We start from the raw sequence: 226,414 nt of genomic DNA, 5'->3' as shown, positions 1-226,414 counted from the left end.
TACAAGGGCCGGTCGGCGTGCGCCTACTGCGCGCTGTGCGGCAGCTACGGCTGCGAGATGGGCGCCAAGAGCAGCACCCTCGCGAGCCTCATTCCCGCGGCCCTCGCCACCGGCAACGTGGAGGTGCGCGCGGGCAGCATGGCGCGCTCCATCGAGGTGGACCGGAAGGGCCGCGCGAAGAGCGTGGTGTACCTGGACAAGGACGGCGTCGCGCAGGAGCAGCCCGCGAAGGTCATCATCGCCTCCGCCACCGCGGTGGAGAGCGCGCGCCTCCTGCTCAACTCCACCTCCAGCCGCTTCCCCAACGGGCTGGCCAACGGCAGCGGGCTGGTGGGCAAGAACCTGCTCTTCAGCTCCTTTGGCGGCTCGCGCGCCCTCTTCCGCGTGTCGAAGCAGCAGCAGGCGCGGCCGTGGCTCACGGACCCGTCGCCCTTCGTCAACCGCAGCGTCCAGGACTTCTACGTGATGCCGGACGCGCGCCACGGCTTCCGCAAGGGCGGCACGCTGGGCTTCATGTGGGCGCACCCCAACCCCATCTACGCGGCGGTGGGCCTGGCGGGCGCGGGCAAGTCGGGCGTGTTCGGCAAGGAGCTGAAGGACCGGATGCGCGCGTACCGCGACTCGCGCATCCTCGAGTTCGAGGTCTACGCGGAGTTCCTCCCCACGCCCGGCACCTCCGTCACGGTGGAGCCCGGGGTGAAGGACAAGTACGGCATCCCCGTGGCCGCCATCACCTTGGACCGGCACCCGGCGGACTACGCCGCCACGCGCTTCCTCGTCGAGCGCGGCGAGGAGGTGCTGATGCGCCTGGATCCGGACAGCGTGGAGCGCGTGGGCACGCAGGGGGAGACGACCATCCTCCAGCACGGCACCTGCCGCTTCGGCGACGACGCGGCGGCCTCCGTGCTGGACAAGCACTGCCGCGCGCACGAGGTGCCCAACCTCTATGTCGTGGACGGCAGCTTCATGCCCACCGGCGGAAGCGTGCCCTCCACGCTGACCATCGCGGCCAACAGCTTCCGCGTGGCGGACCACCTGGTCCGCACGCTCAAGGGTTGAACGGGGCGCCGCGCGCTACTGGATGCGCAGCGGCGTCACGTCCACCTTCACCACGTAGCGCGCCTGCATGTCGGAGTCGAACTCCACCAAGTGGTCGCCCACGCCGGTGACATCCACCTGCCGGCTGAAGACGCCGAACTTCTCCATCTGGTCCAGCGCCACGCGGCCCGTGGAGGCCTGACGATGACGCGCCCGGCAGCCCTCCTCGTGCACGGTGATGGCCGTCTCCTCACCCGCCGCCGTCACCTCCTCCAGATAGAAGCTCACCTTGATGGTGGACGCCTCCGGCACCCGGACCAGCACCTTGCCGCGGCCGGGGAAGCGGCCTTCCGAATAACTCTCCGGTCCGAGGATGCAGCCGGCGAACTGACTGCATACGGGCCAGGAGGCCTTGCAGACATCCAGCACGCGCGCGCCGATGAAGTCTTCGCGTGAGCCGCCGCAACCCGTCAGCAACAACATCAGCATCGCGCCCGCCAGTCCCCGGGCACTCCGTGTTACAACACCAGACATTCTTCTGAACCTCACCGAGGAGTGGATGTCCATGCGTCTGCGCAACTTCTGGCTGCCTCTCACCATCATCGCCCTGGCGGGCTGCGGCGGGGAGGGCACCGACCTTCCGGAGGCGCCGCAACTGCTCATCGACCGCACCGAGCTCAGTTTCGACACGGAGTTCTCCGCCGGAACCTACGTGGGGACGACGACCTTCAACACACTCTACGTGGAGAACCGCGGTCTCCAGACGCTGGAGCTCACCGACGTCTCCCTCTCCGGCCCCGGTGTCTTCACCCTGAAGAAGCCGGAGAACTGGCCGCAGAGCGGCGCGCTCAAGCTGGAGACCTACCAGCGCACCTATATCGAAGTCGCCTTCAAGCCCAACGAGGCCCGGGAGTTCACCGGCACCCTCACCCTCAAGTCCAACGCCGCCAACGGCGGGACGCGAGAGCTTCCGCTCAAGGGCAAGGGCATCGCCCGGTAGCGGTGGGACAGCGCCGGAAGGCGGCGGAGGCCCGAAGCCCCGCCGCCTGCCCGTGCTGACTATTGGGTGAACTGGCAACCGCCCACCCACGTGCCACCGTCCAGCGCGGGCGCGGGGCACTGGGTGGGGGCGCCCCCATCCGCCGCCGTGTAGCCGCGGGGGTAGTCGCCGTAGCCGGTGCGCAGCGTGTAGCCAACCCGCTCATAGTCCGTGCGCTCGGTGGCGCTCACCGCCACCTTGAGCGTGCCGCCCTTGATGAAGCGCCGCTCCAGACAGGCACACGCATAGGGCGCCACCGTGACGCGCGTGGTGCTGGCTGTCTTCTCCAACTGATACAGCGCCTGGTAGCTGCTCAGGGGCGTGCTCACGCTGGTGTGCCACGCGCGCATCACCGACGGGTTGTAGGCCAGCGTCAGCGCGCCGCCCGTGCTGGTGGTGGACACCGGCGTGCAGGTGCCGGCGCCGCCGTCCGTGCTGTTGCCATCACAGAAGGTCAAATCCAACGCCAGACCATGCGGCGTGCCGCCGTCCGCCAGGTTCTCCACCTCCCACTGCACCAGCCACGCCGCGTCCTCCGGCGCGCTCAGCGCGGGGAGCTGGTACTGGAAGGTGTCCGTGTCGGAGGGCACCGCGTCGTAGTCTTCGGGGCCGCGCACGCCCAGGCCGGTGGCGCGGTCGTTGGTGCGCAGGCGGCCGTGGCCGTAGGACAGCTGGCCCTTCGCCTCGAAGGTGGCGTTGCCCACCGGCAGGTTCCCCGCGCCCACGCCGTTGAGCGTCTTGGCGCGCGCCTGCTCCACGCCTCCGCTGTAGGCGGCGACCTCCTCCGCGTCGTCGTCCTCCCAGGACACCTCCAGCCGGTAGTCGCGGTCGTCCGCCCAGTTGTTGCCGTCGTCCTGCACCACGAAGTGGTACGTCGTGGTCGCGGCGTGCGCCGGCACCGGCAGCGCGCCCTGGAAGTTGCGCAGGCTGGGGAAGCGCGCCGGGTCGCTCTCCTCGCGCAGCGACTGGATGCACAGCACCGCCTCCGGGTTGTTGCAGTAGGCCTGCACCAGCCCCGGCGCGTCGGGGTGTTCGCGCACGTCGCGGGGGCACACCGTCGCGTCGTTGGTGCAGGTGGCGCGCTGCTCGGCGGTGACGGAGGTGCTGACGGTGGTGAACACCAACACCTGCCGGTCCGGCAGCTGGCCCAGCGGCAGGGGCAGCGGGTCGAAGCGGACGGTGGTGGGGACCTCCACCAGCCGGTAGCGCAGCACGCTGGGCTTCGCGTACGCGGGCAGGCGCAGCGCGAACCAGTCGCGGTCGGTCACGTAGCCCAGGCGTCCGGTGAAGGACGTGGACGTGCCCGGGGCCCCCACCAGGTCTCGCGAGAAGGCGCGGGCGTAGCTGTCGTTGTCGCCGGACTGGTCCTGCGGGTCGGCTTCGTCCACGACGCGCACCTCCACCTCGTACGGCTGGCGCAGGTCGCCCGCGGGCACGGGCTCGTTGTTGCCGCGGTAGCCCTTCACCACCAGGACCCACGTCCCCGCCAGCTTCACCTTGCGCGCGGTGGCCAGCACGCCCGGGTGCACCTTGGGCAGCACGTTGCCCTCCGACTCCTTGTCGGTGGTGCCGGGGCGCAGCAGCTCGTAGGAGAGGCGGAAGTTGGGGACGAAGCCCTGGTCCGGCGCGGTGACCCGCACGTAGGCGATCTTCCCCACCGTGAGCGGGAAGCTGAAGCGGTCCACGTCGCCGTCCGTGGCCAGATAGCCCTTGGCCGTGCCCACCTGCACGGCGCCCTGCGCGTTGAGCGCGATGGGCGTGGGCGTGACGTCATTGGGCTCGTTCGTGTCCGGGTTCTCGATGAGCTCCACGGTGAGCCGGTAGGGATTGCGCGCGTCGTAGGCGGGGCGCGTGGGGTTCACCGGCGCGTCGCGCACCACCACGATGAGCTGCGTGTCCGGCGTGCCGTACGGCAGCACGATGTCCACCGGCTTCGGCGCGCCCGAGCCGTGCTGGTCCGACTTCGACACCAGCGCGGTGTTCTTGTCCTTCTCCGTCACGGTGACGGACAGGTTCACCGGCGTGCTGGAGGCCAGGTACGTGGCGGTGATGTGCACCAGCGTGCGCGCGTTGGCGGTGGAGGGGATGCGGATGCTGTACCAGTCCTCGTCACCCGCCTTCACGTCGCCGGTGAGGGCCAGGTAGCGCTCCAGCGCCACGCCGGGCTTCAGCTCGCAGTCCGGGTTCGTCAGGGCCTCGTCGCGGCTGTTGCACAGGTCCTCCACCACGCCCGTGCCGCCATCCGGGTTTTCGTCTCCGCCGGAGGAGCAGGCGGCCAGCAGGAGGAGCGCGAGCGGGAGCAGTCGGGTGCGGAGGCGCATGGGGGACTCGGGAGGCTTCGACGTCATCGGCATCATCAAGGGGGCATCAGGGGACGGGCGCGAGCGTGGGAGCGACGCCGGGGCAGCCGTCCACGAAGTCCTGGGGGTTCACGCGGATGACGCCATCCGGAGGCGACTTGATGCCGCCCACCGGGTAGCGCACGGAGTCCACGCGGAAGGTGCGCACCAGCGTGCGCGCGGTGGGGTCGTCCGCGGGCAGCATCGCCACGGAGAGGTAGATGTCGTTGTAGCCCGCGCCGCGCTGCACGGTGCCGGCGTCCACGCCCCCGTCCACGCCGCCATCCGCGATCATCGCGATGGTGGGCGCGAGCAGCACGTTGTCCACGCGGAAGCGGTAGCACTGGCGGCCGTCCGCATCCACCGGGCCATCCGCCTCCATGCTGTAGCGGTACGCGTCCGAGGCCAGGTTGGCGGTGTCCACCTGGAGGGGCCGCATGTGCATGCGCACCTCGTTGCGGTTGGTCAGCCCGTCGGTGTCCGGATCCTCGTCCAGGTCCTTGCTGGAGCCCTGGGTGCCGCCCCGCCACTCCATGCCATCCGGAATGCCGTCGCCGTCGCTGTCCTGGAGCGTGGCGTTGGTGCCGATGAACTGCTCGTCGCAATCCAGGAGGCCATCGCAGTCCGAGTCCACGCCGCGCAGCGCGGGCGGGCAGCCCTTGTCCAGGCCGCCGCCGTCCGCCAGCGCGACCTGAGTGGGGTTGAAGTCCACGCCGCGGTCGCGGAAGTACACCTCCACGCCGTCGCTGAAGCCGTCGCCGTCCGTGTCGCGCAGGTTGGGGTTGGTGCCCAGCTCCAGCTCGCGCGCGTCGGAGAGGCCGTCGCCGTCGGTGTCCGCCTCACCCAGCGGGCTGCCCGGGGGCGCGGAGAAGTTGGACGCCACGAACTCCTTCACGATGAAGGCGCGGCGCACCTGCCCGAACTGGAAGTTGAGGAAGTTGATGGGCTCGTTGTTGCGGAAGTCGCGGAAGTTGCCGCCGCCCAGCGTGGCCATCTTCTCCAGGCGATCCGCGTTCTGGTTGATGATGAGCAGCGGGCAGCCGCCGTCGCCGAAGCCGCCGTCCTCGGACACCAGGTCGCACACGGACGGGACGGGCTGCGTGGGGTTGAAAACGTGCACGGTGTTGAAGCGCACGTCCTCCACCAGGTCGCGCAGCTGCCGGATGCGCACCACCGCGTCGCCGCGGATGAGCTCGTCGTCCTGGTTGTTGGTGGGCTTGCCGTCCGACAGGAAGATGACGGAGTAGCGCGCCTGCGCCAGCGCCTCGTTCCCGTTCGGCTGCAGCCGCGCCCGCGCGATGTCCGTGTTGATGAGCGAGTAGATGTCCGACAGCGGCTTGACGAAGTCGGTGGAGTCCCGGTTCGGCGACGTGTCCGTGTTGCGGAACGTGAGCAGCTGTTCGGTGAGCTTGGCCTTCGCGGTGGCGTCCAGCAGCGACAGCTGCACGAAGCCATCCTCCGCCGGAGGCCCCGGGTCCTGGGTGAGGAACGCCGTGGTGCTGCCCGCGAAGAGCATCACCGCGATGGAGACCTCGTCGTCCTGCGGGAGGTTCTCGATGAGGTCCACCAGCGCCGTGGCGCGGGTGCCGTCCGGGTCGCTCACGCGCATGGACTGACTGGCGTCCATGGCGACGATGATCTTGATGGGCCGGCGCACCTCGTTCGCGCCCAGCGTGCAGAAGCGGCCCTCCAGCGCCACCGCCCGGTCCGCGGGCACCTCCGTGTCCCGGCGAGGGTCATAGAGGTACGTATCGGTACAGGCGACCACCACCGCGAGCCCCACCAGGGCGAGGGCCCACCAACGTCCCGCGCGGCTCAAGGCGACGCGCCTCCCTGCGACGGCGACACGCCGACGCAACTGCCCTGGGTAGCCCAGGGGTCCACGAGATCTCGCGGCTGCACGAAGTTGCGGTCCTCCAGCGCCAGGTCCGGACCCAGCGGCACGCGCACGCTGGGCGGCGCGTACTGCGCCCAGGCACACGCGGTGCGCCAGACGCCGTAGTCGGTGGCGACGCCGCTCTCCGGCGCCTCCGCGAACCACACCTTGAACAGGTTGTAGCCCTGCTTCACGCCCGCGCGATCCGGCGGCGTCACCATCTGGAGGTTGGACACGGTGAAGTCGTAGCAGACGCCGTTCGTGTCGACGCCGCCCGGAACCTTCTTCACCTCGTACTGGATGCCGTACTTGTCGTGGAAGAGCCGGTCGCGCCGGGTGGGGTCGCTGCCAGCCTTCAACTCCTCGTCGTCCGGGATGCCGTCGCCGTCGGTGTCCAGGCCGGCCACGCTCGACTGGAGCGGGTTGAGGCCGTACTTCACCTCCAGCCCGTCCGGCATGCCGTCGCCGTCGCTGTCCACGATGCCCTGGCGCGTCTTGAGGTAGTCCTCCGCGAACTGCGACAGCCCGTCGCCATCCGTGTCGCGGCACACGCAGTTGAGCGTCAGCGGAGACTTGGGGTCGCAGCCGCGCGCATCCAGGTCGTTGCCCGGCTTGAAGCCCTGGTCCTGGCGGCGGTACTCGAAGCCGTCGCTCAGGCAGTCCCCGTCGCTGTCCACGATGAAGGGGCTCGTCTTCAGCGTGAAGGCGTTGTCCAGCGAGTCCGGAACGCCGTCGCCGTCGCTGTCCAGCACGCGGCCGTTGTCCCCTGGCGCGGAGCTCAGCGGCTCCACCAGCAGCGTCTTCATCACGTTGGGCGAAGCGAAGGACGAGTAGTCCAGCGCGCCCAGGCCCAGCTCTGAGATTTCAGCCGTGTCGCTGAACTCCTGGTAGACGCCGTTGCCCATCTCCGCGAAGCGCTTGAGCAGGTAGGAGGCGATCTTCTTCGCCGCCTGCGGGTACTGCGCCTCCGGGACGCCCGGGTAGGTGCCGTAGATGTCCTGGCAGATGGGGCCGCAGGCGCGCACGGCCTCTTCGTTGAAGAGCAGCACCGTGTGCATGCGCACGTCGCCCACGTTGTACTGCGTCTTCAGCTCCATCAGCCGGCGCACGTAGCTGAAGAGCTGGTAGTTCTGGTTGCGGTCGGTGCCCACCTCGAAGCCGGTGATGGCGTCGGTGGTGCTGGTGGCGTTGCAGAAGCTGGAGATGGAGTCGCGCCAGGTGAGGTCCGGCGTGTCCGGCCCCGCGTAGACAGACAGGTTGTCATTGGCGGAGCAGCGCGGATACGGCGTGCCGTCCGTGAGGAACACGACGACGTAGCGCGTGCGCGGCAGCAGCTCCGGCGTGGACTGCGACACCGCCGCGATGTCGCTGGCGATGAGGCTGTACGCGTAGCTGAGCGCGCCCTGGTAGTCCGTGCCCTTGCCCAGCTGCGACTGGAGCCCTTCGATGTAGCTGTTGATGTTGCCCGGCGGCGCGAAGCGGTCCCCCGTGGAGGCGGGCGGCCAGGTGTTCTTCACGTTCGTCTCGAACGGGGCGATGGCGATGCTGATGTTGCCCTGGCGCGCGTCGTTGATGCGCTTGAAGCCCGACACCAGGTTCTTCAGGGCCCGCACGCGCGCCGGCTCGGTGACGCCCGGCGGGATGATGGCCTGGACCTCGGCGCGCTCGCAGAAGCCGCTGCCCTCCTGCGAGCCCGGAGGATCCGACACGCACATGCTGCCGGACTCGTCGACGACGAGCACCACCTTCACCGGGAAGCCGGTGGGGTTGGCCGGGCGTGTACACACCCGGCCGGTGAGCGTCAGCCGGTCATCCAGCTGGGACTGCTCCTGGGCACGCGGCTCCAGGAGCGTGTCTGAACAGGACAGCACACCCATGGCCAGGAGGCCGGTCGCAAGAAACGAAACAACAAGCAGACGGCGCATGCGATGCGGACCTCCGGGCATGGGGGACACCCTGTTACGCCTTCCGACGGCGACGCAGCAGCAGGCCGAGCACGCCAGCGCCCAGGGCCGCGGCGCTACCACCCGCGGGCAGGGATGTGCAGCCGCCGCCCGTATCTTCCTTGCCCACCTTCAGGAACAGGCTGGAGATGGAGGCGCGCTGGTCGGGGAACACGCGGTCGGCGAAGGCCAGACGCGTGGACACCTGCAGCTCGTACTCGCCTTCCTTGTCCGGCTTGAAGTTGGGCACGCTGCCGTCCACGTACTGGTACTCCCAGTGGCGGCTGTAGGTGACGGCGCCCTTGGGGTTCTCCACCACCGCGGTGGAGCCGGAGGGACGCTTCACCACCGTCCAGGTGTACTCGATGGCCGCGCCGTTGCGGTTGGCGAACAGCGGCGGGCGCACGGACAGGCCCGTCTTCTCCACGCTCAGCACGCCGCCGGTGCCCACGCTGAAGGGCGCCTTCGGGTCGAGGCAGTCGTTGGGCCGGTCCTTGTTGAGCACCACGCAGTAGCGCGTGTCGCACGCGTCGCCAATGCCGTCGCCGTCGTCATCCGCCTGGTCGCGGTTGGCCACCGCGACGCAGTTGTCCGCGGCGTTGAGGATGGAGTCGTTGTCGATGTCCACGTCGCACGCGTCGCCGATGCCGTCCCCGTCCGTGTCCTTCTGGTCCGGGTTGGCCAGGCCGGGGCAGTTGTCCAGGTTGTCGGAGATGTTGTCGCCGTCCGCGTCCACGCGGCACAGGCTCACGTCCGCCGGCAGCACCTGGTCCGGGTTCGCGATGAGCGGGCAGTTGTCCACGCCGTCCTTGATGCCGTCGTTGTCGTCGTCGTCATCACAGACGTCGCCCATGCCATCCTTGTCGTTGTCCGCCTGGTTGGCGTTGGGGATGGAGGGGCAGTTGTCCGCGGCGTTGGCGATGCCGTCGTTGTCGATGTCCGGGTCGCACGCGTCGCCGATGCCGTCACCGTCGGTGTCCAGCTGCGTGGCGTTGGAGACAGCCGGGCAGTTGTCGCAGGCGTCGCCGGCGCGGTCGCCGTCGCCGTCCGCCTGGTCGCGGTTGGGCGTGAACGGGCAGTTGTCCTTGTCGTCCGCCTTGCCGTCGCCGTCCGCGTCGTCGGTGTACGACAGCGTCTTGCCGTCGTCGGTGTAGGCCACCCAGACGGAGCAACCACAACCACAACCGCAGCCGCCTCCCTCCTCCTTGGGGCGACCGCACTCATCTCCAAGGCACTCCGGATTGTCCGGACCCTGCGTCTGGGCCTGCGCGATGCGGGGACTCAGCACCAGGAATGCTCCGAGCGCCAACATGGGGGCAATGCGACTGATAGTCATGGTGACTCCTTTCACAACCCCTGCCTCTAGCAAGAGGCGATCCTTCGTTTTCAACACTGCCAGGGTCAGGAACTTCAAGGGGTTGCGGGCTCGGGAGGGAGTGCTACAGGATGGGTGTGGGGGGGACACCCCATTGAGACTGTGGGGGACGCCCCCCACGCGAACCGCGGGACTCAGGTGCCCACGATGAAGTCGTCGGAGGTGAGGGAGACGGTGCCCGCGGGGGTCCGGCCCTTGTTCGGGTCGAACTGGATCTCCTGGATGAAGAGCGAACCCACCCCGGCGCCGCGCGGATCATTGTCCCGGCCCACCTGGAGGTAGAGGTAGACCTCGTTGGTGCCCTTGGGGATGACCTCGCCCGGGAAGAACGGGTGGGGCCGCTCCAGGGTGGGGACCAGGGAGACGTTCTCCACGCGGGTGCGGTAGCAGGCGCGGTCGCTGGTGCTCGTCGGGGGCAGCGGGACGATGGAGTAGCCGTAGCCGCGCTCGCGGTGGAAGTCGAGGTCGGCGCTGAGCGGGTCGCCGTGGGCTTCGACCTCCGCGATGTTGCTGATGCCGTCGCGGTCGGTGTCGAGCAGGTCCTCGGGGACCAGCGGGTTGGTCTGGGACAGGGCCTCCACGAGGTCCGGCAGGCCGTCTCCGTCGGTGTCGCCCACGCAGGGGTCGGTGCCGAGCACGCGCTCCTCGCAGTCGTTGAGGCGGTCCCCGTCGGTGTCCATCACCACGCTGCACCCGTTGATGATGTCCACGGCGAGCGGATCCAGGCCCATGCGCAGCTCGATGCCGTCCATCAGGCCGTCCTGGTCCGTGTCCGCGACGGTGGGGTCCAGGCCGAGCGCGATCTCATCCTCATCCGAGACGCCGTCGCCGTCGCTGTCCGCGTACATCTTGCCGTTTCGCACCTGGACGTTGCGGTTGAAGGCGAGGAAGCGCTTGAGCTTGAGCGCGTTGTTGAGCGCGCCATAGTCCAGCCGGGCCATCGCGTTGGGCAGGCCCGCGAAGTCGGTCTCCACCGGCGCGCTGCCGCCCGCGTTGGCGATGGCGGCCACCTGGAGGCGGGTGACAGGGTCCGGGGTGCCGCCGCGCACATAGATGGGCTGCACGCTGACGTCGCCCGCGCCGAACTGCTCCACCAGCCCCTTGAGCTCTCCCACCACGGCGGTCAGCTCGCACTGGCTGCACGCGGCGTTGCACTCGGCCTGCTTCTCCGGGCTGGCGCCGCAGCCGGCGGCCTGGGAAAGGGCGGTGCAGCGGCTGTCGATGCCGATGTTGTACGCCGGGTTGTCACAGCTGACGTCCGCGCTGCGGATGACGGGCGCGACGATGTAGCGCGTGCGCGCGACCTCGCCCCGGCAGGAGGCCTGCATGTCGCCGGACATCAGGCTCTTGGAGAGGCGCAGCGCGGAGCGGATGCTGATGGGACCCTGCTGCTGATAGCTGGCGTAGCGGGGCAGGACGGCCTGGAAGGAGGCCGCGTCCGTGAAGCTGCCTTGCAGGCCGGTGGCCACGGAATGGAAGGCCACCAACCCGAAGCGCATCTGGGGGCCGGTATAGCGAGAGGTGAGCGTGGTGAGGCCGTCCACCGCATAGCCCACCACCTCCGTCTCCACGCCGGTGCCGCCCTGCAGGGCGAAGACGACCTTCACGGGGAACGCGTCGCCGGTGGCCGCGGGGACGCAGAGGTCCCCCTCGAAGCTGACGCGGTCCCGAGAGCCGCCCGCGCGGCCGTCGATGGAATAGAGCCCCGCGTCGGTGCACGACAGCAACAACGTCGGAATCAGGAGCCAGGCGACCCGGGGGGAGGAACGCATTCGTTGGATTGTAGACCTCAGCCACCCCATCCAACGCAAGCGACCCGCGGGGCGGGCCCGCGTGAAGAGGCGCAACCAGGATCAAGATTTCGCCCGGTACGGAAACGTCACGCCTGCACGACAGCCCACTGACCCCTGGGTCCCACGCGGAAGGCCTGCCGGACAGATTCCAGGTCTTGCGGGGTTGGTTGCTAAAGCTCGGATGGGAAAGACATTGCCCATGTTGTCCCAATCCAGAGGAGCGACACATGCAGAGGATGCAACGCAAGACGCGGACCCAGGTGGGCGGCACGGTGGCGCTGATGCTCATGGCGCTCGGAGCGACGGGCGCGGTGGCCCAGGGCTTCGGACCGAGGGCCCACGATCCGCGTGAGGCGGTTCCGTTGGAGGAGGTCGTGCAGGTGTCCAGGGACGCGACGCTGGCGACCGACACCGGCGGCTGCGGCTGCGGCATCCTCGGCAGCCTGCTGGGCGGGCTGCTCGGGACCGTCACCGGCGGCGGCCTCCTGGGCACCATCACCGGCGGCGGCACGCTGGGCACCATCACCGGCGGCGGCATCCTCAGCGCCATCCTTGGCGGCACCAGCGGCACCGGCGGCACTTGCGGCGGCTAGTCCGCGCTCCCGCCTCCGCGACAACGATTTGTCCCGCAGCACGCAGTCCCAAGTCGGCCCGGGACACCGGAGGCCCCCAACCTCCGGTGTCCCATCTTCCTGGAGCCCCCATGCGCCCGCCCCTTCCCTCCCTGACGCGCCGGCACGGAGTCGTCACTGGCGTCGCCCTGCTGCACCTGCTGTGGGTCGCCTGCGGCGCGCTCCAGGTGCCGCTCTTCACGGGCACGGGGCGCCTGGCGTCGTGGGCCCAGGTCTACACACACTGGACGGGGGCGGGCAGCCGCTTCAGCTTCTTCGCGCCGGGGGTGAGTCCGGCGGTGCGCGTGTCCTTCGACGTCGAGCAGTCCTCCGGCGAGCACGTGCGCGACCAGTTCAAGTTCGAGAACAGCGCGGTCAACGTGCGCATCCACTCCATGCTGTTGCGCTTCGGGCTGAAGGAGGGCCGGGACGCGCTGGCCCGCGCGTGGGCCGCGGCGATGTTCGGCCGGCACCCGGACGCGCGCGCCGTCACCGTGCGCGTGGAGGCGCTCCGCCTGCCCACGATGGAAGCCTACCGGGAAGGGGCGCGTCCCGAGTGGTCGGACGCCTACCGGGCCGGGTTCGAGCACCGGGCTCCCACGGCCGCCACGACCGGGGCGGTGACGCCATGAGCGCGCCGGGGATCCTCGCGCGCCCGGCCCACCTGCTGGCCGCGTTCGTGGGAGCGCCGTCCTCCGCGGCGCCGCTGGGGGTGCTCCGCATCGGCGTGGCGATGGTGTTGCTCATCCAGGCCTGGAGCCTGTCGGACAGCCTGCCGGAGCTCTTCGGCGACCGGGGGCTGGTGCCCTGGAGCGTGTCCATGGCGCTGGCCTCGCCCGTGGCGCCCCGCCTGGGGCCGTGGGTCTCCGCGCTGGCGCCGCTGGGCATCTCCGCCGAGGCCGGGGTGCGGGGCGTGGCGCTCGTCTACGCCGTCTCGCTCGTGGGCCTGCTGCTGGGCTACCGCACGCGGCTGTCCGCGCTGGCCGCGTGGGGGCTGCACACGCTGCTGCTCAACAGCGGGACCTTCTTCGCCTACGGCGTGGAGACCTTCGCGCACATCAGCCTGTTCTACTGCGTGGTGATGCCCGTGGGGGCGGCCTACTCGTGGGACGTGCACACCGGCAGGACCTCCGTGGCCCCCTCCGCCGAAGCGACCCTGTCGCTGCGCGTGTTGCAGGTGCACCTGTGCATCATCTACCTGGCCACGGGGCTGGAGAAGCTGCTGGGCCCGGTGTGGCGGGACGGGACGGCGCTCTGGGAGGTGCTGATGCAGCCCCAGTATGGCGCGTTCGACTTCGCGTGGCTCGCGTGGGCGCCGTGGCTGGTGAAGCTGGCGTCCTGGGGAACGCTGGTGGTGGAGGTGGGCTACGTCGCGCTCGTCTGGCCCCAGAGGACGCGGGGCCTCTGGGTGGCGATGACGCTGGGGATGCACCTGGGCATCGGCGTGATGATGGGCCTGTGGCTGTTCAGCGCGATGATGGGGGTGCTGACGTTCGCCGCGTTCGGCTGGAACCTCATCGCCGAGCCGCTGGTCGCGCGGGCCCGGGCGGCGGTGCTGCTGCCCTATCATTCGATGCAGGCGCCCTGAGCGCCCGGCCCCCTCACAGCGTGAGGAGGTAGGCCAGCAGGTCGTCCCGCTCCTCGGGGGTGAGCGCCTGCGCGGCGCCGTGCTGGAGGCCCGGGGTCTCCAGGAGCGTGCGCAGCGGGAAGCGCGAGCCCACCACGAGCCGGTCCTCCCGCACCGCGTAGCCCGCGGTGGCGCTCGTCAAGAGCGGCCACACGTCCCAGGTGCCCACCAGCGAGGGCGGCGCCGCGCCCGGCACCAGGTGCTGCTGCGCCAGCCGCAGGGGCAGCGCGATGGGCGTGCCCACGTCCAGATAGCGCCCTCGCGTCGAGGGGTCCTGGTCCAGGGTGAACAGCGGCGCGGGGTGGCAGGCCGCGCACCCGGCCTGGCCCTCGAACAGCGCCCGCCCCTTCGCCGGATGGCCGGGTCTGCCGTCGGGCAGCGTCACCGTCTCCGGCGGGGCGCCATCCGGGCCCCGGTAGGGGTTGGGCGGCGTGGGCAGCAGCGACGTGTAGAGGGCCAGGGCCTCCACCTCCGAGGGCAGCGGATCCGGGTTGTGGTAGCGGTTGCGCCCGCCCACCGTCTCCGCCGTCTCCGCGAGGCTGCGCGTGCTCGCCGGGGTGAAGTAGGGCGGCGTGTCCCGGCTGCCCAGGGCCGTGGTCGAACGGTAGATGCGCATGGGCCGCGTCTTCTCGAAGAAGACGCCGCCGGTGTGCCCCTCGATGTGGCACGCGTCGCAGCTCATGCCCGTGCGACCCACGTCGGAGAAGTAGAGCACCTGTCCCAGGCGGCGCTGCTCGCGGGGGCGCACGTCCACCACCGGCCACTGCCGCAGCACGCGCGCCTTGCCCGCGCGCGCCTCGCGCACGTCCACCACCGCCACCGTGCCCGTGAAGCGGTTGAGCACGTAGAGCGTGCGGCCGTCCGGGGCCAGGGCCAGCGACCGGGGCCCGGAGTGCAGCTCCACGCCCGCCCTCCCCTTCGTGCCCAGGTCCTCCACCGGGCGGATGAGCGGCGTGCCTTCTGGCGCGAAGAGGGGCAGCGTCTGGAGCAGCGCCGCGCGCGCCGCGGCGTCGTCCTTCACCAGCGCCTTCGCGTCCAGCACCCGCACCTGCCCCAGCGCCACGTCCGCCGCGTAGAGCAGCCCGGCCCGGTCATCCAGCGCCAGTCCCTCCGTCACGCCCGCGCCGAAGCCCCGGTGCCGCACCACCTGCTGCCGGTCCAGGTCCAGCACCGCGACGCCGCTGTTCGCGCTCACCTCCATGCGCTGCGCGTTGGGACCCACGTTCGGCCCCAGGCTCGACATGAAGACGCGCCCCAGCCGCTCGCTGGAGAGCAGCGCGCGTGGCGCCTTGCCCCCCATCACCTGCTCGGAGAAGGCCTCCGTCGCGCCTCCGACGATGGGCACACCCGGCTTCGGCACCACGGGCGTGAGCTCCCGGCCGTCCTCCTGATTGAGCAGCACCACCTGCCCTGTCTGGAGGCTGCCCACCGCGAGCAGCCCCTTCCACCGGGCCAGCGCGCGCGGGTTCGGATCCACCGGCGCGCTCCAGCGCTCGCGGCCGTCCTCCAAGGCGACCGCGCGCACCGTGTCGCGCACGTGCTCGGCCAGGAACGCCACGCCCTTCGCGCCGTCCACCTCCAGGCCCCACACGCCCGGGGGCGCGGGGAGGACGCGGGCCCTGCGCTCGGGCGCGTCCAGCGCGTACAGCCAGAGCCCGGCGTCCGACTGGTGGGCCACGCCCAGCCAGGGATGGCCCCCCGAGTCCTTCCACGTCGCGAGCGCCGCCGGGCCGTCCCCCACCGCCATCGCCTCCACGCTCCCCGAGGCCACGTCGAGCGCGAACACCGTGTCCGTGGGCGGCGACGCGATGAAGAGCGTGCGCCCGTCCGGCGCGAGCGCCATCGCCATCAGGTCCGGGAACGCCGCGTCGTTGACGACGGTGAGCCGCGTGGCGCCCGTGGGCCGGGGACCGGCGCTCGCGGCCAGCGACAGCTGCACGTCCGTCTGGAACACGCCCGGAGGCAGGGAGAGGTCCGCGGGGAGCCTCGCGTAGGCATGGCGCGGGTCCACCACCGTCAACGGCACCTCCCGCGAGAAGGGCGCGCCGAGCACCAGCCGCAGGCCCGGCACCAGCGCCTCCCCATAGAGGGAGAGCGGCTGCGAGGTCTGGTTGCTGGTCAGCTTCGGCCCCACGGCCTGGAGGATGGGACGTGGTTCAGCGGGGGCGGCGGGGGCCTCCGGCGGCGGGGGCGGGGGGACGCCCCGCGGCTTCAGCACGACGGCCAGGAGGCCCAGCAGCACCAACGCCCCGACCCCGGCCGCGATCCATCTCCCCCTGCGAATGACACCCTTCACGTGTGTGCGCGCCTCCAGCCCGCGAGCATCCTCCATCCGCCCACCGTGTCACGATGACTTCTCACCACGACTGCTCGCACGCTCGGGGAGCACCGCGCGGAGGGAACCCCACGCGACGTTTCCAGCGTCCCGGCACGAAGCGGGACGTAGCGTGGAGAGACCGCCCCACGTGAGGTGGACTGCCCCCCACACCTGCTCGCCGCAGGTCAACCGTTGGCGCTGGAGTGTGCGTTGACAGGTCGGGGCTCGCATCGCTTAACCTGTTGATGATGCGACGTTTCCTCTTCTTCTGTGCCGTCGCCAGCGTGCTCGGCTTCGGTCCCCTCTCCATCGCGAACGATGCCTTTGCCCAGGGGCGTGGACGCCCCCCCAGGCCGAAGGCGGTCAAGGCCACCAAGAAGGGCTCGAGCAAGGCCCCGCCGCGCATCGAGACGAGGTCGAACTCGACCGTCACGGATCCGGTGACCGGGGACACCTCCGCGTCGGCGTCGTCCGCGCCGCCGCAGCGTGGCCCGTCGCGCATCGACTTCGACGACCGGCTCATCCAGGGCCAGACGAACAAGTCCGGCGCCGTGTATTTGTATGACCGCAAGGAGCTGAAGACGCGGTCGATGCTTCGCGAGCGCGACAGCTTCCGCTCCGAGACGCTCGCCACCGTCTACGATCAGTAGGGCCGTACCGCCCATCACCCTTCGAAGGGAGCGTCACCGTTGAGCGGCCAGCCCAGCGTCCTGCAAGTCGTCATCCTCCGCGACGGCCTCCTGGTGGGGACGGAGGTCTTCGTCCCTGGCACCTACGCGCTCGGCTCCGATGCGTCGTCGGACCTGCGGCTGGACGATGCCTCCGTGTCGCCGCGCCACGCGCTGCTCTACTTCCAGAACGGTCGCACCGCGATCCAGGACGCGGGCGGTGGCACCAGTGGCGTCTTCGTCAACGGGCACCAGGTCACCGCGTGTGAGATCCGCTCCGTGGACGAGGTGCTGTGCGGTCCTTTCGTCCTGAAGACGCGGATCCTCAACCAGCGGCCCGTGGAGACCAAGCCGCAGCCGCCCCCCGAAGTCGCCGCGCTCTTCGGAGGCGCTGGCGTGCCTCCCGCTGCGCCACATCCCGCGAACGGAGCACCGCCCCACGCGTTCGCGCCCCAGCAGGCCGCGCACCCGCAGCAGGCGGCCCACGCGACACACGTGCAGCACCCTTCCGCGCAGCAGCAGGCCGCGCTCGCTCAGCAACAGGCACAGCAGGCCGCCTACGCGCAGCAGCAGGCCGCGCTCGCTCAGCAGCAGGCACAGCAAGCCGCCTACGCTCAGCAGCAGGCACAGCAGGCCGCCTACGCTCAGCAGCAGGCACAGCAGGCCGCGTACGCTCAGCAGCAGGCGCAGCAAGCCGCCTACGCTCAACAGCAGGCACAGCAGGCCGCACTCGCGCAGCAACAGGCCGCGCAGGCACAGCAGGCCGCGTTCGCGCAGCAGCAGGCACAGCAAGCCGCGCAGGCACAGCAGGCCGCACGTGCGCAGCAGGCCGCTCACGCGCAGCAGCCGGCACACCCGCAGCACGCGGCGCACCCTCAGCACGCCCCCGCGCAGTCAGCGCTCCCCCAGGCCGCGCACGCGCAGCACGCGGCGGCGCACCCGCAGCAGGCGCCTCACGCTCAGCCCGCGTCCGCGAAGCGCGCACCTGCTCCCGCGGTCCCCGCGGGCACCGTTCCCTCCACCCGCCGGCGGCCTCCTTCCGAGGCCATGCCCAGCCTGCTCGTCGCGGACGACCTGCTCGCGGGCGTGGACACCGATGCCGCTCCCGCCGCGGGCCCCCTCGTGCTCGACAAGGCCCCGGCCACGCGCCCCACGCACGCGCCGAAGATCGGCCCGGGCAAGGGCGCCGCGCAGCTCTACCTGGAGCTGTACTGGGGCGCCGTGCGCCGCGACGCGCGCCGCTTCGCGCCGGACGCGAAGAAGCCCGTCAAGGCCGCCCTCGAGGAGCAGGCCCCCATGCCCCTCTGGGGCTTCACCCTCCCCGAGGGTGATGACTTCACGCTCGCCGAATCCGTCAACGGCAACTACCGCCTCTTCGTGCCCCCCGGCACCGACGTGGAGAAGGGCGGCAGCGACGGCCGCTTCGCCCCCGTCACCAGCGCCGCCCTCGAGTCCGACGGCAGCCGCCGCTTCGTCACCCTGCGCGACGGCACCGCGGCCCGCCTCACCCAGGGCAAGATGTCGCTCGTCGCCTACGCGGCGCCCGCCCCCGAGCGCGTCTTCGTCAACCCGCTCAAGGGCCTGCCCTGGCTGACCCTCTTCTTCCTCGCCATCTTCGGCGGCGGCCTGGGCTGGTTCATCGCCACGCGGCCCCAGGGCCCCGCGACCGCGGACTTCACCCAGAAGAACCTGCCGCCCGTCGCGCTGCGCCTCATCGCCCCTGAACCCAAGAAGAAGGAAGAGGCGAAGAAGAAGCTCGAGGCCCTCAAGAAGAAGGAGCCCGTCAAGGAGAAGCCCGTCGTCGCGGAGAAGGCGCCGCCCAAGCCCGTCAAGGAGGTCCAGGTCCCCAAGGCCGTGGCCGCCGCGCCGGAGAGCAAGGCCCTCAAGGCGCTCGCGAAGCTGTCCGCCGCGGGCCCCGCCGCCAACGACCTGCTCGCCGCCGTGGACAAGATGGGCAGCGGTCCGGGCAGCAAGAACGTCAAGCAGACCAACTACAAGCTCTCCGGCCTCATCGGCAAGGCGCCCATCGCCAACGCGGGCCTGGGCACCTTCGGCCTGGGCGGCGGCGGCAAGGGCGGCGGCGCCACGCTGGGCGCGGAGCTCTTGCGCGGCAAGGGCGGCGGCGGCATCGGCGCGCTGGGCGCGGGCGGCGTGGGCAAGGGCGCGGTGGGCGGCACCGTCACGCGCGCCACCGCGCGCAGCATCTCCTCCACCCAGGGCACCGTGGACCGTGAAGCCGTGGCCAAGGTCATCAACAGCCACCTCAACGACGTCCACGCCTGCTACGAGCGCGCGCTGCTCAAGGACCCCGGCCTCGCGGGCAAGGTGGTGCTCGAGTGGGCCATCGGGCTCAACGGCCAAGTCGCTTCCGCCAAGACCAAGTCGTCCACCCTCCGCAACGCCTCCGTCGAGGCGTGCATCCTCAGCAGCCTGAAGGGCTGGCAGTTCCCCGCCCCGAAGGGCGGCCTCGTCATCATCACGTACCCGTTCCTCTTCAACTCGGTCGGCTACTGACGCGGGGGACCCCTCCCCCACCTCCACGCCACCCCGACCTCCGACAGGAAAAAGTCCCCGTGCGATTCCTCCTGCTCTCCCTCTTCTGCCTGGTGCCCGGCCTCGCGCGCGCCCAGGCCGAGGAACTCGAGAACCCCGGCACCGTCTCCGCGGTGCAGGACCGGCTGTACCGCATGCACCACGAGCTGTCGCTCGGCGTGGGCGTGCTGCCCGCGGACGCCTTCTACAAGGGCCTCATCGGCACGGTCGGCTACACGTACCACTTCAGCGACACCTTCGCGTGGCAGGTGGGTCGCGGCACGTACAGCTACAACGTGCAGACCAGCCTGCGCCGCCAGCTGGAGCGCGACTTCGAGGCGTCCCCCACCGCCACCGCATTCGAGGACCAGGTGCAGTGGATGGTGGGCAGCGACCTCGTGTGGAGCCCGCTGTACGGCAAGACGTCCTTCGTCAACTCGAACGTCATCCACTTCGAGGTCTCCCTGCTGGCCGGCGGCACGGTGGTGAAGATCCACCGCAGCGACGGCTTCCGCCCCGCCGTCAACCTGGGCCTCGGCGTGCGCGTGTTCTCCAGCCGCAACGTGTCCTTCCGCCTGGACGTGACGAACAACACCGTCTTCGCGGGCACGTCGCGCATCATCAACGTGCCCACCGTCCAGATTGGAACGGCCTTCAACTTCGGCGCCACCGAATGACGTCCCGCCCACTCATCGCCGCCGCGCTCGCCAGCGCCGCGCTCATCGTGTTCCCAACGGCCGTCCGCGCCGCACCGGACGCGGGCATGCCGCCCATGCCGCCCCCTCCTCCCGCCACCGCCAAGGCCCCCGCCGCGGCCAGCGCCGACGCGGGCACCCCGGGTCCCACGGACGCGGGCACCGTCGCGGGTGCGCCCGCGCCCGCCAAGGCCCCCGTCGCGGCAGCCCCGCCGCCCCCGCCGCAGAAGGTGCCGCCGGAGACCTTCGACAAGGCGCTCCAGGCGTACTTCGACGGCAAGCCGCGCGACGCCGCCGGCCCGCTGTACGCGTGGCTCCAGTCCACGCCGCGCACGGACGACAACTACGCGTGGGGCCAGTACTTCCTCGCGCGCAGCCTCATCGACCTGGGCCTCACCCACGCGGGCGCGACGTACCTGGCGCGCATCGCTCGCGAGCGCACCAACCCCAACGTGCTGCCGCGCGCGCTGGACGCGCTGAAGGGCCTGACGGACCGGCCGCACGACGAGGTGATGATCGACGAGCAGGTCTTCGGCGCGCTCGACCTGGGCTTCCTCCCGGATGAGACGGGGGCCTACGCGCACTACCAGCAGGGCCTGGTGGACCTGCGCGTGGGCAACGAGCGCTGGGCGGGCACGCACTTCTCCAAGCTGCCGGAGACGAGCGCGGAGGCCAGCCGCGCGAAGTTCGCGCTGCTCGTCACCCGGCTCAAGCAGGTGAAGGATCCGCCGGACGAGATGGTGAAGGACTTCCTCACGCTCTCCGACGACGAGAAGCTCACCCGCGAGGCGCGCAACGAGGCGGCGCTCGCGGTGGCCCGCCTGCGCTACGAGAAGAAGGACTTCACGGGCGCGCTGGACGCGTACGGCAAGGTGAAGCTGCCCCAGCTGGACCCGGGCCGCGCCAGCCTCTACCTGGAGGAGGCGTGGACCCGATACAAGCTGGGCGACCTGCGCGCGTCGCTGGGCATCCTCACCACGCTGGACGCGCCGTCGTTCCGCGATGAGTTCATGCCGGACAAGTACCTGCTGCGCGCGCTCATCTTCCGCGACCTGTGCCACTACCTGCCCGCCAAGCGCGCGGCGAAGGAGCTGACGCGGCGGTACGCGGACTCGCTGGAGTCCGTGCGCAACCGCGAGGACCTGAGCCAGGACGCGCGCCTGCGCCGCGCCGCCAACGCGCACGGCGGCACCCAGCGCGCCGCGAAGTTCGTGTCCGTGCTGGACCTGGAGGGCGAGCGCCTGGGCCGCTACGCCGGGAGCTTCGGCGACCGGCTCTTCGGACACCTGACGCGGCTGTATGACCTGTCCCACGCGGAGGCGGTGCGCGTGTACGACGCGCGGCTGCAAGAGGCCGTGCGCCAGGAGGCGGACACGCTGCTGCGCGCCGCCGAGCAGGTGCGCCTGATGGAGTACGAGGTCGGCCTCAAGCTGTACGAGCGCGTGAAGAAGGGCGCGCAGGTGGTGGCGGCGGAGGAAGAGGAGCTGCTGTCGCCCGCCCAGGTCGCCTTCAAGTTCGACAACGAATACTGGAACGACGAGCTCAAGTCCTACCGGGTCCGCATCGAGAGCCGTTGCATCGAGGAAACCCCATGACCGGCCCGTTCTCCGGCCTCATCACCGCCGCGCTGCTCGCGGCCGCGGCCCCTGGCGCCAGCGGCCGCGTGGGCCCCAACCCCAACCCCATCGTGTCCAAGGCGAAGGAGCGCGAGGAGCTCATCGCCAAGCTCAAGCGCGACATCTTCAAGGTGGACCGCGCCATCGGCGAAACGGAGAAGCTCATCTCCAAGAGCCGCAACGCGCCCTACCTGCCGGACCTCCAGTTCCGGCTGGCGGAGCTCTACGTCGAGAAGAGCCGCTACGTGTACTACCTCCAGGCGGAGTCCCGCCCGGAGGGCGCGTCCGGCGCCATCGTCTCCCCGGAGACGCGCCTGATGAAGCAGAAGGCGGTGCAGATGTACTACCGCCTGCTGCGCGAGTACCCGGACTTCAAGGACGGCGACCAGGTGACGTTCTACCTGGCGCACGAGCAGCGCGAGCTGGGCCAGTTCGACGAGATGCTCAAGACGCTGGGGGACCTGACGCGCAAGTTCCCCAACAGCCCGCTGCGGCTGGAAGCCGAGCAGATCCTGGGCGACCACTTCTTCGACAAGGCGGACCTCGTCGAGGCGGAGAAGCACTACCAGGCCATCCTGGAGCTGCCGCCGTCGCCGGTGCACGACCTGGCCCGCTACAAGATGGGCTGGATCCGCGTGAACCAGGCCAAGCACGGGGAGGCCGTCACCTTCTTCGAGGCGGCGGCCGCCAGCGCGCCCCTGCCCGGCGTGGACGTGAAGAAGGCGCTCAACGTGAAGCGCGAGGCGCTGCTGGACCTGGTCTACAGCTACACGGAGGCCAAGCCCGCCAAGGGCGCGCTCAACTACTTCGAGAAGCTCAGCGACAGCCGCGCCACGTACGCGCTCGCGCTGGACAAGCTGGGCAACCGCTACTTCATCAAGCAGCAGTACGAGTGGGCCATCCCCGCGCTGCGCAAGCTGATGCAGGTGCAGCCGGATCCGGAGCTGGACCTGGAGCGCGGCCAGAAGCTGTATGACTCGCTCAAGGCCGCCAAGGGCAAGGTGATGCCGGAGCCGGAGGACATCCGCTTCCTCGTCCGCGCCGCGGTGGAGAGCAAGACGGATCCGGAGCTGGCGGAGACGGAGCGCAAGAAGCAGCTCGCGGAGCTGGAGGAGATGGCGCGCGACCTGTCCACGCAGGTGCACCTGGCGGCGCAGAAGGCGGACTCGCGCGAGCTGTACGTGAAGGCCGCGGACGCCTACCGCGAGTACCTGGGGCTGTTCCGGCCGGAGCAGTACGTGCGGCCCATCATGAAGAACCGCGCGGACGCGCTCTTCGCGGCCAAGGAGTTCCCGGAGGCCGCGCGCCAGTTCGAGGAGCTGGCCCGCTACGAGGACAAGGCCAAGGACCCCAAGGCCGTGGACACGGCGATGTACGGCGCGCTCCTGGCCCACTTCTCCACGCTCAAGCCGGAGGAGGCCCTGAAGCGCAACGCCTTCGAGGTCGCCGACGCGCGGCAGGCGCTGAAGCTGCTGGGCGCGACGTACGTGTCGCGCTACCCGCAGAGCCCGCATGTGCTGGACGTGAAGTTCAACATCGCGCGCGCCTACTACGAGGACGGCGACTACCCGAAGGCGGCGGAGCTGTTCACCGCGTTCGCGCTGGCGCACCCCCAGTACAAGGACGCGCCGGTGGCGGGCAACCTGGCCCTGGACAGCCTCCGGCAGGTGAACGACTTCAAGAAGCTGGATGAGACGGGCCGCAAGTTCCTGGCGTCCGCGCTGCCGTCCGGCTTCCGCGGCGAGGTGCAGAAGATCCTCACGCAGAGCAAGGCGGAGGCGCTGGACGAGCTGGCCCTGCAGAGCGCGCAGGAGACGGGCGACGTCATCGAAGGCCTGATGAAGGTCGCGGACGAGAACAAGAACTCCGACATCGGCGAAAAGGCGCTCTACGGCGCGTTCACCGCCGCGCGCGAGAAGCGCGACCTGCCGCGCGAGCGCGAGCTGGCCACGAAGCTGGTGCAGTCCTACCCGAAGAGCCAGTACGTGTCGGACGTGCTCCTGACGGTGGGCCGGCACGCGGCGGAGGCGGCGGCCTTCAACGAGGCGGCCGGCTGGTTCGAACAGGTGGGCCAGAAGCTGGGCGGCGACCTGGCGGCGGTGGACGGCTGGATGGCCGGCGCGCGGCTGCGGCTGGCGCTGGGTGAGTACAAGGAAGCGTCCCGCAACCTGGAGACGGCGGCGGAGACCGCGGGCGCGCGCAAGGGCGAGGTGCTCGCGCTGCTCGCCGAGACGCGCCTGAAGCAGAAGGACTACGCGCGGGCGAAGACGACCGCGGAGTCCGCGCTGCGGCTGGACAAGAACAACGTGGCGGCCGCCGCGGTGGTCGCGGAGGTGCAGGCGACGACGGCGCCCACCGCCAGCCCGGACGCGCTCATCGCCACCCTCACCACGGCGGTGCAGGGCCCCAACGGCCAGACGGAGGAGGCCGCCAAGGGCCTGTGGTACCTGGGGGAGATCCTCTACCGCGGCTACAAGGACCTGCCCGCCGACAAGGTGGAGGAGAAGGTCGCGGCGCTCCAGGCGATGGAGGGCGTGTACACGCAGGCCGCGTCGCTCGGGTATCCGGAGTGGGCGGTGGCGTCGCTGTGGAAGATCGCGCTCGCGTACGGCCACATCGCGGACGTGGTGGACCAGACGCCGGTGCCCGGCGGGCTGTCCGCCGCGGAGACCAAGCAGTTCCAGGAGGCGGTGAGGCAGCAGGTGGGCCCGCTCAAGGCCCGCTCGGAGGAGGCCTTCAAGGCGTGTCTGTCTCGCGCGGAGTCGCTGGAGGTCTTCAACGAGGCGGTGGTGGGCTGCCGCAACCGCACGGACGTGGCCGCGCTGCCGGTGCCGCAGCCCGCGGCGCCCACGCAGCCCGCGGCGCTGGAGGACCTGCGCAAGAAGGCGGAGAAGGTGCTGAGCGCCGAAGCGCTGGAGGCCCTGGGCATGGGCTACCTGGACGCGCACCAGTACGGCATGGCGCAGCTGACGTTCGGCCGGGTGACGGAGCTGCAGGACACGCGCGCCTCCGCGCACGCGGCGCTCGGCTGGGCCATGCTCAACATGGGTGACGCGATGGGTGCCCGGGCCGCGTACGCCAAGGCGCTGGAAGCGGACCCCACCTACGACAAGGCCCGCCTCAACCTGGCCGCGCTGCGCTGCCGCTTCGGCGACACGGACGGGGCCCGGCGGGAGCTGGCCGTGCTCAAGGACATGGGCACGCTCAATGGCCCGGACGTGGACGCGGGCTGGAAGGCATGCAAGTGAGCGCGTCCTTGCGGCTCATCGCCCCGATGCTGGCCGTGCTCGCCACCGCGTGTGGTGGCGAGGGCGGCCGGCTGGAGGGCAGCGTGACGGAGCTCCTGGACCTGCGCTACCAGCGCACGGAGGCGGGGCTCGCGGAGGGCACGCTGGCGGTGAGCTTCGTCAACACACAGGGCAGCGGGCAGGACGTGGTGTTGAAGGTGAGCGCGCGGGTGGCGGACATGCTGCCGGACGGGGAGTACGCGGGCTCGCTGGACATCGACCTGGCGCAGGCGCTGGCGGACGGCTCGCAGCGGGGCAGCGTGGACCGCAGCGTGCTGGACGAACCGGTGCGCCCCTTCCCGCCGCTCGTGCGGGGAAACCTCTTCGTGAAGTCCCTGCCGAAAACCACCGGGGACCGCGTGTCCGGCGAGTTCAACGTCACCTTCGCCAACGGCACCGACGTCTACTCCGGCCGCACCATCTTCAGCCGTTTCGAGGCAACCGCTCCATGAAGCGCTACCTGCTGCTCACCCTGCCCCTCCTCGCCGGCGCCTGCGGCCCGCGCTACGGCATGCGCGTACCGGATCCGCTGGTGAAGAAGCTGCCGTACGAGACGCGCATCGAGCTCCTGGAGTCGGAGAACGACCTGGCGCTGGCCATCGACCGGGTGGACGAGGCGGACAACGAGGTCAACCGCGCGCGCGACAACATCCGCCGGGCGAAGTCCCGCCAGGAGGCCGCCGAGGCCGAGGAGGACCGCGCCCCGGACGCGTCGTCGCGAGAGGTCGCGCAGCTGGCCATCGCGGAGTCCGAGTCCCGCGTCCAATACCTGCGCGCGCACCAGCGCCTCAACGTGGGCCTGCGCGAGGTGGAGAAGCTGTCCCTGCGCTGCGCCTTCGCCCGCTTCGAGCTGGCGCGGCTGACGGCCGCGCGCAAGGCGAAGGTGCAGGGCAGTGAGCGCCTGGAGCCGAAGGACTTCGAGGAGCAGGTGTCCAGGTGCGAGGCCGCGGTGAAGGAAGAGCGCGCCGGCCTCGCGCAGGACACGAAGGAAGCGCAGACGGCGAAGGAGGCGTGGGAGGTGAAGAAGGCCGCCCTGGCCAAGAAGACCTTCGACGCCCGCGCAAGCCCGTACGTGGAGAACCTGTGATGACCAAAGCCGGCGTCCTCCTCCTCCAGCTGCTCACGGCCCAGGCCCCCGCCCCGGAGGCGTCTCCAGCGGAGAAGCCCGCCGCGGCCCCGCGCGCGGACAAGCTCCCGGACAACCCGGATGCGCTCTACAAGCTGGCCACCGCCTTCCTGTCGCAGAACCAGCCGCGCCGCGCGGTGGCGCCGCTGACGAAGCTGGTGGGCCTGACGCCGGACGGCGTGCCCGCGAAGGTGGCCCTGGCGCGGGCGCTCCGGCTGTCGGGCGACGTGCCCAAGGCGAAAGCGGTGCTGGACGCGGCGCTGGCGGTCTTCCCGGACGAGGCCACGCTGCGCTCGGAGCGCGGCCTGCTGGCGCGCATCCAGGACGACACGGACGAGGCCATCTCGCAGTACTCGGTGGCGACGGAGCTGGCGCCGCAGGACGCGGAGCTGCGCTTCAACCTGGGGGAGGTCCTCCAGCGCGCCAACCGCACGGACGACGCCATCGAGGCCTACCGGGAGGCGCTGAAGCTGGACGGCGGGCTCCAGGTGGCGCGGGTGAACCTGGGCAAGGCGCTGGCGGAGAAGGGGCTCCACGCCGAAGCGAAGGAGACGCTGCGCGAGGCCATCCGCCAGAAGGACGGTGACGCGGAGGCGCACTACAACCTGGGCGTCGTGCTGATGCGGGAGAACGACGTCACGGGCGCCTTCGCGGAGTATCAGGCCGCGATCAAGGCGGACCCGAAGCACGCGCGGGCGCAGAACAACCTGGGCGTGGTGCTGGACGGCCAGGGCAACGCGCGCAAGGCGGCGGAGGCGTTCCAGAAGGCCATCACGTTGGATCCGAAGTACGCGGAGGCGCACTTCAACCTGGGGCTCGCGTGCTTCCAGCTGGGAGAGAACGCCCGGGCGACGAAGGCCTTCGAGAAGGCGCTGCTGCTGGAGCCCCGGCGCGCGAGCGGACCGTACACGCAGCTGGGCCAGCTCTACCTCGCGCAGGGCAAGAAGACGCAGGCGGTGGACGCGTTCCAGAAGGCCATCGAGAAGAGCGCCGACGACGGCAAGAAGACGACGGAGGCGTACCAGGGCCTCGCGCGCGCGTACCTGGCGCTGGGCAAGGTGGATGACGCGGTGGCCACGCTGAAGACGGCGGTGGAGACCTTCCCGGACGAGCCCGGCACGCGCTCGGGCTATGGCGACGCGCTCAAGGCCAAGGGCGACCTGGACGGCGCCATCGCGCAGTACACGGCGTGCGTGAAGCTCCAGCCCACGGTGGAGAACCGGCTGGCGCTGGCGGAGGCGTACGCGAAGAAGCACGTGAGCGCCCAGGCGCGGCCCCTCTACGAGGCCGTCCTCCAGGAGGATCCGAACCACCGCGCGGCGAAGCTGGCGCTCGCGGACCTGCTGCTCGCCATGGGGGACTACACGGCGGCGGAGAAGCTGCTGACGCCCGCGCAAGGCGAAGAGGCGGACACGGGGGCCCTGGCGAGGCTGGGCATCCTGCACTCGCGGCTGGGCCGGCCGGACCTGGCGGTGTCGGAGCTGGAGGCGGTGGTGGCGAAGGACCCCGCGCAGCTGGAGGCCCGCGCGGAGCTGGGCTTCCTGTACCTGCGCGGCGGTGACGAGCCCAAGGCGTTGCAGGTGCTGAGCGACGTGCTGGCGGTGGAGCCGCGCAACTCGCTGGGGCTGCTGTACCTGGGCCACACGCTGTACCGGCAGGGCAAGTTGCCGGAGGCGGAGAAGGCCTTCCGGGGCGCCTCGCAGGTGGACGCGAGCGCGGGAGAGCCCCACTTCGCGCTGGCGCAGCTGCTGGAGGCCACCAACCGCAAGGATGAGGCGAAGAAGGAGTACGCGGCCGCGGTGCAGCTGCAGCCGGACCACGCGGACGCCAAGCAGGCGCTGAAGAAGCTGGCCGCCGACACGCCGTGACGTCCGTCGCGGGGAGCGCTCCTCCCCGCCACAGGGCCGCCGGCTCGAAGTCGATGGCCTACTCGCGGCCACGCAGGAGGTTCTCGGGCAGCCGCGGGCCCGTGGGCGTGGGCCTGGGTGGCTCCGCCCGTGTCCCGCCGAAGGGGTAGCGCGCCTCCGCGTGGACGCCGAACGCGTCGCCTCCGGCGCTCGCCAGGAGCACGAGGTCTTCGTCAGGGCCCGAGTCCGCGGCCAGCCCCAGCGTCCAGGGGACTTCGTGGACGTCCGCGTCCAAGACGATGGGCGACGTGGGGCCTTCCCGGAGCACCGCGCGCGGCGGCACGCGCAGGGAGACCTCCACGGGCGCGGTGAAGCCCGGGCTCCGGTCCAGCCGCGCGACGAGCCGCACGGTGTCCACGCTGGACTCCACCAACCGCCACGACACTCGCAGCGGCGCGGGGATGCGGGCGGTGACGGGAGGCATGGCGGACCGCGCCTGCGCTTCAGGCGTGCCGTCCTCCGTGGCGCGCGCGAGCGCCACCGGCACGGGAGAAGACTCGACGGTGGGGTGATGCGTCTTCACGAGGGCGTGTCTGGCGGACGGGCCCGCGTGCGATGGCGGATCCCAGGTGTCCCTCCGTTGCGGCGGCAGGGCGACCAGCCGGGATGAGGCCAGGAGGGTCTCTCCGACGCGCGCGGGCACCTCTTCCGTCCGGGGTCGCGCTTCGGACGCGCGAGGCAGCTTCTTGCGGCGCGCGCGGTCCACGCTCGTGGCCATGCCCGCCGACACCGCGCCGATGAGGGCCAACACCAGCGCCGCGCCCGCGACCCGTCTTCGCAAGGGAGACCGGAGGAGGTTCGTGGGCACGGCCAGACGGCTTCGCGGCTTCCAACGCGGGAGTCTCATGGGCACAGGGGTTCGTGGCTGGGATATGGGAAGGCAGTGGCGGGTTCGGTGGCCGAGTCCACCAAGGCTTGGGGAAAGCCCTGGCACACCAATGCGTCCAGGAAGTCCGCGAGGAAGGGCGAGGGCCTGCCCGTGTCCACCACGTTCGCGAGCGCGCCCTTCGCATCCCGGGTCCAGGTGTGCCGCGTGTAGCCGCGTGCCCAGGGGGCCCGGTTCATCGCGGGCGCGGAGAGCGCGTCGTACAGCGGTTGGCTCGACGGCGTGCCGGCGGCCGTCCGGTAGAGGATGGCGGCGACCTCGTTCTCATCCACGGACTGGAGCAGCCCGTCCTCCGCGTGGGGCCGCGTCCAGGGACTCACCGACGAGGCGCGCGCGGACAGGTCCACCCAGAACAGCGTCCCGCCCTGCCGGTCGTAGTAGCGCGGGCTGCGCCGTGCGTCGGCGCTGAACCACGTGGCCCAGCCCTCGCTCCACGCCTGCCCCGGGAAGGTGGGCACGCCCACGTAGTGCGGACCGCCCTCCTCCGGGCTGGTGCCCCGGCTGGCCATCACCCAGTGCCCCAGCTCGTGCATCACCATCGCGTCGGACCACCACGCCGCATCCGAGTCCCCGGGCAGCCACAGCTGCGCGCTCCAGCTCCGGCCCACCGCCGTCACGCGCCAAGGCGCGAAGCACGCCCCGCAGGACCACTCCGTCCCGAAGCCCAGCCACGCCACCACGGGCAGTCCGTCCCGCCCGCCGTAGCGCTCGCGCATGCGGCGCCACGCCGTGCCCAGGACGTCGAACACGGCCGCCGCGCCCGAACCCTCGGACTCGCCAACGGTGAAGTCGGGGCCGGTCGACAGCTCGCGCAGCGTGCGCGTCCAGCTCCAGATGCGGGCCGCGTCGCCGGGCACGGCCGTCATCGGCTGCGCGCCCGGCAGTCCGGGGTCCGCCACCGCGTAGGCCACCGCGCCGTCGCGCCCTCGCCCCGCCGCGTACACGACGACGCGGTCGTCCTCCTGGAAGGTGGAGGGCACCTTCAACGTGAAGCGCCCGGCGGCGTCCGTCACCTGTGAGTCCAGCATCTTGCCGCCCTGGAAGGACACGACGAGGAAGCCCCGCGCGGGCACGGGCTCCACGTCCGAGGTCCAGGCGCGAAACGCCACGTCCGGGAAGCGACGGGCGTAGCGCACCGTGCCGCTCAGCGTGGGGCCGGGGGCACCGCAGAACCCCCGGCCCGGCGCGGCTTCACAGGCGACATCACAGGCGCGCGCGGTCCACCGGCCATTCGTGCACACCTGCAGGGCCCGCGAGTCCGTGCACCGCGAGACGCCGTCGACACACGCGGGGCCCGTGACACATGCCACCACCGGGGACTCGACGCAGACGGTGTCCTCCGCGCAGTCCTCCCGGTGCACCGCGCCGCCCTCGCAGCGCTCCAGCACGCGAGGCCCCAGGCACCGCGACGGCGCGGGGAGTTGATTACACGCCAGCGCGGGCCGGAGCGTGTCGTCGGGGAGCGAGGAGACACAGGCCACGCAGGCCGCGCCTTCGCAGTCCACGGCACAGGGCCTCAGCTCTTCGCCCGAGTCGCAGCCCGTGAGCCCCAGCACCATGAAGGCCCAGCACCACGCCCAACCACCGCGTCCCACTGTGAGGAAACCTCGTTCGAACCCGCGCCGCGCGCCGGGACTGGATGCGGTGCGGAGGACAGCACGCACGCGCCTCGGTGTCTGGCGGGGACGGGCGGCCCACGGCCTCCCTGCCCGTCTGCTCATCCAGGAGCGGGCCTTCGTACGGCCCTCGGACGGTCGGAGCGACCGGCACGCAGCGGCACCAGCTATCGCGCGGGAGACTCCGTGCGCTCGAGGAACGCGGCCAGCAACGCCCGCCGCTCAGGCTCCTCCAGCACCCCGTCCAACGCGGGGAACAGGTACGTCTCCTCGCGCAGGGAGTGGTGGTGCTCCAGGTGCTTGAAGGTGCTCTCCATGTCGAACACCCGGAGCACCGCGCGGCGGAAGTCCGGTGCGCTCGCATCCAGCGCGTCCACCGCCTCCTGGCACTTCGCCAGCAGCTCCCGCATGCGCTGGTGTTCTCCGGTGAAGAGCTCCGGCGCGGCCCCTCGAATCCTCCCGGCCCGGGGAAGCTCCGGCAGGAGCAAGGCCTCCTCCGCCTCCAGGTGCCGCGTCAGCTCCTCGCGATAGCGCGCGAGCCGTTCACGGGCGGCGGGCAGGTCCATGCCCATCAGCGCTTCCTGGTGCAGGAGGAACCGCTCCTCCAATTCGCGGTGGAGCGCGCCCAGGCTGACGAAGTCGGTGGGGACGGCCATCCGCGCCCTTCAGTGCACCTTGTCGTCACGCACGTTGGCCTCGCGGGCCATCCGGGGACGCGGCGTCACCATGCGGGCCACGCCGGAGTAGAGCTGATCCTCCGTGTAGACCTTGCGCACGCGGCGGTGCGACGCGCGCGGGTGGTAGGCGGGGCCTGGACGCTCCAGCCATTGCAGCACGCGCACCTCGCCCGAGTGCGCCAGCGCGGCGAGCAGCGCCTCCGGGCACACCTTCAGGTAGCGCCGCACCAACGGCCGCAGCCGGCGCCCGAAGTCCGCGCCCAGCTTCGCGTGACGGCGGCCCGCGTGCAGCGTGCCGTCGAAGCGCAGCGAGATGTGGAAGAGCTCGTGCATCAGCGTCTCCAGCCGCGCCTTCGCGGTGGAGCCCCGGAAGAAGAGGGGCCGGAGGGTGATGCAGTACAGGATGCGGCGGCCCCGGATGCGGACCACCGGCTTGCGCCGCCCCGCCTTGTCGATGCTCTTGCCGCCCTTGAAGCACAGGGGCTTCACCGTGCCGCGCGACGCCCGCCGGGCCTCGCCCGCGACCACCAGGATGCGTCCCACCTTCACGTGGCCGAACTCGGGCATGCGGGCGGAGATGTCCCGGATGAGGGAGCGCAGGGTCCGGTTGAAGTTGGGACGTCGGGGAGCCACGGTTGGTGGACAGTCTAGCGGAAAACCCCTTGGGACCAGCCCCTGCCATCCCCAGAATGTCCTCCGTGAATCGCTCGAACCGCCTCCTGGCCCTGGTATCCGTGCTGTTCACCCTCTCCGGGTGCGCCTCCGCCCCGGTCCGCTCCGCCAGTGGCCCCCCGGCGCTCACGGCCCAGGAGACCGCCGTGGTGTCGCAGGGGATCACCGACGCCACGGTGCGCTACACCGGACAGGTGACGGGGAGCGCCACCGGCGTCCTGGAGCGCGCCGACTACGAGCTCGTCGCCGACGGACAGGTGGTGAAGACGGGCTCCGCGAAGCTGGATGTGCCGTTCGCGCCGGGCACGCCCGCGGACTTCTCCTTCGAGGAGAAGTCCTCCTATGTGAAGGGCCCCGAGGACCTGACCCGCCTGAGCGCCCAGGGCGGCACGGTGCTCATCGCGTTGCGCGGCACGCTGGTGGTGCGCTCCGGCGACCGCGAGGACACCCTGCCCTTCGCCGCCAGCCGCGCCGTGCGAGTGCCCCGCCTGCCGGTGGTCATCGTGGAGAGCCTGGATGGCGCCCGCTACTCCCCGGAGGAGGTGCAGATCAACCTCCGGCTGGGCGTGCGCAACCCGAACCCGTTCCCGCTGCGGCTGGAGTCGCTGACGTATCAGGTCGCCGTCGCGGACCGGCCGCTGGAGGAGGGGACGACCGGGCAGGCGGACACGGTGGATGCCTCCGCCACGGGCGTCTACCCGGTGGAGGTGGCGGTGACGGCGCAGTCGTGGGGCCCGGGCGTCAAGGCGCTCATCTCCAAGGGAGCGCTGCCCTTCAGCGTGAAGGGCGAGGTGAAGGGCCCCATGTTCCAGGTCCCCTACTCCCTCAAGGGTGACGTGAAGCTGAACGTGTCCCGCTAGACTGGGGCGCGCGCGTGCCCATCTATCTGTTGAGTGACGAGGAGCCGGAGCTGTTCCCACCGCCGGGCAAGGCGGACAAGAGCGGTCTGCTCGCGGTGGGCGGAGACCTGCGGCCGGAGCGGCTGGTGGCGGCCTACTCACAAGGCATCTTCCCCTGGTACAGCGAGGGGCAGCCCATCCTGTGGCACTCGCCGGATCCGCGCTTCGTGCTGGAGCCCGCCAAGGTTCACGTGGGGCGTTCGCTGCGCAAGGTGATGAACCGGGGCACGTATACGGTGCGCTACGACACGGCGTTCGCGAAGGTCATCGACGCGTGCTCGCGCGTGCACCGGCCGGGGCAGGACGGGACGTGGATCACGGATGCGATGAAGCAGGCGTACGTCCGGCTGCACGAGCTGGGGCTGGCGCACTCGGTGGAGGCGTGGGACGGAGAGGTGCTGGTGGGCGGGCTGTACGGCGTGTCGCTGGGCGCGGCGTATTTCGGGGAGAGCATGTTCGCGCTGGCGCCGGATGCCTCGAAGGTGGCGTTCGCCACGGCGGTGGAGCGCTTCCGGCAGTGGGGCTTCCAGCTCATCGATTGTCAGGTGGAGACGGAGCACCTGGAGCGCTTCGGCGCGGAGTCCTGGCCGCGCAAGCGCTTCCTGGCGGCGCTCGTCCAGGCGTTGAAGGAGCCCACCCGGCGAGGAGCTTGGACGGAGTAGGCTTCACGGAATGGAAGCGCACCGCACCCGAGGTACTGCCAGAACACCGGCGACGGCACGGTCAGCGTCCCAGCGCTGAAGCTGCTCAAGACGTATCACGGCGGCAACGCGCAGCAGACTCACGCGAGAACGATCCTCACGGGCCCCTGCGCGCTACGCGGGAGTGGGCCACTCTCGGAAGGGCGTCCAACTGCTGCGTGGAAGCCCCTCAATCGAGAGAATACGCGCGCAATGCTCATCGAAGTATCTGAGCATCGCATAGGCATCGAACAAGAAGCGTCCTTGCCTCGCATCCTCCAGCATCACGACCCTCAGAACAAAAAGGTCCTCGGCACGACGTACCAGTTCAACCTCGAAATCAGGTCGAGACATAGCGCCCCCCAGACGAGCAAGCTCATCCGTGGAAATGGCAGCCACCGCGCCATCCGTCTTGACCTCCCATTCCTGAAGCCGTCTCCCATCACCCATTTCCCTCGCCAGGGGAAACTTGACTTTCACAACGTCAGCCGAGGCCTTTGAATAGTCATCAACCATGGCGCCCCTCAGGACTTAAAAACACTCCAACGCACAGAAGCATTCAGGGAAGTGCGCAAGCACCTCACCCAGGCTGAGCGGAGCCAACCCACGCGCCTGCGCCGACCTACCCTCCGAGCCAATCAAGAGTCATGTCTCATCAGCCGCGGATATAACTCGCCACGAGCTGAAACTCGTAGGCGAATGCAACTCGGACGCCCGCATCCTCGAAAACGAAACTCTCATCCACAGCACAGACAGTCGGACTTCTCAAACTCCACAGTGTCGGTGCTCTTATCTCCATGCAGCCCAGAAGCACGAGATACCCTCGTCGACCATCCCTGGCGGACAACTCAACCACGAGCCGATCATGCGTGGGACTGAAGTCCCAAAGGCGTCCGGTGCCGCCCTCGTACTCCGAAAGCCTGTGATTGAACTCTGGAACACTCGCGCCAATCATTCTTTCCTCGCCAGCCAGGAGATGGTCCACCCGTCACGGCATGCCTGGAACGGCTTCCGGCGCGGATCACCCACGCGCCGGGATTCCCATGCGAGCCTTCACACGACGGCTGGGCAGCGGCGCAACGCTTCTTGCCAGAGGCGTTCGAACGCCTCCGCTGACATGGCGTGCTCCGCCTCCAACCCCAACTCCGAAAAGGGCTGATCCGCCAGCCATTCGCGATGTGCGTCGTCGCCCCACCGCCACACTTCGCCATGGACCTCGACCTGACGACTCGGCCACCCGTCGCTGACTTCCAGGTAGGCCATTCCCTCGCCCAGATCGGATTCGGCGGCGTGCTGAAAGTATTGCTTCATCGACGAGCCCCCCTTGAGCGCATGAAGCGAGGCCCGCGACTCCGACGCCTCGATGCTTCCTACTTCTTGCACGGAGACAGCGTGCGCTTCGCGTGGAGCAGATCCTCCTCCGTGGGGCTCGCGTAGCGCACGACCTTGGGCGGGGCCTTGAGCTTCTGGAAGTCGTAGGCGTAGAGCACGCCCATCTCCCGGCTCAGGACGTAGCGCAGGCCGGTGAAGTCCCAGAGCCCTCCGAAGAGCTGCCCTCCCGGCTTCAACGGCTGCAAGGCCGTGCCCTCCGGCGCGCGCGCGAACAGGATCGACACGTCGTCCGTCGCCCAGTTGCACGGGTTGCTGCCATTGCGGTGCAGATAGGACACCGTCAAATCAAACGCGCCCGCGCCCTCCTCTCCCGTCACGCCGAAGTACTCCCACAGCCGCGCGCAGCCCGGCGACGCGCAGTCCTGCGGCGGCAGGTGCTCCGCGTAGTCCGGGGGGATGCCGTCCGTCTCCTTGCCCGTCAGGCTGCGGTTGGGCCGGCGCAACACACAGCCCGTGGGCTCTTCCTTCTGCCTGAGCACGATGGGCGTGCCCGCGAGCCGGCCCGGAGGAAGCACCTCGCACTCCATCGCCAGCTCCGCCATCAAGAACGTCTGCCGGTCCTCGTCCGTGCCCATCCGCGCCGCCCACCACGCGATGGGCGTCCCCTTGCACGCCTTCGACTTCTCCTTGCCGAACACCCAGAGGGTCGCCTTGCTGGTGTCCGGAGCCCCCAGCTTGCGCGCCATGTCCGCCGGCACCGGCTTCACGCCGGAGCGGCTGCGCTCTCCCCCCTTGAAGAACTTGTCCTTCGAGGCCGGGATGATGGCCTGGTGCACCAGCCAGCCCAGCCGGTCGATGCCCACCTGCGCCATGGGCGTCACCGGCAGGAACTCCGGCTTCGCCGGGCAGCCCCGGTCCGGCTCCGGCATGTCCACCACCACCGCCGAGCCGTCGTCCACCTGCGCCCAGGCGGCCCGCGGGCCCACCGTCAGCGCCAACACCAGCGCGAATCCCGCGCGCATCGCTCCGTTCATCATCGTCCGTCGGACCTCCACCCACGGTCATACCGCAAGCAGGCCCCACCGGGCGCGTGGCTTCAGCGCTGCTTCTTCCCCGCGGCCTTCGCCTTGGCCTTCACCGGCGCCACGACGCCCGCGTCCGGGGCGGGCACGTCCGACACCGTCGCGTCGGCCGCGTCCTCCTTCGCGGGGGCCTCCGGGGGCGCCTCCACCTCCGCGCGGTCCTCCAACGGCACGCGCCCCACCCCGCGGTTGAACAGCTCCCACAGCGCCTTGTGGTGCCCGGCCCGGTCCGTCTTCCCCGACAACACCAGCCCCGCGCCGCTGTAGCTCACCGTCAGGCCCGGCGGCATCCCCGCCATGAAGTCCTCCAACTGCGCCTGGAGCTGCGGCACCGCGAACGTCAGATCCAGCTCCCGCGCCAGGAACGCGTGCGTGCGCATGAGGTCCCTCAGCGCCAGCCGACAGGCGTTGTCCTGCACCGTCGCCGTCAGGCTCCGCTCCAGCCCTTCCACGACCTTCAGGTCCGGGCACGCCTTCTTCGCCGCCGCGAGCGGGGCCACGTGCGGTTGCAGCTCGATGGGCCCCACCATCACGCGCCACACGGCGAAGCGCCCCTCCGCGTAGAGGAGCACGTTCGCGACGCCCGGCTTGTGCGGCGTCAGGAGCAGCTCGCCGCTCTGGGCCAGCGCCTCCGCCGTCACCACTGCGGGGTCCTCCGACTCCGCCCAGTCCACCGCGGTGAGCCTCTGGAAGGTCTCCTTGCCGGGCTCCAGCGTCACCGCCTGGTCCACCGGCCAGGCCAGGGCCGCCGCGGGCGCCAGCAGGCCCAGCAGTCCGCCAATGACGTACATCCGACGTCCCCGCATGGTGCCTCCCGTCAGAGTGGTATGCCCCTCTAGCACGGGATAAGAACCACTCCCTATGCCTACCTGGACCCTCTGGGTCGCCTGCCTGGCCCTCTGCTTCATGAGGTCCCTGGTCGCCGCCGCGGAGTCCGCGCTCTATGGGACCTCCGACCTGCGCGCCCAAGAGCTCGCCGAGGAGAGCAAGAGCAGCGCCGCCCGCCGGGTGCTCCGCCACAAGACGGAGCGTGAACCCGCCGCCACCGCCCTGCGCCTGGGCATGGTGCTCTCCGGCTTCCTGGCCGCCGCCATTGGCGCCTTCGTCCCGCCGCGCCTGCTGGACTTCAGCCGCTACGGCGAGGCCGCCTGGGTGCCCATCGCCACCGTGTGCGCGGGCGCCCTCTTCGTCGGAGTGCTCGCCAGCCTGATGGAGGTGACGCTGCGCGGGCTCGCCAACGGCAACCCGGAGCGCTGGGCCCTGCGCCTTGCCTCGCTGGTGTCGTTCCTGGTGGCGGTGCTCTACCCGCCCATGCGCCTGATGCTGGGCCTGCTCAACCTGGGCGCCCGCACCTTCGGCCGCACCCTGCGCTTCGAGCCGCCGCCCCCGCCGCTGGAGGAGCTGGAGAAGCTGCTCGCCGCCCAGGCCGCCCGCAACGAGGTGGACAAGAGCGCCCCGCAGCTCATCCGCTCCATCTTCGAGCTGTCCGACAAGCGCTGCCGCGACGTGATGGTCAACCGCACGGACGTCGTCTCCGTGGACGTCACCACCCCGCCGGACGAGGTGCTGCGCATCCTGGCGGAGGAGAACCACTCACGCATCCCCGTGTACCACGACGACGTGGACCACATCGTGGGCGTGCTGCACGCGCGCGACCTCATCCCGCTGCTCCAGCACCCGGAGCTCATCGTCCTCCAGGACGTCATCCGCCCCGCCCACTTCGTGCCGTGGATGAAGCCCGTGGGCGACCTGCTCCGGGACATGCAGAAGCGGAAGATCCACATGGCCATGGTCGTCGACGAGTACGGCGGCTTCATGGGCGTCGTCACGCTGGAGGACATCCTCCGCGAAATCGTGGGCGACATCGGCGACGAGTTCGAGGTGGAGGAGAAGCTCGTCGAGAAGATGGCCGACGGCAGCTCGCTGGTGGACGCCGCCATGGAGGTGGATCAATTCACCCAGCTCTTCGGCTTCCCCCTGCCCGAGGGCGACTTCGACACGCTGGGCGGCTACCTGTCCTCGCTCGCGGGCCACCTGCCGGACGTGGGCGAGCGCTTCAGCTACAACGGCTGGCAGTTCGTGGTGGCCACCAAGGAAGGGGCCCGCATCGACCGCGTGCGGATGACCCGCCTGAAGAGCACCGCCCCCGGCCTCCCGGACGGACCGGGCCGCGACGGCGTCAACGGGTCGAAGGAGGACGGGCCGTCCTCGCCGCGCCACGACCCGGGCTCCGGCGCGTCCCACGACGCCAAGGGCTGAAGCGGGGCCTTCAGGGCGCCGGGCGGGGTTCGCCGCCCGGCATCCACGCGATGTCCAGCGAGCGCGCATCCCGGAAGGGCGCGCGCCGCTCGGAGCCGCCGAAGCGCAGCACCACGCCCCCCTCCAGCCGCACCGCGTGCGAGCCGGCCTCCAGCCGGCCTCCGCCCCGGGGCACGGCCAGCGGGAAGCGGACCTCCAGGGGCACCGCGCCCCCGCCGTCCAGGGGCACCCCCATCACCTGCTCGCCCGTGGCCACGCGCCGGCCATCCACCCGCAGGTCGAAGTCCACGCGGGTGAGCGAGGCCGCGTCGGAGGACGGGTTCTTCACCTGGAGCTTCAGCGTGAGCGCCCCGGCGCCGTCGCGCGCGAAGGCCACGTCCACCGCCTCCACCCGCACCGCCTCGTCGTAGGCGCGCGGCTGGAAGGGCACCGCGCCCAGACAGCCGGACAGCATGAGCCCGCCGGCCAGCGTCAGCACCGCCCGGCGCGCGTGCATCAGCCGCCCAGCAGAGGCTGGAGTGCCTCCACCGTCAGGGGCCAGCCCGCTCGGCGCGCCAGCACCTCCAGCGCCTTGATGAACTCCGCCGCGGTCTGGAAGCGGCGGGCCCGGTCCGCGAACAGCGCCTTGCGCGCCACCCGCGCCGCGTAGTCCGGCAGGTCTGGCGCCAGCGTGGCGAGCAGCGGCACGCGCGCGTCGCGCACCTGGTGCATCAGCTGCGCTTCGTTCTCCCCGGTGAAGAGGCGGCGGCCGCACCACAGCTCCCAGAGCATCACGCCCACCGCGTACAGGTCCGTCCTCGCGTCCACCGCCTGGCCCAGCACCTGCTCCGGGCTCATGTACGGGAGCGTGCCGCGCAGCGCGCCGGAGTCGCCGCGGATCATCCCCTCCACCTCCGCCACGCCGAAGTCGGTGAGCTTCACGTCGCCCTGGATGCCCAGCAGCACGTTGGCGGGGTTCACGTCGCGGTGGACGATGGTGGCGCCGTTCTCCCCCACCTTGGCGCGGTGGATGTAGTCCAGCGCCTTGAGCACGCACCACGCGATGTAGCAGGCGGACTCCGGCGGCATCGCGGCGCCGGCCTTGATCAGCAGCTCCTGCATGTAGCCCAGCGTCCGGCCACTCACGAGCTCCTGGACCATCAGGTAGTCGGGGCCGGCGCGGAACAGCCGGAACGTCCGCACGATGTGCGCGTTGCGCAGGCGCACCGTCAGCTTCGCCTCATCGACGAAGGCCTTCACATAGGCAGGGTCGTTGCGGAACGACGGGTGCAGCCGTTTGATGACCACTTCCTCGGGCTCGCCCGGGGAGCGCTGCGTCGTTTCACGGGCACGCGCCTGATACACCTCGGCCATGCCACCGACCGCCAGCCGGCCGACCACTTCATAGCCACCCAGGTCCGGAGCTTCCGCCACGGCGGGAAGTTTAACGCGGATCCACTGGGGGCCCCACTATTCAGCCACCAGGGAGGCGAAGAGGGCCTCGTATTTCCGGGCGGACGCGGTCCAGGAGAAGTCCTTCCCCATCCCCCGCCCCCGGAAGTCGCCCAGGCGTGAGGGGTCCGCGTACAGGGAGAGCGCCCTGCGGATGGCGGCCAGGAGCGCCGAGCGGTGGAAGGACTCGAAGAGGATGCCGTTGCCGTCCAGCCCCCCCTCCACCGTGTCCACCAGCCCGCCCGTGGCCCGGACGATGGGCACCGTGCCGTAACGCAGCGAATACATCTGATTCAGGCCGCACGGCTCATAGCGGCTGGGCATGAGGAAGAAGTCAGACCCCGCCTCCACGAGATGTGAAAATTCAGGGTCGAACCCGATATGGACCCCCACCTGCCTCGGGTAACGGGCCTGCAACGCCTTCAGTCCGGCCTCCAGGCCGGGGTCGCCGTTGCCCACCGCCACGAAGCGCAGGTCCGCCTGGAGCGCTGCGGGCAGCGTCTCCAGGAGCAGGTCCACGCCCTTCTGCCACGCCAGCCGGCTGACGATGCCGAACACGGGCGCGTCGCTGTCCGCGGGCAGCCCGAAGCGCTCCAGCAGGGCGCGCTTGCACACGGCCTTCCCCGCCAGGTCGTCCGGGCCGTAGTGCGCCGGCAGGAAGGAGTCCGTCCGGGGGTTCCATTCGTGCGCGTCGATGCCGTTGATGATGCCGGTGAGCGCGTGCGCGCGGCGCCGCAGCAAGCCCTCCAGTCCGTAGCCCTGATCCGCCGTCTGGATCTCCCTCGCGTAGGTGGGCGACACGGTGGTGAGGGCCTCGGAGTAGACGAGCCCCGCCTTGAGGAAGTTGACCTGGTCGTAGAACTCCACGCCCTCCGGCGTGAACAGGTCCCACGGCAGCCCCAGGTCCTCCATGGTCCCCTTGGGGAAGCGCCCCTGGTAGGCCAGGTTGTGGATGGTGAAGACGCACTTCGCGCGTCCCAGGGGCGTGCCCTGGAAGCCCCGGCGCAGCGCCACCGGGACCAGCCCCGTCTGCCAGTCATGCAGGTGGATGATGTCCGGGAAGAAGCGCAGCCGCTGCGCGGCCTGGAGCGCGCCCACGCACAGGTAGGCGAAGCGGCGGGGGTTGTCCGCGAACTCGCCGCCCGCGACGCCATACAGCCCCTTGCGGCCGCCGTAGAAGGCCTCGTTCTCCAGGAAGAGCACCTCCAGCCGCTCGGAGAGGCGCGCGGAGAGGACGGGGCCGCCCGTCTCACCGAAGGGGAAGCGCAGCACCAGGGACTGGCCGGTGGGCTGCAAATGCCCGGTGTTGCGCACGTCCTGGTAGCGGGGCGTGATGATCTTCACGTCGTGCCCCAGGCCGGCGAGCGCCGTGGGCAGGGCCCCGGCCACGTCGCCCAGTCCCCCCGTCTTCGAGAAGGGGGCGACCTCCGAGGCGATGAAGAGGATCTTCATGGGCCCGCCATTGCGTGCGAGTCCCGACAGGGAGTCAACCGCGAACGTGCGCGCCGGGGCGGGGTTTCCTATGTTGCGCCGCGTGAGCATCCCTCCAGACCCCATCCAGCGCTTCGCCGACCTGTTCGCCCAGGCGAAAGCCGCCATCCCCGTGGACCCCAACGCGATGGTCGTGGCGTCGGTGGACGACCAGGGCCGCCCGTCCTCGCGCGTGGTGCTGCTCAAGGACTTCGATGCGCGGGGCTTCGTCTTCTTCACCAACTTCCACAGCCGCAAGGGCCGCCAGCTCCTCGCGCACCCCTACGCGGCGCTGTGCTTCCACTGGCAGCCCCTGGAGCAGCAGGTGCGCATCGAGGGCCGGGTGGAGCGCGTGACGGACGCGGAGGCGGACGCGTACTTCCAGAGCCGGGCGCGCGGCAGCCAGATTGGCGCCTGGGCCAGCCTCCAGAGCGAGGAGCTGCCCACGCGAGAGCTGTTGGAGCAGCGCGTGGCGGAGGTGGAGGCGCGCTTCCAGGGCCAGCCCGTGGAGCGCCCTCCGCACTGGAGCGGCTTCCGCGTCATCCCGGAGCGCATCGAGTTCTGGCACGGCCGCCCCAGCCGGCTGCACGAGCGCAACCTGTATCTGCGCGACGGCGAGGGATGGAAGACACAGCTCTTGTTCCCCTGATCAGCAGGCAGGGGGCCCAGGCCTTTCCACTCCGGGTCGGCACCTCTAGCATGCGCGTCCATGCTGGACATGGACATGGTGGCGCGGCTGGCCGCGTACGCGGCGGGCCTGGAAGGCGAAGGCGCCGAGGACCTGGTGCGTGAAGCGCTGACCCGCACGGAGCGCGACGGCGAGGAGGAGACCGTCGCGTGGCTGGAGCTGTACATCCGGTTCATCGATGAGGACCGGGCGGCGCTCTTCGGCCAGCACATCGACGAGTTGCACGAGGCCCAGCGGCAGGCGGCCATCACCGTGCAGGCCGCCGTGCGCGGCTGGCTCGCCCGCCGGGCCCTGGAGCGCGAGAACGAAGCCGCCACGAAGATTCAAGCGCTCGTGCGCGGTCATCAGGTCCGCAAGGAGCTCCAGGCCCAGAACGAGGCCGCGACGAAGATTCAAGCGCTCGTGCGCGGTCATCAGGTCCGCAAGGAACTCCAGGCCCAGAACGAGGCCGCCACGAAGATTCAAGCGCTCGTACGCGGCCATCAGGTCCGCAAGGAGCTGCAGGCCCAGAACGAGGCCGCCACGAAGATTCAAGCGCTCGTACGCGGTCATCAGGTCCGCAAGGAGCTCCAGGCCCAGAACGAGGCCGCCACGAAGATCCAAGCGCTCGTGCGCGGTCATCAGGTCCGCAAGGAGCTCCAGGCCCAGAACGAGGCCGCCACGAAGATCCAAGCGCTCATCCGCGGCTATCAGGCGCGCACGGAGTATCAGGAGCTGAAGACCGCCGCGGTGCGGCTGCAAGCCCAGTTCCGGATGTGGCAGGCGCGGCGGCAGCTCCAGGAGCTGCGGGAGCAGAAGGACCGGGAGGAGAAGATCATCCTCGTCCAATCCCTGGTGCGGGGGCGGACCGAGCGCAAGAAGTATCAGGCGCTGCTGCAGTTCTACGACGACCAGGAAGACGACTCGCGCCTCGTGAAGGCTCCGGTGCTGCGCATCAACAGCACCGTGACGCTGGAGGGCCACCGCGTGCTCGCCGTCTACGCGGACGTGGTGAAGGACAAGCTCAAGCTGTTCTACGACAACGCCTCCAAGCCGGCGATTCCCCGCAACAAGAACCTGGTGCAGGTGGACACCCACCCCACGCGGGATGGGTGGCTGACCGCCTGGGCGAAGCTCGCGTGGAAGGAGCTCTATGCCTCACAGGACAAGGCCGATAAACCGTTGAAGGTCTCCGGCGAGAGCTTCCCCTGCATCGGCTCCATCAAGATCAACGGCGCGAAGCAGCACTTCGTGGAGGAGAAGGTCTGGGTCAAGGTCGGGCGCACGGACAGGGCCACGCGCTACAACATCCTGGGTGACAACCTCGCCCTGGGGAAGAGCGCGCCCCTGAGGGCCCAGGGCATCCGCAAGGTGCTCTCGGGGGACCTCACCGGCGTGGCGGACATCGAGATCGAAGCGGCGCTGGCCATGCTGGGCGCGGAGACGGCCCGCAATCCCCGCTCCTATGGCGTGGGCCTGATGCTGCTGGACCTGGTGGAGAACGACATCAAGTACGGCAACAACAAGTCCTATACCTGGAGCCTCATCCTGGGCTCCGCGTTCCACATGGGTGAGAACGAAAACCAGTACGAGGAACGCAAGACCGGCTACCAGTGGAACACCGTCGACAACCGGTGGGACGTCGTCGACGGGGACAAGGCGGATCGCTGGAGTCAGTTCGACCGGACGCTGAAGGCCCAGGCGCCCTCCAAGTTCCACAAGTCCCCCGTGAAGGCGCTGTGGGCGGGCAAGTGGCCCATGTCCCCTTCCGCCTCCATGTCCCTGGGCGGCTACGATGTGGACGTCCCCAACGACTCCGACCAGCTCAACGCCGTCCAGTACAAGGAGCTCAAGACGATCCTCAAGTGGTACCGGTTCGTCATGCGCGGCATCGACGTCGAAGCCACCGACGAGCACGAGGCCGAAGCCCAGCTCACCAAGCTGTTCCGGCTGCGGCTGCTGTCCATCCGGATGATGGACAACGGCTACCTGAAGCAGACCTGGGCGTAGCGCCCACGGCCCTTGGGGACGCCGGGGGCGGCGTTCACCGCGAGACACCGCCCCCGTCCGGAGGGGCTACCAGGGCACCTCCGCGCCCTCGTAGTCGAAGAACCGGCCGGAGTGCTCCAGTGAAACAGTGTCGATGACCCGCAGCATCCCGCGCACCGACTCCTCCGCCGGCAGCGGCGCGTCCTGGCCGCCCATGTCCGTCTGCACCCAACCCGGATGCAGCAGCACGCACGCCAGCCCATCCCGGCGCAGGTCGTTGGACATGGAGCGCACGCCCATGTTCAGCGCGGCCTTGGACATCCGGTAGGCATACGCGCCCCCTTCCGTGTTGCTGGAGAGCGACCCCATGCGCGACGTGACATGCGCCACGCGGCGCCCCACTCCGCGGCGGAGCGCGGGCAGGAGCGCGGAGGTGATGCGCAGCGGCCCGAGCGCGTTCACCGCGAACGTGCGCTCCAGGTCCTCGTAGTCCAGCTCGTGCAACCCCACCCACTGGCCCGACACACCCGCGTTGTTGATGAGCACATCCACCGGCTCGCGCGAGACACGTTCCGCGAAGGCCTGGACACTCTCCGCGCGAGTCACATCCAGCGGGTGGATCCGCAGGCGGTTGCCCGCCTCATGCAGCAGCGGCTCCAGGCGGCGCGCCAGCTCCGGGGCGCGAACACCCGCGTCCACCGTTTCTCCCCGCCGCAGCAGCTGCTGCACGAACTCGAAACCGATGCCACGGCTGGCTCCCGTGATGACATAGCGCATGCCTTTATTAACGCGCCGGGTGGCTCTCCTTGGCAAAGCTCCTGCCTTCGCACTAAGGCGCCCAGGGTTGCTCAGCGCACGACAAGCCCCAGGAGAAAAGAACGCCATGACGGTCGCGGTCATTGGGGGTGGGATTACCGGCCTGGTTCTGGCCCACCGATTGCGGGCTCGCGGCACGGATGCCGTGTTGCTGGAGTCGGCTTCGCGCGTGGGCGGAAACGTGCAGAGCCATGCACGCGAGGGCTATCTGCTGGAGTCCGGACCCAACAGCTTCCTGGACCGGGAGCCCGCGATGCGGGAGCTGACGGCCGCGCTGGGCCTGGAAGCGCGGGTCCGCCCGGCGGATCCGGCGGCAAAAAACCGCTATGTCTTCACGCGCGGTGCGTTGCGCGCGGTGCCAGCCTCGCCGCCCGCCTTCCTGAAATCCGACATCCTCCCCCTTGCATCCCGCCTCAGGGTGTTGGGTGAGCTCTTCAGCGGGCGGAATCCCACGGGTTCGGATGAGTCACTGGCCGCGCTGGGTCGGAGGCACCTGGGCCGCGAGGCGACCTCGGTGTTGCTGGACGCGGTGCAGACGGGCACCTACGCGGGCGACCCGGAGCAGCTCAGCGCGGAGGCCACCTTCCCTCAGCTCGTGAAGTTCGAGCGGGAGCACCGCAGCCTCATCCTGGGCGCCATCCGCGCGCAGCGAGCGGCGCGCAAGGCCGCGGCCAGCACCGCGGCGACACCGGCGCTCACGGGGCAGATGCGCACGTTCGACGGCGGCCTGGGCGTGCTGGTGGACGCCCTGGCGAAGTCGCTGGGCGGCGCGGTGCGTACGGACGCGACGGTGGAGGGCCTCACCCGCGAGGCGGAGGGCTGGAAGGTGCGCGTGCGGGAGCGGGGACAGCCGGTGGAGCTGTCCGCGTCCCAGGTGGTGCTGGCGGTGCCGGCGCACGTGGCGGCGGCGCTGCTGCGTCCGTTGGACGCGGAGCTGGCGCGACAGGCGGATGCCATCCCGTACGCGCCCATCGCCGTGGTGCACCTGGGCTTCGCGCCGGGCGCCACGCCGAAGCCGGATGGCTTCGGGTTCCTGGTTCCGGCGGTGGAGCGCAAGGCGGTGCTGGGCACCATCCACGCCTCCACCACGTTCCCCTTCCGCGCGGAGGGCGGCCGGGTGCTGCTCACGTGCCTGATGGGCGGCACGCGCCAGCCAGATGTCGTGGCGCGGGACGAGGACGCGCTGGTGGCGCTGGCGCGCGAGGAGCTGGGGACGATGGCGGGCATCACCGCGACGCCGGAGCTGACGGAGGTGGTGCGCTGGCCGCGCGGGATCCCGCAGTACACGGTGGGCCACCTGGAGCGACTGGCGGCCATGGACGCGCGGCTGGAGCGCTGGCCCGGCCTGCACCTCACCGGCAACGCGTACCGGGGCGTGGGCATCAACGACTGCGTCCGCGAGGCGACGCGCCTGGGAGACACCCTGGGGACGCGGGCGGGGGAAGCGGCCCGAAGCGCTTGAGCGACCGCTCACCCGCGCTCCGCGACGGCTGGGGTCAACCCTCCCTGAAGGGCCCCTGGGTCGCTGCCAGGGTTCGTGACCATGTTCCACGGACACTGGAGAAGCCCCCCATGTTCTCATTGCGCTCGCCGCTCCTGTCCTTGCTCGCCGTCCTCTTCTTCCCCGCGGTCCTCGCCGGGGCGTGGGTCGCGGACCTCGTCCCCGCCCCCGTCCCCGTCCCCCAGCGCTAGCCTTCGGGACGGTGTAGCCTTCCGCTCCCGCATGACGGAGACGTCGGAAGGTTCCATCGTTCGCGCCACGCTGCGCGCGCTGGTCGCGCCGTGGCGGCTGGTCCCCATCGTCCTGGTATCGCTCCCGCTGCTCGCGGCGCAGGTGCGCTGGAGCCTGGATCCCCACGCATTCTGGCTGGGCCTGCTGTTGTGCGTGCTGTGTGTCGCGGTGGCCCCCGTGTCGTACCGGGTGCTGTTCCCGGAGGGGCTGGACCTGAGCCACGGCGGCATCCGGCTGCTGCTCTACGCGGCGGTGGGCAGCGGCGTGGTGCTCTCCGTGGGCTATGCGCTTCCGCGCGTCACCCTGATGCGGCCCACGTTCCTGTCGGAGCCGTACAACCTGGCCATCTGCGGCGGCCTGTTCCTGGTGGCGGGGTGGGGGCTGGGCCGGGACATCGGCTTCGAGGAGACGCTGGCCCACGAGCGCGCCCGCGCCACCCGCTTCGCCTGGGAGGCGGAGCAGGCGCAGCTGCTGGCGCTGCGCAGCCACCTGGATCCGCACTTCCTCTTCAACACGCTCAACGCCATCGCGGAGTGGTGCCGCGAGGACGGCGCCGTCGCCGAGGCGGCCGTGCTGCGGCTGTCCACGATGCTGCGCTCCGTGCTCGCGGGCGTGCGCAGCGTCACCTGGCCGCTGTCGCAGGAGCTGGAGCTGATGCGCACGCTCTTCGACCTGCACCTGCTGCGGGACCCGGACCTGTTCCAGCTGCGCGTGGACGTGGCGGAGGGGCTGGGCGACGTGCCCGTGCCGCCGCTGCTGCTGCTGCCGCTGGCGGAGAACGCGGTGAAGCACGGGCCCGCGGCCGGCCACCGGGGGCCGCTGCGGGTGGAGGTGACGGCGCGCGACGGCGCGGTGGTGGTGTCCATCGACAACCCGGGGGCCTCCAAGGGCCCGCGCGAGGGCAGCGTGGGCGTGCCCACCGTGGAGCGCCGCCTGGCCCTGGCCTACGGGGGCCACGCCCTCTTGTCGCTGGAGAGCGCCGACGGGCGCACCCGTGTCACCGTCACCCTGCCCCGCCAGGGCCCCCAACCCGGAGTCCTCACGTGAGAGAGCCCCTGCGCATCCTCATCGCCGATGACGAGCTGCTGGCCCGCAAGCGCCTGGCCCGCCTGCTGGCCGCGCTGCCGGACGTGAGCATCCACGGCGAGGCGGTGGACGGAGACTCGGTGCTCGCCGCGGTTCGCGAGGGCGGCGTGGACGTGGTGCTCCTGGACATCCACATGCCGGGGCTGAGCGGACTGGACGCGATGGCCCTGCTGCCCGAGGGCGGCCCCCACGTCATCTTCTGCACCGCCCACGCGGAGCACGCGGTGAATGCCTTCGAGCACGGCGCGGTGGACTACGTCCTCAAGCCCGTGGAGGCCGGGCGGCTGCAGAAGGCGCTGGAGCGCGTGCGGGCGCGGATGCCGGCGCGAGCGAAGAACCTCGCCGTCCCGCCGCCCGCGGCGCCAGCGGGGGACAAGCCCGCCTTCGCGCGGCTGCCCATCCCCACGCGCCAGGGGCTGGTGCTGGTGTCGCCGGACGCCATCTCCCATGCGTCGCTGGAGGACGAGCTGGTGACGGTGTTCACCGCGCAGGGTGACTTCCTCACCGACTTCACGCTCAACGAGCTGGCGGACAAGCTGCCCTCGGAGCACTTCCACCGCGTGCACCGGCGGGCGCTGCTCAACCTGTCGCACGTGACGCGGCTGGAGCCGCTGGAGACGGGCGGCTATCTGGCGCGGACGGCGCGCGGGCACTCGGTGGAGGTGAGCCGCCAGTCCGCGCGCGAGCTGCGCCGCATGCTGGGCCTGCGAAAGGGCTCCGAGGAAGAAGGCTGAGCCCGCCGCCGCGCGCGAGCCACCGCCTCACGGGCCCCCGGCGCGGCGCGCGTCCCCGCCGCGCTCAGTTCCAGACGTACAGTTGGTGCACCCGCCCCGCGTCGTCGCCCAGCGTGTCCAGCAGGGACTGCTTGGCGGGACCGGGCAGCTCCGCGCCTCCGCGCGCGCAGCGGGCGGCCTCCTCCCGGGCGAAGACGGACGCCTTGCAGAAGGAGTCCTGCCAGCGCGCCAGCAGCGACTGGAAGAAGGTCTGCTCGTAGCCGCGCAGCTCCGCGTCCAGCCACCCTTCCTTGTCGGGCCGCTCGAAGTGCTGCGGCCGCACGCCTCCCGGCTCGAAGGTGATGTTGTGCTCGTAGCCGGAAGCGGACAGGGCCTTCTCCGCCTTCACCGCCAGCGGCGCGTGCCGGTCCTGGAGGATGCCCTGCGCCACCACCGCGAAGTGGTACTCCACGCCCCGGCGCAGCGCGTGGTAGTCGAACGAGCGCGACACGTCGCGGTACTTCGTCACCTCCACCGTCGTCTTGTACTCCACCGTCTTCGTCTGGCGGACGAGGCGCTTCTTCATCTGGCCCTTGTCCTCGTACGACTCCTCCACCGTGTACGGCACCTCCGCCGTCGCGGTGCGGTCCTCGTGGTCCGTGTACGGCACCCGCTCCGTCCACGGCGCCGTCAGCTCCACCGGCTGGCTGGTCCGCTGCTCGCTCAGGCTCCCCGCGAGGGTGAGCGGCACCTGCCGGGTGGACGCCTCCGAATACCAGGGCGAGGCCTCGAACGCGCCCGACAGCCGCGTCATCAGGTACTGCACGACGTCGTTGCTGATGCCGTCCATGGACGCCTGCCACGCGGGCACGCCCAGCGCCTCCGGGAACATCCGCGCGCGCGGCGCGGGCTGCTGATAGTGCGCGCAGTAGCGCGACACCAGGTCCGTCCAGTGCTCGGCGGCCCCGGAGAGCGTCTGCTTCAGCTTCGCGCACGTCGACTCGCCGCCCTGCTGCACCGCCTCCTCCACGTCGCGGCGGATGGGCGCCATCTCCGGGTGGGCCAGCAGCGCGCGCTTGCGGTCCAGGTGCGCCTCCGCCGTCAGCGCGTGCCCCCGCTGCGCCTGCTCGATGATGAGCTGGCGCAGGTGCCGGTGCGTGCCCGCCATCTCCTCCAGCAGCGAGCTCTCCATGCCGCCGTCCAGCTTGGAGTTCCACTTCACCTTGTAGCCAAGGAACTGCTCCAGGTTCACCTCCGCGTCCTCGTCCCGCCCCTCGACGCGCGCCTGCCGCGCCTGGGTGAGCAGCTGCGACAACCCGCGCCAGCGCAGGTCTTCCAGCGACGCGCGCAGCTCCGGGTTGTTGGGCGACTCCTGCACCAGCTTGACGTAGACCTCCGCGGCCTCGACGAAGCGGCCCTTCTCCGCCAGGTCATTGGCGTGCCCGCGAACGGACGAGCACGCGCTCAGCGCGCTCGCGAGCACCAGCAGCGGCACGAACAGGAACCTCCGGCGCGCGCCGGAGCGGAACGACAGGGACGGGGAGGCAGTCACGGAGACGACACCCTTCAGCGCGAGTCGATTGGCCCGCAGGCTGACGACCCGGATGGCCGCCATATTCACCGCGAGTCCCCCGTCCCGACAAGGGGCCCCCAGGCGCCCCACCGCGCCCGGACCTCAGCGCGGCTCCACGGGCCAGGTGTGCACCGGCAGCCCCTCCTCCGCGTGCTCCAGGTAGCGCTCCAGCATGGCCGCCAGCGCGTCCTGCCGGGGCATGTGGGCCTCCAGCCGCTCCAGCACCGCCCGCTGCCAGCGGGAGCCGGTGCGCTTCAGGGCCACGCGCTGCGCGATGATGTCCAGCATCCCGTCCGCCTCCGCCGCCTCCACCCCGGCCTCCACCAGGCCGCGCCGCGCCACCGGGAGCAGCCGCTTCACCAGGTCCACCGCCGGCACCGGACGGGGGCTGGGCGCGACCTCCGCCGGCCACAGCAGCGTCGCGTCCAGGCCGTGGTGCGCCGCGCGCTTGAAGTTGCGCCGCGCCTGCGAGAAGGGCAGCGCCGGGAGCAGCGCGTCCACCCGCTCCGCGAGCCCCAACGTCAGCCCCAGCAGGAACGCCCCGTTGGCCACCATGTCCACGGGCGTGGGGCCCGACGGCAGCGCGCGCAGCTCGATGCGCACGTGCCCGCCTCCCTGCGGATCATAGACGGCCCGGTTCCACGACCAGACCGTGCCCTGGTGCAGCCGCAGCTCCTCCAGCTTCGGCAGGCCGCCCGCGGCCACCACCTCCAGCGGGGACTCGTGCCCCACCACGGGCAGCAGCGGGGGATAGAGCGCCACGGCCTCGGCGAACAGCTCGTGGAGCCCCTCGCGCACCCAGCCCTGACCGAACGTCACGCGCGGGTGCAGCTGCGCGCCCTCGTCGCTGTCGCTCCGGTCGTCGGTGGCCTGCTGGAAGAGCGCCACGCGCGTCTCCTCCCACAGCCGCCTGCCCAGGAACACCGGTGAGTTCCCGCACGCCGCCAGCACCGGCCCCGTGGCCAGCTGCGCCGCGTTGTACACGCGCGCGAAGTCCTCCGGAGACACGCGCAGGTGGAACTGGAGCGACGTGTTCGCCCCCTCCAGCGTCACGTCCTCCCAGGCGAGGTTGAGCGTGTCGTCGCCCGCGATGGCCACCTGGAAGGGCCCGTCGCGCCGCCCGCGGATGGCCGTGGCCAGCGCCCGGTAGCGCGCCTGCGGCGTGAGCGCGTTCTTGCCCAGGTCCGCCTGCCGCAGCGTGGGCAGGATGCCGACGGCCGCCACTCGCGCGCCCTCGCCGGCCGCCGCGCGCCCCAGCTCCCCCAACACCTCCTCCAGCTGCGCCTGGAGCCCGGTGAACGGCCGCCCCGCCAGCAGCGAGGGCCGCAGGTTCAGCTCCATGTTGAAGCGGTTGAGCTCCAGCGTCAGCCGGTCGTCCTGTGACCTCGCCAGCACCTGCTGATTCACCGGCAGCGGAGAGCCCGCGCCATCCACCAGCGCCACCTCCAGCTCCGCGCCCAGCGTCGTGGGCCCCACGCCGAAGCCGGGGCGCTGGAGCACCTGGCGCAGGGCCTCCAGGCTCTCCTCGAGCCGGTGCACGAACCGCGCGTGCTCCTCCGGCGTGAACTCCTCCTGCTGGATGGCGAGCCCCATAGGCCCTCCACGATTGGCACGACGCGCCGCGCTGGCACGCGAGGTGTCACCCGCTGGACGCCGCAACGGCCCGGAGCCCGGACGCATGGCGGCGCTCGCACTCCCCTGCCCGCCCTCCGAGCCTGCGGGCCCGGGTGCGCGCGGGCCGGGTGTGTTATCTCCGCCCCGTCATGCCGGACGCCCCACTCGACCTCCACGACCTGCCCCGCCCCGCGCTGGACGCGCGGCTCGCCAGCTGGGGCTTCAGCCCCCAGTACCGCGAGCGCGTCTGGACGGGGCTGTACCGCGACGGGGTGACGGCGCTGGGTGACGTGGCGGGCCTGCGCCCGGACCTCCAGGCCGTGCTCCAGGAGCGCGCGCGCCTGGGCACCCTCGCCACGCACCACGAGAGCTTCAGCAGCGACGGGCTCACCCACAAGCTGCTCCTGCGCCTGCACGACGCGCAGACCATCGAGACGGTGCTGATGCGCTTCAAGGGCCGCGCCACCGTGTGCGTGAGCACCCAGGCCGGCTGCGCCATGGGCTGCGTCTTCTGCGCCACCGGCCAGATGGGGCTTTCGCGCCACCTGACGCCGGGAGAGATCGTGGGGCAGGTGCTCCACGTCACGCGCCTGTTGCGCGCGCGAGGGGAGGCGCTTCGCAACATCGTGCTCATGGGCATGGGCGAACCCCTGCACAACTACGAGCACACCATGGCCGCGGTGGACATCCTCGTGGACCCCAAGGGGCTCGCGCTGGCGCCGCGCTTCATCACCCTGTCCACCGTGGGCGTGGTGCCCGGCATCCTGCGGCTCGCGGACGAGGCGCGCCCGGTGCAACTGGCGGTGAGCCTCCATGGCGCCACCGACGCGGAGCGCGCCGCGCTGGTGCCCGCAGGCCGCCGCTGGCCGCTGAACGAGCTGATGGACGCGTGCCGCTATTACGTGGCGAAGCGCAAGCGGCGCATCTTCTTCGAGTGGACGTTGATCGCCGGCCGCAACGACACCGCGGAGCACGCGAACCACCTGGGCCAGCTGCTCCACGGGATGGACGCGCACGTGAACGTCATCCCGCTCAACCCCACCGTGGGCTACGACGGCGGCCCCAGCGTCGCCGACGCGGTGCGTGCCTTCCAGGACGTGCTCACGACGCACGGCGTGCCCAGCACGGTGCGCCAGCGGCGCGGCATCGACATCGACGCGGGCTGCGGCCAGCTCAAGGCCGCCGTGGAGCGCAAGCCCCGCCGCCCCCTCCCCGTCGCCTCCTAGGCAACCTCGGGGGTCGCGCGGCACACCCCGCGCGTCCACCCGACCTGCAGTGTCACACCGCTGCGCTAGCGTGCGCCCCGCTCGCACGTGCGTCATGAAGTGCGAGCAGCGAATGGATTTTCGTGGGCCCTTGCGTGGCATGGGCTCGTGGGCACATTCTTTTGACGACGGCTTCCACGCAACCCCAACGGCTTTCCCGGCGGAGGTGGGCAATGCTTTCCATCCAGGAGCACGGCACGGTGGAAGAGGCGAGCAGCAACCTGCTCGACTTCATCCTGATCCCCGACAACTGGCTCGAGCAGGCGCGGCAGGCCGAGGGCCCCTCCGCGTGGCCGGCGTCGGACACGCAGTACCAGCGGCGCGTGGGCACGCTGCGCATCTGTGCGTCGGTGGACGTGGCGCCGTCATTGGACGTGGTGCTCCACATCGCGTTCCGCGCCCCCGGGCTCACGCCCCTGAAGGCCGCGGACCACCTGGAGAGCTTCCTCAAGCAGCGCCTGCCGCTGACGCCCAACAGCGAGTGGCAGGTGGAGGTGGACGAGCGCCGGTGGATCCACTTCTCGCGCCGCTACGCGGGCGCGCACCTGCTGGCCTGACGCGCCGGGCCCGGCCGCGCGCGGGCACGCTGGCGCCTCAGTGCGGCGACAGCTGGAAGTGCCGCAGCGGCAGGGCCACGTTCTTCACCGGGGACTCGGTGAGGGGCCCGAACTGGAGCTTGCGCACGAAGGGCTCCCGCGACGACTTCAGTGCTTCGTGCACGCTCTCCATCACCAGCGTCTCGCGGAAGCCCGCCAGGGACTGGAGGCGCGCGGTCTGGTTCATGCCGCTGGAGAAGGCGGTGTAGCTGCGGTTGGGCCCGAAGAGGCCGCAGTTGGCGGGGGCCAGGTTCACGCCCACCGCCACGCCCAGGCCCGGCAGCTTCACCCGGCGGCACAAGGCGGCGACCTCCTCCCGCGCGCTCAGCTCCGCGGTGAAGGCCTGGATGTCGCACGCGGCGCGCACGGCGGCCTCCGCGCGGCGCACGCGATCCGTCTGGAAGAAGGGCGGACCGAAGAGGCCGATGACGCAATCCCCCACCATCTTGTCGAACACGCCGCCGTGCGCCCAGATGCAGTCCACGGCGCGCGCGCTCCACTCGTCCACGAACCGGCCGATGCTGCGCGGGCTGTCGAAGCCCTGCTCGCAGATGCGGGTGAAGCCGTTGATGTCCGCGAACAGGATGCCCACCTCCTGCACCTGCGCGCGCAGGTGCCGCGCGTAGTCCGGATCCTCCAGCAGCGCGTCGATGGCGACCGTGGGGAAGAACTGCGACAGGTGGATGCGCTCGCGGTTGTAGTCCAAAAGCCGCTGGCTCAGCGTGGAGGCCAGCACGCGGATGAGGTCCATCGCGTACGCGGAGAAGCCCTCGTTGCTCCAGACGACGATCTTGCCCAGGGGCTCGCTGCGCGCCGCCGCGGAGATGAGCACCGCCTCCGTGGTGCGCCCGTCGAACAGGCGCTTGAGCACGCCCGCGTCCCCGTGCAGGAGCCGCGTGCCGTGCTGGTGCAGCAGCGCCTCCAGCGGGGCCCCCGGCTGCTTACCGCTCTCGTACTCCAGCTGCCCGTGGCGGTACGTGCGGTAGTGCAGGACTTGCGGCTGCACGGCGTCGCGGTACAGCAAGAGGAAGCCCGGCAGCCGCACCCGCTGCGCCAGCGTGCGCACCGCCTGGTCCATGCCCGCCTCGAAGACGGGGTTGGCCAGGTGCTCGTTGCACTGGAGGATGAGCTGGTGCTTCTCCGACGCGGTGTGGACCAGCATCAGCACCGTGTCCAGCTCCTCCGCCACCACGTCCAGCGCGCGCAGGCGCTTCGCGGTGGTCTCCGCGTCGCCGGGCGGCCCCGCGTGGAGCACGCCCAGCGTGCCCACCGGTGAGCCCGCCACGTCCAGCGTCTGCGTGAGCAGCGTGCCCGTGTCCCGCACGCTCACGCCGGGGACGCCCGCCAGCAGCCCGCCGGGGAAGACGCCGCCCCAGTCGCCCTCGCTCCAGGTCTGCTCCACCAGCTCCTCGTCCCGCGTGGTGACGGCGATGGCGCGCGCGCCCAGGTGCTGGAGCAGCACCGGGAAGCAGCGCTGGAAGCACTGGCTGAGGGTCTCGCGCTCCCGGAGGCTCTCTTCCAGGAGGTCGTCCGCGACACGCCCCAATTGACGCAGGAAGCGGTACTCCTCCAAGGACAACTCAGGGGGTGGGGGCTGGAGCGCCAGGGTCATGTCCGCCCCTTGTACCGCCGCGGGGCGAGGCTGTCACAGCACCGGCACGTGCTTCGTCCCCCCCACCACGAGGCCGCCGGCCACCTCGATGAGCCAGTAGCCTTCCTTGCCTGCCTGGGTGGAGGAGCCCGCGCCGAACAGGTGGGGCCGGTCCGCCGTGGCGGGGTGGTGGTAGCGCTGGTGGATGTGGCCGTGGAGCACCGCGAAGCGCGGGCCCGGCAGCAGCTTCAGGAGCGCGTCCGCGTCACGCAGGCCGTGGTGCCAGCCGTCCGCGTGGTCGGCGGGACTCCGGGGCGCGTGGTGCACCACCACCAGGATGGCGCGGCCCTCCAGGCGGGCGTCCTTCACCAGGGCCGCCAGCCCTTCGAGCTGCGCGGGCCCCACGGTGCCGTAGGACAGGCCGGGCGAGGGCAGCGGGCGCGCGGAGCACAGCCCCACCACCGCGGCGCCCTCCCCCACCAGGCGCACGAAGGGGAAGGCGCCCTCGCGGCGGTACTCGGGCAGGTCGCTCTCCAGCAGCCCGCCGAAGTGCTGGGCGAAGCGGTCCGCGCGGGCGGCGCCGGGGGTGAAGACGTCGTGGTTGCCAGGGATGACGGTGCAGCGCGCGGGCGTCTGGGCGAGCGGCCCCAGCGCGGCGCGGGCGGCGCGGAACTCCCCCTCCAGCGCGTACGCGGTGAGGTCTCCGGAGAGGATGAAGTGGTCCACGCCGTGCGTGCCCGCGTCGCGGGCGATGGCGGCGAGCGTGGCCTGCGCGTTCCGGTAGGCCTTCGCCCGGCCCCCCACCGTCAGCTCGACGAGCGCCACCCAGCGGCGCCAGCCCAGCTTGCGCAACGGCAGGGCGAAGTAGTCCTCGGTGATGTGGACGTCGGAGCAGTGCAGGAAGCGCATGGACGGAATCACATCCCAGGGAACGGAAGGAGGCGGCGGGGCATTCTCTCCCAGCGGGCGCGCGGAGGAAGTTATGGTTTCGCCCACGATGCGAGGACGCTTCGCCCCCAGCCCCACCGGACGCATGCACCTGGGCAACGTGCGCAGCGCGCTCCTGGGCTGGCTCCAGGCCCGGGCCGCGGGGGGCGCGTTCCTGCTGCGCATCGAGGACCTGGACCGCGCGCGCTGCAAGCCCCAGTTCCTCCAGGACCTCTACGAGGACCTGCGCTGGCTGGGCCTCACCTGGGATGAGGCGCCGCTCGTGCAGAGCGAGCGCGACGCCGTGTACCGCGAGGCGCAGGACCGGCTCGAGCGCGAAGGCCTCATCTACCCGTGCTTCTGCACGCGCGCGGAGATCGCCCGCGCGGCCAGCGCCCCCCATGGCCTCTCCGACGAAGGGCCCCGCTACCCGGGCACCTGCGCGCACCTCACCGCCGGACAGATTTCCGAGCGCGCCCGCACGCGGGCCCCCGCGTACCGCTTCCGCGCCCGCGCGGGCGAGGTGCGCTTCGTGGACGGGCTGATGGGCCCCCAAGCCCAGGACGTGCAGGCGCTGGTGGGGGACTTCGTGGTGCGCCGCAACGACGGCGTGGCCAGCTACCAGCTGGCGGTGGTGGTGGACGACGCGGACAGCCGCATCACCCATGTGCTGAGAGGGGATGACCTGCTGCCCTCCACGCCCCGGCAGCTCCAGCTCTACGACGCGCTGGGACTGACGGCGCCCGCGTTCCTCCACGTGCCGCTGGTGCTGGGCGAGGACGGCAAGCGGCTGGCGAAGCGCGACGGGGCGTTCGCGCTCGCGGAGCTGCGCGCGCGCGGCCGGCCCCCCGAGCACGTCCTGGGCCTGCTCGCCGCCTGGAGCGGCCTGGGCGACGGCGGCCCGGTGACGCTGCCCGCGCTCGTCGCCCGCTTCCGCGCGGACGTGCTTCCGCGCGCGCCGGTGGTGGCGCGCGAGGGACAGCTCCTCGACGCGCTCGGCCTGCGCTGAGGCACACCCGGCCGCCCGTCCCACCCTCGTGCACGGGGCAGACGTGCGGAACTGGTGAAGGGTCGCGTCGGGTGGTGCACACCTTCATCCCGACACGTACGTCCTCGCCGTGACGGACGCGGCCAGGCGACAGACACACGGGAAGCGAGGGTGGAAATCCAATGGCGACCATCGTGGAAAGCGAACGGGCTGGCATCATCCGAGAGAGAGAACGGGCCGACGTCATCCAGGCCATTCCAGGCAGCGCCTCCAAGCTGAGCTGGGGGGCCATCTTCGGCGGCGCCTTCGTGGCGCTGGGCGTGTGGATCCTCCTCTACACGCTGGGGCTCGCGCTGGGCCTGTCGTCGGTGAACCCCGCCAACGCGGGGAGCGCGAGGTCCGCGGGCACCTTCACCGGCATCTGGAGCGTCATCACGCCGCTCGTCGCGCTGTTCGTGGGCGGCGTGGTGGCCGCGCGCACCGCGGGCATCGTGGACAAGACGGGAGGCGCGCTGCACGGCGCGGTGCTGTGGGGCGTGACGACGCTGCTGGGCACCTTCCTGGTGGGCATGCTGCTGTCGTCGGTGCTGGGCACGGTGTTCAACGTGGGCAAGGCCGCGGTGGGCGCGGGAGGCGCGGCGGCCGTGGGCGCGGTGACGGGGGGCGGCTCCGCGGCGAAGGCGTTCGGACTGGACGCCAACGACGCGCTCGCGCCGGTGAACCAGCGGCTGCGCCAGCAGGGCAAGCCCGCCATCACGGCGAACCAGCTGGAGTCGGCGACGAAGGACATCGTCACCGAGGGCGTGCGCCAGGGCCACGTGGACCGCGAGCTGCTGGTGAGCAACATCGCGCAGAACACCCAGCTGTCGCGCCAGGACGCGGAGGACGTGGCCAACCGCGTGGAGCTGCAGGTGGACCAGGCCAAGGGCAAGGCCAGCCAGATGGGTGAGCAGGTGCAGCAGGGCGCGCTGAAGGTGGCCGGCAGCTCCGGCCGCGTCTTCTGGGGCATCTTCTGGGGGCTGCTGTTGGGGCTCGGAGCGTCGGTGCTCGGCGCCACCCTGGGTGTCAGCCGCAAGCAGCGCATCCGCGCCGAAGGGGCGGTGGTCACGACCCCGACGACGCCCACGACGCCCACGACGCGCCGCGAGGTGTATCCGTAGTCCCGGGCGCTCGGGTGCATCCCCGCTTCACGGTCCCCCGTGAGGCGGGTATGACGCGAGGGCTCCGTCCATGGCGCCCTCGCACCCCACCCTCCCCCGCTGGCTCCTCATCCCAGGCGTGACCCTGGGCCTGTTCCTGCTGTTCGCGCTGGGCGCCGCCTGGGTGACGCGCTTCCTGGACCGCGCGCAGGAGCAGGACGAACCCGCCGAGCCGCCGCGCGCCGCGCCCCCGCGTACGCCCGCGCCACCTCCGGAGTCTCCCCGCGCGGAGACCCACGCCGAACCCCCTCCGCTCCCGACCGCTCCCGTGCGTGAGCCCACGCGCGCGCCGCCACCGCCGCGCGGCGGGCCGGACGCCCCGGATCCGCGCCGCGTGGAGTGGGTGGAGCCCGAGGTGGAGGCCACCTCCGGACGCATCGACGCGGAGGACCTGCGCCTGGCGCTCCAGGCGGTGACTCCGCTCGTGCAGCAATGTTTCCAGGACGCGGCACAACGCAACCGGGGCACACAGGAAGTGAAGCTGCGCTTCACCGTGGAGGGGGAAGGCGCGGACGGGAAGATGAACCGGGGCGAGCTGCTCTCCAGCACCATCCCGGACCCGATGGTGCAGGCCTGCGTGCTGGATTCGCTGCTGGACGCGCGCTTCCCGGCGCCGCATTTGGGTGGGTCCGCGACACTCGTGTACCCGTTCCGCTTCGGCGTGCCGGGGGACGCTGGCCCGTGAGGTCGGGTTGCGCTTAAGGTTCAGCCCCCCCTTTCCCCTCGCGCATGCCCGTCACCGTCGAACAGCTCGCGCCTTCCCACACGGACGCCCTGCGCGCGCTGCTGGCGAAGGATCCGGTCCACAACCTCTACCTGCTGGGGTTGTTGGAGGAGTTCGGCATCGCGGCCCCGGCGCGCGAGGCGGCCTTCTCCTTCCATGGCCGCTTCGACAGCGGCGTGCTCACCGCGGCCGTCTTCGTGGGCGGCGAGGGCGGGCTCGTGGTGCCCAGCGCCAGCGACGCCAGCGCCACCAGCGTCATCGCGGACGCGCTCGCCGCCAGCCTCAAGCTGCGCGCCACCGTGGGGGACAAGTCCTCCGTGGACGCGCTGGTGCGCAGCCTGTGCGAAGGCAAGCCGCGCCTGTCGCGCACCCAGCGGCTGTTCAGCGTCTCCGCGGACGACCTGGGGCCGTTCACCAACCCCACCCTGCGCCTGGCCCGGGACGAGGACGTGCCCCGCCTGCTGCCGCTGGCCCAGGGCTACGTGCGCGAAATCCTGGAGCGGGATCCGCTGGCGGAGGACCCCGCCCACTACGAGGCCCGCCTCCTCCAGCGCGTGCGCCAGCGCCGCACCTACGTGCTGGAAGACGACGGCGCGCTCGTGTTCAAGGTGGACATCGGCTGCCGCTCGCAGTTCGGCGCGGAGCTGGAGGGCATGTACACCCTGGCCTCCCGCCGCCGTCAGGGCCACGCCACGCTGTGCCTGGGACAGATTTCCCGGCACCTGCTGTCGTCGCTGCCTCGGCTCGCCCTGCGCATCGACGAGCGCGACGAGAGCACCGCCCGCATCGCGCGCAAGGTGGGCTACCACGCCGGCCGCACCCAGCGGCTCGTGCTGGTGGAGTAGCCCGCGCACCACCGTGTGGCCCCGGGGACAACACAGGCAACAGGCCGCGTTGCTCCCGGAACAACATGGACTACCTATAATTCACGCAAACAAGTGAATTCACACCATCCCTGACCCGGGGCATGGCGCTTGCTCCTGCGAGCGCGTGGCGCGCGGCATCCGCGAGCCCGGCGGATCCAATCCCCGCCGCATTTCACGGGAGCAGTTCCATGAAGGCTTTCCAGACGTTGGCGAAGGTGTGCGCGTTCGGGGTCGTGGCGTTGAGCGCGGGGAGCGCCGCCGCGTGGCAGTACTACCCTGGCATCGCATTCAAGGCCGCATATGCGTCCGACGCCTCGTGCTTCAACGTCCACAGCTACTCCGCCATCCGCAACGACTGTACGACGACGCGCCTGGCGATCGCCTCCGTGCCGATGTGGACGGTGGGCACGCACCCGACGACGGTGCAGATCTACGGCAACAACAGCTGGTGCGAGACGGAGACCGTGAACGGCGTGGGCAACGCCGGCCAGGTGGGCGCGACGACGTACACGCTGTCCGGCCCCATGGCGTGGCAGACGATCAACACGGGGGACCGCTACGTGTGGGAGGACTACGCCATCGTCTTCCGCTGCGGCCTGCAGTCTGGCGGCATCATCGGTGGCTTCACCATCGACTGAGGCACGCCTCATGACTTCCGCCGGCGGAGGTCGCCGGCGGAGGTGCGGTCCTGATGCGTGGCCGCGCGAAGGCTTCACATTCCTCCCCTTCGCGCGGCCCGTCCCTTCCCACGCAGCGCCCGCAGCCCCGTGAGCGCCCCATGTCCTCCCGGCTCCAGACCGTCCTCGCCGTCGCCAACACGGCCGCCATCGTCGGCGGGCTGTTCGCGCTCGTCAGCCATCAGCGGGCCTCCGACGAGGCCCTGGAGGAGCTGCGGGCCCAGGTGCGCAAGTCCACGGTGGGCAACGACGCGAACCAGGCTGAGCGCCGCGCCGCCGCGGAGGCCGCGATGCGCCTGTGGGCCGCCAACGCCGCGCGCCCGTCCGCCACGGCGGGAGCCCGTCCGCCTCAGGGAGGCGCGCCCCCAACGGCCGAGGCCCCGGCGACGGAAGCCGGGGACGAGGTGCCCCCGCCGCCGCCCCTCCGTCCTCCGCCCCCCTCCTTCGAGCAGTCCCGCACGCGCGTGCTCAGCGCCTTCGCCGAGGAGCCGGTGGACGGCGACTGGAGCGCCCGGGCCGCGAGGACGCTCGACGACGCCTTTCGCGAGCACCTGCCCGCGACCTCGCGCGTGAAGTCGCTGGAGTGCCGCGCCACGCTCTGCCGCGTGGAGCTGGTGCACCGGGCCGCGGCCGACCACGGCGCGTTCTTGATGAGCGGCCTGCGCACGTGGCGCGGCTCCGTCTTCATCGCCCGCGAAGCGCAGGAGGGCGATGACTACGTCGTCACCCTGCTCGCGTCGAAGGAGGGCACGAACCCGCCGCTGTGAAGCGCACCAGGACTCCCGCGAAGCACGGTGCGAGTGCGCCACCGCGGGCGCCGCCCCCTTCGCGCCGAGGCGCGTTGATCGCACGGTGCAGGCCCCCCGCGAGCGCCGCCCCCTTCGCGCGGAGGCGCGTTGACCGCACGGTGCAGGCACCCCGCGGGCGCCGCCCCCTTCGCGCCGAGGCGCGTTGACCGCACGGATGAGGCACGGTGCACAGGCGCCCCCGCGAGCGCTGCCCCACCTCGCGCGGCTGGCACGTCCCGGGAGGAAGCGGGCTCGCCTTGGCCCCTCACGACACCCGCGCACGGCGCCCGGCGGATGCCCTACAGTCCGCCCCCGCATGAGCAGCCGTCCCACGCCCTCCCGCCGTCCCCTCTCCGGAGCGGGCCCCGTCATCCTCCACGCGCCCACCGACCCCGGCTGGCTGCCGCTGGCGCTCGCGAACTTCGACGCGGTGCTGGTGGACCACGCCCACTGCGAGAAGAAGGCCGCCGCCAACGCGCTGTCCATGCTCCAGGCCTACCCGGACCTGCCCGGCCTGCCCGCGCAGATGGCCCGCCTGGCCCGCGAGGAGAGCGCCCACCTGGCGCGCGTGCTGGACCTGATGGCCGCGCGCGGGCTCACGCTCACCAAGGACGCGGGCGACCCGTACGCCCAGGGCCTCCAGAAGCACGTGCGCACCCCCGCCCTGGAGCGGCGCGTGGACCGCCTGCTCGTCGCCGCCATCATCGAAGCGCGCTCCTGCGAGCGGCTGTCCCTGCTGGCGGAGGGGCTCACCGACCCGGGGCTCGCCCGCTTCTACGGAGAGCTGGCCCAGTCCGAGGACGGCCACCAGTCCCTCTTCCACCGCCTCGCGGTCACCGCGTCCAACGGAGACGAGGCGGGCGTGGACGCGCGCCTGCAATACCTGCTGGCGCAGGAGTCCCGGGTGATGGCGGACGTGGGCCTGCGCGCCGCCATCCACTGACGCTCACGCCTTCGGCGAGGCGGACGCGACGGGGCCTCATTCCCATCAAAACAAGACAGCCGTGGTGATGCTGCGAAACGGGACGATGGCGGTGGGCGTGGGGAGCGCGCCCCTCATCCCGGACGGCTTCGACCTGCCCTCCGTGTGTGCCGCACCGCGCCGTTTACTGATGGGCGACCGGGCGCTGATAAGAGGAATTAGGCCAGAGCGGTCGAAAGTCCGGTTGACTGCCGGACGTCAGTTGCTTTTGCGGCCTGGGTCCAGAAGGTTTGGTGTTCCTTCCGCTGGTAGGGTCTTCCCCCCTCGCACGACGCGGAATGCGGGAGACCCGACTCATGAAACGCCCCGAGGAAAGCTCCATGACTTCGACGCAAGCGGCCGCCGCCACCGAGCAGGCGCCCACGAAGAACCCCACGCTGCTGGCATGGGTGGCCAAGATGGCCGCGATGACGCAGCCGGACCGCATCGTCTGGTGCGACGGCTCCGAGGCGGAGAAGCAGCGCCTCACCGAGCAGGCCGTGAAGGACGGCACGCTCATCCCGCTCAACCCGCAGAAGCGCCCCGGCTGCTACCTGCACCGCTCCAACCCCAATGACGTGGCGCGCGTCGAGCACCTCACGTTCATCTGCACGCCGAACAAGACTGACGCGGGCCCCACCAACAACTGGATGGACCCGGAGGCCGCGTACACGAAGCTGGGCCACCTGTTCGAAGGCTGCATGAAGGGCCGCACCATGTACGTGGTGCCCTACGCCATGGGCCCGCTGGGCAGCCCCTTCACGAAGATTGGCGTGGAGCTGACGGACAGCGACTACGTGGTGCTCAACATGCGGATCATGACCCGCATGGGGAAGGCCGCGCTGGACATGCTGGGCGACAGCGACGACTTCAACCGCGGCCTGCACTCCACGGGCGACGTGAACCCGGACCGCCGCTACATCTGCCACTTCCCCCAGGACAACACCATCTGGAGCTTCGGGTCCGGATATGGCGGCAACGTGCTGCTGGGCAAGAAGTGCCTCGCGCTGCGCATCGGCAGCTACCTGGGCCGCGAGGAGGGCTGGCTGGCGGAGCACATGCTCATCCTGGGCGTCACCAGCCCCAAGGGTGAGACGACCTACGTCGCCGCCGCCTTCCCGTCCGCGTGTGGCAAGACGAACTTCGCCATGATGATTCCGCCCAAGGAGTACGCGGGCTGGAAGATCGAAACCGTGGGCGACGACATCGCCTGGATGCGCCCCGGTCCGGATGGCCGCCTGTACGCCATCAACCCGGAGGCCGGCTACTTCGGCGTGGTGCCCGGCACCAACAACAAGACCAACCCCAACGCGATGGAGACCATCTCCCGCGACACGCTCTTCACCAACGTGGCCCTCACGGCCGACGGGGACGTGTGGTGGGAGGGCAAGGACGGCGAGGTCCCCGAGGAGCTCACCGACTGGCAGGGCAAGCCCTGGAAGAAGGGCAGCGCGGAGAAGGCGGCGCACCCGAACAGCCGCTTCACCGCCCCCATGACGAACAACCCGGTGCTGTCGTCCAAGGCGAACGACCCCATGGGCGTTCCCATCAGCGCCCTCATCTTCGGCGGTCGCCGCTCCAACACCGTCCCGCTGGTCATCCAGGCCTTCAACTGGACCCACGGCGTGTTCCTGGGCGCCACCATGGGCAGCGAGACGACGGCGGCGGCCACCGGCAAGGTGGGCGTCGTGCGCCGCGACCCCATGGCCATGCTGCCCTTCTGCGGCTACCACATGGGCGACTACCTCCAGCACTGGCTGGACATGCAGAAGTCCATCCCGCAGCTGCCGAAGATCTTCCAGGTCAACTGGTTCCGCCAGGACAAGAACGGCAAGTTCATCTGGCCGGGCTTCGGGGACAACATGCGCGTCCTGGAGTGGATCGTGAACCGCGTGCACGGCCGCGTCCCCACGCAGGAGACGCTGCTGGGCTGGGTGCCGCGCCAGGACCAGGGCCTCAACCTGAACGGCCTGGACCTGTCCGCGGAGGCCGTCGCGGAGGCCACCTCCATCAAGGAGGACGAGTGGAAGAGCGAGCTCAAGAGCCAGGAGGTCTTCTTCGAGCAGCTGGGGACCAAGGCCCCCGAGGCCCTGATGCTCCAGCGCAAGCTGCTCATCGCGCGCCTGGACGGTTGATCGCCGCCTGACGTCCGGGAAGGCCCTTCCGGGGCTGCTTCCGCCCTCCTTCACCGGGGGGTGGGGGTGGCCCCGGTGCTTTTCGGGGGGTCGCCGCTTCGACGGCCGGAATGTTCGGCGGTAGGCTGTGCGCCCCATGAGACTGGTTTTCGTGTTGTCGCTGGCGCTCGCGCTGGCGCCGGGCTCGGCCCTGGCGCAGCGGGGCGGAGCCAAGGTCAACGTGCCGGCCCTCCTGAAGGAGGGCAAGCGCCTCTATGACGCCGGCAAGTACCGCGAGGCCGCCGAGGCGCTGAAGCAGGCCAACGAGGCGCAGCCGCACCCGCGGCTCGTCTACAACATCGCCGTGGCGCTGGAGTACGCGGGCGAGCCCCGCGAGGCGATGACCTTCTATCGCCAGTACGTCACGTCCTCCAGCGAGGAGACCGACCCCGCCCTGCTGAAGAACAGCAACCGCGCCATCGACCGGCTGCGGGTGCAACTGGACCGCGAGGACCAGGCGCAGGCGGTGGCGGACGCGGACCGCAAGCGGCTGGAGGCGGAGGCGGACACCGCGCGGCAGAAGGCGGACGAGGAGCAGGCGGCGGCCCGCAGGGCGGAGGAGGAGAACCAGCGCCAGCGTCAGGCGGAGCTGGACCGCGCGATGAAGTCCTACCGCCAGCAGCGCATCGCCGCGTTCGCCACGGGCGGCGTGGCGGTGCTGGGCGTGGGCGCGGGCGTGCTGTTCGGCCTGCAGGCGCGCGACCAGCGCGACCAGTTCGACAACGCCACCACGCTCGCGGACAAGCAGCGGCTCTCCGACAGCACGAAGAGCAAGGCGCTGCTCGCGGACATCGGCTTCGGCGTGGGCCTGGCGGGGGCCATCACCGCCATCATCCTGTATCCCAAAGAAGGCCCCCCCGCGCAGGGCGAGGTCCGCGTGACGCTCGCGCCGCGCGGTGCCGGGGTCGGCATGGAGGGTCGTTTCTGATGCGCGCGCTGGGAATGATGACGCTGGGCATGGCGCTGTGGGCCTCCGGGTGCAGCTTCACCACGGCGGGCGGCCTGTCTGAATGCGTGACGAGCGGTGACTGCGGCGCCAACAGCGTCTGCACTTCGGGCTACTGCCTGCCACAGCCCGCGGGGTGCGGCCAGGTGGTGGGCGCCACCTCCTCGGCGAACCCGATTCCGCTGGGCGCGGTGGTGCCGCTCACCAACGCGAGCGGGGCCTCGGAGATCGAACAGCAGCGGCTCAACGCGCTGAAGCTGGCCCTCGACGAGGTGAACGCGCTGGAGGGCGTGGGCGGTCGGCAGTTCGTCCTGTACATCTGCGACACGCAGGCCAACGTGGACAACGCCAAGACGCAGGCGAGCTGGCTGGTGAATGACAAGCAGGTGGTGGCGGTGTTCAGCGCGGGCAGCGCGCAGACCATCGGCATCAGCAGCATCACCATCCCGAAGAACGTGCTCGTGATGAGCCACACGGCCACCAGCGCCGCCTTCACCGCGCTGGATGACAAGAACGGCGGCACGGTGGGGCTCGTGTGGCGCACGACGCCTTCGGACCTGCTCCAGGGCCGCGTCATCGCGGATGTGCTCAGCGGCACCACGGCCATCAACGACCCGGGCAACACGTTCACGTCTCCCGCCAAGGTGGGCGTCGCGTACGTGAACGACACCTACGGCCAGGGCCTGTACTCGGCGCTGCTGGACCGGCTGAAGACGAAGACGCTGACGGGCGCGCAGTACGAGCGCAACAAGGACGTGTCCGGCGCGGTGAGCCGGCTGGTGGAGGCCAAGCCGGACCTCACGGTGCTCGCGGGCTTCACCGAGGACAACGCGCGCCTGTTGCAGGCGGCGTCCGCGGCGGGCGTGTCCGTGGCGAACGGCAACCGGTGGTTCCTCACCGACGCCAGCAAGGACCCCACGCTCCTGACGTCGCTGGGCACGAGCAAGTCGGAGATCGTCGGCGCGTACGGCACGGCGCCCGCGTCCGCCCGGCCGCAGGACTCCGTCTACCAGCTCTTCAACAGCCGCTTCGTCACGGCCTACAAGACGGACCCCGCGCAGTTCTCCTTCACGGCCCACGCCTACGACGCCATGTACCTGGTGACGCTGGGCGCGGCGTACGCGGTGGGCAACGACCTGAAGAACCCGCAGCCCGTCACCGGCACGCGCATCGCGGAGGGCCTCACGAAGGTGACCCCCGCGACGGGGCAGACGGCCACCAGCTACTCGCTGGGCCCGGTGCAGTTCACCAACGCGCGCGACGACCTGCGCGCGGGCAAGACCATCAACGTGAAGGGCGCCAGCGGAGACCTGGACTTCAACAACGAGACGGGTGAGGCGCCCTCTCCGTACGAGCTGTTCAAGGTGGAGAGCAGCGGCTTCAAGACGATCCAGCTCATCACCCCGCCGGCGGACTGAGCACCCGCGCCAGCGGCCCCAGCGCGGCGGTGAAGACCTCGGGCGTCGGCAGCAGCGACAGCACGAGGTACGCACCGCCGCCGAAGTCGTGGAAGTACCCCGGCTGCACGCGCACCCCCTCGTCGAGGAGCCGCAGGCAGGTGGCCTCCTCGCCGGGCACCCGCGGGATGCGCAGCACCGCGCTCCAGCCGCCGTGCGCGGGCACCACGTCCCAGGCCGCGTCCGCCGGGCGCGCCTGGACGAGCCGCTCCCGGTTGCCCTTCACCCGCGCCAGCAGCGCCTCCTGGAAGCGCGGCGCGTGCGCGAGGAGCGCGGGCAGCGCGAGCTGGACGGGCGTGGCCACGGACAGGGCCGCGTCCGCCACGTCCTCCAGCCGGGCCAGGGCCTCGTCGCGCGCGTGCGCGGGGCCGCCCACGTGCAGCCACGCGAGCTTCAGGCCGGGCAGGCCCGCCACCTTGGACAGGCCGGACAGGGCGAAGGTGAGGCAGGGAAGGGCCCGGCCCGCCACGGACGTCACCCGCCCCGCTTCCGTGTCCCAGCCCGCATCACAGAAGACCTCGTCGCAGATGAGCGCCAGACCGTGGCGCGCGCACACGTCCGCGAGCGCGACGAGCTCCCCTTCGTGAAGGAAGTGGCCAGTGGGATTGCCGGGGTTCACCACCAACACCGCGCGCGTGCGGGCGTCGAGGGCCGCCTCCACCTGCTCCACGTCCAGCCCGAAGCCATGCACCGCGGGCAAGCGGTAGGGCCGCGCGTGCACGCCCTCCAGGCGCGCGAGGACGTCCACCAACGGGTAGCCGGGCGCGGGGACCAGGAGGGAGTCTCCCGGGTCGCACAGGAGCTTCAGGAGCCACCCGTAGGCCTCGCTGGTGCTGGCGCCCAGGACCACGTGCGCCGCGTCCACGGGCGAGCCCCGCTGGGACAGGTGGGACGCCACGGCCGCGCGCGCGGACGCCAGGCCGAAGGGCTCTGGCGTGTAGAGGAAGGGCGAGGCCGGGAGGCGGGCCAGGAGGTCCGCGTCGGGCAGGGGCAGCCCCACGCGGGTGGGGTTGGTCTCCGCGAGGTCCAGGACGCTCAGCCCGCGCGCGTGGCGCTCGGCGACGGCCTGGGAGAGCGGATTGGGAGTGCGCGCGAAGGCGGTGCGGAGCGAAAAGCGGCTCACAGCCCCGTCTGCAGCATGGCGCTGGCCACGCGGCGGATGAGCTCGCGGCGCAGCTCCTGCCGGCAGTGGTCGATGGCCTTCTCGTGCGGCTGGGGAAGCTCCGGGTTCCGGGTGCGGATCGCGGTGCGCAGGACCAGCTCGACCTTGGACGGTTCGAGCTGGAACAGCCGAGGACCGTCCTTCTGTAGGAAGTAGGACAGGCCGCGCTGTTCAATGAGCTTCTGGAAGAAGCGCCGGACGTCCGCGAGGAGCGTGATGTCGATGATGTCCGCCATTCGTGCCGGCTTTCTCGCGCGGAACAAACGGGACGTCCATTTCGCGGCCACCACCACGCGAAAACTTGCGCGACCTGTAGCACGCGCCCTCAAGCCGAACGCGGCGGAGGCCGATTTATCGGGCCCGCGCGCGTTCGGGCACCAGCGGCGCCAGCGCGCGCCGGAACGCAAGATGGCGCTTGCGCGCGTCCGCCACGTAGGGCACCGGCCCCAGCACCTCCACCCCGTGGCGGGCCTCCAGGTAGCGCCGGTTGTCCCGCTCCGACAGGTCGCGCCCGGGCACTCCGCGCGACAGCACCACGGCCCGCACGGCCACCCTCCGGGACGCCAGCGCCTCCAGCGACAGCGCGACATGGTTGAGCGTGCCCAGCCCCGCGCGCGCGACCAGCACCACCGGCAGGCGGAACACCTGGATGAGGTCCACCACGTCGCGCTTCGAGTCCACCGGAACGAAGAGCCCCCCTGCCCCCTCCACCACCACCGTCCCGCCCTTCAGCCGCCTCCACGCCTCCAGCGTCACCTGGAAGTCCGGCTCCCGGCCCAGCCGCGAGGCCGCGATGCCCGGCGCCAGCGGCGCGCGGAAGCGGTGCGGGCAGACGGCCTCCACCGGCAGCGTGCTGCCCGCGGCCTCGCGCATCGCCAGCGCGTCCGAGGGCGCCTTCAGCGAAGCACAGCCGCTCTCATAGGGCTTGAAGCCCTGGGGCTGGAGGCCCGCGTCCTTGAGGAGCGACAGGAGCGCGCACGACACCTGCGTCTTGCCCACGCCGGTGTCCGTGCCAGTGACGAAGAAGCGCAAGGCGTCAGGGGCCATGGGAGACTCCCACCCGGCGCAGGGCCTCCAGCGCCAGGTCGATGTGGTCCGTCGTGTGGGCCGCGGAGAGACAGAAGCGCAGCCGGCTGGTGCCTTCCGGCACGGTGGGCGGACGGATGGCCTTCACCAGCAGTCCCGCCTCGCGCAGGCGCTTCGCCGCGTCCAGGGCGCGCGCGGGTTCTCCCAGGATGACCGGGAAGATGGCGCTCCGGGGTTCGGCGGGCAGGCCCAGGGCGCGCAGGCCGTCGGTGAAGCGGTGGATGTGGCCCCACAGCCGCTCGCGCGGAGCGGGGTCGTGCTCCACCAGGTCCACCGCGCACTCGGCGGCGGCGCACAGGGCGGCGGGCAGCGCGGTGGAATAGACGAACGGACGCGCGCGGCTCACCAGCAGGTCCGCCACGGCGCGCGAGGTGGCGACGTACGCCCCCAGGCCGCCCAGCGCCTTGCTCAGCGTGCCCATGCGCAGGTCCACCCGGTCCTCCAGGCCCAGTGCCTCGCACAGCCCCGCGCCGCGGGCGCCCAGGACGCCGGTGGCGTGCGCCTCGTCCACCATCAGCGCGGCGCCGTGGGCCTCGCACGCCTCCACCAGCGCGCGGAGCGGCGCCACGTCCCCGTCCATGGAGAAGACGCTGTCGGTGACCACCAGCTTCCGGCGCGCGGGCGTCTCCTCCAGCGCGCGGCGGAGCGCGGCCACGTCCGCGTGCGGATAGACGGCGACGCGCGCGCGCGACAGCCGGCAGCCGTCCACCAGCGAGGCGTGGTTGAGGGCGTCGGAGAACACCGCGTCGCCGGGGCCCACCAGCGCGGGCAGGATGCCGGTGTTGGCCGCGTAGCCGGAGTTGAAGAGGCGCACGGCCTGCGCGCGCTCGAAGCGGGCGAGCCGCGCCTCCAGCCGTTGGTGCGGCACCATGTCCCCCACCACCAGCCGGCTCGCGCCGGTGCCCACGCCGTAGCGCTCCAGCGCGGACGCGGCGGCGGCGCGCACGGCGGGGGACGCCGCGAGGCCCAGGTAGTCGTTGGAGGAGAAGTTGATGAGCCACCCGTCGCCCAGGCGTACCTGGGCGCCCTGGGGCGAGTCGAGCGGCTCCAGCGCGCGGCGCAGGCCCTTCGCGCTCAGGGCCTCCAGGTCCTCGCGCGCCCAGCCGTCGGCGACGGAAGCGGTGGCGCTCACCGGTCCTGCCGGGGCTCCAGGGGGCGGATGCCCGCCTTCTCCAGGAGCGCCATGTCCTGGGTGTACTCGGGGTTGCCGGTGGTGAGCAGCTTCTCCCCGAAGAAGAGCGAGTTGGCGCCCGCCATCATGCACAGCAGCTGGGCCTCCTCGTTCATCTGCATGCGGCCCGCGGACAGGCGCACCATGGCCTGGGGCATCAGCAGGCGGGCGGTGGCGATGGTGCGCACCATGTCCACCGACTCCACGCGGTGCTGGTCGGCCAGCGGCGTGCCGTCCACGGGGACGAGCGCGTTGATGGGCACCGACTCCGGGTGCACGTCCTGGTTGGCCAGCGTGCGCAGCAGGTTGCAGCGGTCGTCCACGGACTCGCCCATGCCGATGATGCCGCCGCAGCACACGGAGATGCCCGCGCCGCGCACCCGGTCGAGCGTCTTCAGCCGGTCGTCATAGGTGCGGGTGGAGATGATGTCGCCGTAGTGCTCCGGCGACGTGTCCAGGTTGTGGTTGTACGCGGACAGGCCCGCCTCGCGCAGGCGCTTCGCCTGGCTGTCGCTGAGCATGCCCAGCGTGGCGCACGCCTCCATGCCCAGGGCCCGGACGCCGCGCACCATCTCCAGCACGCTGTCGAACTGCGGGCCGTCCTTCACCTCGCGCCACGCCGCGCCCATGCAGAAGCGGGTGGCCCCGGCCTGGCGGGCCTGCGTCGCGGCGGCCAGCACCTCCGGCACCGCCATCAGCTTCTCCGCCTTGACGCCCGTCTTGTAGCGCGCCGCCTGAGGGCAGTACGCACAGTCCTCCGGACAGCCGCCCGTCTTGATGGAGAGCAGCGAGCAGAGCTGCACCTTGTTCTCCACGAACACCCGCCGGTGCACCGTCTGCGCCTGGTGCACCAGGTCCAGGAGCGGCAGCTGGTACAGGGCCTTCACCTCCGCGAGCGTCCAGTCGTGTCGCACCACCACCCCTTCCGGGGCGGGGGCGGCGTGGTGGGCGTGGCCGTGGAAGGACTCGGCGGTGTCGGACATGCGGGCTCCTTGAGAGACGTCAGGAGGCCGACGGTGCGTGGCCCGGAGGCCATTGTCAACGCTCTCGCGACAGGGGGTTGACGAGCCGCCGTCCCGAGCGGGCCCCCCGTGGGGGAGGCCGGTGGGGACGGAAGAAGAGGGACGCCCGTGCGTGACGGACGTCCCTCGCGGTGTCCCCGCCGCGGCGGCTGGGAGATGCCCCGCGTGAACTACACGTGGACGCGGCGTCCGCGGCCGGCGAGCCCCACGAGGAAGAGCACGACCAGCGCGCCCAGGACGGAGAACAGCAGGCCGGTGGGGTGCAGGTCGAAGACGCGCCCGTCGCTGGAGAACAGCGACCCCACGAAGCCGCCCACGAACGAGCCGGCGATGCCCAGCAGCGTGGTGGCGATGAGCCCCATCGACTGGTTGCCCGGCATGATGGCGCGCGCGATGAGCCCCGCGACCAGACCAATCACCAGAAACGCGATAATCCCCATGACACTCTCCCTGTGTGGGGGCTCGCTCCGCGCGACGCCCGTGGAGCAGAACGTGGGATGCCCCACCCTGTGGGGCAACTCGCTACCTGATCCACGACATGACGCCTGCCTGCCCTGCGGCCATGGCGTCCACGCGGGACGGGGAAACGTCAGGGGTCTGGGGTAGACAGCTCAACCCATGGCGAAGGCGAAGACGCACTACACCTGTCAGGCCTGCGGCTACCAGACGGCGAAGTGGCTCGGGAAGTGTCCGGACTGCGGCGCCTGGAGCTCGCTCCTGGAGGAGACCGAAGCGAAGGTGGACGACAAGCGCCCGGCGTGGGGCGCGTCGGGGGGCGCCTCCCGGCCGGTGAAGCTGCAGGACGTGACGGGGGAGACGGAGGTGCGCCGGCGCACGGGCATCGCGGAGTTCGACCGCGTGCTGGGCGGCGGCGTGGTGGGCGGCTCGCTGGTGCTGCTGGGCGGCGACCCGGGCATCGGCAAGTCCACGCTGCTCCTGGCGGCGCTGGACAAGCTGTCGCGGCACGGGCCGGTGCTCTACGTGTCGGGCGAGGAGAGCCTCCGCCAGACGAAGATGCGCGCCGAGCGCCTGCGGGTGGAGAGCGACGCCATCCACCTGTTCGCGGAGACGGACGCGGAGCGGGTGCTCCAGGCGGCGGAGGCGCTGAAGCCCCAGGCGCTGGTGGTGGACTCCATCCAGACGCTGTACCTGCCGGAGCTGGGCAACGCCCCGGGGAGCATCACCCAGGTGCGCGAGGTGGCGGGCCGGCTGATGGCCTTCGCCAAGCGCAGCGGGGTGCCCACGTTCCTGGTGGGGCACGTGACGAAGGAAGGGTCCATCGCGGGTCCCCGGGTGCTGGAGCACATGGTGGACACGGTCCTCTACTTCGAGGGCGAGCGGGGCCACCCGTTCCGCCTGCTGCGCGCGCACAAGAACCGCTTCGGCAGCACCAACGAGATCGGCGTCTTCGAGATGAAGGGCGTGGGGCTGGTGGAGGTGGCGGACCCCTCCGCGCTGTTCCTCTCCGAGCGGCCGCAGGGCAAGTCCGGCAGCGTGGTGACCAGCACGCTCAACGGCACGCGGCCGCTGCTGGTGGAGGTGCAGGCGCTGGTGGCGCCCACGGGCTACGGCACCGCGCGCCGCACGGCGATCGGCGTGGACGGCAACCGCGTGGCGCTGCTGGCCGCGGTGCTGGAGAAGAAGGAGGAGATTCCGCTGGTGGGCTGCGACCTGTTCGTCAACGTGGCGGGCGGCATGCAGTTGAGCGAACCGGCGTGCGACCTGGCGGTGTGCGCGGCGCTGGTGAGCAGCCTCCAGAACCGGCCGCTGGATGCCAAGACGCTGGTGCTGGGGGAGGTGGGGCTCGCGGGCGAGGTGCGCGCGGTGGGCCAGGTGGAGCCCCGGCTCGCGGAGGCCGCGAAGATGGGCTTCCAGCGCGTGGTGCTGCCCGCCGGCAGCGCGCGGCGGCTGGAGTCCTCCAACAAACTCCAGGTGGTGGGCGTGGAGACGCTGGGCGAGGCGCTGGCCGCGATGTTCGACTGACGGCCCGCCTCAGCGCGGGGGCCGAGGCGGGGACAGGCGCGGGGGCTCCGTGAGGGGCGGAAGAGCAGGGAAGACCCCGGGGTCCGCGTGGAGCCGAGCCGGGTCGCGGCGGGAGGCCTCCACCTGGGCCGCGCGCATCCGCACCGCCTGCAGCCACCGTGCATGCCGGGCCTTCAGCCGCAGGTACACCTCCAGCGGCGCGTCCTTCGCGAGGTCCTCCTCGGGCCGCGAGGAGGCCCAGAGCAGCAGCTCGTTCAGGACGGCATGGCCCTCCTGGCGATCCACCTCCATCACGGCGGGCTGCATCAAGGACACCCGCTTCTCGCGGATGAACGCGAGGTAGCGGCCCAGCGCCTCGCGGCCCACGGCGCCGCCAGTCCTGCGGCGCGCGACGGTCGTGTCCTTCGCGAACGCGGGCGCGGAAGCACCGTGGTAGCGCCCGTAGCCGTGCATCCCCACCGGCAGGGCATGGACACCCGGCGTCGCGCAGCCCCCGAGCGTCAGGATGAGCACCAGACCTCCGCTGAATTTCGCGAGCCATCCCTCTGGCATGTCGAGCCCCCCTGAGCAGTCCTTGCTACCAGCCGGGACTGACGTGCCTCGCCAGCCCCTTCCTGACGTCCGAAGCCGCCCGCGCGGACCGCGCCACCGCGGGACGTGAGCCCCCGCGCGAGGCAAGGCGCGCGCCCGGGAACGAGGACTGGCCAGCGCCTGGGGCATGCCGTTTGATGTGGGGGTGCGAGGAGCGCCGCCCGGATGAAGCATCGCCCCCATTCCTCCCGCCTGCGGGACGCGCTGGGCTCGCTGTCGGCGCGGCTGCTGGTGGCGTTCCTCCTGCCCACCCTGCTCTTCCTGGCCCTCGCGGGGGCCTCCGTGTACGCGCTCGCCCGCGCGAGCCTGGAGGACGAGCTGGGGGCCAGCCTGTCCGCGCTGGCCGCCGCCACCGCCAGCCAGGTCAGCGGCGAGCGCATGCTCACCATCGAACCCGGTGACGACGTGTCCGGGACCCGCACCTGGCGCAACCTGGTGCGCCTGCTGGAGGGGGTGCGCTCCGCCAGCGGCGTGCGCCGGGTGTACGCCGTGGACGCGCGGGGCCGCGTGCGCACGGACGTGGGCGGCAACCTGCCCGTGGGCACCGAGGTGCCGGAGCTCGCGCGCGACCGGCTGGAGCTGACGCGCGTCCTCGCGGGCAAGCGCGCCGCCAGCGAGGTCCTGTTCACCGGCTCCGACGGGCTGCTCTACAAGACGGGCTACGCGCCCGTGGTGCAGGACGGACAGGTGGTGGGCGCCATTGGCGTGGAGGGCAGCGCCGCCTTCTTCGGCCCGCTGCGGCGCTTGTGGCGGACCTTCGTCATGGCCAGCGCGGTGGCGCTGCTCGCGCTCGCCGTCATCGCCGTCATCACCGCCCAGGGCCTGGCCCGCCCCCTGCGTCGGCTGATGGACTCCGCGCTGCGCATCGGACGGGGGGACCTGACCACGCCGGTGCCTCCGGAGCCCACGCGAGAGATCGGCGTGCTCGCGCGAGAGCTGGAGGTCATGCGCGGCGCGCTGGAGGGCCGGGACCGGCAGCTCAAGCTCATGCTCGCGGGCGTGGCCCACGAGGTGCGAAACCCGCTGGGCGGCATCGCGCTCTTCTCCGGCCTGCTGCGCGAGGACCTGCGCGCGGGGGCCCACGCGGACGCGAACAGCCACGTGGACCGCATCCAGCGCGAGGTCACCTACCTGCAGCGCATCGTCGAGGACTTCCTCGCCTTCGCCCGCGAACAGCCGCTGGCGCGCGCGCCCATGGAGGCGCCGGACCTCCTCTCCAGCGCGTGCGAGCTGCTCGCCGTGGAGGCCAGCGGCAAGGGCGTGACCCTGGACGTGGACGCCGCGCCCGCGCACCTGGAGGCGGATGGCAGCCTGCTCACCGCCGCGCTCGTGAACCTGGTGAAGAACGCCGTGCAGGCCGCGCCCGCCGGCAGCCGCGTGCGCGTCCGGGGCCAGCTGCGCGACGGCGGCTACGCCATCGACGTCCAGGATGCCGGCCCCGGCGTCCCCGAAGCGGAGCAAGAGCGCATCTTCGAGCCCTTCTTCACCACCCGCGAGCAGGGCACGGGCCTGGGCCTCCCGCTCGCGAGGAAGATCGTCCGCGCTCATGGCGGTGAGCTCGCCCTGCGCTCCACGCCCGGCGACACCGTCTTCACGCTCACGCTGCCCTGTCCCGTTCCCGCGGAGGGTGCGGCTCGGGCGCGCTGACCGGCTCCTCCTCCTGGACCTCGAACTGCATCGCCATCTGCCCCACCTCGCCTGAGACGACCTGCAGCGTCCGCGTCGCCTCCTGCGTGGCGGACAGCCTGCGCAGGGTGCCGTCCATGAGCTGTGACAGGTCCGCGATGGCGGTGGCGATCTGCGCGAAGGCGGCGTTCTGCCGCGTCACCGCGTTGGCGATCCTCCGCGCGGCCGCGGAGCTCTCCTGGGAGCTCTTCGACAGCGCGCGCAGGGAGTCACCGGAGGCGCGCATCTGGTCCAGGCCCGCGGCCACCCGCGCGCCGCCCTGCTCGCTCATGGACGCCGCGTCGCGGATGCCCTGGGCGATGTCCATGAGGATGGTGCGGATGCGCCGCGTGGCCTGGACGGACTGGTCCGACAGCGCGCGCATCTCCCGCGCCACCACCGCGAAGCCCCGGCCCGCCTCGCCCGAGCGCGCCGCCTCGATGGCCGCGTTGACCGCGAGCAGGTGGGTCTGGTCCGCCAGGTCCTTCACCGCCTCCGTGATCTCTCCAATCTGCGCCGTGCGCTCCTCCAGCCGGGACAGCCGCTCCTGGATGCCTGACACCACGCCCTGGATGGCCGCCAGGCCCTCCAGGCTCTGCACCACCGCGGCCTCCCCCTGATTGCCCAGCGTCTCCGCGCGGAGGGCCACGCGGAGCACCTCCTCCGCGGAGTCGGAGGCCACCCCGGCGGCCCGCCGCAGCTCCTCGGACGTCACCCGCGCCTCGTGCAGCGCCGCCGCCTGCCGGCTGAGTCCCTGCTGCTGCTCCTCGTTGGACACCCGGAGGTCCGTGCCCGCCTCGCCCAGCCGCTGGGCGGAGGTCCGGAGCAGCCGCGGGAAGCGCCGCAGCCGGGACAGCACCCCGTTCATCCCCGACGCCAGGTCGCCCATCTCATCCGTGGACACCCAGCGCGGCGAACGGATGCGCCCGGACGCCAGGCCGGAGAGGGCGCCATGCACCGCGCCCGCGCTCACGGCCTGCCGCCGCGCGAGCATCCACGTGGTGAAGGCCGGCAGGATGAACACCAGGGCACACACCCACGGCAGCGCGAAGCCCAGCTCCGCGAACAGCGAACCGCCCACGTCATCCAGCCGGGAGGCGGAGAGCACCGCGCCGTCCGCCAGCAGCACTTCCTTCAGCTGGGCGCGCACCCCCAACAGCTTCACCACCACCACGCACGCGCTCAGCATCAACGTGGCGAAGATGGTGGACAGGAAGGTGAGCGGCAGGAACCACACCTGCCGGGGCCAGAAGAGCCCCGAGCCCGCGGGGGCCACCTCCGGATTCAGGCCCTGCTCCCGCAGCGCCCAGGGCAGCGTCAGGCGCTCCAGGCCCAGGCCGAACGGGAACGCCACCACCACGCCGAAGCAGAAGGCGATGAGCGTGCCCAGCCCCAGCCGGAACCAGTCCTTGCCGAACCACACGCACACCGGGAGGCTGAAGAAGAAGCCCCCGAGCGTCCACGCCGCGGAGGTGGTGAACACCATGGAGCGCCAGGGCAGCTCCAGGATGCGCCGCAGCCGGTCCCCGGGGACATCCTTCTCACGGCGCCGCAGCGCCCAGCCCGCGAGCCAGCGCAGCGTCACGTAGGGGTGGAGCAGCCCGAACACGAGCACGATGAACGGCAGGACGGTGGCGGTGACGCGCACGCCTTCCTGGCTCGACAGCCCCATCGTCATCGCGATGAGGTACGCGCAGAGGATGGAGGGCGGCAGGACCCACCGGAGGAACAGCCACATCCCGCGCCATGCCAGGTCTCGGACGCCTTCGGCTTCATTCATCTGCGCACGCCCCCTCCGGCCCGACGAACGGCGGGCCGGACTTGTCTCGCGACTTCAAGTCATCACCGGCCCGTGGGACTCCCGCCCACGGGCCGGCTCACACCTCGCCGCAGGACGCGAACACGCGCTCCAGCAGCTCCAGCGAGCGCCGGGCCGCGCTGAGCACCAGCGCGGGCTCCCCGGTGTTCTCGTCCACGGTCAGCTTGAGGATCTCCAGCGCCTCGTCGGGATGCGCGTCGTCATACCGGGCATGCGCGCGCAGCCAGCGCAGCGTGTGCGAATCCATGCGCACGCCGTCCCGCGCATACGCGGCGAAGGGCTCCACCACCGCGCGCGTCCAGACCCCCGTCACGCCCTCGATGGCCCAGTTCGCGGCGGCGATGCCCTCCGCCAGGGTGCCGTTCCGGCACGCCTCCAGCAGGTGCCGGTGCAGCGCCTGGACCTCGGGCGTCAGCGGCGCCTGGAAGGCCTTGTCGGCGTCCACGCCCGCCGCCTGCATCCAGTCAATCCACCATTCGGCGTGGCGGGCCTCCACGCTCAGGTTCTGCAACAGCCAGCGGCGGATGCTCGCGTCGCCCGGACGCACGCCGTAGGTCGTCTTCGCCAGCGACAGCCCCATGTACTTGGGGAACCGCTCCACGATGGGGAAGCACCGCACCAGGAAGTGCTGCCAGGCGCGCAGCGGCGGGTGCCGCCCCTCCGCGGTGTCCCGGAACAGCTCCGGCGTGCACGCCGCCTCCCAGGCGGGCCGCAGCGCCTCCAGCATCCGCTCCATCCACGGCGGATGGGGCGTGAGGCGCAGCGGCGCGAGCTGATAGCGCCGGGCTGCGTCCTCCTCTTTCAGGGGAGATGTGGAACCGGTTTGAGAGACGGAGACCTGGGAACCCTCGCCCAAAGACGACACAGCACGCGCTCCTGCTTCCAGGTGGCTGACTGGCCCTCATGGCCGCCCCCCTCCACCCCAAGCATCGTCAAGGTGAACGGGTGTCTGTGTTTCATCCAGGGCTTCCGCGAAAAAACGTGATTCGAAACGGGGATCTGTTCCAAATCCAAAGCGCTCCTGCCCTCCAGAAAGTATCCCCCGGGACAGGTGCGGGCCGCATTGGCCCACCATCCAACGGGAGCGGCTCAGGCCCCCTTCTGGAGGACCCCGCGCGCCTTGAGCAGCATGCGGCGCAGCGGCGCTTCGTCCGCGCGGGCCAGCGCTTCGTCCCAGCCCAGCCACTGGATGCCGAACGACTCCGCGGGGTCATGCGCGAGCGCGTCGGGGTCCTCCGCCACCACGAGGTAGCGCACGTCCAGGTGGTGGTGCTCGGGCTCGTCCTTGCGCGCGGGAATCGTGTGCACGTCCACGTCCAGCGGGCGCGGGGCGGTGGGGTGCGGGTGCACGCGGCAGCCGGTCTCCTCGCGGGCCTCGCGCAGCGCGGTGGCCTCCATGTCGCCGCCGTCGACGCCTTCCGCGTGTCCGCCCGGCTGCAACCAGCGCTTGAGCTTCGCGTGGTGCAGCATCGCCACCCGCTGGCCGGACGCGTCCACCACCACCGCGCTGCCGGTGAAGTGCGCCCCGGGCTGGGCGCGGGAGAAGGGCTCCCCCAGCGACGTGGCGAAGTGGCGCATGCGCGCCAGGTCCTCGCGCTCCTTGTCGTCCTGGGGGACGTGGCGCGCGAGCAGTTCGACGAGGGAAGCAGGAGCATGGGGCATGCGCCTGGATAGCCACCGGCCCGCCCGGGACACCAGCCCTTTCACGGGGCCGGACGTGCGCCCCCGCCGGTCCGGTGTAGGGTGCCGCCCCAGGTGTGCCCTCCTGCCGGAGCGCACCGGCGACGCCCCACCCCCTTCTTTCGAGCAGGCGCATGGCCCGAATCCTCGTCATCGACGACCACGACACCCTCCGCGAGGGCATGACCGTCACCCTCACCCGCTCTGGCCACACGGTGGCCGCGGTGAGGAGCGGGGCGGACGGGCTCGCCGCGTACAAGAAGAGCCCCTTCGACCTGGTCGTCACCGACCTGAAGATGGACGGCATGGACGGCATCGCCGTCACCCGCGCCCTCAAGCAGGCGGACGCGGGCGCGGTGGTGATGGTGGTGACGGCCTTCGGCACCATCGAGACGGCCGTGCAGGCCATGCAGGAAGGCGCGTACGACTTCATCACCAAGCCGTTCCCCCCGGAGGTGCTGCGCGCCAAGGTGGACAAGGGTCTGGAGCTGTCCGCCACGCGCCGCCAGGTGGAGCGCCTCACCGCCCGCACCGACGCGCACGACGCCGACGCCGCCCTCATCCACCGCGACCTCGTGGGCGACAGCGAGCCCATGCAGAAGCTGCTCGCGCAGGTGCGCAAGGTGGCGGCGAGCGACGCCACCGTGCTCGTGCGCGGCGAGAGCGGCACCGGCAAGGAGCTGGTCGCCCGGATGCTCCACCAGCGCTCCCCGCGCAAGGACGGCCCCTTCGTCGTCGTGCACTGCGCGGCCCTGGCGGAGACGCTGCTGGAGAGCGAGCTGTTCGGCCACGAGCGCGGCTCCTTCACCGGCGCCGTGAAGCGCAAGCTGGGCCGCTTCGAGCTGGCCGACGGCGGCACCCTCTTCCTGGATGAGATTGGAGAGATTCCCGCCTCCGTGCAGACGAAGCTCCTGCGCGTGCTCCAGGAGAAGGAGCTGCAGCGCGTGGGCGGCGAGGAGACGCTCAAGGTGGACGTGCGCGTGGTGAGCGCCACCCACCGCGACCTCCAGGCGGAGGTGAAGGCGGGCCGCTTCCGCGAGGACCTGTACTACCGGCTGCACATCGTCCCGCTCACCCTGCCGCCCCTGCGCGAGCGGCCCGAGGACCTGCCCGCGCTCGCGCGCCACTTCGTCGCCAAGCACGCGCCCCGGGTCAACCGGCGCGTCACCGGCATCGACGACGCCACCCTGCACGCGCTCACCCGCCACGCGTGGCCCGGCAACGTGCGCGAGCTGGAGAACGTGATGGAGCAGGCGCTCGTCTTCGCCGAGGGCGAGACGCTCACCCCCGCGGACCTCCCTCCGCACCTGTCCGGCCAGACGCCCCGCATGGACGCGGGGCTGCCGGTGCCCCAGGGGGACCGTCCCCTGCCTGAAATCCTGGAGGACCTGGAGCGCCAGCTCATCGCCCGCGCCTACGAGAAGGCGGGCGGCGTGAAGACGGAGACGGCCCGGCTCCTGGGCATCAAGACCTCCGCGCTGTACTACAAGCTGGAGAAGTACGGCTTCCTGCCCCGGGGGGAGCGCCCCGAGGAGGGCTGAGGGCCCCCTGTCGCCTCGGAAATCCGTCACCCCCGCCCCAGCCCCATGATTTTCCACCGCCTCGCCTGCCTACCCCTTCCCACCCGGCCGCGGCCAGATCCCCGGAACCAGGACGCTTTCCGGCGGGCCCGGGAACAAGGTAGGAGGATGGGGCTGGCATCCGCCTTGCTGACGGTGTTCCTTCGATGATGCTGCGTGCCCTGCCCGTTCTCCTGTGTCTGCTCGTGGGCGCTCCCGCTGGGGCGACGACGGGGCTGGAGCAGGCTCGCGCGAACGCCCAGGCGGCGCGAAGCGAGGTGCGCACCCTGCGCAACCGGCAGCAGGGCCTGCGCGACGAGCTCAACGGGCTGGCCGCGCGCATCGAAGCCCTCAAGGCCCAGCGCCAGGGAAAGCTCACGCCGGGTGGGGAGCTGGAAGGCGCGCTGCGCCGTTCGCAGGAGCTGAGCGGGGAGCTGACCGGGTTGGCGCAGTCGGTGTCCGGCGCGGAGGGCGAGGTGGAGCGCGCGCACCTGGCGCTGCACGGCGCGCTCTCCCAGGAGCTGACGCGGCTGCGCGCGGCCTGGGACGCGACGACGGACCGGGGAGAGCGGGCGCGGCTGCTGGAGCAGATGCGGTCCGTGCGCGGCGAGCGGGAGGCCGTGCGCGCCGCGCTGCCCGCTTCGCAGGTGCCGGCGCTGGAGGGCGCGACCCGCGGGGATGATCCAGAGGACCTGCTCGCGCAGGCGGACGCGCTGCGCGACACGCAGGACAAGGTGCGCCAGCGGCTCCAGGCCTTGAAGGCGCGCATCACGGAGGTGCGCGAGGAGCGCGACCTGGACCGGCGCATGAACGACTTCCTGGGCGAGGAGTCCATGTTCGACGACCAGGACCGGCGCCTGCGCCTGCGCACCACCGGCGACCAGGGCCTCCAGGTGGCGCCCACGCAGCGCAGCGGCGGCACCCGGATGCCGTGGGTCAGCGCGGGCGAAGCGGATTACAACGCGCCGCCCCTGGCGGGCGGCCCCAACAGCGGAGGAGAGACCACCACCGGCGGTGACCCCACCCGGCCGGGCGGCATGGGGACGGCGTCCGTCACCGCCAGCGACCGGCGGCCCCAGGTGGATCCGGTGCGCGCCCAGGCGCTGGCCGCGGGCGGCCCCGAGGACCTCTCCTCCCTGGAGCAGGAGGCCACGCGGCTGGAATCCCTGGCGCGCGAGCTGGATGGCCGCGCGGGGGCGCTGGAGCAGCGGGCCAAGACGCTGACGCACTGACCGGCCGCGCGCGCCCGGGCGCTACAGCAGGCCGCCCTCGACCTCCAGCACCACCGTGGCCTGCAGGCGCACCTCGCGCTCCGGCAGGCGTCCGGTGCCGCGCAGGAGGATGGCCATGGAGGGCGCGGCGACGTAGGGCCTCAGGTCCACGCTCCCGTCCGTCTTCAGCGACAGCGTGGGGTTGGGCGGGCTCAGCTCCAGCGCGGCGATGCCGTCGCGCGCCGCGAAGCGCGACTCGGAGTTGCCCGCGCGGGCCACGGCCTCCAGCGAGTCCAGGAAGTCGAAGCCCTGGTCGTTGGGGCTGAGCACCTTGAGCTTGAGCGAGCGCACCTGCACGCGCGACACCTCGTCCTTGGTGACGTCCCGGTTCTTGAAGTCCTGGTTCTCGTTGAAGTCCAGCGACGAGAAGCTGCTGATGGCGGGAAAGGCGTTGAGGAGCGTGGGCTTGCCGGTGGGGCTCGCGGGCACCGTCACCTCGCCCTGGATCTCCGTGGTGAAGGACGAGGGGGAGCAGGCGACGAGCCCCAGGCCGGCCACCACCGCGAGGAAGGACGCAGAAGACATGGCCGCAATGTACCGGGCGGCCGGGTGCGGCGTCACCGACCGCGGGCGCGTCCCGCTGTCCCCGGGAGGACGGCGGCCGCCCGGGCTTCGCGAGGATGGGGCGTGCCAGCGGGCCGGAGTATGGTGCGCGCGTCTTGGACCGCCGCCTGCCTCCGCTCCTCCTCGCCCTCGCCACCCTGTGGGGCGGAGGTGCGCTCGCGGCCGAGTGGCAGGGCTCGCTCCGGGGCACCGGCCGGTTGCTCGTGGACACCAACGCCCCCCGGGACTTCACCGACGGCGTCACGCCCGCCCCCGGCGCGGACCTGGCGCTGAGCGTGCTGGGCGTGGCGGAGGGCCGGGGCACCGGCGAGCGCGCGCAGGTGGTGGGCCGGTACGAGCTGGGGGGGCGCAAGTACCTGGACTACTCCAACGAGGACACGCTGGTGCAGGCGGGCGCCCTGGAGGGTTCGCTGGCGCTGGGCACCGAGTGGGGGGTGGGCGCGGAGGGCCACGCCAAGGACCGGCGGGGCGGCAGCCGCGCTTATTCGGACCTGGGCACCAGCCTCTTCGCCGAGTACGCCCCGGACGTGCGGCTCGCGCTGCGGGTGCGCGTGGGTGCGCGGCGCTTCGTGTACCGCCCGGACGAGACAGCGGACTTCGGCGGGCCGGAGGTGGGGGTGCTGGGCCGCTACCGGCTGGCGCCGCGCCATGCCTTGAACGTGTTCGGTGAATGGGGTTCGCGCCGCTACAGCCTCCTGGCGCGGCCGTTCCCTGGCGTCAGCCAGTCCCCCGGACGGCGCCAGGACGGCGCGCTGGTGGCGGGCGCGGGCTACACGTACCGGGGGCCGGTGAAGCTGTCGCTCACGTATGCCTTCCAGGAGGTCAGCTCCAACAGCTTCGGTGAAACGGCGCTGCGCCACCGGCTCACCGGCAGCGCCGGCGTGCGGCTGCCGTGGCGGGTGACGCTGCTGGCGCAGGGCACGCTGGGCCTCTCGCGCTACCCGGACGGCATCTTCCTGTCGCCGGAGATCATCCTGGTGGAGGAGGACGAGGGTCAGAACTCGCTGTCCCTGAAGCTGGCGCGGCCCGTCTCCCCCCGGGTGGACCTGGAGCTGTCCTGGGGCATCTGGAGCACGCACCTGCCCCGCAACAACCTGAGCTACACACGCCAGGTGTTCGGCGTGGGCTTCACCTGGCGCGACCAGGACTAGGCATCACGGGAGGCCGGGGGCTGCTGGCTCGGACGCCCGGTCAGTCCAGGTCGGCGATGCGCTCGTCGATCTCCTCCGCCAGGCCGGGGTGCTGCTGGGCGAGCGCGTGGTCCCGGGCGGTGGTGAGCACCTCCTTCGCCTTGTCGGTGCGCCCGGCCCCCACGTAGGCGTCCCCCAGGGAGACGAGGGCGGCGGCGTACTGGGGGTCCAGGCGGACGGCGGTCTCCAGACTCTGGATGGCGCCGTCGTACTCCTTGCGCTCCAGGTGCAGCTTCCCCAGGGAGAACCAGGCCATGGGGGCGTCGGGGAACTGGGCCACCATCTTCTTGAACTGCTCCAGGCGGGCGTCGCTCATGGACGGAACCCCTTAGAGGAGCGCTGGAAGCTTGCCAAGGGTGCGCTAGGGTATCCGCCACATGGCCACGAAGAAGAAGACCCCCGCATCCAAGACGAAGGCGAAGAGCGGCACCCGGGCTCCGGCCCGGAAGAAGACGGCGGCGAAGAAGGCGAAGTCCAGCCTGCGCCCGCCGCCGCGCAAGAAGACCGCCGCCGCGCGCAAGAAGGCCCCGCGCGCCGCGGCCCCGCCCGCGCCGCCCAAGCCCGCGGACAATCCGAAGGCGCGCGCGCTGGCGCGCCGCATTGGCGACCTGCTGTTGGACAAGAAGGCCTCGGACGTCGTCATCCTCGACATGCGCGGGATGACGTCCTACGCGGACTACATCGTCATCGCCTCCGGCGAGAGCGACCGCCAGGTGAGCGCCATGGCGGAGCACGTCCAGGTGCAGCTCAAGCAGGACGCGCCGCCGCTGCGTCCCATCAGCACCGAGGGCCTGGAGACGGGCCAGTGGGTGTTGCTGGATTACGACGACGTCGTGGCCCACCTGTTCAACGGCGAGGTGCGCGCCTTCTACGACCTGGACGGGTTGTGGGCGGACGCGCCCCGGGAGAAGCCGGCCTAGCGGTGAAGGTCCGTCTGCTCTCCATTGGCAAGGACCGGTCCGGGCTGTTCGAGCCCGCCGTGCAGGAGTACGCGCGGCGGCTCGAGCACTACACGCGCTTCGAGCTGGTGGAGTTGACGGAAGCGTCGGGCCGCAAGCTCAAGGCGGGCGACGCGAAGTCCTCGGAGGCCACCGCCATCCTGGGCAAGCGCAAGCCGCAGGACTGGCTGGTGGCGCTGGACGAGCGCGGCACGCTGCTGGACTCGGTGGAGTTCAGCCGCTACGTCGGCAAGGCGCAGACGGGCGCGAAGGACCTGCTCTTCGTCATCGGCGGGGACGAAGGCCTGGACGACTCGGTGCGCGCCGCGGCGCATCAAGTGCTGTCGCTGTCGAAGATGACGCTGCCCCACCGGATGGCGAGGGCGGTGCTCATCGAGCAGATCTACCGCGCGTTCACCCTCCTCAAGGGCGAGCCCTACCACAAGTAGGCAGCCGGGCAGCCCGGCCGGCCGGGACGTCAGGGCGCGAGAAGCGCCCGCGTCCGAGCGGCCACCATGAACACCCCTTCTTCTGAAACCTCCACGGCCGTCGCGCCGGCAGCCACCGTGCGCATCATCGCCTCGCCCCAGTCCTGGGTGGAGGGAGAGGCGGTGCGCCAGCTGGAAGCCGTGGCGCGACTGCCCGGCATGCGGCTGGCGGTGGGGCTGCCGGACCTGCATCCCGGCAAGGGCGCCCCGGTGGGCGCGGCCTTCGAATCCGAGGGCTTCCTCTATCCCTACCTGGTGGGCAGCGACATCGGCTGTGGCATGGGTTTGTGGGACGTGGACCTGCCGGTGCGCAAGGCGAAGGCGGAGCGGTGGGCGGCGAAGCTGGACCTGGAGGGCGCGTGGGGAGGCGACACGGACGCGGTCCTCGCGGAGCATGGCGCGAAGGCCACGGGCTTCGAGGCCGCGCTGGGCACGGTGGGCGGCGGCAACCACTTCGCGGAGGTGCAGCGGGTGGAGACGGTGCACGACACGCGCGTCTTCGAGGCGCTGGGCCTGAGGGAGGAGCGGTTGCTGTTGCTCGTGCACTCGGGTTCGCGCGGGCTGGGGGAGGCCATCCTCCGCACGCACGTGGACCGGCACGCGGCGGGGGGGCTGGGGGCGGAGTCGGACGAGGCCCGCGCGTACCTGGAGCGGCACGACGGCGCGGTGGCCTGGGCCCGGGCGAACCGGGCGCTGGTGGCGCAACGGACGCTGGCGGGAATCGGGGCGACGGGGCGGCGGGTGTTGGATGTGTGCCACAACAGCGTCACCGCGCGGCACGCGAATGGCCGCGTGGGGTGGCTGCACCGCAAGGGCGCGGCGCCGTGGGATGAGGGGCCGGTGGTGATTCCCGGCAGCCGCGGCGCGCTGAGCTATCTGGTGTTGCCGGTGGGCACGGGCGAGCAGAGCGCGCACAGCCTGGCGCACGGCGCGGGCCGCAAGTGGACGCGCACGGCGGCGCGGGAGCGGCTGCGGGAGCGCTTCACCGCGGAGTCCCTGACGCGCACGGCGTTCAAGAGTCACGTGGTCTGCGAGGACCGGGACCTGCTCTTCGAGGAAGCGCCGCCAGCGTACAAGGCCATCGACCGCGTGGTGACGGACCTGGTGGAGGCGGGGCTGGTGCGGGTGGTGGCGACGCTGGCGCCGGTGCTCACGTACAAGACGCGGGGCCGCTCGGCGGACTGAGCGGCACGGGACTCGCACGAGGCGCGAGGCATGCGCTGCCCTTGGGAGTCCCGGTGATGTGGAAGGCCCTGCTGGATGTGCTCTACCCGCCCATGTGTCTGGCCTGCGCGAAGGTGCTGCCGGGCGTGGGCGCGCTGTTCTGCGAGACGTGTGACACGGCGCTGGAGCGGCTACCGCCGGTCTGTTGCCGGACCTGCGCGGAGCCCGGCGTGTTTCCGGGAAACACCTGTCCCCGGTGCCGGACGGTGCCGCCCCCCTTCAGCCGGGCCTGGGCGCCCTTCGCGCACGAGGGCCCGGTGGCGAGGGCCATTCACCGGTTCAAGTACGAGGACCAGCCGGACCTCGCCGCGCCGCTGGGGGCGCTGCTCGCGGACGAGGCACGCCGCTTCCTGAGGACCGCGCCCCGGTGCGTGGTGGCGTTGCCACTGCATGCGCGGCGCTTCCGGGAGCGGCGGTATGACCAGGCATCCCTGCTGGCGGGAGAGGTGGCGAAGGCCAGCGGGTGGGCGGCGCCGGTCGGGTGGCTGGAGCGCACGCGGGAGACGCGAAGGCAGGTGGGGTTGAGCGAAGCGGAGCGCGCGGGCAACGTGGCCGGGGCCTTCGTGGCGGCTCGGGCGGTGAAGGGGCAGGAGGTGTTGCTCCTGGATGATGTGTTCACCACCGGCTCCACCGCGAGGGCCGCCGCCGTCGCGCTGCGGGAAGCGGGGGCCGTGCGGGTGGAGGTGCTGACCCTGGCGAGGGCGTTCACCCTCGCCTGAGCCGCCGGTTCAGCCTCGGGAGTTTCGCAGACGGACGAGCTCGGCCTGTGCCTCCGCGAGCCGTCGCTCCAGCTCCTCGCGGCTTTGCAGCTCCAGCTCGCGGCGCTGCGTCTCCTTCGCGAGCAGCCGCTCCAGCTCTTCACGGCGCCGTGCCTCCTCCTCGGCGCGGCGTTGCAGCTCCACCGTCTGGTCTTCCAGCCGGCTGAGGAGCTCCCTCAACTCCAGCAGCGGCGCGTTCCCTGCCCAGAACCGCAGGTGCTCTCCTTCCACCTGAAGCTCCAGCCCCAGCACTTCCGAGACATACCGGCCGTGATGGGGTTCCATGCGCGTGTAGACACGCGCGTCAGGCGTCGCCAAGCGGTAGCCCTCCAGGGTGAACCGTCCTCCATCGAAGATGAAGTATTCAGGGATGCCCAACCGGGCATACCGGCTCACGTTGAATTCAGCGTCCTTCTTCCGGTCGCCGCCAACGTGCACCTCCATCACCCAGTCGAGTCCGTGGCCTTCGTGACTGACCACCCACTTGTCTCGGGAATGAGACTCCGCGTCCAGGACCACCAACAGGTCCGGCGCGAAGCGCCGCTCCGCCGGGTAATAGACAGGCAACTCCGTGCCCACGTAGACCTTGCGCCCCCGGCGCGTGAAGTACCCCTCGAGGACATCCACCGCGCGCATCTTCGGCTTCGAGTGGCGATCCCCCTCCGGCATCGCCATCTCTTCGTACGTCACTTCCCCCGGCAGCGCTTCCACCACCCGGGCCCGCTCCGCCTGCCCCATCCGTTCCCATTCTTCCTGTGAAGGCGCCCGGGGAAAGGCGTCTCCAACCTTGTCGGTATGACGTCCCATGACCTCAAGCCTGCGTCGGGCAGACATCTGGGTCAATCGCCCCGCGCGGGCTCCGAGCAAGCACCAGGCCAGACAGTTGTCACGCATGGGAGAAGGAGCCGCGCATCCAATGCCAGCTCCCTATGATGCCGCGCGTATGACTTCCGCTCCGACCTCCAGCGCCGAGGATGAGCCGCGCTGTGCCACCCATTCCAGGGCCGCACCGCGAGCATGCTCGCGATGTGGAGCCTTCATGTGCCGGGCCTGCATCGCCCCCGGGAGCAACCCGGGACATTGCCGCACCTGCGGGAACCACTTGCGCGCGGCGGGGCTCGACCCCTCCGACAACCGCAGCAGCATTGGCGAATACCTGGCCCAGTGCAGCTGGCTCACCGCGTTCCTCACGTCGGGAGCGATCTACTTCTGGGGTTTCAAGCAGGGCTCGCTCGTGGGGCTGCTCACCCTGACGAGCGGCTTCCTGCTGGGACTCGGCTGCGGGCTCTTCGCGCTCAGGCGGGAGCGGGACCGGCGTCTTCTCCGGGTCCTCGTGCCCGCCATCATCGGCATCGTGCTCAACGGCCTGCCCTGGCTCGCGACGGTGCTGCTCATCGTCCTGCCGGCGTCCGTCGACCTGATCAAGGACCCCTTACGCTGACTTCGCCGCCTCCAGCGCGCGCGCCTCACCGCGAAGCCTCACGTCCAGCCAGAACGTCCCGCCCGGCACGAGCGACGCCACGAAGGCCACGGCGATCCGCTTCACGCCCCATCGGTACTCGATGGCCGCCATCATCAGCGTGTACAGATACGCCATGAAGAGCAGGCCGTGCGCCATGCCCACCGCGCGCACGCCCTGGGGCATGCCCATGGCGTACTTCAGCGGCATGGCGATGAGCAGCAGGACCAGGAAGGACAGTCCTTCCCAGAAGGCAACGGCGCGGAAACGTCCCAGGGCGGTCTTCAGCATGGGCTCCTCTCTCCTCCGCCACACGCGCAGGGGTCAAGGCACACGGGCCGGACGGGATGCGTCCCTGTCGTCGGCGTGGTGAGCCTGGGTGATACACCTCCCGGATCGTCGGGCTCCCACGTGAAGCGCGCGCCCGTTCCCCTGCCCGCCAGCAGGTCCTTCCTCCAGCGCCCCTGCTTCCGCCGTCGTGCGGCACCCAGGCCGCGGCCCCCCGGCCTCTGCCCTGCGTCCACGCGCGCCCGCCACGATGTCGTGCGCACCACTCCCGGCGCCTTCGTCTCCCTTCCATCCCCGGAGGCTGTTATCCCCTTCGCGTGGACTCCACCCAGACGACCCCCTCCCTCCCCGCGCTCGCGCGCGAGGCCGCCCAGGCACCTGACGCCGCCCGGCGACAGCTTGCGCGTTGCCGCGACACCTTCGCCTACCTGGGTGCTCGCCTGCGCCGCACGCCGCCCCGCTTCGTCGTCACCTGCGCCCGGGGCAGCTCCGACCATGCGGCCGTCTACGGCAAGTACCTCATCGAGACCACGCTCGGCCGCGCCGTCGCCTCCCTGGGCCCCAGCGTCGCGTCCGTCTACAACACCCGCGCCCTGGACCTGCGCGACGCGCTCTTCATCGTCATCTCCCAGTCTGGCCGCAGCCCAGACCTCCTGCGCATGACCGAGGCCGCCCGCTCGGGTGGCGCTGTCGTGCTGGGCTTCATCAACGACGAGGCGTCCCCGCTGGCCGCGCTGTGCGACGTGCTCATCCCGCTGTCCGCCGGCCCCGAGCAAAGCATCGCCGCCACCAAGTCCTATCTGCTCTCCGGCCTGGCCTTCCTCCAGCTCGTCGCCCACTGGTCGGACTCGGCGCAGCTCCATGACGCCGCCCGGCGACTGCCGGACGCACTGGAGGCCGCCGGCAGGCTCGACTGGTGGCCGGCGCTCACGTCGTTGAAGGACGCGACCAGCCTCTATGTCATCGGCCGTGGCAGCGGCCTGGGCGCGGCGCTGGAGATGGCCCTCAAGCTCAAGGAGACGTGCCGCCTGCACGCGGAGGCCTTCAGCACCGCCGAGGTCCTCCACGGTCCGCTCGGGCTGGTGCGCCCGGGGTTCCCCGTGCTCGCGCTGGGGCAGGAGGACAACGCCGCGCAGGGGACCCGCTCCGTCGTGCAGCGCATGGTGGAGCTGGGCGCCGCCGTGCACAGCGCCCTGCCCGTCCCGGGCGCGAACGTCCTGCCCACGCTGCCAGACCTGCCCGCGTCGCTCGCGCCGCTGTGCCAGGTGCAGAGCTTCTACTTCGCGGTGCACCAGCTCGCGACGGCGCGCGGACTGGATCCGGATGTCCCCGCGCACCTGCGCAAGGTCACGGAGACCGTGTGATGCTCCCGTCCTCCAGACTCCAAGACGCGCACGGCTTCAGCGAGGCCCCGCCCCCCGGCGCCCTCGTCCGCGAGGCCGCTGAGACCGCGTGATGCCCATCCTCCAGCCCCCAAGACGCGCACGGCTTCAGCAGGCACCGCGCCTCGACTGCCACGCCTCCCTCGTCCGCAAGGCCACGGAGTCCGCGTAATGCCAACGCTCACCGTCCTCCAAGACACGCACGGCTCCAGCGGGGATCCACGCCGCGAACCCATTGCCTCCCTCGTCCGCAAGGCCACGGAGTCCGCGTAATGCCAACGCTCACCGTCCTCCAGGGTGCGCGCGTCTTCACCGGGGACATGTGCCTCGAAGGGCACGCCGTCGTCATCGAGGGCGACACCGTCCGCGCCATCGTGCCCATGTCCAGCGTTCCAGCGAGCGCCACCGTGCACACGTTGCCCGGGGACACCGTCCTCGCCCCGGGCTTCATCGACGTCCAGGTGAACGGCGCGGGCGGCGTGCTCTTCAACGACACGCCCACCGTGGAGGCCGCGCTCGCCATCGCCTCCGCCATGCGGACGTGCGGCACCACCGCCCTGCTCCCCACCTTCATCACCGACGACCCCTCGCGCATGCGCGAAGCCTGCGAGGCCGCGCTCACCGCCACCGCGCAGTCGGACGGCGGCGTGCTCGGCATCCACCTGGAAGGCCCCTTCATCAGCCGCGAGCGCGCCGGCGTCCACGCGCCCTCCTTCATCCGCGCGCCCGACCCCCGCGACGTCGACTACCTCACCGCCCTGCCCCGCCGCTTCGCCGCGCACGGCGGGCGCGTGCTCATGACGCTCGCCCCCGAATGCGTGGACGACGCCACCCTGCGCCGCCTCGTCACCTCCGGCGTGGTGCTCAGCGCGGGACACACCGCCGCCACCAGCGAGCGCACCACCCAGGCCCTGGCGACAGGCGTGCGCGGCTTCACCCACCTGTTCAACGCCATGCCCCCCGTGCTGAACCGCCAGCCCGGTCCCATCGTCGCCGCGCTCACCCACGACGACGCGTGGTGCGGCGTCATCGCGGACGGCGTGCACGTGCACGCGGACAACCTGCGCCTGCTCCTCAAGGTCAAACCCCCAGGCAAGGTGTTCCTCGTCACGGACGCCATGCCCCCCGTCGGCACGCCCGTCACCTCCTTCACCCTCCAAGGCCGCACCATCCTGCGCCGCCATGGCCGGCTCGAAACGGAGGACGGCACGCTCGCGGGCGCGGACATCGACCTCACGGCCGCCGTGCGCCACTGCGTCCACGCGCTCGGCGTTCCCCTGGAGGAAGCCCTGCGCATGGCCTCGCTCCACCCCGCGGCCTTCCTCGGCGTGCACGGCCACCGGGGCCGCGTGGCCCCAGGCCATCGCGCGGACCTCGTGCTGCTGAAGCCAGACCTTTCCGTCCACACCACCTGGGTCGGCGGACAGGCGCGGACCACCGAATCTCTCACTCGCGATTAACCCGGAAAAATTGGGACGTGACTCCTTCCGCGTGAACCGCAGGCGAGGAGAACACGAATGCGTCGTAGGCAATGGATTGTGGGCCTGGTGGCGTCCGCGCTGACTGTCGCGGGCTGTGGCCAGGAGACCTTCGCGCCCGAAGCCCAGGGCCCGGGCAGTGTGATGAAGGCGCCGCTGGACGCCGCGTGGGCCGTGGGCGTCGCCTACTCGGTGGGCACGCGCGTCACCTACGAAGGCCGCGTCTATCAGTGCCGTCAGGCCCACACGTCCCAGGCGGACTGGACCCCCGTGGCCGTGGCGGCGCTGTGGCTGGACCTGGGCCCCGCCACGGGCGGTGGAGGCGACACCACGGCGCCCGTCGTCACCGCGAGCAGCAGCACGAGCAGCATCACCGCCGCGGGCTCCCTCACCATCTCCGCCAGCGCCACCGACGACGTGGGCGTGACGAAGATTGAAATCCTGGAGAACGGCACCCTCGTCGCCACCGCGTCGTCCTACACGCGCGCCTTCTCGGGCTCCGCGCAGAACGGCACGTACACGTACACCGTGAAGGCGTACGACGCCGCCGGCAACGTGGGCAGCAAGACGCTCACGGTCACCGTGAGCATCCCCGGCACCGGCGACACCACCGCGCCCGTCGTCACCGCCAGCGCCAGCGCGTCGCGCATCACCGCCGCGGGCTCCGTCACCATCTCCGCCAGCGCCACCGACAACGTGGGCGTGACGAAGATTGAAATCCTGGAGAACGGCACCGCGGTCGCCACCGCGTCGTCCTTCACGCGCACGTTCTCCACGTCCGCGCAGAACGGCACGTACACGTACACCGTGAAGGCGTACGACGCCGCCGGCAACGTGGGCACCCAGAGCGTCACCGTCGTGGTGGAGCTGCCCGGCACGCCGCCGCCGGGCGGCAAGCGCATCGTCGGGTACTTCACCGCCTGGGGCATCTACGGCCGCAACTACCAGGTGTCCAACGTCCCCGCGTCGAAGCTCACGCACATCAACTACGCCTTCTCCAACATCTCCGCGGACGGCAAGTGCGTGCTGGGGGACTCGTTCGCGGACATCGACAAGGGCTTCGGCTACCCCGGCGAATGGGACCCGGGCGCGCTGCGCGGCAACTTCCGCGCGTTCAAGGAGCTGAAGAAGACGAACCCCCAGCTCAAGCTGCTCATCTCCATTGGCGGCTGGTCCTGGTCCAAGTACTTCTCCCAGGTGGCCGCCACCGCCGCGTCGCGCACCGCGTTCGTGAAGTCCTGCGTGGACCTGTACGTGAAGGGCCAGTTCCCCGGCGTCACCCCTGCCAACGGCGTGGGCGTGTTCGACGGCATCGACGTGGACTGGGAGTACCCCACCGGCGGTGGCCTGCCGGACAACATCAGCAGCCCCGCGGACAAGGTGAACTACACCCTGCTCATGCAGGAGTTCCGCACCCAGCTGTCCGCCGTCACGTCGCAGACGGGCCAGCCCTACCTGCTCACCATCGCGTCGGGCGCGTCTCCGGACCTGCTCGCCAACAAGCAGGAGACCGTGAAGCTCTCCGGCATCCTCGATTGGATCAACGTGATGTCCTACGACTACCACGGCGCCTTCGAGAGCACGGTCAACTTCCACTCCGCGCTCAACCGCGTGACGGGCGACCCGGGCGCCAACGACGGCTTCTACACCGACGGCTCCATCTCCAAGATGCTCCAGCTGGGCGTGCCCGCGTCCAAGATCGTCCTGGGCGTGCCCTTCTACGGCCGCGGCTGGGGCAACGTGCCCAACGTGAACAACGGCCTGTTCCAGAGCGGCGTCCCCACCAAGGGCACCTGGGATGACGGCCAGTCCGGCCTCACCGGCGTGTTCGACTACAAGGACCTCAAGGCCAACTACGAGCGCGCGGGCTCCGGCTACACGAAGTTCCTCCACCCGGAGAGCAAGCAGGCCTACCTCTACAGCCCGTCCACCAAGGTGTGGGTCGCCTACGACGACCCGGAGAGCGTCGCCGCCAAGTCGGACTACATCCTGGCCAAGGGCCTGGGCGGCGCCATGTTCTGGGAGCTGAGCGGCGATGACGGCGGCCTCGTCAACGCCCTCTACGCCAAGCTCCACTGACGCCTCTCCCCCAGCAACGGGGCCCCACCGGGGCCGGCACGGGCATTCGCGCCCGCGCCGGCCCCGTCCGTTTTCGTGCCGTTGCCTCCACGGGCCCACCCCACCCCACACCGGTCCGGCATAGACTGCGGGTGTCTGGGTTGCCTGCCCGCCGTCCGGGGCCGCATGCAGGGGAAGGCCGTGACGGGTCCGCCTGTTCACTGGCGTCATCGCCCCCTGCCGTCCTGGCGTCGCCGCGTGGCGCCGCTGCCACTTGAGGAGAACGGATGTCGCGTTTCACATCGCTGGCCGCAGTCTTCGTGCTCACCTGCCCCGTGCTGGGGTTCGCGAAGCCGAACGCGGACGACCGGGCCCGCGAGTACGCGGCCGAAGCCGTGAAGGCCTTCAACTCGCCGCGCGGCGGCGCCGCCCTGCTGCGGATGCACGCGCTGGTGGATGACGTGGAGGACCTCACCCCGCTCATCAGCACGTACCAGCAGCTCTCCTCGCGCCGCACGGCGGATGCGAACACGCGCACCACCGCGCAGCTGCTCCTGATGGACGCGGAGCGCGCCCGCGGCCGCATGGTGCGCGCCAACGAGGTCCGCCAGTGGCTGGGCTTCGTCAACGACTACTACGTCGTCGGCGGCTTCGAGAACGAAGGCAAGGCCGGCTGCGACACCGACTTCGGCCCCGAGGCCGCCAACCTGGACCTCACCGCGCGCTACCCCGGCGCCAAGGGCCGCGAGGTCACCTGGCGCAAGCTCTCCGTCACGTCCGCGGACGGCTACGTGGACCTGGCCACCGCCGTGCGCCCCAACAAGGAGGCCGTGGCGTACGCGCTCACCTGGCTGGAGGTCCCGCAGGACACGCGCGTGGCGCTGGGCCTGGGCACCTCCGGCGGCTACCGCCTGTGGGTGAACGGGCAGCTCGCGTCCAAGGAGGACCGCTACAACCTGCCCCGTCCGGACCAGACGCGCGTGTCGGTGAAGCTCAAGAAGGGCCTCAACCGCGTCCTCGTGAAGGTGTGCCAGGAGACCGGCCCGCTGGGCTTCTACCTGCGCTCGGAGTCCGCCTCCGCCCGCGCGTCGCTGCCCGCCAAGGCCCCCGCCCTGGAGCGCATGCCCACGCCCGCGCCGCAGCCCCTGCCCACCCTCACCTCCTCGCTGCGCGCGCTGGTGGAGAAGCACCCGGACGACGCGGCCCTGCGCGGCGACTACGCCCAGGTGCTCGCCTTCTTCCGCGCCTATGACGAGCGCGAGCACACCGCCAGCGCCGAGGCCGCGCTCGCCGCGGAGAGCGCCCCCAACGACGCGCGCCTGCAGCTGCTGGCCGCCAACACGCAGACGGACGACCTCAACGAGCGCCGCCGCTTCCTGGAGGCCTCCGTGAAGGCGGACGGCGCGTACGCCCCGGCGCGGCTGGCGCTGGCGGACCATGAGATGGACCGGGGTCACCCGGAGCGCGTCCAGCCGCTGGTCGCCCCCATCCTGGAGCAGGAGGACGGCCGCAACGTGCCGGGCGCGCGGCTGTTGCTCGCCCGCGCGGCGGAGGCCCTGGGCGAGCGCGCCCGCGCGCACGCGCTGGTGGAGGAGGCCTTCCGCCAGCAGCCGCGCGTGCCCCGCGTGGTGCGGGTGGCCGCGGCGGCGTCCCGTCAGCAGGGCCGCGACCAGGAGGCCATGGACCGCATGCGCGTGGTGCTGGCGCTGCGCTACGACGACACCAACACCCGCCGGCAGCTGGCCGCCATGCTCGCGGACGCGGGCAAGGTGGACGCCGCCGAGCGCGAGTACGCCAAGCTCACCGACCTGAACCCCTTCGACAACGGCTCGCGCGTGCGGCTGGCGGAGCTGAAGGCCGCCAACGGCGCCGCGGAGGAGGCCACCGCCCTCTTCACCGAGGCCAAGGCCCTCTCCCCGGACGAGCCGGAGGTGTACGAGCGCGAGGGCCGCGCGCTGCTCGCCGCCGGACAGCGCGAGCCCGCCCTGGCCGCCTTCGAGCGCTCGCTGGTGCTGCGCCCGCAGAACCCCGGCCTGAAGGAGGCGCTGCGCACGCTCAAGGGTGAGTCGGAGAGCGCCGGCACCCAGTACCTGGTGGACACGAAGCCCCTGTCCAAGGAGGCGGAGGGCTACGTGCACGAGGACGCCGTGTACCTCGTGGACAACACCTACGTGCGCGTGCAGAAGAGCGGCCTGTCCAGCCGCCTCCAGCAGATGGTGGTGCGCGTCCTCAATCAGCGCGGCGTGGACGCGTTCCGCAGCGTCCCCGTCACCTACTCGCCGGACCGGCAGGAGGTGCGGGTGCTGAAGGCCCGCGTGACGAAGCCGGACGGCTCCGTGGTGGACAGCTACGGCGACGCGGACCGCAACATCAACGAGCCGTGGACGGGCATGTACTACGACGCCCGCGCGCGCGTGCTGTCCTTCCCGTCGCTGGCCGCGGGCGACACGCTGGAGCTCACCTACCGCCTGGACGACACCGCGCAGGACAACCTGCTGTCGGACTACTGGGGCGACGTGGAGAGCGTGCAGGGCGTCTACCCGAAGGTGCGCTTCCAGTACGTCGTGGACATGCCCAAGGAGCGGCCGCTGTACTGGAACAAGAGCCGCCTGGCGGGCGTGGAGCAGCAGCAGGAGGCCCCGGAGGCCGGCCGCACCGTGTACCGCTTCGGCGCGAAGCACGTCTCCAAGGTGGTGCCGGAGCCCGGCATGCCGGGCTGGGCGGAGGTCGCCCAGAACCTGCACATCTCCACGTACAAGACGTGGGACCAGGTGGGCCACTACTGGTGGGGCCTCGTGCGCGACCAGCTCCAGCCCAACGCGGAGCTGAAGGCGACGGTGGACCAGGTGCTCACCGGCGTGGACCGCAAGGACCAGCTGGCCGTGGTGCGCGCCATCTACTCCTTCGTCGTCACCAACACCCGCTACGTGGCGCTGGAGTTCGGCATCCACGGCTTCAAGCCGTACCGCGTGGACCGCGTGCTGGCGCGCCGCTTCGGCGACTGCAAGGACAAGGCGAGCCTCATCCACTCCATGCTGAAGGTGGCCGGCGTGGACAGCCGGCTGGTGCTCCTGCGCATGCGCAACCTGGGCGCGCTGGACGCGGAGCCCGCGTCGCTGGCGGCCTTCAACCACGCCATCGCGTACGTGCCCAAGTTCGACATGTACCTGGACGGCACCGCGGAGTTCCACGGCGCCAAGGAGCTGCCGTCCGCGGACCGCGTCGCCAACGTGCTGGTGGTGGACCCCAACGGCACCAGCAACTTCCTCACCACGCCGGAGGCGAAGGCGGAGGACAACGCCACCACGCTGGCCATGGACGTGGCCCTGCGGCCCGACGGCGGCGCGGACGTGAAGGGCCAGAGCAGCGTGTCCGGCCAGTCCGCGCCGGACTACCGCCGCGCCTACCGCCCGGAGTCCACCCGCAAGTCCACCTTCGAGCGCGCGTGGGCGCAGAGCTTCCCCGGCCTCACCGTGCGCGAGGTGAAGCTCAGCGACACCACCCGCCTGGATGACGACGTGACGCTCAGCTTCAACATGGGCATCCCGCGCTACGCGGAGGTGCTCCCCGGCGGCAGCCTGCGCTTCCTGCCCTTCGGCACGGGGCGCACCTATCAGCAGGCGTACGCGTCGCTCGCCGAGCGCCGCTTCGACCTGGTGATGCAGAGCCCGTGGGTGAACACCTTCAAGCTGCGCTACACGCTGCCCGGCGGCTACACCGTGGCGGAGCTGCCCCAGGCGGTGGAGGAGACCACCCAGTTCGGCCGCGTGAAGCTCACCTACCGCGTGGAGAACGGCGCGCTCGTCGCCGACGGCGAGGTGGCCCTGTCCGTCGCCCGCATCAAGGCGGAGGAGTACCCCCAGTTCCGTGAGTTCCTCGGCCGCGTGGACCGCGCCTTCGGCCGCCGCATCCTGCTCCAGGGGCCGGGACAGAAGACGGCTTCGCGGTAATCGCGGACACTCGCGGTGCCTGCTGGGCACTGCTTCGCACGGAGGGCTTGACCCGGACGCGGCCCTCCGTGCTTAAGCATTCGCATGCACCCTGCACGCGCGCTCGTCCTTGGCTGCCTGCTGGTGGCGGGGACCGCCGCCGCCGCTCCCGTCGTCCAGCTCCCCGAAGGGGGACGGGCGGTGGAGGTCATCCCCAAGGGCGTGCTGTGCGGCCCCGTGCGGGGCGGCTGGGTGCTGGGGCCGGAGGGCCGCACGCTCAAGCCGCCCACGCGCGCGGACGACGCCAGCCGCACCCTGGAGCTGAAGGTCGCGGACGACGAGGCCGGGTGCGCCACCGCCACCGAGACCCTCGTGGTGGTGGCCACCGGCCCCTTCCCGCGCATCGACGGCGCCTCCACCACCTTCTTCCCGGATGACGGGCGGCTGGAGCTGAAGGGCACGGGCCTGAAGAACGTGTCCATCGCCTGGTCCGGGGTGCCCCGGGGGCCGGAGCCGCAGCGCGAGCCCATGGACGGCCAGGACATGTGCCTGGAACCCAACAGCCCCACCGAGTGCGCCGTCCCGGTGACGCCGGGCCTGCCCACGGACGCGACGCTGTCGTGGATACCTCCGTTCGGCCGCAGGGGCGCGAACGTGACGACGTACGACGCCAACGGGCGCTTCCTGGACGACGAGGCCTTCCGCCTGCGCCCGGGCCGCACCGTGCTCACCCGGCCCCTCATCCAGTCCTCCGGCGTGGACCTGTCCAAGGGCCCCGGCTACGTGGCGGTGACGCACTCGGAGGCCATCGCCTCCGTGGACTGCGGCAACGCGCGGTGCGAGGTGACGGACGGCGCGGTGTCCATCCGCAACGTGCCGGGGCTCAACCCCACCGTGGCGCTGCGGCTGCGGCTGGTGCCGCGCGTGTTCTTCGCCCGGGGCGACGCGCTGGACACCTCCGTGGCGGAGACGCTGCCCGTGCTCGCCTGCCCGCTCGCGGCGGTGGAGGGCACGGCGCTGCGCGACGCGGAGGACTCCGCGCTGGTGATGCGCCTGGACGCCGCGTGCGCGCACGACCCGCGCGCCCTGCTCTGGACGGTGAACGGCGCGCGCGTGCGCGTGGAGCGCGTGGTGAAGGCCCCGGACGGCACCTACGTGCTGCTGCGCACCAGCGGCACCTCCGAGCAGCAGGTGACCGTCACGGCCATCACGTCGCGCGTGGACGGCACGGTGGTGGCGTCGGAGACGGCGGACACGAAGCCCGTGCCGGACCCGCGCGCGACGCTGGAATTGCCCGGCCACGGCACCATCGACTTCGTGCCCACCAACCGCCCGGCGGAGGTGACGGTGGCCTCCAACGGCGGCCTGGGCCGCTTCGTGCTGCGCCCGCTGGGAGGCGCCTACACGGTGACGACGCGGGAGTCCGTGACCCTCATCCAGGGCGAGGCCACCGCGGGCGGCTTCGTGTCGCTGCGCTTCGCCTACCGGCTGCCCACGCTGCCGGGAGAGCTGGCCACGGCGGACCTCTTCCTCACCAGCGAGCGCGTGCAGCGCGCGGTGCGCGAGGCGAGCGTGCCCACCAACGTGGAGAGCCTGGTGGAGTTCATCTGCGCGAACAAGGACGGCGTGGACGAAACGCTCACGCCCAGCCGCCCGCACCGGGTGGCCTACGCCATGCGCAACACCTGCCGCGTCATCATCCACCGCGAGCGCCTCACGCCGGAGGAGGGCAACCAGGAGATCACCCTGCGCATCGACGTGACGAAGTCCGACGGCACCAACCGCTCGGAGAGCCACGTGGAGCAGCGCCTGTTCCTGCGCCCCAAGGGGGAGATGCGCGTCATCCCCGTGCAGGGCAACCTGGGCCAGTACGACCGCATCCTCGTGCAGGTGGCGCACGTCGCGGACGAGTCCCGCTACGCCCTGTCCACAGTGGACCGCACCGGCCTGCCCTCCGCGCAGTGGACCGCCATCGTGCGCGGCGGCATGTTCCGCCTCTACACCATGGCCACCATCCCCGCGGGCCTCTACCGCGCGACGCAGCCCTCGGGGCAGCTGGCCGTCAACTTCGGCGTGCTGTCGCGCCTGGCGCTGCTCAACAACGAGGGCCAGGAGCGCCTCCTGGGCATCGAGCTGGGCTTGATGGGCATGGGGCTGGTGCCGCAGTCCGGGGACATCCAGTTCCCGCCCACGCTCGCGGCCGTGCTGGGCCTGGGCCTGCGCGTGCCCATCGGTCCGGGCGCGGCGGTAGGCGCGCAGGCGTGGATCGCCCGCGAGTTCCGGGGCGACATCACCCGGCGCACCAACGGCGACCCCACCACCGACGTCGTGGTGCCCTCCAGCAAGTGGTCCTTCATCTTCGGGCCCAGCATCTCCGTGGGCAACGTGGGCTTCAACCTCTGAAGCCCCCTGAGCCCGCGCGCTACTTCCCGAGCAGCCCCTTCAGCATCCGCCGCACCTCCGGGGGCCCGTCCACGCGGTAGGCCGCGCGCGTGTGCTTGTTGCCCGCGTGCACGGTGAGGCCCCCTTGGGGCACCGCCGCGAAGAGGTCCTCGTCGGTGACGTCGTCGCCCACGGCCAGCACGCGCACGTCCGGCGACTCCTGGCGCAGCACCTCCGCCACGACGCGGCCCTTGTTGACGCCCTTGGGCCGCACCTCCACCACGCGGTCCCCGGGCAGGATGTGCATGGGCTCGTGGGCGAACTTCTCGAAGAGCAGCAGGCGCAGCTCGCGCGCCTGGAGCGCGCCGAACTCGGCGTCCACGCGGCGGTAGTGCCACGCGAGCGACGCCGTCTTCTCCTCCACGAACGAGCCGGTGATCCGCGCCGCGAACGTGTCCAGCACGGGCCGCACCTTCGGCTTCCATTCGAAGGACACGCCCGGCAGCGCCTGCCACGGCTGGCCCCGCCGCGTGCGCGACCACAGGCCGTGCTCCGCGTGCAGGCCCAGGGGCAGCTCGCCGAACCACGCCTCCAGCGTCTCGCGCGGGCGGCCGCTCACCAGGTGCACGGACAGGTCCGGCCGGGCGCACAGCTCCTTGAGCAGCGTCATCAGCTCCGCGTCCGGCGAGGCCAGCTCCGGCGTGGGGGCGAAGCCCACGAGCGTGCCGTCGTAGTCCAGGAACAGCACCTTGCGCCCGGGCCCCTTCAGCTTGTCCAGGGCGAGCATGCCGTCGGGCAGCGGCGGCTTCTCCGCCACGGAGGGCAGCCCCTGGAGCCGGTCCAGGAAGGTGCCCACCCACCAGTGCACGTCGCGCGTCTTCACGCCCGTGCGCAGGTGGCGCATGCGCTCCTGGCGCTCCGGCCTGGGCATCTCCAGCGCCTGCTCGATGGCGTCCGCCATGCCCTCGACGTCGTAGGGGTTCACCAGCAGCGCGTCGCGCATCTCCGCCGCCGCGCCCGCGAACTCGCTGAGCACGAGCACGCCGTCCTCGTCCGGGCGGGCCGCGCAGAACTCCTTGGCCACCAGGTTCATGCCGTCGCGCACGGGCGTCACCAGCATCACGTCCGCGCCCCGGTAGAGGCTCACCAGCTGCTTCTCGTTGAGCGACCGGTAGAGGTAGTGCACGGGCGTGCTGTGCACGGTGCCGTAGAGGCCGTTGATGCGGCCCACCAGCTCGTCCACCGTCTCGCGGTACTCGGCGTAGGCCTGCACCTGCGTGCGGCTGGGGACGGCCACCTGGATGAAGCGCAGGCGCCCGCGCAGGGCCGGGGAGCGCTCCAGCACCCGCTGCACCGCGAGCAGGCGCCGGGGGATGCCCTTGGTGTAGTCCAGCCGGTCGATGCCCACGAGCAACCGCTCGTCGTGGGCGCGCTCGTGCAGCACCTTCACCTCGTCCAGCACCGCGGGCTCGCGCGCCAGCGTCTCGAAGGCGGCGGCGTCGATGCCCATGGGGAAGGCGCCCACGCGCACCTCGCGCCCCTGGAAGAGGACGCGGTCGATGTCCGTGTCCAGCCCCAGGTGCCGCAGCAGCGTGCCGGAGAAGTGCCGCACGTAGCTCACCGCGTGGAAGCCGATGAGGTCCGCGCCCAGCAGGCCCTTGAGCAGCTCCCCGCGCCGGGGCAGCGTGCTGAAGATCTCCGACGAGGGGAACGGGATGTGGTGGAAGTAGCCGATGCGCGCGTGGGGCAGGCGCTGGCGCAGCAGCCCGGGCACCAGCATGAGCTGGTAGTCGTGCACCCAGATGGTGTCGCCTGGCTGGTAGTGCTTCGCGGCCAGGTCGGCGAAGCGCTCGTTCGCCTTGCGGTACGCGTCCCAGTCCCGATCCTGCCTGGGGACGCGGTCCAGCATGTAGTGACACAGCGGCCAGAGCACGCGGTTGGAGTAGCCCTCGTAGAAGCGGCTGACCTCGCTGGCGGACAGGTACAGCGGCACGCACCGCAGGTCCGCCAGCTGCTGCTCCACCTGGGCGCGCTGGGGGTCCGTCAGCCGGGAGACATCTCCCGGCCAGCCAATCCACATGCCTCCGGAGCGCTCGTGCGGACGGCTGAGCCCGGTCGCGAGCCCCCCCGCGCTCCGCACCACGGAGACCACATCCTTCTCCGCCTTGACGGTGACGGGAAGACGGTTCGAGACGAGCAGGAGTCGAGCCATAGACCCACTAGCTCTATTCACCTCCGCCGCGGATGGCTACCACTGTGTGTGCCTGGCTGCCGGTTGTCGGACCCTGCGCCGCCCGCGTCCAGCCCAGCCTGTTCAGCAGCGCGGGCTCCCGCCCGGCCTTCCACACGAACGCATCCAGCACGTAGTGCGTGGCCTGCGGAAGCGCCAGCAGCGGCACCACGAGCGCCAGCATGTCGGCCTCCAGGATGGGGCCCATGTCGCCGAACAACGCCGGGCGCTCATGCCACACCAGCGCGTCCCACAGCCCCTCCTCCAGCAGCGCCAGCATCCCGAGGAACAGCAGGAAGCCGGGCAGCCCCGCGCGCAGGAGCACGCCCATCCCGCCGAAGCCGCCCTCCGCGTGGCGCCCGCGCGCGTAGCGGAACAAGAGCGCGAAGTACGGAACGCCGTGCAGCACCACGTTCATCACCGTGAAGGCGAAGTCATCCCGCGCGAGCACGATGCCGCCGAACCACGCCACCCACGTCGCCACCACCAGCAGCACCTTGCCGGCCTGCACGCCGTCGCCGCGCGCGACGCGCAGCCCCTGGTGGGCCGCCCACAGCGCCAGCACCGCCGCGTGCGCGCCCAGCGCCACGGTGCCCGCCCACGCGGGCAGCCCGGCGAGGAAGTCGTTCTCCACGAACCACCAGAAGGCGCGGGGCAGGTGCGCGTGCCACCAGACGACGGGGCCCAGCGTCGCGGCGTAGATGGCCGCCGCGTCCAGGCGCCGCTCGAAGGGGGACGCGCGCGCCTTCCGGTCGTAGAGCGCGACCCAGCCATACTGCTGGCGGATGAAGTGGAACAGCGCCACGTAGGCGAACACGCTCCAGAACGCGCCAGGAGACACCCCGTACGCGAAGACGCCCACCGCGTACGCGGCGAGCGGCGCCCCCACGTAGAGGCCCGGCCGGCGCGACACCTCCTCGCCGTCCAGGTACGTGCGGAACAGCGTGGACCAGACGTGCGCCACGTCCACGCCCACCACGAACAAGAGCCACGCCCACCCGGGCGTGTCCCCCGCCGCCCCCAGCCACGGCGCGGCCAGCACGAACGCGACGGACACGAGCGCGCTGCCGGCGAACACGGAGAGGTCCACGCCAGGGCCGAACAGCCAGGCCTGCGCGGGCGAGAGGAGGCGGGGCATCGAGGCGCGGAGCCTACCAGCCCCCCGCGCCCCACGGTCCCCCTCTCCCACGCCGGGCGGCCCCGCCTAGATTTCACCCCGCATGCCGAACACCGGCACGCCCTGGGGCAGCGTGCCCTCCGTGGGCGCGCCCTCCTTCACCCAGTACTCGATGCCGCCCAGCAGCTCCTTCACGCGGAAGCCGAGCGCCGCGAAGCGCACCGCCGCCTTCGTCGCGCCGTTGCAGCCCGGGCCCCAGCAATACACGACGACCACGTCGTCCTTCGACAGCGCCGCGGTGCTCTCCGCGCTGACCTGCCGCCCGGGGATGTGGAGCGCGCCGGGGATGTGGCGCCGCGCGTAGGCCTCCGCCGAGCGCACGTCCACCACCACGAAGCCCTTGCGCCCCCGCTCCAGGTCCAGGCGCAGGTCGGCGGCGTCCGTCTCCACCGACAGCTTCGCCTGGAAGTGCTCCCGCGCCGCCTCCGGTGTCGCGGCGGGTGTTTCAAGAACAAACGAGAAGTGAGACTCGGACGTGCTCGCGGTGCGCATGGCGAACTCCAGCCCCCCGGGCCTGCGACAGGGGCGGTGAGAGACGCCTTCCTATGCGGCTTTCCACGGGGGTCCGCAACCACCGGGCGCTTTCTGTCTGATCAGAAAATGCGACCCGGACCACCCCCACTGAACAGTCGCCGTGGAATCTTCCTGAGCCAAAGCCATGCGTCAAACAGGACAACCTGGCAAGTGAGACAAAGTTGCAAGGATTTCCGTATTGAGCGTTATCATGGACAACGACACACACGCAGGGCCGACCGTGGAGGATGTCATGTCCGGAATGACGATGATGGATGGCCTGGTTCACACCGCGGACCTCGAGTGGAAGCCGCTCGGTCCTGGGACCTCCTACCGCCTGCTTCGGGTGAGCGCGGAGACGGGCGTGTGGAGCGCCATCCTGAAGATGGAGAAGGGCGCCGTCTTCGCGCCGCACAAGCACCTGGGCCCGGCGGAGATCTACATCCTCTCCGGCTCGACGCAGGACCGCCTGGGCATCACCCGCGCGGGGGACTACGAGTACGAGCCGGTGGGCGCCGAGCACCCCGCCACCACGGCGCTGGAGGAGTCGCTCATCCACTTCACGGCGCACGGCCCCATCGGGTTCCACGACGACAAGGGCCGCATCGTGATGCTGCTGGACTCGGAGTTCTTCCTGAAGGCGCAGCAGCAGGAGCCGGAGTACAGCTTCAAGAAGGCGGCCTGACGCACGCCGTCTCTGTTTCAACCGCCCGGTGTCTGACATTGACCCCGGGCGTCAAGGCGGGTGGCCCGCCGCTCAGGCCGCCTCCAGCAGGCGCAGGAAGGCGCGGGCGGCGTCGGCGTCGCTGATGCGGGCGAGCCCCTCTCCCACTTGAAGCTCCGTGGACACGACGCCGGGCACGCGCGTCTGTCCGAAGCCTCCCGCCACCCAGACGCGGTCCTCGCGCGCGATGCGGTCGCGCTGCCGGTTGTACGTCGCGGGGCTCCCGCGCAGGAACACGTGGAACATGTTCGTCTGCACGGGCTGCGGCAGCACGGTGACGCGGGGGTCCGCCGCCAACAGCTCGGTGATGGCCTTCGCGCGCTTCACGTAGCCGGGGATGGCGGCCAGCGCCGCGTCCAGGCGCATGGCGGCGGAGGCCACCAGGGGGGCCAGGTGGAACAGGTTGCCGCCGTGCCGGTGGCGCCACACGCGCGACTCGCGGATGAAGTCGCGGCTGCCCACCAGCATCGCGCCGCCAATGCCGCCCACCATCTTGTAGAAGGACACGTAGACGGAGTCGAAGCCCTTGCAGATGTCCGCGTAGGAGCGGCCGTAGAAGGGCTGGCTCTCCCAGAGCCGCGCGCCGTCCATGTGCAGCTTCACCTTCTTCTCGCGGCAGGTGCGCTTGAGCTCGTTGAGCTGCTCCCACGTCTGGAGCTGCCCGCCCAGCCAGCGCACCGGCAGCTCCACGCTGACGGTGCCCAGCGCGTCGGGAGCGCGGGCCACGTCCTCCGCCAGCAGCGGGCGCGTCCACGGGCCCAGGTACACCGCGCGCAGCTGGTGCAGCACCGCGTAGCTGTCGTCCTCGTGCAACACGTGGTGCGACGACGGGTGCACGCCCACCGTGCGCACGCCGCTCGCGTCCGCGTAGATGCGCAGCGCGATGAGCTGGGCCATGGTGCCCGTGGGCATGAAGCACGCGTCCTCGAAGCCGAGCAGGTCCGCGACCTTCTTCTCGAACGCCTGAACGAAGTCGCCGTTGCCGTAGCCGTCGCTGACCAGGTGCTGGCGCTGCATCCACTCGCCGACGCGGACGTACTCCGCGCCGTCGTCGGACGTGGAGCTAATGGGCAGTGACGCGATGCAGCCCTGGCGCAGCTGCTCGTACTCCTCCTGCGAGCCCGGCTTGGGCGCCGCCACGCCTCCGTCCGCCGCGGGCACCCCGGCGAGCCCCGGCGACTTGACGGTGCGCAGGGACGGCGTGCCGCCGTCCGGGGCGGCCCCGGCGCGTCCCGGGAACAGGGTGGAGCCCGCGAGCAGGCTGGTGAGCGCGAGGAACTCCGACCGGCTGAAGCGACTGTCCTTCATGTGCCCTGCCCTCCCGGTGTGACGGCTACAGCCAACTGGTGCTCTTGAGTCCCATTCCCGACAGGGCCCGCTCCGCGGCGCGCACCCCGAACCAGTTGGCCTCCTCGAAGAGGGCCATGCCGCCCAGGTCCGTGTGCGCGAAGTGCAGGTGCCGGCCCAGGCTCTCCTGCGCGGCGCGGCGCGCCTCCCCCCAAAGGAAGCCCGGCTGGGGCCGCACCATGGCGTGGCCCCAGCGCTGCACCTCCAGCCGCTGCGCGAGCGCGCCCACCCCGGGGTGCGCCGGCAGGAGGTCCGCCATCACCAGCGCCTCCCAGTCCGCATACGTGGCGGAGAGCGCCTGATTGCGCTCCGCCTTCACATCCCCCCCCGCCATGGGCAGGTACCAGGTGAGCACCGTGGGGCCGCGCGCGTCCTGGCGCAGCGACTGGTGCGTGGCCACCACGTAGCCCAGGCTCCGGCTCTCATAGAAGACGTTGTCCCAGGCCAGCGGGAAGCCCCGCGACACCGGCGGCCCGGACAGTGTGAGGTTCGCCACCACCCACGGGCTGTACGCGAAGGCGTCCATCCACTCCGGACGGGCCTCGCGCCAGGGCGCCACCACGTGCGCGGCGACGAAGCGCGGGCACGCCAGCACCACCTGCCGCGCCTGGAAGGCCCTTGGCGCCCCGGTGCGCGCATCCAGCGCGTGCACCCGGCAGCCGGCCTCCCCGGGCTCCACGGTGTGCACCAGGACCTGGGTCTCCAGCTGGCGCGGCCCCAGCGACGCGGCCAGCTGCTTCACCAGCCGGCCGTTGCCCTCGGGCCAGGACAGGAAGCCGTCGCCGCGCTCCCCCGTGCCGTTCTGCCGGGCGGCGAAGTACCAGATGCCCGCCCAGGCGGAGACGTGCTCCGCGGTGGTGCCGTAGTCGTCGCGGCACGCGTAGTCCACGAACCACTTGAGCCTGGGCGAGCGGAAGCCCTCCGCCTCCAGCCACCGCGCCATGCTCAGCGCGTCCAGCGCGGTCCACTCCGCGTCGTCGCTGGAGAGCGCCACCGGCACGGCGAACGCCTTGCGCCCCTTCGCGTCGCGCGCGGCGGCGAAGGCGTTCATCCGCGCGTCGAAGCGCTCCAGCTCCGCCAGGTCCTCCGCGCTCGCGCCCACGCGCAGGTACAGCCCCTCGTACCAGTGGCCCCGGAAGAAGACGCGCTCGTCGGGCTCCTGGATGAGCAGCTCCTCCGCGAACGACGGGCGGCCCTCCGCGTCCACGCCGGTGACGGCGTCCATCTCCCGCAGCAGGCGCATCACCGGCCCCCGGTCCTCCAGGGGCGAGGGCAGGTAGTGCGCGCCCCACGGGAACGCGGACACGCCGTTGCGGCCGGAGCGCGACGTGCCCCCGGCCTCCGCCTCCAGCTCCACCACGCGCACGTCCCGGACCCCCGCGGCGGACAGGCGCCACGCGGCGGACAGCCCGGCCGCGCCCGCGCCGACAATCAGCACGTCCACCGGCTCCACGGCCTCCGCGCGCGGCAGCGGCCCGCCCCGCAGCTTGTGGCCGGTGTCCACCGCCCGGTCCACGATGGCGCCCGGCACCGGCGCGCGAGGGCCCTGCCGCGCGCAGGCGCTCGCCACGGAGGCGCCCAGGAACGCGGCCACCAGCTCGCGCCGCGTCAGTTCCACCGGCGCCATTCCTCTTCGTAGTAATGCACCAGCACCTGGTTGTTCAGCCGGTTCACCTCCGCCGGCAGGGGTGACATGTCCGGGGAGAAGCGGGTGAGCCCCTCCAGCGTGTCCTCGTCCAGGAACGCCAGCCCCTCCGGCAGCGGGCGGTGGCGGCCGGGCTGCTCCTGCGCCACCAGCACGTAGCCCCACTCCCCGAAGGACGGCACCAGCGCGTGGTACGGCTGCGTCCAGAAGCCCGCGGCCTTGAGCGTGGTCTCCACGCACCAGAACGAGCGCCGCGCGAACAGGGGGCTGGTGCTCTGGATGACCGCCACCCCGCCCGGCGCCAGGCGCTTCTTGAGGATCTTGTAGAAGCCCGTCGTGTACAGCTTCCCCAGCGCGAAGTTGTTGGGGTCCGGGAAGTCCACCACCACCACGTCCCAGGTGTTCGCGCCCTCCGCCAGGAACTGCATCGCGTCCGTGTTGATGACGCGCATCTTGGGGTGCGTCATCGAGTGGTGGTTGAGCGCCGCCAGCTCCTTGTAGCCCGTGGCGAGCCCGGTGATGGCGGGGTCCAGGTCCACCAGCGTGACGCTCTTCACATCCGGATACTTCAGCACCTCGCGCGCCGCGAGCCCGTCCCCGCCGCCCAGGATGAGCACGTGCTCCACCTTCTGGGCGCGCACCATGGCCGGGTGCACCAGGGACTCGTGGTAGCGGTACTCGTCGATGCTGGCGAACTGGAGGTTGCCGTTGAGGAACAGCGAGAAGCCCCGCTTGCCGCGCGTGACGATGATGCGCTGGTAGGGCGAGCTGGTGGCGTGCACCACCTCGTCCGCGTAGAGCTGGTCCTCGTAGAAGGTGGTGAGCCGGTCCCCCAGCGCGAAGCACACGAGCAGCCCCACGCACAGCGCCACGGCCTTGATGCGCAGGCGCACGGGGTTGGCCAGCACGGGGGCCAAGAGCCACGTGCTCCACAGCCCCACGCCCGCGTTGAGCAGGCCGAAGAGCAGCGACGTGCGCACCAGCCCCAGCTTCGGCACCAGCAGGAGCGGGAAGGCCACGCTCGCGGCGAGCGCGCCCAGGTAGTCGAACGTCAGCACCTGGCTGACCAGGTCCTTGAACTTGAGCTGGTCCTGCAGGATGCGCAGCAGGAGGGGAATCTCCAGCCCCACCAGCGTGCCAATGGCCAGCACGCTGCCGTACAGCACGACGGGGAACACGCTGGTGAGCGTGAAGGTGAGGAACAGCATCGGCGCGCACAGGCCGCCGACGAGCGCCACCGCCAGCTCCACCTCCACGAAGCGCTGGGCCACGCCGCGCTCCACGAAGCGCGACAGGTAGCTGCCAATGCCCATGGCGAACAGGTAGCCGCCAATGACGGTGGAGAACTGGGTGATGCTGTCCCCCAGCAGGTAGCTGGCGAGCGTCCCGACGATGAGCTCGTAGATGAGCCCACACGTCGCGATGACGAGGACGGTGAGGAAGAGCAGCGTCTTGTTCAAAGCGTCACGTGTTTCAGCCGCTGATGGCCGCCGCGATGATGATGGCCAGGCCCAGGATGAAGGAGCCGATGACGATGCCCAGCGCGGTGTTCTGGTCGACCTCGATCTCCTTGTGCACGTCGTACGGGAGGATGAGGCGGATGACGTAGAAGCCGGCCACGAACACCACCAGGCCGATGAGCGAATAGATGACGCTCGCGAGCACTCCCTGCAGCGTGACCACCACTCCAAGCAACAGCATCACTTGCCTCCCATGAATCCACCGGTCCACAGCAGCACACCGCCGGGACCGCGCCGCACGTCCCCGGTCACCCGCCCGCGCTCCTCGTCACTGAACGGAGCCCAGCCGGTATAGGTGGCCCACGCGTACGCCAGCAGCACGAGCCCGCCAAGGTACTTCATCGTCCACCTCCCACCGCGCTTCCCACGCGGGCCTCCGCGCTACAGGTTGCTTTCCTTCCAGCGCTCGGTCTCGAAGCTGTTGGCGCCGAGGAACGACAGCACCGGCAGCACCAGCAGCAGCCCCAGCGCGATGATGAACCAGCTCTCGTTGGGCGTGTCGTGCGTGAGCACCACCCGGTAGTCGATGGGCGCCGCCCCGGACGCCGCCTTGAGCCCCAGGCTCGCGTCGAACGACGTGGTGGTGCGCAGCACGTACCGGCCCTGGGGCAGCGACGACAGGAACACGCTGCCCTGCTGGCCGCCCTCGCTCCAGGAGCCGTCGCTGTCGCTCCCGTGGTAGTAGCTGACCTCCTCGTAGAAGCTCACCACGTCCTGGGTGTCCTGGTTGATGAGGTCGCCCTGCACGCCCACCCAGGAGTTGTCGAGCGCATGGCCCATGGTCACCTGGGCCCGCACGTTGCCCTTCCGGGTGAGCTCGAAGGGCTCGCTGAAGTGCATGGCGCTGGGGGTGCCCGACGCCGCGTTCTTGTCCAGCCGCACCGTCAGGTCCAGGACCTGGGCGTTCAGCGCCCGCGCGTGCAGGAACGCCGACAGGGCGAACAGGCCCAAGAGCCACCCCAGCGACCAGAGGATGTTCTGCTTCATCGCCGCGCGGCGCGTGTTGGGCTGGCTGGGCGCGATGCCCCGGGGCGGAGGCAGCGGCGCCTTCAGCCCGAACGCCTCGCGCACCCGCGCTGGCGGCAGGTACTCGCCGTGCGTGTACGTCACCTCGTTGTCGGTGGCGTCCTCGTTCACGGAGTACGGCGGCGCGACGTACTCCGTGGCGCGCGCCTTCTCTCCCTGGAACACCTTCCAGTAGAACTCGCCCACCACCGCGTCGGTGACGGCGGTGACGGACTGGAAGGCCTTGTAGCGGCGGCCCTGGTAGTGCGCGGACACCTGCGGCACGACGTTCGCGTCACCGGCCGCCATGGGCTTCAGGAACACCCAGTGGCCGTTGGACTCCATCAGCCACGTGAAGCCGCGCGCCGGGTGGTAGAGCAGGTACTCCATCCACGGGTAGCGCGTGCCCTCCACCACGCACGAACGCTCCTGGTAGCCGATGCAGATCCACTCCGCCCCATCGAGCGTGCCCTTCTGCCCCAGGCCGATGGCCGCCGGCAGCTCCGGCTTCTGGAGCAGCCGGATGAAGGACAGCTTGCCCTCGGCCACGTTCATCAGCGCGCCGCAGTACGGGCACGCCACGCGCAGCGTCTGGTCCGGCGCGCGCAGCTCCAGCGGGCCGTTGCAGTTCGTGCAGCGCGCCTGCTGCAACTGCGCCTTGCGCACGCGCGGGCGCAGCTCCCCGGGCGGGATGCCCAGCTGCGTCAGCTCCAGCTTCTGCCCCAGGAAGACCTCGGGGTCGCGGTCGCGCGTACCGAAGTCCAGCGTGACGAACAGGCCGCGGGGGCCGGTGGCGTCCACGTAATGGCTGTCCGCCTCTGGATCCACGTCGCTGGGGAGCTGGCCCTCCGCGGCGACGACGCGCCCGTGGCCGCGCTCCTCCACCACCAGCGGGCGGTTGCGCAGGCGCAGGCGCTCGCCGGGGTGCAGGTCCTCCAGCCGGATGCCCTCCTCCACCCCGCCGGTGAAGAGCAGGTGGAAGGCGCCCTCGGACTCGCTGAGCCAGCCGGTGCGGTCGTCGGACAGCTCCACGTACCACTCGTCCCACGGGCCGGCGCCGTGGTCCTTCTGGAGGTGGCCGACGATTTGATACGCCGTGCCGTTGACGCGGCCCTCCAGCCCCAGGCGCAAGGGCGAGTCCGTCTCCACGACGCGGGACACCTTGCCGTGGGCCTCCAGCTCCGCGCCCACGCGCGCCACCATCGTCTGACAGTGGCCGCACACCACGACCTGGGCTGAACCCGCGCTGAACTCCACGCTCGCGCCACACGACGGACACGCCCCCTGCGTCACGCCTCCACCCCTCTCGACAGTTCGCGCACGCGGCAGGACGTGGCGCCCAGGTGCCGGGCCGCCAGCGCGGCGAAGTCCGGGCGCGCGCGGGTGCGGCAGCAATAGACGTTGAGCGCGGCGAAGCCGTGCTCGGGGAAGGTGTGGAGGGTCAGGTGGCTTTCAGCCAGGAGCGCCAGGCCGGTGATGCCGCCGGGCTCCGGGAAGACGTGCCACTGGGGCTGGCCCACGACCTTCAGGTCCATCAGGACGATCAGCTCCTCGAAGAGGGCCGCGAGCACGGCCGCGTCCTTGAGCCGCTCCGGCGCGCAGCCGCTCGCGTCAACCAGCCATTCCTGTCCGGTTGTCACAGGCGAAACCTCCGGGGATGGACGCTCTCTTTAACACGCTGGAGCCCGGTCGAAAGCCGCTAGGATGCGCGCCCCATGCGCACCCGATTCCTGACCGCTGGATTCCTCTGCCTCGCCCTGACCGCGTGCTCCAAGGACAAGGAGCCCGAGGGGGCGAAGTCGCCTTCCCAGAACACGCCCGCGAACACCGCGGCCCCCCGCACGCTGAGCCTCCAGACGGACGCGGCCGCCGCGACGGGCTTCCAGAAGAAGGCGCTGGAGGGCCAGGACCTCTGGGCCACGATGGAGACGAACCAGGGCACCGTCGTGCTCAAGCTCTTCTCCAAGGACGCGCCCAAGACGGTGGCGAACTTCGTGGGGCTCGCGTCCGGCGAGCAGCCGTGGCTCAACCCCCGCACGCGCGCGCGCGAGGAGGGCAAGCCGCTCTACGACGGCGTCATCTTCCACCGCGTCATCCCCGACTTCATGATCCAGGGCGGCGACCCCACGGGCACCGGCCGGGGCGACCCGGGCTACCGCTTCGGGGACGAGTTCCAGAGCAACCGGGACTTCGACAAGAAGGGCCTGCTGGCCATGGCCAACGCGGGCCCGGGCACCAACGGCAGCCAGTTCTTCATCACCACGTCCACCCCGCAGTTCCTCAAGGGCCGGCACACCATCTTCGGTGAGGTGGTGAAGGGCTACGACGTGGTGGAGAAGATCGCCAACACGCCGCGCAACCGCCAGGACAAGCCGGACACGGACATGGTCATCCAGCACATCACCATCAGCGACGCGCAGCCGTGAGCCTCCGTCCGCGCCACGTGCGCACGAAGCTGGGAGAGCTGAACTGCCACGTGGTGGACGCGCTCCCCGAGGGCGCGAAGCCAGCGCTGGCGGTGGTGTTGAGCCACGGCTTCGGCGCACCCGGCTCGGACCTGGTGGCGCTGGCGCCGGAGCTGATGACCGCCGCGCCCCGGCTGGGGGAGGCCGTGCGCTTCGTCTTCCCGGAAGCGCCCCTGACCCTGGAGCACCTGGGCATGGCCGGCGGCCGCGCGTGGTTCGAGATCCCCATGGCCATCCTGATGGGCCAGCAGCGCGACTGGGAGCAGTACTCCCTGGCCGTGCCGCCGGGGATGCCCGCCGCCCGCCGGGCGTTGATGAGCACGGTGGCCGCGCTCCAGCTGCCCTTCCAGCGCATCGTGCTGGGCGGCTTCAGCCAGGGCGCGATGATGTCCACGGACGTGGCGCTGCGGCTGGAGGAGTCCCCCGCGGGGCTGTGCCTGTTGTCGGGGGCGCAGGTCGCCGGCGAGGAGTGGAAGGTGAAGGCCCACGCCCGGCCGTCCCTGCCGGTGTTCCAGGGGCATGGCCGCCAGGACGCCGTGCTCCCGTACGCGGAAGGCGAGCGGCTGCGCGGCCTGCTGACCGGGGCGGGGATGCCGGTGGAGTTCCTACCTTTCGATGGCGGGCACACCATCATCACCGAGGAGCTGGAGCAGCTGGCGGCGTTCCTCGTGAAGCGACTGGACGAGCGCTGACCCGCAGAACGGAGGTCCGCGTGTATCAAGCGAAGGAGCTGACGGTGTCCACGCGGGGCCGGGGGCTCGTGGACATCACCGGCGAGGTGCAGTGGGCGGTGAAGAGCACCGGCATCCACGAGGGCCTGTGCACGCTGTTCCTGCACCACACCAGCGCGTCGCTGATCATCGGTGAGAACGCGGACCCCGTCGTCCAGCGCGACCTGGAGGCGTTCTTCTCCCGGCTGGTGAAGGACGGGGACCCGCTCTTCCAGCACGACGCGGAGGGCCCGGACGACATGCCAGCGCACGTGCGCGCGGTGCTCACGCAGGTGTCCCTCACCGTGCCGGTGAAGGACGGCGAGGCGGACCTGGGCACGTGGCAGGCCGTCTACCTCTGGGAGCACCGCACGTCGCCGCACCGCCGCCGCGTCACCGTGTCCGTGATGGGCGGCTGAAGCGCTACAGGTCGCGGACGGTGGCGACGACGGCCGCGCCGCCGCGGCGCTTCCGGGGCTGCTCCCGGGCCTGTCCCCGGATGCGCACCCAGGTGCCCGGGTCGTCCGGCATCGCGTGGGCCATGGACCAACCGGTGGGCACGTCGGGCGTCGTCCACGCGTAGAGGGTGCGCGCGTCCTTCGGGGCCAGGTTGATGCAGCCGTGGCTCACGGGCTCGCCGAAGCGGTCGTGCCAGTAGGTGGTGTGCAGGGCGAAGTCGCCCTCGAAGAACATCGTCCACGGGACGGTGGCCACGCGGTAGCTGGCGCTGCCCATGCGGCCGGTCATGTCCGCCTCCGCGAACTTCACCCAGACGCGGAACAGGCCCTCGGGGGTGTCGGTGCCGGGTTTGCCGGAGGAGATGAGCGTGGCGTAGACGGGACGGTCGCCCTCGTAGGCGATGAGCACCTGGGCCTCCAGGTCCACGTCCAGCCACCGCGCGCCGGGCTCCACGATGGACGGCGCCGCCAGCGACCACGCGACATGCAGGTCGTCGCGCGCCACCCAGTGGTCCTCCGCGATGCGCACCCACTGGCCATCCGGGGACAGCTCCCGCACGGAGACGACCGTGCGGGGCGGGAGCACCGTCTGCCGCTCACCGCGCGGCTCCGGGGCGCGGCGCACCACCACGTCCGAGCGGGGCGCGGCGCGCGACTGCGCCCACGCGAAGGGCATGGGCAGCGCCGCGAGCGCCTCCGCGTCCAGGCCGCTGAAGTCGGAGGGGCGGTGCTCGCGCAGCACGCGCGCCTCGAAGTACTGGCCCTCCGAGGTGCGCCAGAACGTGCGGCGGCCCACCTTCACCTGCCCCAGGAGCTTCACGGTGACGGAGCCCTTGAGCAGCACGCCCTGCCGCCGCTTCCGGGCGAGCGCGAGGCTGGGGTAGGCGCGCACGCGGCGGCCCACCACGCGCGCGTAGATGCCGGGCGTGAGCGCGCCCTCGTCCACGCGGGGCAGCGTGCGCACGCGGGGCTCGCGGAAGTTCTGCTCCAGGTAGCGCTCGCAGACCCAGCCCCGGGGCTCCAGCTGCACCCAGGTGTCGCAGTCCGGGCCGCGCATCGCGCCCTTCCACCGCACGCGCATGTCCTGGGCCACCGTGCCCAGCGACGGCGAGTCCTGCCGGGGCTCCGAGCGCACCGCGATGGAGCGGCGCACCCGCAGCGACCCCGCGTCCGGTGCGTAGGGGATGGCGTAGGGCTCCAGGCCCGCGTCCGCGACGTCGGACGGTGACTCGGCGACGGCGCCCTCGTCGTCATCGGTCCCCGCGCCAGACATCGGATCCACGGCGGGGGGCGGCCCGTTCACGCCCGAGCCGGGGCGCGGCTCCAGGGTGGGCGGCGCGGAGCCGGTCGTGTCGGCGATGGCCTCCGGTGAAGCGGGCTCCGGAGCGGAGTCCTCCGCGTCGATCACCGGCTCACCATCGGGCCCCAGCTCCAGCACGGGGACCTCGGACTCGGTGATGACCTGCGGCTCCTCTTCGCCCGGCAGCGCTTCGGTGCTCGAGCCGGGAAACGAGGCCCGCGACAACGAAGGCTCCAGCGACAACGCGAGCGCGCTGCCCGCGCCCGCGTCCTCCGACGGATCCACCAGCCCCACCAGCGCCGAAGCCGTGGCGTGCGGCACGCCGCCGTCATCCGACGGCGCGGGGGCGGTGGCCTGCCACGCGGAGCGCAGCGCCTGCGCGGACTCCGTGGGAGGTGGCTCGGCTTCGGGAGCGGAGGCCACGGCTGCCGGCTCCGCCTCGGGCACCGCGCCCCCCGCATCCGCTGCCGCGAGGGGAACGGGAGGCTCCACCGGAGCGCACGCGAAGAACATCAGGGGAAGTCCGAGGAGGAACCAGCGGCGCATACAGGCCGCAACGCTACGGGTCCGCGCTGACATCCTCAACGTCGGCCCAGGTGCGATCTCCTGCGCGGCGGACCGCGTGGGTGGGCAGGGCTTGCGCTCCGAACGGCGATTGCCGCGAGCGGCGGAAAGCGTCGCCCCCCACCGCCGAATCCCGCCGTGCGGCGGTGTCCCAGACGGGGCGGATCAGCTCCGGCCTTCCGCGGGCGGAATGGCTTCGGGCTGCTCGGGGGCTTCCAGCAACTTGTAGAGCGTCTTGCGGTCCACGCCCAGCAGGCGCGCCGCTTCGCTCTTGTTGCCGCCCACATGCTGGAGCACGTGCGCCGCGTACCGCCGCGACAGCTCCGCGAGGCTCGGCAGGTCTCCCGCGAGTCCGGTGAGCCGCTTGGGCGCGTCACCAATGGGCTCCGGGAAGTCCGGCGGGCCCAGCACGCCCGTGACGTTCAGCGCGAGCGCCCGCGCCATCACGTTCTCCAGCTGCCGCACGTTGCCCGGCCAGTCGTACACCGTGAGCCGCGCCATCGCGTCCGCCGTCACCACCGGCCGCACGCCGCCTCGCGCGTGCAGCGCGGCGAAGTGCTCCACCAGCGCCGGGATGTCCTCACGCCGCTCGCGCAGGGGCGGCAGGTGCAGGTGCACCACGTCCAGCCGGTACAGCAGGTCCTCGCGGAACAGCCCTTCCGTCACCCGGGCCTTCAGGTCCTTGTTCGTCGCCGCCAGCACGCGCACGTCGACCTTCACGGGAACGCTCTCGCCCACGCGGCGGATCTCCCCCTCCTGGAGCACGCGCAGCAGCTGCGACTGGACCTTCATCCCCACGTCGCCAATCTCATCCAGGAAGAGCGTGCCGCCGCTGGCCTCCTCGAACAGGCCGCGCCGCGCGCCCGAGGCCCCCGTGAAGCTGCCCTTCGCGTGGCCGAACAGCTCGCTCTCCATCAGCGATTCGGTGATGGCCCCGCAGTCGATGGGGATGAACGGACCGCTCGAGCGCGCCGAGCGCTTGTGCAGCGCCCGCGCCACCATCTCCTTGCCCGTGCCCGTCTCACCGGTGATGAGCACCGGCACGTTGCTGGTGGCCGCGCGCGCCACCTGCTTGTAGACCTCCAGCAGCGCCTGGCTGCGGCCCACGAGCGACGTGCGCTCCACCTGCTTGCGCAGCGTGCGGTTCTCCTCCACCAGCCGCTTCTGCTCCAGCGCCCGCTTCGCCACCCGCATGATGGCGTCCACGTCGAACGGCTTGGACAGGTAGTCGAAGGCGCCCTGCTGGATGCTGTCCAGCGCGCCCTCGATGTTGCCGAACGCCGTGACGACGATGACGGGCGTGTCCGGCAGGTTCGACTTCACCGTCTGGAGCACCTTCAGGCCGTCGCCCGGGTCGGGCATCGCCATGTCCGTGAGCACCAGGTCGAAGGGCTGCTCGCCCATGCGCTCCGCCGCGCCCTTGGGATCCGCCGCCTGCGTCACCGGACCCAGCACGCCCAGCAGGCGTTGAAGCAGGTCCCGCGCATGCGGGTCATCGTCCACGACGAGGATTCGGGATGAGCTCATGAGGCCTTGCGGATGGAGGAGTCGCCGGACTGCGGCCCGGACTCCACCACATGCGGCGCCTGTGCGCGCGCGACACGTGCGAACCGCACGCGGATCCGCGTCCCCTTGCCCTCCTCCGAGTGCACCGTGAGCGTGCCGCCGTGCGCCTCCACCACGCGCCGGGTGGTGGCCAGCCCCAGGCCGTGCCCCGGAATGCCGCGCACCTCCGCGGCCCGGAAGAACGGCTGGAAGAGCGACGCCTGCGTCGCCGCGCTCATGCCCAGGCCGTTGTCCGTCACCTCCACCACCGCGTCCGCCCCTTCCGTCGCCACCCGCACCTTCACGCGGGGATCCGGCCGCCCGGCCGTGTACTTCACCGCGTTGGACAGCAGGTTGCGCGCCACCACCTGGAGCAGCTGCGCGGGGCAGTCCACCCGGACGCCCGGCTCCAGCTCGCGCTCCAGCGCCACGCCCAGCGCCGACGCCGTCTGGCTCACCTCCAACAGCAGCGTGCTCACCGCCGTGTCCAGCTCCCCCTGCGTCCCGTCGCCCCGCGTGCCCGCGCGGCAGAAGCGCAGCAGCGCTTCAATCAGCTCGCCCATGCGCACCGCGCTGGACTCGCACTGGGAGATCATCTCCAGCGCGCCGGGGTCCTTCACCGCGCCCGAGCGGCGGATGAGCGTCAGGTAGCCCTTGAGCGGGGACAGCGGGCCCATCAGGTCGTGCGCCACGCGGCGGGTGAACGCGTCCAGCTCCTGGTTGTGCCGCCCCAGCTCCTCCAGCTGCCCCTGGATGGTGGCGTCCTGGCGCTTGAGCAGGGACATGATGTGCCAGCCCACCAGCATGGACAGCAGGATGGCCAGCAGCGTGGTGGCCGCGCCCAGGGCCGTGTTGCGCACCCGCAGCGTGCCCAGCCGCCCCACCAGCACGCGCGCGTCGGAGGCGTTCTCCGTGGCCAGCTGTCCCGCCAGCTGGTCCACCTCCGCCGCCATCGGACGGATGCTCTCCACCAGGTGGCGCCGGGCGCGCTCCGCGTCGCGCTGCCGTGAGAACACCGCCACCGCGCGCACCTGATCCGCCAGCGCCTGGCACGCGCCGTTGAAGCGCAGCCAGACCTCCTTCTCCCCCGGCGGCAGGTGGCGCATGTACGCCTCGGAGGCCCGGCGGATGCTGCCCAGGATGTCCTCCATCACCGCGTCCGCTTCCTTGCGCTCGGCGTCGCCGCTGGCGCGCACGTGCGCCTCGATGGCGGACTCCAGCGACATCACGTCCACGCGGATGCGGCCAATGAGGCTCGCGCGCTCCAGGGCCTCCAGCACCAGCGCGTCCACCTGACGCCCCGTGCGCACCTCCGTCAGGAGCATGAAGCCGGTGACGCCCGACAAGAGCATCACCACGAAGAAGAAGCCCGTGCGGTAGCCACGGATCTGTCTCCGCGAGTTCGTCGCCACGGGCACACTCCTTTGGAGAATCCGAAGAGGAAGCAGGCGTCCCTCGTGAGGACGCCCGCGAAAGACCTACGGCACCGGCCGGGTGGCCGCCGGAGAGGACTCGCCCGGCAGGGGAGGCTGGGTGCGCCGGCGCGCGCGCTCCAGCGCGGACTCGTACCACACGTCCGACAGCTCCTCGTGCAGCGCCGCCAGCTCACGCTGCCGCGCCAGCAGCTGCGCGTTGTGCTCCTCCAGCGCGTGGCGCTCCGTCTCCAGCCGCGCCAGCTCGTCCGCCGTCGTCGAGCGCGCCTGCTCCGCTTCAGCGCGAGCCTGCTCCGCCTCCGCGCGCTCCTGGGCCAGCTCCTCCAGCGCGGACTCCAGCGCCGCCATCTTCGCCGCCAGCGACTCCGTGCGCTCGCGCTCGGCCTGGTACTCGCGCTGCCACCGCTCCGTCTCCAACACCTGGGCCTGGAGGACTTCGGGCGGAATGGTCGCGGCGCATCCCACTCCCAGCGACGCCATACTCCATGCGACCAGCAGGTGCCGCATACGCCATCTCTCCCGACGCCGGGTCGCGCGACATGCACGACGAGGACGACCGGGCTTCATCCTCCATTCAAGGTCCCGGCGCGTGGCGCTCGGGATGGGAGAACGCGGTGCAGCTTGCAGAAGAGCGTCGTTGCCGTCAAAGCAACGTGCGCCTGCCTGGGGAGCTTGCACCCATCGTTGCAATTACAACTGAGGAGATTCTCCCCAGGGCGAATCCGCTCCCACACCGGGAAACCCTCGAAGTTGCTCAAAACCAGGGCTGGCACGGCGGGTGCTCAAGGGACAGGACAACAACCGATGCAATTCCGCGTCGGCGTGTCGTCCCCGGAGCCAACCATGAAGACCGTCATCGTCGCCGCCCTGTTCGCCGCTTCCGCCGCCTTCGCCAACACCCCGGCCCCGGCCGCCGCCCCCGCCGCGCAGCCCGCTCCCGCCGCCGAGGCGAAGACCGAGGCCGCCGCCCCCGCCCCCGCGGCGCAGGGTGAAGTGAAGGCCGAGACGAAGACCGAGACCAAGGCGGGCAAGAAGGCCGGCAAGAAGGCCGACAAGAAGGCCACCACCCCCGAGACGAAGACCGAGGGCTGATCCCTCTCCACCGGCCGCCCATTTCCAAGGATGGGCAGGACGCGGTGCCCGACAGGGGCTCCCTCTCACGAGGGTGCCCCTGTCGTCGTTTCAACAGTCCGAACCACGCCTCTCTTTGCTTCTCGTGATTTCAGCCAAACCACCATTTGACAGGAACAAAGGAATCCTGCTTAATGTGACTTGCGTGGATGACGGCTCATCCGCGACAGGAAGGGGCGCCCCCCTCCCCCCCTTCAAGCGAGACGGTCATGGTGGAAGCGTTCACGAAGGTGTCCGAAGCGTCGCGGTTGCTGCTGGACAAGGGTCTGTGCCCGGCCACGGGTTCCGAGGCCCTGGGCATGGTGGCCCGCACGCTGAAAGTGGATCGCGCCTGCATCTTCGAGAACCGCACCACGAACCTGGCGGGCCGCTTCCTCACGGACCTGCGCCACGCGTGGGCGGAGCCGGGCGTGGTGTCGCCGCTGGCGCACCCGGTGCTGCGGGCCCTGGCGCTGCGCGACTACGCCATGGCGTGGACGGACATGCTGGAGGCGGGGATGGTGGTGTCCTGCGCCTCCCGTGAAGCGCCGCCGATGATGCGCGAGCTGCTGGAGCGCCAGGGCGTCCAGTCCGTCCTGATGTGCCCCATCGTCCCGGCCAAGCAGTGGTGGGGGTTCGTGGCGTTCGAGGACTGCCGCCAGGCGCGCGTGTGGCGCCCGGAAGAGGTGTCGCTGCTCAAGTCGCTGGCGCGGGCGATTGGCGCGTCGGTGCGGCACGCGAACATGCGCACCTCGCTGTCCCAGGTGCGCACCAACCTCACCAGCGTGCTGCGCCCCGTCGCCGGGGATACCTGAGCCGCACCCCGGGTCATGGCTGCCCGGCCGCCGGGCGGACGGGAGGGGCCCTCCGGGGGCGGTGGGGAGCGGTAACGCGGCGTCCCGTTTCTGCTACCCTCGCCGCCCTGCGCCCCGCCCATGTCCTCGATTGAGCCCACCGCCATCAGCCGTCCCCGGACTCCGGATCTCATCAGCGGCTACCGCCTGGAGAAGCTCGTCGGCGCGGGCGGCATGGGAGAGGTCCACAAGGCCACCCAGCTGTCGCTCGGCCGCACCGTCGCGGTGAAGCTGCTCAACCCGGAGCTGGCCAAGGACCCGTCGTTCATCGCGCGCTTCCAGAAGGAAGCCGCGGCGCTCGCGGCCCTGAGCCACCCCCACGTCGTCGCCATCGTCGACAAGGGGAAGACGGACAGCACCTACTACCTGGTGATGGAGTTCGTGGACGGCCCGTCCCTGCGCGAGCTGATGCGCAGCCCTCAGCTGGACACGCCCCTGCTGCTGCGGCGGATGCTCGAGATCTGCCGCGCCATCGAGTACGCGCACGGCCGGGGCGTCATCCACCGCGACCTGAAGCCGGAGAACATCCTGCTGGATCAGCAGGCCGGCGGCATCGCGAAGGTGTCCGACTTCGGGCTGGCGTCCTTCCTGGACGACGCGACGGTGGCGTCGCGCTACGCGCTCACGTCCACGCACGTGTCCATGGGCACCATCTCGTACATGGCGCCCGAGCAGCGCGTGGACGCGAAGAGCGCGGACGCGCGCGCGGACATCTTCTCCCTGGGCGTCATCCTCTACGAGACCTTCGCGGGCGAGGTGCCCCTGGGCACCTTCGACCCGCCGTCGCGCAAGCGCCCGGGCCTGGACCCGCGCGTGGACGCCATCGTGATGCGGTGCCTCAAGCCGGATCCCGACGACCGCTACCCCTCCGTGAGCGCGCTCATCGCGGACCTGGAGCCGCTGGTCCCCGGCAGCCTCCTGTCCATGCCGCCCCTGCGGATGACGCGCATGCAGCGCGTGAAGCACGCGGTGCGGCGCGCGGCGCGCGTGGTGGCGCAGACGGCCGCGCTGCTGGTGGTGCTGGCCGCCCTGGGCGTGCTGGGCGTGGCGTGGCACCGCAGCGGGCAGGTGCACACGCAGGTGATGCCGGGCGCGGCCATCATGGGGAAGCTGGGCGCGGACGCGCCTCGCAACGGCCCCGGGCGGCTGGAGGACGTCACCCCGGACAAGCGGCGTGTGACCATGGGCGAAGGGCCGGACTCGCCGCAGTTCCTGGTGGCCGGCCGGCGACTCTCCTTCGAGAACAAGGCCCTGGTCTTCCCGCCCCGGGACGACTGGGCCGGGTCCGAGGACGACCGCTCCCAGTCCGAGAACAAGACGAACCTGCGCGTGGGCCGCGCCCGCGTGGACGTGATGGGGCTGGTGGGCGGCGTCGCGCGGCTGAGCGCGCGCGTGCGCGCCGAAGCGCCTCCGCCCACCTGGGTGCGCCGCCTGAAGGAAGTGCTGGAGGGTCCGCCGCCGGATCCGGTGGCCGCCATCCTCCTGACGGGCCGCGAGGGCCGCTTCGTGGCGCTCGTGCACCACGGCGCGGGCGCGCCGCTGGCCCTGGAGTGGGCGCTGGGCGAGCGCCGCGGCACCATGCTGGGCCTCCCGTCCCCAGCGGGGGAGGCGCGGCTGGAGCTGTTCGTCACGGAGGACGGCGTGATGCAGGCCTTCGTGGGGCAGGGCAAGGATCAGCGCCCCATCGCGGAGCCCCTGGACCTGGGCCCGGACTGGCAGGGCCAGTTCGGCGAGCCCCCCGCGCCGGCCGTCGGCTGCATCGAGGGCACCTGCAGCTTCGAGGGGTTCACCTACACGGTGGATCGGCCCGTCCCCGTGGCGGAGGCCCCGTCCACGCCCATGGTGGTGGCCCCGCAGCAGCAGCCCGCGCGCACGGTGGCGTCCAATACGGTCCCGGCGAAGGCGGTGGTCCCCAAGAAGGTGACGCCCCCGCCGCCCCCGCCCAAGCGCCAGCCAGTCAAGGCGGCCCCCGCCAAGTCCACGAAGCGCCGCTAGGGGAACAGCCAGGGCCGTTCCCGGACACGCACCGCAAGGGGAATATGGCCTCTCCGGGGGGATTGCATTATCCCTCGGCTCCCCTATGCGCACCTTTCGTCGCGGCCTGACCGCGCTCGCCCTCGTCGCTGGCCTCACCGGCTGCCCCCGGCCGTCCTCCGTCGTCGCGCCCCACGTGCTCGAATCCGCCGCCGAGCGCGCCGGACGGGGCGACGCGGAGGCGCGCACGCTCGCGTTCGCGGGCTTCCACGCGTACCTCGTCACGGGGGACGCGAAGCTGGCGCAGGAGCGCTTCGACGCCGCCGTGAAGCAGGACCCGGGCGACCCGTACGCCCTGGAGGGGCAGGCGCTGCTCGCGCGGCGCAACGGCCAGTCGGACCGCGCGCTCGCGGCGTCGCTGGAGGTGGTGAAGCGCGCCCCGCGCCACCCGGTGGCCGCCATCGCCGCCCGCTATGTGTTGGACCGGGTGGGCACGTCGCGCGCGGAGGACGACACCATCCTGAAGGGCGTGGACGCGGGGCTCGCCGCCGGCGCCCAGGGAGAGACGGCCTACCTGTTGCGCGCCGCGCGCCTGGCGGTGGCGAGCCTGCGCGCGGACGCGGCCAGCCAGGCCCAGACGCTGAAGGACCTGGGCGGCGCGAGCGAGGCCACGCTGGTGGGCCCCTTCTCTCCCTTCCACGTGCTGTCCATCGACGAGGCGCTCGCGCCGGAGAAGGACGGGGCGTTCACGGGGCCCTTCACCGGGGCGTTCGGCCCGCTCGCGGTGCGCACGCTGCGCGCGCCGGACGGCCGGCTGGACCTGGGCGGCGAGCCCGGCCACGGGGACATGTACGCGCTGGGCATCGACGCGGAGGTGGCGCAGGCCGGCGTGTACGTGCTGCGCACGGTGAGCCAGACGTCGCACCGTGTGATGATGGACGGCGCCCCCGTGCTGGAGCGCCGCGACTGGGCCCGCACCGCGTCCACGGTGAGCGTGCGGGCGCTGGAGCTTCCCGCCGGCAAGCACCGCTTCGTGGTGAAGATGTCCCGGGACAACACCCAGGGCGGCCTCACCTTCGCGCTGCTCAAGGCGGACGGGAGCGCGGCCCAGGTGCGCCTCACCGCCGCCACCGGGCCCGCGCCGCGCTGGAGCGCATCGGCCCCTGGCGAGGCGGAGGCCCCCGCCCTGTACCCGGGCGTGGAGGACCTGGCGCAGGCGCTCCAGGGCGAGGCCGGCGAGACGCTGGCCACGTTCCTCGCGGTGCGCGACGGACTGGCGCGCGACCCGGACGGCGCGAAGCGGCTGATGTCGAAGCTGGAGGCGACGACGCCCGCGCTGCTCACCCTGCGCGCGGAGCAGGCCGCGCAGGACCGCGGCATCCCGTCCAAGGTGGCGCGCGGCCGGGCCACGCGCGACCTGGAGGCGGCGCTGGCGAAGGACCCGGGGAACGTGAGCGCGCTGCTCCTGCGCGCGAACCTCTTCCTGGATGACGGCCAGCCGGCCACCGCGCTGGACACGCTGAAGACGGCGCGCGACGCGGTGAAGCCCGCGGGCTTCCCGGTGCACCTGCTGCTGGCCCGCGCGGCGCTGGCGCTGGACGTGGACGCGCAGGCGGAGGTGGCCCTGGCGTCGGCGCTGGAGGCCCAGCCGGGGCTGTGCGAGGCGCTGGGGCTCCAGTACTCGCTGGCGCGCAGGCGCGACGCGGTGGCGCGCACCGACGACCTGGTGAAGGCCCAGGAGGGCTGCCCCGGCGCGGACGCGCGCAGGGTGGACCACCTGCGCACGCGCGGGGACCTGGAGGGCGCGGCGAAGGGCTACCAGCAGCTGCTGACCCAGGACCCGGACAACCTCACCACCGCCGCGTCGCTGTCCGCCACCTACGTGAGCCTGCGCCGCTACGACGACGCGGCGAACGTGCTCCAGTCGCTCGCCACGGTGTGGCCGCGCAACTCGGAGATCCTCAAGCGGCTGGCGGACGTGCGCGAGTACGCGGGCCAGGGCGCGGAGGCGCTCAAGCTGCGTGAACAGGCGCTCAAGCTGGACGGCAGCGACCTGTCGCTGCGCCGCGCGGTGGAGCGCGCGAAGTCGGGCAGGGAGCTGCTGGCCGCGTACGCCATCGACGGGAAGGAGGCGCTGAAGGCCTACGAGGCGGCGCCCGTCACCGGCGGCAGCTCCGCGGCGTACGTGCTGGACGCGGCGGCGGTGCAGGCGTTCCCGGACGGGTCGCTCGTCAACCGCATCCACACCATCCAGAAGGCGCTGGAGCAGTCGGGCGTGCAGGAGATCGCGGAGGTGAACCTCCCGCGCGGCGCCCAGGTGCTGGCCCTGCGCACGCTCAAGTCCGACGGCCGCGTGCTGGAGCCGGAGAACTTCGAGGGCAAGGACACCGTCAGCCTCCCCGGCGTGCAGGTGGGCGACTCCGTGGAGGTGGAGTACCTGCTGGCGGAGAACGACCGCGGCCCCGCGCAGCCGGGCTTCACCGCGTCCGCCTTCTACTTTCAGATCGCCAACCAGCCGAACGCGTGGAGCACGTACACCGTCGTCGCGCCCAAGGGCAGCGGCATGAAGGTGGACGCGCACGGCATGAAGGCGCCGCCGCCGGAGGTGAAGGGCGACGTGGAGGTGTTCCACTACGACGCGCGCCGCGTGCCGCCGTTCATCCCGGAGCCGGACGCGCCGCCGTCCGGCAATGAGTACCTGCCCTTCGTGATGGTGGGCGCGGGAGAGACGGGCAACGACGGGCTGGCGCGCGTGTACGGCGACGCGTTCCAGGACCGGTGGCTGCTCACCTCGGAGGTGGAGGACTTCGCGCGACAGGCCACGCAGGGCAAGAAGGGCCTGGAGGCGGTGAAGGCGCTGCACGCCGCGGTGATGAAGCGCTTCTCTGGGCGGGACGCGAGCCTGGCGCAGTCCGCCGCCTCCACCGTGGCGCAGGACCGGGGCAGCCGGCTCACCGTGATGAAGGCGGGCCTGGAGTCCCTGGGCATCCCGTCGCGCATCGCCGCGGTGCGCACCTTCAACACCGACCCCGCGACGTACCTCTTCCCCGCGGACGCGCTGCTGCCCTACGCGGCGCTGCGCGTGGAGGTGCCGGGAGAGCAGCCGGTGTGGCTGGACACGTCCGTGCGCTTCGGCCCCTTCGGCGAGCTGCCCGAGGCGGCCATGGGCGAGCGCGAGGCGTACCTGCTGCCGGAGCCCGGCAAGGCGCTGCAGAAGGTGAAGACGCCGCCGCTCAAGCCGCGCGCGGGCAAGGACGTGAAGCTCACCCTGGAGCTCACCGCCGAGGGCAAGCTCAGCGGCCAGGGCGAGGAGACCTACTCCGGCTTCGAGGCCGCGCAGATCGCCGACGCCTTCGAGCAGCTCTCCGCGGAGAGCCGCAACCAGGCGCTCCAGGGCGCGGTGGCGCGCTACTTCGGCGGCGCGGAGCTCAGCTCCGTGAAGCTGGAGCACCTGGAGGAGGTCGGCGCGCCCTTCGTGCTGCGCTACGCGTTCACCGTGCCGCGCTTCGGGCGCGTGGAGGGCGACAGCCGCATGGCGCTGGGCCCCCTCACCTTCCCCGCGCTCCTGGGCCGGCGCTACGTGCAGCTGTCCACCCGCACCACGCCGCTCTACATCGACGACACGGAGTCCACCCGCACGCAGGTCGCCCTCACGCTGCCCCAGGGCTGGAAGCTCAGCGACCCGCAGGCCAGCCTGAAGGTGGACAGCGAGTTCGGCCGCTTCACCCGCGCGGAGAAGCAGGACGGCCGCACGCTCTCCATCGCGGAGTCCATCCTGCTGCCCCGCGCCCGCATCACCCCGGCGGAGTACGAGAAGTTCTCCGGCTTCGCGGGTGACGTGGACCTGCTCCAGGTGCGCGAGCTGTTCCTCGTGAAGCAGTAGCCCCGGCGCGGGCCCTGGCCGGTGCGGTCCCCCCGCGCCGGCCAGGAGCCTGCTCACCCGAGGCGTCCTGGACGGCCGGTGCCCGGGCTCACGGCTGCTGGAAGATGGCGATGCTGGGCGTGCCGTCCTCGCCGATGTAGCCGCGATACATGCCGCTGGAGTTGAAGGGCATGGCCACGTGGCCCTGGCGGTCCATGGCGATGACGCCGCCCTCGCCGCCGGCCTTCACCAGCACGTCGTGGACGACGAAGTTGGCGGCCTCCAGCAGCGGCAGGTCCTGGTACTCGACGCGGGCGCAGATGTCGCGCGCCACCGTGTAGCGGATGAAGAACTCGCCGTGCCCCGTGGCGGACACCGCGCAGCGCTCATCCGCGTAGGTGCCCGCGCCGATGATGGGCGAGTCCCCCACCCGGCCGAAGCGCTTGTTGGTCATGCCACCCGTGGACGTGCCCGCCGCGAGGTTCCCCTCCTGGTCCAGGGCCACCGCGCCCACCGTGCCGAACTTGTGGTCGCCGGTGATGGGGTCCATGCCGGGCGTCAGCGCCGCGCCCGGGCGCGGCTCGGCGGGAGGCACCTGCCCTGGCGCCGCTGGAGGTTGAGCGGGCGTCTCCTGCCGAGGCTCCGACGACGGCGCGGAGGGAGGCGGCTGGGGCGCGGAGGGGCCCTGCTTCGCGCGCTCCTGCTCCAGCGCCCGCTGGAGCCCCTGCCAGCGCTCCTCCGTGTAGAAGTACTTCGCGTCCACCAGCGGCACGCCCTGCGACTGGGCGAACGCCTCCGCGCCGTCGCCCACCATCATCACGTGCGGCGACTTCTCCATCACCAGACGCGCCAGGTCGATGGGGTTCTGGATGTGGTGCACGCCGGCCACCGCGCCCGCCATCCGCGTCTTGCCGTCCATCACCGCGGCGTCCAGTTCGTTGACGCCCTCGTGGTTGAACACCGCGCCCTTGCCCGCGTTGAAGTACGGCGAGTCCTCCAACACGCGGATGGCGGCCGTCACCGCGTCCAGGCTGCGGCCTCCCTTCGCCAGCACGGCGTGGCCCGCCTGGAGCGCCTCCGTGAGCGCCGCGCGCACCGCCGCTTCGCGCTCCGGCGTCAGGTTCTCACGCGAAATCACCCCCGCGCCGCCGTGGATGACCAGCCCCCACTTCGGCTTCACGCGCGGCGGCGCATCCGTGCGCAGGGCCGCCTCGTCGCGCGCGGCGCCCACTTGCGATGACGTGGCACAGCCCAGCGGGGCCAGCAGCAGCGCGGTGCCCGCGAGCAGGCTCCGGTGCAGCCAGGAAGAAAACGAGGGGGACATGCCGTGCGCCTCCAGAAGGGGACCGCGCTCCGGTGGCGACACACCGCCGGAAGGACGGGTGCCTCCGTCGTAGAGCCGTTCACCCGAGCCCGTCCAGGCCTGACTCATGCCGCGTCGCACCAGCCAGGAGCGCTCCATCCCGCCGGCACCCCGAGCCCCTGCTCGCCCGTCTGCCCTCGGCTTCCCCTGCCGGCGGGGCATGGACACCCTGCACGATTGGGTTGTCGGGAACCTACGGACACGGGGAGGGTGAAGTGATGAGGAAGCTGAAGGGGATGCGGGTGGCCGTGCTAGCGGCGGATGGCTTCGAGCAGGTGGAGCTGACGCGGCCGGTGAAGCGCCTGGAGCACGAGGGCGCGCGCGTCACCATCGTCTCCCTCCACAAGGGCCGCATCCGGGGCATGAACCTGCTGGTGCCCGGCCGCAAGGTGCGCGTGGACGCCACGCTGCGTGACGTGAAGGCCGCGGACTTCGACGCGCTGCTGCTGCCCGGCGGCTTCATGAACCCGGACTTCCTCCGGCAGAGCGCCCTGGCGCTGGACTTCGTGAAGGACGCGGACCTGCTGGACATGCCCATCGCGGTCATCTGCCACGGGCCCTGGCTGCTCGCGTCGGCGGGCCTGCTGGAGGGCCGCCACGTGACGTCGTGGCCCGGCATCCGCAACGACATGGAGAACGCGGGCGCGCACTGGACGGACGAGCCCGTGGTGCGCGACGGCAACTGGGTGTCCAGCCGGGGACCGCACGACCTGCTCGCGTTCGAGCACGCGCTGGTGGAGCTGTTCGCCGAGCGCATGTCACCCGCCATCACCCACCGGGAGACGGCGGCGCCAGGCTGGCCCCGATGGGTCGCGGGTGGACTGGCCGCCGCGGCCACGCTGGGGCTGGTGGCGCGGGGCCGCAAGGCCCTGGCCTGAGTCAGGGCACCTGGAGCTCCCGGATGCTGTCATCCGAGCAGCGGTAGCCCACGCGCCCCTGGCAGGCGTCCACGACGATGGGGGTGCAGGCCGTGTCCGCCGCGCGATTGGCACTACAGGCCGAGATGGACGTCCGAAGCCACAACGCCGCCTCCACGTCCCAACGGGCCGTGCCCCGCGCGAGGGACTCCTGGCCCACCTTCGCCATACAGGCCCGATGACGCAGACAGCGGGGGGCATCCGAATAGACGCAGGCGGGCTCCGCATCCATCGCATCCACCGCCACCGCGGGCATGCACCGGCGGATCCGCTCGGCGAGGAGCTTCCCGGCCTCGGTGGCGTACTTCTCGCTGGTGGTGGCCGCGGTGAACAGGACCTCGTCGCGACAGTCGCTCTCCCCCGTGCGCCCCCGCTCGATACACTCGGCGCTGCCCTTGCAGCAGCGCTGGAGGCTCTCACGGGCTGCCGGGTGCCTCCACATGCCCAAGTCCCAACCGCTGCCTGGCGGGCCGTCCAACATGCACGGCAGCGAGCCCCACGAGCCCGACCACCGCGTCACGATGACGGGGCCCGTGACCGAGGGGATGCGCTCGTCACCCAGGTCCTCCAGGAAGCCCTCGGACAGCGCCTGCTCGCTCCGCGCGAACATCACCCCCTGCGCTTGCGTGCCACTGCCGTCGTTGGCCTCGACCTTCGCCAGCTCCTGACGGGCCCAGAGGGGCGTGGGGCACGCGAGGACCCCGGGGCCCTGCAAGGCGAGGGGCCGCGTCGCCGGGTCTGGCGTCTCGACGTTGCTCGACCGGTACAGGTCGAGGTCCGGCAGGGACACGCGCACGCCCAGCTTCCACAGCGAGGCATAGGCCCGCTTGCGCGCCTTCTCATCCCCGACCTTCACGGCCTTCAGCGCCGCATCCACCGCCGCCTGCTGCTTCGGCTCCTCGGGCTTCGCTTCCGGCGCCGCCGCGAGCAGCAGCGCCACTCCCAACGCGATCATCATGGGCGGGACCGTAGAGCACCCGCCCGGCGATTTCACATCCAGCCGAGCTGGAGCCGGGCCACGTCCGACATGCGGCCCTGGTCCCACTGCGGCTCCCAGACGAGCTCCACGTGGGCCTCCTTCACGCCGGGCACCGCGGACACCTTGGAGCGAACGTCCTCCACCAGCACCTGCCCCATGCCGCAGCCGGGCGCCGTGAGCGTCATCTCGATGTCCACGCGCTGCCCGCCTTCTTCCAACGGCGTGGCCTTGCACGTGTACACCAGCCCCAGCTCCACGATGTTCACCGGGATCTCCGGGTCATACACCGTGCGCAGCTGCTCCCAGACCTGCTCCTCGTGGAACTCCCCGAGCGGGGCGTCCGGGGCGGGGGCCTTCGCCTTCGCGGCGTAGTCCTCGCCCAGCACGTCCGCGTTCTTCTCGTCGATGCGGAACAGCTGGCCGTACGGGTCCTGCACCGTGACGTTGCCGCCCAGCGTCTGCACCACCGTCAACTCCGAGCCCGCCGGCAGCAACACCTTGTCCCCGCTGGGGATGAGCATCGCGTCCACGTCGCGCTCGATGACCGTCATCGCGCCTCGCATGTCCCCTCCCCTACTCCGTCGACACCGACGTGGAGCGGCCATCCAGCGCCGCGTGCAGCGTGTGCCACGCCAGGCTCGCGCACTTCACCCGCGCCGGGAATTCGCTCACGCCCGACAGCACGGCGAGCTTGCCCAGCGACTCCGGATCCACCTTGTCCGGCCCCTCCGTCACCAGCGTGTGCACGCGCTCGAAGAGGGCCTCGGCCTCCTCGCGCGTCTTGTCCTTCACGGCCCCCGTCATCAGCGACGCGGACGCCTTGGAGATGGCGCACCCCTGGCCCTGGAAGCCGATGTCGCGGATGACGCCGTCCTCCAGCTTGAGCGTGACGGAGAGCTGGTCGCCGCACAGCGGGTTGTAGCCCTCCGCCGCGCAGGTGGCGCCCTCCACCACCCGGAAATTGCGCGGGCGCTTGGAGTGCTCCAGCACCACCTCCTGGTACAGGTCCTTGAGGTCCGAGCTCACGCGAACACCTCCTTCACCTTGTGCAGGCCCTTCACCAGCGCGTCCACGTCCTCCGGCGTGTTGTACAGCGCCAGCGACGCGCGCGCGGTGGCCGCCACCCCGAAGCGCTGCATCAGCGGCTGGGCGCAGTGGTGCCCGGTGCGGATGCAGATGCCCTCCTGGTCCAGGATGGTGCCCACGTCATGCGGGTGCACGTCCTCCAGGGTGAAGGACAGCACGCCCGTCTTGTGGGGCGCCGTGCCCACCAGCTTCAGGCCCGGCACCGACTCCAGCGCCTGCGTCGCGTAGGCCAGCAGCCACTGGTCGTGCTGGGAGACGGCCTCCATCCCCACGGCCTCCAGGTAGCGGATGGCCGCGGCCAGCCCCACCGCGCCCGCCATGTCCGGCGTGCCCGCCTCGAAGCGGTGCGGCACGCGGTTGTAGACGGTCTTCTCCATCGTCACGGAGAGGATCATGTCCCCGCCGCCCTGGTACGGCGGCAGCGACTCCAGCATGGCCAGCTTCCCGTACAGCACGCCGATGCCCGTGGGCCCGAAGAGCTTGTGTCCGCTGAAGGCGAAGAAGTCACAGTCCAGGTCCTGCACGTCCACCGGGAAGTGCGTCACCGACTGCGCCCCGTCCACCAGCACCGGGATGTTCTTCGCGTGCGCCTTCGCCACCAGCGCATTGATGGGGTTCACGGAGCCCAGCGCGTTGGACACGTGCGTGATGGCCAGCAGGCGCGTGCGCTCGGTGAGCAGCGCATCCACCGCGTCCATCCGCAGCTCGCCGCGCTCGTCCACCGGAATCACGCGCAGCTTCGCGCCCGCCGCGTCGCACACCATCTGCCAGGGCACGATGTTGGAGTGGTGCTCCATCGCGGAGATGAGCACCTCGTCGCCCGGGCCCACGTGCTTGCGGCCGTAGGTGGCGGCCACCAGGTTGATGGCCTCCGTGGTGCCGCGCACGAAGATGACCTCCCGCACGTCCTTCGCGTGGATGAAGCGGCGCACCGTCTCGCGCGCGTCCTCGAAGGCCTGCGTGGCGCGCTCGGAGAGGATGTGCACGCCCCGGTGCACGTTGGCGTTGTCGTGCGTGTAGTAGCGCATCAGCGCGTCCAGCACCGCCTGCGGCTTCTGGCCGGTGGCGGCGCTGTCCAGGTACACCAGCGGCCGTCCCCGCACCTCCTGTCGCAGGAGGGGGAAGTCCGCGCGCACGCGCGCGAGGTCGAATCCAGGGCCGCTCATCCCTTCACCTCCGTCCGGGCCAGGCCCGGCAGCTTCCACGCCAACAGCTCCTCCACCCGCGCGCGCACCGGGCCTTCCGGCACCGCGCGCACCAGCTCGCTCGCGAACGCCTGCGTCAGCATCCGCTCCGCGTCCAAGCGGGAGATGCCGCGCGAGCGCAGATAGAAGAGCGCGGTGTCATCCAGCCGGCCCACCGCCGTGCCGTGGGCGCACTTCACGTCATCCGCGAAGATCTCCAGCTGCGGCCGGGCGTCCACCTGCGCGCCCTCCGACAGGAGGAGGTTGCGGCTGGTCTGGCTCGCGTCCGTCTTCTGCGCGTCCTCGCGCACGCGGATCTTCCCGTGGAAGGTGCCGCGCGCGCGGTCGTCCAGCACGCCCTTGTAGAGCTCCCGGCTGGTGCAGTGGGGCACCGCGTGGTCCAGGTCCGTCCGGTTGTCCAGGTGCTGCGTGCCCCGGCCCACGAACAGGCCGTTGAGCACGCACTCGCCGCCCTCGCCCGCGAACGCCGCGTGCACTTCATTGCGCGCCAGCGCCCCGCCGAACGAGAACGCGTGCGACTGGAAGCGGCTGTCGCGCCCCTGCCGCGAATACAGCCCGCCCAGGTGCACCGCGCTGTCACCCTCCGCCTGGAGCTTGAAGTGGCGCAGGCTGGCGTTGTCGCCCAGCGACACCTCCGTCACCGCGTTGGTGAAGGTCGCGCCCGCGCCCAGGCTGGCGTACGTCTCCACCAGCGTGGCCTCGCTGCCCTCGCCCGCCACCACGACGACGCGGGGGCTGGCCAGCACCGGCCCGTCGCCGCCGCGCGCGAGGAACAGCAGCTGCACCGGGACCTCGGAGAGCGCCCGGGGCGCGAGCGTCAGCAGCGCGCCCTCCTCCAGCAGGGCGGCGTTGAGCGACGTGAAGGCGTGCGCCGCCGCCCGAGCGCGCTGCCCCAGCGTCTCCTCCAGGAGCGCGCCGTCCTCGCGCAGCGCCTGCGACAGCGGCTTGAGCACCACGCCGCGCGGCAGGCCCGCGAGCACCGACAGCGCCGGCACGAAGCGCCCGTCCACGAAGACGAGCCGGGGGCCGGGCAGCGCGAGCCGCGCCACCGCCTGGGCCACGTCGTCGCCCGCGGACACGTCCCGCACGGGCTGGAAGGGATGCGCCGACAGCGTGGAGACGGGCGTGTACTTCCACTCCTCGTCCTTGGAGGTGGGCAGGCCCCGCGCCTGGAACTGGCCCAGGCCCTCCGCGCGCAGCGACCGCAGCCACGCCGGCACCTCGCCGCCCGCCTGGAAGGCCCGCGCCACGTCCACGTAATGGGACAGGCTCACGGCCGCGCCTCCTTCGCCTTGCCGGCCGCGCCGCCCTCCGCGCCAATCCAGCCGTAGCCCTTCTCCTCCAGCTCCAGCGCCAGCTCGCGCCCGCCCGAGCGCACGATGCGGCCCGCCGCCATCACGTGCACGTGGTCCGGCACGATGTAGTCCAACAGCCGCTGGTAGTGCGTGATGACCACCATCGCGCGGTCCTTCGCGCGCAGCGCGTTCACCCCGCCCGCGACGATGCGCAGGGCGTCGATGTCCAGGCCCGAGTCCGTCTCGTCCAGCAGCGCCAGCCGGGGCTGGAGCACCGCCATCTGGAAGATCTCGTTCCGCTTCTTCTCCCCTCCGGAGAAGCCCTCGTTCACCGAGCGGTTCATGAACGCCGCGTCCAGCTCCACGAGCTTCGCCTTCTCCCGGGCGAGCTGGAGGAAGTCCATCGCGTCCAGCTCCTCCTCGCCCTTCGCGCGGCGCTGCGCGTTGAGCGCCGTGCGCAGGAAGTGCAGGTTGCCCACGCCGGGGATCTCCACCGGGTACTGGAACCCCAGGAACACGCCCGCCTTCGCGCGGTCCTCCGGAGGCGTGCCCAACAAGTCGCGGCCGTCGAAGCGCACCGTGCCCTTCGTCACCTCGTACGTCTCGCGCCCCGCGAGCACGCCCGCGAGCGTGCTCTTGCCGGAGCCGTTGGGGCCCATGATGGCGTGCACCTCGCCGGCGCCGACCTCCAGGTTTATGCCCTTGAGGATCTCCTTGCCGCCCACGCGGGCGTGCAGGTCCTGAATGCTGAGCAGCGACATCACCCCACGCTCCCTTCCAGACTCACGCCCAGCAGCTTCTGCGCCTCTACCGCGAACTCCATGGGCAGCTCCTTGAAGACCTGCCGGCAGAAGCCATTCACGATCATCGACACCGCGTCCTCCTGCGAGATGCCGCGCTGCCGGCAGTAGAAGAGCTGGTCCTCGCCAATCTTCGACGTGGAGGCCTCGTGCTCCACCTGCCCGGTCGCGTTCTTCACCTCGATGTACGGCAGCGTGTGGGCGCCGCACTCGTCGCCCAGCAGCAGCGAATCGCATTGCGTGTAGTTGCGTGCGTTCGCCGCGCTCTTGAGCATCTTCACCTGCCCCCGGTACGTGTTCTGCCCGCGGCCGGCGGAGATGCCCTTGGACACGATGGTGGAGCGGGTGTTCTTCCCGATGTGCACCATCTTCGTGCCCGTGTCCGCCTGCTGCCGGTGGTTGGTGAGCGCCACCGAGTAGAACTCGCCCACCGCGTCATCCCCCTTGAGGATGACGCTGGGGTACTTCCAGGTGATGGCGGAGCCCGTCTCCACCTGGGTCCACGAAATCTTGGAGCCCTGGTGCGCGATGCCGCGCTTGGTGACGAAGTTGTAGATGCCGCCCCGGCCCTCCGCGTCGCCCGGGTACCAGTTCTGCACCGTGCTGTACTTGATGGACGCGCCGTCCAGCGCGACCAGCTCCACCACCGCCGCGTGCAGCTGGTTGGTGTCGCGCATGGGCGCGGTGCAGCCCTCCAGGTAGCTCACGGAGGCGCCCTCGTCCGCGATGAGCAGCGTGCGCTCGAACTGGCCCGTGTCCGCCGCGTTGATGCGGAAGTACGTGGACAGCTCCATGGGGCACTTCACGCCCTTGGGCACGTAGCAGAAGGAGCCGTCGCTGAAGACCGCGGAGTTGAGCGCGGCGAAGAAGTTGTCGGAGAAGGGCACCACCGTGCCCAGGTAGCGCTCCACCAGCTCCGGGTGCTCGCGCACCGCTTCGGAGAAGGAGCAGAAGATGACGCCCGCCTTGTAGAGCTTCTCCCGGAACGTGGTGGCCACCGACACGGAGTCGAACACCGCGTCCACCGCCACGTTCTGCAGCCGCTTCTGCTCCTCCAGCGGGATGCCCAGCTTCTCGTAGGTGCGGAGGATCTCCGGATCCACCTCCGACAGGCTGTCCTTCTTCGGCTTCTGCTTCGGCGCCGAGTAGTAGCGGATGGCCTGGTAGTCGATGGGGTGGTACTTCACCGCCTGCCAGGTGGGCTCCTTCAGCGTGAGCCAGTGCCGGTACGCCTTCAGGCGCCACGCCAGCATGAACGCGGGCTCGTTCTTCTTCGCCGACAGGACGCGGATGACGTCCTCGTCCAGGCCGGGCGGCAGCGTGTCCGCCTCCACGTCGGTGACGAAGCCCGCCTGGTAGCCCTTGCGCGCCAGCTCCTGGATGGTTTCGGTGCTGCTCATGAACGGACTCCCGTGACGGAAGGAGGAAGGCCCGCGGACGCCGGCAGGCCCAGGCCCACCAGCCGCTCCGGCATGCGGGGCACCGGCGCGCGCAGGTCCGCGAGCGTCAGCCGCCCCAGCGCTTCCTGGATGGCTTGATTGATGAGGCGCCAGTGGCCGCGCACCTGACAGACGGACTCCAGCTCACAGGGCGCCCCGGGCGACCCCTGGTGCTGGCCGCACTCCGTGAGGGACACCGGCCCCTCCAGCGCCGTCACCAGCTCCGCCAGCGAGATGGCCTCCGCCGGCCGCGCCAGCCCATAGCCGCCGCTGGCCCCGCGGTGCGACACCACCAGCCCCGCCTGCAGCAGGCCCTTCAGGACCTTGCTCGCGGACGGAAGCGAGACACGCGTGCGCGCCGCCAGCTCTCGCGTGGTGCGGGTTTCCCCGTCCGCGCGCGCCAGCTCGGCCATCAGCACGATGCCGTAGTCGGTCATCTTGCTCATCCGGAGCATGAGTGGGGTGACTCCTGTGGCTGTCGGGGGCCCGATGCCCGCGACGGCCTCTTATGTAATGTGGACCACCGCAGTCCACATTCAAATCCGGACCGCTCCCTTGCCCGCCACATCGGGTGTGGGTTCGCCGCACTCCAGGGTCCAAGCTAGGGTGGGGCCGCCGTCTCCCCCTCCGAGGAGTCCCACCGATGCGCCGTCCCCTTCCCCTCCTGCTCACCGCGCTGCTCCTGACGCTGGTGGGCTGTGAGAAGAAGTCCACGTCCGCCCCCGCGTCCCAGGAGGGAAGCGCCACCGCCGCGCCGCCCGCGGGCAGCATCCTCATTGGCGAGGTGGGCAGCCTCACGGGCCCCGAGGCCACCTTCGGCATCTCCGCGCGCAACGGCATCGACCTGGCGCTCCAGGAGGCCAACGCCGAGGGCGGCGTGCGGGGCCAGAAGCTGGTGGTGCGCGTATACGACAGCCAGGGCCGGCCGGAGGAGGGCGCCCAGGCCGCCACGCGGCTCATCGCGCAGGACAAGGTGGTGGCCCTGCTGGGCGAGGCCGCGTCGTCCGTGTCCATGGCGATGGCGGACAAGGCGCAGGCCGCGAAGGTGCCCATGATCACCCCCACCTCCACCAGCCCGGAGGTGACGAAGAAGGGCGACTACATCTTCCGCGTCTGCTTCATCGACCCGTTCCAGGGCCTGGTGATGGCGAAGTTCGCGCGGGAGAACCTGAAGCTCGACAAGGTCGCGGTGCTCACCGACAACAAGAGCGCCTTCTCCGTGGGGCTGGCGGAGGTGTTCAACCAGAAGTTCAAGGAGTTCGGCGGGACCATCGTCACCAACGAGAGCTACTCCAAGGGCGACACCGACTTCCGCGCGCAGCTCACCGCCATCAAGAACACGAAGCCCGAGGCCGTGTTCGTCCCTGGCTACTACACTGACGTGGGCATCATCGCGCGGCAGGCGCGCGAGGTGGGCCTGCGCGTGCCGCTGCTGGGCGGCGACGGGTGGGACTCCGACAAGCTGTACGAGCTGGGCGGCTCCGCGCTGGACGGCAGCTACTTCTCCAACCACTACTCGCCGGACAACCCGGACCCCATCGTCCAGGGCTTCCTCAAGAAGTACAAGGCCGCCTACGGCGCGGTGCCGGACAGCGTGGCGGTGCTGGCGTACGACGCCGCGCGGCTGCTGGTGGACGCGATGAAGCGCGCGCCGGACACCTCCGGGCCGGCCCTGCGTGACGCCATCGCGACCACGAAGGACTTCCCGGGCGTCGCGGGCACCATCAACCTGGACGCCAACCGCGACGCGGTGAAGCAGGCCGTGGTGATGAAGGTGCAGGACGGCAAGGCGGTGTTCGTCACCACCGTGAAGCCGTAGCGCGCCCCTCGGCCCTGCCGCCCGTCCCCGCCGTCAGGGGATGGGCGACTGGATGACGTAGTAGATGGACTGGAAGTAGGTGTTGAGGGCGCGGATCAGCTGGACGAGGAACGGCCAGCTCATCACGGAGAAGCCGAAGAAGGCCGCCGTGATGACGCCGTACTCCGCCATGGCCTGGCCGCGCTGACGCAGCCCCAGCGCCTTGGGCGTCTTCATTCCTCATCCCCGGAAGGAGCTGAATCGTCCTTGGAAGGCTTCTGGCACTCCTTCACGCAGGTGTCCTTGATCTTCGTGAACATCTGCGTGCACTCGGCGACCTTCTTCGAGCGCTCCTTGCAGAGCTTGGTGTTGCGCGCCAGGTCGTCCACGCAGACCTGAGCGCAGCCCTTGGCCCACGCCGAGGGGGCGACGAACAACACCGCGCCCACGGCCAGCCCCCAACCCCATTGCTTCATCATGTCCTCGCGCTCCTTTCGCGCAGTGCTCATGGCAGGGCCTCCGGCCGCTGCATCAGCGACAGGTGGAACTCCACCTCGTCACTGCCCGTCGCCTGCTTCAGGATGACCTGTCCACGCATGCCCGTGTTGTTCACCACGAACTCCCGCTGCTGGAAGCCTGGAGAGCTGCCAGCCTCCGCCGCCCAGCCCTGAAGGCGCAGCGAGGAGCGGTAGTCCTGCTCCGCCTCTTCCACGCTCCGCGCCGCCACCCGGCCCGTCACCATGGTGTTCTGGAGGCCTTCCATGTTCAACGTCAGGGTGGAGACCTGCCGCAGGTTCGGCGGCACCGGGACCCAGTCCGGCACCTCGGCGGCGCGGCGATGGAGCATGTTGCCCACCTGCCCGGAGGAGACGAAGGCCATCGTCTCGCCGCCCTGGTGCAGCGTGGAGACCAGGCGGATCTCCTCCGTGTCCGGCTCCCAGTACCCCACGTAGCCCGAGTTCTCGCTGAAGCGCGTCCCGATGACGGGCAGGCCCTGGTCCAGGATGACCTTGCGGTAGTGCAGGAGGACTTCGTCCGACGAATCCTTCGTGGTGAAGAAGGCGACGGCGATGGGAACGTCCGGCCCCAGGTAGTCCGCCGCCAGCGCCTCGGGGCGCCCCGCGTTCGGGTAGGGCGGGAAGTACGTCAGCGAGCGCGCCAGGATGGCCTCGTCCCGCTTCGAGCGTTGCACGCCCTCCTCCTGCTTCGCCTCCATCATCTCGGCCTGATCCTCCACGCGCTCCAGCTCGGAGTCCGCCTTGTCGCGATAGGTGACGTCCTCCCAGGCCATGCCCAGCAGCACGCCCACCACGGACACCGAGAACAGCAGTGCCCCTGCGCGGAAAGCGGAGTGATGGGCGAGGTCCTTCAGCACTTCTCCGCATCCTTACAGCCCAGGTACCACTCACCGCGCTGGCCGTGCTTGTAGATGCTCTCGCTCTTGTTGGAGTCCCAGTCCTTCCACTCGGTGGTGAAGTAGTTGGCGCCCCGGCCGCCACGGCCTTCCTGCTTGATGCTGATGGAGGGCGTGGGCGTGCGGCCATCGTGGGGCTTGATGGCGAGGTTCGGCGAGAGCGGACTGTCGCCCATCACCAGGGCCAGCGGCGAGAGCAGGTCCTGGGTGATCCTCTGGCTGAAGGTCGCGTAGGCTTCCGCCATGCTCAAGTACTTCACGCTGGTCCTGTAGGCGGAGCTGACACGGTCATGCAGCTCCCCGCTCTTGTCGCCCGGCTCCGTGTCGGCTTCCTTCGTGAGCGCCCAGGTGTCGGTGATGATGGACATCTGCTGCTGCTTGAGGAAGTAGGCGTTGCCGTCCTTGCCGCCCGTGCCTGCCTCGGCGTTGCCGTGGACGTCGCCCTCGCCCTTCCAGTTCTTCTTCACGAGCTTCGGCTCCTTGCCGAACTGGGGCAGGAACGTCTCCGGCAGCATGTAGTTCTCCACCACCGCGCGGGCGGAGCACTTCACCAAGCCGCCGTTGGTGTACTGGCCCCGGTACATCAAGTAGCGGGGCTCCATCCCGCCGCCCGCGCCCTTTTCAGGCTCCTCGCACGTCACCTGCTTGGCGTTGTTGTTCATCCAGCAGACGTGGGCCACCACCGCCTTGTGGTGGTCCGGATCGCTGCAGTCCAGGTACGAGCCGTCCGAGCCCTTCTTGTCGGTGCGGTCGAGGCCGGATTCGTGGTCGCAGAAGGTCAGCCGGGAGAAGTACTGGATCTGGGTGCCGCCACTGCCCGTCCTGTTCGGCTTCAGGGGCTGGGTGTAGTCCTGCGTGGTGTAGTCCCAGACGGTGGACAGCGCCGCCTCCTGCGCGTCCAGGGAGTAGCGCAGCAGGTCGTCCAGGAAGATGGAGTAGAGGAAGATGGGGATGAGGACGATCATCGACAGCGCCATCTCCACGGAGGCGGCGCCACGGGGACCGCGGCGAAGTCGAGGGCTCATAGGGTCAGCTTCTCCGCGCCCGCCGCGATCTGCCCGGCTTCTGAATTGCCCGCGGCGCCGAGCACCTTGGTCGCCTCCTGGGCCGTGAACGGGTGGAGCTTGGCGCGCCAGTAGGGGTTGAAGAGGCTGGGAGCCTCCTTCCAGCCGCCCTTCCCCAGCCGGTGGTAGTAGACCAACGCCTTGGACAGGGCGGCGCCTTCTCCCGGCGCCAGCCGGAGCTCTCCCTCCCCCTGCGCCCCGTGGTTGAAGCGCATCGTGCCGGAGCTGTTGAGCTCCCAGGGCCCCTTGGTCCCGCCGCCGATGAAGAACTGCTTGGTCACGTAGCTGTAGACGTGCGGCTGGCCCCAGTCCTCGCCCGGATCGGCGATGCCGCGGAACTTCATGAAGCAGTTCCCCGTGGAAGCGCACCCGGACAGGTCCTTGGTGTTGATGCCCCTGAAATCGCTGTGCTGTCCGTTGTGGGCCCCGTTCGGCTTGTGCTCGCTGCCGCTCTGCGCGCTGCTGAGGGTGGCCTTGTAGGGGAAGGCGGAGAAGCCATCACGCCACTGCTGCATCAGGATGCCGTGCTCGTCGGCGCCCACCATCTTGCCGGTGTTGCCTGAAGTCTGGCCGTTGGCGTGGATGCCGCTCATGGACTCAACGACCTTCGCCGTGCCCGCATGGGTCACGCCCATGTGCGTGCCCCGGCTGGGGATGTCCTTGAGCAGCGACTTCTGGAAGGTGTTGTTGAGGTAGGTGGGGATGCCGTTCATCAGCACCGGGATGCTCCGGTCCGACGCCCAGCCAGGGCGCGTCGCGTTGGAGACCTCCGTCATGGAGCGGGCGCGCGCCTTGATGTCCGTGCTGGGCGCTTTCTGGCAGTTCATCCCGTCCACCACGCAGTCGAACTCCAGGATGTTGAGGCCCCCCACCCCGGCGCTCACGTTGCTGGCTCCAGGCGCGTTGTTGTCCGTCAGGGCGCTCAGGCCGGAGCCACGCAGGGTGTTGCGCGTCGTCGTGTGCACGGTGGCCTGGGAGCCGTGCAGGGCATCCGCCATGCCGTTGAGTTCCTTGATGACCTGGTTGAACGGCCTCTCAAGGTTCTTCACCTTGTTGTTGTAGTTGTTCGCCTTCTGGCTGTACTTGCCCGCGATGATGCCCGCCTCAATCGCGTGCGCGCAGTGCGACAGGTTCGGGTAGCACTGCCCCAGCTCCTCGACGGCGATGATGCCGAAGTTCCAGGCTCCGGCGGTCATCATGTCGCCCGTGACGCTGGCGGCCACCATGTAGCCGTGCACGCTGGTCATGGCCGCGTAGGAGGCGGCGATGGCCCGGTTGGTGACGGCGTAGTAGTTGAGCGAGCGCGCCTCCAGCACCGCCATGGAGTACGCCATCGTGTCGCTGTGCTGCTGCAGGTTCATCTTCTCCCGCAGGGCGTGGCTCAGGTTGAAGCTGAGCGTCGTCATCAGCGCGAGCAGCAGGAACGACAGACAGGCGAGCACCAGGGACTGCCCCCGGCTCCGTCTTCTGCGGGCATGACGGGTCTTCATTCGGTCACCCCAAGGAGTCGAACGTGAAGGTGCACTTGTTCGTGAGATACGAGTCGGGCAGGTCGGTCGCCGTCAGGTACAGATTGGAGTGCATCCGCATGATGTACGTGGCGCGGATGGGCAGGATGTAGAGCTTCTGCGCGGCGGCGGCGTCGTTCTGCTCGATCTGATATTTGACGTACGACTTCTTTGTCTGGTTTTCCTGTTTACCCAGCCGCAGCACCCAGGGGAGCGTCTGCTGGCCCCGCGCGATGTTGTAGATGACGACATCCGCGAAGGGGATGGGCAGCCGGTAGTTGAACGTCACCTGGATGCTCAGCTTGGTGCGAAGGCTCCGTCCCCAGTCACCGTTCCCCGAGGGGTCGTCACCAGAGGCGATCCTCGGATCATCGAAGTCCGCCTCCTTGTTGTCGTGGGTGTCGGAGGTGATCAGGTTCTTGGAGGGGCCGCAGATCTGCACCTCCGCGTACTTGAGGTTGACCTCCGGCATCTTGTTCCTGGAGACGGCGTTCCACTTCTGGTTGAACTCCGAGGCGCCGTTGACGGGGGTGATCTTCTCCGCGCCACCGCCGCCGGCCTGGCTGATCATGGGCAGCAGGACGGCGAGCGCCGCGCGCTCCATCATCTCCACGTTGCCGTTGTGCAGGGAGCCGGCCCGCACGGCCTTGTAGGCCGCGTACTTCGTCAACAGGCGGGCCTGGTGCATCAGGCCCAGCTGGAGGATGCCCAGTAGCAAGAAGACAAACAGGGGAAGCACGATGGCTGTCTCCACCGCCACCTGCCCTGATTCGGATCTGGACCGCATGACCGTCCCCGGGAGTCACATGAGGTAAGCGTCTTCCCGACCCCAGCTTTCTCCCACCTTATCCCCCAACCCCGCCACACGACACCATCCGTCAACTGGACGAGAGGGGGTATGGAGGGACCTGGCGTGCTGTCGGGTAGCGGGAGGGGCTGGGATACGGCGCTTGACGCGACGCTCCTCGCATGGTCTCGAACAGGGTCGGCGTTGAAGGACTGGGGCCGGGCAAAGCGAGCAGAGGAGTGGCAATGAACTGGCGATTGGCATGGCGCGCGGCGTTGGTCGCGACGGCGGTGGCTCTGGCGGCGTGCGGCAGCGACAGTGAGAAAAACGGGGACGGTGACGAGACCCCCGTGGGCGAGGACCGTCCGGGCATGGGCCGCGACGAGACCGCGCCACAAGGGACGGCCTTCACGCTTCCGACGGGCCTGGAGCTGGAGCAGCCCATCAAGGGCTACAACGACCCCGACCCCACGGACTGTGATGACAAGTATGAGGACGAGGCGAAGGGTCAGGGCGAGCTCGTGCGCCTGTGCCTCATCTTCCGCAACACGACGAACCGGCCCATCACCGTGCAGCTGCCGCCGGGCCTCGTCTTCGTGTCCCGCAACCGCGGCGTGCAGAACGGCATGCTGGCGCAGCGGGTGACCATCGAGGTGCCGGCGGGTGAGCGGTACTTCCAGCCCCTGTTCCTCTACTGCGTCAACAGCGAGCGCCAGCCGTCCTCCCCGGAGGAGAACTACGACATGGGCCCTGTCACCCAGTACGCCGACTTCCAGGAGCTGTTCCGCCTGCTGGAGAACAAGACGGTGACGAGCACGAACTTCCCCGTCGTCCAGCAGGCGATGACGGACCTGTCGGACAACCTGGGCCTGTCGGCGAGCATCCGCGCCCGCATCAACGCCCTGTAGTGTCGGGGGCCCTCCGGCGGCGGGCCGTCACCGCCGCCGGGCGATCTCCTGGATGAGCGCGACGTAGCGGCGCTGCTGGGGGTTGAGCTTGAAGGCCTTGCGGAGCGCATCCTCCGCGAGCGCCCACTGACCCTCGCCCCGGGCCACGTCGCCCAGGAAGGCCCAGCCTTCCTCCAGGCCGGGCTCCTGCCGCGTCAGCTCCTGGAGTTCCTGGAGCACCAGCCGGCCGTGCGCCTCCGGCTTCATCAGGTAGCGCGCCCAGGCGCGGTGCACCTGGTGCAGCGGCCTTGGGTCGATGTCGCAGGCGTATTCGAAGTACTCGAAGGCGCCCGCGAAGTTGCGGGCCTCCAGCCGGCGCTTGCCCTCGTCGAACTGGGTGGTGGCGTCCAGCAGGTCCGTGCGGATGCGGAACTGCTCCGCGGTGGAGGGCCGGCCAGTGTTGTTGCGCGCCTTCTCCCGCTGGGCCTGCCGGCGCTTCTTCCACAGCGTGTTCTGCTCCGGCTCCGACAGCGCGCCGTAGGCCCGCGCGTAGGCGGCGAGCATGCCTTCCGCCTTCTCCTTCAGCTCCGCCGTCTGGAAACGCAGCGGGGCGAAGCGGTCCGCGGCGGCGAGGAAGGCCTTGCGCAGCGCCACCGGCTGCGCGTCCTCCGGCACGTCCAGGAGCGCGAACGGGTCCAGGCTCCGGTGGTTGAGGAACGCGCCCAGCAGCGCGTTGCGCGCGGCCTCGTCGTCATCCGAGAAGGGCGTGCCGGAGGGCCCGGTGGACGCGACCGGCGCCGGGGTGGGCACGGGCTCCGGGGCGACCACGGACACGGGAGGGGCCTTCTGGGCCAGCTCCTGGGCCTTCAGGTCCGCGTCCTCCACGAAGCCCGCCACGCCCAACAGGCACAGCGCGTAGAGCCGGCGCAGCACGCTGTCCATGTCGAAGCCGGTGCGCTCCAGGAGCTCGTTGAAGGTGGGGCGCTGGCGCAGGGCCTGGAAGAGGCGCGCGTCCTTGGAGGACAGCTTGGGCGCGGAGTCCACGCCGGGCATCTGCCCGAAGCGGCGGTCGTCGGTGAAGGTGAAGTGCGTGGCGACGGTGTCGAAGGGCAGCTGGGTGGAGATGCCCGTCAGGATGAGCTGCGCGGTGTTGGCGCGCACGGTGGCGTCCGGGTTCTCCACGTCCGCGATGAGGCGGTACTTCGCGTCCGTCCAGCGGAAGCAGTCCAGGAGCTTGTGCGCCAGGTTCGCCTGGAGCTGCTTGTAGAGGTCGAACGGGCTGATGAGCCCCTTCTGCACGAGCAGCGCGCCCAGCTGGAGGCCCGTGGACACGCTCTCCGCCAGGGACTTCTGGTAGTCCGCCTCCGACAGGCGGCCCTTCTCCACCAGGTACTTGCCCAACGTCTCGTGCAGGAGGTTGGAGTTGCACGCCACCGGCGAGCCGTCCTCGAAGGTGATGCGCTTCTCGCGCTGGCGCACCTTGAGCTCCAGCGTACAGGTGCGCTCCTCCACCATCAGCGCGTGCAGCAGCAGCGGGAAGGGCGTGTCCGCCAGCAGGCCCTCGCGCTGGCGCAGCACCTGGGAGGGCGGGGGGAACATGCGTGAAGCCTGGCGACCCTTCTCGCCTGGGAGGCGGCAGGGCGGGCTTCGCGCGGACTACTCCGCGTCGTCCCCGCCCATGTCGTCGGCGGCGTAGGGCTCATCATAGTAGGAGCCGTAACGGCCCGGGGCCGCGTCGTGCGTGGGCAGGAAGCGGGTCAGGTACGCCCCCACGCCCATCAGCACCAGGGCCACGGCGGCGTACGTCAGCGGGCGGGACGGGCGCGCCCGGTAGGCCCACCAGCGGTCGCGGCGGCGCTGGAAGCGAGGGGCCACGGCGTACTCGCGCCAGGCCGCATCCCGCATGGCCTTCGCCTCCGCCTCCTGGCCCTGCTTCGCCAGCACGCGGGCGAGGAGCACGCGCCCCTCCACGGAGCCCTGGCGCACCTGGAGGAAGCGCTCCAGGGCCTCGCGCGCGCCCTTGAGGTCTTCGTACTGGAGGCGGAAGCGGCCGCGCTCCAGGTCGATGGCGCCCTGGCGGTAGTCCGCGTCCAGGCGCGCGGCCTCGTCGAGCAGCAGCTCGCCCCGAGGCGGGTCGCCAGCGCCCAGGTAGGCCACGCCCAGGAGGTACAGGGTGTCCACGTCGTCGTCGCCCGCGTCCAGGTTGGGGCGCAGCAGGTCCACCGCTTCCGCGTAGCGCTTCTGGCCCAGGCGGATGTCGGCCAGCTCCGCGCGGGCGCGGCGGTCGTGGGTGTTGGTGAGGATGGTGCTGGCCAGCGCTCCAGCGCGCTGCCACCGCTTGAGGGCCCGCACGGGGCTGGGCAGCACCTGGAGGGTGAAGCGGTCCGCCGCGAAGAGCAGCACGGCCACCAGCGCCAGGGACAGCAACGGGCTGCCCGTCAGCATCGTGAGGCCCATCCACAGCAACCACTTGGTCAGCACGGTCGAACGTCCTTCCTGGAACCACCCCGGGTGAAGCCCCCGGGCCGCCTACAGCAGCCGCGCGCAGATGGCGCTGTGCACGTCCACCCCCCGCTCCGTCAGGGCCAGCCTGCGCCCATGCCGGGTGGCGAAGCCGTGGGCCACGAGGCGCTCGACTTCCGCGCGCCGGGGCTCCACGGGCTGGCCATATCGCTCACACACGGCCTCCCAGTCCACCCCCGACACCAGGCGCAGGCCCATGCTCAGCCGCTCGGCGAAGAGCTCGTCGGGCCCCAGGGCCTCGCGGCTCGCCTCGGGCACCCGCCCCTCCTCCACCGCGCGCAGGTACGCCTCCGGGCTGCGCAGGTTGACGTAGCGGTGGGCCTCCGGGGCCAGCAGCATGCCGGTGGCGCCCACGCCCAGCGCCAGGTACTCGCCGCCCGTCCAGTACAGCGCGTTGTGCCGCGAGCCGAGGCCGGGGCGCGCGTGGTTGGACACTTCATAGCGGGCCAGGCCGTGGGCCCCGTACACGTCGCGCACCGTGCGGGCCATGGCCACCACGTCGTCGTCCTCGGGCAGCGTGAGCTCCCCACGCTCGAGCTGCTTGGACAGCGGCGTGGACTCCGCCAGCACCTCGCGCTCCACCGTCAGCGCGTAGGTGGACAGGTGCTCTGGCGACAGCGACACGGCCCGGCGCGCGTCCGCCTCCACCTGCGCCAGCGTCTGGCCGTGCACGCCGTAGATGAAGTCCATCGCCACCACGGGGAAGGCCGCCTTGCGCGCCGCCGCCACGGCGGCCTCCACCATGGCCGCGTCGTGCGCGCGGCCCAGGGCCTTCAGGGTCTCTGGCTGGAAGGACTGCACGCCCAGCGACAGGCGGTTGATGCCCGCGGCGCGATAGCCGGCGAAGCGCTCCGCGTCCGAGCGCTCCGGGTTGCCCTCCAGCGACACCTCCAGCCCCGGGGCGAGCGACATGCGGGCGGCGATGCCCTCCAGCACGCGCGCCACGTAACGGGGGTGCCACAGGGATGGCGTGCCCCCGCCCAGGAAGAGGGACTCCAGCGGCTTCGTGCGGAGCGCGGGGTCGGCCGACAGGCGCGCGTCCAGCTCCGCCAGCACCGCGTTCGCGTACCGCTCCTCCGGCACCTGGCGCGCGACCGCCACCGCGAAGTCGCAGTAGGGGCACTTGGCCAGGCAGTAGGGGAAATGCAGGTAGAGCCCGAAGCGGGCGGCCTGCATGCCCGTCAATGGGTCCGTGGGCGCGGCGAAGGACATGGAGGTCCAACCTCTACTTCAGGGCCTTCAATTGCGCTTCCAGGCGCGCCACCTTCGCCTTGGTGCTGGCGGCCGATTCAAGCGCTGCCTCGGCCGCCATCAGCTTGCGCTTCATGGAGGCCACGTCGGACTTGAGCTGGTCCCGCTCCTGGGCCCAGTCGGCGGGGACGGCGGTCGCCGTAGTGGGAAGCTCCGCGAGCCGGACCTCGAGCCCCTGCCGGGCCGCCTGCTCCTCCCGCAGCGCGGCGCTGACCTCGGCGAGCCGGGCCTCCAGGGCGGCGCGCTCCGCCTGCTGCGCGCCACCGGATTGCGTGAGCCTCGCCTCCAGCGCCGCCTTCGCGCCCTGCTCCGCTTGCAGCGTGGCGCCCGACTGGTCGAGGCGGGCCTCCAGCGCCGCCTTCGCGAGCTGCTCCGCCTGGAGCGCCGTGCTGGACTGCGCGAGCTTCGCCTCCAGCGCCGCCTTCGCGAGCTGCTCCGCCTGGAGCGCGGTCCCTGATTGATTGAGCTTCGCCTCCAGCGCCGCCTTCGCGAGCTGCTCCGCCTGGAGTGCGGTCCCTGATTGACTGAGCTTCGCTTCCAGCGCCGCCTTCGCGAGCTGCTCCGCCTGGAGCGCCGTGCTGGACTGCGCGAGCTTCGCCTCCAACGTGACCTTCACCGCGTCCAGGTCCTTCACGCGGGCCGCCTGCGTTTCGGCGATCCGGCGCTTGGACTCGGAGGCCTCCAGCGCGCCTTCCACCATCTTCACGCGCTGGTGGAGGCGGTCCACCTTGTCCGCCTCCGCCCTCGCCGCCTCCAACTGCTCGCCGAGCGACGCCAGCTCCTCGCGCTGTCCGTCCTGCCCCGCGCTCAACGCCTCCACGCGGGCCTCGGCCTCCGCGGCGTTGACCCGCGCGTCCGCGGCCTCCGCTTCCACTGCTTCGCGCCGGGCACGCTCCAGCGACAGCTCCTCCTGCGCCTTCGCGACCAGGGCCACCTGGCGCTGCACCTCCGCGTCGCGCTGGCCCACCGCCGTCTCCAGCATGGTGGCGCGCGCGGAGAAGCCGACGCGCTCCGCCTGCGTGGTGGCCAGCTTTCGCTCCACCGCGGCGAGCTGCTGCTGGTGCGCCTCGTGCTCGGCCTGCGCGGCCGCGACCCGCGACGTGAGCTCCGCCACCTGCGCCGACAGCTCCGCCGCGCGCGCCTCGGCCTCGTGCACCTTCGCTTCGGCTTCGTGCACCGCCTCGCCGAGCGCCGCCGCGTCCGACTCCATCCGGTCGCGCAGCGCCACCTGCTCGACCTCGGCGGCCTCCAGCACCTCGCGCAGCGAGGCCAGCTCCGACTCGGCCATGCGCGCCCGGACTTCGGCCGCCTCCGCCTCCGCGCGCCCACCCTCGCGCGCCTGCGCCAGCTCCGCTTCCAGCGCGCGGACTCGCGCCTGGGCCTGCGCGGCCTCCGCGACACGGCCCTCCAGCGCGCTCCTCAGCGAGGGCAGCTCCGCCGCCTCCACCGTGCGCGCGGTGAGCGCGGCGCGCAGCCCCACCGCGTCCGCGTCCTTCAGCGCGAGCGACCGCTCCAGCTCCGTCACCTGCGTCTGCAGCGACTTGAGCCCGTCCTCCACCACCGCGAGCTGCCGGCGCGCGGCGTCCCGCTCTCCTTCGAGCAGCTTCGCGTGGGCGTGCGCCTCCTCCAGCGAGCTGCGCGACCAGTCGCTCTCGCTCTCCAGCGCGCCCATCGCGCCCCGCGCCTCCGCCAGCGCCGTCTCCAGCTGCCCCATGCGCAGGGCCTGGGCATCGCGCTCGGCGGTGAGCGACTGCACCTCGGAGGTCAGCCGCTCCACGTCCGCGAGGACCGACTGGTACTGCTCCTGGACGGCCTCCAGCGCGCCCTGCGCCTCGGACTTGCCGGACGCCAGCTCCGCCACCCGGTCCTGCGCGAGCCCCAGCGCCTCCTTGGCGCCGACCAGCTCCTCCGCCATCGCCCCGCGCGACTCGCGCTCGACCTGCAGCTCCTCCGCCAGCCGGGGAAGCTCCGACTCCACCTCCGCCAGCGCGCGCGTGAGGTCCCGGCGATCCGCCTCCGACGCGGCCAGCTCCGCCTCCAGCGCGGCCACCCTCGCCTGGGCCTGCTGCAGACGCTGTTCGTCCTGCGCCGTCCGCGCCGGAGCGCCCGCGCCCCCTTCCTTGCGCGCCTTCTCCAGCGCGGCCTTCAGCTGGGTGAGCTCGCTCTCGCGCTCGGCGTAGAGCGCGCGGGCGCGGGCCAGCGTCTCCGTCTTCTGCTTCAGGATTCCCCGGAAGAACTCCAGCTTGTCCTCGGGCGAGCCGCCCATGGGCAGCCGGGGCTCCGCGGGCTCCGCGAAGGGGTCCCCCTTGCCCGGACTGCGCGCCGCCGCCGCCGGGGACGGAGGCGCGGTCGTGGGCAACCCGCCACCGCCGATGGGCGCGGGGGTCGTGGGGACACGGGCGGCCGGGACACTGGCGGGCCGGGCCGCGGGGTCGGCGGGCAAGGCGGCGGCCGGCCGCCGGGGCGGCAGGGGTGGAGGCGCGGTGGGGGGAGGCTTGGGAACCGCGAGCGGCCGGAGGGCTGCCGGGGCGGGCGCCGCCACCGGGGCGTCGCCGTCATCCAGCAATTCCTTGAGGTCCGCGAGCGGATCCGCCTCGTCCGGGGGAGACGGCATGTGCGTGCCCAGGTTACTGGCCACGGGAAGTTTCCACCAGTTACGCGACGGTGCCCTCGCCGCTTCGCCTGCCTGGAGGGAGGCGGGCGACCCGGTCCGCTCGACGTGAGAGGGGCGGGGCGTTAGCCAATGGAGCAAACATCACACCTCGCCTTGCCTCCCCGTGGGAGGGGATGACAGCTTCGGACACTCCCTATGCCCATCCGCTACAGCCTGCCCAACGGGCTCACCGTCGTCTTCGAAGAGCAGCACGCCGCCAAGGTCGCGGCCTTCCAGGTCTGGGTCAAGGCCGGCAGCGCGGATGAAAGGCCCGACCAGGCCGGCCTCGCCCACCTGCACGAGCACATGCTCTTCAAGGGCACGGAGCGCAGGGGCCCGGGTGAAATCGCCCGGGACATCGAAGCGCACGGCGGTGAAATCAACGCCTGGACGTCCTTCGACCAGACCGTCTACCACATCGTCATCGCCAGCCAGTTCGCCCGCACGGGCCTGGACATCCTGGGGGACGCCGTCCGCCGCTCCGCGTTCGACAAGGACGAGCTGGCGCGGGAGATCGAGGTGGTGTGCGAGGAGATCAAGCGCAGCTTCGACTCTCCGGCCCGCCGGTCCTCGCGCGGGCTGTTCACCGCCGCGTTCCAGACGCACCCGTACCGGCTGCCCGTCATCGGCACCGAGGAGAGCGTGCGCGGCTTCACCCGCGAGAAGGTGCTGGAGTTCTACCACCGGCACTACACGCCCCAGAACCTGGTGCTGGTGGTGGTGGGCGACCTCACCGAGGCGCAGCTACGCCCGTGGGTGGAGGAGATCTTCGGCGGTGACTGGGGCCGGCCCTACGCGGGCCCGGTGTCCCGTCCCCGGGACGCGGCCCCCACCGCCCGGCGCGTCCTGGTGCAGACCGAGGACGTGAAGGAGGCCTACCTGAACCTGGCCTTCTCCATCCCGGAGCTGGAGCACCCGGACGTGCCCGCGCTGGACGTGCTGGCGATGATCGCCGGCCAGGGCAACTCGTCGTGGCTGGTGCGCGAGGTGAAGCGCCGGCAGCACCTGGTCAACGACGTGCACGCCTCCGCGTACACGCCCAAGGACCCCGGCATCTTCTCCGTGTCCCTGACGCTGCCGCCCGCGCAGGCGCAGAAGGCGCTCACGCAGACGGCGCGCGTGCTGGAGGCGCTGCGCACCACGCGGGTGTCCGAGGACGAGCTGCGCACGGTCAAGGCCGTGGTGGAGGCGGAGTCCGTCTACCGCAAGGAGACGGTGCAGGGCACCGCGCGCAACCTGGGCTCGTACCAGACCAGCCCCGGCGGCCTGGAGTCCGAGGCCCGCTACCTGGAGCACATCCGCAACCTCACGCCGGAGGATCTGCGCCGCGTGGCGGAGAAGTACCTGCGGCTGGAGCACGCCATCGCCACCGCGCTCGTGCCGCCCTCCGCCGCGCTGACGGAAGCGGAGGTGCACGCCGCGCTGGACGAGGCGGCGCGGAGCCCCGGCCTCACGCCTCCGGAGCGCGCCGCCCGGCAGCCGCCCCCGGAGGCCCCCGCGCGTCCGGCCCGGAGCACCACCGGGTCCGCGCGCACGGAGGTGGTGCAGGAGAAGCTGCCCTCCGGCGCGACCCTCATCGTGCGCGTGGAGCCCCACGTGCCGCTGGTCTCCATGCGCGCGGCCTTCATCGGCGGCGTGCGGTATGAGACGCCCGCGGACAACGGCATCACCACGCTGCTCAGCCGCACCCTCACCAAGGGCACCACGTCGCTCAGCGCGGACGACATCTCCCACCTGGAGGACCTGTACGCGGGCAACGTCAGCGGCCAGGGCGGCCGCAACTCCGTGAGCCTGAAGGCGGACTTCCTGGCGCGCTACTTCGAGCCGGGCTTCCGGCTGTTCGCGGACTGCCTGCTCAACCCGGCCTTCCGCGAGGAGGAGGTCGCGCGGGAGCGCTCGCTGTTGTTGCAGGACATCCTCACCCGCGAGGACAAGCCGTCGGGCCTGGCGTTCGAGCTGTTCTCGCGCACGCTCTACCAGGAGCACCCGTACCGGCTGTCCCTCACGGGCGAGAAGGCGTCGGTGGAGGCGCTGGGGCCAGAGCAGCTGCGCGCGTACCACCGGGCGCACATGGACCCGTCGCAGCTGACGCTCAGCGTGGTGGGCGACGTGCGCGTGGACGAGGTGCGGGCGCTGGCGCGCGAGTTCTTCGGCCAGTCGCGGGGCGGCGCGGTGGCGCCGAAGCAGGTGCGGCCGGAGGCGCCGCCCTCCTCGCCGCGCGTGGAGAAGAAGACGCTCGCGCGCGCGCAGACGCACCTGGTGATGGGCTTCCAGGCCGCGCGGCTGACCGACCGGTGGCGCATCGCGCTGGACGTGCTGTCCACGGTGCTGTCCGGCCAGGGCGGGCGGCTCTTCGTGGAGCTGCGCGACAAGCGCTCCATGGCGTACAGCGTGAGCAGCTTCTCCATGGATGGGTTGGATCCGGGCTACTTCGCCGTCTACATGGGCACGAGCCCGGAGAAGGTGGACGCGGCGGTGGAGGGCATGCGCCGCGAGCTGGAGCGCATCCGCGACGAGCCCATCCCGGCGGCGGAGCTGGAGCGCGCCAAGCAACACATCATCGGGGCGTATGAAATCGACCTGCAGCGCAACAGCGCCCGCGCGACGCTGCTGGCGTTGGACACGTGCTACGGCGTCGGGCTGGACAACTTCCTGCACTACTCCGAGCACGTGGCGAAGGTGACGGCGGAGGAGATCCAGGAGGTGGCCCGCCGGGTCATCGACTTCGACCGCATGGCCATGGCCGTCGTCGGACCGTAGCGGCCGCCCGGTCGCCAGGAGGCGTGGAGGCGTCCCACGACGGCGCTTCCACGCCGCACCGGCTGGGGTAGAAGGGGCGCATGTCCCAGACCTACCTTTCACTCACCGTGGATATCGCGGAGGAAGCGTCGGAGATCCTCCAGGACCTCCTCCATGAGGCCGGCGCCCTGGGCCTGGAAGTCCGCGACCACGAGACGCCCACCATGCCGGGCGTGCGCGCCCCCGCGACGGGTGAGTCCATCGTCGTCGCCTACTTCGAGGACCGCGCCAGCGCGGAGGCCGCTCGCGACGAGGTGGTGGAGAGCCACCCCAAGGCGCGCGTCGCGCTGGACGAGCAGCCCCAGCAGGACTGGAGCAATGAGTGGAAGTCGCTCATCAAGTCCGTGAACGTGGGCCGCCTCTGGGTGGGCCCGCCATGGGACGTGGCGAACGCGCCCCAGGACAAGGTGCGCATCGTCATCGAGCCGAAGATGGCCTTCGGCACGGGAGACCACCCCACCACGTCGCTGTGCCTGGCGGCGGTGGATGACTTCATGGCCACGCACCCGGGCGCCAGCGTGCTGGACGTGGGCACCGGCACGGGCGTGCTCGCCATCGCCGCGAAGAAGCTGGGCGCGGGCACGGTGGTGGGCACCGACAACGACCCCACCTCCGTGGAGCTGGCGCAGGAGAACTGCGCCGACAACGCGACGCCCGACCTGGACATCTCCGGGCGCGAGCTGACGCAGGTGCCGGGCACCTTCGACCTGGTGCTCGCGAACATCCTGGCCAACACGCTCATCGAGCTGGCGCCGCTCATCGTCGCCAAGGCGAAGGACCGGCTGGTGCTGGCCGGCGTGCTCGCGCACCAGCGCGTGGACGTGGAGGCCGCGTACCAGAAGCTCGGGTGCACGGTGCTGGCGGGCGCGCAGCAGGGCGAGTGGGTTCGCATCGACCTGAAGCGCTGACCCACGCCTCCAGAAACAAGAGGGGGCCGGGCCACGAACACGATGTCCGAGAGCCCGACCCCTTCTGGACTCGCGCGGTGTTCCCCCTGACTACAGGACCTCGCGACTCCCGCCGGGTGCGAGCAATGCAGTCCGCGTGCCGGCCGCCGCGTCCCCGGGCGACCGGGGGACACCGGGCCCGGTTGTAGCGGGAAGGGTTACAGAACCCGCGGCGCGGGTGACCTTCCGCGCTACAGCGGGCTTCGGCGCGAGGGGCTTCAGGCTTCAGACGAAGCCGAGTGCCCCGGCCGCGCGGAGGGAGCCCACGACCTCGTTCCGGGTATTGAGCAGGCGCGGCTCCGCGTGGTGCTCCAGGCCTGTCATGGGCAGCGACAGGCCGTGAGGGTCCGCCAGGGCCCGGAGGACGGCGAGGAGGGCGGGAGTGGCGCAGCGGGCATCGCCATCCTCCACCTTGAGGGCGATGCCCAGGCGGGCCCGGGGCAGCGCGGCGCAGTAGACGCCCTCCGCGCCAATCTTCACCACGGCTTCGCCCCGGAAGGCCGTCATCAGGTCCGTGCACGCGCGGCCCTTGCCCGCGACCAGCTCCGGGTGCGCCAGCATCGCTTCGCGCAGGCGGCGCGCGGCGGGGTCCTCGGAGATGCCGAAGCGAGCCCAGCCGGTGGCCATGGCGCGCAGGGGCAGGCCGAAGCAGACGGCGACGCAGCCGTCCACGCCCGTCACCAGCGCGTCGCGGGGCAGGCCCGTCCACTTCGCGATTTCATCCTGGATGCGCTCCTGCACCGGGTGGCCGGCGCTGGCGTAGCCCTGGAGGTCCCAGCCGTGATGCCGGGCCAGCGCGAGCATGCCGGCGTGCTTGCCGGAGCAGTTGTTCCAGCGGGGCGTGAGCACCACGCCCGCCTTGAGCGCCTCCTCCGCGACCGCGGGCGACAGCGACGGATGCGGGCCGCACGCGAGGTCGCGCTCGTCGCAGCCGGACGCGGCCAGCATCCGCATGGCGAGGGCGCGGTGCACGGGCTCGCTGGAGTGGGACGCGCACGCCAGCGCCAGCTCGCGCGGGCCGAAGCCGAAGCGGTCCGCCGCGCCGTCCTGCACCATGGGCAGCGACTGGAAGGGCTTGGCCGCCGAGCGCCAGAAGGTGGCTCGGTCCGGGTCGCCCGCGGACGCGACGAGCGAGCCCTCCGCGCTCACCACCGCGACGGACACGGTGTGAAGGGACTCGACGAAGCCGGAGCGGGTGGATTCGATGACGAAGGTGGACATGGGCGCTCGCGGCCCATAGCAGGAGGCCCGCCCGCGTGTCCCGCCGCGGTGGGACACGGTCGGGGCCGCGCGTCCGGAAAAGGAAGGGCCTGGCCGCATGTGGGCTGGTGTCCGGGCGGGGCCTGCTGAATCCTCCGGGCGTCCCTCCCCTTCTTGAGTCAGGAAGCCGCCGTGGTCCGCCTCTTCGTTCCGCTGCCCGAGCCCACCCCCTCCGATGTGACGCTCACGGGCGAGCGCCGCCATTACCTGGTCCACGTGCTGCGGCTGTCGGAGGGCGACGCGCTGGAGGTGTTCGACGGCAAGGGCCGCGCCTTCGAGGCGCGCGTCACGGGGCTGGAGCCGGAGGCCGTCCGGCTGGTGTTGGGGACCGTGCGGGTGACGCCCCCCGCGCGACGGATGCACGTGCTCCAGGGGCTGCCCAAGGGGGACAAGCTGGAGATGGTGCTTCAGAAGGGCACCGAGCTGGGCGCCACCGCGTTCCATCCGGTGGCCACGGCGCGCAGCGTGGTGAAGCTGGAGCCGAAGCGCGCCGAGGAGCGCACGCAGCGGTGGGCCCGAATCGTGGAGGAGGCCGCGCGCCAGTGTCGCCGCGACGACGTCCCTTCCGTGCATCCGCCCCAGCCCTTGCTGGACGCGGCGCGCGCGTTGACGCCGGGCACGCTCCTGCTGGTGCTGGACGAGGAGGAGTCCGCGGTGCCGCTCGGTGAGGCCTTCCGGAGCGCGGGGCCGGGGACCCCGGTGGCGCTGGTGATTGGCCCCGAAGGAGGGCTTGCTCGCGAGGAGGTCGACGGTTTGCGCGCATTGGGCGCAAGGCCCGTGACGCTGGGCTCCCGCATCCTGCGCACGGAGACGGCGGCGCTCGCGGCGCTCGCGGTGATGCAGCACCTGGATGGGTCGTTCGGTTAGCAGGCGGACGGGCAGGCCCTTCCCCCACCCTGAGTCACGGATCCGTGTGGCCATTCCTACGTTTCAGCCATTCGGGACCTCGCGGGTCCCTCACACGGGAGAGACTCTCATGGGGATCATCGCCTTCATCATCATCGGCCTCATCGCGGGCCTCATCGCTCGGGCCATCCTGCCGGGCAAGCAGAGCATGGGCCTGATGGCCACCACCCTCTTGGGCATGGTCGGCTCGCTGGTGGGCGGCCTCATCGGTTCGCTCTTCGAGCGCAACGGACGGCTCTTCGACCTGCATGCTTCCGGCATCATCATGTCGGTGGTGGGATCGATCATCGTGCTGCTCCTCGTGGGAGCGGCGGGACGGCGCCGCGTCCACGCCTAGCGTGAGGCGCCCCGTACGCACCGTCTCCGAAGGGCGGGATGCCACAGGGTTGCCGAGCCCCTGACGGTTCCTCGGGCGAGGGGCCTCGGGGGCTTGTCCTTTTCTTGCTACAGGCCTGAATGCGGCCTTTCATGGCGACGGTTGTTCGCGTCACCGGGAGGATCCGTTGTCCAAGTGCCTGAAGTGCGGCGCCTCGCTGCCGCCGGTCGGAGATTGCCCTGCTTGCGCCGCCAATGCCGCGCGCCCGCCAGTGGCGGCTCCCATCCCGAGCCTGCTCGACCGCGACATCCATATCGACCGTCGCAAGGCGGGGGATCGCGACGCCCTGGACATGGGCGGCGATCCCGTCACCCTGAACAATGAGCCGGTGGAGCCGGAGACGCTGCGAGGCACGCCTGCCTTCGTGATGGAGCCGCCCCGGAGCCCCATCACCCCGCCGGGGATGACGCCCGCCGTTCGTTCGGCGACGCCGCCCCGAGCACCCGCTCCCCAGCCCGCGCAGGCGCCCGCCGCCGCGCCGCCGCGTGTCGCCGCGCCTCGCGCCGCCGTGCCCCCGACGGATGGACCGGCGGTGCGCGCACCCGGCGCGACGCCCCGCGCGCCCGCCGCGGCTCCGGCTTCTGCCGCGACGGCTCGCGCCACCACGCCCCAGGCCGACGCGACGGTTCGCGCCGCGACTCCGGCCTCCGACGCGACGGTTCGCGCCGCGGCTCCGGCCTCCGACGCGACGGTTCGCGCCGCGGCTCCGGCCTCCGATGCGACGGTTCGCGCCCCCATGCCGCCTTCGGAGGCACAGGTCCGGTCCGCCGCGCCCCAGGCCGACGCAGCCGCCCGTGCGACTCCGCGTGCTCCCGCTCCGCCGATGGACGCGGCCGCGCGCGCCTCCGCGCCTTCGCCCGAGGCGGCGCTCCGAGCCGCCGCACCGCACGGTGAAGGCCAGACGGCCCGGCCTCCCGCGCAGCAGGCTCCCCGTGTGGCGACGCCCGCCGCCGCGCCCATGCCTCCTCGCGCCGCGCCGGCTTCCGCGAATGCTCCTTCAGGCGCCGTGCTTCCTCCGCGCCCCGCCACGGCGCAGCCTCCTCCGGCCGTGGCTCCGCTGGCCGCCGTGGCCCCTCCGCGCGCCGCGCCGACGCCGGCCATGCCAGAGCCGGGCTTCCAGATTCCGGGGGTCGCCGCGCCTCGCGCCGCGCCGGCTCCGATGAACGCCATGGAGCCCCGTCCGGGCTCCGCGCCCACGCCCGCCTACGGCACCGAGCCGCATGGCGCCCGGCCCCAGGCGCAGGCCTCCGGTCTGCCTCGCAGGGATGCCGCCCAGGGCGCACCCGGTCTGCCCCGCATGGATGCGCAGGCCGCGCGTCCGGGAACGGCCGCGCAGCCCCACGCATCCGTCGGCCTGCCGCCCACGGACGTGGCCGCGCAGGCTGCAGCGGGCCTGCCGCGCATGGGCGCGGCCTCGCACCCTGCCCCTCCGGCTCAGCCTCGGATGGGCGTGGCCGCGCAGCCTTCAGCGTCCGGGCTGCCCCACGGGAACGCCTCCGCGCAGGCGGCCGCGTCCGGGCAGCCTCACGCGAACTCCCCCGCGCAGGCTGCGTCTGGCATGCACTCCGAGAACGCCTCCGCCCAGGCTGCTTCCGGCATGCCTTACGAGAACGCCTCCGCCCAGGCTGCTTCCGGCATGCACCACGGGAATGCCTCCGGTCCGGCGCAGTGGGACGCCGCCCCGGCGTCCTCAGGTCTGCCTCGCATGGACGGCCCCGCGCGGTCCTCCGGTCTGCCCCGCCGGGACGCCGCGCCGGGTCTGCCCATGATGGAGGATCCGGCCTTCCTGCCTCCGCTGGAGACCCCGGCCTTCGCCACCGCGTCCTCGCCTCCTGCTCCGGGCGTGTCCCGCATGGAGGCCTCGGCGGCCCCCGCCGCGCCCTCCAAGTCGAAGGTGACCAAGGCGGCGGCTCCGGCCGCTGGCGAGGTGCACGCGAGGCCCGCGTCGCTGTGGCGCCGGTTGCTGTCGTTCACCGTCGACACCGCGGCCATCGGCGCCGTGGCGGCGGCCTACATCACCCTGGCCTCGTCGGTCGCGGGCGTGAAGGGCCCCCAGCCCGGGTTGACCGGACTGGACGCGTTCGTGGCCTGGCTGCGCGCGCTGCACACCGTGCTGCTGCCGGGCATGGTCCTGATGCTGGTGCTGGCGACCGTCTACTGCGCGGTCGCGGCCTTCCTCTGGAATGGACGCACGCTGGGCCGGTTGCTCCTGGGCCTGCGCCTGGTCGACACCCACGGCATGGCGCCCACCCCGGGCCGGGCCATCTTCCGGGCGCTGCTCGCCGGGGTTTCCTTCGTTCTGTTCCTGGGCGGCTTCTGGATGGCGCTGTTCGACCGACGCGGGCAGACGCTTCATGACAAGCTGACGTCCACCTTCGTCGTCCAACCGAGCTGAAACCCACTCATTGTGCCTTGCGGCCGCGGCCGTAAGATGCCGCGGCCTTCATGCCTTCGCGTCTTGCCCAGCACCTCGTCTCGCGCGCCCTCCTGACCCAGGAGCAGGCCGGAGAGTTGTTGCGTCAGCATCAGGCCCAGGGAGGCCATCTGGACACCGCGCTCCTGGAGCGCGGCCTCTCCGAACAGGACGTCCTCGCGCTGCTGGGCGAGGTCTCCGGCTTCCGGCCCGTGAACCTGGTGGACTTCGAGCCCAACCTCGAGGTCGCCAGCTTCATCCCCCCGAAAATCGCTGAGCGACTGAGCGTCGTCCCGCTGTCCCTGGACGGCAACACGCTCCACGTGGCGTGCGCCTACCCGGTGCCGAAGAAGGAGCTGGACGAGGTCGGCTTCCTCCTGGGCAAGCCGTTGGAGCTGTGGGTCGCCATCGAGCTGCGGGTGCGCGAGTGGATCTCCATCATCTACCGCCAGCCGCTCCCGCCCCGGTTCGTCCAGTTGGGCGAAGCCGTCGCCGCGCAGCAGGCCGGGGCCCTCACGCCGCCGCCTCCTCCGCCGCCGGATGACGAATCGTCGATGACGGTGGACATGGTGGAGCAGCTCGCGCGCTCCGTGGCCCAGGAGCCCGTGCCCGCCGGGCCCCGCCCCGCCTCGCGTGAGCCCGCGCCCGCGGACATCCCGCCGCCGGCGTACGTGCGGGAGCCGCTGCGCCTCAACACCTCCGCGGGCCCCGTCACCACGGCCCGCGCCGTCCAGCGCCCCACTCCGCCCCCGGCGCCGGCGGACATCCCACCCCCCGCCTACACGCGCGAACCCCTGCGCTTGAACATGCCGGGCACGCCCGCCCGCCCCACCCCGCCCGCCGCGCAGGCGCCGAACCGGGGCGCGTCCGGAAACACCGAACCGCCGACGCTCTACCCGCCGGGAGAGCGGCCCCTGCCGCCGCCGCAGCCCGTGCCCGTGCTGCTGCCCGTGGACGCGCCCAGCGGGGCGAAGCCGCAGGGCCAGCCCCCCGGAGCGCAGGCGGCTTCGCGGCCAGGAGCCGCGCCCCAGGGACTGGCCCCCACCGCCACGCAGGCGCCTCGCACCGCCGCGCCCCAGGCTGGCGCCCCCGCGCAGGGCCCCTCCACGACGGCGGCGCAGGACTCCAGCCGGCCGGGCACCTCCGCGCAGGGCGCATCCGACTCGGCCGCCGCCTCGGGCCGGCAGGGCACCACGCTTCAGGGCGCGACCCACCCGGGCCCCGCGGCCCCGCAGGGCCCCTCCGCGACGACGGCGCAGGGAGCGGGCTCTACCGCGCAGCCCCGCGCGGGCGCCGCCGCCCAGGCGCCGCAGGCCACGGGCGCCCGTCCTCCCGTGTGGCCGCCCGCGCCCGAGCAGCAGAACCGCGCGGCTCCGACTGGCACGCCGACTCCGCCGCCCGTGCCTCCGACGCCGCCCCGCGGGGAGCCGTCGTTCATCATCTTCAGCAACCCGGCGTCGAGCCCGGGCGCGAGCCGTCCGCGCGCCACGCCGGAGCCCGCCTCCGTGCCGGGCGCCTCCAACGCGCCGGATGCCGCCGTGCCGGACTGGACGCTGCCCCAGGCCCGGGCCGCGCTGCGCGAGTCGACGCGGGACCTGGACCGGCTGCTGGACGTGGCCCTGCGCTTCGGCCGCCGCACCTTCGACTACGTGGCCGCCTTCGCGGTGGTGCGCGGCGCGGCCGGTGGCTGGGACGCGCGCGGCGACGGCCTGGACGCCAACGCCCTGTCCCAGGTCTCCATCCCGCTGGACGCGAGCAGCGTCTTCCGCACCGTGGCCGTCACGCGCGGCAGCTACGCGGGCCCGCTGCCCCCGGACGCGCTCACGCGGCACTACCTGGAGCTCTTCGGCCGTCAGGCGCCTCGCACCGTCTTCCTGTACCCGGTCGAGGTGAAGGGCCGGCTGGTGTCCATCCTCTACGGCGACTGCGGCCAGAAGCCGATGAGCCAGCGCCGGCTGAGCGACTACATCCTGTTCTGCCAGGACCTGCCCGCCGCCTTCCAGGAGCTCATCCTCTTCCGCAAGCAGCGCGTGGCCGAGCTGCGCACGCCCGAAGAGGACATCACCATCGACGTGGACGTGCCCGGCTTCCCGGCCTCGGCCCAGCCCGCCCCCGCGCCCGCCGTGGTCGCGGGACTCGGCTGGAACCCCGTGTTCGGCCGGGGCGGCGTGGCCAACCTGGGCCGCGCCGCCGCCATGCCCCCGCGCGTGCTGTCCCCGGAGGAGCGCCCGCCCCCGGACTTCGCGCCGCTCCTGCGTCGGCTCACCGGCCCGGACGCCGCGCAGCGCTCCAGCGCGATGGCGGAGCTGGCGCGCTCGCCCGAGGCCAGCGCCCGCGTGCTCGCGCAGCACTTCCCCGGCCCCACCGCCTGGAGCCGCCTGCCGGTGGTGGAGCTGCCAGAGGCGGACGAGCTGGGCCCCATCCCCGCCGCCCTGTCGCGCCTGGGCCGCCCCGCGGCCGTCGCGCTGGCGCCGCTCCTGGACTCGAACGACGCGGACACGCGCTACCTTGCGCTGCTCACCGCGGGCAACCTGCCCTACGCGGAGCTGGTGGACGGCGTGCTGCGCGGCCTGTTCGACATGGAGCCGGACATCTCCAGCGCCGCGCGCGTGGCCGCCGCCGCGCTCAAGCACCTGCCCCGCCTGGACGCGTCCCTGCGCGACCTGCGCCAGGAGATGACCAGCCGGGACGCGCTGCGCCGCTCGCTGGCCGCCCGGGCCCTGGGCACGCTGCACGACCGCGACGCCATCGAAGGCCTCATCAACCTCACCGGCAGCGACGACGCGATGTGCGCGCAGGCCGCCGCGGAGGCGCTGCGCGAGGTCACCCGCGCCACGCTGGGCCTCCAGCCGCGCCAGTGGTCGGGGTGGTGGGCGGAGAACCGCAGCCGCCGCCGCGCGGACTGGCTGGTGGCCGCGCTGCGACACCGCGAGCTGGACGTGCGGCTCGCGGCCATCGAGGAGCTCAGCCGCGCCCTGCACGACACGCTCGGCTACTACGCGGACGCGCCGGACGCGGAGCGCGAAGCGGCGGTGCGGCGCTGGGAGTCCGCGGCGGTGGACCCCGCCAACGCCCGGCGCCTGGGCATGCTCTGACACCTGGAGGCGCGCGATGACGGGCGCCATGTGGGTCAGCCTGCTGGCGTGCGCGGGGCAGCTGGCCCTCGCCGGCATCGCGCTCGCGCGCGTGGGGAAGAGCCCCCTGGCGCTGCCGCTGTCGCTGCTGTCCATCGTGCTGTCCACCTGGAACTTCGCCGCCTTCGGGCTGGCGCGCTCCGGGGACTCCGACTGGCGGCTGATGGGCTTCGCGGCCGCACTGATGACGCTGCCGTGCGCGGTGCACTTCATCCTCGCGTTCGTGGGCCGCCGGCGCCGCTCCGCCTGGGCCCTGTACGCCACCTACGCCGGGATGAGCGCGCTGGCGCTGACCCTGCTCGTGGCCATGGGCGTGCCCGCGCTGGAGGAGCGCATCAACACCTTCCGCTTCGGGCTGGCGGTCGCCGCCGGGGCCATCCCCATCCTCGCCACGGGCTTCGTGCTGCTGGCGCGCCACCTGCGCCGCGCGGGCTCCGCGGATGAACGGGCGCGCGCGGGCCTGATGCTGCTGGGGCTCACCCTGCTCGTCGCGCTGCTGCTCACGGACCTGGCGGCGGAGATGGCGCTGCCCGTGCCCAGGCTGGGCAACGTGGGCACGCTGCTGGGCCTGCCGGTGATGGCCACCGCGTCGCTGCGCTTCCAGCTCTTCGGCCGGGACGCGCGGGCCACCAGCGCGGCGGTGCACGCCGTCGTGCTCGCGCTGGCGGGCGTGCTCGCGTACCTGACGCTCTTCCGCGTCTTCGCGGCGGAGTCGGGGGCGCTCGTCGTGGGCACCACCGCCATCACCTTCTCGCTGCTGCTGGCGGCGCGGCGGGTCGTCACCGGCTTCGTCACCCGGCGCGAGCGCCTGGAACAGCTGGCCACGCTGGGGCGCTTCTCCGCGCAGATGGCCCACGACCTGAAGAACCCCCTCGCCGCGCTCAAGGGCGCCGCCCAGTACCTCAAGGAGGAGCACGCGCGCGGCCACTCCTGGGACGCGCACGGAGACTTCCTGGACCTCCTGCTGGAGCAGGTGGAGCGCCTGGACCGGGTGGCGGACACCTACCAGCGACTCGCGCGCGTGGAGCCCCTGCGCCGGCCGCTGGACGTGAACCGGCTGGTGGAGGGCGTCCTGTCGCTCCAGGCCTTCGCCACGCCAGGAGAGGTCGTGCTCAAGAAGGAGCTCTCGCCCGGCCTGCCCGAGTGCGCGGGGGACGAGGACCTGCTCGCGAACGCGCTGGAGAACCTGGTGCGCAACGCCTTCGAGGCCATGCCCGCCGGAGGCACCCTCACCGTGCGCACGCAGGGGGACGGCGACGCGGTGGAGGTGAGCGTGGAGGACACCGGCGGCGGCATGGACGCGCGCACGCGGGAGCGGGCCTTCGACGACTTCTTCACCACCAAGGCGACGGGCAGCGGCCTGGGGCTGGCCTTCGTGCGGCGCGTGGCGGAGGCGCACGGCGGCACGGCATCCCTGACGAGCGGCGAGGGCCGTGGCACCATCCTGCGCCTGCGCCTGCCCGCGACACCCGTCCCCCGGGCCCCGGCGTCCGAGGGAGAAGCCGCGTGAGCGAGGCACTGAAGGGCCACGTATTGGTGGTGGATGACGACCCGGCGCTGCTCAAGGTGCTGGGCGCGCTGCTCACCCAGGCGGGCCTCACGCCGCACCCGGCCCCGAGCGCGAAGGACGCCCTGACGCTGCTCGCGCGCCGCCCCATCGACGTGGTGCTGAGCGACGTGCGCATGCCCGGCATGAGCGGCATGGAGCTGCTCGCGGAGGTGGGGCGCGGCTGGCCGGACGTGCCCGTCCTCCTGATGACCGCGCACGGCACGGTGCCGCTGGCGGTGGAGGCGATGAAGGCGGGCGCCGCGGACTTCGTGCTCAAGCCCTTCGACCGGGAGGAGCTGCTCTTCACGCTGAAGAAGGCGCTGCTCCACACGCAGGAGGCGCCAGGGCCGGCGCGCGCGCAGGGCAAGGCGCAGGACGGCCTCTTCGTGGGCACGGGCCGCGCGATGTCGGAGGTGAAGGCCCTGCTGGCGAAGGCCGCCCAGGGCACCGCCACGGTCCTGCTCCGGGGCGAGTCCGGCACGGGCAAGGAGCTGGCCGCGCGGGCGCTGCACGAGGGCAGCCCCCGGCGCTCCGGGCCGTTCGTGAAGCTGCACTGCGCGGCGCTGCCGGACACGCTGCTGGAGAGCGAGCTGTTCGGCTACGAGAAGGGCGCCTTCACCGGCGCGGCGACGCGCAAGCCCGGCCGCGTGGAGCTGGCGCACGGCGGCACGCTGTTCCTCGACGAGATTGGCGACGTGTCCCCCAGCGTGCAGGTGAAGCTGCTGCGCGTGTTGCAGGAGCGCGAGTTCGAGCGGCTGGGCGGCACGCAGACGGTGAAGGTGGACGTGCGGTTCGTCGCGGCCACGCACCAGCCCCTGGAGGACGGGGTGCGCCGGGGCACCTTCCGGGAGGACCTCTTCTACCGGCTCAACGTGGTGCCTCTCTGGCTGCCCACGCTGCGCGAGCGGCCGGAGGACATCGCGTCCCTGTCCCTCCACTTCCTGGACGTGCACGCGCGGGCGAATGGCCGCCCGCGGTTCACCCTGAGCGAGGACGGGCTCCAGGCGCTCCAGGCCCAGCCATGGCCCGGCAACGTGCGCCAGCTGCAGAACTTCCTGGAGCGGCTGGTGGTCCTCTCCGACGGGCCGGTGCTCACCGGCGCGGACGTGGCGCGCGAGCTGGCACGCCAGCCGGGCATCGCGCCGCCGCCCGTCGCCGCGCCGCCGCCTCGCGCCGCCTCCGACTCCGTGACGTTGGAGTCACGGCGCAAGGACGTGGAGAAGGAGGCCCTGGCGGATGCGCTGAAGCGCGCGGGCGACAACCGCACCCTCGCGGCCCGGCTGCTCGGGGTCAGCCGGCGCACGCTCTACAACAAGCTGGAAGAGCACGGCCTGCTGTAGGCGCCCCGCGCGGCTCCAAGCCCCAGGCGGCTGGAACCAGTTTTCGACGACAGCTTCCGTGTACGCGCCTGACTTCCAGGTTTATGCTGCTTCGCGCTCGGACTCCCTCGAAGCGACACCGCATCCCACCGAAGCCCCTCCCGACCCGCATGGGTTGGCCGACACGAAGGAGCAACGCCCCATGTCCCAGTCCCTCGCTGGCCGCGTGAGCGGTCCTGTCTACACCCCGTCCGACGCGGGCTATGCGCCGGAGTGCGCCGGCTTCAACGTCCTCATCACGCACTCGCCGCAGTTCGTGGTCGCGGCGCAGTCCACGCAGGACGTCGCGGAGACGGTGCGCTTCGCCCGGGAGAACCAGCTCGCCGTCTCCGTGCTGGCCACCGGACACGGGACATACGCGTCCATCACCTCCGGCATCCTCATCTCCACGAAGGCGCTGAACCAGGTGAGCATCGACGTGGCGTCGCGCACGGCCACCATTGGCGCGGGCGCGCGCTGGGAGCCCGTGGTCGCGGAGGCGGCGAAGCATGGGCTCGCGCCGGTCGCGGGCTCGTCGACGAACGTGGGCGTGGTGGGCTACCTGCTGGGCGGCGGCCTGGGGCCGCTCGTGCGCAGCCACGGCATCAGCTCCGACTATGTCACCGGCTTCACGGTGGTCACGAGCGACGGGGAGACCCTGGAGGCGAGCGCGGAGCATCACCCGGACCTGTTCTGGGGCCTGCGCGGCGGCAAGAGCGGGTTCGGCATCGTGACGCAGGTGAAGGTGCGCCTGGTGGAGCTGCCGTCGCTCTACGCGGGGGGCCTCTTCTTCGCGGAGGAGCACATCGAGGCCGCGCTGCGCGGCTGGGTGAAGTGGACGGCGGAGGCCGACGCGCGCGTGTCGACGAGCGTCGCCGTCATGCGCTTCCCGCCGTTCGACTTCATCCCGCCCCCGCTGCGCGGCCGCACGGTGCTCAACCTGCGCTTCGCCTTCCCGGGCTCCACCGAGGAGGGCGCGAAGCACGCGGCGCCGCTGCGCGCGCTGGCCCCCATCTACCTGGACATGCTGGGCGAGCTGCCGGCGTCGCAGATCGCCCGCATCCACAATGATCCGGACAAGCCCAGCCCCGTGTGGACCAGCGGCATGATGCTGACCCACGTGGACCAGGACTTCGCGTCCACGGTGCTGCGCCACGTGGGGGCGGGCGTGCAGACGCCCTTCTTCATGCTGGAGCTGCGGCACCTGGGCGGCCCCAGCCAGCGCGACGTGGAGGGCGGCTCGGCGGTGGGAGGCCGCGGCGCCAACTTCGTGGCCGGGCTGGTGGGCATGCACCCGCCCCTGTTCGAGACGGTCCTGCCCGGCGCCGAGCAGGGCCTGCGCGCGGAGCTGAAGCCCTGGCTGTCGCCCGAGATGACCATCAACTTCATGGGCCGGCCGCGCTCGGCCGAGCAGTACGACAGCGCCTGGCCGGAGGCCACGCGGACGAAGCTCAAGGAGGTCCGCCAGAAGTACGACCCGCAGCACTTCTTCGCCTCCGCGAAGTAGCGAGGCTCAGGGGGCCGTCGTCGCCAGCGCATCCAGTTCGTCCTGGAACGCGGCGACGAGGGCCCCGGGCTCCGGCACTCGCGACGCATCCGACGCGACGCCCACGGTCACCTGGCCCGCGTAGCTGAAGAGGCTGATGCCCAGGCCCACGTGGCCGGCCTGGGGCACCCAGAACGTGAGGCCCTCCAGCCGCGTGCCCGCGAGCGACACCGGCTGGCGGGGACCGGGCACGTTGGTGGCGACGAGGGACGCCTTGGAGCCCATGACGTCCACGGCGACGCGCTCCACGGCGGCGGGCGTGCGCCCCAGCAGCTCCAGCGCGCTGGACGTCACCACGGCCTCCGGTGAGCGCTTGAGGGCCTCCATCCGCTTCGCCACCTCGCGAAGCCGGCGGCGGGGGTCCTCCAGGTGGATGGGCAGCCGCAGGAACACCACGCCGAAGCGGTTGCCCAGCTCGCGAGGCACGGGCGCATCCAGGGGCCGCAGGTTCACCGGCACCAGCGCATGCACGTCCTCCAGCGGGGCCTCCAGCGAGGACAGGTAGCGGCGCAGCGCGCCCGTCACGGCGGTGAGCAGCACGTCGTTCACCGTGCCGCCCAGGTTCCGGCCCACGGCCTTCACGCGCTCCAAGGGCAGGGGCTCCGACCACGCGGCGACCTTGCGGAGCCCCAGGGGGCCACGCAGCGGGGAGGAGGGGTCGGAAGGCTGCACGAGCAGCTTCCCCAGCGCCGCCGCGCCCCTGGCGCCGTCGCGAACGAGGTCGCCCGCGAGGATGGGCTCGCGCACCAGCTCCGCGCCCTTGTGCAACACCGCGCGAGCCCCCCGGGCCCACCGCATCCAGCCCGGAGTCGAGTCGAGGAGCGGAGCGGCCTCGCGGGCCGGCGTCCGCGACGGGGGAGCGGCCTCTGTCTCCGAAGCCGTCCGAAGCTCCGGGGGCGACCGCGAGTCCTCGCGAGCCCCGGCGTCCACTGTCTCCGGCCGCGCGCCCTCGAAGCCCGCGCCTGACCGCGAGTCCTCGCGGGCCCTGGCATCCCCTGCCTCCGGCCGCGCGCCCTCGGAGGAGCCATGCCCCACCGGATCCGTGAGCGACAGCAGCACCCGCGCGAGCGCGATGCCGTCCGCCATGCAGTGGTGCAGCCGCGCGAGCAGCACGTCCCCACCCGCCGCGCCCTTCACGAGGTGCAGGTGCCACAGCGGACGGGAGCGCTCCAGCGGCACGCCCAGCCAGTCCCCCACCAGCGCCTCCAACCCCGCGCGCCCCGCCGTGGCCGGCACGCGCAGCGTGGACAGGTGCTCATCCCACTGGAAGTCCGGCGCCTCCTCCCAGTGCGGCGAGCCCAGCGCTCCAGACACGACCCGCTGCTTGAACCGGGGATAGCGCTCCACCAGCCGCTCGCGCACCACCTCGCGCAGCCGCTCGCGGTCCACCGCGCCGTCGAACCACAGCACCGCGGTGATCATCATCAGGTTCGCGGGCTCCTCCATCTGGAGCCACGCCGCGTCCATGCTCGCCATCCGCTCGCGGCCTGCCATGGCGTCCTTCTCACCCGCGCGCCCCCGTCCGGGCAAGCCCCCCGCCCCTACGGCCTGGGCTCCGGCACCGGGGCCCCGGGCTTCTCGCGCTCGAACTGGAAGGTCTGCCGCGTGGCGCCCGGCACCGTGAGGATGAGCGACTTCTTCTCCTCGACGAGCCAGGTGAACTCTCCGCCCTTGAACCGGCCCTTCGACAGCGGCACCACGCGCTCCTTGCCGCACACCGGCCCCACCGCCTGGCCATCCCGCGTGTGCAGGACCAGACCCTTCTTGTCCTTCAGCTCGATCGTGCCCCACGCGCGCACGTCCAGCATGCTGCCGCGCCCGAGCGTCACGGAGTCCAGCCGGGTCCTCAGCACGAAGCACCCCGACGGCGTCACCTGCAACGAGCGCGCGTAGTCGGACCGGGGCTGAACCTCCAGGCGGTGCTCCTTCCCCTGCTCCACGTCCGGGAGGCTCGCCGCGGACAGCACCCAGGTGCCCACCAGCACCTTCGGGACCCCCGCCCCCTGGAGCGCCTGGGGACCCTCGCAGGGGTTCTCCATCCGCGGCTCCGGGCTCTTCGGCGCGGGCTCGAAGGACTCCTCACAGGTCTGTCCACAGGCCTTCACCGCGCACTGCGTGTCATCCGGTGCGCACTCCGCCTTGCTGGTGCAGGCCTTCAGCCGCTTCAGCGAGCGGTCACACCCCTCGCGCAGGCACGTGTCGACGCAGTCCGCGTCGATGCACTCCGCCACGCAGGCCCAGTTGGTGCGCCCGCACACCCCCGCCACGGTGCTGGGGGGCTGCGGAGCCTGGCCCGCCGCGGGCAGGGCGGCGGCGGACACGAGAAGCAGGGCGAGGAGCCGGAGCGGTCGCATGCGGGGTGCAAGCTAGGCAGTGCCCCCACCCACGGCGACCACCGGGCGGAAGAAAGGCTGTCCACCCGACATCCCTCCAGGCCCCGGCGTGTCCGTCAGGTGAACTGCCACCGCCAGGTGCGCGGGTCGGACGGGTTCGGCAGCTCCAGCTCGAAGTCCAGCGTGTCGTACCGGCTGAACTCGCGAGGCTCCACGCGCAAGAGCGTCATCGCCGTGGCGTTGCGCTCGCGCAGCGGGGACACGCTGAAGTCCAGCTCCGCGTCGAAGGCGACCTTGTAGAACAGGCAGAAGCCATCCACCCGTCCGTCCTCCTCCACCGGCCGCCGGATGCGCACGCGCGAAGGCAGGCCATCCGCGCGCATCGTCTCCAGGTCGAACTGGAACGCGGGCTCCGGCTCGCACAAGAGGTGGTCCACCTCGTAGGAGCGCACCAGCCGCTTGAAGTACGACGGGCTCATCGCCTCGCGCAGCGACTGGAGGCAGCGGAAGTCCACGTGGGGCAGGTGCTGCGTCCAGATGAAGGGGACGCACGCCTCGTCGCGCAGCTGCACCGGCTCCACGAAGACCTCGAAGCGGTTGGGCAGGATGCGCCCCCCGGGCTTGAGCAGGCGCGTCCGCAAGTCCAGCATCCGGGGCACGAGCCCCGCGTCCAACAGCGCGTCCCCCAACAGCTCATGCAACAACACATCCGCCTTCTCTGGGGGCTGGAACTGCCACATGGGCTCCCGCACGAAGTCGATGCGGTCCAGGCGGTTGCGCCGGGCCACCCACTGCGCGGTATCCAACATGCGCGAGTCGTCCACCGCGTACAGCCGGCGCGGCTGCTGGTGCGCGGCGAGGAAGGTGCGCAGGCCGGTGCCGGCCTTCACGTCCACCACCACCTGGTTCGGGCGCACGTAGCGCTCCACCGCGCGACGCCAGGTGTCCACGCGCTCCGGATCCGCCAGCACCGAGTCCTGCGGTGAAGGACTGGAGAGGGCCAGACTGTTGGGCGCGTGACGGCGATGCAGGTGCGATACCAGCGGCAGGTGGCTGAGGCGCGAGCGCAGGTCCATCAACGCCTGCCGTGGCAGGTCGAGCAGGTTCGACATGGCTTCCCCCCGGAAGACCCGTGATGGTCCCAAGACACGGCGCGGCCAACCCCGTCCCCCGGGAACCTGAATCTCGTACCATGAGGGAGAACCCAGACCCGGCCCATCCGTCCCGGGGGCAACGGTCTGTCCCCGGTTGAACACGCGTCCCCTCCCGCGGGGCCCGCGCCGGGCGAGGACGCTCGCGACACCTCACTGGAGCGGCTTCAACACCCAGCCCGTGGAGGACCGAAGCCAGTTCCAACGCCTTGGATCATCAGCCAGCGAGAGGAGTCTTTCCCACCGGATGGGGTGTCCGCCAATGACAGTTCAAGCATCCCTCCGGGCCGTCAAGAAAACGGGTCTAAATCGTTTTTCCAGTGAAGCTTCCAACCCGCGACGACGGTTTTCGGCGCGGAGTCCCGGTGCCGGCCATGCCCGTGGATGGACCCGGGTCTTGAAGGGGGACACGGATGAACCGAGCGATGGAGTCACGGCGGACGCAGGACGAGGGCCAGCAGGCGTTCCCCCTGGAGGACGCGGCGCGGGGTGACGTGTCGATGGCGCGCTGGGAAGCGCAGCCCTGGCGGCGACAACTGCAGGTGCCCCGGGCGCACGAGCAGCGGGTGGCGCGCGGCGCGCTGGTGGACGCGCTGCTGTCGGAGGGCTGCTCGGTGGAGGCGGACGTGGCGCGGTTCGCGGGGGCGATGGAGGACCGGGCGTCCATCAGCATCGGGCAGGTGGTGCGCTTCGCGGACGGCCTGAGGCTGCGGCTGACGCAGGCGCGCTCGGACGACGAGGTGCTGCAGCTGGCCTACCTGCGCCGCAACGCGGAGGAGCTGGCGGAGCGGATGATCGACTGGGCCAACACGGGGCGCCTGCCGGCGTAGGGCGAGCGAGGCACCTCGCCGGGCGTCGCTGGAGGGCGTCCGGAGTGGGAGTGCCTTGACAGGGACGGTGGGGCGCTCTCAGGTGGGGGCCATGCTCGCCCTCGCACTTGCCGCCACCCTGGCGGCCGCACCCGCGCCCCGCGTCGCCGCCTCGACGGTGACGGTCCTCCATGTCCCGCAGCTCGACAAGCTCCAGGGGCTCACCGCGTTCATGACGCGGGCGGGGGCGTACTCGCAGATGTTGAACCCGGCGTCGTGGAGCGCGGAGCTGCACCCCATCCTCCAGCTGGACCTCGCGCGGCCGGAGGCGCTGGAGGCGCTGGGCATCGACGCGACGGGGCCGCTGTCCGTGTCGATGCGGCAGGACGGCCGGCTGGCGTGCACGCGGGTGAAGGACGCGAAGGCCTTCCAGGAGGCGACCGCGAGCGTGCTCGCGCGCAACGGCGACGTGAAGGCGGGCACGGTGAAGGGCGTGACGACGCTGCGCGCGCCGGCCCCCGCGGGCGGCTTCGCGGGCTACGTGCTCAAGGGCCAGGAGGCGTGCGCCTTCCTGAGCACGGACTCGGATGACGCGCTCCGCAAGGAGGCGGCGAAGCTGGTGGCGCTCAAGGCGCCCGCCGCGGACGCGCGGATGGGCGGGCTGCCCGGCGCGCTGTACGTGGCCACGCAGCAGGGCGTGGTGGCGCTGGACGGCACCGCGACGGCGCTGAAGGTGGAGGGCACCGCGACGAAGCTGCCGCTGCCGCCCTTCCAGTCCAAGGGCACCAGCCCCTACGGGGCGATGGCGCCCTCGGGCCTGCTGTTCGCCCGCGCGCAGGTGGCGCCCACGGGGGTGACGCAGGCGGTGGACTCGGTGCGGGACGCGGTGCAGGCGGTGTGCCCCACGTGTCCGGCGGAGCAGGTGAGGGGCGTGACGGACGCGCTGGCGAAGCAGCTCACGGGCCAGCTGTTGTTCGGGGTGGATTCGGTGGCGGTGAAGGGGTCGCTGCGCAAGCCGGAGGTGCGCTTCTTCGCGGCGAAGCAGGCGCTGGCCGCGGAGGTGGTGGACGCGGCGGCGGTGAAGGCGGCGCTGGCCCCGCTGGCGAAGTTCCCGGGCGCGAAGGCCCTGGACGACGGCTACGCGATGGAGGCGAAGGGCGGCAGCGTCTACGTGCGGCTCAAGGGCAGGCAGCTGGTGTTCGGCAATGACTCGGCGGTGACGCAGACGGTGCTGGCGTCGCTGCCGGAGAAGGGCGCCCCGCTGTCGCGCGCGGTGGAGTTCACGTTGGATCCGAAGAAGGTGGCGCGCGGCCTGTCCCAGGTGTCGTTGATGGACGTGATGGGCGACGAGCGCCTGGCCGCGTTCTTCGGCGTGAGCACGGAGCTGGGCCCCCTGCTCATGAAGAGCGACCGCATCACGGGCTGGCTGGACAGCGCCCCCAACGGCGCGCACCGCTTCCAGCTCAACTGGTCCCTGCCGGAGAAGAACTGACGGAGGCCTACGCCGGCCGCTCGCGCGGCCAGCCCGTCCCCGTCCTCCGCTCCGCCTCCTCCGCGCGCGTCATCGCCCGCTGGATGTCATTCCAGTCCAGCGTGCCCGCGAGCAGCCCGTCCTCGTCCACCACCGCGGCCATCGGCACGCCCGCCTCCGCCATCCGGCGCAGCACCGTCCACCCGTCCTCGCGCAGCTCCGCCACCGCGCCCTCCTCCATCGCGTCGCGCACCCAGGAGGCCTCGCGCGCGGCCTCCGGCACCGCCTGCACCGCCGCCCACGTCACCCGCCCCACCGGCCGCCCCGTGCTCGTCACCGGCAGCATGCTCACGCGCTCGCGCCGGAGCGCCCACTGCGCGTCCTGCATGGACAGGTCCAGGTCCACGCCCACCGCCCTCGGCGTCATCAGCGCCTCCACCCGCACGCGCTCCAGCACCGCCCGCATCCGCACCTGCCGCCACTCATTCTCCGCGCCCATCCACACGACGAAGGCCACCACCAACGTGAACGGGTTCAGCGACACCACGCCCCACACGCCGAACAGCAGCGCGAACAGCCGCCCCAGCCCCACCGCCACCCGCGTCGCCCGCCACACCCCCAACCGGGGCGTCAGCGCCGCGCGCACGATGCGCCCCCCATCCATGGGGAACGCCGGCAGCAGGTTGAACACCCCCAGCACCCCGTTGAGCGTCGCCAGCGTGAAGCACGCGAACTGCACCTGGAACATCCCCAGGCCATGCAGGAACCACGTCACCCCGCCCAGGAACGCCGCCAGCCCCAGGCTGGTCAACGGCCCCACCAGCGCCATCAGCGCCTCGTCCCGAGGCCGCTTCGGCGCCTCTGTCAGCTCCGACACACCGCCGACGATCATCAGGGTGATGCCGTTCACCTGCCCGCCATGGCGCAGCGCATAGAAGGTGTGCGCCATCTCGTGCAGCAGCACCGACACGAACAGCCCCACCGCCACCGCCAGCCCCCACGCCCACGGATGCCCGCCCAGCGCCTCCGGCGGCACGTGCGCCGCGTCCGCCGCCCGCTGGAGCGCCCCTCCGAACGACAGCGCCAACAGCGGCAGCACCACGAGCAGCGAGAAATGGACGCGGATGGGAACCCCCCGGAACGACCCCACCCGCAGTGCCCCTGGCCTCGCACGCATCGCCAGCCTCCCTGGTCCCTCGCGCCCCTCGCGGACGCGGTGTCGGAAATCCTGAACTTCCGTCCCGTCCCCGCCCCGTGCACCCCCGGGCCCGCCCGTCCGGCCCCCCCTCCAGGGGCACGGGAAGCGCTGCCACCGCCTGCCAATCGTGTTAGAGCGGCCCCCCATGGACGCGACCTCCGAGAAGGATCCTCTCCGCGCACGGCTCCAGCAGATGGAGCAGCAGGCCGAGCAGGGCGGCGGCACCGAGCGCATCGCCAAGCAACACGAGGCCGGCAAGCTCACCGCCCGCGAGCGCATCGACCTGCTCCTCGACCCCGGCTCCTTCAGCGAGCTGGACAAGTTCGTCACCCACCGCAGCCACGACTTCGGCATGGGCGACAAGAAGATCCTCGGCGACGGCGTCGTCACCGGCTACGGCACCGTGGAAGGCCGCCAGGTGTTCGTCTTCGCCCAGGACTTCACCGTCTTCGGCGGCTCGCTGTCCGGCGCCTATGCCCAGAAGATCTGCAAGATCATGGACATGGCCACCCGCGTGGGCGCGCCCGTCATCGGGCTCAACGACTCCGGCGGCGCGCGCATCCAGGAAGGCGTGGAGAGCCTGGCCGGCTACGCGGACATCTTCCTGCGCAACACGCTGGCCTCCGGCGTCGTGCCCCAGATTTCGCTCATCCTGGGGCCGTGCGCGGGCGGCGCGGTGTACTCGCCCGCCATCACCGACTTCATCATGATGGTGAAGGACACGTCGTACATGTTCATCACCGGCCCAGACGTCATCAAGACGGTGACGCACGAAGAGGTCTCCAAGGAGGCCCTGGGCGGCGCGCTCACGCACAACCAGAAGTCCGGCGTCGCCCACTTCGCCGCGGAGAACGAGCAGGCCGCCATCGCGATGACCCGCGAGCTGCTCTCGTACCTGCCCTCCAACAACCAGGAGGATCCGCCCGCCCAGCCGTGTGACGACGACCCGTTCCGCGCCGAGGAGTCGCTCAAGTCCATCGTCCCGGCGAACCCGAACAAGCCCTACGACATCAAGGAGATCATCCGGGCCATCGTCGACTCGAAGCACTTCTTCGAGGTGCAGGAGCACTTCGCCAAGAACATCGTCGTCGGCTTCGCGCGGATGAACGGCCGGAGCGTGGGCATCGTCGCCAACCAGCCCGCGGTGCTCGCCGGCTGCCTGGACATCGACGCCAGCGTGAAGGCCGCGCGCTTCGTGCGCTTCTGCGACTGCTTCAACATCCCCCTGCTCACCCTGGTGGACGTGCCCGGCTTCCTCCCCGGCACCGACCAGGAGTGGGGCGGCATCATCACCCACGGCGCCAAGCTGCTCTACGCGTACGCGGAAGCCACCGTCCCGAAGATTACCCTCATCACCCGCAAGGCCTACGGCGGCGCGTACGACGTGATGGCGTCCAAGCACATCCGCGCGGACATCAACTACGCCTACCCCACCGCGGAGATCGCCGTGATGGGTCCCGAGGGCGCGGTGAACATCATCTTCCGCAATGAAATCCTGAAGGCCCAGGACGCCAACGCGGAGCGCAAGAAGCTCACGGACGACTACCGCGAGAAGTTCGCCAACCCGTTCAAGGCGGCGGAGCTGGGCTACATCGACGAGGTCATCCGCCCGGAGGAGACCCGCGCCAAGGTCATCCGCGCCCTGGAGATGCTCAAGGACAAGCGCCAGGAGAACCCGCCGCGCAAGCACGGCAACATCCCGCTGTAGCAGTCCCGGCGGCTCGCACGCCTGCCCTCCCCCGCACGGAGGGCAGGCGGGCACGGGCACATCCGGAAATTCTCAGCTAACGCCGGGGCTTTCACGGGGCCACCCAAGGAGCCACCCCCCGTGTCCCAGCAGCGAAGACTCGTTCTCTTCCTCTCCGACGTCGAAGGTCATCTCACCGCCCTGCGTCAGACGCTCAAGGGCGTGTGCGAGGGCCTGGACCTGCCCCCACCGGAGGTCCACTGGGTGGAGCCCCGTCCCGAGGCGCTGGCCGACAGCGGCTGGCACGTGGCGGAGATCCCGCTCGTGTCCGGAAAGACCTCCGGCAAGGTGCCCTCTCCCGAGGAGCACCTGGACGCCATGACCCAGGCCCTGGCCCGGGACTTCCGCGACCGCGCCATGGGCATGTACGTGGACCGGGAGCACAGCTACGCGCGCGTCTGCATGGCCGCCCCCAGCCGCCCGCCGCGCGCCATGGAAGGCGAGTACCTGGACGTGCTGCGCCAGGCCGCGCGCTGGCTGGACGTGGAGACGACGGCGCTCGCCCGGCTCTTCAGCGGCAACGCCGCGCGCAACCTGCTGGCGGCCGCGGTGGACTTCGGTCCGGACGGCAAGCCCGTGGAGGCCCCCTCGCACCCCGCCCCGCCCCCGGAGCCGGACGAGGAGGACCGCTTCGTGGAAGCGAAGCTCGCCCAGGCGAAGCAGCTGATGGACCAGTACCTGAACCTGCGCAAGTAGGGGCAGGCAATCAGGGGCGCCCCATGGTAGACGGGCGCCCATGCCCAAGATCCGCAAAGTGCTCGTCGCCAACCGCGGCGAGATCGCCATCCGGGTGATGCGCACCTGCAAGGACCTCGGCATCGCCACGGTGGCGGTGTACTCCGAAGCAGACCGTTCCGCGCTGCATGTGCGCACCGCAGACCAGGCCTATTTCGTCGGCCCCCCGCCCTCGCGCGAGAGCTACCTCGTGCAGGAGCGCATCCTGGAGGTCGCGAAGCAGTCCGGCGCGGACGCCATCCACCCCGGCTACGGCTTCCTCTCCGAGAACGCGTCCTTCGTGCGCGCCTGCGAGAAGGCCGGCATCACCTTCATCGGCCCGCCGGCCGCCGCCATGGACGCCATGGGGGAGAAGACCCGCGCCCGCGCCAACATGATCAAGGCGGGCGTGCCCGTCGTCCCCGGCACCACCGAGCCCATCGCCACCATCGAGGAAGCGCGCGAGTACGCGCGGAACATCGGCTTCCCCATCATGCTCAAGGCCGCCGGCGGCGGCGGCGGCAAGGGCATGCGCCGCGTGGAGGGCCTGGGCGACTTCGACTCCGCCTGGCGCTCCGCCAAGAGCGAGGCGCTCAACGCCTTCGGCAACGACTCGGTCTACATCGAGAAGTACCTGGAGAAGCCCCACCACGTGGAGATCCAGGTCTTCGCGGACCAGTACGGCAACACCATCCACCTGAACGAGCGCGAGTGCTCCGCGCAGCGCCGTCACCAGAAGGTGGTGGAGGAGACGCCCAGCCCCATCCTCACGGCGGAGATGCGCGCGAAGATGGGCGAGGTCGCGGTGAAGGCGGCCAAGGCCGTCAACTACGTGGGCGCCGGGACGGTGGAGTTCCTGGTGGACGTGCACCGCAACTTCTACTTCCTGGAGATGAACACCCGCCTCCAGGTGGAGCACCCGGTGACGGAGTGGGTGACGGGCCTGGACCTGGTCGCCATGCAGATCAAGGCCGCGGAGGGGGAGAAGCTGCCCCTCTTCGAGGCGCCCACGCCGCGCGGTCACGCCATCGAGGTGCGCGTGTACGCGGAGGACCCCGCGCGCAACTTCATGCCCAGCCCCGGGAAGATCCAGGCGCTGCGCGTGCCCAGCGGGCCGAACGTGCGGGATGACTCGGGCGTGTTCGCGGGCTTCACGGTGCCCAACTTCTACGACCCCATGATCTCCAAGCTGTCCGTGTGGGGCGCCACGCGCGAGGAGGCCATCGCGCGGGCCAAGCGCGCGCTCTCCGAGTACGTGGTGAAGGGCATCACCACCAACATCCGCTACCTGCACGGCATCCTGTCCCACCCGGAGTTCGTGGCGGGCGACTACGACACCAGCTTCCTCACGCGCGAGCACACCGCGCTGCTGGGCGCGGAGGACCCCAAGCTGAGCGAGGTGGCGCTGCTGGCCAGCACGCTCCACGCCTTCCAGCGCGACCAGAAGCGCGCGAAGACGCTGCCCGCGGGAGCCAGCGCGGGGGGCAACGGCCGCATCAGCCCGTGGCGTCTGGCGCTGAAGAGCCGCCGCCGCTGACCGTCATCCTGCCGCAAGCACCCGGAAGGACCTTTTCCACATGCGTTACTTCACGAAGCAGCAGGGCCAGAAGGAAGCGGTGCCGGTGGACCTGGAGGCGCTGGGCCAGGACCGCTACCGGCTCACGGTGAATGGCCAGTCGTACCAGGTGGACGCGCTGTCCGTGGACCAGGGCACGCTGTCGCTGCTGGTGGACGGCCAGTCGTACAACGTCGAGTTCGAGGAGAACGGCGACGAGATTGGCACGCTGGTGCGCGGGCAGGTGAACCGCACCGACGTGGCGGATGAGCGCAAGCTGCGCATGCGCGCCGCCGCGGGCAGCTTCTCCGTGGAGGGCCGGCAGGTCATCCTCGCGCCCATGCCCGGCAAGGTGGTGAAGGTGCTGGTCAAGGTCGGCGAAGAGGTGAAGGAGGGCCAGGGGCTCGTGGTCGTGGAGGCCATGAAGATGGAGAACGAGCTCAAGAGCCCCAAGGCCGGCAAGGTGACGGAGGTGTTCGCCAAGGAAGGCACCGCCGTGGAGAACAACGCGAAGCTCATCGTCGTCGAGTAACCCCCCGCTTCGCGAGCCCCCGAGGTCGACGCCCCATGGAGATGCTCTGCACCCTGCGCAGCGCCACCGAGACGCAGCGCCAGGCCCTGCTCAAGACGCCCGGCGCGCTGGAGCCCTTCCTGGAGGACGAGGAGGACTTCGGCGACGCGAAGGGCGCGGCGTTCCTGGAGCTGGACATTGGCGAGGCGTGGCACGGCCTCCAGTTCCTGCTCACCGGCACGGCCTGGGAGGGCACCCCGCCCCTGGACTTCCTGGTGCGCGGCGGCGACGACGTGGGGGACATCCCGTCGGATGAGGGCACCGCGCGCGTGTTCGACCCGGCCGGGGTGAAGGCGCTGGCGGAGGCGCTGAAGAAGGCCTCCGAGCAGGACCTGCGTGGGCGCTTCGACCCGGCGCGCCTCCAGGCGGAGGACATCTACCCGGGCACCTGGGACGAGGAGGAGCCGGCGGAGGACGTGGATCCGCTGGAGGAGCTGCTCTCCTACTTCGTGGAGCTCCAGAAGTTCACCGCCGCCGTGGCGAAGCGGGGCCTGGCGCTGCTCGTGCACATCGGCTGAGGCGTCAGGCCGCCCAGCCCAGCCACACGTCGCGCCCCAGCTTCAGCACCAGCGCGGCCACCACGCCCAGCACGACGACGCGCACCAGCCGGTCGCCGCCCTTCACCGCCGCGTGCGCGCCCAGCCACGCGCCGGTGAACTGCGCCGCGGCCATGGGCAGCGCCACCTTCCACAGCACCACGCCCCGGAGCGCGAAGAGCGTCACCGACGCCAGGTTGGAGGCGAAGTTCACCACCTTCGCGTCCGCGGACGCGCGCGCCAGCCCGTGGCCCAGCAGCGACGAGAACGCCACGATGAGGAAGGTGCCCACCCCCGGCCCGAAGAAGCCGTCATAGGTGCCGAGCACCAGCGCGATGAGCGCGCCAATGGCCTGCGCGCGCGGCCGGGGCGAGGGCTCCACGCCGTCGCGCTTCGGCGGCGCGCGGCGGAAGGCGAGGAACACCGCCACCGCGATGAGCAGCACCAGCACCAGCGGCTTGAGCACCTCCGGGCGCAGCAGCAGCACCAGCGCCGCGCCGCCGAACGCGCCCAGCAGGCCGAAGGGGAACGTCACCTTCCCCAGCTTCGCGTCCACCAGGCCCGCGCGCGCGAAGCGCACCAGCGCCGCGCCCGAGCCGAACACGGACTGGCCCTTGTTGGTGCCCAGCGCCACGTGCGCCGGCAGGCCCGCCGTCAGCAGCGCGGGCAGCGTGATGAGGCCGCCGCCTCCCGCGATGGCGTCCACGAAGCCCGCGCTCAACGCGGCGACACACAGCAGCACCAGCTTCAACGCGCCGACGTCCAGGTCCACGGTGGGGCCCGCCTCCTCGTCGCGGGTGGCGCCCGCTTAGCACCCTTACTTGCGCGCGGTCGAAGCTTGGGGGTCAATGCGGTCCATGCTCGCGACCCTGATGACCGTGCTGGCGCTGACGCTCGCCGCGCCGCCCTCACCGCCCGACGCGACCACCGCCACGTGCCGCGCCCTGGACGGGCACGTGTCCTGTGGCTACGGGTGCAAGTCGGATGGACAGCGCGTGCGGTGCGCCCAGACGCTCCAGGGCCGCTGTACCGTCATCGACGGGCAGGCCGTCTGTTTCGATCCGCCCGCCTACGTGGTGAAGGCGTACGGCGCCGCGCTGCCGGAGCCGGAGTGCAAGACCATCGACGGGGTGGTGGGCTGCGGCTACGGGTGCGTCACCGACTTCGGCAAGGTGAAGTGCGCGAAGACGCCGTCGGGCGTGTGCCGGAGCCAGGGTGGCAACGTGACCTGCTTCGACCCGCCCGCCGCGGTGTTCGCGGTGTTCGGCAAGCAGGTGCCTCGCGCGCAGTGTGTCAGCAACGGCCTGCAGCTGGCGTGCGGCTTCAACTGCGTGAACGCCTCCGAGGGCGTGCGGTGCGCGAAGACGCCCATGGGCGTGTGCAAGGCGCAGAACGGCAGCGTCACCTGCTTCGACCCGTCGCCCGCGGCGCTCTGCGCGTGGGGCCGCGACCTGCCGGCGCCCCAGTGCAAGCTGAGCGAGACGGGCCCGGTGTGCGGGTACAACTGCACCACGGCGTACGGCAAGGTGGCGTGCTCGGGCACCCCCGCCGGCATCTGCAAGGTGTTCGACAGCGAGGTGTTCTGCTTCGACCCGCCCGCCGAACAGCAGGCCGACGCGGCGTGTCTCGCGAACGTGGGGTTGGCGGCCCTGGAGGGCGCCACGCCCTGAGGCGCCTGCCCGCTCCCTTGGAATGGAGCGTCCGCTTGGAGGTGGGCGCGGGCGGCGGTAAAATTCCGGCTTCCCGGCAGTCACGCGGGAATGGGAGCAGGACGGCACATGGCGGAGGGTGAGGTCCGGCAGTACTGGGTGCGGAACGATCGGGGCACCACGTGGGGGCCGCTGACCGGGCCCACCATCGAGCTGCTCATCGACAGCGGCTCCATCCAGGGCAAGCTCCAGGTCTCCACCGACGGTCTCCAGTTCGCCTTCCCATGGCGCTTCCCGGAGGTGCGGGACGTGTTCCCGCGCGAGCTGTGGGGGGATGGCGCGCCCGCGTCGCTGAGGACCGCGCCCGTCGTTCCGCCACCGCCCGGCCCCGCCGCGCCGCCCACGGGCCCTGGCGCCGCGCCCATGGCCGGTCCGGGCGCCGTGCCCATGGCCGGTCCTGGCGCCGTGCCCATGGCCGGTCCGGGCGCCGTGCCCATGGCCGGTCCTGGCGCGGTGCCCATGGCGGGCCCGGGTGCCACGCCCATGGCGGGTCCCGGCGCGATGCGGAGTCCGGCGCCAGTGGCGCGCGCGGCCGTGGACGCCTCGGGGCGGCCTGTCGCCACGCGGCCTCCGGGTCCCGGGGCTCCGGCCCGTCCCCCCGTCGCGCCTCCGGCCGCGGCGGCCCGTCCGGCGGGGGCTCCGGCCACCGCGGCGGCGCCCCCCGCGCAGGCGCCACAGGGGCCGGTGGATGACGGCTCCAACACCGTGCCGCCGCAGGGTCAGCTCGCGCAGTGCCCGCCCATGCAGCTCTACGGTCGCATCGCCGCGGGCGAACACACGGGCCTGCTGACGCTGGGGCTTTCGGACCGGGCGCTGTCGGTGCACTTCCGCAAGGGCAGCCCGGAGTTCGTCGACTCGTCGCACGCGGAGGACGCGCTGGGCGTGTCGCTCCTGGGCGCGCGGCTGTTGACGGCGGAGCAGCTCCAGCAGGCGGAAGGCGCGCGGGAGCGCTTCGGGGGAGACCTGCTGGCGGCGCTCTTCGGGCTGGGCCTGCTCCAGCCGGCGACCGCCTTCGCGCAGCTGGCGCAGCGGGCGTTGGGCATCCTGGGCAAGGCGCTGCGCGCCGAGGCCGGCACCTTCACCTTCGAGCTTCGCGACCTGCCCGCGCACAAGGCGATGCCGCTGGGCAACCGCTGGGCCCTGCTCAGCGACCAGGTGCGCCGCGTGCCGACGGCGGACCTCAAGCGGCGGCTCGCGTACGTGCTGCCGATGCCCATCATGAAGTCCGGAGGGCGCGTGGCCTCCAGCGAGCTGCGCCTGACGCCGCATGAGGTGCGCGCGCTCGCCTTCATCGACGGGGTGCGCTCGCTGGGGCAGCTGCTGCAGGACGTGCCCCAGGACGCGGAGCATCTGCTGCGCGTCTCGTTCCTGCTGAAGGAGCTGAACGGCGTCTCGTTCGCGGCGGCGACCCGCACGCAGGCGGCCCCGCCTCCGCCCGCCTCCGGCCCCACGGCGGCGGCGCGTCCCGGCCCCGAGGCTGGCGGCGCCCAGGGACCTGGGGCACCGGTCCGTCCGTCCGGGACCGTGCCCACGGTGGGCTCGGCTGCGCCCGCCGCGGGTCCGGGCGCCGTGCCCATGACGCCTCCAGGCGTGTCCGCCGGTCCTGGCGCAGGGCCCGCCACGGCGGCCGGAGCCTCCGCCTCGGGTCCTGGCGCGGCTCCCCGTCCTCCTGGCGCCACTCCCGCGCCCACGGCCGGCCCCGGTGCCGCGCCCCGTCCCGCTGGCTCCGCCGCCCCCACGGCCGGCCCCGGTGCAGCCCCCCGTCCTCCTGGCGCCGCTCCCGCCGCCGGTGCCGCCCCCACGGCCGGCCCGGGTGCAGCGCCCCGCCCTCCTGGCGCCACTCCCGCCCCCACGGCCGGCCCGGGTGCAGCGCCCCGTCCTCCCGGTGCCGCCCCCGCGGCTGCGGCGCCCCGTGCGCCTGGCGCCGCACCCGCCGCGGGCCCGGGTGCCGCGCCTCGGCCTGCGGGAGCCCCCGCTGGCGCCGCGCCCACGGCCGGCCCTGGTGTAGCGCCCCGCCCTCCCGGTGCCGCCCCCGCCGCGGCCCCTGTCGCACGGCCCGCGCCGCCCGTCGTCGGTGCTCCAGCCGCCGCCCCCGCGGCGTCGAGCGCCGCGCCCGGGTCGGACGAGCTGCCCGCGCTGCGCCAGCTCGCCGTGACCATGAAGGGGCAGAACCACTTCCAGCGGCTCGGCCTCACCGAACAGACCGAAGGCAGCGCGGTGAAGATCGCCTACTTCCGTCTGGCCAAGCTCTACCACCCGGACACCCTGCCCCAGGGCGCCCCGCCCGAGTTGGAGAAGCTCAAGGCGGAGGTGTTCGCCTACGTCGGGGACGCGTACCGGACGCTCACGGACGACAAGAGCCGCGCGGCCTACCTGGAGGAGCTCAAGAACGGCGGAGGGGACGGCGTGGATGTCCAGGCCATCCTCCAGGCCGAGGAGCTCTTCCAGAAGTCCTGCATCCTGGTGAAAGCGCGCAAGTACCCAGAAGCCGTGAAGATGCTCAACGAGGCCATCGCCCTCAACGCCGAGGAGCCGGAGTTCTTCGCCTGGCGGGGCTACGCGCGCTTCCTGGCCGCCCCGGACAAGAAGGCCGCCCAGCCGGAGGCCTTCCGCGAAATCCAGGCCGCCATCAAGCGCAACGAGCGGTGCGCCCCCGCCCACTACTTCCTGGGCGTCATCGCCAAGCTGAGCGGCGACGCGGCCGGGGCCCTCAAGCACTTCAAGCGGACGGTCGAGCTGCAACCGGACCACATCGATGCGATGCGGGAGATCCGCATGGCGTCCCAAAAGAAGTAGGGTGCGCCCCTTTTCTTCAAGGAGACACCCCCCATGCCCCTCACCGGGAAACAGCGACGCCACCTGAGAGCCCTCGGGCACCACCTGGAGCCCGTGGTCCTCGTCGGACAGTCCGGCGTCACCGAGGGCGTCATCGCCGCCGTCGAGCAGGCGCTGCACGACCACGAACTCATCAAGGTCAAGATCAACGAAGGCCCGGATGGCCGCCATGAAGGCGCCGACCGCATCGCGGAGGCCACCGGTTCGGAGCTCGCGCAGCTCCTGGGCCGCACCGCCCTCTTCTTCAAGAAGCGCAAGGAGAAGTCCCGCTTCGAGGACATCCTCAAGGGCCCGCACGAGCCCAAGCCGGTCGCCAAGCCGGCCGAGGACAAGAAGCCGCGCCGCCGTTAGCCGCACCGCTTTCCAGAGGTCGCGGGGAAAACAGGCCGACCCGAGCGTTTTGTGCGGGTTCGAGGGCAGCCAGGCCCTCGTGCTGATCCCAAAATGTCACTACGCTGGGGGTCTTCCCCCCGCGGAGGTGACGTGCAGACTCCCTCGTCCTCCCCCCCACCCCCACCCGGCTGGCACGACGTGCTGATGAAGCACTTGGAGCCGCTCCTTGGCGGCTTCACCGCCAAGATGGCCATCCACACCGCCGCGCTGCGGGCCCTCAAGCGACCTCCGGAGCAGGTGGTCGTGCAGGAGCTGCCGCAGCTCCTGGAGGGCCTCAAGCCGATGCTCAACACCTTCATCGGTGCACTGCACACGAAGGTCATCCTCACAGAGATTTCGACGGCCATGGAGAAGCTGCGATGAGCCCTCACCCCCCTTCGGGTCGCGCCGCCAGCAGGGTGGCCCCCTGGATGGGCACCGTCGTGGTGCTCCAACTGGTGCACCTGGCCGCGGTGGCCACGTCCTTCCAGGATGGGCGCCAGCTGGCGCTCGTGGGCGACGCGGCGGGCTGGACCGTGGGCCTGCTCGCGGTGCTGGGCACGGCGGCGGCGGCGCTGTCGTTCGCGCGGGGCGACTACCTGCGCCGGGTGTGGGGCCTGCTGACGGTGGGCGCGGGCCTGTCGCTCGTGAGCACGGCGCTGCGCAGCTACTGGATGCACGCGGTGCCGGACGTGCCCTTCACGAACTCGCCGCTGTTGCCGGTGCGCATGGGCGTGGTGGTGCTGGCGAACGTGAGCACCACGTTCGCGCTGGTGCTGCTGGCGCGGACCTACCGGCAGTCCGGCCTGCAGCCGCCGCCCAGCCCTCGCGCGACGCTCCTGTGGGCCGTGTCCGCGGTGGCCGCGCTCGCGGTGGGTGGGCCCGCGCTCGTCGCGGCGGTGGGGCACCTGGGCCAGGACTTCGCGACCACGTGCACCGCGGTCATCGCGCTGGCGTCCACGCTGGCGGACATGATGACCATCCTGCTCGTCGCGCCCATCCTCCGCGTCGCGTACATGCTGCGCGGCGGACGGCTGGCGTGGGTGTGGTGGGCCATGGGCATGTCCGGCGCGGTGTGGCTCTTCTACGATGCGCGCGAGTGGCTGGCGCCGCTCTTGCCCGGCAACCCCGCCGAAGCGGTGGAGCTGCTGCGCACGCTGCGCACCTCGGGGCTCGCGATGCTGGGGCTCGCCGGGTGGTTGCAGCGCTCCGCGCTCACCGCGGCCCAGCCCGCGTCGAGCACCGGAGTCGTCGTCCCCACCGCCTGACACGACCCGTCGCGTCGAGCTGACGCACGCGGCCAGGACCGGCCCGCTCCCACCTGGGGGCGGGCCGTCGTGTTTTCGCCCCCCGAACGCCTGGGGAGCCAAGCGAGACTGCGGCCTCACGGTTGTCCCAAGGAGGTTCCATCCCATGCGACTGTCCCTGCGTTCCCTGCTGGCGGCCGCCTGCGTCCTGACCGGATGCCGGACGGCACGCGAGACGGCGACGGCCCCCGTGCGCGCGGACTGCGGTCCCGCCATTGCTGGCATGGAGGCGGTGCTCAAGCCCTCCGCCTTCGTCGTGCTGGGGGAGATCCACGGCACGCAGGAGGCGCCGGCCTTCGCGGCGCGGCTGGCGTGTCACGCGGCGGCCCTGGGGCAGCCGGTGCGGCTGGCGCTGGAGCTGCCCGTGGAGGAACAGGCGCGCATCGACACCTTCGTCGAGGGGGAGGCGGGGACGGCGGGGATGCCGACCGACAGCGCCTTCTGGAACCGCGCTGTTCAGGACGGCCGCGGCAGCGAGGCCATGCGGCAACTGCTGGAGCGCGTGCGGGAGCTGCGACACGCGGGGCTGTCCGTGCGGGTGGTGGCGTTCGATCCAGGCGGCAGTGACCGCGACACCACCATGGCCGACCAGCTCCGTCAGGCGCGGAGCCAGGCGCGCGGGGACACCTTCATCGTGCTCGTGGGAAACCTGCACGCGCGCCGCGACATGGGAGCGCCCTGGGACAGCAAGCTCCGGTTCATGACGCACCAGCTGCTCGACGCGGAGCCCGGGCTGGTGTCGCTCGACCTGGCGAATGCCGGGGGGAGCGCGTGGATCTGCCGGGGCATGACGCCGGACACCTGTGGCCAGCAGCCGCTGCGCGGCCGGGGCGCGGAGCAGCCCCTGGGCATCACGCTCCAGAAGAGCGCCGACGACCCGGATGGCTACGACGGCACCTACTCCGTCGGAACCCTACACGCCTCGCCGCCCGCGCACGGGGCCGCCTCCACCGCGACGCCCGCGCCGAACTAGCAGCCAGGAAGCCGCGCGGAGGCCCCACCGATGCGTCAGCCGGAGGCGCCGGACGGCACGGCGCTCCCCTTGCCCGCGCGGCGCCGCGTCACGCCCATCGCGACCGCCAGCGCGCCCAGCGTCAGCGCGCCCACCCAGAGCCCCGGGAGCAACCCCGGCGTCCGGTAGCGCAGCATCACGGTGTGGCTGCCTGTCGGCACCGCCACCGCGCGCACCGCCACGTTGGCGGGGAGGATGGGAACAGGCGCACCATCCAGCGTCGCGGACCAGCCGGGCTGGTAGGCGTCGTTGATCACCAGCACCGAAGGTCCGTCAGCCGCGACCTCCACCGTGAAGCGCTCCGGCGACTCGCGGGTGACGCGCACCGAGCCCGTCCCCGCGCCGGCCTCCAGCGGCGCCGCGCACTCCACGATGGCGTCGCCGGGCGCGAACGGCTCCGGCGCCAGCATCCGCCGCAGCGCCTCATCGAGCGAGGCCACGCACTCCGGCCGGGCCAGATGGATGCGCGCGGGCGCCTGCGCGTGGGCCATCAACGACAACCCGAAGAGCGGATCCTCCGCCACCACCCGTCCTCCCGGTGGCGGCCCCGCCCCTCGCAGCTCCTCCGTGCGCACCACCGAGTAGGGCGTGGACAGGCGCGGAGCCAGCTCCCCTGCCCAGCGGCGGGAATCCGCCATCAACCGGAGCAGCCGCGTGCTCCTCCCGGGCAGATAGCTGGCCGCGCTCTCGATGCCCCAGAACACCGACGTGTCCGGTGCCAGCACCGCCACCTGCCCCAGGCTCAACCGGTCCCGGAACTCGTAGCCGGCCAGGGGTGGCGCACCGTAGGCCTTCACCACCGTGTTCACCCGCACCGGCTCCCCCTCCGGCACGAGCGCGCGGATCCGCGCCACCAGCGGAGGCGGCGTCTCCAGGATCTCCACCGGAGACACCTGATAAAGCGGCGCGTTCTCCAGGAAGAGCGCCGCGCCCTGGAGCACCAGCCACCCCGCGCCCAGCCGGGGACGCCACGCCAGGACCGCGCACGCCAGCGCGAGCCCCGCCGCCATGCTCCCCATGCGCACCACGTTGCCCGACAGGCCTTCCCTCGCGGCCCGCGGAATGTCCGGCCAGTGCGGCAGCACCCAGCCCCGCGTCCACACCCCGCCCAGCGCCTCCCCCAGCGCGACGGCCGCGCAGAGCGCCGCGACGCCCACGCCCGCGACGATGACCGCGCGCGAAGAACCTCCTGGCCCCAGGCACCGCCGCCAGCCCAGCCCCGCGCCCACCGCCAGCCCCAGCACCACGAAGGACGCCAGCTTCTCCGGGTAGCGGAAGGGCCGCCACAGCGGCAGCAGCTGGTACACCCAGCCGTAGACGGGCAGCGCCGAGCCCAGCACCAGCAACACCAGCAGCAGCCACGCGCCCACGAAGACCCAGGTCCGCCCCCGGCGCCACGACGCCCCCAGCCCCGCCAGCGCGAGCACGCACGCGGGCGTCCCCACGTAGAGCGAGTCCACCCACGCCCGGGTGAAGCCCCCCACGAAGATGAGCTTGCGCACCGCGACCTCAGGGATGCCGCGCACCCCGACCGGATCCGTGAGGAACGGGCCCAGCAGCAGCTCCCCCACCCGCAGCGGGTGCAGCGAGAAGTACTGCGCCTCCGTCACCGAGCGTGCCCCGGGCTCCCCCGTCAGCAGCAACCCCGCGGCGGGGAACAGTTGAGGCGCGGCCAGCAGCCCCCCCGTGGCCACCATCAGGAGACAGGCCCCCAGGCGCCGGGCCCAGGTCCCGGGGGCCGTCACGGGCTCCGCCAGGGCCACCAGCACCCCGAGCGCCTGGGTGACGGCGAACGCCTGTGCATCCCCGCCGAACGCGACCAGCGCCAGCAACCCTCCTCCCACCGTCAGCCGCGCGGGCGTGGGGCGCCGCACGAAGCGCAGCACGCCCCACAACGCGGCGGGGACGGTGCTGGCGGGCAGCAGGTACGTGGGGTTGTTGGTGATGCAGACCAGGTACCCGCTGAAGGTGAACGTCAGCGCCCCGAACAGCGCGCCTGCTCGGGGGACGCCCCACTCGCGCAGCAGCGCCGCCGTTCCCAGGAAGGCCACCGGGAAGCACAGGAGCACGGTGAGCTTCACCGCCACGCCCAAGGGCAGCACCAGGTGCAGGAGCGTCGTGGGGTGGAACACGCCGGAGATGAAGATGGCGGGGAACGACTGCCCGAAGCCGTCGTAGGGGAACCAGTCCGGGAACTCGCCCCGCGACACGCGCGACGCCCAGTAGGCGCGCATCGGGTAGAAGGCCCGCAGCGTGTCCCCCGCCAGGAAGACGTCGGAGGAGAACGTCGCCCGGAAGAAGAAGAGCGCCGGCAGCACCAGCGACAGACCTCCGAGCATCCAGCGCCAGCCGGGCCGGACCTCGTCCACCCGCTGGGCGGGCTCCGCGGAAATCGGTGCGCCAGGGTTCGCGTCCACGTGTGCCGGACATCGTCGACGACGGGCGGCCTCCCGCCAAGTGTCGTCTTGTCGCGTCGAGCCCCTCCCAGGGTGGCCGACCTCCCACCGGGCGCGCTACATCCGGGGCTCCCTTCTTCCAGCACGAAAGGCCCACCCATGCTCGCACGCACCTGGCGCGGGGTAACGAAGGCGGAGGACGCCGACGCCTACCTCGCCTATCTCCACCAGACGGGCCTCGCGCACTACCGGCGCACGCCCGGAAACCTGGCCGCGTACTGCCTGCGCAAGGTGGCGGAGGGGAAGGCGGAGTTCCTGCTCGTCACCCTCTGGGAGTCGATGGACGCGGTGAAGCGCTTCGCGGGCGACGCGCCAGAGCGCGCCCTCTTCTTCCCCGAGGATGACCGCTACCTCATCGACCGAGACCTGCACGTCACGCACTACGAGGTCCCCTTCGCGGAAGGGCAGGCCTTCGTGGGCCACCGCGTCCGCTTCGACGACTTCCGCGTGGCGGGGCCCTCTGGCGACCTGCGGCTGGTGGACACGGGCGGCGGCGGAACGAGCCTGCCCGTCGTCTTCGTGCACGGGCTCGCGGGCAATGCGTCGCACTGGCAGGCGCAGCTGGAGCATCTGTCCTCGGTGGGACGCCGGGGCATCGCCCTGGAGCTGCGCGGCCACGGAGGCTCCACGCCGCCGGAGCCACAGGACTACACGGTGGAGTCGCTAACGGGGGACATCGCCGCCGGGGTCCGGGCGCTGGGGCTTCGCCGCTTCGTGCTCGTGGGGCACAGCATCGGCGCGGGCGTGGCGCTGGCCTACGCGGGCGACAACCCCCGGCAGGTGGTGGGTCTGTTCCTGGTGGATCCGATGACGGACCTGCACCTGTATCCCCAGGAGCAGGTGACGGCCTACCTCGCCTCGCTCGACGCGCCCGACGTGGCGCAGGCGCTGCGGCAGGACTGGGCGCAGATGGCGGGGCCGCGCGCGGACGTGCGCGAGCGGTTGCTCGCGGACCTGGAGGCCACGCCGGTGTCCGCCGTGGTGGCGGTCCAGCGCTCCAGCGTGGGCTTCGACCTGACGGCCGCGCTCGCACGCTACCCGGGGCCGAAGTTCTCGCTCATCGCGCCGGACAACGACTCGCCGCGCAGCCTCCATCGGCTGGGCGAGGGCGTGGCGCACCAGCTGGTGGAGGGCGCCGGACACTGGATCCACCTGGACCATCCGGACGCGGTCAACGCCGCGCTGGACGCATTCCTCAAGAAGTCAGCACCAGCTTGACCAGCTCCGGGGGGCTGCCCAGGCGCATGGGCGGGCCCCAGAAGCCGCAGCCCCGGCTGACGTAGATGTGTGAATCGCCGTGCCGGTAGTGCCCGGCGGAGTGCTCCCGGCTCCACCCGTAGCGTGCCTGGAGGTCGCCGCGCGACGCGACGAGCCGGGGCGTACGGCGCGGGGGGATGTTCCACACGAGCCGCCGGAACAGCGACAGGTGCCCCAACACGGCACCCAGCGCGATGAGGATCGAGAACGGAGACAGCGCCATGGGCCTCAGCCTCCCGTACCTCGCGCCCAGGCGCACCTGAATCCGTGGTGCACGGCCGTCCGCCTGCCCCATGCGCTGCCAGGAAGCAGCGGTCCACTGTCAGCCCGGCTCGTCCCAGAGCGTGGCGAGCTTCAATGCCATGCTCTCGAAGGGTTCGGCATGCACCGGGCCATTTCCCGTGTGGGTCGCGAGCGGCACGTATTGCCCCGACTCCCATCGGAACACGTCCAGGGTGCGGAAGACCGGGTCGATGAACCAGACATGCCGCACGCCCTCGCGCGCGTACACGGGCAGCTTCGCCTTGCGGTCCAGGAGTCGCGTGGAGGGAGACAGCACCTCACAGACCCAGTCCGGTGGCAGGGCCAGCGCCGCGACCTTCGGCGCCCTGGGGAGCCGCTCGCGCCGCCAACCCGCGAGGTCTGGCACGAGGACGTCGTCTCCCAGTTGGAGCTCGGGCTCGGTCACGATGTACCAGCCTCCAGGCCCACCCAGTCCGAAGACGAAGGGATTGCCAAGGATCGCCATCAAGAACGAGGCCGCCGTGAGATGAGGGAACGCCGGCCGTGGGCTCGCATACAGCTCCCCCGCGACAAGCTCTCCCACGACATGCTCCGGGAGCGCCTCCAGGTCCGCGTATGTCGCGGGCTTCTTTCCCATGGACTCCCTCCACTCCTCGCCGCCCGTCACTCTATCCATGAGCGGAAGACGTAGCACGCCCGTCTGACGTCCAGGGGCGTTCGAAGTCCACTGGACCTCAGAGGTCTATTCCCACCGTCGGCTCACTGCGTCCCCCAGAGGAACGCGAGGTCCAGCTCCACTGCGTCGAACGGCTCCGCCCGGATGGGCGCCGCCCCGACATGCGTGAGGAGTCCCGTGTACCGTCCATCCCTCAAGCCGAACACCTCCAGCGTGCGTGTCCTCGGATCCATCAACCAGACGTGCCGCACACCTTCGCGCGCGTACACAGGCAGCTTCGCCTCCCGGTCCAGCGTCCGGGTGGACGGGGACAACACCTCACAGACCCAGTCCGGCGCGAGAGACGTCGCCGCCGTGTCGGGAACGACAGGCATCCGTTCCTTCCTCCAGCCCGCGACATCCGGCACCAGGACGTCATCACCGAAGTGCAGCTCGGGCTCGTCCAGGATGACCCAGCCTCCAGGCCCTCCCCTGCCCCTCCCAAACGGGCCCATGAGCTCGCCCCCAAGCCGTGAAGACACCACGGCATGCCGCATCGCCGGCCGTGGGCTTGCATACAGCTCCCCCGCGACAAGCTCTCCCACGACATGCTCCGGGAGCGCCTCCAGGTCCGCGTATGTCGCGGGCTTCTTTCCCATGGACTCCCTCCACTCCTCGCCGCCCGTCACTCTATCCATGAGCGGAAGACGTAGCACGCTCATCCGACATCACAGGGCGTCAGCCATGACACCTACCTCACACGTCTTCCCGATAACCCACCCCTCTCCGGCCCCCGAGCCCGCCTCCCGACGGCACGACCCCGGCAGGATGTTGGCTCCTCTGGCGAAGGACGCCTGACGCTCGCTGGCCAACGTCCAGAACGCGCGCCACCAGACACCCTCGCCGCGCTCCGTCCGGCACCTTCCAGACAAGGCGCGTGGAGGCGTGCGCCCTCCGCGCCAATGAGCACGCTGCACGCCCCTTGAAGGAGGCGGTGCGATGACCTCACAGAAGCAGCCGGACGCGGTGCACGTCGACGAGCAGAGCAAGGAGCAGCAGCTCGCCCGGGATCGCTCGGAGCCCACGGGCAACTTCCTCACCACGGACCAGGGCGTCCGCGTCGAACACACGGACGACTCGCTTCGCATCGGCGCACGCGGCCCCACGCTGCTGGAGGACTTCCACCTCCGTGAGAAGATCACCCGCTTCGACCACGAACGCATCCCCGAGCGCGTCGTCCACGCGCGCGGCGCCGCCGCCCACGGCTACTTCCAGGTCTATGAATCCCAGGCGAAGTACACCCGGGCGAAGTTCCTCCAGGATCCCAACAAGAAGACCCCCGTGTTCGTGCGCTTCTCCACCGTCGCGGGCTCGCGCGGCTCCGCGGACACCGTGCGCGACGTGCGCGGCTTCGCCGTGAAGTTCTATACGGAGGAGGGCAACTTCGACCTCGTGGGCAACAACATCCCCGTCTTCTTCATCCAGGACGGCATCAAGTTCCCGGACGTCATCCACGCCGCCAAGGCGGAACCCCACAATGAAATCCCCCAAGCGGCCACCGCGCATGACTCGTTCTGGGACTTCGTGTCGCTCGTCCCGGAGACCCTGCACATGGTCATGTGGGCCATGTCCGACCGCGCCATCCCGCGCAGCTTCCGGATGATGCAGGGCTTCGGCGTCCACACCTTCCGCTTCGTGGATGAGAAGAACGTCTCGCGCTTCGTGAAGTTCCACTGGAAGCCGCTGCTGGGCACGCACTCGCTCGTCTGGGATGAGGCCCAGAAGCTCGCGGGCAAGGACCCGGACTTCCACCGCCGCGACCTCTACGAAGCCATCGAACAGGGGAACTTCCCCGAATACGAACTGGGCGTGCAGCTCGTGGAAGAGGCGGACGCCCAGAAGCTGGGCGTGGACCTGCTGGACGCGACCAAGCTCATCCCGGAGGAGGTCGTCCCCGTGCGGCCCGTGGGCAAGCTCACGCTCGACCGCAACCCGACGAACTACTTCTCGGAGACGGAGCAGGTGGCCTACTGCGTGTCCAACATCGTGCCGGGCATCGACTTCACGGATGATCCGCTGATGCAGGCGCGCCTCTTCTCGTACCTGGACACGCAGCTCACGCGCCTGGGCGGTCCGAACTTCGCGGAGCTCCCCATCAACCGCCCCCTGGCGCCGGTGCACAACAACCAGCAGGACGGCTTCGGCCGGCACACGAGCAACGCGGGACGCGCGAACTACTTCCCCAACTCGCTGGGCGGCGGCTGCCCGTTCCTCGCGTCCCAGCAGCAGGGCGGCTTCGTGCACCACCCGGAGCAGGTGAGCGGCCAGAAGGTGCGCGAGCGCTCCCCCTCCTTCAACGACCACTACAGCCAGGCCGCGCTGTTCTTCCGCAGCCTCTCCGCGCCGGAGCAGGCCCACCTCATCGACGCGTGCCGCTTCGAGCTGGGCAAGGTGGAGACGCGCGCCGTGCAGGAGCGCGCGCTGGAGCACTTCGCGAAGATCGACACCCAGCTCGTGACCGCCGTGGCGGAGGGGCTGGGCCTGCCCGCGCCCAAGGCCACGCCCGTCACCCCCAAGGGGCCCGCCACCTCCAAGGCCCTCAGCATGGAGGCGATGAAGGCCGCCATGCCCCCGTCCATCAAGACCCGGAAGATCGCCGCGCTGGTCGCCAACGGCGTGGACGCGGATGAGCTGATGGCGGTGAAGAAGGAGCTGGAGGCCCAGGGCGCGCAGGTGAAGGTCATCGCCAGGTGGCTGGGCACGGTGAAGGCCGCCAACGGCCAGGACGTGCCGGTGGACAAGAGCGCGCTGACCACGGACTCCATCGAATACGACGGCGTCTTCATCCCCGGCGGTGCCGCGAGCGTCGCGGTGCTGAAGAAGGACGGCAAGGCACGCCACTTCGTGCAGGAGGCCTACCTGCACTGCAAGACGGTGGGCGCGTCCAAGGACGCGGAGGACGTGCTGAAGGCGTGTGAAATCGACCCGGCCGCGCCCGGCATCGTCGCCGGCTCGAAGGCCGGGGCAGGCAAGGCGCTGGCCACCGCGCTCGCCCAGGCGCTCGCGAAGCACCGGCACTGGGACCGCCAGGACCACGACCGCGTCCCGGCCTGAGTCCACTGCCTGACACGGGCGCGACCTCCAAGCTCCGGAGGTCGCGCCCCACTCCTGGCGTACTGTCCAGCCCGCTTGCGTTGCGCGCAGGATGACCGCCTCTCAAAGAGGGGGAAGTCCATGAAAGCCGTCCATCTTCGCGCCGCCGCGCTCGCGTGCGTGCTGTCCGCTGCTCCCGCGCTGTCCCAGGGACTCGCAGCTTCCGAGACACCCGGAGTCGTCGTGGTGACGCAGGACCTGCTCCACCCCGCGGATGCCTGGGGCCAGCCGGTGAACAATGAGCGTCCCTCACTCGTGCGGGACGAGTCCGGTCGGGTGCACTACCTCGTCGACCTGCGCCGGGGCTCCGAGGCCCGCTTCACCCAGGCCGCGCCACCGCTCGACGGGTTCGCGTCCTGGCACAAGACGCCCGCGCGACACCTGGTGCGCGAGCTGGAGCGGCAGTACGGCCTCCAGGCCACCGGGCTGACGAGCTGGGCGGGCCTGGGCTTCATGGCCTTCCTGACGCCAGAACAAGTGGAGCGGCTTCGCGCGGACCCGCGCGTCGAGCGCATCACTCCCGACGAGGCCACCTCTCCGAGCGGCGCCCTGTGGACGAACTCCACGGGCACGGAGATGAAGACCTGGGGCAAGCGCGCCGTGGCGGAGAACACGTCGTCCACCACCACCGCGAAGATCCCCACGAAGGTCTACGTGTTGGACAGCGGCATCGGGCTCCACGCCGACCTCAACGTCGTGCAGCGCGTCTGGCCCGCGGGAGGCAACGCCGCGGACGGACTGGTGGGCTGCTACGCGCACGCCACCCATGTGGCGGGCATCATCGGGGCGAAGCAGAACAGCACCGGCGTCGTGGGCGTCGCGCCCGACATCTCCCTCGTCTCCGTGTCGGTGATGGGACCTGAGCCCCTGGACACGGTGCACCACTGCAACCCGAGCAACGTCACGGCCGCCGCCGCCATCCAGGCGCTCGACTGGACCATGATGGACATCACCTCCCACGGGAAGGTGGGGATCATCAACCTCTCCTTCAACCTGGGCTCGGGCGTGCTCGCGTCCACCGGCACCGTGGGCTCGCGCATGGTCACCGTGTCCCAGCCCGCACCGGGCTACAAAGGGGCCTTCATCGTGAACTCGGCGGGCAACGACTCCGTGGACGCATGCACCCGCGCCTACGGTCCCGCCTCCACGACGGACGGCATCATGGTGGTGGGCGCCATCGATGACCGGGGGCAGCCCGTGACACCGCTGCACTGCAAGCCGGGACAGATGTGCGTCGACGGCTTCCGCAACGGGACGGTGGCAGGCTCCGGCCCAGGCTCCAACTACGGCACCTGCGTCGAGGCGTGGGCGCCGGGCCTCGCCATCCGCTCCACCTTCGCCGCATACCCGCAGTCCGGCACGACGACCTCCAATACCTATGAATACCTGTCGGGAACGTCCATGTCCGCGCCCTTCGTTGCGGGGCTCGCGGCGCACCTCGTGGACGCCGTGCCAGCCGGGACGCCCTCGCTCATCGAAGCCGCGGTGCGCGCGCGCTTCCATTCGCTCGGCTCCGTGGACAAGACGCTCCGGCCCCTCTTCCTGCCCACGCTCAATCCTCCCTCCGTCCCCGCGCAGCCACGGGCCGAGTTCGCCGTCGTGTCCGCGAACAACGGGCCCTTCCACGTGGAGTCGGTGGGCGCGAACATCACGCTCGCGAACAACGAGTTGTTCCAGCTGAGCTTCGACTCGGTGGGCGCGCCGTCGGGCGGCTGCAACGTAACCCAGGCGAGCTATCTGATTCCGTCCTATCCCGCCAGCAGCCTGCTGGACACGACCCAGCGGAAGATCTGGACCCTCCAGTACCCCGCGCTGACCAGCGCCCCGCCCACCTTCTACTCGTACCGCTTCTTCTCGGACTGCGACACCGGCACCGCGGGCCTGTTCGTCAATCCGTGACGGCCGGCCCCGGTCGGTGACGCCGCCATCCCGGCGGGCAGCCTTCACGCAGCACGCGCGCTCCCGCGAGCGCGCAGGCGTAGCTGCTCGTCATCGGGCGCTCCACCCAGGCGCCGCCCGTGAACAGCCGCACCGTGGGCGCGTCCTCGACGTGGTCCACGGTGCCCCTGTCCCCCAGCGCCCGGGCCGTCTGCGCGTCCGCCACCGTCACCACCGGCGGCAACCCCGCGGGCAGGCCCGGCACGGCGCCCGCCGCGCACAGCACGACGCTCCCCTGCTCCACGGCCTGTTGGAGCAGCGCGGTCAGCGGCGCCTCGAAGGCGCGGCTCACGGTGCCCAGGCTCAGGTTGATGAGGTCCGGGCGCACGTCCGCCGTCAGCCACTCCAGCGCCTCCAGCAGGCACAGCGAATCCCCGCGCATCCGCCCATCCAGCACCCGCGCGACGTACCACTCCACGCCAGGAACAGGTGGGGCCGAATCCAGCAGGATGCTCAGCACCGCCGTGCCATGGCCGTGCGCATCCTCCAGGTCATCCAGGCACGAGTCCCCGCCCCGCCACGCATCCAACTCCTCGCGCGAATGGATGCGCGACTCCAGCCGCCGGGCCTCCCGGTCCAGCGTGAAGCTGGCGGCTCCCGCGAGGGCCAACGACTGCCCCCGCAGGAACCCCACCGACACGCCGCTGTCCACGACGGCGACCTTCACGTTGGACCGGGCCTCCTGATTCCCGACGAACGCCCCCGCGCTAGCAGGCGCCGCGCGAGTCCTCACCGACCGGGAGCGTGAGCTGGGGGTAGTAGGTCCCCACCCACTGGTTGCCGTTCCAGGTGAAGGCGTAGCCGTTGAGCATCGAGGTGGCGCAGGCGTAGCCCACCAGGTCCTCGGAGCCACTCACCTCCGCCAGCAACTGAGACACATCCCTGCTCGTGAATTTCACGGGAGCACTCCAAGCATTGGATTGATTGAAAAAAGCGACGAGGAGCATAGAGCCGATCCCGGAGCGGGGCGAGGCAAGCAGTTGGAGTCCGCGCCGTCCCCTGTCCCAACCTCGCTGGCCCCGGACCGGCTCCCACCTCGGAGCGCTCAGCCATTGATGGCCACGACGAGTTGGAGCACCGTGCCGTTGGAGTAGAGGAGGCTGAGCCAGACGGAGCTGTACGACTTGGCGTTGATGGTCAGGAAGCCGCTCCCGACCGAAATCCCACTCGAATAGCCAACCAAGGGGACGTTCGGCTGATTGGGGGCGGAGAGCGAAGGAGTGTTGAAGGTCGCGACGACGCTCGCGGACGTGCTGCCATCCAGCGCCTGGAAGTCCACGAAGCCGGAGTAATTGCCAATCCGGATGTCCCGCGGATCGGCGCGGGCGACCAGGCGGTAGAAGCCGGCCGGGATGCCGGAGCCCGGCGCGTTCAGATAGACGAAGGCGGACTCGACCCCCGTGCCGAACTGCGTGGCGGGGGTCTGCTCATTGCCCGCGATGCTGAAACCAGCGAAGGAGAAGTCCTCCGTCGTCGTCATGCCGAACTGCTCCGCATGGATGGGAACCCCCGCGGCCCCGGCGGCCTGGACGAGGTCCCCCCGGAGATCCACGCAGGCAGCGGCAGCCGAGGTAGGACGCTCCGCGCGTGACGGGGTGGGGGCCGCGCGGGGCTCGCCAGCCCACGCGCCAACCGATGCGAGGAGCAGGGAGGCGGAGAGCGTCGAGGACAGGCGGAAGTGGCGGTTCATGGATGGTCTCGGAGGCAATCACAGCCAGGATGATTCCCGACTTGGCCTGGAATTCTGCAAAAGCCACGCCCCACCTCCGCCCTGTCCACTCGGCATGCAATTCATTGCAATTTTCCACCAATGACAAAGGCGCTGTAACTCAATCCGCCACGGCCGTGGGCCGGTCGTGACACTCCCCGCCACAGCGCCCGGGGCGTCATCCAGCGCGAAGCCCTGGAGACCGGGAGACCCACCGCGATGGCCCGGGAGCCCCCGGCGCGGTGCGGCGCGCGGGCCGCGGGGCGGTTAGGGTCTGCCGGTCCACCGCCGTGAGAGGTGTCGCGCGATGAAGCCCTGGGCCCGCTGGTTCCGCATCCCCTTCTGGCAGCGCGTGCTGGGCGCCTTCGTGCTGGGCGCGCTCGCCGGGTGGGCGCTGGGCGACCGTGCGGGCACATGGTTCCAGCCCCTGGGCACGCTCTACGTCCAGCTCATCCGGATGATCGCCACGCCGCTCGTGTTCTTCGCCGTCATCCACGCGGTGTCCGCGCTGCGCGGCCAGAAGAGCGTGGCGGCGCTGGGCGGCCGCACCTTCCTCTGGTTCGCCGTCACCGCCGCGCTCGCCGTGAGCGTGGGCCTGGGCACCGCCGCCCTCACAAGACCCGGCGTGGGCGTGGGGCAGCTCCAGGTGGCCTCCGACTACAAGCCCCGGCAGGTGCCCGGCCCGGTGCAGGTGCTGCTGGACGTGGTGCCCACCAACCCCTTCGCCGCGCTGGCCGAGGGCCGGATGCTCCAGGTCATCTTCTTCGCGGGCCTGCTGGGCTTCGCGCTGGTGAAGCTGGGCGAGCGCACCGCCCGCCTGCGGGAGCTGGTGGGCGAGGCCAGCGCGGCCATGATCCAAGTCACCCGCTTCGTGCTGGAGCTGACGCCGCTGGGCACCTTCGGCCTCATCGCCGCGCTGGTGGGAACCTACGGCTTCGAACGCCTGCTGCCCCTGGGCACCTTCGTCCTCACGCTGTACCTCGCGTGCGCGGTGCACGTCGTGTTCGTGTATGGGGGCCTGCTGCTCGCGCACGGGCTCAACCCGCTGCGCTTCTTCCGGGGCGCCGCGCCCGGCATGCAGGTGGCGTTCGTCAGCTCCTCCAGCTTCGCGTCCATGCCGGTGGCCCTGCGCAGCGTCACCCACAACCTGGGCGTCAACGCGGACTACGCGGCGTTCGCCGTGCCGCTGGGCGCCACCATCAAGATGGACGGCTGCGGCGCCATCTACCCCGCGATGACGTCGCTCTTCATCGCGCAGTACTTCGGCCTGTCGCTGTCCGCGCCCCAGCTCTTCATCATCCTGCTGGCGTCCGTGCTGGGCAGCTTCGGCACCGCGGGCGTGCCCGGCACGGCGGTGGTGATGACCACCGTCGTCCTCAGCGCCGCGGGGCTTCCGCTGGAGGGGCTGGGCTACCTGCTCGCCATCGACCGGGTGCTGGACATGATGCGCACCCTCACCAACGTCACCGGCCAGATGCTGGTGCCGGTGCTGGTCGCGCGCGAGGAGGGCCTCTTGGACCTGGACGTCTACAACCGCGCGTCCAGCAACGTGGGGCTGGAGGAGCCCCCGTCGCCCGCCGCCTGAGCCCTACTTGCAGCTCTTCGCCGGCAGCGAATCAATCCAGTCCGCGATGAGCCGCGAGCCTTCCGCGTGGTGAACGGTGCGGCCAATCTGCGGCATCATCTTGCCGGACTCCTCCGTGTCCAGCCGGTACCAGAGGATGGACTCGGCGTGGTTGCCGGGGACGATGTCGAACTCGCCGCCCACGCCGCTGCCCGCCGACCCCGGGCGCTTGCACTCGCCCAGCGTGAACAGGTCCGGGTTGTCGAAGTTGAGGAACAGCCGGCTGGTGATGCCCGCCGTCCCCTTCGGGTTGTGGCAATGCGCGCAGTTGATGTCCAGGTACGTGCGCGCCCGCGTGGACAGGTCCGCCGCCTGCGGGTCGAACGCGTCCGGCGCCCTGGGCAGCTCCGCGAGCGAGGGCAGCCCGTCCAGCTTGCCCAGCGACGCCAGGTACTCCAGCTGGTCGCGCGCCACTCCGCCGTAGGTGTTCTCGTGGTGCAGGTAGCGCGCCTTCACCCCGATGGGGTGCATCACCTGCGCCCCCGTGTCGTCCTGGAGGTGGTGGCACTGCTGGCACTGGTTCTTGGAGGGCACCGAGTACTTGAACGACCGCGTCTGCCCCTCCAGGTCGATGAACGTCACGTCGCGCGAGCGGCCCCCGGTGGCCTGCGTGGCCTCCGTCTGCTCCGTGTTCCAGACGTAGGGCCACGCCTCCCACCCCGTGGGCTGGCGCACCAGGACGCGCGTCTCGATGAGGCGCACGTCCTGGTCCGGAGCCCGCAGGTCCGCGGGGAAGGCGAACGTCTTCGTGATGAGCGTCCCCACCGGCAGGTCCAGCGCGTCCTTGGACTGGTAGTGCGCCACCTTGCCGGGGGGGATGTAGAGGGTGCGTGACTTGACCGCGTAGTCGGAGAACAGCGCCGTGGATAGGGTGTAGGGGATGTTGCCCTCCACCGGAGCCCAGCCCCCGTCCGCCGGACTTCCGGTGAACAGTGCGAGACCCGACAGCGAGGAGGGCATGGCCACACGTCCGGCATCCGGGTCACCCGCGTCGGGTGTCCCGGAATCCGGCACGCCCGCGTCCACGGGACCGGCATCCGGCACGCCCGCGTCGGGAACCCCCGAATCCTCCAGACCGGCATCCGGCACGAGGATGCCCGAGTCGGGTGACGGCCCGGGGACCTCCGGGTCGGAGGAGCCGCAGGCCGCCAGCGTCAGCGCCAGCAGCACCACGGAGAAACGAGGGCTCACGAACGGCGTCCACATGGGTGTCACGCTCCCTGACCGCGGTTACTTGATGAAGTCGCCAATCGTCAGCGCGGGGTTGAAGCCCGCGCAGTCGAACGCGGTCCCCGTGGCGGCGTAGTGCCGCGTCTTCGCCCACGCGCCGGGCAGGTTCCCCTCCGTCGCGAGCGTCCCGGCGGTCAGCAGGTCCAGGTCCACGATGGCCGTGGCGGTGCCCTGGGGCAGCGTGTTGCCGCTGAAGCAGATGTTGATGGGGTTCACCCGCGAGCGGTCGTGGCCGAACGGATCCAGGCCGTCCCACAGCAGGTGCTCCACGCCGCGCGTGCCCTGCGTCTCGCCGTACGCGTAGAGCGTCGCCAGGAGCGCGCCCAGCGGACGGAGCTGCTGGTTGAGCTTGCCGTTGTCCACGGAGTCGCCGCTGCCACCGGTGAAGGTGTTGCCGTGGATGCTGATGTCCGCGCTGTCGAAGTTCATGCCACCGGCGACCCACTGCGCGGGGTCCGACTCAATGGCGAGCCCGCTCAGCACCGCCACGTCCACGGAGTTGTTGTCACCCCAGGTGTTCCCCGTCAGCTCCACCCGGCGCGACGCCAGGATGAACGTGCCCGTGCCCGCCGGCACCTGCGACACCGTGCTGCTGCTGGCCGCCACCGACGCGAAGTTGTTCCGGTTGTTGCCGGTGATGGTGTTGTTCTTCACGCGGATGTCGGTGCCCTTGATGGGGTTGCCCGGCAGGTCGAACACCACCAGGCCCGTGGTGTTGTCCTTCGCGGTGTTGCCCAGCACGTAGGCGTACTTCGTGTTCTCGATCTCGATGCCCGCCACGTTCTGCCGGGCCACGTTGTTGCGCACGACCGCGTACTCCGTCTGGCCCACGTAGATGCCCGCGTCCGCGGCGTTGTAGGCCTCGCAGTCCTCGATGAGGACGTACTTGGACTTCACCGGGTACAGGCCGTACTTGCCGTTGCTCTCCTTGTCGGCCTCCGCCCACTCGGTGCGCACCCGGCGCATCACCACGTCCGTGGAGGACTCCACGCGGATGGCGTCCTTCTTCGCGTTCCACACCGCCAGGTCACGCACCTCGAAGCGGTTGCCCACCACGTCCAGGCCGTTGGAGTTCGCCGCGGCGTTGGTGAACACCAGCACCGTGCTGTTCGCCGTGCCCGTGCCCTCGCCCTTCACGCCCTTGCCCGCGCCCACCAGCGTGATGCCGTTCTGGCGGACCGTGATGGCGTTGTCGAAGGTGTACGTGCCCGGCGCCAGCTGGATGGTCGTGCACTCGGCCAGCGTGTTCACCTGGTCCTGGAGCGTCTCCTCCTGCCCCGGCGCGAAGCTCAGCGTCGCCTGGGCCTTGCCCTCGCAGGAGAAGGTCCCCGCGCTGCCGCCATCCCAGGGGATGCCCGTGTCCACCGACCCCGCGTCGGTGCCGGCGTCGGTGCCCGCATCGGTGCCGGCGTCGGTGCCCGCATCCACCTTCACGCCCGAGTCCGGCGTGGGATCCGGATCATCCGAGCAGGCGGTCATCGACAGGGCCCCCACCAGGGCCAGAACGGTCGCGCACGAGGCGCGGATCCACTGCGAACGGGGCATGTCTTTCCTCCGAGAGGCCGCCCCGCCCGGTCCCCAGGAAGCACCCGGGCCCGCGAAGCAGCAGGAAGCCGGCATGCTCGGAGCAAAGACACACTGACGACAAGCACAAGTTACACGTTTGTGATTTGACGCAGCGCCCCTTTGGCCACGCGGAAAAAGCACGCGCACGCGGTAAGCCTTTCGTCCGCAATGTGTTCGGAACGCGACTGACGCAGGGTTCCAAGGCGGCCGGTCGGACGGGCCCGAGCCGGCCTCCACCGGTGCTCCCCTCCGCCCACCCGGGCGGTCATCTTCATGGGGCAGGTCGCGGCGCGGCTCCCTCTCCCGCGACGGAAAAAAGAGGATTCCATGCGCACCCGTACCTTGATGACCCTGGTGGTGACGCTCGCCGTCGGACAGGCCACGGCGGCCATGGCGCAGCAGGACGAAGCGGAGGCTGCCCCCGGGGGCAATGACTCACAGAGCCTGGATGACCCGCAATCACTGACAAACAGCTCCGACGAGGGCACCTTCTGGGACAATTACTGGTATCAGCCCTCCGCCGTCGACTACCAGCTCCGGCAGCCGCTCGAAGGCACCTATCAGCTCCAGCAGCCGCTGATTGGGACGTACCAGCTCCAGCAGCCGCTCGAAGGCACCTATCAGCTCCAGCAGCCGCTGAACGGGACGTATGAACTCCAGCAGCCGCTGAACGGGACGTACCAGCTCCGGCAGCCGCTGAATGGGACGTACCAGCTCCAGCAGCCCTTGAACGGCACGGGCACTTCACGGCCTCCTCGGGCTCGTTGAGCGCGGGGCCTCAGCGCCGGGCGTTGAAGGTGTCGCACGCCTCCAGCGTTCCCTGGTCCAGGCCCCGCTTGAACCAGGCCATGCGCTGCGCGGAGGAGCCATGGGTGAAGGACTCGGGGACGACGTAGCCCCGGGCGCGCTTCTGGAGCGTGTCATCCCCCACGGCGCTGGCCGCGCCCAGGCCATCCTCCACGTCGCCCTTCTCCAGGAGGCCGCGCTCCTGCTGCGCGTGGTGGGCCCAGATGCCGGCGAAGCAGTCCGCCTGGAGCTCCGTCAGCACGGAGAGCTGGTTGGCCTGCGCCTCGCTCACCCGGCCGCGCAGCGACCGCACCTTCCGGGAGATGCCCAGCAGGTTCTGCACGTGGTGCCCCACCTCGTGAGCGACGACGTACGCGCGGCCGAAGTCACCGGGTGCGCCGAAGCGGCGCTCCAGCTCGTCGAAGAAGCCCAGGTCCAGGTACACCTTCTGGTCGCCCGGACAATAGAAGGGGCCCACCGCGCTCTGCTGGAAGCCGCACGCGGACCGCACCGCGTCCGTGAAGAGCACCAGTCGCGGCTGCACGTAGCGCACGCCCAGGGGCTCCAGCAGGCCGGGCCAGGTGTCCTCCGTGTCCGCGAGGACGACGGAGACGAAGTCCTTCATCTGCTCCTGCTGGGGATCCACCGCCTGCCCCGACCCGCCCGTCCCCGGCTGCGAATACGGAGCGCGCGAACCCACCTGCACGTCGGAGGGGTCGCCGCCCAGCAGCATCACCAGCAGCGCCACCACCAGCGACGCGGCGCCACCGCCCACCGCGAGCGGGCGCCCGAAGCCGCCTCCGCGCCGGTCCTCGATGTTCGAGCTGCGACGCCCGCCTTGCCACCTCATCCCGTGCCCCCTCCGCTCAAGCGCCGCGACGACCCGAGGACCAAGGTAGGCAGCGGGCCCTCCGTCGGCGACGGCACGGCCCCGGGACGACTGGCCGCCAGGAAGGCGCAGGGGCAGGCGGGTGGACGGGCCGTCGGCGGGCAGGCCCGGCTCAGGTCCCGGGAGCGAACCCCACCGCGCCGGACGCCACGCGCGCGGCGGTGCCCAGGCGCTCCAGCAGGGAGGGGCCGAAGTACTGGCGCCGGGACTCCCCCTTTCCTCCGCTCACCTGGTCCGGCGTGTCCACGTAGCCCACGTAGCCATTGGCGAGCCCCAGCACATGGGTCGCGCCCGAGAGGGACGCCAGCGCCCGTCCCGCGCCCGTGGTGGGCTCCCCGGGAACGGTCAGCAGCGCCAGCGGCCCCAGCGCCAGCGCGTCCACCTCCGCCTCGCGCGGCGAGGAGCCGCACAGGAAGTTGTCCCCCGCCGCCCGGGTGAAGGCAGGCACCAGCCGCGAGGCGTCCGGACGGGGCAAGGCCACCTGGACCCTCGCGAACGCCAGCCGCACCGGCCCCGCCACGGGCCCCGGGGTGGCGCCGTCCACCAGCGCCGACAGCTTGCGCGCGACCCCCATGGCCCGCCCCGCGCCCTCCCCTTCGGAGAAGGCCACGGAGGCGTTGCCCTCGCTGCCCTGCACGAACAGCGTCACGCCCTGGCCCGCCTCCTCGCGCAGCGCGCTCAAGCGGCCCGGGTAGTCCGGATCCACCAGCGCCTGCCGGCGGCCCAGGAGCGTGGCGTGCGCGGCGAACACCAGCACCTCCGCCACCGGCCCGTCCGCCCCGCGCAGCACCACGCGCGTGAGCTGGCCGTCGGGGACCTCTCCGCCCGTGCGCGAATAGACGAGGCCCGCGTCCGCCGCCCCGCCCACCTCCAGCGTCACGTCCGCCAGCGAGGCCACGGCCTTCTCCAGCGCCTCGCTCGCGCCCGCCACCGCGGCGTTCACCGACGCGGGCCGGTAGCGCCCCGTCCCGGAGAGCTGGGCCACCCACCGTGAGTCATAACCCCCGAAGGCGGAGTGCGTGTGCGTGGCCACCACCAGCACCTCCCTCACCCCCGCCCGCGCGGCGCGCTCCCGCACCTGATCCACGATTTCCGGGGTGACGAAGAGCAGCTCCAGCGACACCACGCCCACGCGGGCACCGCCCGCCTCCAGCACCACGGCCCTGGCGTGGAGGGGAAGCTCGGCCTGGCTCGCCTCGGGCCTGGGTGGCGGATAGCCGGCCAACACCACCGGGAAGGGCGGGGACAGGGCCACCTTCGCCGCGCCCGCACGCAAGGAGCCTTCGCCCCGCACCTGGGACAGGACCTGGGGCGTCCGCTCCTCCCAGCGCCCGCACCAGTTCCAGGAGGCGAGCGCGTACGCAGCCCCCGCCGTTAGCAAGGCGGAGGGCAGCAGGGTGCGGAGGAGGGAGCGCCGGAAGATGGACATGCCGCGGGGAGCCTAACCGCTCCCCTCTTTCCAGACGGCGCCTACCTTTCGGCCCACGCCACCTTGCCTGGCCTACAGGGGCCGACGTCGACTGCGGGTGGAATACCTCACGTCGAGGCGTGCGTTCCTGTTCCGCTTCGCGGTCGAAAGGGGTAAGGCAGCGCGCCATGTGCGGCATCTTCGGAATCGTGGGTCACGGAGAGGCGTCCAACCTGACGTACTTGGGGTTGCACGCCCTGCAGCACCGCGGACAGGAGTCCGCAGGCATCGTCTCGTCCGACGGCCACACCCTGCGCGCGCACCGGCAGATGGGGCTCGTCGCGGACATCTTCACCGCTCCGGTGATTGAGGGACTGCCGGGAGAGGCGGCCATCGGCCACGTGCGCTACAGCACGGCGGGCGGCAGCCAGCTCAAGAACGCCCAGCCGCTGTTCGTGAACTACGCGGGCGGCCAGTTCTCCATCGCGCACAACGGCAACATCGTGAACGCGGCGGAGCTCAAGGCGGAGCTGGAGTCGGAGGGCGCCCTCTTCCAGTCGGACGCGGACACGGAGGTGGTGATGCACCTGCTCGCCCGCTCCAAGCTCCCGTCCTTCGAAGGGCGGCTGGTGGAGGCGCTGCGCCGGGTGGAGGGGGCCTACAGCATCCTGCTCCTCACGGAGAACAAGCTCATCGCCGTGCGCGACCCCAACGGCTTCCGGCCGCTGGTGCTGGGCAAGATGAAGGAGGGCGCCTACGTGCTCGCCAGCGAGACGACGGCGCTGGACCTCATCGAAGCGGAGGTCGTCCGCGAGCTGGAGCCCGGCGAGCTGGTCGTCATCGAGAACGGCGTGCTGCGCGCCAGCATGCCCTTCAAGCCCGCCGCGCGGCTGGGCCGCTGCATCTTCGAGCACGTCTACTTCGCCAAGCCGGACTCGGTGCTCTTCGGCACCAGCGTCTATGAGGTCCGCAAGCGCCTGGGCATGCAGCTGGCCCGTGAACAGCCCGCGGAGGCGGACCTGGTCATCGCGGTGCCGGACTCGGGCGTGCCCGCCGCCATCGGCTTCGCCCAGGTGAGCGGCATCCCCTATGACGTGGGCCTCATCCGCAGCCACTACGTGGGCCGCACCTTCATTGAACCGCAGCAGTCCATCCGCCACTTCGGCGTGAAGCTGAAGCTGTCCGCCGTGCGCCAGGTGCTCAAGGGCAAGCGCGTGGTGGTGGTGGACGACTCCATCGTGCGCGGCACCACCAGCCGGAAGATCGTGAAGATGCTCAAGGCCGCGGGCGCGTCGGAGGTGCACCTGCGCATCTCGTCGCCGCCCACGCAGTGGCCCTGCTACTACGGCATCGACACGCCCAGCCGCACGGAGCTCATCGCCGCCAGCCACACCACGGAGGAGATCGCGAAGTACGTGACGGCGGACTCCCTGGGCTACCTGTCGCTGGAGGGCCTGGGCACCGCGGTGGATGATCCGAAGCGCGCCACCTACTGCACCGCGTGCTTCTCCGGCCAGTACCTCACCGAGAAGCTGTCCCACCAGGGCACCGGTGACGCCAAGCTCAGCGCCTGAGTCACCCGCGCCGGACCTGTCCCCGGCCCCGGGTCGGCCCGGGCTCGCGCAGGCGGAGCGGCAGTTCGTCCGCTCCGTGCTGGCGGGCTTGTTGCTGCTGGGCGCGGTCGCCGTCGCGGGTCCGCTCCTCTCCTACCGCAGCGACGTGGCGGGGGCCCGCGCGGAGTTCCAGACGCGGATGACGCGCGAGGCGCGCGTCTACGCGGAGGCGCTGGGCCTGCACCTGAAGCTGCTCCAGACGGAGCTGCTGCGCGTGTCCGAAGGCGTGGGCCCGGACGTGAAGCGCGAGCTGCCCACGGAGGACCTCCAGGACCTCACCACGCCCCGCGCCGGCCTCTTCCACGCGGGCGTGATGGTGCTGGACGCGCAGGGCAAGCTGCGCTGGAGCGACCCGCCGCTCGCGGAGGAGCAGGCCCAGGACAGCTTCGCCACGCGCCCCTGGTTCCAGCAGGTGCTCGCGCGCCAGACGTCGGTGGTGGACGCCATCGCGCCGGGCGCGTCCCTCTTCGTCGTCGCGGTGCCGGTGGTGCGCGAAGGGCGGACCACCGCGGTGTTCGCGGGCCTGCTGGACACGGAGACGGCGCTGCCGGGCGGACGTCCCTTGAGCAACGACCTGGAGCTGCTGGTCCTCAACGCCTCCGGGGACCTCTTCCTGCCCAACGCGCCCCCCTCGTGGGCCAGCGTGTCGCGCGCGTCCGGGGAGCTGCGGGAGTTCATCCGCGAGGGCACCCGCCCGCCGTCGCTGGACGCGATGCCGGAGACCTTCCTCACCGCCACGCCCGTGCCCGGCACGGGACTGCACCTGGTGCTCGCCGCGGACGAGTCGGCGCTGCTCGCCAACCTGCGCGACCGCTTCCTCGTGCAGCTGCTGGTGCTGGCGCTGCTCCAGGTGGGCACGCTGGTGCTCTTCACCGTCCACTGGCGCCGCGTCTATGGCCTGTTCCGCGAGGTGGAGGTCCGCTCCGCGCAGCAGGAGAAGATGGCCGCGCTGGGCAGCGCCGCCAGCCTCATCGCCCACGAGGTGAAGAACTCCCTCAACGGCCTCAAGGCCGCCGCCGGGCTCGTCTCCCCGGAGGGCGAGGGCGGGCTCGTGGTGCGCACGCTGCACGGGCAGATCGACCGGCTGGCCCACCTGGCCACGTCGCTGCTCAACTTCGGCAAGCCCCCCGTCGTGCGCCGCGTGGACGTGGACCTGTCCCAGCTGGTGCGCGACGTGGTGGAGGGCCTGCGCTCGCTGCCGGAGGCGGGCGAGGTGCGGGTGGACGTGACGCTGCCCCTGGGCCCGGTGCCCCTGTCGTGCGACCCGCTGCTGCTCACCACCGCGCTGGACAACCTGGTGCGCAACGCGATGGAGGCCACGGTCGCGGCCAAGGACCTGGGGAAGGTGACCCACCCCCTGGTGCGCGTGCAGGTCCGGCTCGACGAGGACGCCGCGGCGGTGACGGTGGACGACAACGGCGGGGGTCCCCCCGCGGACGTGGAGGCCCACCTCTTCGAACCCTTCCGGACCTCCAAGCCGAAGGGCATCGGCCTGGGACTGGCCATGACGCGGCAGGCGCTGGAACATCAGGGCGGACAGCTCACCTTCGAACGCCTCCCTGACGGCAGCCGCTTCCTCCTCCAGCTTCCCCGAGCGCCCCGGCCATGAGCCTCCCCGCCCTCTTCGTGGATGACGACCGCGCCTTCTCCTCCATCGCCGCGGTGGCGCTCCAACGAGAGGGCTTCAGCCTCACCGTCGCGCACTCGCTGCACGCGGCCCGCGCCGAACTCGCGAAGGCCACGCCCGTGCTGGTGGTGTTGGACCGCCGCCTGCCGGACGGCGACGGCCTGTCGTTCCTCCCGGAGCTGAAGGCGCACGCGCCCAGCGTGGCGGTGGTGATGGTGACGGCGCACGGGGACATCGCCAGCGCGGTGGACGCGGTGCGCATGGGCGCGGCGGACTACGTGGCCAAGCCCGTGGAGCTGGCGGACCTGGTGCTGCGCGCGCGCCGGGCCGTGGACGCAAGCCGCCTGCGCGACCGCCTGGAGATGGCGGAGGCGGAGCTGTCCGGCCGCCGCCGGTTGGTGCCGCCCGCGTCCGCCGCCATGCAGCGCGTGTTCGCGATGCTGGAGCGCATCGCCGCGTCGCCGCGCAGCCCGGTGCTGCTCCTGGGCGAGACGGGCGTGGGCAAGGAGCAGCTCGCCCGGCACCTGCACGCGCTCGCGTCGAAGGACGGCGGCGCGCCCTTCGTGCACATCAACTGCGCGGCCCTGCCTGAACAGACGGTGGAGAGCGAGCTGTTCGGCCATGAGAAGGGCGCCTTCACCGACGCGCGCACCGCCCGCCGCGGACTGGTGGAGGTGGCCCACGGCGGCGTGCTCTTCCTGGACGAGGTGGGCGAGCTGCCCCTGCCCCTCCAGGCGAAGCTGCTCACCTTCCTGGACTCCGGCCGCTTCCGGAGGCTGGGCGGCACCACGGAGCAGACCAGCACCGCGCGCATCGTGGCCGCCACCAACCGCGACCTGCCCGCCCAGATGACCGGCGGCAACTTCCGCGAGGACCTCTGGTTCCGCCTGGGCGTGTTCCGCATCGACGTGCCCCCGCTGCGCGAGCGGCGCGAGGACATCCTCCCGCTGGCCGAAGGCATGCTCGCGGACCTGGGCCGCGAGCTGGGCCGGCGCGACGTCAGCCTGGGCGCGAAGGCCCGCGCACGGCTCGCCGCCTATGCCTTCCCCGGCAACGTGCGCGAGCTGCGCAACATCCTGGAGCGCGCGCTGGTCCTGGAGTCCGGAAGCGGGCTGGAGCTGGAGGTGATTGGCGGCGGCGCCCCCACCGGCGGCGCGGCGCCAACGGAGAGCCCGGCCGCCGTGGCGCCCGGGGCCTTCAGCGTGCAGGAGCCGCTGGCCATGGAGGACGTGGAGCGCGCCTACGCGCGGTGGGTCCTGGAGCGGATGGGCGGCCGGCGCATGGAGGCCGCGAAGGCGCTCGGCTTGTCCTACCCGACCTTCCTCAAGCGCCTGGGCGACGCTTGAAGGGATTTGCAGTGCCCGCGCGGGAGCGATGAAAGGTTTTTGAAGTCACCGGGTCGATGAAAATTTCTTGAAGTCGCACCGCGTCGCATCCGCGCGGATTTGCTGGGGCTGGGCCGGGCACACGGCTTGCGATGGGGGCCCTCCGGATTCTCACCGGAGCCTGCCGCTTGCGCCGTTCCTTCCCTGTCCTCGCTGCCCTGGGCACCCTGCTCGGCCTCACCGCCAGTGCCGAGCAGCATCCCGCCTCCCCCGCCACGCTGCTGCTCGCCACCCTGCCGGACGAGGACGCGCTGGCGGAGCTGTTGTGGGAGCGCTCCGCCGACTTCGCGGACGACCGGGCCCACATCGCCACGTCCCGCGCGGAGCTCCAGCGCGCGCACCTGCTCCCCAACCCGGAGCTGGACGTGTCCATGAACACCATCCCCATTGGCGCCACCAACCCGCCGGGCCTGCGCCGGCTGACCGACGTGCCCAACTACGTCGTCGGCCTGTCGGAGCTGGTGGAGCTGGGCAAGCGGGGCCCCCGTCAGGACTCGGCGAAGGCGGCGCTGGCGGCCACCACGCTGGGGGTGCACGCCGCCCTGCGCGCGCGCACCTACGACGTGCTGGAGCGCGCCGCGGACGTGGCCACCACGGAGGTGCGCATCTCGGAGCTGGAGAAGCTCACCGAGGACGCGCTGAAGCTCACGGACCTGCAGCGCGCCCGGCAGCAGCACGGCGACGCGGCGGGGCTGGACGTGGACCGCTCCACGCTGGAGGCGCAGGCGCTGGAGACGTCCCTGGGCGAGGAGCGCGCGCGGCTGTCGGAAGCGCTGCTCGCGTGCTCGCAGCTCGCGGGCCTGCCGTGTGAGCCCTTCGGGGGCCGCGAGCTGGCGGCGGCCTTCCTCAAGACCCGGCTCGACCGGGCGTCCGCCCCGGCCGCCATCGAGTCCAGGCCGGACCTGCGGGCGCTGGGCGCGCAGCAGGAGGCGGCCCAGTCCGCGTTGACGCTCGCGAAGCGCCGGTGGATTCCGGATCCGACGGTGCGCGCCGGCTACACGCGCGACCAGTTCATGATCTCCGGCAACCAGAAGAACTCCCTCTTCGTGGGCCTGTCCATTCCGCTCCCCTTCTTCGACCACGGGCAGGCGGACGCGCACGCCGCCAGCGCCAGCGCGCAGTCCGCGCGCGTCGCCCGCGAGCTGCTCACCGCCCAGGCCGCGCGCGAGGCGGACGTGCTGGGCCAGCAGCTGCGCGCGGTGCAGCAGCGCCGCGAACGGCTGCACACGCAGACGCTCCCGCTCGCGGAGGGCGTGGTGCAGCGCCTGGACGCGGCGGTGAAGGCGGGAGGCGCGGCGTTGCAGGACCTGCTCCTCGCGCGGCGCACCTACGGCGAGCTGGTGCTGCACGCGGCCGACCTGGACCAGACCGCCTACCACCTCGCCGTCGCCATCGACCGGGCGAGCGCCGCGGGCCCCCGCGCCCCGGACGCGCTGGCCAATCCCCGCTCCTGAGCCTCCCCCGCGCACCCACCTCTCAACGACCGCCGACCCCGGCACCCGCCTCACCGCCCCCGTCGGCCCCCATCTCCAACCCTTCCTGAAGGAACCACCATGAATCCCCACGACCCCGCCGCCGCCCCGACGTCCACCCCCGCCCCCGCCCGCCGCACCCCGGTCTGGATGGCCTTCGCGGGCGCGGGCCTGCTGGGCACCGGCGTGCTGTTCTACGCACTGGCCCCCACTGATTCGAGCGCGGAGAGCGAGACGGCCCTCCCCGGCCCCACGGTGAAGGGAGAGACGGTGCACCTGCCGGACGGCGCGCCGCAGTGGCACTACGTGCAGCTCGCCGTGGCCACCGAGGGCAGCGCCCTCACCCCCCTGCCCTCCCCCGCGCGCGTGCAGTTCGACGAGGCCCGCACCGCGTCCGTGGGCGCGCCGCTCGCGGGCCGCGTGCAGGAGGTGCGCGTGCGGGCCGGGGACCGCGTGAAGCAGGGCGACGACCTGTTCAGCGTGCGCTCCGGCGCCTACGCGGAGCTGCTGCGCGAGCAGCGCGGCGCGGAGGCGGAGCTCGCGGAGAAGCGCCGCAACGCGGACCGCCTCCAGGAGCTGGTGGCCCTGCGCGCCGCCCCGGAGAAGGACCTGCTCGCCGCCCGGACGGAGCTGCGTCAGGCGGAGCTGTCCCTGGAGGCCGCGAAGGCGAAGCAGGGCAGCCTCCGGGTGTCCTCGCGCGGGGAGAACCTCTTCTGGGTGACGGCGCCGCGCTCGGGCACGGTGGTGGACCTGGACGTGGTGGCCAGCCAGGAGGTGACGCCGGACCGCGAGCGGCCGCTCGTGCGCCTGTCGGACCTGGATCAGGTGATGGTGGTGGCGGACCTCCAGGAGTCGGACGCGCTGGACATGTCCCCGGGCCAGGACGTCACGGTCACCACGCGCGACGGCATCGTGCGCGCGGGCAAGGTGGACCGCGTCGCGGAGGTGGTGGACCCGCTGCGCCGCACCGTGGAGGTGCGCGTGCGCGTGCCCAATGACGACCGCCGCTTCCGGCCCAACGCCTTCGTGGAGGTGACGCCCACCCCGCCCACGGGCGTCAGGCGCGTGCGCGTGCCGGACAGCGCGGTGGTGACGGATGGCGCGCGCTCGGTGGTCTTCGTCGCGCGCGACTCCAACCGCCTGGAGCGCGTCCCCGTGACGCCGGGCCGCCGCCGCGACGGCGAGGTGGAGCTGCGCGGGGGCCTGGCCTCCGGAGACCGGTTCGTCGCCCGGGGCGCCCTGCTCCTGGAGAACCAGATCGAACTGGCCGACTGAAGCCCCCCGCGAAAACCAAGAGACGCCCATGTTCGAGAAACTCGTCGACTTCAGTCTGAAGAACCGCGCGGCGGTGGTGTTCCTCACGCTGCTCACCGCCATCTGGGGCTACTTCTGCTTCCGCGACCTCACGGTGGAGGCCTTCCCGGACCCCACCGACACGCAGGTCAACGTCATCACCCTCTACCCGGGCCAGCCGTCCGAAGAGGTGGAGCGCCAGATTGGCCTGCCCCTGGAGCGCGCGCTCAACGGCATCCCGGGCCTGACGCGCCTGCGCAACCTGTCCATGTTCGGCCTGTCGTTCGTCACGCTGAGCTTCAACGACGACACCGACGTGCTCTTCGCCCGCGCCCAGGTGCTGGAGCGCCTGCGCGACGCGGAGCTGCCGGAGGGGCTCACGCCGTCGCTGGGGCCGCTGGCGACGCCCATCGGTGAAATCTACCGGTACACGCTGAAGGGCGCGAAGGGCGACCCCATGAAGCTGCGCACCCTCCAGGACTGGGTGGTGCGGCCGGGCCTGTTGCGCGTGGACGGCGTCGCGGACGTCGTCAGCTACGGCGGCCTGCTCAAGGAGATCCACATCCAGCCGGACCCCGCGCGGCTCGCCGCGTTCGGCCTCACGCTGGACACCGTGGAGGACGCGCTGAAGGAGGGCTCGGAGAACGCCAGCGGCGGCGTGCTGGAGCGCGGCTCCGAACAGTTCGTCATCCGCAGCGAGGGCCTCTTCCACACGCTGGACGACATCCGCGACGTGCGGGTGGCCACGCACGAGGGCACGCCCGTGTTCCTCAAGGACGTGGCGGACGTGAACGAGGGCTGGTCGCCCCGCCAGGGCGTGGTCAGCCGCGACGGCGACGGGGACGTGGTGCAGGGCATCGTCCTCATGCGCCGGGGAGAGAACCCCTCCCTGGTGCTCTCCCGCGTGCGGGACGCGGTGGCGTCCGTGAACGTGCGCCTGGAGGGCGACGACGTGCGCATCGACCCGTTCTACGACCGCACGGACCTGGTGAACACGACGCTGCGCACGGTGGGCCACAACCTGCTGGAGGGCGCGCTGCTGGTCACGCTGGTCCTCTTCATCTTCCTCCTGGACCTGCGGGCGGCCATCGTCGTGGGCGTCCTGATTCCCCTCTCGCTGCTGGCCTCGTTCATCTACCTGAAGATGCGGGGCATGTCGGCCAACCTGCTGTCCATGGGCGCGGTGGACTTCGGCGTCATCGTGGACGGCGGCGTGGTCATCATCGAGAGCATCCTGGCGCGCATGTCCGGCCACCAGTTCGAGGGGGAGACCCCCATGGAGCGCATCCAGCGCGCGACGAAGGCGGTGGTGCGCCCCACGGTGTTCTCGCTGCTCATCATCATCGCGGCGTACCTGCCCATCTTCATGTTGCAGCGGGTGGAGGGCCGCATCTTCGCGCCCATGGCGAACACGGTGGTGGCGGCGCTCCTGGGCGCGCTCGTCTTCTCCGTCACGCTCATCCCGGTGCTGGCGTCGTTCGTCTATCGCAAGCCGGTGAAGCACAAGGAGTCGCCGGTGCTGCGCGCGGCGGACAAGGCCTACGGCCCCGTGCTGGCGTGGAGCCTCAAGCACCCGACCATCGTGGTCGCGGTGTGCACCGCGGGCCTGCTCTTCGCGGGCGCGCTGGTGCCGCGCATGGGCAGCGAGTTCCTGCCGGCGCTCAACGAAGGCAGCCTCTACCTGACCTTCACCATGCCCTCGAACATCTCCCTGTCGGAGGGCCGCAAGCTGGTGCCGCGCATCGAAGCCCTGCTGCGCCAGGCGCCGCAGGTGGACGGCGTGCTCAGCCAGCTGGGCCGCCCGGAGGACGGCACCGACGCGAAGCTCACCAACAACCTGGAGTTCTTCGTGAAGCTCAAGCCGCCGGCGCAGTGGCCCAAGAGCACGCCCAAGCTGGATGACGTGCTGGCGGTGTTGCAGCGGTCGGTGTCGGAGGTGCCGGGCATGGAGGTCGGCTTCAGCCAGCCCATTGGCGACAACGTGAACGAGAGCATCAGCGGCCAGCAGGGACAGCTGGCGGTGAAGCTCTTCGGCGACGACCTCCAGGTGCTCCAGGCGTACTCGCAGAAGGTGAAGAGCGTGCTGGCGCGCGTGGAGGGCGTCGCGGACCTGGGCATCGTGAAGAGCGGCGAGGTGCCCAGCATCCAGGTGACGCCGGACCGCGTGGCCCTGGCCCGGCACGGCATGTCGCTGGGAGACTTCCAGCACGTCTTCCAGACGGCGGTGGGCGGCCGGCCGCTCAGCGAGTTCTGGGAGGGCGAGCGCCGCTTCGACGTGGTGATGCGCCTGCCCATGTCCAGCCGCGACGACGTGGAGAAGATCTCCCGCCTGCGCGTGCCCGTGGAGGGCGGCGTGCTGGTGCCCCTGAGCGAGCTGGCCAAGGTGAAGACGGGCTTCGGCCGGGCCTCCATCAACCGCGAGAACGGCCGGCGCTACATCGGCGTGCGCATGAACGTGCGCGGCCGGGACCTGGGCTCCTTCGTGAAGGACGCGCAGGCGATGGTGGACAAGGAGGCCCCCGCCCCCGCGGGCACGAGCATCGAATGGGGCGGTGAGTTCGAGAGCAAGGAGCGCGCGATGGACCGGCTCCTCACGGTGCTGCCGGTGGCGCTGGTGCTCACGCTGCTGCTGCTCTTCAAGGCGTTCAACTCGTTCGGGCGCGCGGTGGTGACGCTGATCAACGTGCCCTTCGCGCTGATGGGCGGCGTGTTCGGCCTGTACTGGGCGGGGATGCCGCTGAGCGTGGCGGCGGCGGTGGGCTTCATCGCGCTCATCGGACAGGCGTCGCTCAACGGCGTGCTGGTGATGAGCGCCATCGCGGAGCGCCGGGAGGCGGGCGAGTCGCTGGACGACGCCATCCTCCACGGCAGCCGGGAGCGCCTGCGGCCGGTGCTGATGACCGCGGCGCTGGCGGCGCTGGGGCTGGTGCCCGCGTGCTTGAGCAATGGGATTGGCTCGGAGATGCAGAAGCCCCTGGCCATCGTCATCGTGTCCGGGACGATCTCCGCGTGCGCGCTGACGCTGGTGCTGCTGCCGGTGCTCTTCCGCATCTTCGCCCGCTTCACGGAGCAGTTCGTGGACCGGATGCCCGCGCAGCTCCTGCGCGTGGTGCCCGGCGCCAAGGGTCTGCGCAAGGCGGGCTAGCGCCTCACGGTGTCGTGGAAGGCTCCGGCTCTCCGTCCACCGACTCCTCGGAGGTGGGCGCGGGGGTCGGGGTCTTCCCGGCGATGAAGTCCTTCAAGTCGTCGGGCAGCGGCGAGGCGAAGGTGACGCGCTCCCCGGTGCCCGGGTGCGGGAACGAGATGCGCTCCGCGTGGAGCGCGTGCCGGGGCAGCCGCAGCCGCGCCCACGCCTCCGGCTCCAGCGTGTGCTTGCTGAAGCGGTCGAAGTAGCCGGGGTCCGGCCCGTACATCTTGTCGCCCACCAGCGGGAAGCCGGCCTCGCGCAGGTGGATGCGAATCTGATGCTGCCGGCCCGTCTGGGGAAAGCAGCGCAGCAGCGCGAACGGCGCGCCGCCGTGCTCGAAGCGCTGGAGCACCTGGAAGCGCGTGCGGCTGGGCTTGCCCGCCACCGGGTCGATGCGCACCGCGATGCGGATGAGGTCCGTGCCATCCGCGATGGGCGCGTCCACGAGGAAGGCGTCCTCGGGCGGGTGCCCCTCACACAGCGCGAGGTACTCCTTGTGCACGTCGCGCGACAGGAACAGCCCGCCCAGCACGCGGCAGGACTCGGTGGTGCGGCCACACACCACCAACCCGCTCGTCTCGCGGTCCAGCCGGTGCGCGGGCTCCGCGAAGCGCTCTCCGAAGCGCTCGCGCAGGAGCGTCACCAGCGTGCCCTTGTGGTAGCGCGCGGTGGGGTGGATGGGCAGCCCCGCGGGCTTGTCCAGCACCAGCAGCCAGTCATCGGAGAAGACGACGGGCAGCGCCGTGGGCGTCGCGGGCTCCTGGCTCGCGGGGCGGCGGATCCGGAAGGCCAGCCCCGGGTACACGGGCGTGGAGGGCTTGAGGCGGTACTCGTCGCACAGGACGCCGCGCAGGATGATGCCCCGCACGCGCTCCAGGTCCATGCGGCGGATCTTCTCGCAGAGGTAGCGGTCCAGCCGCCAGCCGGCGTAGTTCGGCTCGACGACGAACGGGATGTCCACGTAGCCGTCGGGGATGGCGCTGGGAGTCGGGTCCACGTCTTCACGCATGGCGTACCGGCCGCTCTAGCACGCTTCGCGACGAAGGCGACCGCCCGGCCCCGCGCGCGAAGGCGCGAGCACCCGGCGGCCTGACTGCTTCACGGACGCGCTCACCCGAAGGCGCGCTTCGTCTCCACGCCCAGCACGCGCGCGTACAGGTCCGCGATGCGCTCGCCGGTGCGGCCGTCCCACAGCTCCGGCACGCGGCCCTTCTTCACGTTGCCGGAGAGGGCCCGCTCGGCGGCCTCGCGGATGCGCAGGGGGTCGGTGCCCACCACCTCGTTGGAGCCCACCTCCACGGTGATGGGGCGCTCGGTCTGCTCGCGCATCGTGAGGCACGGCACGTTGAGCGCCGTGGTCTCCTCCTGGAGGCCGCCCGAGTCCGTCATCACCAGCATCGCCTGCGACGTCACGGACAGGAACTCCAGGTAGCCCATGGGGTCCACCAGCTTCAGCCCCGGCGTCTGCTCCAGCCGCGTCCCCAGGCCCTGCTCGGCGATCATCTTCCGCGTGCGCGGGTGCACCGGGAACACGACGGGCAGCCGCTTCGCGACGTCCATCAGCACGCCCAGGAGGCCCGCCAGCAGCTTCGGGTTGTCCACGTTGGACGGGCGGTGCAGCGTCGCCACCACGTAGCCCTTCGGCGTGAGCCCCAGCTGCTTCAGCGTGGGCAGCTGGTCGGCCTTCTCCTTGGACGACAGGAGCGAGTCGATCATCACGTTGCCCACCAGGTGGATGTGCTTCGGGTCGATGCCCTCCTTGAGCAGGTTCGCGTCCGCGTCGCGCGACGGCGTGAGCAGCAGGTCGGAGAGCCGGTCGGTGACGACGCGGTTGATCTCCTCCGGCTGGTGCCGCTCGAAGCTGCGCAGGCCCGCCTCCACGTGGGACAGCGGGATGGCCAGCTTGGACGTGACGAGCGCCGCGGCGATGGTGCTGTTGACGTCGCCCACCACGGAGACCAGGTCCGGCTTCTCCTTGAGGAAGACGCGCTCCATCTCCACCATCATCCGCGCCGTCTGCTCGGCGTGGCTGCCGGAGCCGATGCCCAGGTGGATCTCCGGTGGAGACAGCCCCAGGTCCGCGAAGAAGACGTCGCTCATCTTCGCGTCGTAGTGCTGCCCGGTGTGCATCACGAGCTGCTGAAGGGAAGTGCGCGCGGAGATGGCCCGGTGGATGGGAGCCACCTTCATGAAATTCGGACGCGCGCCAACGATATGGATGACCTTCTTCATGTCGCTCCGGAAAATAGGCACGTGGCGATTTCCGGCCAGTGGCAGGGGGCCCACAGCCGTCCACCGGACGGAGCGGGGCGTCCTGAATCTGATAGATGGGGGCCCATGCCCGCCTCCCGGACCGTGGCCGTCATCCCCGCACGCCATGCCAGCACCCGCTTCCCTGGCAAACCGCTCACCCTCATCGCCGGTCGCCCCATGGTTGAACACGTCTGGCGCCGCTGTCAGGAAGCCCGCGCGTTCGACGAGGTGTGGGTGGCCACCGACGACGCGCGGATCCGCGACGCGGTGGAGTCCTTCGGCGGCCGCGCGGTGATGACCAGCCCCGCCTGCCCCACCGGCACGGACCGCATCGCGGAGGTGGCCCGCGCACGTCCGGACGTGGACGTCTGGGTGAACGTGCAGGGCGACGAGCCGCTGGTGGACCCCGCCGCGCTCAAGGTGCTGGCGGACCTCTTCCGGGACGACGCCGTGCGCATGGGCACGCTGGTGCGGCCCCTGGAGCCGGACGAATTGGAGAACCCGAACGTGGTGAAGGCCGTGCTCGCCCTCAACGGCGACGCGCTCTACTTCAGCCGCGCCCCGGTGCCGCACGTGCGCGACCCCGGCGCCCCCCTGCACCGCTGGGCCCACCTGGGCCTCTATGGCTACCGGCGGGACACGCTGCTCCAGCTCGCCACGCTCAGCCCCACCCCGCTGGAGGAGGCGGAGAAGCTGGAGCAGCTGCGCGCCCTGGAGCACGGCCTGCGCATCCGCTGCGCCCCCGTGTCCTGGCGCACCGTGGCGGTGGACGTGCCGGAGGACGTGGCCCGCGTGGAGGCCCTGATGCGCGAGCGCGGCTGAGCCCCGCCCCCCGCGTCCCCGCTCAGATGACCGGCAGCGCGGCCGGCTCGTCGCCCCGGGGGAAGGCGGCGTCGATGCGCTGGAGCTCCTCCGGGGTGAGCTTCAGCGAGGCCGCCTTCGCGTTGTCGCGCACGTGGGCCACGTCGCTCGCCTTGGGAATGGCGAAGAGCGACGGCCGGCGCACGAGGAACTGGAGCGCCACCTGATAGGGCGTCGCGCCGTGCGCCCGCGCGATGTCCGCCAGCACCTTGCCTCCGGCGCTGGTGGGCGACGGGAAGTGCCCGTTGCCGAAGGGGCTGTAGGCCACCACCGCCACCCCCTGGGACTCGCACCACGGCACGACGGCGTGCTCGATGGCGCGCTCCCCCAGGTGATACAGCACCTGGTTGCACGCGATGCGCCCCTTCCCCGCGATGGCCAGGGCCTCCTCCAGCTCGTCCACCGCGAAGTTGCTCACGCCCCAGGAGCGGATCTTCCCCGCCTTCACCAGCTCCTCGAACGCGCGCACCGTGTCCTCCAGCGGGTGCGACCCGGGCCAGTGCAGCAGGTAGCAGTCCAGCCTGTCCGTGCCCAGGCGCCGCAGGCTGCGCTCGCAGGCGGCCACCGTGCCCTTCCGCGTCGCGTTGGACGGCATGACCTTGGAGACGAGGAACACCTCGTCGCGCCGGCCCGCGATGGCCTTCGCCACGAGCGCCTCCTCCACCCGGCCCTGCCCGTACAGCTCGGCGGTGTCCAGGTGCGTGAGCCCCAGGTCCAGCCCGGCGCGGAGGGCGCGGAGGACCCCGTCCGCGTCGTCGTCCTCCATCTGCCAGGTGCCCTGTCCGATGACCGGCACCGCCACCCCGGTGTTGCCAAAGACGCGCGTCTCCATGGCACCTCCCTCGCGTGGAACGGGCCCTGGAATACCACCCAGCTCCGCTGGCTGCATCCCGGCCCTGCACCCAGGGTCCGGGCTGCGCTTACCCGGACAGTCCAGTAGGCTCCGCGGGTGACTTCTTCCGTTACCGCTCCGACACCTTCCCGACGCCCCTCGGGCGTCACCGCCCGCCGTCTGCTGTCGCTGGCCCGCCCCGAACGGGGGACGCTGCTGCTCGCCACGGTCTTCCTGCTCATCAGCAGCGGCGCCAGCCTCGTGTATCCCCAGGGCGTCCGCATCCTCATCGACGAGGCCCTCAACGCGAAGAACCGCGACCTCATCGACCGGTCCGCGCTCATCATGCTGGCCGTCTTCGTGGTGCAGGGCATCGCCACCGCGCTGCGCTACTACTACTTCAGCACCGCGGGCGAACGCGTGGTCATGCGCCTGCGCCACGACTTCTTCCGGCGCCTCATGGACCAGGAGGTCGCCTTCTTCGACACGCACCGCACGGGGGAGCTCACCAGCCGGCTCGCCTCCGACACCACCGTGCTGCAGAACACCGTGAGCGTGAACATCTCCCAGGGGCTGCGCAACGCCGTGCAGGCGCTGGGCGGGCTGGGGCTGCTCTTCTACACCTCGCCCTCCCTGACGTTCCTGATGCTCGCCATCGTCCCCCTGGTGGCGGTGGGCGGCGTGATGTACGGCCGGCGCGTGCGGGGCCTGTCGCGCGACGTGCAGGACGCGCTCGCCAAGGCCAGCGAGGTCGCGGAGGAGAGCCTGTCCGGCATGCGCACCGTGCGCTCCTTCGCGGCGGAGCCGTCGGAGGTGGCCCGCTACGGCGCCACCGTGCGCCACGCCTTCGAGGTCGCCCGCAACCGCGCCCGTCAGTCCGCCGCGTTCCTCGGCGGCGCCAGCAGCGCGGGCTACGTCGCGGCGGTGGTGGTGTTCTGGTACGGCGGCCGGCTGGTGGTGGACGGCGAACTCACCGTGGGCGCCCTCACCTCGTTCCTCATCTACACGATGCTCGTCGCCCTCTCCCTGGGCTCCCTGGCGGACCTCTGGGCGGACTTCATGCGCGCCTCGGGCGCCGCCGAGCGCGTCTTCGAATTGATGGACCGCGAGCCCGCCATCGCGCCGGACCAGGGTGAGCGCCCCGCCACCATCGAGGGCCGGGTGGACTTCCAGGACGTGCGCTTCGCCTACCCCACGCGCCCGGACGTGCCGGTGCTCCAGGGCATCGACCTCACCCTCCAGGCCGGCGAGGTCGTCGCCGTGGTGGGCTCCTCCGGCGCCGGCAAGTCCACGCTCGCGGGCCTCCTGTCCCGCTTCTACGACCCGCAGCAGGGCCGGCTGCTCCTGGACGGCCGCCCGCTGGCCTCGCTGGACCCCAGCTGGCTGAGGCGCCACGTGGGCATGGTCGCCCAGGAGCCCCTGCTCTTCTCCTGCTCCATCGCGGACAACATCCGCTACGGACGCCCGGACGCCACCGACGCGCAGGTGGAGGCCGCCGCGAAGGCCGCGCACGCGCACGACTTCATCCAGCGCTTCCCGGAGGCCTACGCCACCACCGTGGGCGAGCGCGGCGTGCAGCTGTCCGGCGGCCAGAAGCAGCGCGTCGCCATCGCCCGGGCGGTGCTCAAGGATCCGCGCATCCTCATCCTGGACGAGGCCACCTCCGCCCTGGACGCGGAGAGCGAACACCTGGTGAAGGACGCCCTGGAGCGGCTGATGCAGGGCCGCACCACGCTCATCATCGCCCACCGCCTGTCCACCGTGGCCAACGCCCAGCGCGTGCTGGTGCTGGAGGCCGGCCGCGTGGTGCAGAGCGGCACGCACGCCACGCTGATGACGCAGGATGGCTTGTACCGCCGCCTCGTGGAGCGCCAGGTCGTCGCCGCCTGAACGCTCGTTCCCCGAACGAGCCCCCACCCCGCCGTACCGTGGCGGGAAATTGTCGCGCGCATTATCTCTGCTGCCGCAAGAAAGGAGGTGATGCCTTGAACGACAGCATGATCAAGGCGTCTACCTCCGTCGCGGTGACCGGCTAGCGCAGCGTCACCCCGGCGGATGTCGACGCCCGTGGTACCGAGTCGCCCCCGTCCTTGCCGACGGGGGCGACTTTTTTCGTCCCCTCCCATCCCGGGAATGTCCTCGCCATCCACCGGTTCGTGCCGCCGGGGGGGAAGCGCCGTCCACGACTGCCGTGGCCGCCTGCCGGAGAAATTCCGTGTCCATCACACCGTGTCCCATCCCCCTGCCTTCCGCTCTCCGTGACGAGGAGACGGTGGATGACCAGCGCAACCTTTTTTGTCCCAACTACGACGCCTGCCTGCATCAGGTCGTGAAGAAAGGCTGGGAAGGCTGGAGTTGCCGGGGGTGCGACCTGCGCCGCTTCCGTGTGGGCCAGCCGACCGCCCAGCAGTTCGCGGTCGCCCGTCCGGGGGGTTGGGACGCGCAGTGAAGGGCTGACCTCACCGGTCAGGGCCAGCCGGCCATCCAGCCGGCAGAGATTATTTGACGCCCCCTGGCCCTCTTGGCAGGAAGGGACATGCGCTCCAAGAAAACCAAGTTCATCTTCGTGACGGGCGGCGTGGTCAGCTCGCTGGGGAAGGGACTGGCCTCCGCATCCATTGGCGCCCTCCTGGAGAACCGCGGGCTCGACATCACGCTCATCAAGTTGGATCCCTACATCAACGTGGATCCGGGCACGATGAGCCCCTTCCAGCACGGCGAGGTCTTCGTCACCGAGGATGGTGGCGAGACCGACATGGACCTGGGCCACTACGAGCGGTTCACCCACGCCCGGATGAGCCGCCTCAACAACTTCACCTCCGGCCGCATCTACAACGCGGTCATCACCAAGGAACGTCGCGGTGAGTACCTGGGCAAGACGGTCCAGGTGATTCCCCACATCACGGATGAGATCAAGGCCAGCATCCGCCAGGCCTCGCAGGACGTGGACGTCGTCATCGTGGAGGTCGGCGGCACGGTGGGCGACATCGAGTCCCTGCCCTTCCTCGAGGCCATCCGCCAGATGCGCTACGACGTGGGCAGCCAGAACGCGGTCTACATCCACCTGACGCTGCTGCCGTACATCGGCGCGGCGGGCGAGGTGAAGACCAAGCCCACCCAGCACTCGGTGATGAAGCTGCGGGAGATTGGCATCCAGCCGGACTTCCTCCTGTGCCGCACCGACCGGGAGATCTCCCGCGAGCTGAAGGACAAGATCGCGATGTTCTGCAACGTGGACAACGGCAACGTGTTCACGTCCCCCGACGTGCGCAGCATCTACGAGCTGCCCCTGGAGCTGCACCGCCAGGGCCTGGATGAGCGCCTGGCGGAGGTGCTCAACATCTGGAGCCGCGCGCCCCACCTGGAGAAGTGGGAGACCATCGTCCGGAAGATCTACGAGCCCGCGCGCGGGGAGGTCACCGTCGCCATCGTGGGCAAGTACGTGAACCTCACGGAGAGCTACAAGAGCCTCAACGAGTCCCTGCTCCACGGCGGCATCGCCAACGACGTGCGCGTGCGCCTGCGCTTCGTGGACAGCCAGGACGTGGAGGCGCAGGGCCCGGAGACGACGCTCGCGGGCGTGGACGCGGTCCTCGTCCCCGGCGGCTTCGGCGTGCGCGGCACCGAGGGGAAGATCGCCGCCGTGCGCTACGCGCGCGAGAAGAAGCTGCCGTTCTTCGGCATCTGCCTGGGCCTCCAGATGGCGGTGGTGGAGTTCAGCCGCACCGTGCTGGGCCTCAAGGGCGCCAACAGCCTGGAGTTCGACGAGCACACCGCGCACCCCGTGGTGACGCTGATGGAGAGCCAGGTGAAGGTGCAGGACAAGGGCGGCACCATGCGCCTGGGCAGCTACGCGTGCGCCCTCAAGCCGGGCAGCGTCGCGCACAAGCTCTACGCCCAGGACGCCATCCAGGAGCGCCACCGGCACCGCTACGAGGTGAACAACGCCTACCGCGGCCGGCTCCAGGAGGCGGGGCTCGTCATCTCCGGCCACAACCCGGAGCTGAATCTGGTGGAGATGATCGAACTGTCGGATCATCCGTACTTCGTCGGCTGCCAGTTCCACCCGGAGTTCAAGAGCAAGCCCTTCGCCCCCCACCCCCTCTTCTCCGGCTTCATCGGCGCGGCGCTCGCCCAGCGGGACGCCGCCCACGGCCAGCCCCCCGCCACCCCGGTGCGCGCATGAGCCCCACGCCCTCCATCCAGCTGTGCGGTCACACCGTCGGCCCCGGCCAGCGCCTCTTCGTCATCGCCGGCCCGGACAGCATCGAGTCCGAGGAGATGGCGCTGCGCCACGCGCACCTGCTCAAGGACATCACCACCCGGCTGGGCGTCCCGTATGCCTTCAAATGTTCCTATGACAAGGCGAACCGGACCAGCGGCAAGTCCTTCCGCGGCCCGGGGCTGAAGGAAGGCCTGCGCATCCTGGACCGCGTGCGACGGGAGGTGGGAGTGCCCGTCCTCACGGACGTCCATGAAACCAGCCACGTCGGGCCAGCCGCTGAAGTCGTGGATATCATCCAGATACCCGCGTTCCTCTGCCGGCAGACGGACTTGGTGGAGGCGGTCGCCCGTTCGGGCAAGGGGGTGAACTTGAAGAAGGGACAGTTCGTGGCCCCCAAGGACATCGTCCACTCGGCGAGGAAGGCCGTGGAGACAGGCAACCCCAACGTGCTCGTCACCGAGCGGGGCTCCTCCTTCGGCTACAACAACCTCGTCGTCGACATGCGCGGCCTCGCCCAGATGCGCGAGGCGGGTCTCGTCGTGTGCATGGACGCCACCCACGCCGTGCAGCTGCCCAGTTCCAGCGACGGGAAGACAGGCGGCGAGCGCAGGTTCGTCTCACTGCTTGCCCGGAGCGCGGCGGCTGCCGGGATTGACGCTTTATTCACAGAAGTCCACGAAGACCCCGACCGTGCCCTGTGTGACGGTCCCTGCTCGCTCAATCCACAGATGTTCGAGGACGTGGTACGAGATGTGCTCAGCATCCGCCGCGCGCTGGGCCACGAAGCAGGTTGATGGACGCGAAAGGTGAGGAGGCCATGCAGACGGAAGCGCCTTCCAAGCCGGGCAAGGAAGAGCTGACGTCCCGTGCGTCGCGCGTGCGCTTGCTCGTGTTCGACGTGGACGGCGTCCTCACCGACGGCGGGCTGTATTACGGCGACAACGGCGAGGCGATGAAGCGCTTCAACGTGAAGGACGGCCATGCGCTCGTCATGGCCCGTCTGGTGGGGCTGCCCGCCGCCATCCTCACCGCGCGCACCTCGCGCATCGTGGAGGCGCGCGGGCGCGAGCTGGGCCTGGCCGCGGTCTTCCAGGGCCGCAAGCAGAAGGGCCCTGCCCTCCAGGAGCTGCTCGCCCAGCTCCAGGTGCCCGCGGACGCGTGCGCCTACATGGGCGACGACCTCAACGACCTGGACCCCATGTCGCTCTCCGGGCTTTCCGCCTGTCCGGCGGATGCTGTTCCTGAGGTGCGCCAGGAGGCACACTTCGTTACGCAGAACGTGGGCGGTCACGGAGCCGCCCGGGAGCTGGTCGAGCTGTGCCTCCGTGCCAGTGGCCGTTGGGATGACGCCGTGGGTCTGATGCGAAGCACAGGTAAACGCAGCACGTCGTAGGGTGGGTTGATCAAACCCCGCATTCAAGGTAGGTGTTTATTTCCATGGCTAGTGGAACGATGCAGTCCGAGGGGAGTACGGCGATGACGGACCAGCTCTACACGACGCACGACATCAGTCGGTTGCTTCAGGTGGACCCGTCGACGGTGAGCAAGTGGATTGACCGCGGCATCCTGATGGCCTTCCGCACGCCGGGTGGCCACCGCCGGGTGCGTTCGACCGACCTGCGCACCTTCCTGGTCACCCACCAGATGCCCGTGCCCGAGGAGCTGGGCAGCAGCACGGTGCGCCTGCTTGTCGTGGACGACGAGCGCCCGGTGCTGGACGCCATCAAGCGCGCGTTCAAGCCGCACGCGAACCAGGTGGAGCTTCAGACAACGACGAGCGGCGTGGAGGCGCTGCTGCTGGTGTCGGAGCAGAAGCCGCACGGGATGATCATCGACCTCAACATGCCGGATATCGACGGCATCGAGGTCTGCAAGCGCATCCGCGCTCGCAAGCAGATGGAGGGCGTGCGGCTCATCACCATGACGAGCAATCACACGCCTGACGTCGTGGAGCAGTCCAAGCAGGCCGGCGCGGTGGCGTGCCTGGCGAAGCCGCTGGACGTGACGCAGGTGATGGAGCTGTTCCGGGTGCCGCTGGCGCTCAACACCAGCGCTACCCGCAAGTGAGGGGACGGGGGCTTCCGCCAAGCCCAACGCGGAAGCCCTCGGGTCGACAGGATGCTTGCGGGAGTCGCCGCGCCTCGCTCACGCGAGGGCAGCGGCCTCCCTGTTGGTTGATGCCTGCGCATCAGCCCATGGCGTTGATGCATGCGCATCAACCCTGGACCTTCACCTCGACGACGCGGGGCTTGGTCTCCTCGCGGCGCGGCAGGGTGAGGGACAGCACGCCGTTGTCGTAGCGCGCCTCCACGCGGGTGGCATCCACCGTGTCCGGCAGGCGGAACTGGCGCGCGGCGACGCCCGTGGCGCGCTCCTGGCGTCGCAGGGTGGTGCCCTCCGCCACGGCCTCCGCCTTGCGCTCGGAGCGCACGGTCAGCACGCCATCCTCCACCTTCACCTGGATGGACTTGGCGTCATGGCCCGGCAGGTCGATGCGCAGCGTGATGCCGGACTCGGCCTCCAGGATGTCCGCCGCGGGCGTCACGGTGCGCTCCGCGTTGTCGCGGACGCCGGGCGAGGCCAGCTCGCGGAAGAGGAAGTCGAAGTCGCGCAGCAGCGGCAGGGCGACGGCGGCGTTGTAGGGATTGCGGGCGTTCAGCATGGTCTTCTCCTGTTCGTGACGTCCGTTCGGACGCACGTCGTGCGGGTTCACAGTCGTTGTTGAATGAGCGGACGTGCCCCGTCCCGGTGTTCCGGCGGGGCCCGGCGGCGCCTCACAAGACTCAAGAGAACCATGCTTCGGGACGTGTCAAGCAACGGCCCCGGCCGTCGCGGCGCCTCCGTGGAAGGCCCCGCGCCCGCCTGCCTGCTCCCCGGCCGGAGGGCCGTTCGCGCGCGCGTCAGTCGTCGTCGCGGCCCAGCGTGACGACCGCGCCGTCCTCGTCCCGGGTCACCCGCACCTCCCAGGGCCGGCAGCAGACGGGGCAATCCTCCACGTAGGACTCGGCGGAGGCGCCCAGTGAGTCCACGTCGACTTCCACCTCTTCACCGCAGTACGGGCACATCTGCGCAGCGGCGTCCGCGAAGGGCTGCATGGTCCCAACCTCCTTGCTCGCAGGGCATGTTCGGTGACGTGGACTGAGCGTCCGCGCCATCAGACGCTAGAATCCCCACCCCATGGCTCCCCCTTCCCGGAATCGCATCGCGGACATCCTCGTCAAGGCGCGCGTCATCGACGAGTTGCAGCTTCGCAGCGCGCTCGCGTCCCTGGACCAGTGGGGCGGACGCGTGTCGCGCGTCGTCGCGGACCTGGGGCTGGCGTCCGAGGAGACCATCACCCAGGCCATCTGCCAGGGCCTGGGAATGCCGCGCGTGCAGCTGGGCAACCTGACGAAGGACGCCGCCGCGCTCGCGCGCGTGGACGTGGGGCTCGCCGAGCAGAAGGGCGTGTTCCCGGTGCAGCTCAAGGACAACGGGAAGACGCTGGTGCTGGCGATGTCCGACCCCACGGACCTGGCCACGCTGGACCAGGTGGCGGCGCGCAGCCGCGCTCGCGTGATTCCCATGGTGGCGGGCGACCGTGAAATCGAGCACGCCATCCTGCGCCACTACCGCGGCCAGGAGCCGGTGGAGAAGAAGCGCTTCAAGCCCGACACGCGCCAGCAGCAGGCCTCGGACGAGTTCCCGGAGGAGGAGGAGTTCAAGGTCGTCGACATGAGCGGCAAGACGGTGGTCAAGCGCATCAGCGACATCGTCGACCCGAACGCGGCGCCCCCGGCGGCCGCCGCCGCCCCCGCCGCGCGCGCCGCCCCCGCGCCCGCCGCGAGCGCGGGCTCCAGCGCGTCCGACATCCTGGATGAAATCCTCGCGGGCGGCTCGCCCACCTCCGAGTGGACGGAGGAGGACCTCGCCCGCCTGCAGACGGTGCAGCAGAACCAGGAGAAGAGCTCCAAGATCCTCCGCGCCCTGCTGGAGCTCATCTTCGAGAAGGGCGCCGTGCAGCAGCGCGAGCTGGCCGCGCGGATGCGCGTCTGACGCGCCCAGGCCCCGTCAGCGCAGGCCCACCGGGATGACCAGCTTCTCCGCGGTGTGCGTCTCGGAGAACTTCGCCACCTTCACCACCGTCAGCCCGCTGGCCTTCGCCGCGCCCATCACCTCGCCGTCGGTGAGCCGCGACGCCTTGCCCTTGGGCCGCACGACCCAGATGGCGCCATCACGCTTGAGGCCCTGCTGAAGGGCCGTCAGCCGCTCCAGGTCGGAGGCCGTCTCCACCGCGAAGAAGATGATGTCGCTGTCCTTGCCCACCCGCGTGGACGGGGCGGCGCCCACCTTCGCGGTGAGCTGCTCCCGGAAGGCCTCGTCCTTCATCCCCACGGTCGCGATCTTCTGGCCCGCCTTGACCCCCAGCTTGTCCAGGAGGCTGCGCGGGTTCTTCAGCTTGTGGGCCCACT

The 226,414-nt window shown here is 71.5% G+C and carries 192 protein-coding genes and 1 pseudogene (2 of these 193 only partly in view); 100 read left to right on the top strand and 93 right to left on the bottom strand.

The features are described from left to right. On the top strand, positions 1-1,059 hold the 3' portion of the coding sequence (locus GTY96_RS01995; RefSeq protein ID WP_143897967.1) for a GMC family oxidoreductase. 594 nt of this gene lie to the left of the window's left edge; only the last 1,059 of its 1,653 coding nucleotides appear in the window; its start codon lies beyond the left edge, outside the window; the stop codon is at positions 1,057-1,059. 15 nt (positions 1,060-1,074) lie between these two features. Here GTY96_RS01995 and GTY96_RS01990 read toward each other — a convergent pair whose 3' ends face one another. Continuing rightward, the gene (locus GTY96_RS01990) at positions 1,075-1,572 is read right to left on the bottom strand and encodes a hypothetical protein (RefSeq protein WP_235685283.1); all 498 of its coding nucleotides are present in this window, start codon (positions 1,570-1,572) and stop codon (positions 1,075-1,077) included. A gap of 31 nt (positions 1,573-1,603) precedes the next feature. Between GTY96_RS01990 and GTY96_RS01985 the strand changes: the two genes are divergently transcribed. Then, entirely contained in the window at positions 1,604-2,038 is a 435-nt protein-coding gene (locus tag GTY96_RS01985) for a hypothetical protein (RefSeq protein ID WP_186001721.1), read from the top strand. A gap of 59 nt (positions 2,039-2,097) precedes the next feature. Here GTY96_RS01985 and GTY96_RS01980 read toward each other — a convergent pair whose 3' ends face one another. From GTY96_RS01980 to GTY96_RS01960, 5 genes are all read right to left on the bottom strand, one after another. After that, the gene (locus GTY96_RS01980; RefSeq protein ID WP_235685282.1) at positions 2,098-4,425 is read right to left on the bottom strand and encodes a hypothetical protein; all 2,328 of its coding nucleotides are present in this window, start codon (positions 4,423-4,425) and stop codon (positions 2,098-2,100) included. A gap of 19 nt (positions 4,426-4,444) precedes the next feature. Further along, entirely contained in the window at positions 4,445-6,235 is a 1,791-nt protein-coding gene (locus tag GTY96_RS01975; protein ID WP_143897963.1) for a vWA domain-containing protein, read from the bottom strand. Then, positions 6,232-8,217 (bottom strand): cell-cell cohesion protein MtsD, encoded by a 1,986-nt coding sequence (gene mtsD, locus GTY96_RS01970; RefSeq protein WP_143897961.1) that lies wholly within the window; start codon positions 8,215-8,217, stop codon positions 6,232-6,234. Before mtsD ends, GTY96_RS01975 begins: the two co-directional genes overlap by 4 nt. 34 nt (positions 8,218-8,251) lie before the next feature. Continuing rightward, positions 8,252-9,571, bottom strand: a complete 1,320-nt coding sequence (gene mtsC, locus GTY96_RS01965; RefSeq protein ID WP_143897959.1) for a cell-cell cohesion MYXO-CTERM protein MtsC — start codon at positions 9,569-9,571, stop codon at positions 8,252-8,254. 173 nt (positions 9,572-9,744) lie between these two features. Continuing rightward, positions 9,745-11,382 (bottom strand): thrombospondin type 3 repeat-containing protein, encoded by a 1,638-nt coding sequence (locus GTY96_RS01960; RefSeq protein ID WP_161663704.1) that lies wholly within the window; start codon positions 11,380-11,382, stop codon positions 9,745-9,747. Positions 11,383-11,630: 248 nt separating this feature from the next. Here GTY96_RS01960 and GTY96_RS01955 point away from each other — a divergent pair, with 248 nt between their 5' ends. From GTY96_RS01955 to GTY96_RS01945, 3 genes are all read left to right on the top strand, one after another. Then, positions 11,631-11,996 (top strand): hypothetical protein, encoded by a 366-nt coding sequence (locus tag GTY96_RS01955; RefSeq protein WP_143897956.1) that lies wholly within the window; start codon positions 11,631-11,633, stop codon positions 11,994-11,996. Positions 11,997-12,106: 110 nt separating this feature from the next. Beyond that, positions 12,107-12,646 (top strand): hypothetical protein, encoded by a 540-nt coding sequence (locus GTY96_RS01950; RefSeq protein WP_143897954.1) that lies wholly within the window; start codon positions 12,107-12,109, stop codon positions 12,644-12,646. Continuing rightward, a complete protein-coding gene (locus GTY96_RS01945) occupies positions 12,643-13,602 on the top strand; it encodes a hypothetical protein (protein WP_201755757.1) in 960 nt (319 codons plus the stop codon). The genes GTY96_RS01950 and GTY96_RS01945 overlap by 4 nt, the downstream gene beginning before the upstream one ends. A gap of 13 nt (positions 13,603-13,615) precedes the next feature. On the opposite strand, the gene GTY96_RS01940 is transcribed toward GTY96_RS01945, so the two are convergent. Further along, positions 13,616-15,973 (bottom strand): MtsA protein, encoded by a 2,358-nt coding sequence (locus GTY96_RS01940; protein ID WP_161663703.1) that lies wholly within the window; start codon positions 15,971-15,973, stop codon positions 13,616-13,618. 230 nt (positions 15,974-16,203) lie between these two features. Here GTY96_RS01940 and GTY96_RS01935 point away from each other — a divergent pair, with 230 nt between their 5' ends. From GTY96_RS01935 to GTY96_RS01905, 8 genes are read left to right on the top strand one after another with little or no spacing between them, the layout of a single operon-like run. Beyond that, positions 16,204-16,608, top strand: coding sequence for a hypothetical protein (locus GTY96_RS01935; protein ID WP_235685281.1), 405 nt, complete (start codon positions 16,204-16,206; stop codon positions 16,606-16,608). A gap of 39 nt (positions 16,609-16,647) precedes the next feature. Next, a complete protein-coding gene (locus GTY96_RS01930) occupies positions 16,648-19,140 on the top strand; it encodes an AgmX/PglI C-terminal domain-containing protein (protein ID WP_161663702.1) in 2,493 nt (830 codons plus the stop codon). A gap of 59 nt (positions 19,141-19,199) precedes the next feature. Further along, positions 19,200-19,835, top strand: coding sequence for an outer membrane beta-barrel domain-containing protein (locus GTY96_RS01925; protein WP_143897946.1), 636 nt, complete (start codon positions 19,200-19,202; stop codon positions 19,833-19,835). After that, entirely contained in the window at positions 19,832-21,448 is a 1,617-nt protein-coding gene (locus GTY96_RS01920) for a hypothetical protein (protein WP_143897944.1), read from the top strand. Before GTY96_RS01925 ends, GTY96_RS01920 begins: the two co-directional genes overlap by 4 nt. After that, the gene (locus GTY96_RS01915; protein WP_143897942.1) at positions 21,445-24,717 is read left to right on the top strand and encodes a tetratricopeptide repeat protein; all 3,273 of its coding nucleotides are present in this window, start codon (positions 21,445-21,447) and stop codon (positions 24,715-24,717) included. The genes GTY96_RS01920 and GTY96_RS01915 overlap by 4 nt, the downstream gene beginning before the upstream one ends. After that, on the top strand, positions 24,708-25,208 hold the full coding sequence (locus GTY96_RS37085) for a hypothetical protein (RefSeq protein WP_235685280.1): 501 nt from the start codon (positions 24,708-24,710) through the stop codon (positions 25,206-25,208). Before GTY96_RS01915 ends, GTY96_RS37085 begins: the two co-directional genes overlap by 10 nt. Beyond that, on the top strand, positions 25,205-25,843 hold the full coding sequence (locus GTY96_RS01910; protein WP_143899068.1) for a hypothetical protein: 639 nt from the start codon (positions 25,205-25,207) through the stop codon (positions 25,841-25,843). The genes GTY96_RS37085 and GTY96_RS01910 overlap by 4 nt, the downstream gene beginning before the upstream one ends. Continuing rightward, positions 25,843-27,750 carry a tetratricopeptide repeat protein gene (locus tag GTY96_RS01905; protein WP_161663701.1) on the top strand — a complete coding sequence of 636 codons (1,908 nt, stop codon included), beginning with the start codon at positions 25,843-25,845 and terminating at the stop codon, positions 27,748-27,750. The genes GTY96_RS01910 and GTY96_RS01905 overlap by 1 nt, the downstream gene beginning before the upstream one ends. A 58-nt stretch (positions 27,751-27,808) precedes the next feature. Here the strand turns inward: GTY96_RS01905 and GTY96_RS01900 are convergent, their stop codons facing one another. The 4 genes from GTY96_RS01900 to GTY96_RS01885 form a co-directional block, all read right to left on the bottom strand. Then, positions 27,809-28,570 carry a hypothetical protein gene (locus tag GTY96_RS01900; RefSeq protein WP_161663700.1) on the bottom strand — a complete coding sequence of 254 codons (762 nt, stop codon included), beginning with the start codon at positions 28,568-28,570 and terminating at the stop codon, positions 27,809-27,811. A gap of 62 nt (positions 28,571-28,632) precedes the next feature. Continuing rightward, positions 28,633-30,234 carry a hypothetical protein gene (locus tag GTY96_RS01895; RefSeq protein WP_201755756.1) on the bottom strand — a complete coding sequence of 534 codons (1,602 nt, stop codon included), beginning with the start codon at positions 30,232-30,234 and terminating at the stop codon, positions 28,633-28,635. Positions 30,235-30,458: 224 nt separating this feature from the next. Then, positions 30,459-30,947, bottom strand: coding sequence for a hemerythrin domain-containing protein (locus GTY96_RS01890; RefSeq protein ID WP_161663698.1), 489 nt, complete (start codon positions 30,945-30,947; stop codon positions 30,459-30,461). A 9-nt stretch (positions 30,948-30,956) separates the two neighbouring features. After that, positions 30,957-31,601 (bottom strand): hypothetical protein, encoded by a 645-nt coding sequence (locus GTY96_RS01885; RefSeq protein ID WP_143897933.1) that lies wholly within the window; start codon positions 31,599-31,601, stop codon positions 30,957-30,959. 56 nt (positions 31,602-31,657) lie between these two features. On the opposite strand from GTY96_RS01885, the gene GTY96_RS01880 reads away from it, so the two are divergent. Both GTY96_RS01880 and aat read left to right on the top strand, forming a co-directional pair. Then, the gene (locus GTY96_RS01880) at positions 31,658-32,500 is read left to right on the top strand and encodes an LEA type 2 family protein (protein ID WP_201755755.1); all 843 of its coding nucleotides are present in this window, start codon (positions 31,658-31,660) and stop codon (positions 32,498-32,500) included. Between the two features lie 14 nt (positions 32,501-32,514). Continuing rightward, positions 32,515-33,201, top strand: coding sequence for a leucyl/phenylalanyl-tRNA--protein transferase (aat, locus tag GTY96_RS01875; RefSeq protein ID WP_143897928.1), 687 nt, complete (start codon positions 32,515-32,517; stop codon positions 33,199-33,201). A gap of 153 nt (positions 33,202-33,354) precedes the next feature. Here aat and GTY96_RS01870 read toward each other — a convergent pair whose 3' ends face one another. The 4 genes from GTY96_RS01870 to GTY96_RS01855 form a co-directional block, all read right to left on the bottom strand. After that, positions 33,355-33,735, bottom strand: a complete 381-nt coding sequence (locus GTY96_RS01870) for a hypothetical protein (RefSeq protein WP_143897926.1) — start codon at positions 33,733-33,735, stop codon at positions 33,355-33,357. A 537-nt stretch (positions 33,736-34,272) separates the two neighbouring features. Next, positions 34,273-34,530 carry a hypothetical protein gene (locus tag GTY96_RS01865; RefSeq protein ID WP_143897924.1) on the bottom strand — a complete coding sequence of 86 codons (258 nt, stop codon included), beginning with the start codon at positions 34,528-34,530 and terminating at the stop codon, positions 34,273-34,275. Positions 34,531-34,589: 59 nt separating this feature from the next. Further along, the gene (locus tag GTY96_RS01860; protein WP_161663696.1) at positions 34,590-35,588 is read right to left on the bottom strand and encodes a hypothetical protein; all 999 of its coding nucleotides are present in this window, start codon (positions 35,586-35,588) and stop codon (positions 34,590-34,592) included. A 59-nt stretch (positions 35,589-35,647) separates the two neighbouring features. Next, entirely contained in the window at positions 35,648-36,439 is a 792-nt protein-coding gene (locus tag GTY96_RS01855; protein WP_161663695.1) for a hypothetical protein, read from the bottom strand. Between the two features lie 55 nt (positions 36,440-36,494). On the opposite strand from GTY96_RS01855, the gene GTY96_RS01850 reads away from it, so the two are divergent. Continuing rightward, positions 36,495-37,892: a hemolysin family protein gene (locus GTY96_RS01850; RefSeq protein ID WP_143897920.1), complete on the top strand. Its 1,398-nt coding sequence runs from the start codon at positions 36,495-36,497 to the stop codon at positions 37,890-37,892. 10 nt (positions 37,893-37,902) lie between these two features. On the opposite strand, the gene GTY96_RS01845 is transcribed toward GTY96_RS01850, so the two are convergent. Genes GTY96_RS01845 through glgA form a run of 3 tightly spaced genes read right to left on the bottom strand, consistent with a single transcriptional unit; the run spans position 37,903 to position 40,775 of the window. Then, positions 37,903-38,388 carry an LEA type 2 family protein gene (locus tag GTY96_RS01845; protein WP_161663694.1) on the bottom strand — a complete coding sequence of 162 codons (486 nt, stop codon included), beginning with the start codon at positions 38,386-38,388 and terminating at the stop codon, positions 37,903-37,905. Beyond that, positions 38,388-39,305: a serine/threonine protein kinase gene (locus GTY96_RS01840; protein WP_143897916.1), complete on the bottom strand. Its 918-nt coding sequence runs from the start codon at positions 39,303-39,305 to the stop codon at positions 38,388-38,390. The genes GTY96_RS01845 and GTY96_RS01840 overlap by 1 nt, the downstream gene beginning before the upstream one ends. Before the next feature lie 36 nt (positions 39,306-39,341). Beyond that, on the bottom strand, positions 39,342-40,775 hold the full coding sequence (gene glgA, locus GTY96_RS01835) for a glycogen synthase GlgA (protein ID WP_161663693.1): 1,434 nt from the start codon (positions 40,773-40,775) through the stop codon (positions 39,342-39,344). Here glgA and pdxH point away from each other — a divergent pair. Together pdxH and GTY96_RS01825 are read left to right on the top strand one after the other, a co-directional pair. Then, on the top strand, positions 40,774-41,442 hold the full coding sequence (gene pdxH / locus GTY96_RS01830; protein ID WP_201755831.1) for a pyridoxamine 5'-phosphate oxidase: 669 nt from the start codon (positions 40,774-40,776) through the stop codon (positions 41,440-41,442). The two genes, glgA and pdxH, sit on opposite strands and share 2 nt — an antisense overlap. A gap of 60 nt (positions 41,443-41,502) precedes the next feature. Then, the gene (locus GTY96_RS01825) at positions 41,503-43,470 is read left to right on the top strand and encodes a hypothetical protein (protein WP_143897910.1); all 1,968 of its coding nucleotides are present in this window, start codon (positions 41,503-41,505) and stop codon (positions 43,468-43,470) included. A 66-nt stretch (positions 43,471-43,536) separates the two neighbouring features. Here GTY96_RS01825 and GTY96_RS01820 read toward each other — a convergent pair whose 3' ends face one another. After that, a complete protein-coding gene (locus GTY96_RS01820) occupies positions 43,537-44,226 on the bottom strand; it encodes an SDR family oxidoreductase (RefSeq protein WP_143897908.1) in 690 nt (229 codons plus the stop codon). 106 nt (positions 44,227-44,332) lie between these two features. On the opposite strand from GTY96_RS01820, the gene hemG reads away from it, so the two are divergent. From hemG to GTY96_RS01805, 3 genes are all read left to right on the top strand, one after another. Next, on the top strand, positions 44,333-45,727 hold the full coding sequence (gene hemG / locus GTY96_RS01815) for a protoporphyrinogen oxidase (protein ID WP_143897906.1): 1,395 nt from the start codon (positions 44,333-44,335) through the stop codon (positions 45,725-45,727). A gap of 261 nt (positions 45,728-45,988) precedes the next feature. Then, positions 45,989-47,044 carry a sensor histidine kinase gene (locus GTY96_RS01810; protein ID WP_143897904.1) on the top strand — a complete coding sequence of 352 codons (1,056 nt, stop codon included), beginning with the start codon at positions 45,989-45,991 and terminating at the stop codon, positions 47,042-47,044. Beyond that, complete coding sequence (locus GTY96_RS01805; protein WP_143897902.1) at positions 47,041-47,817, top strand: LytR/AlgR family response regulator transcription factor; 777 nt, start codon at positions 47,041-47,043, stop codon at positions 47,815-47,817. Before GTY96_RS01810 ends, GTY96_RS01805 begins: the two co-directional genes overlap by 4 nt. Before the next feature lie 64 nt (positions 47,818-47,881). On the opposite strand, the gene GTY96_RS01800 is transcribed toward GTY96_RS01805, so the two are convergent. Continuing rightward, positions 47,882-49,411 (bottom strand): hypothetical protein, encoded by a 1,530-nt coding sequence (locus GTY96_RS01800; protein WP_161663692.1) that lies wholly within the window; start codon positions 49,409-49,411, stop codon positions 47,882-47,884. A gap of 60 nt (positions 49,412-49,471) precedes the next feature. After that, complete coding sequence (locus tag GTY96_RS01795) at positions 49,472-50,962, bottom strand: glutamate--cysteine ligase family protein (RefSeq protein ID WP_161663691.1); 1,491 nt, start codon at positions 50,960-50,962, stop codon at positions 49,472-49,474. A 170-nt stretch (positions 50,963-51,132) separates the two neighbouring features. Here GTY96_RS01795 and rlmN point away from each other — a divergent pair, with 170 nt between their 5' ends. After that, positions 51,133-52,209 carry a 23S rRNA (adenine(2503)-C(2))-methyltransferase RlmN gene (rlmN, locus tag GTY96_RS01790; protein ID WP_143897896.1) on the top strand — a complete coding sequence of 359 codons (1,077 nt, stop codon included), beginning with the start codon at positions 51,133-51,135 and terminating at the stop codon, positions 52,207-52,209. Between the two features lie 212 nt (positions 52,210-52,421). Next, positions 52,422-52,805 carry a hypothetical protein gene (locus GTY96_RS01785; protein WP_143897894.1) on the top strand — a complete coding sequence of 128 codons (384 nt, stop codon included), beginning with the start codon at positions 52,422-52,424 and terminating at the stop codon, positions 52,803-52,805. A gap of 37 nt (positions 52,806-52,842) precedes the next feature. On the opposite strand, the gene GTY96_RS01780 is transcribed toward GTY96_RS01785, so the two are convergent. Then, complete coding sequence (locus GTY96_RS01780; protein WP_161663690.1) at positions 52,843-54,456, bottom strand: adenylate/guanylate cyclase domain-containing protein; 1,614 nt, start codon at positions 54,454-54,456, stop codon at positions 52,843-52,845. 33 nt (positions 54,457-54,489) lie between these two features. Continuing rightward, the gene (locus GTY96_RS01775; protein ID WP_143897890.1) at positions 54,490-55,344 is read right to left on the bottom strand and encodes a metallophosphoesterase family protein; all 855 of its coding nucleotides are present in this window, start codon (positions 55,342-55,344) and stop codon (positions 54,490-54,492) included. 88 nt (positions 55,345-55,432) lie between these two features. On the opposite strand from GTY96_RS01775, the gene gluQRS reads away from it, so the two are divergent. The 10 genes from gluQRS (at position 55,433) to GTY96_RS01725 (ending at position 66,103) form a co-directional block, all read left to right on the top strand. Beyond that, positions 55,433-56,371, top strand: coding sequence for a tRNA glutamyl-Q(34) synthetase GluQRS (gene gluQRS, locus GTY96_RS01770; protein ID WP_235685278.1), 939 nt, complete (start codon positions 55,433-55,435; stop codon positions 56,369-56,371). Between the two features lie 161 nt (positions 56,372-56,532). Continuing rightward, the gene (locus GTY96_RS01765) at positions 56,533-57,510 is read left to right on the top strand and encodes a hypothetical protein (RefSeq protein ID WP_143897887.1); all 978 of its coding nucleotides are present in this window, start codon (positions 56,533-56,535) and stop codon (positions 57,508-57,510) included. A 70-nt stretch (positions 57,511-57,580) separates the two neighbouring features. Next, positions 57,581-58,234, top strand: a complete 654-nt coding sequence (locus GTY96_RS01760) for an AgmX/PglI C-terminal domain-containing protein (protein WP_143897885.1) — start codon at positions 57,581-57,583, stop codon at positions 58,232-58,234. A gap of 44 nt (positions 58,235-58,278) precedes the next feature. Continuing rightward, the gene (locus GTY96_RS01755; RefSeq protein ID WP_143897883.1) at positions 58,279-59,118 is read left to right on the top strand and encodes a GNAT family N-acetyltransferase; all 840 of its coding nucleotides are present in this window, start codon (positions 58,279-58,281) and stop codon (positions 59,116-59,118) included. Positions 59,119-59,327: 209 nt separating this feature from the next. Next, positions 59,328-59,777 carry a hypothetical protein gene (locus tag GTY96_RS01750; protein WP_161663689.1) on the top strand — a complete coding sequence of 150 codons (450 nt, stop codon included), beginning with the start codon at positions 59,328-59,330 and terminating at the stop codon, positions 59,775-59,777. A gap of 140 nt (positions 59,778-59,917) precedes the next feature. Further along, positions 59,918-60,583 carry a hypothetical protein gene (locus tag GTY96_RS01745; RefSeq protein WP_161663688.1) on the top strand — a complete coding sequence of 222 codons (666 nt, stop codon included), beginning with the start codon at positions 59,918-59,920 and terminating at the stop codon, positions 60,581-60,583. Positions 60,584-60,920: 337 nt separating this feature from the next. Beyond that, the gene (gene miaE, locus GTY96_RS01740; RefSeq protein WP_143897877.1) at positions 60,921-61,547 is read left to right on the top strand and encodes a tRNA-(ms[2]io[6]A)-hydroxylase; all 627 of its coding nucleotides are present in this window, start codon (positions 60,921-60,923) and stop codon (positions 61,545-61,547) included. Between the two features lie 359 nt (positions 61,548-61,906). Then, positions 61,907-63,700 carry a phosphoenolpyruvate carboxykinase (GTP) gene (locus GTY96_RS01735; protein WP_143897875.1) on the top strand — a complete coding sequence of 598 codons (1,794 nt, stop codon included), beginning with the start codon at positions 61,907-61,909 and terminating at the stop codon, positions 63,698-63,700. A gap of 136 nt (positions 63,701-63,836) precedes the next feature. After that, entirely contained in the window at positions 63,837-64,667 is an 831-nt protein-coding gene (locus tag GTY96_RS01730) for a tetratricopeptide repeat protein (RefSeq protein ID WP_143897873.1), read from the top strand. Beyond that, a complete protein-coding gene (locus tag GTY96_RS01725) occupies positions 64,667-66,103 on the top strand; it encodes an ABC transporter substrate-binding protein (protein WP_143897871.1) in 1,437 nt (478 codons plus the stop codon). The genes GTY96_RS01730 and GTY96_RS01725 overlap by 1 nt, the downstream gene beginning before the upstream one ends. On the opposite strand, the gene GTY96_RS01720 is transcribed toward GTY96_RS01725, so the two are convergent. The 6 genes from GTY96_RS01720 to GTY96_RS01695 all read right to left on the bottom strand — a co-directional run bounded on the left by GTY96_RS01720 (position 66,084) and on the right by GTY96_RS01695 (position 71,023). Then, positions 66,084-67,265 carry a pyridoxal phosphate-dependent aminotransferase gene (locus tag GTY96_RS01720; RefSeq protein WP_161663687.1) on the bottom strand — a complete coding sequence of 394 codons (1,182 nt, stop codon included), beginning with the start codon at positions 67,263-67,265 and terminating at the stop codon, positions 66,084-66,086. The genes GTY96_RS01725 and GTY96_RS01720 overlap by 20 nt on opposite strands. Continuing rightward, a complete protein-coding gene (locus GTY96_RS01715; RefSeq protein WP_143897867.1) occupies positions 67,262-67,540 on the bottom strand; it encodes a hypothetical protein in 279 nt (92 codons plus the stop codon). Before GTY96_RS01715 ends, GTY96_RS01720 begins: the two co-directional genes overlap by 4 nt. 115 nt (positions 67,541-67,655) lie before the next feature. After that, complete coding sequence (gene bioD, locus GTY96_RS01710; protein ID WP_161663686.1) at positions 67,656-68,351, bottom strand: dethiobiotin synthase; 696 nt, start codon at positions 68,349-68,351, stop codon at positions 67,656-67,658. Further along, positions 68,341-69,522, bottom strand: coding sequence for an 8-amino-7-oxononanoate synthase (bioF, locus tag GTY96_RS01705; RefSeq protein ID WP_143897863.1), 1,182 nt, complete (start codon positions 69,520-69,522; stop codon positions 68,341-68,343). The genes bioD and bioF overlap by 11 nt, the downstream gene beginning before the upstream one ends. Continuing rightward, positions 69,519-70,544 carry a biotin synthase BioB gene (gene bioB / locus GTY96_RS01700; protein ID WP_161663685.1) on the bottom strand — a complete coding sequence of 342 codons (1,026 nt, stop codon included), beginning with the start codon at positions 70,542-70,544 and terminating at the stop codon, positions 69,519-69,521. Before bioB ends, bioF begins: the two co-directional genes overlap by 4 nt. A gap of 209 nt (positions 70,545-70,753) precedes the next feature. Then, entirely contained in the window at positions 70,754-71,023 is a 270-nt protein-coding gene (locus GTY96_RS01695; protein ID WP_120597359.1) for a GlsB/YeaQ/YmgE family stress response membrane protein, read from the bottom strand. A 178-nt stretch (positions 71,024-71,201) separates the two neighbouring features. Between GTY96_RS01695 and radA the strand changes: the two genes are divergently transcribed. Continuing rightward, a complete protein-coding gene (gene radA, locus GTY96_RS01690; RefSeq protein ID WP_161663684.1) occupies positions 71,202-72,566 on the top strand; it encodes a DNA repair protein RadA in 1,365 nt (454 codons plus the stop codon). Between the two features lie 9 nt (positions 72,567-72,575). Here radA and GTY96_RS01685 read toward each other — a convergent pair whose 3' ends face one another. Then, positions 72,576-73,118 (bottom strand): hypothetical protein, encoded by a 543-nt coding sequence (locus tag GTY96_RS01685; protein WP_161663683.1) that lies wholly within the window; start codon positions 73,116-73,118, stop codon positions 72,576-72,578. Between the two features lie 204 nt (positions 73,119-73,322). Between GTY96_RS01685 and GTY96_RS01680 the strand changes: the two genes are divergently transcribed. Next, positions 73,323-74,804, top strand: a complete 1,482-nt coding sequence (locus GTY96_RS01680; protein WP_143897857.1) for a sensor histidine kinase — start codon at positions 73,323-73,325, stop codon at positions 74,802-74,804. Here the strand turns inward: GTY96_RS01680 and GTY96_RS01675 are convergent. The 3 genes from GTY96_RS01675 to GTY96_RS01665 form a co-directional block, all read right to left on the bottom strand. Then, a complete protein-coding gene (locus GTY96_RS01675) occupies positions 74,755-76,602 on the bottom strand; it encodes a methyl-accepting chemotaxis protein (protein ID WP_161663682.1) in 1,848 nt (615 codons plus the stop codon). The two genes, GTY96_RS01680 and GTY96_RS01675, sit on opposite strands and share 50 nt — an antisense overlap. Before the next feature lie 97 nt (positions 76,603-76,699). Continuing rightward, the gene (locus tag GTY96_RS01670) at positions 76,700-77,506 is read right to left on the bottom strand and encodes a TenA family transcriptional regulator (protein WP_161663681.1); all 807 of its coding nucleotides are present in this window, start codon (positions 77,504-77,506) and stop codon (positions 76,700-76,702) included. Between the two features lie 224 nt (positions 77,507-77,730). After that, complete coding sequence (locus tag GTY96_RS01665; protein WP_161663680.1) at positions 77,731-78,303, bottom strand: NUDIX hydrolase; 573 nt, start codon at positions 78,301-78,303, stop codon at positions 77,731-77,733. Between the two features lie 152 nt (positions 78,304-78,455). Between GTY96_RS01665 and GTY96_RS01660 the strand changes: the two genes are divergently transcribed. Together GTY96_RS01660 and GTY96_RS01655 are read left to right on the top strand one after the other, a co-directional pair. Next, on the top strand, positions 78,456-79,862 hold the full coding sequence (locus GTY96_RS01660) for a sigma-54-dependent transcriptional regulator (protein WP_161663679.1): 1,407 nt from the start codon (positions 78,456-78,458) through the stop codon (positions 79,860-79,862). Between the two features lie 185 nt (positions 79,863-80,047). Beyond that, positions 80,048-81,112: a TetR family transcriptional regulator gene (locus GTY96_RS01655; protein WP_143897847.1), complete on the top strand. Its 1,065-nt coding sequence runs from the start codon at positions 80,048-80,050 to the stop codon at positions 81,110-81,112. A 21-nt stretch (positions 81,113-81,133) separates the two neighbouring features. Here GTY96_RS01655 and GTY96_RS01650 read toward each other — a convergent pair whose 3' ends face one another. After that, the gene (locus GTY96_RS01650) at positions 81,134-81,676 is read right to left on the bottom strand and encodes a hypothetical protein (protein WP_186001717.1); all 543 of its coding nucleotides are present in this window, start codon (positions 81,674-81,676) and stop codon (positions 81,134-81,136) included. A gap of 95 nt (positions 81,677-81,771) precedes the next feature. Between GTY96_RS01650 and GTY96_RS01645 the strand changes: the two genes are divergently transcribed. Beyond that, complete coding sequence (locus GTY96_RS01645) at positions 81,772-82,866, top strand: hypothetical protein (RefSeq protein ID WP_370456536.1); 1,095 nt, start codon at positions 81,772-81,774, stop codon at positions 82,864-82,866. A 40-nt stretch (positions 82,867-82,906) separates the two neighbouring features. On the opposite strand, the gene GTY96_RS01640 is transcribed toward GTY96_RS01645, so the two are convergent. Then, positions 82,907-83,221 carry a tetratricopeptide repeat protein gene (locus GTY96_RS01640; RefSeq protein ID WP_161663678.1) on the bottom strand — a complete coding sequence of 105 codons (315 nt, stop codon included), beginning with the start codon at positions 83,219-83,221 and terminating at the stop codon, positions 82,907-82,909. A gap of 61 nt (positions 83,222-83,282) precedes the next feature. Here GTY96_RS01640 and rsfS point away from each other — a divergent pair, with 61 nt between their 5' ends. The 4 genes from rsfS to GTY96_RS37075 all read left to right on the top strand — a co-directional run bounded on the left by rsfS (position 83,283) and on the right by GTY96_RS37075 (position 86,274). After that, positions 83,283-83,825 carry a ribosome silencing factor gene (rsfS, locus tag GTY96_RS37080; RefSeq protein ID WP_186001716.1) on the top strand — a complete coding sequence of 181 codons (543 nt, stop codon included), beginning with the start codon at positions 83,283-83,285 and terminating at the stop codon, positions 83,823-83,825. A 2-nt stretch (positions 83,826-83,827) separates the two neighbouring features. Then, positions 83,828-84,292, top strand: a complete 465-nt coding sequence (locus GTY96_RS01630) for a 23S rRNA (pseudouridine(1915)-N(3))-methyltransferase RlmH (protein ID WP_143897839.1) — start codon at positions 83,828-83,830, stop codon at positions 84,290-84,292. Positions 84,293-84,358: 66 nt separating this feature from the next. Next, complete coding sequence (locus tag GTY96_RS01625) at positions 84,359-85,516, top strand: RNA ligase RtcB family protein (RefSeq protein ID WP_161663677.1); 1,158 nt, start codon at positions 84,359-84,361, stop codon at positions 85,514-85,516. A 56-nt stretch (positions 85,517-85,572) separates the two neighbouring features. Next, positions 85,573-86,274, top strand: a complete 702-nt coding sequence (locus GTY96_RS37075) for a ComF family protein (RefSeq protein ID WP_201755754.1) — start codon at positions 85,573-85,575, stop codon at positions 86,272-86,274. Between the two features lie 9 nt (positions 86,275-86,283). On the opposite strand, the gene GTY96_RS01610 is transcribed toward GTY96_RS37075, so the two are convergent. Further along, positions 86,284-87,120 carry a Uma2 family endonuclease gene (locus GTY96_RS01610; RefSeq protein WP_143897835.1) on the bottom strand — a complete coding sequence of 279 codons (837 nt, stop codon included), beginning with the start codon at positions 87,118-87,120 and terminating at the stop codon, positions 86,284-86,286. 232 nt (positions 87,121-87,352) lie between these two features. Here GTY96_RS01610 and GTY96_RS01605 point away from each other — a divergent pair, with 232 nt between their 5' ends. After that, positions 87,353-87,754: a hypothetical protein gene (locus GTY96_RS01605; protein WP_161663676.1), complete on the top strand. Its 402-nt coding sequence runs from the start codon at positions 87,353-87,355 to the stop codon at positions 87,752-87,754. Here the strand turns inward: GTY96_RS01605 and GTY96_RS01600 are convergent. After that, positions 87,746-88,063: a DUF3817 domain-containing protein gene (locus GTY96_RS01600; protein WP_143897831.1), complete on the bottom strand. Its 318-nt coding sequence runs from the start codon at positions 88,061-88,063 to the stop codon at positions 87,746-87,748. The two genes, GTY96_RS01605 and GTY96_RS01600, sit on opposite strands and share 9 nt — an antisense overlap. A gap of 314 nt (positions 88,064-88,377) precedes the next feature. On the opposite strand from GTY96_RS01600, the gene GTY96_RS01595 reads away from it, so the two are divergent. The 5 genes from GTY96_RS01595 (at position 88,378) to GTY96_RS01575 (ending at position 99,310) form a co-directional block, all read left to right on the top strand. After that, entirely contained in the window at positions 88,378-89,424 is a 1,047-nt protein-coding gene (locus tag GTY96_RS01595; protein WP_143897829.1) for an SIS domain-containing protein, read from the top strand. A gap of 290 nt (positions 89,425-89,714) precedes the next feature. Continuing rightward, positions 89,715-90,902: an N-acetylglucosamine-6-phosphate deacetylase gene (nagA, locus tag GTY96_RS01590; protein WP_161663675.1), complete on the top strand. Its 1,188-nt coding sequence runs from the start codon at positions 89,715-89,717 to the stop codon at positions 90,900-90,902. A gap of 57 nt (positions 90,903-90,959) precedes the next feature. Next, positions 90,960-92,999 (top strand): glycosyl hydrolase family 18 protein, encoded by a 2,040-nt coding sequence (locus GTY96_RS01585; RefSeq protein ID WP_161663674.1) that lies wholly within the window; start codon positions 90,960-90,962, stop codon positions 92,997-92,999. A gap of 266 nt (positions 93,000-93,265) precedes the next feature. Next, complete coding sequence (locus GTY96_RS01580) at positions 93,266-96,928, top strand: DUF3857 domain-containing protein (RefSeq protein ID WP_161663673.1); 3,663 nt, start codon at positions 93,266-93,268, stop codon at positions 96,926-96,928. 84 nt (positions 96,929-97,012) lie between these two features. Beyond that, the gene (locus GTY96_RS01575) at positions 97,013-99,310 is read left to right on the top strand and encodes a hypothetical protein (protein WP_201755753.1); all 2,298 of its coding nucleotides are present in this window, start codon (positions 97,013-97,015) and stop codon (positions 99,308-99,310) included. Between the two features lie 19 nt (positions 99,311-99,329). Here GTY96_RS01575 and GTY96_RS01570 read toward each other — a convergent pair whose 3' ends face one another. The 3 genes from GTY96_RS01570 to GTY96_RS01560 all read right to left on the bottom strand — a co-directional run bounded on the left by GTY96_RS01570 (position 99,330) and on the right by GTY96_RS01560 (position 103,188). Beyond that, a complete protein-coding gene (locus GTY96_RS01570) occupies positions 99,330-101,501 on the bottom strand; it encodes a bifunctional alpha,alpha-trehalose-phosphate synthase (UDP-forming)/trehalose-phosphatase (RefSeq protein WP_161663672.1) in 2,172 nt (723 codons plus the stop codon). Between the two features lie 13 nt (positions 101,502-101,514). After that, positions 101,515-102,657, bottom strand: a complete 1,143-nt coding sequence (locus tag GTY96_RS01565) for a hypothetical protein (protein WP_143897820.1) — start codon at positions 102,655-102,657, stop codon at positions 101,515-101,517. Between the two features lie 66 nt (positions 102,658-102,723). Beyond that, on the bottom strand, positions 102,724-103,188 hold the full coding sequence (locus GTY96_RS01560) for a rhodanese-like domain-containing protein (protein WP_143897818.1): 465 nt from the start codon (positions 103,186-103,188) through the stop codon (positions 102,724-102,726). Between the two features lie 274 nt (positions 103,189-103,462). Between GTY96_RS01560 and GTY96_RS01555 the strand changes: the two genes are divergently transcribed. Beyond that, positions 103,463-103,894, top strand: coding sequence for a cupin domain-containing protein (locus GTY96_RS01555; protein ID WP_161663671.1), 432 nt, complete (start codon positions 103,463-103,465; stop codon positions 103,892-103,894). Between the two features lie 72 nt (positions 103,895-103,966). Here GTY96_RS01555 and GTY96_RS01550 read toward each other — a convergent pair whose 3' ends face one another. The 7 genes from GTY96_RS01550 to speD are packed head-to-tail and all read right to left on the bottom strand — an operon-like array spanning position 103,967 to position 111,090. Then, complete coding sequence (locus tag GTY96_RS01550; protein ID WP_161663670.1) at positions 103,967-105,241, bottom strand: threonine aldolase family protein; 1,275 nt, start codon at positions 105,239-105,241, stop codon at positions 103,967-103,969. Between the two features lie 25 nt (positions 105,242-105,266). Then, positions 105,267-106,907, bottom strand: a complete 1,641-nt coding sequence (locus GTY96_RS01545; protein WP_143897812.1) for an FAD-dependent oxidoreductase — start codon at positions 106,905-106,907, stop codon at positions 105,267-105,269. Then, the gene (locus tag GTY96_RS01540; protein WP_143897810.1) at positions 106,889-108,385 is read right to left on the bottom strand and encodes a polyamine aminopropyltransferase; all 1,497 of its coding nucleotides are present in this window, start codon (positions 108,383-108,385) and stop codon (positions 106,889-106,891) included. Before GTY96_RS01540 ends, GTY96_RS01545 begins: the two co-directional genes overlap by 19 nt. Before the next feature lie 13 nt (positions 108,386-108,398). Beyond that, positions 108,399-108,626 (bottom strand): DUF350 domain-containing protein, encoded by a 228-nt coding sequence (locus GTY96_RS01535; protein ID WP_014393984.1) that lies wholly within the window; start codon positions 108,624-108,626, stop codon positions 108,399-108,401. Next, positions 108,626-108,787: a hypothetical protein gene (locus GTY96_RS37070; protein WP_186001712.1), complete on the bottom strand. Its 162-nt coding sequence runs from the start codon at positions 108,785-108,787 to the stop codon at positions 108,626-108,628. Before GTY96_RS37070 ends, GTY96_RS01535 begins: the two co-directional genes overlap by 1 nt. Positions 108,788-108,826: 39 nt before the next feature. Beyond that, positions 108,827-110,743 carry a DUF4178 domain-containing protein gene (locus GTY96_RS01530; RefSeq protein ID WP_143897808.1) on the bottom strand — a complete coding sequence of 639 codons (1,917 nt, stop codon included), beginning with the start codon at positions 110,741-110,743 and terminating at the stop codon, positions 108,827-108,829. Then, positions 110,740-111,090 (bottom strand): adenosylmethionine decarboxylase, encoded by a 351-nt coding sequence (speD, locus tag GTY96_RS01525; RefSeq protein ID WP_143897806.1) that lies wholly within the window; start codon positions 111,088-111,090, stop codon positions 110,740-110,742. The genes GTY96_RS01530 and speD overlap by 4 nt, the downstream gene beginning before the upstream one ends. Positions 111,091-111,165: 75 nt before the next feature. Here speD and GTY96_RS01520 point away from each other — a divergent pair, with 75 nt between their 5' ends. From GTY96_RS01520 to GTY96_RS01510, 3 genes are read left to right on the top strand one after another with little or no spacing between them, the layout of a single operon-like run. Continuing rightward, positions 111,166-111,876 (top strand): peptidylprolyl isomerase, encoded by a 711-nt coding sequence (locus GTY96_RS01520; protein WP_235685277.1) that lies wholly within the window; start codon positions 111,166-111,168, stop codon positions 111,874-111,876. After that, complete coding sequence (locus GTY96_RS01515; RefSeq protein ID WP_161663669.1) at positions 111,873-112,607, top strand: alpha/beta hydrolase; 735 nt, start codon at positions 111,873-111,875, stop codon at positions 112,605-112,607. The genes GTY96_RS01520 and GTY96_RS01515 overlap by 4 nt, the downstream gene beginning before the upstream one ends. 20 nt (positions 112,608-112,627) lie before the next feature. Then, complete coding sequence (locus tag GTY96_RS01510; RefSeq protein ID WP_143897802.1) at positions 112,628-113,044, top strand: secondary thiamine-phosphate synthase enzyme YjbQ; 417 nt, start codon at positions 112,628-112,630, stop codon at positions 113,042-113,044. Positions 113,045-113,048: 4 nt separating this feature from the next. On the opposite strand, the gene GTY96_RS01505 is transcribed toward GTY96_RS01510, so the two are convergent. The 4 genes from GTY96_RS01505 to GTY96_RS01490 all read right to left on the bottom strand — a co-directional run bounded on the left by GTY96_RS01505 (position 113,049) and on the right by GTY96_RS01490 (position 118,432). Continuing rightward, on the bottom strand, positions 113,049-114,929 hold the full coding sequence (locus GTY96_RS01505) for a L,D-transpeptidase family protein (protein ID WP_235685276.1): 1,881 nt from the start codon (positions 114,927-114,929) through the stop codon (positions 113,049-113,051). A gap of 183 nt (positions 114,930-115,112) precedes the next feature. Beyond that, entirely contained in the window at positions 115,113-116,474 is a 1,362-nt protein-coding gene (locus GTY96_RS01500) for a sigma-54-dependent transcriptional regulator (RefSeq protein ID WP_143897800.1), read from the bottom strand. Further along, positions 116,471-117,844: a sensor histidine kinase gene (locus GTY96_RS01495; RefSeq protein ID WP_201755821.1), complete on the bottom strand. Its 1,374-nt coding sequence runs from the start codon at positions 117,842-117,844 to the stop codon at positions 116,471-116,473. The genes GTY96_RS01500 and GTY96_RS01495 overlap by 4 nt, the downstream gene beginning before the upstream one ends. Before the next feature lie 126 nt (positions 117,845-117,970). Further along, positions 117,971-118,432 (bottom strand): hypothetical protein, encoded by a 462-nt coding sequence (locus tag GTY96_RS01490; protein ID WP_143897796.1) that lies wholly within the window; start codon positions 118,430-118,432, stop codon positions 117,971-117,973. 336 nt (positions 118,433-118,768) lie between these two features. Between GTY96_RS01490 and GTY96_RS01485 the strand changes: the two genes are divergently transcribed. The 4 genes from GTY96_RS01485 to GTY96_RS01470 all read left to right on the top strand — a co-directional run bounded on the left by GTY96_RS01485 (position 118,769) and on the right by GTY96_RS01470 (position 125,746). Next, entirely contained in the window at positions 118,769-119,017 is a 249-nt protein-coding gene (locus GTY96_RS01485; RefSeq protein ID WP_143897795.1) for a hypothetical protein, read from the top strand. 248 nt (positions 119,018-119,265) lie between these two features. Then, on the top strand, positions 119,266-119,850 hold the full coding sequence (locus tag GTY96_RS01480) for a GAF domain-containing protein (RefSeq protein WP_143897793.1): 585 nt from the start codon (positions 119,266-119,268) through the stop codon (positions 119,848-119,850). Between the two features lie 120 nt (positions 119,851-119,970). After that, positions 119,971-121,884, top strand: a complete 1,914-nt coding sequence (locus GTY96_RS01475) for a serine/threonine-protein kinase (RefSeq protein WP_143897791.1) — start codon at positions 119,971-119,973, stop codon at positions 121,882-121,884. 85 nt (positions 121,885-121,969) lie between these two features. After that, a complete protein-coding gene (locus GTY96_RS01470) occupies positions 121,970-125,746 on the top strand; it encodes a tetratricopeptide repeat protein (RefSeq protein ID WP_143897789.1) in 3,777 nt (1,258 codons plus the stop codon). Positions 125,747-125,834: 88 nt separating this feature from the next. Here GTY96_RS01470 and GTY96_RS01465 read toward each other — a convergent pair whose 3' ends face one another. Next, on the bottom strand, positions 125,835-127,049 hold the full coding sequence (locus tag GTY96_RS01465; RefSeq protein ID WP_143897787.1) for an isoaspartyl peptidase/L-asparaginase family protein: 1,215 nt from the start codon (positions 127,047-127,049) through the stop codon (positions 125,835-125,837). A gap of 257 nt (positions 127,050-127,306) precedes the next feature. Here GTY96_RS01465 and GTY96_RS01460 point away from each other — a divergent pair, with 257 nt between their 5' ends. Further along, the gene (locus tag GTY96_RS01460; protein ID WP_143897785.1) at positions 127,307-127,966 is read left to right on the top strand and encodes a type 1 glutamine amidotransferase domain-containing protein; all 660 of its coding nucleotides are present in this window, start codon (positions 127,307-127,309) and stop codon (positions 127,964-127,966) included. Position 127,967: 1 nt separating this feature from the next. On the opposite strand, the gene GTY96_RS01455 is transcribed toward GTY96_RS01460, so the two are convergent. The 8 genes from GTY96_RS01455 to GTY96_RS01420 are packed head-to-tail and all read right to left on the bottom strand — an operon-like array spanning position 127,968 to position 135,264. Continuing rightward, positions 127,968-128,963: a hypothetical protein gene (locus GTY96_RS01455; RefSeq protein WP_161663668.1), complete on the bottom strand. Its 996-nt coding sequence runs from the start codon at positions 128,961-128,963 to the stop codon at positions 127,968-127,970. 32 nt (positions 128,964-128,995) lie between these two features. Beyond that, positions 128,996-129,547 (bottom strand): putative Fe-S cluster assembly protein SufT, encoded by a 552-nt coding sequence (gene sufT, locus GTY96_RS01450; RefSeq protein WP_143897782.1) that lies wholly within the window; start codon positions 129,545-129,547, stop codon positions 128,996-128,998. A gap of 10 nt (positions 129,548-129,557) precedes the next feature. Then, positions 129,558-130,010 carry a Fe-S cluster assembly sulfur transfer protein SufU gene (gene sufU, locus GTY96_RS01445; protein ID WP_143897780.1) on the bottom strand — a complete coding sequence of 151 codons (453 nt, stop codon included), beginning with the start codon at positions 130,008-130,010 and terminating at the stop codon, positions 129,558-129,560. Continuing rightward, positions 130,007-131,236 (bottom strand): cysteine desulfurase, encoded by a 1,230-nt coding sequence (locus tag GTY96_RS01440; protein ID WP_161663667.1) that lies wholly within the window; start codon positions 131,234-131,236, stop codon positions 130,007-130,009. The genes sufU and GTY96_RS01440 overlap by 4 nt, the downstream gene beginning before the upstream one ends. Then, the gene (sufD, locus tag GTY96_RS01435) at positions 131,233-132,549 is read right to left on the bottom strand and encodes a Fe-S cluster assembly protein SufD (RefSeq protein ID WP_161663666.1); all 1,317 of its coding nucleotides are present in this window, start codon (positions 132,547-132,549) and stop codon (positions 131,233-131,235) included. Before sufD ends, GTY96_RS01440 begins: the two co-directional genes overlap by 4 nt. Continuing rightward, on the bottom strand, positions 132,546-133,331 hold the full coding sequence (gene sufC, locus GTY96_RS01430; protein ID WP_143897774.1) for a Fe-S cluster assembly ATPase SufC: 786 nt from the start codon (positions 133,329-133,331) through the stop codon (positions 132,546-132,548). Before sufC ends, sufD begins: the two co-directional genes overlap by 4 nt. Beyond that, positions 133,331-134,770 (bottom strand): Fe-S cluster assembly protein SufB, encoded by a 1,440-nt coding sequence (gene sufB / locus GTY96_RS01425; RefSeq protein WP_161663665.1) that lies wholly within the window; start codon positions 134,768-134,770, stop codon positions 133,331-133,333. Before sufB ends, sufC begins: the two co-directional genes overlap by 1 nt. After that, positions 134,767-135,264 (bottom strand): SUF system Fe-S cluster assembly regulator, encoded by a 498-nt coding sequence (locus tag GTY96_RS01420; protein WP_143897770.1) that lies wholly within the window; start codon positions 135,262-135,264, stop codon positions 134,767-134,769. The genes sufB and GTY96_RS01420 overlap by 4 nt, the downstream gene beginning before the upstream one ends. 188 nt (positions 135,265-135,452) lie before the next feature. On the opposite strand from GTY96_RS01420, the gene GTY96_RS01415 reads away from it, so the two are divergent. Next, positions 135,453-136,628, top strand: coding sequence for an ABC transporter substrate-binding protein (locus GTY96_RS01415; RefSeq protein WP_143897768.1), 1,176 nt, complete (start codon positions 135,453-135,455; stop codon positions 136,626-136,628). A gap of 33 nt (positions 136,629-136,661) precedes the next feature. On the opposite strand, the gene GTY96_RS01410 is transcribed toward GTY96_RS01415, so the two are convergent. The 6 genes from GTY96_RS01410 to GTY96_RS01385 are packed head-to-tail and all read right to left on the bottom strand — an operon-like array spanning position 136,662 to position 141,332. Next, a complete protein-coding gene (locus tag GTY96_RS01410) occupies positions 136,662-136,844 on the bottom strand; it encodes a hypothetical protein (protein ID WP_143897766.1) in 183 nt (60 codons plus the stop codon). Continuing rightward, the gene (locus tag GTY96_RS01405; protein ID WP_143897764.1) at positions 136,841-137,116 is read right to left on the bottom strand and encodes a hypothetical protein; all 276 of its coding nucleotides are present in this window, start codon (positions 137,114-137,116) and stop codon (positions 136,841-136,843) included. Before GTY96_RS01405 ends, GTY96_RS01410 begins: the two co-directional genes overlap by 4 nt. Continuing rightward, positions 137,113-137,982: a hypothetical protein gene (locus GTY96_RS01400; RefSeq protein ID WP_161663664.1), complete on the bottom strand. Its 870-nt coding sequence runs from the start codon at positions 137,980-137,982 to the stop codon at positions 137,113-137,115. The genes GTY96_RS01405 and GTY96_RS01400 overlap by 4 nt, the downstream gene beginning before the upstream one ends. Next, positions 137,976-139,046, bottom strand: coding sequence for a hypothetical protein (locus tag GTY96_RS01395; protein ID WP_143897761.1), 1,071 nt, complete (start codon positions 139,044-139,046; stop codon positions 137,976-137,978). The genes GTY96_RS01400 and GTY96_RS01395 overlap by 7 nt, the downstream gene beginning before the upstream one ends. Continuing rightward, positions 139,043-140,575, bottom strand: coding sequence for a hypothetical protein (locus GTY96_RS01390; protein ID WP_143897760.1), 1,533 nt, complete (start codon positions 140,573-140,575; stop codon positions 139,043-139,045). The genes GTY96_RS01395 and GTY96_RS01390 overlap by 4 nt, the downstream gene beginning before the upstream one ends. A gap of 4 nt (positions 140,576-140,579) precedes the next feature. After that, complete coding sequence (locus tag GTY96_RS01385; RefSeq protein ID WP_370456534.1) at positions 140,580-141,332, bottom strand: TadE/TadG family type IV pilus assembly protein; 753 nt, start codon at positions 141,330-141,332, stop codon at positions 140,580-140,582. A gap of 293 nt (positions 141,333-141,625) precedes the next feature. On the opposite strand from GTY96_RS01385, the gene GTY96_RS01380 reads away from it, so the two are divergent. After that, on the top strand, positions 141,626-142,288 hold the full coding sequence (locus tag GTY96_RS01380) for a hypothetical protein (protein ID WP_143897756.1): 663 nt from the start codon (positions 141,626-141,628) through the stop codon (positions 142,286-142,288). Positions 142,289-142,315: 27 nt separating this feature from the next. Here the strand turns inward: GTY96_RS01380 and GTY96_RS01375 are convergent, their stop codons facing one another. Genes GTY96_RS01375 through GTY96_RS01360 form a run of 4 tightly spaced genes read right to left on the bottom strand, consistent with a single transcriptional unit; the run spans position 142,316 to position 148,679 of the window. Continuing rightward, positions 142,316-143,866 carry a DUF4388 domain-containing protein gene (locus GTY96_RS01375; RefSeq protein WP_143897754.1) on the bottom strand — a complete coding sequence of 517 codons (1,551 nt, stop codon included), beginning with the start codon at positions 143,864-143,866 and terminating at the stop codon, positions 142,316-142,318. 57 nt (positions 143,867-143,923) lie between these two features. After that, complete coding sequence (locus GTY96_RS01370; RefSeq protein WP_143899062.1) at positions 143,924-144,745, bottom strand: tetratricopeptide repeat protein; 822 nt, start codon at positions 144,743-144,745, stop codon at positions 143,924-143,926. Positions 144,746-144,796: 51 nt separating this feature from the next. Next, the gene (hemW, locus tag GTY96_RS01365; RefSeq protein WP_161663663.1) at positions 144,797-146,002 is read right to left on the bottom strand and encodes a radical SAM family heme chaperone HemW; all 1,206 of its coding nucleotides are present in this window, start codon (positions 146,000-146,002) and stop codon (positions 144,797-144,799) included. A gap of 13 nt (positions 146,003-146,015) precedes the next feature. Next, positions 146,016-148,679 (bottom strand): plectin 1 isoform 8, encoded by a 2,664-nt coding sequence (locus GTY96_RS01360; RefSeq protein ID WP_201755752.1) that lies wholly within the window; start codon positions 148,677-148,679, stop codon positions 146,016-146,018. A gap of 171 nt (positions 148,680-148,850) precedes the next feature. Here GTY96_RS01360 and GTY96_RS01355 point away from each other — a divergent pair, with 171 nt between their 5' ends. Beyond that, positions 148,851-151,454 carry a M16 family metallopeptidase gene (locus GTY96_RS01355; RefSeq protein ID WP_143897751.1) on the top strand — a complete coding sequence of 868 codons (2,604 nt, stop codon included), beginning with the start codon at positions 148,851-148,853 and terminating at the stop codon, positions 151,452-151,454. An 80-nt stretch (positions 151,455-151,534) separates the two neighbouring features. Beyond that, entirely contained in the window at positions 151,535-152,401 is an 867-nt protein-coding gene (locus GTY96_RS01350) for a 50S ribosomal protein L11 methyltransferase (RefSeq protein WP_161663662.1), read from the top strand. 264 nt (positions 152,402-152,665) lie between these two features. Here GTY96_RS01350 and GTY96_RS01345 read toward each other — a convergent pair whose 3' ends face one another. Next, the gene (locus GTY96_RS01345; protein WP_161663661.1) at positions 152,666-153,661 is read right to left on the bottom strand and encodes an asparaginase; all 996 of its coding nucleotides are present in this window, start codon (positions 153,659-153,661) and stop codon (positions 152,666-152,668) included. 171 nt (positions 153,662-153,832) lie between these two features. On the opposite strand from GTY96_RS01345, the gene GTY96_RS01340 reads away from it, so the two are divergent. From GTY96_RS01340 to GTY96_RS01310, 7 genes are all read left to right on the top strand, one after another. Continuing rightward, positions 153,833-154,567 carry a 16S rRNA (uracil(1498)-N(3))-methyltransferase gene (locus GTY96_RS01340; RefSeq protein WP_143897745.1) on the top strand — a complete coding sequence of 245 codons (735 nt, stop codon included), beginning with the start codon at positions 153,833-153,835 and terminating at the stop codon, positions 154,565-154,567. A 109-nt stretch (positions 154,568-154,676) separates the two neighbouring features. Further along, positions 154,677-154,943 carry a GlsB/YeaQ/YmgE family stress response membrane protein gene (locus GTY96_RS01335; RefSeq protein ID WP_143897743.1) on the top strand — a complete coding sequence of 89 codons (267 nt, stop codon included), beginning with the start codon at positions 154,677-154,679 and terminating at the stop codon, positions 154,941-154,943. Positions 154,944-155,109: 166 nt separating this feature from the next. Next, a complete protein-coding gene (locus GTY96_RS37400) occupies positions 155,110-157,377 on the top strand; it encodes an RDD family protein (RefSeq protein WP_235685275.1) in 2,268 nt (755 codons plus the stop codon). A 50-nt stretch (positions 157,378-157,427) separates the two neighbouring features. Next, complete coding sequence (locus GTY96_RS01325; protein ID WP_161663660.1) at positions 157,428-160,490, top strand: GspE/PulE/PilB domain-containing protein; 3,063 nt, start codon at positions 157,428-157,430, stop codon at positions 160,488-160,490. 16 nt (positions 160,491-160,506) lie between these two features. Further along, the gene (locus GTY96_RS01320; protein WP_143897739.1) at positions 160,507-162,039 is read left to right on the top strand and encodes a sensor histidine kinase; all 1,533 of its coding nucleotides are present in this window, start codon (positions 160,507-160,509) and stop codon (positions 162,037-162,039) included. Beyond that, a complete protein-coding gene (locus GTY96_RS01315; protein WP_143897737.1) occupies positions 162,036-163,418 on the top strand; it encodes a sigma-54-dependent transcriptional regulator in 1,383 nt (460 codons plus the stop codon). Before GTY96_RS01320 ends, GTY96_RS01315 begins: the two co-directional genes overlap by 4 nt. Before the next feature lie 181 nt (positions 163,419-163,599). Beyond that, a complete protein-coding gene (locus GTY96_RS01310) occupies positions 163,600-164,943 on the top strand; it encodes an FAD-binding oxidoreductase (RefSeq protein ID WP_161663659.1) in 1,344 nt (447 codons plus the stop codon). A 6-nt stretch (positions 164,944-164,949) separates the two neighbouring features. Here the strand turns inward: GTY96_RS01310 and GTY96_RS01305 are convergent, their stop codons facing one another. The 3 genes from GTY96_RS01305 to GTY96_RS01295 all read right to left on the bottom strand — a co-directional run bounded on the left by GTY96_RS01305 (position 164,950) and on the right by GTY96_RS01295 (position 168,427). Then, entirely contained in the window at positions 164,950-166,476 is a 1,527-nt protein-coding gene (locus GTY96_RS01305) for a WS/DGAT domain-containing protein (RefSeq protein ID WP_161663658.1), read from the bottom strand. A gap of 47 nt (positions 166,477-166,523) precedes the next feature. Continuing rightward, positions 166,524-167,336, bottom strand: coding sequence for a hypothetical protein (locus tag GTY96_RS01300; RefSeq protein ID WP_143897731.1), 813 nt, complete (start codon positions 167,334-167,336; stop codon positions 166,524-166,526). Between the two features lie 95 nt (positions 167,337-167,431). After that, positions 167,432-168,427, bottom strand: coding sequence for an SAM-dependent methyltransferase (locus tag GTY96_RS01295; protein WP_143897729.1), 996 nt, complete (start codon positions 168,425-168,427; stop codon positions 167,432-167,434). A 452-nt stretch (positions 168,428-168,879) separates the two neighbouring features. On the opposite strand from GTY96_RS01295, the gene GTY96_RS01290 reads away from it, so the two are divergent. Together GTY96_RS01290 and GTY96_RS01285 are read left to right on the top strand one after the other, a co-directional pair. Then, complete coding sequence (locus GTY96_RS01290) at positions 168,880-169,296, top strand: hypothetical protein (RefSeq protein WP_143897727.1); 417 nt, start codon at positions 168,880-168,882, stop codon at positions 169,294-169,296. A 91-nt stretch (positions 169,297-169,387) separates the two neighbouring features. Then, a complete protein-coding gene (locus GTY96_RS01285; RefSeq protein ID WP_161663657.1) occupies positions 169,388-170,767 on the top strand; it encodes a hypothetical protein in 1,380 nt (459 codons plus the stop codon). Between the two features lie 7 nt (positions 170,768-170,774). Here GTY96_RS01285 and GTY96_RS01280 read toward each other — a convergent pair whose 3' ends face one another. Further along, positions 170,775-171,923, bottom strand: a complete 1,149-nt coding sequence (locus GTY96_RS01280; protein WP_161663656.1) for a site-2 protease family protein — start codon at positions 171,921-171,923, stop codon at positions 170,775-170,777. A 166-nt stretch (positions 171,924-172,089) separates the two neighbouring features. Here GTY96_RS01280 and GTY96_RS01275 point away from each other — a divergent pair, with 166 nt between their 5' ends. The 5 genes from GTY96_RS01275 (at position 172,090) to GTY96_RS01255 (ending at position 177,049) form a co-directional block, all read left to right on the top strand. Beyond that, positions 172,090-173,652, top strand: a complete 1,563-nt coding sequence (locus GTY96_RS01275) for an acyl-CoA carboxylase subunit beta (protein WP_143897722.1) — start codon at positions 172,090-172,092, stop codon at positions 173,650-173,652. A 120-nt stretch (positions 173,653-173,772) separates the two neighbouring features. Continuing rightward, a complete protein-coding gene (locus tag GTY96_RS01270; protein ID WP_161663655.1) occupies positions 173,773-174,387 on the top strand; it encodes a hypothetical protein in 615 nt (204 codons plus the stop codon). Between the two features lie 40 nt (positions 174,388-174,427). Further along, entirely contained in the window at positions 174,428-175,942 is a 1,515-nt protein-coding gene (locus GTY96_RS01265) for an acetyl-CoA carboxylase biotin carboxylase subunit (protein ID WP_161663654.1), read from the top strand. Positions 175,943-175,982: 40 nt separating this feature from the next. Next, positions 175,983-176,492, top strand: coding sequence for a biotin/lipoyl-containing protein (locus GTY96_RS38505; protein WP_143897716.1), 510 nt, complete (start codon positions 175,983-175,985; stop codon positions 176,490-176,492). Positions 176,493-176,527: 35 nt separating this feature from the next. Beyond that, positions 176,528-177,049 carry a YfbM family protein gene (locus tag GTY96_RS01255; protein ID WP_143897714.1) on the top strand — a complete coding sequence of 174 codons (522 nt, stop codon included), beginning with the start codon at positions 176,528-176,530 and terminating at the stop codon, positions 177,047-177,049. A gap of 4 nt (positions 177,050-177,053) precedes the next feature. On the opposite strand, the gene GTY96_RS01250 is transcribed toward GTY96_RS01255, so the two are convergent. Continuing rightward, the gene (locus GTY96_RS01250; protein ID WP_143897711.1) at positions 177,054-177,839 is read right to left on the bottom strand and encodes a TSUP family transporter; all 786 of its coding nucleotides are present in this window, start codon (positions 177,837-177,839) and stop codon (positions 177,054-177,056) included. Positions 177,840-177,924: 85 nt separating this feature from the next. Here GTY96_RS01250 and GTY96_RS01245 point away from each other — a divergent pair, with 85 nt between their 5' ends. The 6 genes from GTY96_RS01245 (at position 177,925) to GTY96_RS01220 (ending at position 184,263) form a co-directional block, all read left to right on the top strand. Continuing rightward, positions 177,925-178,737, top strand: coding sequence for a hypothetical protein (locus GTY96_RS01245; RefSeq protein ID WP_143897709.1), 813 nt, complete (start codon positions 177,925-177,927; stop codon positions 178,735-178,737). Between the two features lie 108 nt (positions 178,738-178,845). After that, on the top strand, positions 178,846-181,572 hold the full coding sequence (locus tag GTY96_RS01240) for a DnaJ domain-containing protein (RefSeq protein WP_161663653.1): 2,727 nt from the start codon (positions 178,846-178,848) through the stop codon (positions 181,570-181,572). Positions 181,573-181,605: 33 nt separating this feature from the next. Then, positions 181,606-181,962: a ribosome assembly RNA-binding protein YhbY gene (yhbY, locus tag GTY96_RS01235; RefSeq protein WP_143897705.1), complete on the top strand. Its 357-nt coding sequence runs from the start codon at positions 181,606-181,608 to the stop codon at positions 181,960-181,962. Positions 181,963-182,148: 186 nt separating this feature from the next. Continuing rightward, positions 182,149-182,367 carry a hypothetical protein gene (locus GTY96_RS01230; protein WP_143897703.1) on the top strand — a complete coding sequence of 73 codons (219 nt, stop codon included), beginning with the start codon at positions 182,149-182,151 and terminating at the stop codon, positions 182,365-182,367. Beyond that, complete coding sequence (locus tag GTY96_RS01225) at positions 182,364-183,251, top strand: hypothetical protein (protein ID WP_143897701.1); 888 nt, start codon at positions 182,364-182,366, stop codon at positions 183,249-183,251. The genes GTY96_RS01230 and GTY96_RS01225 overlap by 4 nt, the downstream gene beginning before the upstream one ends. A 145-nt stretch (positions 183,252-183,396) precedes the next feature. Next, on the top strand, positions 183,397-184,263 hold the full coding sequence (locus tag GTY96_RS01220) for a ChaN family lipoprotein (protein ID WP_161663652.1): 867 nt from the start codon (positions 183,397-183,399) through the stop codon (positions 184,261-184,263). Between the two features lie 35 nt (positions 184,264-184,298). Here GTY96_RS01220 and GTY96_RS38500 read toward each other — a convergent pair whose 3' ends face one another. After that, positions 184,299-186,719 (bottom strand): YfhO family protein, encoded by a 2,421-nt coding sequence (locus tag GTY96_RS38500; protein WP_161663651.1) that lies wholly within the window; start codon positions 186,717-186,719, stop codon positions 184,299-184,301. A gap of 138 nt (positions 186,720-186,857) precedes the next feature. Here GTY96_RS38500 and GTY96_RS01210 point away from each other — a divergent pair, with 138 nt between their 5' ends. Then, positions 186,858-187,976, top strand: coding sequence for an alpha/beta fold hydrolase (locus GTY96_RS01210; RefSeq protein ID WP_143897695.1), 1,119 nt, complete (start codon positions 186,858-186,860; stop codon positions 187,974-187,976). On the opposite strand, the pseudogene GTY96_RS38670 reads toward GTY96_RS01210, so the two are convergent. From GTY96_RS38670 to GTY96_RS01195, 3 genes and pseudogenes are all read right to left on the bottom strand, one after another. After that, positions 187,954-188,094, bottom strand: a pseudogene (locus GTY96_RS38670) (metallophosphoesterase); the annotation flags it as partial. The gene GTY96_RS01210 and the pseudogene GTY96_RS38670 sit on opposite strands and share 23 nt — an antisense overlap. A 243-nt stretch (positions 188,095-188,337) precedes the next feature. Further along, entirely contained in the window at positions 188,338-188,895 is a 558-nt protein-coding gene (locus tag GTY96_RS01200) for a Uma2 family endonuclease (protein WP_143897693.1), read from the bottom strand. A gap of 122 nt (positions 188,896-189,017) precedes the next feature. Further along, positions 189,018-189,572 (bottom strand): Uma2 family endonuclease, encoded by a 555-nt coding sequence (locus GTY96_RS01195; protein WP_161663650.1) that lies wholly within the window; start codon positions 189,570-189,572, stop codon positions 189,018-189,020. 340 nt (positions 189,573-189,912) lie between these two features. Between GTY96_RS01195 and GTY96_RS01190 the strand changes: the two genes are divergently transcribed. Both GTY96_RS01190 and GTY96_RS01185 read left to right on the top strand, forming a co-directional pair. After that, complete coding sequence (locus tag GTY96_RS01190; RefSeq protein ID WP_201755750.1) at positions 189,913-192,027, top strand: catalase; 2,115 nt, start codon at positions 189,913-189,915, stop codon at positions 192,025-192,027. 120 nt (positions 192,028-192,147) lie between these two features. Then, positions 192,148-193,965 (top strand): S8 family serine peptidase, encoded by a 1,818-nt coding sequence (locus tag GTY96_RS01185; RefSeq protein WP_161663649.1) that lies wholly within the window; start codon positions 192,148-192,150, stop codon positions 193,963-193,965. On the opposite strand, the gene GTY96_RS01180 is transcribed toward GTY96_RS01185, so the two are convergent. The 3 genes from GTY96_RS01180 to GTY96_RS01170 form a co-directional block, all read right to left on the bottom strand. Beyond that, positions 193,955-194,671 (bottom strand): S8/S53 family peptidase, encoded by a 717-nt coding sequence (locus GTY96_RS01180; protein ID WP_143897687.1) that lies wholly within the window; start codon positions 194,669-194,671, stop codon positions 193,955-193,957. The two genes, GTY96_RS01185 and GTY96_RS01180, sit on opposite strands and share 11 nt — an antisense overlap. A gap of 40 nt (positions 194,672-194,711) precedes the next feature. After that, positions 194,712-194,903, bottom strand: a complete 192-nt coding sequence (locus GTY96_RS01175; protein WP_143897685.1) for a hypothetical protein — start codon at positions 194,901-194,903, stop codon at positions 194,712-194,714. A 146-nt stretch (positions 194,904-195,049) separates the two neighbouring features. After that, positions 195,050-195,484 (bottom strand): hypothetical protein, encoded by a 435-nt coding sequence (locus GTY96_RS01170; RefSeq protein ID WP_161663648.1) that lies wholly within the window; start codon positions 195,482-195,484, stop codon positions 195,050-195,052. Between the two features lie 535 nt (positions 195,485-196,019). Here GTY96_RS01170 and GTY96_RS01165 point away from each other — a divergent pair. Further along, the gene (locus GTY96_RS01165) at positions 196,020-197,297 is read left to right on the top strand and encodes a dicarboxylate/amino acid:cation symporter (RefSeq protein ID WP_161663647.1); all 1,278 of its coding nucleotides are present in this window, start codon (positions 196,020-196,022) and stop codon (positions 197,295-197,297) included. Between the two features lie 3 nt (positions 197,298-197,300). On the opposite strand, the gene GTY96_RS01160 is transcribed toward GTY96_RS01165, so the two are convergent. Both GTY96_RS01160 and GTY96_RS01155 read right to left on the bottom strand, forming a co-directional pair. After that, complete coding sequence (locus GTY96_RS01160; RefSeq protein ID WP_328700751.1) at positions 197,301-198,527, bottom strand: SO2930 family diheme c-type cytochrome; 1,227 nt, start codon at positions 198,525-198,527, stop codon at positions 197,301-197,303. 39 nt (positions 198,528-198,566) lie between these two features. Next, positions 198,567-200,111, bottom strand: a complete 1,545-nt coding sequence (locus GTY96_RS01155) for a parallel beta-helix domain-containing protein (RefSeq protein WP_161663645.1) — start codon at positions 200,109-200,111, stop codon at positions 198,567-198,569. Between the two features lie 348 nt (positions 200,112-200,459). On the opposite strand from GTY96_RS01155, the gene GTY96_RS01150 reads away from it, so the two are divergent. After that, on the top strand, positions 200,460-200,900 hold the full coding sequence (locus tag GTY96_RS01150; protein WP_161663644.1) for a hypothetical protein: 441 nt from the start codon (positions 200,460-200,462) through the stop codon (positions 200,898-200,900). A 10-nt stretch (positions 200,901-200,910) separates the two neighbouring features. On the opposite strand, the gene ypfJ is transcribed toward GTY96_RS01150, so the two are convergent. Together ypfJ and GTY96_RS01140 are read right to left on the bottom strand one after the other, a co-directional pair. Further along, positions 200,911-201,768, bottom strand: coding sequence for a KPN_02809 family neutral zinc metallopeptidase (ypfJ, locus tag GTY96_RS01145; protein WP_161663643.1), 858 nt, complete (start codon positions 201,766-201,768; stop codon positions 200,911-200,913). Positions 201,769-201,919: 151 nt separating this feature from the next. Further along, on the bottom strand, positions 201,920-203,236 hold the full coding sequence (locus GTY96_RS01140; protein ID WP_161663642.1) for a neutral/alkaline non-lysosomal ceramidase N-terminal domain-containing protein: 1,317 nt from the start codon (positions 203,234-203,236) through the stop codon (positions 201,920-201,922). 167 nt (positions 203,237-203,403) lie between these two features. On the opposite strand from GTY96_RS01140, the gene purF reads away from it, so the two are divergent. The 6 genes from purF to GTY96_RS01110 all read left to right on the top strand — a co-directional run bounded on the left by purF (position 203,404) and on the right by GTY96_RS01110 (position 213,750). After that, the gene (gene purF / locus GTY96_RS01135) at positions 203,404-204,789 is read left to right on the top strand and encodes an amidophosphoribosyltransferase (protein WP_143897669.1); all 1,386 of its coding nucleotides are present in this window, start codon (positions 203,404-203,406) and stop codon (positions 204,787-204,789) included. Beyond that, on the top strand, positions 204,767-206,437 hold the full coding sequence (locus tag GTY96_RS01130) for a sensor histidine kinase (protein ID WP_143897667.1): 1,671 nt from the start codon (positions 204,767-204,769) through the stop codon (positions 206,435-206,437). Before purF ends, GTY96_RS01130 begins: the two co-directional genes overlap by 23 nt. Further along, on the top strand, positions 206,434-207,801 hold the full coding sequence (locus GTY96_RS01125) for a sigma-54-dependent transcriptional regulator (RefSeq protein ID WP_143897665.1): 1,368 nt from the start codon (positions 206,434-206,436) through the stop codon (positions 207,799-207,801). The genes GTY96_RS01130 and GTY96_RS01125 overlap by 4 nt, the downstream gene beginning before the upstream one ends. 167 nt (positions 207,802-207,968) lie before the next feature. Further along, the gene (locus tag GTY96_RS01120; RefSeq protein WP_235685273.1) at positions 207,969-209,294 is read left to right on the top strand and encodes a TolC family protein; all 1,326 of its coding nucleotides are present in this window, start codon (positions 207,969-207,971) and stop codon (positions 209,292-209,294) included. A gap of 99 nt (positions 209,295-209,393) precedes the next feature. Next, positions 209,394-210,587, top strand: coding sequence for an efflux RND transporter periplasmic adaptor subunit (locus GTY96_RS01115; protein WP_143897661.1), 1,194 nt, complete (start codon positions 209,394-209,396; stop codon positions 210,585-210,587). 28 nt (positions 210,588-210,615) lie between these two features. Then, positions 210,616-213,750, top strand: a complete 3,135-nt coding sequence (locus GTY96_RS01110) for an efflux RND transporter permease subunit (protein ID WP_161663641.1) — start codon at positions 210,616-210,618, stop codon at positions 213,748-213,750. A 4-nt stretch (positions 213,751-213,754) separates the two neighbouring features. Here the strand turns inward: GTY96_RS01110 and GTY96_RS01105 are convergent, their stop codons facing one another. Beyond that, complete coding sequence (locus tag GTY96_RS01105; protein ID WP_161663640.1) at positions 213,755-214,801, bottom strand: RluA family pseudouridine synthase; 1,047 nt, start codon at positions 214,799-214,801, stop codon at positions 213,755-213,757. Positions 214,802-214,902: 101 nt separating this feature from the next. Beyond that, complete coding sequence (gene wecB / locus GTY96_RS01100; protein ID WP_143897655.1) at positions 214,903-216,024, bottom strand: non-hydrolyzing UDP-N-acetylglucosamine 2-epimerase; 1,122 nt, start codon at positions 216,022-216,024, stop codon at positions 214,903-214,905. A 105-nt stretch (positions 216,025-216,129) separates the two neighbouring features. On the opposite strand from wecB, the gene kdsB reads away from it, so the two are divergent. Continuing rightward, a complete protein-coding gene (kdsB, locus tag GTY96_RS01095) occupies positions 216,130-216,867 on the top strand; it encodes a 3-deoxy-manno-octulosonate cytidylyltransferase (RefSeq protein ID WP_161663639.1) in 738 nt (245 codons plus the stop codon). Between the two features lie 22 nt (positions 216,868-216,889). On the opposite strand, the gene GTY96_RS01090 is transcribed toward kdsB, so the two are convergent. Beyond that, a complete protein-coding gene (locus GTY96_RS01090) occupies positions 216,890-217,738 on the bottom strand; it encodes an aldo/keto reductase (protein ID WP_143897652.1) in 849 nt (282 codons plus the stop codon). 117 nt (positions 217,739-217,855) lie between these two features. Between GTY96_RS01090 and GTY96_RS01085 the strand changes: the two genes are divergently transcribed. The 6 genes from GTY96_RS01085 to GTY96_RS01060 all read left to right on the top strand — a co-directional run bounded on the left by GTY96_RS01085 (position 217,856) and on the right by GTY96_RS01060 (position 224,030). Next, positions 217,856-219,628, top strand: a complete 1,773-nt coding sequence (locus GTY96_RS01085) for an ABC transporter ATP-binding protein (RefSeq protein ID WP_143897650.1) — start codon at positions 217,856-217,858, stop codon at positions 219,626-219,628. Positions 219,629-219,953: 325 nt separating this feature from the next. Continuing rightward, positions 219,954-220,187, top strand: coding sequence for a hypothetical protein (locus GTY96_RS01080; RefSeq protein ID WP_120560722.1), 234 nt, complete (start codon positions 219,954-219,956; stop codon positions 220,185-220,187). A gap of 87 nt (positions 220,188-220,274) precedes the next feature. Next, entirely contained in the window at positions 220,275-221,924 is a 1,650-nt protein-coding gene (locus GTY96_RS01075; protein WP_143897648.1) for a CTP synthase, read from the top strand. Then, the gene (gene kdsA, locus GTY96_RS01070; protein ID WP_143897646.1) at positions 221,921-222,757 is read left to right on the top strand and encodes a 3-deoxy-8-phosphooctulonate synthase; all 837 of its coding nucleotides are present in this window, start codon (positions 221,921-221,923) and stop codon (positions 222,755-222,757) included. The genes GTY96_RS01075 and kdsA overlap by 4 nt, the downstream gene beginning before the upstream one ends. A gap of 23 nt (positions 222,758-222,780) precedes the next feature. Next, a complete protein-coding gene (locus tag GTY96_RS01065) occupies positions 222,781-223,356 on the top strand; it encodes a KdsC family phosphatase (protein ID WP_186001785.1) in 576 nt (191 codons plus the stop codon). Positions 223,357-223,400: 44 nt separating this feature from the next. After that, complete coding sequence (locus GTY96_RS01060) at positions 223,401-224,030, top strand: response regulator (RefSeq protein WP_143897642.1); 630 nt, start codon at positions 223,401-223,403, stop codon at positions 224,028-224,030. Positions 224,031-224,178: 148 nt separating this feature from the next. Here GTY96_RS01060 and GTY96_RS01055 read toward each other — a convergent pair whose 3' ends face one another. Together GTY96_RS01055 and GTY96_RS01050 are read right to left on the bottom strand one after the other, a co-directional pair. After that, on the bottom strand, positions 224,179-224,622 hold the full coding sequence (locus tag GTY96_RS01055; protein ID WP_370456548.1) for an Hsp20/alpha crystallin family protein: 444 nt from the start codon (positions 224,620-224,622) through the stop codon (positions 224,179-224,181). Positions 224,623-224,863: 241 nt separating this feature from the next. Continuing rightward, a complete protein-coding gene (locus GTY96_RS01050) occupies positions 224,864-225,058 on the bottom strand; it encodes a CPXCG motif-containing cysteine-rich protein (RefSeq protein ID WP_143897638.1) in 195 nt (64 codons plus the stop codon). Positions 225,059-225,140: 82 nt separating this feature from the next. Between GTY96_RS01050 and GTY96_RS01045 the strand changes: the two genes are divergently transcribed. Beyond that, positions 225,141-225,998, top strand: a complete 858-nt coding sequence (locus tag GTY96_RS01045; protein WP_143897636.1) for a GspE/PulE/PilB domain-containing protein — start codon at positions 225,141-225,143, stop codon at positions 225,996-225,998. Between the two features lie 15 nt (positions 225,999-226,013). Here GTY96_RS01045 and GTY96_RS01040 read toward each other — a convergent pair whose 3' ends face one another. Then, positions 226,014-226,414, bottom strand: the 3' portion of a protein-coding gene (locus GTY96_RS01040; RefSeq protein WP_143897634.1) for a DUF3052 family protein. 136 nt of this gene lie beyond the right edge of the window; only the last 401 of its 537 coding nucleotides appear in the window; the start codon falls outside the window, past its right edge; it ends in the stop codon at positions 226,014-226,016.

The sequence above is a fragment of the Corallococcus silvisoli genome, assembly GCF_009909145.1.
GTDB lineage: Bacteria > Myxococcota > Myxococcia > Myxococcales > Myxococcaceae > Corallococcus > Corallococcus silvisoli.
This window is presented reverse-complemented; position numbering and strand designations above follow the sequence as displayed.

What these genes read in the sequence shown, in the direction of transcription:
- GTY96_RS01990 (WP_235685283.1), bottom strand. Translation starts at nt 1,572, where the DNA reads ATGTCTGGTGTTGTAACACGGAGTGCCCGGGGACTGGCGGGCGCGATG.
- GTY96_RS01985 (WP_186001721.1), top strand. Translation starts at nt 1,604, where the DNA reads ATGCGTCTGCGCAACTTCTGGCTGCCTCTCACCATCATCGCCCTGGCG.
- GTY96_RS01980 (WP_235685282.1), bottom strand. Translation starts at nt 4,425, where the DNA reads ATGACGTCGAAGCCTCCCGAGTCCCCCATGCGCCTCCGCACCCGACTG.
- mtsD (WP_143897961.1), bottom strand. Translation starts at nt 8,217, where the DNA reads ATGCGCCGTCTGCTTGTTGTTTCGTTTCTTGCGACCGGCCTCCTGGCC.
- mtsC (WP_143897959.1), bottom strand. Translation starts at nt 9,571, where the DNA reads ATGACTATCAGTCGCATTGCCCCCATGTTGGCGCTCGGAGCATTCCTG.
- GTY96_RS01960 (WP_161663704.1), bottom strand. Translation starts at nt 11,382, where the DNA reads ATGCGTTCCTCCCCCCGGGTCGCCTGGCTCCTGATTCCGACGTTGTTG.
- GTY96_RS01955 (WP_143897956.1), top strand. Translation starts at nt 11,631, where the DNA reads ATGCAGAGGATGCAACGCAAGACGCGGACCCAGGTGGGCGGCACGGTG.
- GTY96_RS01950 (WP_143897954.1), top strand. Translation starts at nt 12,107, where the DNA reads ATGCGCCCGCCCCTTCCCTCCCTGACGCGCCGGCACGGAGTCGTCACT.
- GTY96_RS01945 (WP_201755757.1), top strand. Translation starts at nt 12,643, where the DNA reads ATGAGCGCGCCGGGGATCCTCGCGCGCCCGGCCCACCTGCTGGCCGCG.
- GTY96_RS01940 (WP_161663703.1), bottom strand. Translation starts at nt 15,973, where the DNA reads ATGGAGGATGCTCGCGGGCTGGAGGCGCGCACACACGTGAAGGGTGTC.
- GTY96_RS01935 (WP_235685281.1), top strand. Translation starts at nt 16,204, where the DNA reads ATGATGCGACGTTTCCTCTTCTTCTGTGCCGTCGCCAGCGTGCTCGGC.
- GTY96_RS01920 (WP_143897944.1), top strand. Translation starts at nt 19,832, where the DNA reads ATGACGTCCCGCCCACTCATCGCCGCCGCGCTCGCCAGCGCCGCGCTC.
- GTY96_RS01915 (WP_143897942.1), top strand. Translation starts at nt 21,445, where the DNA reads ATGACCGGCCCGTTCTCCGGCCTCATCACCGCCGCGCTGCTCGCGGCC.
- GTY96_RS37085 (WP_235685280.1), top strand. Translation starts at nt 24,708, where the DNA reads ATGCAAGTGAGCGCGTCCTTGCGGCTCATCGCCCCGATGCTGGCCGTG.
- GTY96_RS01910 (WP_143899068.1), top strand. Translation starts at nt 25,205, where the DNA reads ATGAAGCGCTACCTGCTGCTCACCCTGCCCCTCCTCGCCGGCGCCTGC.
- GTY96_RS01905 (WP_161663701.1), top strand. Translation starts at nt 25,843, where the DNA reads ATGACCAAAGCCGGCGTCCTCCTCCTCCAGCTGCTCACGGCCCAGGCC.
- GTY96_RS01895 (WP_201755756.1), bottom strand. Translation starts at nt 30,234, where the DNA reads ATGGTGCTGGGGCTCACGGGCTGCGACTCGGGCGAAGAGCTGAGGCCC.
- GTY96_RS01890 (WP_161663698.1), bottom strand. Translation starts at nt 30,947, where the DNA reads ATGGCCGTCCCCACCGACTTCGTCAGCCTGGGCGCGCTCCACCGCGAA.
- GTY96_RS01880 (WP_201755755.1), top strand. Translation starts at nt 31,658, where the DNA reads ATGTCCTCCGTGAATCGCTCGAACCGCCTCCTGGCCCTGGTATCCGTG.
- GTY96_RS01870 (WP_143897926.1), bottom strand. Translation starts at nt 33,735, where the DNA reads ATGGTTGATGACTATTCAAAGGCCTCGGCTGACGTTGTGAAAGTCAAG.
- GTY96_RS01865 (WP_143897924.1), bottom strand. Translation starts at nt 34,530, where the DNA reads ATGAAGCAATACTTTCAGCACGCCGCCGAATCCGATCTGGGCGAGGGA.
- GTY96_RS01860 (WP_161663696.1), bottom strand. Translation starts at nt 35,588, where the DNA reads ATGATGAACGGAGCGATGCGCGCGGGATTCGCGCTGGTGTTGGCGCTG.
- GTY96_RS01855 (WP_161663695.1), bottom strand. Translation starts at nt 36,439, where the DNA reads ATGCGGGGACGTCGGATGTACGTCATTGGCGGACTGCTGGGCCTGCTG.
- GTY96_RS01850 (WP_143897920.1), top strand. Translation starts at nt 36,495, where the DNA reads ATGCCTACCTGGACCCTCTGGGTCGCCTGCCTGGCCCTCTGCTTCATG.
- GTY96_RS01845 (WP_161663694.1), bottom strand. Translation starts at nt 38,388, where the DNA reads ATGCACGCGCGCCGGGCGGTGCTGACGCTGGCCGGCGGGCTCATGCTG.
- pdxH (WP_201755831.1), top strand. Translation starts at nt 40,774, where the DNA reads ATGGGCCCGCCATTGCGTGCGAGTCCCGACAGGGAGTCAACCGCGAAC.
- glgA (WP_161663693.1), bottom strand. Translation starts at nt 40,775, where the DNA reads ATGAAGATCCTCTTCATCGCCTCGGAGGTCGCCCCCTTCTCGAAGACG.
- GTY96_RS01825 (WP_143897910.1), top strand. Translation starts at nt 41,503, where the DNA reads ATGCTGGACATGGACATGGTGGCGCGGCTGGCCGCGTACGCGGCGGGC.
- GTY96_RS01820 (WP_143897908.1), bottom strand. Translation starts at nt 44,226, where the DNA reads ATGCGCTATGTCATCACGGGAGCCAGCCGTGGCATCGGTTTCGAGTTC.
- hemG (WP_143897906.1), top strand. Translation starts at nt 44,333, where the DNA reads ATGACGGTCGCGGTCATTGGGGGTGGGATTACCGGCCTGGTTCTGGCC.
- GTY96_RS01810 (WP_143897904.1), top strand. Translation starts at nt 45,989, where the DNA reads ATGACGGAGACGTCGGAAGGTTCCATCGTTCGCGCCACGCTGCGCGCG.
- GTY96_RS01800 (WP_161663692.1), bottom strand. Translation starts at nt 49,411, where the DNA reads ATGGCGGCCATCCGGGTCGTCAGCCTGCGGGCCAATCGACTCGCGCTG.
- GTY96_RS01795 (WP_161663691.1), bottom strand. Translation starts at nt 50,962, where the DNA reads ATGGGGCTCGCCATCCAGCAGGAGGAGTTCACGCCGGAGGAGCACGCG.
- rlmN (WP_143897896.1), top strand. Translation starts at nt 51,133, where the DNA reads ATGCCGGACGCCCCACTCGACCTCCACGACCTGCCCCGCCCCGCGCTG.
- GTY96_RS01785 (WP_143897894.1), top strand. Translation starts at nt 52,422, where the DNA reads ATGCTTTCCATCCAGGAGCACGGCACGGTGGAAGAGGCGAGCAGCAAC.
- GTY96_RS01780 (WP_161663690.1), bottom strand. Translation starts at nt 54,456, where the DNA reads ATGACCCTGGCGCTCCAGCCCCCACCCCCTGAGTTGTCCTTGGAGGAG.
- GTY96_RS01775 (WP_143897890.1), bottom strand. Translation starts at nt 55,344, where the DNA reads ATGCGCTTCCTGCACTGCTCCGACGTCCACATCACCGAGGACTACTTC.
- gluQRS (WP_235685278.1), top strand. Translation starts at nt 55,433, where the DNA reads ATGCGAGGACGCTTCGCCCCCAGCCCCACCGGACGCATGCACCTGGGC.
- GTY96_RS01765 (WP_143897887.1), top strand. Translation starts at nt 56,533, where the DNA reads ATGGCGACCATCGTGGAAAGCGAACGGGCTGGCATCATCCGAGAGAGA.
- GTY96_RS01760 (WP_143897885.1), top strand. Translation starts at nt 57,581, where the DNA reads ATGGCGCCCTCGCACCCCACCCTCCCCCGCTGGCTCCTCATCCCAGGC.
- GTY96_RS01755 (WP_143897883.1), top strand. Translation starts at nt 58,279, where the DNA reads ATGCCCGTCACCGTCGAACAGCTCGCGCCTTCCCACACGGACGCCCTG.
- GTY96_RS01750 (WP_161663689.1), top strand. Translation starts at nt 59,328, where the DNA reads ATGAAGGCTTTCCAGACGTTGGCGAAGGTGTGCGCGTTCGGGGTCGTG.
- GTY96_RS01745 (WP_161663688.1), top strand. Translation starts at nt 59,918, where the DNA reads ATGTCCTCCCGGCTCCAGACCGTCCTCGCCGTCGCCAACACGGCCGCC.
- miaE (WP_143897877.1), top strand. Translation starts at nt 60,921, where the DNA reads ATGAGCAGCCGTCCCACGCCCTCCCGCCGTCCCCTCTCCGGAGCGGGC.
- GTY96_RS01735 (WP_143897875.1), top strand. Translation starts at nt 61,907, where the DNA reads ATGACTTCGACGCAAGCGGCCGCCGCCACCGAGCAGGCGCCCACGAAG.
- GTY96_RS01730 (WP_143897873.1), top strand. Translation starts at nt 63,837, where the DNA reads ATGAGACTGGTTTTCGTGTTGTCGCTGGCGCTCGCGCTGGCGCCGGGC.
- GTY96_RS01725 (WP_143897871.1), top strand. Translation starts at nt 64,667, where the DNA reads ATGCGCGCGCTGGGAATGATGACGCTGGGCATGGCGCTGTGGGCCTCC.
- GTY96_RS01715 (WP_143897867.1), bottom strand. Translation starts at nt 67,540, where the DNA reads ATGGCGGACATCATCGACATCACGCTCCTCGCGGACGTCCGGCGCTTC.
- bioD (WP_161663686.1), bottom strand. Translation starts at nt 68,351, where the DNA reads ATGGCCCCTGACGCCTTGCGCTTCTTCGTCACTGGCACGGACACCGGC.
- bioB (WP_161663685.1), bottom strand. Translation starts at nt 70,544, where the DNA reads ATGTCCGACACCGCCGAGTCCTTCCACGGCCACGCCCACCACGCCGCC.
- GTY96_RS01695 (WP_120597359.1), bottom strand. Translation starts at nt 71,023, where the DNA reads ATGGGGATTATCGCGTTTCTGGTGATTGGTCTGGTCGCGGGGCTCATC.
- radA (WP_161663684.1), top strand. Translation starts at nt 71,202, where the DNA reads ATGGCGAAGGCGAAGACGCACTACACCTGTCAGGCCTGCGGCTACCAG.
- GTY96_RS01685 (WP_161663683.1), bottom strand. Translation starts at nt 73,118, where the DNA reads ATGCCAGAGGGATGGCTCGCGAAATTCAGCGGAGGTCTGGTGCTCATC.
- GTY96_RS01680 (WP_143897857.1), top strand. Translation starts at nt 73,323, where the DNA reads ATGAAGCATCGCCCCCATTCCTCCCGCCTGCGGGACGCGCTGGGCTCG.
- GTY96_RS01675 (WP_161663682.1), bottom strand. Translation starts at nt 76,602, where the DNA reads ATGAATGAAGCCGAAGGCGTCCGAGACCTGGCATGGCGCGGGATGTGG.
- GTY96_RS01665 (WP_161663680.1), bottom strand. Translation starts at nt 78,303, where the DNA reads ATGCCCCATGCTCCTGCTTCCCTCGTCGAACTGCTCGCGCGCCACGTC.
- GTY96_RS01660 (WP_161663679.1), top strand. Translation starts at nt 78,456, where the DNA reads ATGGCCCGAATCCTCGTCATCGACGACCACGACACCCTCCGCGAGGGC.
- GTY96_RS01655 (WP_143897847.1), top strand. Translation starts at nt 80,048, where the DNA reads ATGATGCTGCGTGCCCTGCCCGTTCTCCTGTGTCTGCTCGTGGGCGCT.
- GTY96_RS01650 (WP_186001717.1), bottom strand. Translation starts at nt 81,676, where the DNA reads ATGTCTTCTGCGTCCTTCCTCGCGGTGGTGGCCGGCCTGGGGCTCGTC.
- GTY96_RS01645 (WP_370456536.1), top strand. Translation starts at nt 81,772, where the DNA reads ATGGGGCGTGCCAGCGGGCCGGAGTATGGTGCGCGCGTCTTGGACCGC.
- GTY96_RS01640 (WP_161663678.1), bottom strand. Translation starts at nt 83,221, where the DNA reads ATGAGCGACGCCCGCCTGGAGCAGTTCAAGAAGATGGTGGCCCAGTTC.
- rsfS (WP_186001716.1), top strand. Translation starts at nt 83,283, where the DNA reads ATGGCCACGAAGAAGAAGACCCCCGCATCCAAGACGAAGGCGAAGAGC.
- GTY96_RS01625 (WP_161663677.1), top strand. Translation starts at nt 84,359, where the DNA reads ATGAACACCCCTTCTTCTGAAACCTCCACGGCCGTCGCGCCGGCAGCC.
- GTY96_RS37075 (WP_201755754.1), top strand. Translation starts at nt 85,573, where the DNA reads ATGTGGAAGGCCCTGCTGGATGTGCTCTACCCGCCCATGTGTCTGGCC.
- GTY96_RS01610 (WP_143897835.1), bottom strand. Translation starts at nt 87,120, where the DNA reads ATGGGACGTCATACCGACAAGGTTGGAGACGCCTTTCCCCGGGCGCCT.
- GTY96_RS01605 (WP_161663676.1), top strand. Translation starts at nt 87,353, where the DNA reads ATGTGCCGGGCCTGCATCGCCCCCGGGAGCAACCCGGGACATTGCCGC.
- GTY96_RS01600 (WP_143897831.1), bottom strand. Translation starts at nt 88,063, where the DNA reads ATGCTGAAGACCGCCCTGGGACGTTTCCGCGCCGTTGCCTTCTGGGAA.
- nagA (WP_161663675.1), top strand. Translation starts at nt 89,715, where the DNA reads ATGCCAACGCTCACCGTCCTCCAGGGTGCGCGCGTCTTCACCGGGGAC.
- GTY96_RS01585 (WP_161663674.1), top strand. Translation starts at nt 90,960, where the DNA reads ATGCGTCGTAGGCAATGGATTGTGGGCCTGGTGGCGTCCGCGCTGACT.
- GTY96_RS01580 (WP_161663673.1), top strand. Translation starts at nt 93,266, where the DNA reads ATGTCGCGTTTCACATCGCTGGCCGCAGTCTTCGTGCTCACCTGCCCC.
- GTY96_RS01575 (WP_201755753.1), top strand. Translation starts at nt 97,013, where the DNA reads ATGCACCCTGCACGCGCGCTCGTCCTTGGCTGCCTGCTGGTGGCGGGG.
- GTY96_RS01570 (WP_161663672.1), bottom strand. Translation starts at nt 101,501, where the DNA reads ATGGCTCGACTCCTGCTCGTCTCGAACCGTCTTCCCGTCACCGTCAAG.
- GTY96_RS01565 (WP_143897820.1), bottom strand. Translation starts at nt 102,657, where the DNA reads ATGCCCCGCCTCCTCTCGCCCGCGCAGGCCTGGCTGTTCGGCCCTGGC.
- GTY96_RS01560 (WP_143897818.1), bottom strand. Translation starts at nt 103,188, where the DNA reads ATGCGCACCGCGAGCACGTCCGAGTCTCACTTCTCGTTTGTTCTTGAA.
- GTY96_RS01555 (WP_161663671.1), top strand. Translation starts at nt 103,463, where the DNA reads ATGTCCGGAATGACGATGATGGATGGCCTGGTTCACACCGCGGACCTC.
- GTY96_RS01550 (WP_161663670.1), bottom strand. Translation starts at nt 105,241, where the DNA reads ATGAAGGACAGTCGCTTCAGCCGGTCGGAGTTCCTCGCGCTCACCAGC.
- GTY96_RS01545 (WP_143897812.1), bottom strand. Translation starts at nt 106,907, where the DNA reads ATGGCGCCGGTGGAACTGACGCGGCGCGAGCTGGTGGCCGCGTTCCTG.
- GTY96_RS01535 (WP_014393984.1), bottom strand. Translation starts at nt 108,626, where the DNA reads ATGCTGTTGCTTGGAGTGGTGGTCACGCTGCAGGGAGTGCTCGCGAGC.
- GTY96_RS37070 (WP_186001712.1), bottom strand. Translation starts at nt 108,787, where the DNA reads ATGAAGTACCTTGGCGGGCTCGTGCTGCTGGCGTACGCGTGGGCCACC.
- GTY96_RS01520 (WP_235685277.1), top strand. Translation starts at nt 111,166, where the DNA reads ATGCGCACCCGATTCCTGACCGCTGGATTCCTCTGCCTCGCCCTGACC.
- GTY96_RS01505 (WP_235685276.1), bottom strand. Translation starts at nt 114,929, where the DNA reads ATGCGCCGCTGGTTCCTCCTCGGACTTCCCCTGATGTTCTTCGCGTGC.
- GTY96_RS01500 (WP_143897800.1), bottom strand. Translation starts at nt 116,474, where the DNA reads ATGAGCTCATCCCGAATCCTCGTCGTGGACGATGACCCGCATGCGCGG.
- GTY96_RS01495 (WP_201755821.1), bottom strand. Translation starts at nt 117,844, where the DNA reads ATGCTCTTGTCGGGCGTCACCGGCTTCATGCTCCTGACGGAGGTGCGC.
- GTY96_RS01490 (WP_143897796.1), bottom strand. Translation starts at nt 118,432, where the DNA reads ATGCGGCACCTGCTGGTCGCATGGAGTATGGCGTCGCTGGGAGTGGGA.
- GTY96_RS01485 (WP_143897795.1), top strand. Translation starts at nt 118,769, where the DNA reads ATGAAGACCGTCATCGTCGCCGCCCTGTTCGCCGCTTCCGCCGCCTTC.
- GTY96_RS01480 (WP_143897793.1), top strand. Translation starts at nt 119,266, where the DNA reads ATGGTGGAAGCGTTCACGAAGGTGTCCGAAGCGTCGCGGTTGCTGCTG.
- GTY96_RS01475 (WP_143897791.1), top strand. Translation starts at nt 119,971, where the DNA reads ATGTCCTCGATTGAGCCCACCGCCATCAGCCGTCCCCGGACTCCGGAT.
- GTY96_RS01470 (WP_143897789.1), top strand. Translation starts at nt 121,970, where the DNA reads ATGCGCACCTTTCGTCGCGGCCTGACCGCGCTCGCCCTCGTCGCTGGC.
- GTY96_RS01465 (WP_143897787.1), bottom strand. Translation starts at nt 127,049, where the DNA reads ATGTCCCCCTCGTTTTCTTCCTGGCTGCACCGGAGCCTGCTCGCGGGC.
- GTY96_RS01460 (WP_143897785.1), top strand. Translation starts at nt 127,307, where the DNA reads ATGAGGAAGCTGAAGGGGATGCGGGTGGCCGTGCTAGCGGCGGATGGC.
- GTY96_RS01455 (WP_161663668.1), bottom strand. Translation starts at nt 128,963, where the DNA reads ATGATGATCGCGTTGGGAGTGGCGCTGCTGCTCGCGGCGGCGCCGGAA.
- sufT (WP_143897782.1), bottom strand. Translation starts at nt 129,547, where the DNA reads ATGCGAGGCGCGATGACGGTCATCGAGCGCGACGTGGACGCGATGCTC.
- GTY96_RS01440 (WP_161663667.1), bottom strand. Translation starts at nt 131,236, where the DNA reads ATGAGCGGCCCTGGATTCGACCTCGCGCGCGTGCGCGCGGACTTCCCC.
- sufC (WP_143897774.1), bottom strand. Translation starts at nt 133,331, where the DNA reads ATGTCGCTGCTCAGCATTCAGGACCTGCACGCCCGCGTGGGCGGCAAG.
- sufB (WP_161663665.1), bottom strand. Translation starts at nt 134,770, where the DNA reads ATGAGCAGCACCGAAACCATCCAGGAGCTGGCGCGCAAGGGCTACCAG.
- GTY96_RS01420 (WP_143897770.1), bottom strand. Translation starts at nt 135,264, where the DNA reads ATGCTCCGGATGAGCAAGATGACCGACTACGGCATCGTGCTGATGGCC.
- GTY96_RS01415 (WP_143897768.1), top strand. Translation starts at nt 135,453, where the DNA reads ATGCGCCGTCCCCTTCCCCTCCTGCTCACCGCGCTGCTCCTGACGCTG.
- GTY96_RS01410 (WP_143897766.1), bottom strand. Translation starts at nt 136,844, where the DNA reads ATGAAGACGCCCAAGGCGCTGGGGCTGCGTCAGCGCGGCCAGGCCATG.
- GTY96_RS01405 (WP_143897764.1), bottom strand. Translation starts at nt 137,116, where the DNA reads ATGAGCACTGCGCGAAAGGAGCGCGAGGACATGATGAAGCAATGGGGT.
- GTY96_RS01395 (WP_143897761.1), bottom strand. Translation starts at nt 139,046, where the DNA reads ATGAGCCCTCGACTTCGCCGCGGTCCCCGTGGCGCCGCCTCCGTGGAG.
- GTY96_RS01390 (WP_143897760.1), bottom strand. Translation starts at nt 140,575, where the DNA reads ATGAAGACCCGTCATGCCCGCAGAAGACGGAGCCGGGGGCAGTCCCTG.
- GTY96_RS01380 (WP_143897756.1), top strand. Translation starts at nt 141,626, where the DNA reads ATGAACTGGCGATTGGCATGGCGCGCGGCGTTGGTCGCGACGGCGGTG.
- GTY96_RS01375 (WP_143897754.1), bottom strand. Translation starts at nt 143,866, where the DNA reads ATGTTCCCCCCGCCCTCCCAGGTGCTGCGCCAGCGCGAGGGCCTGCTG.
- hemW (WP_161663663.1), bottom strand. Translation starts at nt 146,002, where the DNA reads ATGTCCTTCGCCGCGCCCACGGACCCATTGACGGGCATGCAGGCCGCC.
- GTY96_RS01355 (WP_143897751.1), top strand. Translation starts at nt 148,851, where the DNA reads ATGCCCATCCGCTACAGCCTGCCCAACGGGCTCACCGTCGTCTTCGAA.
- GTY96_RS01350 (WP_161663662.1), top strand. Translation starts at nt 151,535, where the DNA reads ATGTCCCAGACCTACCTTTCACTCACCGTGGATATCGCGGAGGAAGCG.
- GTY96_RS01345 (WP_161663661.1), bottom strand. Translation starts at nt 153,661, where the DNA reads ATGTCCACCTTCGTCATCGAATCCACCCGCTCCGGCTTCGTCGAGTCC.
- GTY96_RS01335 (WP_143897743.1), top strand. Translation starts at nt 154,677, where the DNA reads ATGGGGATCATCGCCTTCATCATCATCGGCCTCATCGCGGGCCTCATC.
- GTY96_RS01325 (WP_161663660.1), top strand. Translation starts at nt 157,428, where the DNA reads ATGCCTTCGCGTCTTGCCCAGCACCTCGTCTCGCGCGCCCTCCTGACC.
- GTY96_RS01320 (WP_143897739.1), top strand. Translation starts at nt 160,507, where the DNA reads ATGACGGGCGCCATGTGGGTCAGCCTGCTGGCGTGCGCGGGGCAGCTG.
- GTY96_RS01310 (WP_161663659.1), top strand. Translation starts at nt 163,600, where the DNA reads ATGTCCCAGTCCCTCGCTGGCCGCGTGAGCGGTCCTGTCTACACCCCG.
- GTY96_RS01305 (WP_161663658.1), bottom strand. Translation starts at nt 166,476, where the DNA reads ATGGCAGGCCGCGAGCGGATGGCGAGCATGGACGCGGCGTGGCTCCAG.
- GTY96_RS01300 (WP_143897731.1), bottom strand. Translation starts at nt 167,336, where the DNA reads ATGCGACCGCTCCGGCTCCTCGCCCTGCTTCTCGTGTCCGCCGCCGCC.
- GTY96_RS01295 (WP_143897729.1), bottom strand. Translation starts at nt 168,427, where the DNA reads ATGTCGAACCTGCTCGACCTGCCACGGCAGGCGTTGATGGACCTGCGC.
- GTY96_RS01290 (WP_143897727.1), top strand. Translation starts at nt 168,880, where the DNA reads ATGAACCGAGCGATGGAGTCACGGCGGACGCAGGACGAGGGCCAGCAG.
- GTY96_RS01285 (WP_161663657.1), top strand. Translation starts at nt 169,388, where the DNA reads ATGCTCGCCCTCGCACTTGCCGCCACCCTGGCGGCCGCACCCGCGCCC.
- GTY96_RS01280 (WP_161663656.1), bottom strand. Translation starts at nt 171,923, where the DNA reads ATGCGTGCGAGGCCAGGGGCACTGCGGGTGGGGTCGTTCCGGGGGGTT.
- GTY96_RS01275 (WP_143897722.1), top strand. Translation starts at nt 172,090, where the DNA reads ATGGACGCGACCTCCGAGAAGGATCCTCTCCGCGCACGGCTCCAGCAG.
- GTY96_RS01265 (WP_161663654.1), top strand. Translation starts at nt 174,428, where the DNA reads ATGCCCAAGATCCGCAAAGTGCTCGTCGCCAACCGCGGCGAGATCGCC.
- GTY96_RS38505 (WP_143897716.1), top strand. Translation starts at nt 175,983, where the DNA reads ATGCGTTACTTCACGAAGCAGCAGGGCCAGAAGGAAGCGGTGCCGGTG.
- GTY96_RS01255 (WP_143897714.1), top strand. Translation starts at nt 176,528, where the DNA reads ATGGAGATGCTCTGCACCCTGCGCAGCGCCACCGAGACGCAGCGCCAG.
- GTY96_RS01245 (WP_143897709.1), top strand. Translation starts at nt 177,925, where the DNA reads ATGCTCGCGACCCTGATGACCGTGCTGGCGCTGACGCTCGCCGCGCCG.
- GTY96_RS01240 (WP_161663653.1), top strand. Translation starts at nt 178,846, where the DNA reads ATGGCGGAGGGTGAGGTCCGGCAGTACTGGGTGCGGAACGATCGGGGC.
- yhbY (WP_143897705.1), top strand. Translation starts at nt 181,606, where the DNA reads ATGCCCCTCACCGGGAAACAGCGACGCCACCTGAGAGCCCTCGGGCAC.
- GTY96_RS01230 (WP_143897703.1), top strand. Translation starts at nt 182,149, where the DNA reads ATGAAGCACTTGGAGCCGCTCCTTGGCGGCTTCACCGCCAAGATGGCC.
- GTY96_RS01225 (WP_143897701.1), top strand. Translation starts at nt 182,364, where the DNA reads ATGAGCCCTCACCCCCCTTCGGGTCGCGCCGCCAGCAGGGTGGCCCCC.
- GTY96_RS01220 (WP_161663652.1), top strand. Translation starts at nt 183,397, where the DNA reads ATGCGACTGTCCCTGCGTTCCCTGCTGGCGGCCGCCTGCGTCCTGACC.
- GTY96_RS01210 (WP_143897695.1), top strand. Translation starts at nt 186,858, where the DNA reads ATGCTCGCACGCACCTGGCGCGGGGTAACGAAGGCGGAGGACGCCGAC.
- GTY96_RS01200 (WP_143897693.1), bottom strand. Translation starts at nt 188,895, where the DNA reads ATGGGAAAGAAGCCCGCGACATACGCGGACCTGGAGGCGCTCCCGGAG.
- GTY96_RS01195 (WP_161663650.1), bottom strand. Translation starts at nt 189,572, where the DNA reads ATGGGAAAGAAGCCCGCGACATACGCGGACCTGGAGGCGCTCCCGGAG.
- GTY96_RS01190 (WP_201755750.1), top strand. Translation starts at nt 189,913, where the DNA reads ATGACCTCACAGAAGCAGCCGGACGCGGTGCACGTCGACGAGCAGAGC.
- GTY96_RS01185 (WP_161663649.1), top strand. Translation starts at nt 192,148, where the DNA reads ATGAAAGCCGTCCATCTTCGCGCCGCCGCGCTCGCGTGCGTGCTGTCC.
- GTY96_RS01170 (WP_161663648.1), bottom strand. Translation starts at nt 195,484, where the DNA reads ATGACGACGACGGAGGACTTCTCCTTCGCTGGTTTCAGCATCGCGGGC.
- GTY96_RS01165 (WP_161663647.1), top strand. Translation starts at nt 196,020, where the DNA reads ATGAAGCCCTGGGCCCGCTGGTTCCGCATCCCCTTCTGGCAGCGCGTG.
- GTY96_RS01155 (WP_161663645.1), bottom strand. Translation starts at nt 200,111, where the DNA reads ATGCCCCGTTCGCAGTGGATCCGCGCCTCGTGCGCGACCGTTCTGGCC.
- GTY96_RS01150 (WP_161663644.1), top strand. Translation starts at nt 200,460, where the DNA reads ATGCGCACCCGTACCTTGATGACCCTGGTGGTGACGCTCGCCGTCGGA.
- ypfJ (WP_161663643.1), bottom strand. Translation starts at nt 201,768, where the DNA reads ATGAGGTGGCAAGGCGGGCGTCGCAGCTCGAACATCGAGGACCGGCGC.
- GTY96_RS01140 (WP_161663642.1), bottom strand. Translation starts at nt 203,236, where the DNA reads ATGTCCATCTTCCGGCGCTCCCTCCTCCGCACCCTGCTGCCCTCCGCC.
- purF (WP_143897669.1), top strand. Translation starts at nt 203,404, where the DNA reads ATGTGCGGCATCTTCGGAATCGTGGGTCACGGAGAGGCGTCCAACCTG.
- GTY96_RS01125 (WP_143897665.1), top strand. Translation starts at nt 206,434, where the DNA reads ATGAGCCTCCCCGCCCTCTTCGTGGATGACGACCGCGCCTTCTCCTCC.
- GTY96_RS01115 (WP_143897661.1), top strand. Translation starts at nt 209,394, where the DNA reads ATGAATCCCCACGACCCCGCCGCCGCCCCGACGTCCACCCCCGCCCCC.
- GTY96_RS01110 (WP_161663641.1), top strand. Translation starts at nt 210,616, where the DNA reads ATGTTCGAGAAACTCGTCGACTTCAGTCTGAAGAACCGCGCGGCGGTG.
- GTY96_RS01105 (WP_161663640.1), bottom strand. Translation starts at nt 214,801, where the DNA reads ATGCGTGAAGACGTGGACCCGACTCCCAGCGCCATCCCCGACGGCTAC.
- wecB (WP_143897655.1), bottom strand. Translation starts at nt 216,024, where the DNA reads ATGAAGAAGGTCATCCATATCGTTGGCGCGCGTCCGAATTTCATGAAG.
- kdsB (WP_161663639.1), top strand. Translation starts at nt 216,130, where the DNA reads ATGCCCGCCTCCCGGACCGTGGCCGTCATCCCCGCACGCCATGCCAGC.
- GTY96_RS01090 (WP_143897652.1), bottom strand. Translation starts at nt 217,738, where the DNA reads ATGGAGACGCGCGTCTTTGGCAACACCGGGGTGGCGGTGCCGGTCATC.
- GTY96_RS01075 (WP_143897648.1), top strand. Translation starts at nt 220,275, where the DNA reads ATGCGCTCCAAGAAAACCAAGTTCATCTTCGTGACGGGCGGCGTGGTC.
- kdsA (WP_143897646.1), top strand. Translation starts at nt 221,921, where the DNA reads ATGAGCCCCACGCCCTCCATCCAGCTGTGCGGTCACACCGTCGGCCCC.
- GTY96_RS01065 (WP_186001785.1), top strand. Translation starts at nt 222,781, where the DNA reads ATGCAGACGGAAGCGCCTTCCAAGCCGGGCAAGGAAGAGCTGACGTCC.
- GTY96_RS01060 (WP_143897642.1), top strand. Translation starts at nt 223,401, where the DNA reads ATGGCTAGTGGAACGATGCAGTCCGAGGGGAGTACGGCGATGACGGAC.
- GTY96_RS01050 (WP_143897638.1), bottom strand. Translation starts at nt 225,058, where the DNA reads ATGCAGCCCTTCGCGGACGCCGCTGCGCAGATGTGCCCGTACTGCGGT.
- GTY96_RS01045 (WP_143897636.1), top strand. Translation starts at nt 225,141, where the DNA reads ATGGCTCCCCCTTCCCGGAATCGCATCGCGGACATCCTCGTCAAGGCG.